The organism is Terriglobia bacterium, assembly GCA_020073085.1.
In the GTDB taxonomy this organism is placed as follows: domain Bacteria; phylum Acidobacteriota; class Terriglobia; order JAIQFV01; family JAIQFV01; genus JAIQFV01.
Genome location: JAIQFV010000010.1, coordinates 57,672 through 279,427, shown reverse-complemented (window position 1 = coordinate 279,427; position 221,756 = coordinate 57,672). Strand labels below are relative to the sequence as shown.

The following is a 221,756-nucleotide window of genomic DNA, read 5'->3' as shown; positions in this document are numbered from 1 at the left end:
CCTATCGGGTTGAGCCTCGCGCCCGCAAACGCCGCCCCAAGAACTTTCCGCTGTTAACCGCACCCCGAAAACTGTATAAAGAAATCCGTCACCGCAATCAGTACCGAAAAAACCCTTAACTTAGTGCCATTCGGGACAGACACCTATTCGCTCGACCTTTTTGAAAGTTTCTGTAATCCGGGTGTCTGTCCCTAACCGGAAGCAACAGAGGAAGAGGGACAGACACAAGTTTTGGTATCATTGCCTGCAAAGTTTCTTAAGAGAAGGTGTCTGTCCCTAACTTTCCATTGAACCGCAAGAGGCGCAGAGGTCGCACGAAACCCTCTCTGGGTATCATGGTATGATTCTTCTTGCGCTCTTCGCGTACTTTGTGGTTTGCTTGGCCCACTAAAAGGGTAGGCCAACCACACCGACTCTATGTTCGCCATCAAGATTGAAGAACTGACCAAAGACTACATCGTCGGTTTCTGGCGCAAACGCACGGTGCGTGCGCTGGACCGACTCTCGTTGACGGTGAACGAGGGCGAGATCTTCGGATTCCTCGGCCCCAATGGGGCAGGGAAGACGACGACCCTCAAGCTTTTGATGCGGCTGATTTATCCGACCTCGGGACATGCGGAGATCCTGGGAAAATCTTTTGACGATGTGGCCATGCACGCTCACATCGGTTACCTCCCGGAAAATCCGTATTTTTATGATTATCTGACGGCTGAAGAATTTTTGGCTTACTCGGCCCGCCTCTTCGGCATCAAGTCCACCGTCGTGAAGTCAAAGATCGACGAACTCCTCCGGGTGGTGGATCTCAAGGACGCCCGCCGGCTGCAGTTGCGTAAGTTTTCTAAGGGAATGTTGCAGCGGGTGGGCATTGCCCAGAGCCTCATCAATGATCCTCAAGTCATCTTTCTAGATGAGCCCATGTCGGGACTGGACCCGATCGGCCGTCGTGAGATTCGCGACCTGATTTTGAGTTTGAAGCGTGAGGGGAAGACCGTCTTCTTTTCGACGCACATCCTGCCGGATGTGGAGACCCTGTGCGACCGCGTGGCCATCATTTACAAAGGGAAGATGCGGGGGTGCGGAAGTTTGACGGAACTGTTGGTGGGCGACTCGTCCGCCATTGAACTGGTAGTGAGCCATTTCACCGACGCATTGCAAAGCGCGCTCCGATCGATTGCCACGGATCAAAACGTCGCAGGGAACATGCTTCGCGCGACCCTTCCGGACCAGGCGGCATTGTTCCACGCCCTGGAGGTGGTGCGGGCCAACGGCGGCGAGGTGATCCACGTTCACCCGCTCAAGGAGTCGTTTGAAGATTATTTCGTCAAGCTGTTCAGCCCCGAGACCCGGACCAAAGAGCCATGAACAAGATTCTCGCCATTGCTGAAAACACCTTCAAGGAGGCCATCCGGGACAAGATCCTTTACAGCCTCGTCCTGTTCGCTTTGTTGATGATCGGGAGCTCGGTGATTCTGGGCATGATTTCCATCAATATTGAGACCAAGGTGACAGTGGATGTGGGATTGAGCTCGATGTCGTTGATCGGCGCGGTGATCGCGGTCTTCATCGGTATCAATCTGGTCCACAAAGAGATCGACAAGAGGACGCTTTATTCGATCCTGGCCAAGCCGGTCCGGCGCACCGAGTTTATCCTGGGGAAGTTTTTCGGACTCGCCTTCACGCTCTTTGTCAACCTGGTGATTATGGCGGTGGGATTGGTGCTGGTGCTCGCGTACGTGAAGGGGCGAGCCTACTCCCGGGGTCAAATGACCGAAATTCACGGCAGTCTGTTTGTGGCGGTGTTTCTGATCTTTCTGCAACTGCTGCTGATCACGGGAATCGCAATTGTGTTTTCCTCGTTTTCGACCCCGACGCTTTCGGCCATGTTCACGCTGGCGCTCTATTTCATCGGCCAGTTCAATGCCGACATCAGACATTTCGGGGTGGAAGCGGGCAATACGGGGATACGGATCATTACCTCGGGCTTGTATTACCTGCTTCCCAACTTTGGCAACTTCAATGTGATCGCGGGAGTGTCGCACGGCCAGCCCATCGCGGGAGCACTGGTCCTTTATGATGTGGCTTATTCAATCGTCTATCTGGCTGTTTTGCTGTCGGCAGCAGCGGTGATATTCAATCAGAGGAACTTGAAGTAGTAGAAAGGAAATTCCAAATCCCAAGCACCAAAGTCCAAATAAATTCCAATGATCAAATTCCAAAGACGCAAATCGGCCTTCTAGTCCGCCCAAATAATCGATTTGTTTTTGTTTGAGAATTTGGGATTTGGAATTTGGGTTTTATTTGGACTTTGGTGCTTGGGATTTGGAATTTGATCTTATTCCATGCTTCGACGATCCATTACCCTTTTTCTCGTCTTCTTCCTCTTTGGATTTACGGCCATTTACTTTTTGCAGCGGCGCATCAACGGGGTCGTGGGCGAATATCATCAGACCGAAGAGATGCTGTTTCTCCCTTCGGGCTCCGTCGTCAAGAAGCTCTCCCTGGGATTCGAGAGTCTGGTGGCGGACATTTATTGGATTCGGGCCATTCAATATTTCGCCGGCGGCCGAATGCGAGACCCCTCCCGGAAGTTTGATCTGCTCTATCCGATGCTTGACATCACCACCACGCTCGATCCCGCCATAATTCCGGTTTATGAGTTTGGGGCGGTCTTCTTGAGCGAGCCGCCTCCGATCGGCGCGAACGACCCGCAGAGGGCCATCGGACTTCTTGAGAAAGGCATTGCAGCGAATCCGGATGATCCCGAGCTGTACCTCAGGCTGGGGTTCGTTTACTACTGGTACTTGAAGGATTACAAGCAGGCAGCGGGTATCTTCCTGCGTGGATCGAAACTCCCCCAGGCCAAGCCATGGCTTCGGACCATGGCGGCCTTTTCCTTGTCGAAGGGTGGGGAACGTGCTTCTTCGAAGTTTCTCTGGAGGCAGATTTACGAATCATCGGAGAATAAGCGGGCCAAGGAAAACGCGCTCGCCCATCTGGCGGAAATGCAGGCGGAGGATCAGATCGAGGCGCTTGAAAAAGTCACCGCGAAATTTCGCGAGGATAGCGGCCGATGGCCCCGCAGCTTTATTGAACTGGCCACCCATCGCTATCTTCGTGGAATCCCGCTCGATCCCTCCGGTGTTCCGTACCTGCTCGACCCCGAGAGCGGCAAGGTCATGGTCTCTGCCGACACCAAATTGCAGATTGTGCCGAAGTGATCCTCATCGTTGAAACGATTTGGAATCATTGAAGCTAATATTTCGGCCGCTGAGAACCTCGGTTGGAAGTCGAGAGCTCGATGGGATCTGCTGTACCCCGAGGCGCGCAACCCCCAACTCCGTCAGGAGTGGCATCTTTATAGCAGCGCGAATCCTCCTCCCGCCGCATTGTGGGTGAACCCCGTAGGGGTGGCATCTGGGCGGGCTATTGTTCGGGCCGCGCGCCGCACGGTATTGTACGGACGATTTGATTTCGGCAACTCAGATGTCACCCCTGACGGGGTTCATTTTGGAACGGTGTCCGGAGCGTCGTGCTATAGAGATGGCACTCCTACGGAGTTGGGGGCATGCGACCTTCAAATGTTATCGCGAACGGTGGAAGAATTTCTTATTCCGACCCCCTGCTCTTCTGCGTCTGGGTCTCTAATAAATTTCTTCTGTAACCCCGGTCAAAAACCTCCCGTCGCTGGATAAAGCATCGGAAGCGCTGGAGATCTTCTAATCCAGCCTCAGCGGGGCGGCAGATCTGTAGCCTGGATCATTCCCCCCCTTTCGGGCTTGAACCCCGTAGGGGTGACATCTAATATCGCGTGCCGATGAGTACTCAAGAAGCCAGGCGTTGCACATGCTGTTCTGTCATAGTTAGATTCCCTCAGTGAATGCTTGTATACCGGGAAGCCAACCTACCTGCACCAACCCCGACAGGAGCTATTTCCCTATGGCCAATACCTATACCCAGATTTACATCCACTTGGTGTTTGCGGTCCAAGGACGTCAGAATTTGATCCACCCCAGGCATAACGACGAGTTGTAGAAGTACATCACGGGGATCGTCACCGCTCAAAAGCAGAAACTCATTTCCATCAACAACCGGCCGGACCATTTTCATATGCTGATTGGTCAGAAACCTGACATTGCCCTCTCTGGTTTGGTGCGGGATATTAAAGCTGGATCATCGGGGTTCATCAACCGGTGTGGATGGATTCGGGGCATTTTCACACTCTCATTCCCAGTTGACCACAGTGATCCGCTACATTCAGAATCAAGAAAAGCACCATGCGAGGAGAACTTTTCTGCAGGAATATCTGGAGCTACTGGAGAAGTTTCAGATTCCGTACGACCAGAGATACATCTTCAAGCCCGTTGAGTTTTGAAGCGGGGGTTTGAAAGGCCAGATGTCACCCCGACGGGGTTCCACCTCAGGGTGCGGGGGGAGGTTCGGCGATACTATAAAGATGGCACTCCTAACGGAGTTGTGGGATCCTCGACCGTTATGTGTCAGCAAGGTCGATACATAAGGCAACGTGATCCTCTGTGGTCAGGAGTTGAGCCACAATCTGCATCCAAAAGGCCTGCCCTTGTTGAACAGAACGCGATCTTTCGTCGATCCGCTGCTCCCGTACCCGCGATGGGGCCGATTCATCGGTGTCGGGCATGAGCCGGTTTGGAATCATTGAAGCTGATATACTGGCCCTTGGGAACCTCGCTCCGGTTTAGAGACACCGAGGGGAGATGAAGCACCCTGGAAGGCACCATTCCCCAACTCCGTTAGGAGTGGCATCTTTATGGCAGCGCGAATCCTCCTCCCGCCGCATTGTGGGGTGAACCCCGTAGGGGTGGCATCTGGGCGGGCTATTGTTCGGGCCGTGCGCCGCACGGTATTGCCCCGACGATTTGATTTTGGCAGCTAAGATTTCACCCCTACGGGGTTCATTTGAAAGATGTATAAAAGGAACATCGGGGCTACAAAGAGGCCACCCCTAACGGAGTTGGCTGATCCTCAACCGTTGGGTGTCAGCAAGTTCGATACATAAGGCAACGTGATCTTCTGTGGTCAGGAGTTAGGGGAACGCGTCTAGCACAAGTTATTACAGGCGATGGAAGGTTTTCCAAATTCTTGTTCTGCTCTCTTGCGCAAGGGTTTTCTCTGAATTTTTCCTGTAACGCTTATCGTTGACTTCCCGTCGCTGGGTAAAGCCTCGGGAGGTTCTGAGAGGCCTGTTTCCGGGTTCTTGCGGAATTCCCGATCATCTCAGTTTCGCAGCGCTGCCATTCGGTTCAGGTTATCCTGAGCATCGTGATTATCACCCTGCATAAAGTATGGAGGAATTTCACCCATGAATGAGGCCGTGCGTGGTGTCAAACAGAGCCATCGACTTCTGTTTCACTGGTATGCAATCACCCTCTTTCTCACATTCTCTCTGACCATGGTCGAATCATCGACTCTCCATGCCGCGGCTAAGGTGGGGCGGTCCACTCCCCCGGCTGCGAACAACGAGGAATACGGGAAGAAGATCAAGGAATACACCACCGAATCCCGCTTCAATACCGAGTTTACGGATCATCTTCCGGCCTCCTCGACCGTCACTGCGCCGGACAAGTTCCTGGGATATGTCATCGGGACGCCCAAGAAGCTCACGCATGTCGATAGGATCAACGCCTACATGCGGGAGCTGGAGCGCACGGCGCCCAAGCGCGTCAAGGTGCTCTCCATCGGGAAGAGCGAAGAGGGACGGGAGATGATTGCGGTGGTCGTCACTAGTGAAGACAATATGGCGCGGCTCGATGAGTTGCGCGGCATCACGGCGAAGCTGGCTGACCCGAGAAAGATCTCCGATGACGACGCCAAAAAACTCATCGCCCTGGGGAAACCGATTTATTACGCTACCGGCGCCATGCATTCACCGGAAACAGGCGCACCGGAAATGTTGATGGAATTATGCTACCGACTGGCTGTCGAGGAGTCGGAGTTTGTTCAGTCAATCCGCAAGAATCTCGTCTTTGTCGCCACCCCCGTGCTTGAAGTCGACGGTCGCGACCGCATGGTGGATGTCTACAACTACAAGATCAATCATCCCGACCGGCAGCCCCCGTCGTTAATTTACTGGGGCAAGTATGTGGCGCACGATAACAATCGCGACGCCATGGTGTTGACGCTCAACCTGACGAACAACATCTTGAATTCGTTCAGCAGTTACTGGAATGGCACGGTGCTCCACGATCTGCATGAATCCGTGCCCTACCTTTACATCTCGACCGGAACGGGTCCCTATAACGCCTCGCTTGACCCCATCCAGATTGATGAGTGGCAATCCCTCGCTTATCAGGAAGTCACGGAGATGACCAAGCGCGGCCTGCCGGGCGTGTGGACACAAGGCTTTTACGATGGCTGGGTCCCTAATTACATGTTCTATGTGGCCAACGGCCGCAACGCCATCGGACGGTTCTATGAGACGTTTGGAAATGGAGGCGCCGATACGCAGGAACGGACCTTGCAGGCAAACGCGACTTCGCGGGAATGGTATCGACCCAATCCGCCCCTCTCCAAGGTGGAGTGGTCGATCCGCAATAACATTAATTACCAGCAATCGACCCTGCTTATTGCCCTGAAATATGTCGCCGATCATAAGAACACGTTTCTGGAGAATTACTGGATCAAGTCGAAGAACGCAGTCGAACGAGTGAAGCGGGGAGGATACCCTGCTTGGGTCTTTACGGCGGATCAGCCACGTCAGGGAGATCTTGGATCTTTCATTGCATTGATGATGAAACAAGGTATTGAAGTCTATAAGACGACGGTAGCTGTCGAAGTGAAGGAAGGAAAATTCCCGGCGGGGAGCTACGTGATTCGGATGGATCAGCCCTATTCCAGTCTCGCTGATATGTTGCTGGGCGTTCAGGAGTATCGCACCACTGATCCCATGCCTTACGATGACACCGGTTGGACCATGCCGTGGTTGGCCGGAATCAAGCATGCGAAGGTGGAAGATAAAAAGATCTTGGAGACGCCAATGCAGTTGATAGTGCCTTCCGGCGGAAGTGCAGTTAGCGCGGGTCGGGGTCTGTCTTCGAACTTCAAGGGATACATTCTCAACTATGACGGAGACTCACATTTCATCACTGCCCGTTACCGTTTGCATGATATTAGGATGGATGCTGCCGAGGAAGGGTTTGAAGTCAATGGAAAGAAATACAATGCCGGCTCAATCCTGGTCCCAACGGAAGGGAACCCAGCCGATCTGCTTTCGAGAGTAGAAGGTGCCAGATCCGGATTTTATATTACTCCAGTTGCTGAAATGCCCAAGGTCAAGACCCATCCCCTGGCCGCGCCCCGCATCGCGTTGCTTCACACCTGGATAAATACAGAGAAGGAAGGCTGGTGGCGAATCGAGTTTGATCGATACAAGGTGCCCTACACCTATCTTTCAGATCAGAAGCTGGCCGCGATGGACGATCTGCGAAAGCAGTTTGATGTCATTGTGTTCCCTCATGTCGGGGCGAATCCACAGGCGTTAATCAATGGCGTACCGAAGTTCGGCCAATTTCCCGTCCCATGGAAGAAAACTGAAGAGACTCCCAACCTCGGCGTGCCGGACGAAACCGACGACATGCGCGGGGGAATGGGTCTGGAAGGGCTGGCCAAACTGCAGAAGTTTTTAAATGACGGTGGGCTTCTGATTGTCGATGGCACCAACGCTGAAATGCCCATCGATTTTGGACTCGTCCGGGGCGTTAATGTGGTGGCGGCGAAGGATTTGCGGGCGCGCGGGTCCGTTCTGCGGGCGCAAATTGCCGATAAAAAGTCTCCTATCGTGTATGGTTATGACGAAGATCATCTGGCGGTCTATTTCAACCAATCGCCGATCCTGCAGGTCTCCGCTCCCGGCCAGGGCTTTGGAGGGCCATTTGGTGGCGGCCCTCCGGGAGGCCAACCTCGGACCCCTCCAACAAGTGTGAACGCGACCTTGAAACAATCCGCTCCTCCCTTGAACAATACTCCCCCTCCTCCCGAACCCTCTGCCGCCAAAGTGCAGGAAACAAAACCTTCCACCGAGTCAGAGGCCCCGGCATCAACGGGTCCGGAGCCCCCTTCGCAGGCCAATTTGACGCCGGGCCAGCGGGCGGTGCAGCGTGAAGCGGCGATGACCTCGGCGCGGCTCATCGCGCGCTTTGCTGACGAGAAAAACGTGTTGATGTCCGGACTGCTGGCGGCCCCCGGCGAGATCGCGAATCGCGCCGCCGTGGTCGATTGTCCGGTGGGCAAGGGACACGTTGTGATGTTCGCGATCCGTCCCTTCTGGCGTGCGGAAACGCAAGGCAGCTATGCGTTGGTGTGGAATGCGATCATGAACTTTGAGTACTTGAATGTCGGAAGGGTGACCCCTCGAGAGGGCGAAGGAGGGTCGAGAAGGGAGCGCCCGCGAGAAGGCCAGGAGGGGCCGACTTTGCAGCCCTAGTCAATCCGGCAGCCACGGGGGAAGCCACTTTCCCCTTGGCTGGTCAAATCAGCATCCCCGTCACCGCCACGATTCCTCCGGCCAACCCCGCGACCAGTCCCATGGCTGGAAAGTATTTCTTCTTCGAAATGAAATATAGTGATGTGAGGATGAGGGCGATCTCGAGTAATCCTTCTCCAACATCGTATCGAAGGCCGCGGCGTTCTGCTCGACTCACCTCAGATTCCGTTTTTCTTGCTTCCCGCTGGATTTCTTCACCCTCTTTTTCGTAGCGAATTTTCTCCTTTTCATACCTCGCCAGCACCTTCTCTGCCGGCTCCTCTCGGGCCCCCAAGGCTGCAATCAGGTCCTGGCCCAACTCCAGGTTGTGAAACTTGATGCGTTTCGACTGGTAGTACTGCCACTGGTCGTTGGCTTCTGTCTTGAGCACAATGGCATGGGTGTGGGTCCGATGGGAGAGGATGGTCACGAGCGCAAGGGCAACCGCAAGGATGGCTGCCAGCACGCCAATCTTCTTCCCGGTCGGATCGACTTCATGTGCAGCCTCATGATGGATTTCAAGTTCGGGCACGAGAGTTCTCCTGTTTGAAATTCTGATTCATAGGCCGCTGAGGGGCTACCGATCCGACGAAGACGGTGACGCCCTCAACTCGTTCTCTCAGAGAGTCAGGACAGGATACAGAAATCCCTTTGTCCATACAATCGTTTGCTGAATCCAACCACCTCGACGGCTGATTTTTTGAGTTCAGGACTTAGGCTGACCCCGGGGTGTCGTCTTGTGTTAGATTGATGAGGTCATGACAATTGCTCCCCTCAGCGTTATTTGCCCGCAATGTGGTTCCCGCCGGGTCAGTTACAGCTGCACCCCGAATTGTTGCTTCAACCACGTTTGCGCCGATTGCTTTTCGACTTTTGAGTTGAGCACAAAGAAGCAGGGTAGACAAGTCGATCCGGGATCAATCGAACGCATGGTCGGAGAGAGGGACACGACCTTGCCGACGGCCCCCTGTGCGGGATGCGAGAGTATTGAGGTTTTCCAGGTGCGGGATACCGACACCGCCGGCGCGGGAGATGAGAACCCTCTCGTGTGCTTGACCTGTGGATCACTTCTCACCCTGATAATCACTCCCGACTAGAGACAGGTTCTTTTGCGTTCCTGCCGACCGCTCTTTAGAGAAGTTCCTGCCCCTGTTGGAGATCCGCCGCGGCATACAGTGCGGTCATACTTCACCCCAGTCGAGAAACCGTCGAAACGGTTCCGAACTGATCTGGGTTTCATCGCTATCACCCGGATGAATCCGGGTGCTGTTGGATCGTTGTTGGTCCGCGTCGCAACGCTGTCACCCGGATGAATCCGGGTGCTGTTGGATCGTTTATTAACAGCACCCCGATTTATCGGGGTGTTCGTCTCCCCGGTCCTCTTATTGAACCGATTCATCGGTTTCCAGCGCTCCTGCCCCTGTTGGAGATCTGCGGCGGCATACGGTGCGCCCATACTTCACCCCCGTCGAGAAACCGTTGAAACGGTTCCGAACTGATCCGCGTCGCATCGCTATCACCCGGATGAATCCGGGTGCTGTTGGATCGTTTATTAACAGCACCCCGATTTATCCTGGTGTTCGTCGTTTCTGCTTCAAGGAATGGCATCCCCGTGCTATTTTTATTTGCGATGCCAAGTCCGCAAGAGTCATTTCTGTCGAACCTCAACTCCTCTCGTTCCCGGCGTGGCCTGTTCTCACTCCTCTATCTGTTCTGCATGCTAGCTTTAGCGGGCGCTCCCTCTGCGGGTTCCGCCTTCCAGGCCTCCGGCAAAGACAATGAACTTGAGAACTTGCTGGACCAGGTTCAGAAAAAGTACTCCACGCTTGCGACCTACCGTGCGAGTTTTGTCCAGAAATTCATCCAGGGAAAAGACCAGCGGGTCGAATCCGGCGTCTTAATGTTGGGGCGGGGAGGGAAGATGCGGTGGGAATATTTCCGCCCGCAGGCTAAATTGTTTCTGGTTGACGGAAAGATGCAGTACACCTGGATTCCTTCGGAGAATCGTGTCTACCGCGAGACGGTCAAATCATCTGAGGACCGCCGGACTCCCATCCTGATGTTACTGGGCAAGCTTCACTGGAGGAAAGTATTCACCCGTGTCGAGCGGATGGATCAATCCGGGGCGGACCGGTCAATTCTATTGCGCGCCTTCCCAAAGGATGAATCGCTCGGATACCAGGATGTGGTGCTGGAAGTCGAGAGAAATACCTTGCATTTACTCCAAATCACCGTCGACAATATAGACCGGTCAAATATGGAGTTCTCCTTCTCTGACATCACCGAGAACCCGCCGATCGATCCTCAGAGATTCCAGTTTCGAATTCCCCGGGGGGCGGAGATTGTTGACCAGACGGGAGTGCAGTGAGAGAAGAGTTGTCAGTTGCCAGTTCTCAGTTGTCAGTGAGAAGAGAGCGATCAGCTTTCAGCTGTCAGCGATCAGATTGACCGGAGAGTCAAAGACTAGGGAGCCCTGATGCATTTCGGCTGATCGGTGATTTGCTGATTGCTGACCGCTGAAGGTTAATTCACCATGGCCGATTTCGTTTGTAAAATTGCGCAAGCTAACGGAAAGGTCCTTGAAGAGGTGTTCACGGCGAACACCGAGGCGGAGTTGCGCGCCCGTTTCACCGATCAGGGGTGTCTGGTTTATACCATCAGGGAACACGGGCGTCTTCTGGCGCTTCCGGGGAAAACCCGCCGGCGGGGCAGGGTTAAAGAGGACGAGTTCATGGTCTTCAATCAGCAACTCGTTACCCTGATCAAGGCGGGCCTTCCGATTCTGCGGTCTCTCGACCTTCTGATCCCGCGAATTCAGAACGCTCACTTTCGCGCACTGCTGGATAATATCCGGGAGCGAGTGAAATCGGGGGCGATGCTCTCTGAAGCCTTCGAGGCCCAGGGGCAGTTCTCTCCGGTGTACACGGCTTCCCTGTATGCGGGGGAGAAGAGTGGCAACCTGGAGGAGGTGATTCAGCGCTACATCAACTACCAGAAGGTGTCGTCGGCGGTCCGGAAGAAGGTCATCTCCTCGATGGTCTACCCGTTGGTCCTGGTGTGTCTGGTGACGACGATGCTGTCCTTCATCCTGACCTATGTGATCCCGAAGTTTCAGGATCTCTACCAATCCCTCAACGCGCAACTGCCGGCCCCGACACTCTTTATCATTCACCTCTCCCAGGCTCTCCGCTCGTCTCTGGTCATCCTGGTGCCGGCGCTGATTATCGCCTTTTTGTTTCTGCGTGTCTGGTTGCGGAGTACGGCGGGCCGGCGGATCACCGACGGCTGGAAGCTCAGTATCCCTGTCTTTGGGGATGTGTGGCTGAAGTTCTCGTTGGCGCGATTGGCCCGCACGCTTTCCACGTTGCTGGCCGGAGGCATTCCCGCGGTTCAGGCCTTGGAAACCTCCACCCAGGCCACCTCCAATCAGAGGATCAACGAAGCGGTCCTCGAGGCGGCTCGGAGTGTTCGCGAGGGGAAGTCCATTGCCAAGAGCCTTGAGGCGACGAAGCTGTTTCCTGCCCTGATCATCGAAATGGTCGAAGTCGGCGAGTCGACGGGCGCTTTGGTGCACATGCTGGCGAGCGTGGCGGATTTTTTTGATGAGGAGGTGAACACGCGCGTGGCGACGCTGCTCACCTTGATCGAACCCGCCATTTTGGTGTTCATGGGGGGCTTCATCGCATTCATCATGGTGGCGCTTTACCTGCCGGTGTTTTCGCTCGCCGGCCAGATGGGAAGATAGCGCCCGGCGTCTGTGGAAGACATCATTCGACCGTTCCGGGCGAGGGGTTTATAATGGCGGGATGGGTACGGCTCCTCCATTGGGCTGAGCAGGGGATCGACCCGATGGTCGGATCCTGCCCGGCCGAGAGGATAGAGTCAAATGTCCACCAATCTGCATGACAAAAGTCTCGGGGGTTTCACGGGAGCGAAGGCTCCAGTGGAAACAGAGTTGGAGCGGGCGAAACGTCTCGCGCAACGCTATCGCTATGAATTCGTCGATTTAAAGAACTATCAGATCGAGCATGAGTTATTCCGGCAAATCCCGGCCGACCTGATGTTTCGCTACAACTTTATTCCCTTGAGAGCGGTGGGCAGTTCTCTCGCGGTGGCGGTTGCTGACCCGAGCGAACTGTTGCAGATCGACGAGCTGGCGATGCTGTTGAACAAGACCCTGATCGTGAAGGTCGCGACGGCCTCGCAAATCAGTGACATCCTCAAAAAGAGCGAACAGTCTCAGCGGGTGTTGGAAGACGCGACGGAAGGGTTCACGCTGGATCTCGTCAAGGAGACCGAGAATGGCGAGGAGTCCATCACCATCGAGAAGATTACGGCGGACAGTGATGTCAGTCCGATCATTCGACTGGTGGACACCACAATTTTTACAGCGCTCGAACGCCGCGCCAGTGATATTCACATCGAGACGCGCGACAACGAAGTGAACGTGAAATACCGCATCGACGGGGTCCTGCATCACGCCATGGCGCCCATCGCCAAGGAGCACCACACCACCATTATTTCGCGCATCAAGGTCATGAGCGAACTCGACATCAGTGAACGCCGGGTTCCCCAGGACGGCCGGTTTCGCGTCCGTTTCAAGGGGCGTTCCATCGATTTCCGCGTTTCCATCATGCCCTCGATCTTTGGAGAAGACGCGGTGCTGCGCGTTCTCGACAAGGAATCCATGAGCGAAAAGTTCAAGGCCTTGTCCCTCGACGTCGTGGGCTTCTCCGAGGCCGACATCCGGAAATTCCGGAGATACATTCACGAGCCGTACGGCATGGTGCTGGTCACCGGACCCACGGGCAGCGGGAAAACCACGACCCTGTATGCCGGCCTGATGGAGATAAAAACGGACGAGGACAAGATCATCACCATTGAAGACCCCGTCGAATACCAGCTCAAAGGCGTGACACAGATCCCGGTGAACGAAAAAAAGGGACTCACCTTTGCCCGCGGTCTCCGTTCCATCCTGCGTCACGATCCCGACAAGATCATGGTGGGAGAGATTCGCGACAATGAGACCGCCCAGATCGCCATCCAGTCGGCGCTCACCGGACACCTCGTCTTCACCACGGTCCACGCCAATAACGTCGTAGATGTGATCGGCCGGTTTATCAATATGGGGGTTGAACCCTACAACTTCGTCAGCGCCCTCAACTGCATCCTGGCGCAGCGCCTGGTGCGGGTCATCTGCGAAAACTGCAAACACACGGTTCAATATCCGGCGGAGGTGCTGGAGGAATCGGGTCTGGATGTGCGGGAATGGAGCACGCTGCCATTCTACGAAGGCGTCGGGTGCCTGGATTGCAGCGGGACCGGATTCCGCGGTCGGACCGCGATTCACGAATTACTGGACCTTTCCGACCGGATCCGGCAATTGATTCTGGATAAGCGTCCTTCTTCCGAAATCAAAGCGGCCGCCCGCGAGGAAGGGATGACTTTTCTCCGTGAATCGGCGATCGCGAAGGTCCGCGCGGGGGTGACGACCTTGAAAGAGATCAACAAGGTCACCTTTATTGAATAAGCCGGGAGCGCTGCCGCGACGGTTCTCCCGGCAAGGCGAAAGTGTGAAGCACAGACCATTTCCTTCACGGGGGTTCCCATTCTTCTGAAGAGTTTCTTTCGACCTATTTTTCCGAGGAACGCCATCGCAATTGCGGCTGACTATGTGGCGTCAGTGCGCTCGGGAGCCCGCCCCCCGCACCCGGTCGAGAACTGGGCGTACGCCTCGTTGCCCGCCGGCGTTGTTTCCCCTTCTCACTCCAAGACGAACATCCTGGACAGTGAGGCCCTGCATCGCGCATTGACCCAGGCGGTCCAGCGGACGGGGTTGGCTCGGAAAGAAGTAAACCTAGTCATCCCCGATCTCAGTGCCCGCGTCCTTCTCATTACCCTGGAAACATTGCCGGGCCGGGCCGGCGACCTCCTCGAGCTGCTCCGGTTCAAGGTGAAGAAGAGCCTTCCGTTCTCCGTCGAGGAAGCCGCGCTCTCCTACCAGATCCAGACCTTGGGCGCGTCGCACTTTGAGGTCATCCTGACCGTGATCAATAAGAGCGTCTTGAGGGAATACGAAGAGGCGGTTGAACGCCTGGGGCTCGAGCCGGGCTTTGTCACCGTGGAGCATTTCGGCATCACCCAGTTGCTCGAATTGCAGACGCAGGACTGGCGGTCACGGTCCATCCTGCTCTTCCGCCTGGCCCCGCGTTCCTTCACGACTTCGATTCATCATCACGGCTTCCTCAGGTTTTATAGGACCGTCGAGAAGGAGTATACATTGGACCAGGCGTCCAGCTTCACCCCGGAGGCCCTGTTCGATGAGATTTATCCGTCGCTGGCCTATTTTCAGGATAAGTTTCAAAACAAGATTGAGATGATCTACCTGTCTGGCCTTCCCACCGGGAGTGAACGAATTTATTCGGCCTTTAAAAAACTCTCCGATTGTCCGGTGGCCGAAGTCCGCACCGAGCGCGCCGGGGGAACAGGTTCCGCGCACGTGAATGGCGATCAGATGAACCAGATGTTCGCTCCCCTGGTGGGGCTGGAGTTGGGAGCGGCCTAGGACCTCAAGACGTGCAATCTCGCCCGGGCGGGATAGCGTCCTCGAACTCAAGAACCCTTATGCTTCGATTTCATTTGAATCTGGCGACCAACCCGTTCGTTAACTACCGAAAGTACTATCTAATCGGTTGGGTCCTTCTGCTGGTGGGGATCGTCGGCGCGGGATACTCTGTGAATCGTTACCGGGCCCTGCGGCAGGAAAACAGCGCTTTGGAGCAGGATCTCCGCCTGAAGCAGCAGGAGCTCGATCAATTGACCGCACGCGGGGTGAATCTCAAGCAACAATTGGAGCAGCCCAAGACCCTCGATGCGATCGATCAAGTCAATTTCTACAATCTCCTCATTCAGCGAGACACCTTTCCATGGACCCAGTTTTTTCAGGATCTGGAGTCGGTGATCCCCTTTAACGTTCAAGTGACTCAGATCCGGCAGAAGGCAGGCGGCCAGGCCATCGACATGGAGATGGTTTTCCTGGGACGGACGGCGGTGGATGCGGTCACCTTTCTACGCAACCTCACGAGTTCCAAGAAGTTTCGCAACATCGTCGTGGATCAGGAAGGGTCGTTCAAGGATGCCGCCACGCACCGCGTCTCCAATGAAGTCGAAGTCGCTCTGCACCTGCAGTATGAACCTTGACAAGGGCAGAGGCAGCAGGCTAGCCATGTCCCGGTTTCGTCACTGCCGGGCGATGAACTGAAAAGTATTTTTGAGGCCTCAGGGACCTATGGCGCAAACCAAGAGAAAATCATTTCATTGGTGGTTGCTCGGATTGGGAGGGGGACTCCTGGTTCTTGACGTGCTCTTCTACTTTGCGGTGCTGGCACCGACGCGACGGGTGTATGCCTCCCGCGAAACTGAGCATCAAAGCGTCATGAAGATGTTGACGGAGAAGAAGAAAGATGTTGCCCGGTTGGATGCCATTCAAGCACATCTGAAGAACGCCTCCGGTGAGGAATCGCTGCGCTTTCAACAATATCTGTGGAGTGTCGATGACGGGTTTTCTGCTCTCATCCAATTTCTCAACGACACGACAAGACAGACCGGAGTGAGAAAAGATCGAACCAGTTTCAAGTCCTCGCAGGAGACGGGATCAGGCCTGCTCGAGGTCCAGGTCGGACTCCCCGTGGAGGGGACCTACCCGGATATTGTGAAATTCATTAATGCGGTTGAGCGCGGCAACCATATACTCATAATTGACTCGATCGGGTTGCGATCGGGCCAGGATAACCCCAATCTCGTCCGTTTGGACCTCTCCATACTGACGTATATGAAGACCATTTAGGATTGCTTGCGGGAGGTCGTTTTGGAATTCGGAATTCAGGACCGGAAGAAGATGTACACGCTGATCGTTTGTGTGGTCCTGCTCGTTTTCGCTGTCATTTACGCGATCAACAACTGGCAGGGCCAGCACACCGCCTCCGCGACTCAGACCGCGGGATCGGCTCTGAAAAAACCTTCGGGGGCGCAGACGGCGGCGGATTATCGACAACGACGTCGCCAGGAGGCGATTGACATCAATACGATTGATCCGACGATTCACCTGGAGAAACTCGATCGCTCCTCGGCGTCCGACTATTCGGCGACCAAACGGAACCTGTTTCGTTACGAAGCGGCGCCCCCGCCCCCGCCGCCCAAGAAGACTCCGGACGAGATTAAGCGTGAAGAAGATGCTCGCAATCATCCCCCGCCCCCTCCTCCTCCGCCCCCGCCGCCTCCCATCGATTTGAAGTACTATGGGTTTGCCACCGATGCTGCGACGAAAGAGAAGAAGGTTTTTCTGACCAATGGCCAGGACATTTTTATCGCCGCCGAAGGGGAGGTTGTCGCGAACCGTTACAGGATTGTCCGGATTGGGGTAAACTCCGTTGAAGTGGAAGACATGCGCAACAAGAACCGCCAACAGTTGCCTTTGATCGAAGGGTAGGCCGTCGAGACAGTGGTTATGAAAACGCAAGTGACAAGGAGTCCGCATCGCTTCATGGTGAGCAGTCGAAATGCGGGGTCTCCTCCCGTCCTTTCCACGACAACACATCCCGGCCGTTCCCAATCGGGATTCGCCCTCGCCTCATTGATGATATTCGCCACATTCTTATTGATCGCGATTGCTGTCGCCCTGCCGGATTTGAAAACCCAATCCAAACGCGAGAAAGAACTCGAAATGCAGTTTCGCGCCGTGCAATACCTGCGCGCCATCCAGGCGTATAACCGGAAATTCCCCAATCAATGGCCGACCTCCGTGGATGCGCTCATGAACACAAACAACGTCCGGTTTCTGCGCAAAAAATGGAAGGATCCGCTGACCAAGGATGGCGAATGGCGTTTCATTCACTTGGGACCGAATGGCGCGGTGCTCGACTCCCAGCTTACCGTGGCTGCTCCGAGCGCCCCCTCTGCAACGGGAACCTCGGTGGCCGCAGGCACACAGTCCATTACGAACAGGCCCTCGGGGCCGGGGACGTTCTCACTCGGGGCGGGGACGACCTCCGCCGGATCCGGGGCTTCCTCCCTGAGCGCCACACAGCTCTCCAATCTTCCCATCGTCGGAGTCGCCAGCCAGTCTACAGAACAGGCCCTCATGGAATGCGGAGGATATGATCATTACAACGAGATGGAGTATATCGCCCTGCCGGGCGGACGACTGGGCGGCTCGGGCTGCTATCTGGGAGTGTCCGTGGCCTTGCTGGTGCCCCTCGGTCAGGCTCCAGGCCAGCCGGTACCGGGGACAACCTCCGTCCCGGGCCAGACCCCCCCGGGAGCAGTGACGTCCCCTCCCGGATCCAGTGCGCCACCGTCCTCCCAGCCCAGACCCACGAGCCCCGGGATGACCCCGTTCGGAACCCCTCCCACCCGGAAGAAATAATTGGAGGATTCTTTCGCCCCGCCAGCGGGGCTCTTACATCTGTTCTCATCGCTACCCCACCCTCGCTCGGTTCCGCAAAGAGCGCGGGACGGAGCTCAGGTGGGGCTTCCACTCTGGCGGCCCGGGCCTGCCTGAATTCCTTATCGCTCCGCACCCCGCCCTCGCTCCGCAAGAAACGCGGAGCACAGATCCGAGACGCGTCATTCAATCGGTTTCACGGGGCGGGAACGGTCTCTCTTCGGCGTGCGAATCGTGACACGACCTTTCGAACGTAGTCCTGGGTTTCCCGGAAGGGAGGGATGCCTTTGTAGGAGAGAACCTTGTCAGGCCCCGCGTTATAGGCGGCGAGGGCCAGGCTGAGATCGTTTTTGAATTGTGTCAGCAAGTCCCGAAGATAGCGCGCCCCGGCCAGGATATTTTCTTTGGGATCGTAAATGGAGTGCACACCGAGGTCGCTGGCGGTCTGTGGCGTCAACTGCATCAAACCCCGGGCGCCCTTGCGCGAGACCGCATAACGATCGAAGTTTGATTCCGCCTCAATGACCGTTGCAATCAACATCTCGTGAAGCCCCGTCCGTTTGGAAGCCTCCACAATCAGTTTGTGGTAGGGCGCCGCATAGGATGGCAGGGGGAGAGGCGGGAGTGGCATCGCCTTCAGATCGGGCTCCGGCGGGACATAGTCTTCCTGCTCGAACTTCTCAATGGAGCTTGCATCGACTATCGCAAATCCTTCGCTCTTGAGGATGAGTTTGACTTTGTTGTCCGCCTCAAGAAGGTGAAAATTGATTTGAAGTTGGGAGCCGTTCTTAAAGACCACGTATTCGGCCTGGAGACCACACGGCGTCAGGAGAAGGCATGCGGCCAACCAGGGGAAGACACGTCGTCTGAGGCGTCCCTGGCCGTTGAACAGGGATTTGAGACTCAATCCCCCGGGCACGGTCAGCTTGGCAGCAGAAATTGGACTAACCATGGTCAAAAGAAACCTGTTGTCAGAAGGCCAGAATTGCAGGAAAGTAAAAACCCCCGGTCCGAAAGAACAGGATTACGCAAACAGTGCGTCGACAGCCGATCTCCGAATTCTCCGGCTTCTTCACCCAATCGAGTTGGGGCTCCTCTTTTTCCGGATCAGGCACACAGCGCTCCCTTATTGCCTCTCGATTTTATCGTCCAAGCCAGGTTCGAGCAACCCCGAATCGCCCCGCCTCTTGTTTTATGCTAGTATTTCGAGCGTTCTCGTCTGTCTCGCAACATCAGTAGGGTTGTATCATTTTGTATTTGAAGGCTGACTGGAGCGGTATCGCATCGTCTCGATTCCCGTGAACTTTGGGGGCAGAGATCGTCATTTCAGCCCTCCTTTCGATACTTTGACTGCAAGCGGTCCTCCGAGGTACACAGAGCCATTAGATCGTTTTCCCGGACTTTTAGACTCACCAACTACTATTTGAGGAGATCACGCGATGATTCAACGCAAAGGCTTGATTGTCTTTCTTTTTCTGTTGTGCGCCGGCTGGCTGATCGCGCCCGGATTTTTGGCGGCCGACGAGGGCATGTGGCCGTTCAACCTTGTGCCCAAGGCTGAATTGAAGGCCAGGTATGGCTTTGAACCCACCGAAGCCTGGCTCGCCCACGTGCGTCTCTCTTCGGTTCGGTTTAACAATGGGGGATCGGGATCGTTTGTTTCAGGCGATGGAATGGTGATGACGAACCACCATGTCGGCGCCGACTGCATGCAGAAGCTATCCAACGAAAAGAACGATTACTACCGCAACGGGTTTTGGGCGAAGCAGCGTTCCGACGAAGCCAAGTGTCCCGATCTTGAACTGAACGTTCTGGAAAGCATCGAAGACGTCACGACGCGGGTGAATGCCGCCGTGAAGCCCGAAATGAATCCAGGGGACGCCAACACCGCCCGACGTGGCGCGATGGCCGACATTGAGAAGGAGTGCACCACCCGGACCGGACTGCGCTGCGATGTGATTACACTGTACCAGGGCGGCCAGTACCACCTCTACCGGTACAAAAAGTACACCGATGTCCGGCTGGTGTTCGCGCCCGAGTTCGGCATTGCGTTCTTCGGCGGGGACCCCGACAATTTTACTTATCCCCGCTACGACCTTGATCTCTGTCTTTTCCGTGTTTATGAGAACGATAAGGCCGCTGCCATTAAGGACTATTTCAAATGGAGCGCGAACGGGTCTGCGGATAATGAAGTGATCTTCGTCTCTGGCAACCCCGGCTCCACCAGCCGTCTCAACACCCTGGCGCATCTGGAATATCTGCGGGATGTCGGATTTCCTTTCGCCCTGAATTTACTGGAGTGGGACCGCAGTGCCTTGCTTAAGTTCAGCGAACAGGGACCGGAACAGACCCGCATTGCAAAAGAAGACATTTTCGGGATTGAAAACAGCCTGAAGGCGATTCGTGAGGAAGAGGTGGCTCTGCGCGATCCTGAACTGATGGGCAAGAAGGCGAACGAGGAGAAGCAACTGCGGGCCAAGGTCGATGTCGATCCGAAAATGAAGGGTGAGTTTGGAGGCGCCTGGAGTGCGATCGCGAAATCCCGCCAGGAGCTGGCGACCTTCGCCAAACCCTATTCCTTCCTGGAAGGCGGATCGGCCCTGGACTCTGATTTGTTCCAGTTCGCCCGGGTGCTGGTGCGTCTTGCCGCCGAGAAGCAAAAACCGAATCCGGAGCGGCTCCGGGAATACCGGGAATCCAATCTTGCCTCGCTCCAGTTCCAGTTGTTCTCGTCGGCGCCCCTCTACGACGATTTTGAAAAGCACAAGCTCTCCTCCTCTTTGACTTTCTTTCAGGATCAACTGGGCAAAGACAACCCTCTGGTCAAGGACGTCCTGGGCGGCAAGAGCCCCGGCCAGCTGGCCGATGAGCTGGTTTCGGGCACAAAACTGAAGGATGTTGAGGTCCGCAAGAAGCTGGCCGAAGGTGGGGAAAAGGCGATCCAGGACTCCACCGACCCCATGATCGTATTTGCGAAAAGGATCGATCCCGAGGCACGCAAACTCCGAAAGCGCTATGAGGACAGCGTCCAGGGAGTGGAACGCCAGAATTACGCCCTCATCTCCAAGGCGATCTTCGCGCTGAAGGGCACTTCGATTTACCCGGATGCGACGTTTACGCTTCGCCTCTCCTTTGGGACCGTGAAGGGTTACATGGAGAAGGGCACAAAGATCCCCTACTTCACCACCTTTGCGGATGCCTACGAACATGCCGCCATGCACGAGAACAAACCTCCGTATGATCTGCCCAAGAGTTGGCTGGAAAAGAAATCCGCGGTCCAGCTTTCCGCACCTCTCAACACCGTCAATACGGCCGATATCATCGGCGGCAACTCGGGGAGTCCGGTCATTAACCGGAAGGCTGAAATCGTCGGTTTGATCTTTGACGGGAACATTCAGTCGCTGGCCCTCGATTTTGTTTACAGCGACAAGCAGGCGCGCGCCGTCGCGGTCACCTCGCAGGGTATCATCGAAGCGCTTCGAAAGATCTATGGTGCCGGGGCGATTGCCGACGAAATCGAAGGCATAAAGAAGTAAGGAGGCCGGAAAGGCTGAAATCTTGTCCGCTCGCGCCTCCACGGCGGTTTTGCGAGGAGGAGCGAGCGGGTCATCCGGGCTGCGGAAGCGCGGACGCTCCGGGATACCGGAGTGTCCGCGAGTCCGCAGGTGACCCTGAATTGCTGAATCCGGGGTGAAGGGAGGTTTCTGGTGAAACGGTGGATCGGCACAGTTCTCTTTCTTGGTTTCATTACGGTCTCGTCGAATGGCCAACCCGGGGAAACTGCCCCTGAAAAAGCGGTGGCGATTCGATGCGGCCATTTGCTGGATGTGAAAAGCGGAGCGATGCTGGACCATCAAACCGTCCTCATCGAAGGGGAACGAATCGCCCAGGTAGGGAAAACGCAGGAAATCCGCATCCCGGCGGGAGTCCGGGTGATCGATCTGGGCGAGGCGACCTTGTTGCCCGGACTCATAGACACGCATGTCCATCTTTTCCTGCATCCGGGCCCCCAGGACCTTCAGACCTTGCGGGAGACCGTGGCGAAGCGGACCATCATGGCGGTGAGGAACGCGGAAGCCGATCTGATGGCCGGATTCACAAGTGAGCGCGATCTGGGAACAGAAGGCGCTGAGGCCGCCGATGTCGACCTGCGCAACGCGATCGAGAACGGTGAGATTCCCGGGCCCCGTTTGCAGGTGTCCACGCAGGCCATCTCGGTTGAGGGCGGGCATGAGGATTTCTTTGGATACAACCCCGCGGTGAATATGATCCCCAATGCCATGATGGTCGAGGGGATCGAGGGTCTTAAAAGAGCCATCCGGTTCCAAATCAAGGAGGGGGCCGATTTCGTCAAAATTTATGTCACCGGGGCAGACCAGATTGTCTCTCCCGAGAATTACAGGACGGTTCCCCAGTTCACCTTGGAGGAGATGCAGGCGGCGGTCAACGAGGCGGCCCGCGTCGGGAAAAAGGTGGCGGTCCATGCCACCGGCGGGGAAGGCGCGCGGGTCTCCGCGGAGGCCGGGGTCTATTCCATCGAGCATGGGTACTATCTCGATGACAGGACCTTGTTGTTGATGAAGCAGAAAGGGATTTACCTGGTTCCCACGTTCACCGTGACCGAATGGAATGTGGCCCACGCCACGACTCCGGCTGCCCAGGCGCGAGGGAAGATTTTGCTTCAATTGCGACACAAACATTTCGAGAGCGCGCTCGCCGCAGGTGTGAACATTGCGATGGGCTCCGACGTCGGGCCCTTTCCACACGGCACCCAGGCGGAGGAGTTTTCGTGGATGGTGAAGTACGGGATGACTCCCCTGGCTGCCATCCAGGCCGGGACAATGAACGCGGCCGGGCTCATGGGATGGCGCGACCAACTGGGTTCGATAGAAGCAGGAAGACTGGCGGACCTGGTGGCGGTCGCTGACAATCCCCTCCAGAACATCGACACCTTGAAGCGAACGCTGTTCGTCATGAAAGGCGGAGCGGTCGTTAAGAATCTGATTCCTGCAACAAAACAGTAGATGAGTGTGCCCGATGTATAATTGATTACCTCCCAATGCTGCTCCAACGTTGAGAGTCGAGATTCTGCTAACTCGATGATGTGTCAAAGGTTAGATCAGAAATCGCCCGTGCTCGATTTGAATTTTAAATTAGGAAAGGGACAGCCCCTAGGGACAGTCCCCTCTGCAATTCGAATTAGGAAAGGGACAGCCCCTAGGGACAGTCCCCTCTGCAATTCGAACATTACTTACGGTTGCTTCGCCGCTTTGATCCTGCGGCGAATTAGGAAAGGGACAGTCCCTAGGGACTGTCCCTTTTCCAATTCGAAATGATCGGTTTTTCCAGCTCATCGGTGTTTGTTTTGCCCTCTTTGCCGTTGGGGCCCGCCGCCTTGGACCGCGGGCTCCAACGCCTCCAATGAAACAAGGGTCCGAAGGGATCGAACGGTAAGCCGAAGAGCCTGTGTCAAAACCCAAAAATCGCGAAGATCAGGACATGAAAATTCATTAGCCTGATCGACAAGGCATCTTGTAGGTCATCTAATGCAGAATTTTTTTCCACAGATCCTATAGACTTGAGTTTTGACACAGTCTCGAAGGCTTACCGCAATAATGGGCGGCAGAGCCGTAAGCCATCAGGGAACTGCCGGCACTCATGTCTGTTTTTGATTATCCCTAACATGTGAAGGGCCCACCTTGAAGGACGCAGCGGTATTCTCTTTCCAAGGGGCTTATCAACAGCAGTTGATTCAATCGCGACAAGGAGGAATCCCTCAACCTCCTTGTCTCCCCCCGCAAAGCTTGGTAGACTTCCGGCCTGGTAGAACCCAATCTGAAAAATTGTTCCGGGGAGGACTTTCGTGCCTTTCAGACGCATTCGTGGACTTGTGTTCTTCTGCTCCTGCCTTTTTTTTGTCCCTTCGCTCCTCGCGCAGACTCCCGCTCCGGTATCGCATTACAAACCCTTTGATCAGGGGGCGGCGTACCAACCGGCGCGAACGAGGTTATTTCATGTCGAGCATTACAAACTGGAACTCTCTTTTGACCAGGCGAAACATGAAGTCCGGGGATTGGACACCATCACGCTCACCCCTTTTGGCGATGAGTTTCGCACCATCCAGCTCGACAGCACAGACCTGACGATCGAGCGCGTGACCGATACCAGCGGGACGCCACTCAAGTTCCGTGTTGAGCCGGACAAGCTCTTCATCGATCTCGATCATCCGAGGGCGAGAGGAGAGCAGGTGGAGGTGGGGATCGCCTACCATGGGACGCCAGCCAACGGAATGTATTTCATCAATCCTGACAAGGCCTATCCCAACCTGGCGCCGGAGATTTGGACACAAGGGGAATCGGAATTCAATCACTTCTGGTTCCCTTGCTACGACTATCCTAACGATCGATCCACGAGCGAAGTCGTCGTGACCGTGCCGGACAATGAGGTGGTCATCTCCAACGGAAAGCTGCTTTCGGTCACCGCCAACGAGACCGCTCACACCAAGACGTTCCACTGGAAAGAAACAGTTCCCCACAGCTCCTATCTGACCTCGCTGGTGGTAGGTCCCTTCTCAAAATATGAGGCGATGTACAAAGACATCCCCGTGGATTACTACATCACCCCGGGGATCGACAAGTCTACCGGGGACCGCTCCTTTGGCTTGACCCCCGACATGGTGGCCTTCTTTTCTGAGATTACGAAACGCGAGTACCCCTATGAGAAGTACGCTCAGTCCGCCGTGGAGCGGTATGGCGGAGGGATGGAGAACATCTCCGCGACGACCCAGACGGATCAGACGCTGCATGACGAGCGAGCCGAGCAGGATTATTCGAGCCTCGGCCTGGTGGCCCACGAATTGGCGCACCAGTGGTTTGGTGACCTGCTGACCTGCACCGATTGGGCCCACATCTGGTTGAACGAAGGCTTTGCCTCTTTCTTTGAATCGCTGTATCGGGAGCACCATCTGGGATACGAAGAATACCGCGAACATCTGCGGCAATTTGAAGAGAACTTCTTCAATGAGGACCAGCGCTACCGGCGGCCGATCGTGACTCACTACTACAAAGATAACGCTCATCTTTTCGATGCCACGACTTATCAGAAAGGCGCGCGCGTCCTCGATATGCTGCGGACCGTCCTGGGGGACAAGGCCTTCTTTGCAGGGATTCAAAACTACGTCTCCTCAAATCAGGCGAAGAACGTGATGACGTCCGATTTCGAAAAGGCGATGGAAGACTCCAGCGGACGCAACCTGGACTGGTTCTTCAATGAATGGGTGTATCACGCCGGGTATCCGGAATTGAAGGTGACGGCCCATTGGGACGACACCCGAAAGATCGAGACCGTACACGTCGAGCAGACGCAGACCGTTGACTCGACCACCCTGTTGTTCCGCATCCCGGTGAACATTGAGATCCATACCGCCGGCGGGGAGAAAACTTACGCTGTTGAGATCAACGAAAAAACACAAGACTTCTATTTTCCGCTCGATGCCGTTCCGGCCATGGTGCTGTTTGATCCCGGAAATCGTATTCTCAAAAAGATTGACTTCGAGAAATCAACGGAGGAACTGATCCGCCAGGCGAAGGAAGCCAAAGAAGGGCAGGATCGCCGCTGGGCTGCCCTGCAACTCGGCAAGGTGGGCGCCGATCCCGCTGCGGTGGAGGCCTTGAGATCCGTGTTGAAGAACGACTCTTTCTCCGGGGTGCGCGTGGCCGCGGTTGAGGCGTTGGGATCGATGCGATCACCTGCCGCGCGGGAGACGTTGGAGATCGGAATCGAAGACAAGGACTCGCGTGTCCGGGAAGCCGTGGCGCGGATGCTGGGGAGCTTTGAGAAGGATGGTCGCACTGTGGCGATCCTGAAAAACATTCTTGAAAAGGACGACAGTTATGCGGCAGAGGCCAGCGCCGCCGAGTCGCTCGCAAAAATCAAGGCTCCGGATGCCTTTGAGACACTGAAGAAGAAGTTGGACACACATCCTTATCGAACGGTGGCCACCGGCATCTATGCAGCGTTCAATCTCCTGGAGGATAAGAACGCCATCCCGCTCGCCCTGGAGGACTCGGCTTATGGGAAGGCCGACACACTGCGCTTTGCTGCCATCAACACCCTGAGTCATCTGGGCCAAGGGAACAAGGAAGTGCACAAGAGGCTCATCGAAATTACGGAAGACCCCAACGTCTTTATGCGTGCCCGGGCCATCCGGGCGCTCGGAGCGTTGAAAGATGCCGAGGTCTTGCCGAAACTGGAGGAGATTGCCGCCCGCGCAGGACATGGAGGAAGGTTTGGGGAGGCTGGCGTGGCCGATGCTGCCAATGAAGCAATGGAACAGATAAGGGCGGGAATAAATGCCAGGGTGGACCCGGCGAAATTACAGGCTGAGATCGAAGAGCTGAAGCGCTCCAACCAGAAACTCGAGCGACAGGTCGAGGAGCTCCAGAAGCGTGCGAGGTAGAACGATCGGCCGAATCCAATGGCGGATTGTGGATTTCGGAAAGCGGATTGCCAATGCTCGCTTGCTGACGGCGGAGGACTGACAGTTCGTTCGATTGCGGAATAGCGGCGACGCACGGCTGGCCGGAATGCAGGATGCTCCCTTTCCGTCCACAAGGCATCAATGACCCCTCCATTCCTTCGCCTGTTCAATCGCCCATGATAGAATTTCGCCTGAGACCGGCAGTCGATTATGCCGTGCTGGGCCTCGCTTGCATTGCCTATGGGCTCCATTCACGAAAAAATCCTACGGACGATTACCTCCCACCGGATGTTCGCCGGAGGGGAGCGGGTGGCGGTCGCCGTGTCGGGCGGGCCGGATTCCGTCGCCTTGTTGGTCCTTTTATGCCAACTCGCAACGAGATTCTCCTTGACCCTGCTTGTGGCTCACTACAATCATCAACTCCGCGGCGAAGAATCGGACGGGGATGAACAGTTCGTCCTCCAACTCTCCGAGAAGCTGGGCCTGAAGTGCATTGTGGGATCTGAAAACGTGCATCAGTTGGCCGTGACCAGCCACAGGAACGAGGAGGCAGTTGCCCGGGAGTGTCGCTACCAATTTCTGAAAGGTCTTTCCCGTTCTGAACAGGTCGAAAAGGTCGCTCTTGGGCACACGGCAAATGATCAAGCGGAGACTTTCCTGATGCGCTTGTTTCGCGGCGCAGGGATGCGAGGTCTCGGATCCATTCATCCCATGAGGGAGGGGTATTTTGTCCGGCCGCTGCTGGAGATCACCCGTGAAGAGGTTGAAGACTTTCTTGAGGAGGGTCATCTCGCGTGGCGTCAGGATTCCACCAACCGGGATCTGCGACGGACCCGAAATCGCATTCGCCATGAGCTTTTGCCCCTGCTGGCTGAAAATTACAATTCCGCGATTGTGCAAAGACTGGCACATACCGCCGCCCAATGTCGTGAAGAAGAAAGTTTCCTGGCTGGGATCGCCCAGGACTGGTTTGAACAGTTTCATTTGCGGGTAGAACGGAGCGAGGGTTTCGGGGACAGCGTCGCTTTACCCACACCTCCCCTCACACAGCTCGGTTCCCCGATCCGGAGGCGTGTCATCCGGCTGGCCGTGGAGGCCGTCAAGGGGAACTTGTTGGGGATTGATGAGGACCATGTGGCCTCCATTCAAAGACTCATTGACGTAGGGCAAAGCGGAGATTTGCTGGACCTTCCCTCCGGAATCCGGGTGGAGCGCGTCTTTGAAAGACTGCATTTCTTTTCCGAAGACCCGGCCGGGCGCCCGGAGTACGAAGTGGTGTTGCCCGTCCCGGGTTCGGTGCAAATCCCTTACCGGGGGTTGGTTTGGACGAGTCGCTTGATAGATCGCGCCATGTGGCGAGCTGAAGAACACAAGGAATTTGCCTGCGGGACCGGCAACCGCGCAGGGGAAGACGGCCAACTTCCAACGACGGCCTGTTTTGATTATTCCAAGATTTCCTTGTGTTTGAATCCGGCCGGGTCTGGTAAACTCATCGTGAGGAACCTGCAACCGGGGGATCGTTATCAACCCCGTGGAAGCGGTCACGTGGTCAAGGTTCATGATTTGCTGTCCGCATGTCAGATTGCCGCAAGAGAGCGGACGAGATGGCCCCTCCTCATCGCGGGAGACGACGTTGTTTGGGCGCGCGGATGTGCAGAGTCGGAGTGTGTGGCAGTCGCTGACTCGAGCCGCCAAATTCTCATGATTACTGAGGAGCACCAACGTGGAGAATGAAATTCAAGTCATTTATACTGCAGAGCAGATCGCCGAGCGTGTTCGCGAAATGGGCCGCATGATCACCCGCGACTATTCCGGGAAAGAGCTTGTGTGTGTCGGGACGGTGGAGGATTCGTTCGTTTTCATGGCGGACCTTGTTCGGGCCATCCAGCAGCCAGTCACGTGCCTCTTCATTAAGGCGATTACGGAAGAGGGGGTTGAGGAGATGGTGGGATACAAGAAGATCTTTTACACTTCAGTGACCAATCTGGCCAACCGCCACGTGTTGCTGGTCGTGGGGGCGCTGGACACGGGAATCACCGCCGATTTCCTCTCCAGAAATATCTTGCTGCAAGGGCCTGCTTCGCTTAAAATCGTAGCGTTGATCGATAAGCCCGAATTGCGCCGGTCCCCCGCCGTGGCAGCATATGCCGCGTTTACCGTCCATGACCAGTTTGTGGTGGGGTACGGGCTGGGCACCGATGAACGTTATCGAAACTTCCCATCCCTGGCCATGCTGCGAGGACGGTCAGCCTCGGCGCCCGACATGGTGCTGGCGTTGCGGGGCGAAGGGGATGGATAGCCCATTTCGTGGGATCAGCCGGTTGGGGAGCTTTCGCGGGCCGGGGCCAAGTCAAGGACGAAGTGGTTAACCGCTGGAGGAAATTTTGAGTTCAGGTTTAAAAACTGCAATTGTTTGGATTGCGATGATCGTCACGGCAGTCCTGTTGTGGCAGGTGTATCAGAGTTCTCAGGGCAAGCCGCGGGCAAAGGAACCCTCGTACAGTGAATTTGTGAATTCCGTCAACCAGGACCAGGTTCAAGAGGTAACGATCACTGACAACGATGAGATCACCGGCAAATACAAGAACAACAAGGATACCTTTAAAACCACGATCCCCATTCAGGATCCCGATCTGATGAAGCTTCTGCGGGAAAAAGGGGTCACCGTCAACGGGAAGAAATCAAGCCAGAACTCGTGGATCTCAGCCTTGCTGGGTTGGTGGGCGCCGATCCTGATTCTGGTCGCCTTCTGGATCTTCATGATGCGGCAGATGCAGAGTGGCGGAAACAAGGCGCTGAGCTTCGGTAAATCCCGGGCCAAGCTGTTAAGCTCACAACAGAAGAAAGTGACTTTTAAGGACGTGGCCGGGGTCGAGGAAGCGAAGGACGAGCTCCAGGAGATCATCGAGTTCCTCAAGGAACCCCAGAAATTTCAAAAGCTCGGCGGCCGGATCCCCAAAGGGGTGTTGCTGGTGGGTCCTCCCGGAACCGGGAAGACCCTTTTGGCACGCGCTATTGCGGGGGAGGCCAACGTTCCCTTCTTCTCCATCTCCGGTTCCGATTTTGTAGAGATGTTTGTGGGCGTGGGCGCGAGCCGCGTGCGCGATCTTTTCGAGCAGGGCAAAAAACATGCGCCGTGCATCATTTTCATCGATGAAATCGATGCCGTCGGGCGCCATCGGGGCGCCGGCCTGGGGGGTGGACACGACGAACGCGAGCAGACCCTGAACCAGTTGCTGGTGGAGTTGGATGGCTTTGAATCGAATGATGGCGTGATCATTATCGCCGCGACGAACCGTCCCGACGTGCTGGATCCCGCCCTCCTGCGGCCCGGTCGGTTCGACCGCCGTGTCGTGGTGGCCCGGCCGGATGTGCGGGGCCGTGAAGGGATCCTCCAGGTCCATACCCGAAAGATTCCGCTGGCGGCGGATGTCGACATTTCAGTGCTGGCGCGCGGGACACCGGGTTTCTCAGGCGCCGATCTTGCCAACCTGGTCAATGAAGCGGCGCTGGTGGCGGCGCGGTTGAATCGAAAATCGGTTATCATGGAAGATTTTGAGAGCGCCAAGGACAAGGTCCTGATGGGCGTTGAACGGAAGTCTCTGATTATCAGTGATGCTGAGAAACGCAACACCGCCTATCACGAGGCGGGCCATGCCCTGGTCGCTGCCATGACTCCGGGGGCCGACCCCCTCCACAAAGTAACCATAATTCCGCGCGGCATGGCGCTGGGCCTCACCCAGCAGCTGCCTGTCGACGACAAGCACACCTACACGAAGTCTTACTTGGAGGGTCAGATCGCCATCATGATGGGGGGACGTGTGGCCGAGGAGATGTTCCTGGGGCACCTGACCACCGGAGCCGGCAATGATATCGAACAGGCCACGGAACTGACGCGGCGCATGGTATGCGAATATGGTATGAGCGACATGGGCCCCCTCACCTTTGGCAAAAAGGAAGAGCAGATCTTCCTGGGCCGGGAGATCTCCCAGCATCGCGATTACAGCGAAGACACTGCCATCAAGATCGATCAGGAAGTCAAAAAAATCATTATGCAGGGGTACGCGCAGGCAAAGAGCGTTCTCAATGAACACCGCGACAAGCTCATCAAAATTTCGGAAGCGCTGCTCGAACGCGAGGTGCTCGACGCCAATGAGATCAAACGCCTCATTGACGGGTTGCCGTTGCAGGAACGAACGATCGCACCGACTTCCACGGCCCCTCAGAACGTGCTGTCGCCGGCGGCGACCCCGCAGAAACCCATTCCCGCTTTTAATCCCAAGACGGGAGATCGCCCGGCGCCTGCTTAGGGTGATCGGACCAGGTGTATCCCTCGAGATCAAATGCCACTTTGGATATTCAAAGTGGCATTTTTTTTGCTTGGAGCCCCCCGAAGGTGACCCCGCGCCATGCATCGCGATCCCCGGGGGCGCGTTTTTCGACGGAGGGAATTCATTTTCCTTGTTGAAGAAAGTTCATGGAACGTTTTCCCCCGTCTCGGTCCAATTCATTGGCTTGACTCAACCGTATCCCTTCTCTATTCTGCGCACATGCAACTCCGTCGAAAGAGATTTTCTCTAAAGCTTCCTGATCGAACTCTTCGCCTGGGAGAGCGGACTCTCATCATGGGTGTTTTGAATGTAACTCCGGATTCATTTTCCGACGCGGGAAGGTATCTGGACGTGGATCGCGCGGTGGAGCGGGCGAGCGAGATCGAGCGTGAAGGGGCCGACATCCTTGATATTGGTGCAGAGTCCACCCGCCCCGGCTCGAGGCGTGTGCCTTTTGAAGAGGAGCTGCATCGTCTGGTGCCCGTTCTGGAACGGTTGAAGGGGAGGATTTCGATTCCCATCTCCGTCGACACATACAAGTCGGAGGTGGCGCTGCGGGCCTTGAAATTGGGCGCAGGCATGCTCAACGATATCAGTGGAGGCCGCTGGGATCCCCGGATGTACGACGTCGCCCGCCGCCACCGTGTCCCGATGGTGCTGATGCACATGCGCGGTGACCCGCAATCATGGAAGCATCTGTCGCCGCGGCGTGCTGTGGTACAATTCGTTCTTAAGGAGTTGCGCGGGATGATCGAACGGGCCAGGGAATCGGGGATTGCCCGTCGACAGATCCTGATTGATCCGGGGTTCGGGTTCGGAAAAGATGCGGCAGAGAATGTCCGGATCTTGAGCCGGCTCGAGGATCTGGCTTGCTTGAAAGCTCCGGTGTGCATTGGGACGTCGCGCAAATCCTTTTTGGGGAAGGTACTGCAACGCCCGGTGACCGATCGGCTGCTGGGGAGCGCGGCGACGGTGGCGATTGCGGTGTTGAAAGGGGTCCATATCGTGCGCGTCCACGATGTGGCGGAATCGGTCGAAGTGGTGAGAGTGGCTGACGCCATCCTCAATCAGCGGATTTGAGGTGTTTTTGATCGACAGTCCTGTGCAGGAAGCGTAACCGGCGTGATGAATCGACCGTGAGGATGCAGGGGTGAACCCCGGACCATGAGCCAATTGCTTCAATTATTCGATTTCACCCGGATGACCTGGAATGATGTCCTCGATATCCTGATTGTTGCGATCATCATTTATCAGGTCCTGGTGCTGTTGCGCGGCACTCGCGGCGCGCAGATGGCCTTCGGCATCATCATCATCACGGTCTTCTATTACCTCTCGCGGCGTTGGCATCTTGAAACCGTCCAGTGGATCCTGACCAACCTGCTCCCGTTCTTCTTTTTGGCGATCATCATCATCTTTCAGTCGGAGATCCGCCGCGGTCTCGCCTCCATCGGCAAGAACCCTTTCTGGCGGTCTTTGACCCCGATGCGATTCTCCGATGTGTACGATGAAATCGTGCTGAGCGTGACGGCGCTCTCCTCCCAGCGCATCGGCGGATTGATCGTGTTGGAGCGTGAAATTGGCCTAAAGACTTACATTGAGAGCGGCGTGGCCTTGAACGCTCAGCTTTCTTACGATCTCCTCATGACCATCTTTAATCCCCATACGCCGCTGCATGACGGCGCCGTGATTGTCCAACGGAATAAGATTGCTTCGGCCGCGTGTTTTTTGCCGCTCACCCTGGATCCCCGGCTGAGCAAGGAGTTGGGAACACGGCACCGGGCTGCTATCGGGATCACCGAAGAAACCGATGCTGTGGCGGTCGTGGTTTCTGAAGAAACGGGGGTCATCAGCATTGCAGAGGGCGGGCAGATTGAACGCGCCTTGGATGGAGAACAGCTGAAAAAACGGTTATACCAGCTCTTCCAATTGTCTCTTCGACGGGCTCCGACGAGACCCGCTGCCTCAGAACCGGCCGCGGCCACTGAGAAATCCCGGGTACAGAGTTGATCCCTCTGAAAGGGATGCTCTCCGCGATTGCGCTGTGAGGGGTCATCTCAAGTGACGGGACATCAATGCGCTCCTCGCCCTTGAGGATGCCGCGAAGGCCTTGAGGCCTAACAACCACGCATGAAAATTTTTCGTCAAGTTTTCACTCAGAATATTGGACTCAAATTCTTTTCCCTGGTCTTGGCGTTTGCGTTCTGGCGGATTATTACCAGCGAAGATATAGCGGAAGTCGGGTTCAATGTCCCCCTAGAGCTTCGAAACATGCCGGAAGGCGTCGAGGTCGTGGGGGACGTGATCAATTCGGTGAACGTGAGGGCGCGAGCGTCCGCCAAGTTGATCAAGCGACTGACCGCTGCCGACATGTACATTTCCATCGATCTCTCCCACCCCTTCCTGGGTGAGCATACCTATCCTTTGAATAATGTCAGCGTCCAGGCCCCCGTGGGAGTTGAAGTGATCCGGGTTGTCCCCACCCACGTCAAGCTGCGTCTGGAACGCACGATCCGCAAAACCCTTCCCGTAAATGTCCGCTGGAAGGGGTCCCTGGGGGATTTCAAAGGCACACCAAGACTTGACGCGGAACCCGCTGAGGTGCAGGTGGAAGGGCCCGAATCGAGGGTGAATGATCTTACCCAGGTGTCCACCGACTTGATTGACCTGGCTCGGGTCGCTCCTAATCAAAAGCTTTCGGTGAGTCTGTCGGTTGACGATCCCACGGTTCGGCTTTCCGTTGAGAAGGTCGACGTCCGAATCGCCCTGCCCCCCACGAACGTGCCCGCAGGAAAGAATCCTACCGGAAGCAAAGATCATTGAAACTGTTCCAAAATCGTGCGTGGTTCAACGCAGGGGCGCAAAGCTATGCGCCCCTGCCGCGAAGATTCCGCGATTTCCCCATGTCACTTTCAGGCTCGACCGCTTCCAGAGGCCGCCGCAAATTCCGCTCCGAAGAGCAGGATCAGAGAGGAGATATATCCCCACATCATGATGGCGACGGCAGCACCCAGCGAGCCGTAAAGGTGGCGATAATTGAAGAATGGCATGAGGACCGCGAACAAATACTTGGCGACCTCCCAGAGGGCGGCTGCCATGAGGGCTCCCCCCAACACCGCCCGAAGCTTGATCGGCTGGTTGGGAACGATCCAATAAATCAAAATGAAGGTGATGACCGAGAAGACGATGGGAGTGAAGAGAAACATGAAATGGACGAGAGGGGAGAAGAAGGCGGGGTTACTCCAATCCCCTTGGGAGGTCCGCGCCAGGTGCGCCATCCGCCGTTGCGCTGCGGTGACCCCCAGCGAAAAAACGAGAAGGGTTCCGCAAAGCAGGGACATCCCCAGGGCGAGCAGATGGCGTCGCCAGTAACTGCGGCTCCTCGGAACGCGCCAGGCCCGGTTTAACGCGGTTTCCATGGGGAGAAAGACCCCCGATGCGCTCCACCACAGCAGCAGCAGTGAGATCAGCTGGACGCGACCGAAGTTCTTTGAAATGGACTTGAGGTTTTCCTGGATGATCTCGGCCCCGGCGGGCAGCCAGAGTGTTGCTCGGTGAATGAGGGCCTCTTCGGAGCCGGTTTGCCGGATCAGGAATCCACTCAAGCTGACCAGGCTCATCACCAGAGGAAAGAGGGAAAGAAGACTGTAAAAGGCAATCGCCGCGGAAAGACTGCCGCAATCGCTCTGCAGGAATGAACGGAAGGCTCGCTTGAAAGTATTGAGGAAGTCATGCCCCGTCGTCGAAAGAGTGCCGGCCTTTGCCGTGGAGCGGCCGTTCTTCTGGCTCATACGGGCGGTTCCTCGTCAATCGCTTCGGTGCTTTCAAAATCCTGGTTTTCATAATCCTGGATAACCGCCTTGGCAGCCCCCACGCTGTGGTCCAGGACCTTGATCTTGAATGCGCCCAGTCCATTGATATTCACGGGTAAAACATTGTGAGGTGTCTGCGTCACGAGCAGGCAATCGATCCCGGCGGCATCAAGGAGGCTCTTGATGATATTGGCCTCTACCTCATTGTGGGTTATAGCGACCTCCACCAGCCTTTCGCGGTCGAGGTGTTCATCGATGGGCATCATCGTCCCCTTTCCCGAGATACAATCTAAAAGCGAAGCAAAACGAAATCCCGGATGGGATCAGAAGGGTGCGTCACTTGATCCAAAGATGAAGAAAGTAAATCTCCCGCAAAACCAGATAAAGGTGTCCTCTCGCGGCGTCCCCCCATCTCCCTCATCGTTTTCATTGACACGCAGATTATAATAGAAACAACGGACCAATTCGACAACCGCGTTGAGAGGATGCCATGATACATCGAATCCATCGTTTGACGGCATTATTGTTGACGGTGCTGGGCGTGGGGTTGTTTGCTGGCATGGAGTGGGCACAGTCGGCCGCACCGTCCAATCCATCTTCCGTCCCAGCCACGAAGGGGGAACCGGCCAAGGCCGATACCCAGCCACCCGGAGCCTCCTCGTCCGAGATTCCATCCATTGATCCGGATGTGAAACAATGGTTTTTGGAAAGAATGAGGGTCCGTCGCCCTTACGACCCGAGGGATATTGATGTCCTGACGGGCAGAACACGCGAGGGGGACAGACTGGCCGATTTTCAAATGAATGGACTGGGCTACTGGCCACCGCTGTCCATCGGGTTTGGGAACTCTTCCTGGGGTCCAGGGAGGTCGAGGTTCCGGTCGCCCTTTGCATCCTCGAGCTTCTTGTTATTTGGAAATCGCCGCAATGCTTTCTCTTTGGGAAACTCATTTGGATTTGGGGGCGGTGGGTTCTTCTTTGGCCGTCCCTTCTTCCAGCCGTTTGCATTCCAGAGACACAATTTCAGGAGGTAGCGGGGAAAGCGCTGGAGAGCGCCGTCTCGGAACGGACTTGTCTGAAAATTTGAAAAGAGGTCCTGGTCCCCCAGGACTTTGTGCTGAGGGATCCTGAATCCCTCAAGAATCCAGTTTCCCTATCCGCTCAGTCAGTTCAGAATAACGACTTTCCTCAGGCTGCGCCCGTCGTCCCCGAACGGAGCAGGTGGTCGCAGCCCTGCTCTTGAGACTGCCAGGAGAGATCATTCGGGCTCAAACTCTTTGCCCAATCATCCCGATGGTGTTTAAAAAAATCCTGATTGCCAACCGAGGTGAGATCGCCGTCCGTGTCATCCGGGCATGCTGTGAAATGGGGATCCCCACGGTTGCAGTGTATTCGGAGCGGGATCGAGCCTCCCTCCACGTCCGCATGGCCGATGAGGCCGTCTTGATTGGTCCTCCGCCCGCCTCGGAAAGCTATCTCTCGATTGACAAGATTATTGCGGCCGCAAAAAAGACGGGTGCGGAGGCCATTCATCCGGGCTATGGCTTCTTGTCCGAGAATGCCGATTTTGCTGAAGCGTGCGAGCGGGGCGGGATTGCTTTTATCGGTCCACCGGCCTCCGCCATGCAGTTGATGGGATCCAAGATTTCAGCCCGGGCTGCGATGAAGAGCGCGGGAGTTCCTATTGTACCGGGCACGATCGAACCGGTTTCAGATGACCGCGAGGCATGTGGCATCGCGAGAGAAATCGGTTTTCCGGTCATGGTCAAAGCGGCGGCGGGAGGAGGAGGCAAAGGGTTGCGGCTCGTGAAATGCGAGGCCGAAATGGAATCTGCGGTGCGCACGGCCCGCTCGGAAGCCTTGAACGCTTTCCGCAATGACGCGATTTATATTGAGAAATTTCTCGACCAGCCCCGGCACATCGAAATTCAGATTCTGGCGGATGCACACGGGCATGTCATCCACCTGGGAGAACGCGAGTGCTCCATCCAACGTCGCCATCAGAAGGTCATGGAAGAAACCCCTTCGACCTTCATCAACGATTCGATCCGCCGGCACATGGGGGAGGCAGCGGTCGCCGTCGGACGGGCCTGTGGTTACGTCAACGCCGGCACAGTTGAGTTTCTTGTCGATTCCCGGCGGGACTTTTACTTTCTGGAGATGAATACCCGGCTGCAGGTGGAGCATCCCATCACCGAATGGGTGACCGGGATTGACCTGGTCAAAGAACAGATTTCGATCGCGGCGGGAGAGGCTCTGCACTTTTCCCAGAAAGACATCCTCCCTCGCGGCGCAGCCATCGAATGTCGCATCTACGCCGAGGACCCCTACAACCATTTCTATCCGTCTCCGGGCCGGTTGACCGTCTTGGGACGCCCCGCGGGACCGGGAGTGCGGATCGACAGCGGCGCCTATGAGGGATGGGACGTTCCTCTTGAATACGATCCCTTGCTCGCCAAGCTGTCAACCTGGGGGACGACCCGCGAAGAGGCGATTGGGCGCTTGCGCCGGGCGCTTTTGGAGTACGAGGTGATGGGGATTCAGACAGGCATCCCGTTCTATCAAAAGATCCTGCGACACCCCGATTTTCTGTCGGGAAATTATGACACGGGTTTTATCGATAAGGTCTTGGGGGAGGAATCGATGGAGACCAATGCCGCGCCGGCCTCCCAACCCGCCCCCCTGGATGAGAGCCGGATTGTGGCGCTCATGGCCGCGTCCGTTCATGCCCTGAGGAATGGATCCAGTCCCCATTTCGCTTTGACGACCGGCGAAACCACGGGGAGCCGGTGGAAATGGGCAGGACGCAAGAAAGTTCTTGAGAGGAAAGACTCCCGGTGAAGTTCGAAGCGTACCTAGACAATCAATCACTTCCGTTGGAGATTCACCGGTCCGGCCCGCGGGTCGAACTGCAGATCCAAGAGGCCCGTTACGAGGCTGATATCATTGACGTTTCTCCGGGGCGGTACTCGATCGTGTGGGGAGGAAAGGTCTTTGACGTTCATGTCGATGCCCTGCGCGACGGGGAATTCCACGTCGCACTTCGGGATCGCCGAATCACGTTGGAGCTGGTCGACCCAAGAAAATTGAAATCGCTCCGCCACCGCCATGCGGATTCCAGCGGCGAGGTGTCGATCAGCTCGCCCATGCCCGGAAAGGTCGTGCGGTTGCTGGTGGCGGAAGGTCAGGCTGTCGAGCCGGGGCAGGGAGTGGTAGTGGTTGAGGCCATGAAGATGCAAAACGAACTCAAAGCCCCAAGAAGCGGGACAATCAAGAGTTTGAATGCGCACGAGGGAAAGACCGTCAACGCGGGTGAAGAGTTGATGGTCATTGAGTAGGTCCCCGTTGCTCGATGCGCGCTTGTTTATCCCTTCATGTACCTCATGGGATCGACGGGATTGTCATGAATGCGGATTTCGTAATGGAGATGAGCGCCCGTCGAACGGCCCGTTGAGCCGACGTAACCCATCACATCTCCGCGTTTCACATATTGACCTTCTCTAACTTTGAAAGCGGAGAGGTGGCCATAGCGGGTGGTGACGCCAAAACCATGATCCAAAACGATAATGTTCCCGTACCCAGCCCGGGGTTCGGCAAAAATAACCAGGCCGTCCGCGGGCGCGATGATCTTGTTTCCATAAGGCGTCGAAATATCCACCCCGACATGAACCTCGCCTTCCTCGTTCAAGGGGTCATTCCGAAGACCGAAGCGTCCCGTGACATAGCCGTGCACCGGCCAAAGGGACGGCATCGCCACCATCTTCTTTGCCATCTCGACGTAATATTGATCGAGGCGTCGCAACTGGAATTCGAGGCTCGAGGCATTTTGCTTGAGCGCTTCCAGGGTGGGTAGCTGGCCCGCCGGTTCGCGAAAACCCCCGATGCCGCCCGCATTGGGCTTGAGGGCTTGTTTGTCCAAGCCGGAGGTGACGCTCAGCTTCTTGGCGAGCGCTTCGATGACCGAGATTTTTTCATCGATTTGGCTGGTAGACACCCGCATGTTCAGGTTTTCCAGTTGGAGGGCTTCCTTTTGTTTGCGGAGGGTGTTGTAATCGAAAGTCTTCGCCACCATGCGGATGTACGTTGAGGTCATCACTACGACGGAGATGATGCCAATCAAGCTCGTCACCAGAACGGTGTAGAGGACAAAACGCGGGATCCGGATCTTATGAAGGCGGGCTGTTGCATGGTGTGCAACGATAAAAGTATAAAACCGCTTCTCCATTGGTCCCCCTGACTATTAGACTCGACTAGGATAGACTTATTAACGGCTGAGGAGTGGCCTTTGGTTTAAGGAAAAGGTCAACACAACAGGACAGGAAAACCGCTCTGACTCAGGTTTGTTGTGTTGTAGTGGCCCGGACTTGCCAATAAGGAACATCAGGCCTGACGGAAAACGTCAAGACCATAGCAAAGGTCACAGGAATACGCAAGCTGAAACCGCGGTTGTGAACTTGTGAATCGAATCGAAACATTTTGAATTCACGGCTTCATCTTACCTGCATTGTGACAAGAGTGAGTGATGTAAATCACTGCGCCAGAGAAAGGTGGCCATTCTTGACGCTCCTGTGACGTTTTGTTACAGTCAGTGGGGAATTGGTCTCCGACGCTGAAAGTCAAGAGCATCCCATCCTCGGATGACAGATCCGCCACTGCGTTCGGTCCCTTCCATTCCTTTCGTCTTGATTCGGGGAGTTCCGCACGACTTAACCTGAGGAGGACTCATGAGTAAAGCGCAGGTCTATAAGAATTTTGTTGGTGGCGAGTGGGTTGATTCGCACACAGGAAAGACGTTTGAGAACCGCAACCCCGCCAACACGGACGAGTTGATCGGGTTGTTTCAGAAGTCCGACCGCCGTGACGTCGAGAAGGCAGTGGCGACGGCAAAGAAAGCCTACGAGACATGGCGGCTCTTTCCAGCCCCGAAACGAGCAGAGATCATTTTTCGGGCGGCGCATCGGTTGGTTGAGAAAAAGGAGGAGTTCGCCCGCGAGATGACTTGTGAGATGGGCAAAGTGCTGGACGAAACGCGGGGGGATGTGCAGGAAGCCATCGACATGAGCTTTTATATGGCCGGCGAAGGGCGCCGCATGTTTGGGCAGACGACGCCCTCGGAATTGCCCAACAAGTTCCAGATGAGTGTAAGGATGCCGTTGGGGGTGTGCGCGATGATCACACCGTGGAATTTTCCCATGGCGATTCCCTCGTGGAAGATCATGCCGGCCCTGGTGTGCGGGAATACGGTGGTCATCAAACCGGCGACCGACACCCCGCTGTCGGCCATCAACCTGGTCAAAACCCTCGATGAGTGCGGTTTGCCCAAGGGCGTGTTGAATCTTGTGACGGGATCGGGATCGGACGTAGGGGACCCGCTCATGACGCATCCCGACGTGAAGGTCGTCTCATTCACCGGGTCAACGAATGTGGGCCGCGCCGTAAGTGAGGCCTGCGCACCGCAGTTTAAACACTGCCACTTGGAGATGGGAGGCAAAAACGTCATTATTGTGATGGACGATGCCAAGCTGGACCTGGCCGTCGACGGTGCGATATGGGGCGGTTTTGGAACCACCGGCCAACGGTGCACCGCCTCGTCCCGGATCGTGGTCCACAAGCGGGCTTACAAGGAATTCATCAAGATGTTCGTGGAACGGGCAAAGAAGCTTCGGGTGGGAAACGGCCTGAACCCCGAGGTGGAGATGGGACCTTCAATCAATGAAAGCCAGCTCAACACGGTTTTGAACTACGTCAAGATCGGGCGAAAGGAAGGGGCCGACCTGCTTTGCGGAGGAAATCGGCTGACCAAGGGGGTCTATTCCAAGGGCTGGTTCCATGAGCCCACGATTTTTGGGGATGTGGATCCGAAGATGCGCATTGCGCGCGAAGAGATATTTGGGCCCGTCGTCTCGGTCATTCCTTGCAATAGTTTTGATGAAGCCGTTGCGATTGGCAACAGCGTGGACTACGGCCTCTCGTCAGCCATCTACACGCAGGATGTGAACCGGGCATTCAATGCCATGCGCGACATGTATACGGGGATCTTCTATGTCAACGCTTCCACCATTGGGGCGGAGGTACACCTCCCCTTTGGCGGAACGAAGAATACGGGGAATGGACATCGCGAGGCCGGAACCGCCGCCCTTGATGTTTTTAGCGAGTGGAAGTCCGTGTATATCGATTATTCCGGAAAACTGCAGCGAGCCCAGATCGACAATAATTGAGGGGGCTTCGGGTCGCCGCGGCATGCATTTGAGCAGGAGGTACAAGACCGGGGGTCTTTCGTCGGGCGAACGGACGAACCGCCCGAGCGATGTTGCGAGGACGGACACGTTTCGCATCGGCCTTCAACCCGGACAAAAAAAGGCCCCGGCGAACCGGGGCCCTTCAACAGGAGGCGCCGAATGAGATTTCGTCGGCAGTCCTGGATGGAAGAACCGAGGACTGTCCGGCAGGAACACCACCCAAGACGAAGGACAGTCACTTCGTTTGCTGTCTCGCCGAACTCTCACCCTAGCACCAGTACTAGACGTCCATGCGGACGCCAGGGTTACACGGCCCGGAGGATTTTTCGAACCCCTACGCCGGCCTCCCGGCCGGGCCGAACTTCATCTCGACTTCAATTTTTCGGAGTGTTATACTCAGCGCCAATTTTTGACTGCGGAGGCCTCATATCATGATTGTCGGAGTTCCCAAGGAGATCAAGGACAACGAGAACCGGGTCGGCTTGGTTCCTGCGGGGGTGCGTGCCCTGGCGGACCATCACCACACCGTCTTGGTGGAGGCGCACGCGGGAGAAGGAAGCGGGATCAGCGATGCGGAATACCGGGCCGCAGGGGCCCGAATCGTAGCGCAGGCCGCGGAGGTCTGGAAAAAAGCGGAAATGATTGTGAAGGTCAAAGAGCCTTTGGAGTCCGAGTTCAAAGGCATGCGGAAGGGACAGATCATCTTCACGTATTTCCATCTGGCACCCATGCCCAAGCTGACCCGCGCGTTGCTCGATCGGGAAGTCACTGCCGTCGCCTACGAGACCATCCGGGAAACAGACGGGAGCTTGCCATTGCTCACTCCAATGAGCGAGGTGGCGGGTCGCATGTCCATCCAGGTCGGGGCGCAGTACCTGGAAAAGATTAATGGCGGACGCGGGGTCCTGTTGGGGGGTGTTCCCGGCGTGCCGCCCGCACAGGTGGTCATTATCGGGGGTGGCGTCGTGGGGATGAACGCCGCGAAGATGGCCATGGGCTTGGGAGCTCAGGTCACCATCCTGGATAAAAGCCTCAACCAGCTCCGCTACATTGATGACGTCTTTAATGGACGCGTCGCGACGCTGGCTTCCAATACACACACCATCTCAGAGAGTTCGAAGAAGGCCGATCTCCTCGTGGGGGCGGTGCTGATTCCCGGGGCTTCGGCGCCCAAGTTGGTGACCCGCAGGATGATTCGTGAGATGAAAAAAGGGAGTGTGATCGTGGATGTGGCGGTCGATCAGGGAGGGTGTGTTGAGACCACCCGTCCGACCACCCACAGCCATCCTACTTTTTTTGTTGACGGGGTCCTGCACTACTGTGTCGCCAACATGCCGGGTGCGGTTCCACGCACGTCCACCTTCGCGTTGACCAATGCCACCCTCCCGTTTGGCCTGGCACTTGCCAACCATGGTTTTCTCAAAGCCGTGAAGGCGAGTGCGGCGCTGCGCGAGGGGGTCAACACCTACCGCGGACATCTCACCTATGAAGCCGTGGCCAGGGCGCAGAGACTGAGACACACGCCGATTGAGAACCTTTTGTAGCTTCGAGAGTCAGGGCGAGAGTGGGGGAATGAATGAACCTCCCCAATCCGGAGTGTGATTCGACCTCGATCCCGCCGACTGTTCGCCTGTGACAAAACGGAACCCTGGCAGCCACCGCTGCCCTTTTCTAAGGGCGGTGGTCGTTTTATCCGCGATTCCACAGTTTATTTCTCTTTAAAACCGGATTGAAGTCTCGCAAGGGCGCGATGTGGGACCCAGGAAAATGATTGCATCAACTCAAACAACCTTCTAAAATCTCCTCCTTTTTGTAACATTACAGAGAAACAAAGTTGGCTCCTTTGCAGGGGGCGAGAGGCGGGGTGCCTCGGGACGCAAGGCAGTGTCGCATCATTTCACTAACCTCGAAACGGAAGAAAGGAAAGCAAAATGCGTTTGAAGAAAATGGTTTGGGCGTTGCTCCTGAGCTTGTTTCTGGTCAATGCTGTTTTCAGTGCTGATAAATACGCGCTGGATCCGGTCCACAGCTCGATCGGATTTTCGATCCGGCATCTGGTGATCAACAGCGTAAAGGGGAAATTCACCGAGTTTACGGGCACGCTTTTGTACGACGAGGGGGATATCACGAAATCGTCGGTCAACGTGACCATCAAAGCGGCCAGCATCGATACAGGTACTCCCAACCGGGACAAGGATTTGCGTAGTGCAAACTTCCTGGATGCGGAAAAGTTTCCCGAGCTCACCTTCCAGAGTCAGCGCATTGAAAAGAGAGGGGACGGCTATGTCGCCGTCGGAACGCTGACGATGCATGGGGTTTCGAAAGAGATCTCGTTGCCCTTTACCATTACCGGCAAAATCAAAGATCCGTGGGGCGGAACCCGGATGGGTATCGAAGCCGGAATAACATTGGATCGGCGCGATTACGGAATGAATTATGGGAAGACGCTCGATGGGGGCGGCCTCGTGGTGGGCAACGACGTGAAGATCGAAATCGCCGCCGAGGCCGTGAAGGCGAAGTAATTGGGGGTGGTGATGGAAGCCGTGAATACTGGTTTCGCGGCCAGGCGGACACGCAAATGAGTGGTTGGTCTGTCTCGGCAGGTCCGGCCATCGCATAGATTGCCAAGACCGCAATTTCCAATCCCCTCTGGCCTCTCCGCGTAGTCTGCATTCATCTGTGCCCGATGAGGACAGATCCATGGACCACATCTTGCATCTTCTTGATCGCTACGGGTATGCGATCCTATTCGCCAGTGTTTTTCTTGAGGCCCTGGGGTTGCCGATCCCGGCGTTCCCGTTTCTTCTGGCGGCGGGCGCGGCGTCGATGCTCGGTTCCCTGAGCCTCACAATCGTCCTGTTGACGGCGGTCTTCGGGATGTTGTTGGGAGATACGGTCCTCTATTTTCTTGGCAGAAAGTCAGGCTGGTGGATTCTCGGATTTCTCTGCAAAGTCTCCGCCAGCCCCGAGACTTGCATCCTTCGGTCCGCCGAATCGTTTTACAGGCGGGGACGGATCACCCTCGTTTTTGCGAAGTACATTCCCGGCATCAACACCATGGCCCCTCCTCTGGCAGGGAGCCTGAGAATGAAGCTCCGCCAGTTCCTCGCGCTCGATCTGCTGGGAAGCCTGCTTTACATCGTCCCCTTCCTGGCGCTCGGATTCTTCTTCAGCCGGGGGATCGAGCGCATTGTGAACCGCATTCATTCTCTGGGTCAGATTTTCCTCTGGCTCTTTATTCTCGCCCTCTTAGGGTACGCCATTCACCGGTTCCGGATTTACTCCAAGAACCAACTTTACCGGGAAGTGCCTCGGGTGAGCGCTCAGGAGTTGGCCGAGAAGCTATCCGATCCGAAATGGTCAAAGGCGATCTTGATTGCCGACTCGCGCAGCCATGGCTATTACGAGGATGGCGCCCAGCGCATCAAAGGCTCCATTCGCATCGAGCCGGCGTCCATCAACGAGCAACTTGAGAAACTGCCTCGCGACAAGGAGATATATTTGTATTGCACTTGAAGGAACGATGCGACAAGCACCAGGCTGGTGCACCTCCTTCGAGAAAAGGGTTTTAATGCCTTCGTGATCCGCGGTGGCTTCAAAGCCTGGACGGAAATGAAAGGCGATGTCGAAGCGGTCCCTGCTGAGGATATCCTCGTGCTCCCCCGGTTTTCGTAATAAGAGTTCAAAGTTCCATGTTCAAAGTCCAAAGTCTTGAAACCCAGTTCCAGGTTCAAGGTTCAAAGTTCAAAGTTAAAACCCCTACTGCATCTTCTGACTTCCGGCTTCCGACCTCTGACTTCCGGCTTCTGGCTTCCCGCCTCTGGCTGCTGGTTCGTTCCTCTGGCAACTGACAACTGAGAACTGACAACTGAGAACTACTTTTCTGGCCCCCGGCTTCTGGCTTCCGCTTCTGCCCTCTGGCACCCGACACCTAACACCTGCTCTTCCGACTTCTGATTTTCCCCCAAGAAGATTACAATGTTTCCTTAATGAGCGACATGAAGGATGCCGAAAAGAAAGTGTGGCGTTTGATCAGCGACCCGCCGCGTCAGGGTGCCCTCAATATGGAGATTGATGATGCGCTCCTGCACCATCTCGAGGAGAGCGACCGGATTGCCACCGTGGTTCGATTTTACGAGTGGGAGCAGCCAACCCTCTCTTTGGGGCAGCATCAGAAGATCGAATTGGCCGCAGACACCGATTTTTGCCAGGCCAACCACATCGACATTGTCCACCGCCCCACGGGTGGTCGGGCTGTGCTGCATGATCAGGAACTGACGTATGCGGTCATCTCCAACGACCAGGAGATCTTCCCCTCGACGTCGGTTCTCGGGACCTACAAGCAGATCGCGCAGGGGCTTTGTCGCGGGTTAAAGCGACTGGGTGTCGATGCACTTCTTGCGGATGCCCCGACGCACGCCTTGGAGGCCCCTCAAAACCCGGTGACGATTAAACATCCCTGTTTCAACAGCCCCTCCCGGTATGAATTGATGGTCGGCCAGCGCAAGCTCGTGGGCAGCGCTCAGAAACGTCTGCAGCGGAGTTTTCTTCAGCACGGGTCCCTGCTTCTGGACTGTGATATCCCGAAGCTGGCGCATGCCACCCGGGCCGATCCACGGGCGCTGGCTCAAAGCATCACGACCCTTCGATCATTGCTGGGTCGTCAGGTAGATCGAATGGAGGTGGAACAGCTGCTACGGGAGGGGATGGAGGCGGAATTCTCGATCCAATTCGAGGTACGGCCCCTGGGCCCGGAAGAGCTGAGGGCGATGTCCAAGTACAAGGATAAGATTTCTCATGGGGTTAGCGCTTGACACCCCCCTGATCACATCTTAAGATTACCTCGGTTTTTGAGCACTGTGAATAGAAACCCCACTCTGCCAGATCACAGGTGCATTGGAAGGCAATGGTTAAGGCAAACTTAGATCCGCGCTCGCATGAAATCCTGGTGACCTTGGTGCGCACCTATATCGAACAAGGGGAGCCCGTGGGGTCGGCGACCATCCTGCGACGTCGGAAGCTGGGACTGAGTCCGGCCACGATTCGAAGCATCCTGGCGCGGCTTGAGGAAGAAGGGTATTTGGTGCAACCCCATCCTTCGGCGGGGCGCGTGCCGACCGACAAGGGATACCGCCTGTTTGTGGATGCGCTGGCGGGGGAGTCGAGGATTCGGGCGGACGACAAGAATTTTATCAAGACCAGCTTTTCCCGGGAATTCGAAGAGGCCCCGCAGCCCCTCGAGCGCGTGTCGCATCTTCTGGCCGAGATTTCAAATCACGTGGGGCTGGTCGTGGCCTCCCATATGGTTCAGAACGAACTTCAGCACATTGAGTTCATCCGCCTCTCCCCGCATCGGATCCTGGTCGTTCTGGTCACCAAACCCGGGATCGTCCAGAATCGGCTTCTCATGATGGATGAACCCTTTACGCAGAGCGAACTGGATCAGACCGCAAAATACCTGATGGCGAACTTTCCGGGGAAGAGCCTTGCCGGGATACGCCGGGAGCTGCAACTGCGCCTCCGCGAGGAAAAGACACGGTGCGACGAGTTGTTGGAAAAGGCGCTCTTGATCTGTCAGCAACGGGAGCTCACAGAAGAAGAGAATTCAACGGAAGTTTTCGTCGATGGCGCCTCAAGAATGGTCAACGAATCGACGGTGCTGGAAGTGGAAAAGCTCAAAGAGCTCCTGGGAGCCCTGGAGGAGAAATCGAGGTTATTGCGGTTGCTCGACGAGTGTTTGACCACACGCGACGTGGGAATTCGCGTCTTCATTGGATCAGAGAACCGGGGGACCGAGTTGACCCATTGCTCCGTGATTACCGCTCCCTATTGGTCCAATGGCCAGGTGGTGGGCTCACTGGGGATCATCGGACCCAAGCGGATGTCCTATGACCGGACGATTGGCGTGGTCGATTACATGGCCAAGATGGTCAGCCAGATGTTGAGTAAGAATTGAGAAGGTGCCTTGGAAATTCTCCCGCCCAATCGGAGATTTCAACGAAGCGGGATGTCCAACAGGGTGCAATCGTCACCGATTAGGCGATCTTCTTAAGGCAATCATGAATGGAGGAAGTTATACGGCCCATGAGTTTTGGAAAATCAGATTCACCGAAGAAAGACCTAAAGCCGCCAGCCAACAAGGGAGGAGTCTCGAGCGACGTGGAGAAGGCACAAGCCCCGCATGAGATGGAAGCCGTCCCGGAGGAGTCCCTGTCACAGGTGTCTTCATCGGAAGAGGAATCGTCCGCTGAAGATGAAGTGAGGGGAGAAGCGACCATCGAAGAAGTGGCCGCGCGATTAGTAGAGCCTGAGGCGGTCAAACCTGAAGGAGCGCAGGAAAAGATCAAGAAGCTGACGGAAGAAAATGCCCACTTGTTTGACCAGTTACTCCGCAAGCAGGCCGAGTTTGAAAACTTTCGCAAGCGCACCGAAAAAGAGAAGGCAGAGTTCATGCGCTATGCGAATTTTGAAATTGTCCGCAGTCTGCTCCCCGTTCTGGATGGGTTCGAACGCGCGCTCCACATGGAGACGAGCGAAGAGCTGGAAGGGTTCAAGAAGGGGATGGAACTGGTCTATAAGCAATTCTCCGACGGGTTGCAGAAGGCGGGATTGAAGCCCATTCTGGCCCTGGGCCACAAGTTTGATCCCAACTTTCATCAAGCGATGGTTCATGAGGAGCGGGATGATCTGGAAGAGAACATGGTGATTGAGGAATACCAGCGCGGCTATACTTTCCAGGGTAGACTGCTCCGCGCGGCCATGGTCAAAGTGGCGATGGTCAAGAAGCCCTCCTCGGGAAAAGAAGAAGGCGCCGACTCCGAGACCCCGTAGCAAATTTGTTGAAGAGTGAGCTTGTTCAATGAACCGGATCATTGGCATCGATTTGGGAACGACAAACTCCTGCATGGCTGTGCTGGAAGGAGCCGCAGTCCAAGTGATCCCCAACCAGGAGGGGGGAAGAACAACACCCTCCGTGGTCGCTTTTACGGAAAAAGGGGAGCGACTGGTCGGCCAGATTGCACGCCGGCAGGCCATCACCAATCATCGCAATACCGTCTACGCGGTCAAGCGGCTGATCGGGCGGAAGCTCTCGACACCGCAGGTTCAACAGGCGAGATCTCTCCTGCCCTATGAGCTTTCGCAGTCGCCGACCGGCGACGTGCGGATCAAGATCCAGGACCGGGATTACAGCCCCCCCGAAATCTCCGCCTACGTGTTGCAGAAGCTCCGGGTGGCCGCCGAAGACTACCTGGGGACGCTGGCCATCGACGCCATCATTACCGTTCCTGCTTATTTTGATGAGGTCCAGCGGCAGGCCACCAAAGATGCCGGGAAAATTGCCGGCCTCAATGTCGTCCGGATCATCAATGAGCCCACGGCGGCCGCCCTGGCCTATGGGTTGGGAAAGAAGCAATCAGAGAAGATTGCGGTCTTTGATCTGGGAGGCGGCACGTTCGACATCTCCATCCTGGAATTGAACGCGGGGGTATTTGAAGTCTTGTCGACCTGCGGCGACAGCTTTCTGGGCGGAGAAGATTTCGATCAGTGCATCGTCCAGTGGATCGTCGAGGAGTTTAAGAAGGAGACCACCCTCAACCTTCAGGAGGACCGGCTGGCGCTGCAACGGGTCAAAGAAGCCGCCGAGAAGGCCAAATGCGAATTGTCGGTCGCCCTCGAAGCACAACTGAACTTGCCGTTCATCACAGCGGACGAGGCGGGCCCCAAGCACTTTAACCGGACCCTGGGACGCCCTCAACTTGAGGAGATGACCACCGAACTGGTGAACCGCACGGTCGAGCCCTGCGAGCGGGCGCTTTCGGATGCGGGCCTGTCTTCCGACCAGATTGATCATGTGATTCTGGTGGGCGGGCAGACGCGGATGCCTCTGGTGAGATCGCGCGTGGAGTCGTTCTTTGGAAAAGCCCCCTCGCTCGACATCAACCCCGATGAGGTCGTGGCCATCGGGGCGGCCATTCAGGGCGGGGTCCTGTCCGGTCAGATCAAAGACATTGTCCTGCTGGACGTGATTCCCCTGTCGCTCGGCGTCGAGACACACGGCGGTTTGATGACCAAGTTTCTGGAAAGGAATACAACGATCCCGACGCGGAAGACCATGATCTTTACCACGGTGGCCGACGGCCAATCCACGGTCGAGATTCATGTGCTCCAGGGAGAGCGTGAAATCGCCCATCGAAATCGATCGCTGGGTAAATTTGAGCTGATGGGAATCGCCCCGGCCCCCAAGGGCGTTCCCCAAATCGAGGTGACCTTCGACGTGGACGCCGATGGGTTGTTGAACGTTTCCGCCAAGGACCAGCATTCGGGGCAAGCGCAAGCGATCCGAATCACGCCCTCCAGCGGTCTGACACAAACAGAGATCGTGCGAATGGTCGAAGAAGCCAACCGGTTCGCCGAGGAGGATCGCAAACGACGGGAGGAAACGATGCTCCTCAATCACCTCAACGGCCTGTTGCAGAACACCCGGAAATCATTCGAGGAATTCGGATGGATGCTGGAGGACGAAGAGCAGCAGAGGGTCAAGGATCTTTTCCTGACTTCCCGCCACGCCATTGAGTCTCGTCAGATCGACGCATTGAACCGGGCTGTCGCCGAAGTGGAAGAAGTGGCGGCCCGTTTGAAACAACTCATGCTCTCCCCGAGCTAGCCTTCTTCCGTACGGCGGCGGAGCCGGACGGTGCCGCCGAAGCCGGACGCAGGGGACCCGCGCCTGTTTTCTCTCAAAAGTTCAGAGTCTCCTTCCCGGGAAATGGAAGGAAAGACATCCTGGGGATCTCCTTCAGGCGTCTCGAGTGGACTGGGGAGAAGAAGGTTTGGGTAGGAGAGGATTTTTTCGAGTGGCCAATACGACTCGCGACTATTATCAAATCCTGGGCGTCTCCCGTGACGCGAACGATCAGGAAATCAAAAGCGCCTACCGCAGAATGGCGATGCGCTTCCATCCCGATAAGAACCCCGGCAACAAGGAAGCCGAAGAGAATTTCAAAGAAGCCGCAGAAGCCTATAGCGTATTAAGTGATGCGAACAAGCGCAGTGTCTATGACCGTTTCGGTCACCAGGGGCTGAGCGGATCAGCAGGCGGGTTCGGTGGATTTGATCCGACCGTCTTTTCCGACTTTAGCGACATCCTGGGTGATTTTTTTGGTTTCGGCGATATTTTCGGAGGTGGAGGAGGGGGACGCCGTCGCTCCTCCCGGGAGCGCGGGTCGGATCTCCGATATGACCTCCAGATCTCCTTTGAAGAGGCCGCCTTTGGAGTTAAAACCAAAATCCGAGTCCCCCGCCTCGAGCAGTGCAAGGAATGTGGGGGATCCGGCTCCGAAAAAGGCGCTGGGCCGACCACTTGCCCTCAATGTCAGGGGCGCGGGCAGGTGCGTTATCAGCAGGGCTTCTTATCCATCAGCCGGACTTGTGGTCAGTGCCGCGGGACGGGGGAGGTCATCACCAACCCTTGCAAGGAATGCCGCGGCAATGGTCGCGTGCGAGCCGAGAAAACCCTGGAAATCAAAATCCCTGCCGGCGTCGATAATGGGTCCCGTCTCCGGATTACGGGGGAGGGTGACATCGGGGCACGTGGCGGTGAGTGGGGCGATCTGTATGTGGTCATCTATGTCAAGGAACATGCCTACTTTGAACGGGAGGGGGTCGATCTCCACTGCAATGTCCCCATCAGCTTCTCTCAAGCGGCCCTGGGTGCGGAGATCAAAGTGCCGACCCTTGAGGGCGACGAGGAGCAGTTGAAAATTCCTGAGGCAACACAGTCGGGAACCACCTTTCGCCTCCGCAGCAAAGGCATTCCCAACATCAATGGTCATGGCCGCGGAGACCTTTTCATCACCGTTCGGATCTTAACCCCCCAGAAGCTCACCCGTGAACAGCGCCGCTTGCTGGAACAGCTGGCAACGGTCTCTTCGGTTGAAAACAAACCGGCCGAGAAGAAAATCTTTGAAAAAGTGAAAGACATTTTCGGGTAGAGCGTTCCTCAGATCCTGCCTTCCATGGAATCTCTCGTTATTTCGGTCACCGTGCCGAGTTGTCAAGAGGATGACCTGGTCGGATTCTTCGACGAGAGGGGATCAACCGGCGTTGAGGTACAGAACTTCAACGCTGCTCGAGTAACCTTGTGCGCCTTTTTCCCCCCTCACCTTGCGCCTTTCCTTCCTAGCCTCCTCGATTCACTGGCCCCGCAGCTTTCGGAGACATCCCGGACTTCCTTGACGTGGACCTGGGTTCCTCACGAGGATTGGTCAAAGCAGTGGCGGGATGCGCTGCACCCGTTTTCCGTGGGCGCGTCCTTTCTCGTGCTCCCTGGGGTCTCCGGGGAAGAACCGGACGCGGAGCCCCGGATGAAAATCAGGATCGAGCCGGGGATGGCCTTTGGAACGGGGACCCATGAATCGACCCAACTGTGCCTGCGCTCGCTGGAACAGCTGCCGATCCGGGGATCCACGGTGCTTGATGTTGGCACCGGTTCCGGTATCCTCGCCATCGCGGCGGTGCTTCATGGAGCCAGAAATGTTTTCGCGTGCGATACCGATCCGGTTGCGGTACAGGTCGCTACCGCCAATCTGACTCTCAATCGAGCAAGCACGAATGTCCGAGTGTGGATCGGTTCGTTGGATGCCCTGCGCGATGAATCGGTCGAAATCTGTTTTGCAAACTTGAGTGCCGGCATTCTTGACCGGCTGTGGCCCGAGTTCAATCGGGTGCTTGTGGCACCCGGCTGGTTGACCTGTTCTGGAATTCTGGAGGAGCAGACGGGACTCATTCAAGACCTTTTGCAGCAACATCAATTCTTGCTGGAAAGAAAGGAAACCACCAACGGATGGGTGTGCCTGACTGCAAGAAAGCGATCGGTTCGATGACTGACCGGCGGATCTTCGTCAGCGCCACGGACTGGTCGGATGATTACGTCGTCGTGGGCGGCGAGCAGGGCCATCACCTCAGAGACGTTTTAAGGGCGCGGGCCGGCGATCTATTCGAACTGATCGACGGACAGGGCCGATGGGCGCGAGCCGCGGTGGAGACGATTTCCACCCGTGGCGAAGTCAAGTGCCGAATCCGGGAGCAAACACTGATTCCACCTCCGGCTCCCGATCGTCTCGTGCTTCTGCAGGCCCTCGTACGGTTTGAGAAGTTTGAGTGGATTTTGGAAAAGGCAACGGAATTGGGAGTCACCCGGGTGGTTCCGCTGGTGACGGCCCACACCGAGGCGAAATGGAGCACCATGACGAACGCCCGTGTTGAGCGTTGGCAAAAGATCCTGATTGAATCGATCAAGCAATGCCGCCGGTTGCACCTCCCGGCTCTCGGAACGCCTTCCCCCTTCACTCAGGCGGTTTCTGAAACGACGGGAAACTTCAACATACTCCTGAGCGAGAGACCGGAGACTCCCTCGCTGAAATCTGTCCTCAAGAAGATTCAGGAGCCCCGCCGCAGGGAGGCGGTGGGTGGAACGTGCCCCGGAGTCACCTTGGCCATCGGGCCGGAGGGCGGATGGGCTCTTGAAGAGATCGCTCTTGCGGAACAGTCCGGATTTCACGCGGCTTCGCTGGGAGAGAGAATTCTTCGGACCGAGACCGCCGCCGTATCCAGCCTGGCCATTCTGGGTTATGAAATGGACGATTAGAAGCGAATAGATTTCCTTTTGAACTTCAGATTTCGGCTGTGCTATCATGACGTCCTTCTCTGGCCAAGGGCCGGTCTCAAGGGACCTGATCCATCTATGAGATTGCGTGGGATCACACTATTGATCATTGCAGGGGTGATGCTGCCCGTGGGCGGGTGGGCGCAACAGCGTCCCTTGTTGACCCAGGACGTCGACCTGGTCAAGCCGGGACACATCCTGTTCGAGTTCGGATTTGACTTCCTGCAGAATGAGCGTTTTCCGGTTTCCGGATTAAAAGGAGACCTCACCAGCGCCGGCGTGATTGGGATCAACATCGGCTTGGGAGAGACGGCGGAATTCCAGTTGAGCGGGACAGCCGCGAATTTTCTCACGGTGAACGAGAGAGTTCCTTCCTTTGTGACGCCCCATTTGAGCGGGGATGGCCGGTCTGCGACCGACATCGGTGACTTCGTATTGGCCACGAAAATCCGAATCCTGCCGGAGGGCCGGCGGCGTCCCTCCATGGGATTTCGCGTCGCCGTCCAATTGCCGAACAGCGATCAAAGCCACGGAATCGGTGTGAATACCACCAATGTCTTTGGTTCTTTCCTTTTCGGAAAACATTTCGGCAAGCTCAACACCTTTTCTAACATCGGCGTCGGGATTTTGACATCTCCCACGCAGCTGTTCTCCCAGAACGATGTCGTGACTTATGGTGTGGCGGGGATCTATCCGCTGACTCCGCATGTCTCGGTGGCTGGAGAGATTAACGGACGATGGTCGACACGGAGCGGTCCAGCTCCTCTGGGGACAGAGAGTCTGTCTCAGGCGCGGCTCGGCCTTCAAGTCCTGGCAGCCGGGTTTCGCTGGGACGTCGCTGCCATCAAGGGAATTACCCGGGTGGATCCGCAATCAGGGATTACCTTCGGAGTCAGCAAGGATTTCAAGGCTTTCGAGATTCCCATGTCCGCGGTTTCGAAGTGAATTCAAGGATTTCACAACCCTCAGCCCCCTTGGCGCATCTGAGGAGCTTGTGGCGGGAGGAGTAAATGCGTCAAGTCAATACCAACAAAAATCATTAAACCGAGGAGGAGTCCTGTTATGCGTTATGTGAAGTTGTTATTCGTTTTTGTGCTCACATTGATTGTTGTGGCATCGTTCAGCCTTGCGAAGCCGGAGTATTCGAAGAAGGAAGGCAAGAATTGCGCATATTGCCATGTCAAGGCGGGCTCGAAGGATCTGAATGACGTGGGAAAATGTTACAAGGCAAACAATCTGTCCCTGGCAAAATGCGGGGACAAAGCGAAGACCATGTAAGAACGCCGGCTGTCGCACACAGTTCATTTACAGGATCAAAGACAGGGATGAGGAGAACTGACCTCATCCCTTTTCTTTTGGGATCAGAAGATCGGCGGACGCCGGGGACGGTGGCTTCCGGGCAGAGCAACGGCACCGAGACCGGACAGGGAGGAGATTCTGGAAAGCAGGCAAGTGTAACCGGCCTGGCGAACAATGTTTGTTTCCTTACATCGAAAACAAATTTTGGCAGGGACAATGCCAAATGCGATCGATTGCAGTCAATTCATGGTCGTGAAAGGAAACGGATGGGAGCCTTCCATACCAAGCTTGTCAAGCGCGGGGATGTCGCCGAGGGGACGATGGCGTTTTATTTCGAAAAACCCCCGGGCTTCCAGTTTAAACCCGGTCAGTATGTGGACGTCATTCTGATCAATCCTCCTGAGAAGGATGATGAGGGGATTGCGCGTTCCTTTTCCATTGCGAGTGCCCCTTTTGAAGAGGACCTTATGTTCGCCACGCGAATGCGTGATACCGCCTTCAAGCGAGTTCTCAAGTCCATGCCGCTCGGCACTGAAGTGGAGATTGAAGGGCCCTATGGAAGCTTCGTTTTACACAATAACGCCGTCAGGCCCGCCGTGCTGCTCGCGGGTGGAATTGGAATTACCCCCTTCCGGTCCATGGTCGTGCAGGCGGCTGAAACACGGTTGCCCCATCGCATGGTTCTCATGTACTGCAATCGACGCCCCGAGGATGCCGCGTTCCTCGAGGAACTTCTAAAGCTCCAGTCACTCAATGAGAAATTCACCTGCATTGGCCTCATGACGGCGCCAGAGAGGTCTCACCGTCACTGGGAAGGCGAAAAGGGACGCCTGAGTGTTGATATGCTCATGAGGCATTCAAAACATCTTGCCGATCCGATTTATTACGTGGTGGGCCCGCCGGGGATGGTAGACGGCGTTCATACCCTGCTGAATGAGGCCGGGGTAAACGACGACAATATTCGGAGCGAAGAGTTTGGCGGATATTAGCGCGCGAAGTCTCAAACACCTGTGGTGATCTGAACTTTGACGCCTTTCATTCATTTTCCCTCTCGGCGAACCTGCCGATCTCAAAGACCTCAGGATCGATGAAAAATTCCTGGCGAGGCGAATATTGACAAAGATAGGGAAAAGTTTCACAATCTATGTCGTAAAAAATCGATTGTTTTCGAGCCGAGATTTGCGCAAACCCATTCAGGCTTTGGGTATGCGTAACCCCATCCGGCTCACGCATCACGACAGAGTAAAGCGCCAATACCTGCGTCCGGGCCGCCTGCGGCGGGGGAATGCGTTGACGATCTGACCAAAACCTCGCCGGGAGCCGGGGCGAATTCACTACCTTGACGCACTTGGCTGGGATAGATCTAGAACACGGAGCAGTGCCTTGCCACTACCTTCCCCGTCAACTTTCTCTGCGCATGGTAAGTCGATCTTCCTTTTGATTTCTTTGAGGTTCAGACAGAACTCCGGACTGAGCGCATGAACTGTGTTGTGGAACCTTCTTTCCTCAGTGCATTCCCTTGCGAAAAAGTGAAGAAATCCGAACTTATATGTCAACCGAACAGGAGGGCTTCATGAGACTTAAAAGGTTTCCTGTTTACTTGATCGCCATCGTATCGCTTGTGGTTCTCTTGACTACTCTCTCTCCTGGGCAGACAGATCCCAACGCTCAGCTTCGATTCGCTCAAGTCGCCAACGGACAAACCGGACAGGATTGGTGGGTCACGACCCTGATCATATCCAATCCGGATTCCAGTGCGCGGGAGATTCGCATTGAATCCTATGAAGGAGTAACAGATGCCGGGCAACCCGTCCCCCTCGCATTGGGTTTTAAGACCACGTGCAGCGGCGGGAGTACGGCCGACAGCTATGTTCTCCGCGGGGATGGCACGTGCAAGTTTGAGAGCAGCGCTACGGGGGGGTTGAAGGCGGGATGGCTGCGTGTGACTGAGAAGAACGGTCACAATATCGGAGGCTATCTCTTCTATACCATTTACCGTGGAGACCCTGCCACCACCGGGTTCCCCATGAGCAGCGTAGGAGTTTCCCCGATGCATGTGTGTGGGGGAATGTCCATCGCCGTCGTCCGCAGTAAGTCGAAAGAGGAAGACACGGGTCTGGCTGCCGCGAACCCATACAATTATCAGGTACGCATGAATATATCGCTCTATGACAGCTCCGGAACCTTGATGAGAACCCTGATCGGAGGAACCGAGGGCGGCCTCGAGCTCCAGCCGCTGGAGCATGGAGCGCTATTTGTAAGCCAGTTATTTCCCGAGTTGGCAAATGTGGACAACTTTGTGGGGAAACTGTCTCTTACCGGCGTTACGAGCAATGATGGTGTCATCGCTACAGCGCTGGTGGCGAAAGGAAACATCTATGGGGGGGCGCCGGTGACCCTGGAGGACATCCACACAGAGAAGTCCGGAAGCCAACCGAGATAGCGACGCACATTCGGAGGTCTTGTCTTTCAGCTTCTGCCAGGGTGAGCGGCGAGTGAATCGTTGCGGAGGCACGAGCCTGTTCAGGCTGGCTCTTGGGATTGAACTATTCTTGGAAAATGGATACAGGGCAGCCCTGCTAGAACGACTTGCGGCTGTCAAGCAAGAGGGTTACGGGGCCATCGTTGACGAGGTGGACCTGCATCATGGCTTGAAAATTTCCGGTCTGAGTGGGAATGTTTTGGCTTCGGACACTCTCCACGAACTGGCCGTACAGTGAGCGCGCTGTCGCAGGATCGGCGGCGTCATCGAACGAAGGCCGGCGTCCCTTTCTGCAGTCTCCTGCCAAAGTAAACTGGGACACGACCAGCATGGCGCCGCCTACTTCTTGAAGGCTTCGATTCATCTTCCCATTTTCATCTTCAAAGATCCGGAGTTCGATAGTTTTTTGGGCGAGGTGCCGCGCATCCTCTTCATTGTCGCCTTTCATTACCGCGAGCAGGACCAATAGTCCTCTTCCGATGCTGGCGACGGCCTGATCGTTCACCATGACCTTGGACTGCTTGACGCGTTGTATCACGGCTCTCATAGACCAGGAAATCTCCGGATGAGCATTGACCCGCTCACGGAAATGCGAAAGAGCGGGGATAAATCAGGCGGCCGCACAGGTGTCAAAGTCCGCCTGGACAAGGTCCATATTATCAAAAATATTTTGACCGCCTCCGGGTTTCTGATTACACTCACGCTTCAATGACAAAGCGTCCATCAGGCATCCGAGCACCCTCCGAGGCATCGTCCGGCAGCCGGGACACCCGTTCGACCCAGGAAATCACCCTGGCCGTCACGGGAGCGAGCGGCTCAATCTTCGCTCAACGTGTTTTGCAGATGCTGGAGGCGGATGCTCGAGTTGCGACGATTAATTTTATAATCTCCAATGGCGGCCGCTATGTGCTGGCGGATGAGTTGGGGTTAAAGCCGACCGGCTCGATGAAGCTTTCCTCGGCCTTGTTGGGCCATCCGTCGGGAAAGCTTATCGAGCATTCCAATGACGACATTGGCGCGTCGATCGCCAGCGGTTCGCATCGGGTCGATGCCATGCTCATCCTACCTTGTAGTGTGGGGACGCTGGGAGCCCTCGCCAATGGCGTCGTGGACAACCTGATCAAACGCGCGGCTGACTGCATGCTGAAGGAGGAGAGGCCTCTCGTCGTGGCCGTGCGGGAGACACCGCTGCACGCCATCCACCTGGAAAACATGGCGCGCCTGGCCCATGCAGGGGCCACCCTTTTCCCCATCATGCCGGCATTCTATTATCATCCGAAAACCATCTCTGACCTCGTCGATCAATTCTGCTTTCGGCTCCTCTCGCACATCGGGCTGGACCAGCCGGCGGCCTTTCACTGGAAATCCTCGCACTGAGCTTCGAACATGCCCATCCTTCACGAGCTCAAGACGACCCTCGAAATGATCAAGTTTGAGCACTCCGTGTTTGCGCTGCCCTTCGCTTTGATGGGAGCACTTCTCGCGGCCGGCGGAGTACCTCGAGGAGGCATCCTGTTGTGGATCGTTGTGGCGATGGTGGCGGCGCGCAGTGCGGCCATGGCGTTCAACCGGATTGCGGACCGGGCTTACGATGCCGTGAATCCACGCACCCGGATGCGCCCGTTGCAGACCGGCAAACTGAGCGTTCGCTTTGCCGCGATCTTTACGGTGATTGCAGGCGCCTTGTTTCTTTATTCCGCCGCGCAGCTCAATCGCCTGGCGCTCATCCTTTCGCCTTTCGTCCTGGCCATTCTGCTGGGATACTCCTGGACCAAACGCTTTACCCGGTGGTCTCACGTCGTGCTCGGCTTCTGCCTGGGGATGGCTCCGGTGGGAGCGTGGATTGCCGTGAAAGGGACCCTCGATTGGCAGCCTTTCATCCTATGTGCGGCCGTGACGTTGTGGACAGGCGGTTTTGACATCATTTACGCTTGTCAGGACGTCGAGTTCGATCGGCAAGCCGGCCTCTTTTCACTCCCCAAATCGTTGGGCATCCGCACTGCGCTTTTCGTTTCTTCTTTCTTCCATGTCATCATGGTGATATTGCTCGTGCTATTGGTGGTGGTCTTTCATCTCGGGGCACTGACCCTGGCGGGGATCGCGTTGGTTGCGGGATTGCTGGCCTACGAGCACAACCTCGTCAAGCCCCATGACCTTTCGCGGGTCAATGCGGCCTTTTTCAACGTGAATGGGTTCATAGGAATCCTGTTGTTGCTGGCGGTGGGCGCCGATGTCCTGTGGTGGTCGAAACGGTAAAGACAGGGGAATCAGTTATGACCGCTGAGACGCAGAGTCGACCCGAAATCATTCGCTACGCCAAACTCCGCGCCTCCGCGTTGAAGTCGTTGAAGAGGCTTGAATCAGGGGACAGAAGTTACTCTTCAAACCAGCGGGCCATCTCCAGGGCGTCCTCACCGGTGGGATAGTAATTCTTGAGCCGCTCATTCACCTTGTAGCCAAACCCCTTGTAAAACTCCTGGGCCGCCGTGTTGTTGACGGAAACCTCGAGAAGCGCGACGCGGATTTGTGCCTTGAGGAACTCTTCTTCCACCTTCTTCATCAGATTGCTGCCGATGTGGAGACGGCGATAGCGCTCCAGGACGTCGAGCGTGATAATGTGACCCGCCTTGCCCTGCACTTTCCACGCCACAATGAAACCGGCGATGGGACGCTCCCCTGACGGGAGGTTCGCCGGATCGCCAATTTCGGCCAGAAACCCGAAGGCGCCCCGGCGTGTCAGGAACCAGCGCATTTCCCAAGTGGAATACGCCACGCCCGGCGGAAAGCAGGCTTGATCGATCTCACAGAGCGTGTCGAAGTCCGCTTTCTCGATCGGTCGAATGGAAACGTGGATCTTAGACATGGGGGTCAAGTTGTCCTTGCTTGCGAGAGCGGCGGGTCCGGTGCGCGGGCGTCCGGCCGGCAGTTTCGCGAACTACCTCGATGCGCTTGCAGAACCATTCATTGCGCGAGTTGTGGGAGGTGAGTTGCCTCATTTCGCCAGGTCCAGATTCACTTATGCAAACCTTCCAAGCAATTGCCTGAATTCTTTCTTGTGACGAATCCCGCTCAATCCCGCCACAGCCAAGCCCAGCATAAAGTATTTCCACGAATGTGTAAACAAACCCAGCAGGGGAGCAAACGTCACGATCATGGCCACGGCGGCATGGTGGACATCTCTGCTGAACAGGTAGGTTCCTCCCGCGATGACCAGTTCAGCGAAAAAGGTGATCGGCGAAATCACCAACAGAAATCCGCCCACCGTGGCCAGTCCTTTGCCGCCGCTGAATCTCAGGAACAGAGAATAGTTGTGTCCCAGTAGAACCGCCAGGCAGGATGCGAGGACCGCCATCTCGTTCCGTGTAATTTCCTGGGCCAACCGGGCGGCCGCGAAGCCTTTCGCCATATCCAAAGCCAGGACGATGAACCCCGCCACCGGACCCAGGATGCGTGCGGTATTCATAGCACCCAGATTTCCGCTGCCCGCGGTCCGGAGATCACGGCGACGGATTCTTCCGAGAAGAAAGGAGAAGGAAATCGAGCCGATGAGGTAGGCCAGAAGCGGTGAAAGAACAAGCAGGAGAGATGGCGGAAGCTTCATGGTCTGCAAGAAATCACTCGAGTGTACCTGGCCGTTGACCTCGAACGTCCCCCTGACAGGGCGCCACGACCCGCAGCGAGCGCGGAATCAATTGGATCCGGGTTGGCGTCGGTTCGAGGTACTCCCCATCCCCAAAAAGCTCCAGGCGATGGTCAGATTCAATTTCAATCTCCCGGCCCCGGAGCTTGACCAGGGCGGGATGGTCGACATGGGTTCCTTTGTAGGTTTGAGGGTAGACCCGAAGCAATTCCAGCTTCGACATGGCCTTGACGATGCACACATCCAACATCCCGTCATCCAGGGCGGCCATGGGCGCGATCCGGATCCCCCGCCCATAGCTGGAAGCGTTCGCCACCACGGCAAACATGATCGGCCCCTCGAAAGTCTGCTGGTCGCAGCGTATCCGGACCGTTCGGGGGCGGAAAGAGATCAGCGTTTGAAGGATGGCCAGGGGATAACGGGCGCGCCCCCGGATCCACCATTTCGGATCGTTGGCGCGGCGATTCACCTCCGAGTCCAGTCCGACCCCGGCGATGCAGGAATAAAAAGCGGTTTGGGCCTGGCCGACATCAATGCACCGTATGATGCCATTTGAAAGGACCTTGATGGAATCTTCGGGTTCAGGGGGGATTGCCAGGTTAACGGCCAGATCGTTGCCATTTCCGATGGGGACAAGCCCCAGCGCGGTTGAGGTATGCACGAGTTCCTGAATCGCGTAATGAACGGTGCCATCCCCCCCGCAGACCGCAAAGATCTCAGCGCCTTGCTGTGCGGCAGCACGGGCGAGCTCACGGACATGCTGGGCGCTTGTCGTGACAACGACGCGCGCCCGGTTTCCGAAGCGCTGAGCGAAGGACGCCTGGATCCGCGGGAGCAAACGTCGCCCCTCCCCATGGCCTGAGCTGGGATTCAGGACAGCAACGATTCGCGGCTGATCGGACAACCACCGTCTCCGGCGTTCAAGGGTGTGTCTTCAAATCGGCTGGTCTCGGGACTAGGAGATCGAGAACCCGGCGGCGCCGGCCTTGCGAATCAGCTCGTCCCGGGCCTCCTTGTGCTTTTGCTCGATCTCATTGATCTTAGTGTCGAGCTGGGGGAGGGATGGATCGGACCCCAACCCATAATTCTGGTCCACGGCATCCAGCGAGTCTTGATCGGTCGGCAACCGTCGGTTGATCAACTGGAACCGCTGGACCCTATAGGATCGTTCCTGGGCTTCATATTCGGCATCGAGTTTCTTAAGCTGTTCCTCGTAGTACTCCAGCGTCGGGTGCTCAGGAGGTCTGTCCTCGGCGGCGAGCGTTGAGTCAGCCCATTCCCGGGGGGCCCCGCTCTTGGCCAACTCGGCATAGAGATCATCCAGGGCTGCCTTGGTCTCCTCCTGGTCCTGCTTGTTCTTCTCCATGTCTTTATTGGCCTGGTCGATCAGCGGCATATAGAGATGCTCCCGATCGTACACATCGGTCTGGTTCAAGAGCCTGTAGTTATAGTCCCGGACCTGGGCCTCGAGGTCTTTTTGCTTTTGCTCGGCATCGGCGACCTTTTTCTTGGCGGCGATGAATTTCTCGCTCCAATACTTCTCGCCGTGACCTTGAGAGTCGACGGGTTCCTGTTCCGACGCCGATTTGGAGGCTTCAGCCGAGGGGGGCTGAGTTTGGTCGGGACGTTTGGTCACCACGTCCTGGTTGGTAAAGACGCGGGCCTTTTGCTTGAGGGCCGCCTGCCGCTCGCGCTCTTTGCGCGCCACCTCGCCGAGATCCTCCTGCGCCAGGAGCAGCGTGGTTAAACAAAACAGGCAAGAGACAATAAGAAGAATGTGCTTTAGTTTCATATCGACCTCATTTAGTGCCGTTTATTATATCCCAAATTGGTGGGGATTGAAATGTGACGGCGGACACAGGTAGCATAAGAAGAGGGTCACATCTTCGCATTTTGCAATTGCTGAAGCGCGTCGGAGAAGACAGTCTGTGGGGTCAGGTCGGGACATTGGACAAATTCAGCATTGCTCAGACGATGACGCCGTCACTGGTGTAATTCTTCCATTTTGGTAGATATTTGGCATGAGCCATCGATGTCAGAATTGGCTCGTCTCGATCTATCAGTTTCTCTTGAACCTGCAGATACGTCGTTGTGAGTCCGCAGTGGAACTCCGTTTCCTCAGATGACTCGCACACATCGCACAAAGCGCGATGTGTGCGCCACCCACCCAGAAGAGCAAATTCCAATCCGCCTGCGGCGGACAAACTCCAAATAAGTTCCAAACCCCAAATTTCACTCTGCCGGCTCGCCCTATGAGCTTTGATTTGTAAAGACATCCTTGGCGGCTCGGACGGTGTTGGTGTGAATGGTGACGGTGTCTTCAACCCGGTAGGCGTAACCGCCGGCCAGGGTCACCGCTACGGGAATGCTTTTCTCTCTCGCCATTCGAAACACCAACTCATCGCGCCGGAAAAGGCCCTGAAGTGTGAGCGAGAGTCCGCCCAGTTGATCATATCGGTATGGATCCGCCCCTGCGAGATAGACGATGAAATCAGGCTTGAATTCACCCAGAGACTTGTCCAGCCCCTGGGAGAGTTTCTCCAGGTATTCTTCATCCCCTGTTCCATCTTGGAGATCGATGTCCAGGTTCGAGGGTGGTTTGATGGCGGGATAGTTGTGGAGCTGGTGGATAGAGAGCGTGAAGACCGTGGGGTCGGCGTGAAAAATCTCGGCGGTGCCATTGCCATGGTGGACGTCACAATCGACGGTCATGGCGGTACGAATGACGGACTCCTTCTGGAGGGCGCGGATGGCCACCGCCACGTCATTCAGCATGCAAAAGCCTTCTCCGTGATCGGGAAAGGCATGATGGAACCCGCCCCCCAGATTGACGCTGATCCCTTCCGTGAGCGCACATCGAGCGGCGGCGATCGTCCCGCCCGTCGATAACCAGACCGCATCCACGCCCTCCCGGGAGTAAGGTACTTCCATCCGCAGAATCTCCCCCGTGCTCAGCTTTCCCTTTCTCAGCTTCCGGATGTATTCGCGGCTATGCACCAGCGCCACCTGTTCATCGTCAGCCGGCGGAGGACTCACCATCTCGGGAGCGGAGCAGAGCCCGTCGGCAAGCACGCGCTCCTTCGTTTTTCGATATTTCACGGTCGGGAACACATGATCGCCCAGATTCAGGTCGTACCGGTCGGAGTAGATGATGGTCATGGGCTATTTCTTGCCGGATTTTTTGGGACTGGGCTCCCGGTAAGTGAGGATGGTCTCGAGAATCTTGTCCATGGTGGCTGTGGCGATTTTCGAGTCTTGAAGGTGATTGTTGGTCAATATTGAAAAGATAACATGCTCTCCGCTGGGGGGAGTTGCATATCCCGAAAGCGCATTCACGTGGGTCAGGGTTCCCGTTTTGGCGTGGACCTTTTCAGCCAGTGAGGTTCCTTTGAATCGAGAGGCAAGCGTCCCATCAACGCCGCCCACCGGGAGCAGATCGATGAAAACATCGCGATAAGGCTGTTCCCAGAGATAGCTCAATAGCTGTACGACTGCATGCGGCGCGACGAGGTTGTGGGGATCCATGCCGGAGCCATCGCCGAATAAAAACAACTTATCGTCAACGCCCGCTTCCTTCAGAAACTCCTTTTCGACTTGAAGCCCTGCCCGCACCGACCCTTCGCCCCTGACCTGGGCTCCCAGCAGCCTCAGAAGCATCTCCGCATGAAGGTTCTGTGAGGCCTTGGCGATGATTTTCAAATCTTCGCGCAAGGGATGGGACACCAGTTCAGCGAGAACGGCCCTCTTTGGATTTTCCAGCGGGCGTACCGCAATGGCCGGACTCAACTCCCAGACTTCGCGATGGTGCACGCGTAAATCCCCATACACACGGATGCCTTTGCTGCGCAGGGTATCGCGAAGGGTTTCCGCGGCAAGTCGGGCGGGTTCCGCGATGGCAATCAATTCCTGGTCCGTCTTGGCGTCCTGCGGAAGGGTTCCCCAGAGATGAAGAAGGTTGCTGCCGGGAGAGCGGTCGACGTGAACGTGGCGCTCTGTCCCCGGGGCTGTAGTAATCAGATCATTCTGAAGCTTGACGGAGGGATAAAAGGGATCCGTGGTGATGAACGCCCGGTCTCGAACCGCCTCTCCTGGTGAAATGGACAACGAAAAAACGTTGTCGTTGAGGGTCAAGGCGCTGACCGGCGCCCCATAACCCCAGATCAGATCATCCCACCCCCAGCTATCTCCGTACGGCTCGTTCACATAATAAGAATCATCGCCCACGATGTCCCCGTCAATCGTCGTGATTCCCCGGGCGACCAATTGATTCACGAGATTCTCAATAGCCGACAAAGGAGGGGCGGAACGAGGGGCCTTTGGATCATAGGGCAAAGGCCGGTTGGAAAGATTAGGATCCCCTCGCCCCACAAAAATCAAATCCCCGTTCAATCGCCCAAACTTATCAATCTTGCCGCTCGATTCCAGTGTGGTGTGAAAACGGAGGTCGGCGGGAAGTTGGGCGAGGGCCGTGGCGGTCGTAAAGAGCTTGGTGTTTGACGCAGGAACAAAGAGATGCCCCGCGTCCTTCGCGTAGATGATCTTCTTGCGTTCAACGGAGTAGACTTCGATCCCTAAAAAACCGTTGGAGATCGAAGAAGAATTCAATATCTGCTCGATTTGCTGCGCCAGGGTCGGTGGCGGCGTCTTTTTCTTTCGCGCCAGCATTTCCGGGGAGCCAACAAGAAAGAGGACCAAAAAGAAAAGGACGATCTTTCTTGAATTGTATTTGCGGGAGAATGTTTCAATGGACATGATCTTTTGCATTGATTCGTCGGGTCGAATTCTTGAAGTGAAGAGACTCATTAACTCTCTGTTGGTCGATCCTGCAACAATCGAAGAGCGGTTGGATGCGTATTATAGCGGCTTGATGGAGGAGTGCAAAGGTGAATTCAAGCGGGAGAGCACCATCGGCTCATGGAGACTCCACTGGCGCTTCTATGGTCTCTGCAGTTCTGCGTCTCGGCGGTGAGTTGTTCCCAAAACTGCTTGACAACGAGATTCGGTGGGGCGTAGATTGGATTCACGATCCTTCCCCCAACGATCGGAATTCAATATGGCTGAATTACGTTCTTGGGTGGCGCTTTCTTTACTGAGCGGACTGGGATTGCGCTCGGTCCACGCGCTTTTGACCAAGTTCGAAAGCCCGGATCGGATTCTTTCACTCACCCTTTCTGAACTGATGGGCGCCGGGGTGATGAAAGAGGTTGCCGCCCGACTCTCGAGCCAAAAGCTCCTGGAGGAGGCGGACGCCGAGATTTCCAAGGCGCATCAACTTCAGGTAACCCTGCTTCCCTTGGACAGTGCCAGCTATCCGCCCCTGCTCAAGGAGATTTTTGACCCTCCTATTCTGCTTTATCTATTGGGTCAAGCCGAGGTGCTCGCGACCGATTCTATTTCCGTGGTGGGAGCCCGGCGCGCAACGACCTACGGCTTACAAATGGCGGCTCAGTTGGCACGAGATCTGGCTTGCCGCGGGTTGACCATCACCAGCGGGCTGGCTCGCGGCATTGATTCAGCAGCGCACCGGGGAGCGCTCGAGGGGAAGGGAAAGAGTGTTGCCGTGCTGGGTTCCGGGATCGATGTGATTTATCCCAAGGAGAACAGGAAATTGTCAGGGGAAATTTTGAAAGATGGAGCGATCCTCAGTGAATTTCCGATCGGGTCCTTTCCCGCCCCTCAGAATTTCCCGATTCGGAACCGCATCATCAGCGGGCTTTCGCTGGGAACCCTGATCGTGGAAGCGGCCGAATACAGCGGCTCCTTGATTACCGCGCGGCTGGCGTGCGAACAGAATCGAGAGGTATTCGCGGTACCCGGCAACATCACGCAGAAGACCGCGTTTGGCCCCAACCTCTGGATCAAGCAAGGCGCCAAGCTGGTGCAAACATGGCAAGATGTGGTAGAAGAGTGTCCCGTTCGGGTGAAAGATCGCCTGCTCGCGGTGCAACCGGATGAGCGGCCGGGAGCATCCTTGTTTGATGCGACACTGACCGGGGAGGAGAAAAGGGTTTATGATGTGTTACGGGTGGATGAGCCCCTGCACATTGACGTCATGATGTCGCGCACCCGGCTTTCCCATTCGGAATTGCTGGGAGCACTGCTGGAACTCGAGCTCAAAGACCAGATCCGGCAGCTGCCGGGAAAGTGTTTTGTGCGGAGGGCATAATAAGAGGATCGGCCGTGAGGACCCTCACAACCAACCGCTTCCCGATCGTCGAGAATCTTTACAGGGTAGCCGGACCGAATGTAGGTTGCTATGACAAAATCCTTAGTTGTTGTTGAATCGCCCGCCAAGGCGAAAACCATCAATAAGTACCTGGGGAAAGACTTCGCCGTCAAGGCCTCCATGGGGCATATCCGCGATCTGCCACGCCGGAAGTTGGGCGTGGAAATCAAGGATAACTTTGAACCCACGTACGAAACCATTCCGGGGAAAGAAAAGGTCATCCGGGAACTGAAGGCCGCCGCCGAGAAAGCGGAGACCATCTATATCGCGACTGACCCGGATCGCGAAGGGGAAGCCATCGGTTACCATGTCGCCGAGGCGCTGGTTGGAAACCACGGGCGGACAAAAAAGACCACCTCTGCAAAGATCATTCTCCGGGTCATGTTTAATGAGATCACGAAAAAGGCCATCCAGGAATCGTTCCGGCACGCGGGCAAGATTGATCAGAACCTGGTCAACGCTCAGCAGGCGCGCCGTGTCCTGGACCGTCTGGTGGGTTACATGGTTTCACCGCTGCTGTGGGACAAGGTCCGGCGGGGCATATCCGCCGGGCGGGTGCAGACCGTGGCGGTCCGGTTGATTGTGGAACGGGAGCGCGAAATCAAGGCCTTTGTGACCCAGGAGTACTGGACCATTGATGCCAACCTTGCGGCGCACCTGCCCCCGAATTTTGACGCGCGCCTCATTAAGTTTTCCGGGGAAAAGCTGGAAATCTCGAACCAGCAACAGGCCGATTCCGTGGTCGCGGCATTGAAGCAATCCGAATTCATCGTTGATGCGGTCGCCACCAAGGAAAAAAAGCGCTATCCCGTTCCTTCGTTCATTACCTCCAAACTGCAGCAGGAGGCGTCGCGCAAGCTCCGATTTACGGTGAAAAAGACGATGTCGCTTGCGCAGCGACTTTATGAAGGGATCGACCTGGGCGACGAAGGGACCGTCGGGTTGATCACGTATATGCGAACCGATTCAACCCGGGTGGGCAGCGAGGCGCTGGAAGATTGCCGCCGGCACATTGCGTCGACTTACGGGGAGAAGTATCTTCCGGAGAAGGCCATTCACTATCGGTCCAAGAAAGGCGCCCAGGACGCTCACGAAGCCATTCGCCCCACTTCCGTATTGCGGACCCCGGAAACGGTCCAGCCGTTCCTCGAACCGGACCTGTTCAAACTGTACAAGCTGATCTGGCAGCGTTTTGTCGCGTCACAAATGATGCCGGCGCTGTTTGATCAGACGACGATCGATATCCATGCCGGAAAATACCTCCTCCGGGCCACCGGATCGGTTTTGAGATTCGACGGCTTCCTCGCCGTTTATGACGAATCCAAGGACGAGGACGAAAAGGATGAGGAGTCCGAAGAGTTGGAACATAAGCTTCCCCTGGTGAGCAAGGGGGAGCAGCTAAAGCTTAATGCGATCAAACCGGAGCAACATTTCACGGAGCCTCCCCCCCGCTTCAACGAAGCCACCCTGGTCAAGGCGTTGGAGGAGAAGGGCATCGGGCGGCCTTCCACTTATGCGACGATCATCAATACCGTGCAGGAACGCGAGTATGTTGAGAAGCACCAGGGGAGGTTCTACCCCACGGAACTGGGCGTCATTACCAATGATCTGCTGGTCGAGCACTTTGCCGACATCTTTGACATTCAGTACACCGCTCGCATGGAGGAAGAACTGGATGAAATTGAGGAAGGCAAGCTGACTTGGACCGAGGCGATGCGGGAGTTTTACGAGAAATTCGAAAAGGACTTAAGCCAGGCCAAGAAGAACATGCGCGATGTCAAGCGCGAGGAGAAGCCGACGGACGAAGTGTGCGAGAAGTGTGGCAAGCCCATGGTGATCAAATGGGGACGGCACGGCAGCTTCCTGGCCTGCAGCGGGTATCCGGAGTGCAAGAATACGCGGGAGCTGACCAAGGAAATCGCCGATACAAACGGTACGGTGACCTCCCCCGCTGAAGGAACAATGCCGGATGTCTCCGAGGAAGTCTGTGAAAACTGCGGGAAACCGATGGTCCTGAAGCGAGGCCGGTTTGGGGCGTTTTTGGCCTGCACGGGCTATCCGGATTGCCGCACGACCAAGAAGATCGTCAATCAGAAGGGCGCCCGGAAAGTGGTGACGGACGTCCTGCTCGAAGAGAAATGTCCCGAGTGCGCCAACCAGCTCGTGATCAAGCATGGCCGGTACGGTGAATTTACGGCGTGCAGCAATTACCCCAAGTGCAAGTATGTGAAGCACAAGACGGTCGGCCTTGTCTGCCCCGAGTGCGGCCAGGGAGACATCGCCGAGCGAAAGTCGAGGTTCGGGAAGGTGTTTTATGGATGCACGCGTTACCCGGAGTGCAAATTCACACTTTGGGATAAGCCAATCCTTGAACCGTGCCCCCAATGTGGTGCAAAATACGTACTGGAGCACCACACCAAGAAGGGGGGCACTACCCGGAAGTGTTCCAATGCCGCCTGTCATTGGAAGGTGCGGATCCCACCCCAGGAAGACGCAGTCGAAACATTGGCCCAACAGCCGAGTTCGATGTAATGACAAGATTTTGTCAACTTTCTTTCGGATAATTTTCGGAGCCTTTCACCGTTCTTGATTTCAGGTTCCTCTCCTCGAGTACAGGGTCGATTGTCTCAGCCGGAATCGACGCGGTGAAGGGCTTCAACTGAAGTCAACGAGCCCCTCCACAGTTGCAGGATATCTATGCGAAGACTATTCGGCACGGATGGCATCCGAGGGTTGGCCAACCGGTTTCCGATTACGCCGGAAGTGGCGTTGAAACTCGGCAAAGCGACCGCCGAAGTATTCAAAACCGACAAGGACCAACATCTCATTCTGATTGGCAAGGACACGCGACGCAGCGGTTACATGCTGGAGAACGCCCTCACAGCGGGAATCTGTTCCATGGGCGTCCACGTGTTACTGGTGGGTCCCATGCCCACTCCCGCCATTGCCCACCTGACCAAGAGCTTTGCGGCCGACGCCGGAATCATGATTTCCGCCTCCCACAATCCCGCTGCGGACAATGGCATCAAGATCTTTGCGCGCGATGGTTCCAAGCTTCCGGACGAGACGGAGGAAAAGATTGAACGGGTATTTTTCCAGGAGGAAATTCCTAACCAGCACATCATTGCGGGGGCGCTCGGCCGTGCCCAGCGTATCGATGATGCGCGCGGGCGTTACATCGAATTTGCCAAGGCGAGCATAGGGAATCTATCCCTCAAAGGCATCACCATGGTCCTCGATTGTGCCAATGGGGGCGCCTATTGTGTTTCCCCGTTCATCTTCCGGGAGTTGGGCGCCCGGGTGATTGTGATCCATGATGATCCCAACGGGTTGAACATCAACCTGGAGTGCGGTTCGGAGCATCCGGAGGCCATGAGGGCGCGGACACTCGCCGAACACGCCGATGTGGGAATCGCCGTCGATGGAGATGCGGATCGCCTGGTCATGGTGGACGAGCGGGGTGAGTTCGTTGACGGGGACATGCTGATGGCGATGCTGGCCCCCTACTTGAAGGCGCAGGGACGGTTGAAGCGCGACACCGTGGTGGCGACTGAGATGTCGAATGGCGGCTTGGAGATCGCCTTGCGCCCGTCGTCCATCTCCGTGGTGCGGACCAAGGTCGGGGACCGGTACGTGTATGACGAGATGATCAGGGGCGATTACAACTTCGGCGGTGAGCAATCCGGTCACATTATCTTCCGCGAGTACTGCGCGACGGGGGATGGAACGATTGTGGCCTTGCAGGTGATCAACCTGATGAAGCAGACCGGGAAACCCCTTTCGGAGTTGGCGGGCGTCATGACCCGTCTCCCGCAGGTCCTCATCAACGTTGAAGTCGAAGAAAAGGTCCCATTTGACCAGTTAACGGTGCTTCAGGAGACCATTGACCACGCCAATGAAGAGTTGAAGGGCACGGGTCGGGTCAATGTCAGGTATTCCGGCACGCAAAAAGTTTTGAGGATCATGCTGGAGGGAACCTCGGAGCGGTTAATCCACACACACGCCCAAGCCATCGCCGACCAGGCCCAGAAGGCCCTGGCGCCGGCCGCCATGAAAAAGAAGGGTGCCTCGACCCCGTAGCAGGCGGTCGCGAGATTAGAATGGGCGCTTCCAAGCCTCAGGGCGCCGGTCCCGGCGCGGCGGTTTGCCGGGCCTAGAACAAATTATCCTGTCACCCCGGGCCCCGACCGAAGTCCGCCCCGTCCACAGCTCGTCGCGGATTCTGGGAACGACCCGCCCAAACGCCCGATGAAGATCGCCCGGGTCTCCCCCGGTTCAGGGTGTGGGGGGCTTCGGGTTCAATTTCGATTCCATATACTTTACAAAGGAAAAGTCATCCGGCATTTTTTCCTGGCTGCCAGCCAGTTTGATCAAATCCTCTTCTCCAGCCTTGACCGGATCCTCTCCATAGGCCTTGAACAAGATCTCCAGGGCATCCTTGGCGGGTTTCTCACTGACGCCCTTGAGCGCGACCGCACGCGCCAGATTCCAGGCCGCGGCATCATATTTTTTCTCATAGGTGTAAGCGAGACCTAATCGATAGTAAAAAGTCGGCTCCGTGGGCATTTGGCTGATCGCCTTTTCGAATTCTTCTTCAGATCCCGGATAATTCTTCTTGAGGAGTTCAATGAATCCCAGGGCGGCATGCGATCTCCCGTTCAGTTCTTTGATCTGGGTGGTCCACTGCTCCTCGGTCTGGGTGGCCGGCTTCTGCAGGGTCGGCACGACCTCCAAAAGCCTCTTGGCAGCATTGGTGGCTTCGGTGAGTTTGGCCTCGCGTTGGGGATCGTTTTCCGTGATCCGCTCGGGAATCCAGGAGGATAGAACCAGCAAAGAGAGCACGTCATCCGGATACACTTGAAGGGCCTTGCGGGAGTAATCAAGGGCCTTTTCATAATCATTGGTCTGGCGGGCCCCGTTCAACCCCTGCTGGAAGGCCACCCCCTTCAGCTCCGAATCCGGGAATTCAGTGACAAACCGGTCAACCAGTTCCATTTTCTGCTTTGGGTCGGTGGCCGCCTCGATCTTCTGGTAGGCATCATATTCCACCTGAGTTTTTGCCTGGGGCTGTTTCTTCGGTGGAGGGCTTTTGGGTTGCGCCGCAGGGGCGGATGCACTGCTCTTCTCGCCGCCCGGGGGAGGAGGGGCTTGTCCGTTAAGCAGGATTGGGAACAACGAACTTGTGGTGATCAGGATGATACCGCAGGCTTGCAAGCAACAGCGTGAGAGAGATCGGCAACCTTCTCGCATATTCATCATCCTCCATCTTCGGCTATCCTGGTGATTTTACAACAAGTGGCACTCCTTGACGGTTATCTTTTTAGCGTTGCACAGATGCAATGGTGAGTTTTCAGAGATGCCGGGATGGAATCGCAGCGCTTTTCCTCCCGAGGCCTGGAGGTCGGCCGTGGGGCCGGATCCATGCCAAGGTGGATTAATTCTTTTGGTTAGCAAGTTTAATTGATATAGAATAAGCACTAGAGAGTGAGGCTTATCGCCTTGAATTTATCTAATTACATACAGCTGTTGACAAGTGGGGGTTAATAGATGGGGGTGAACCATCATGCTGGATGTTATTATTATCCGCATTTTTTTTGTGCTCTTGGTCTCGGTGATCGCGTTTTTCACAGGCCCATTCGGATTGACAAGACCGGTTTCAGGAGGGCTTGGCGTCCTTTTGGGTGTGGCGATCATCCTTTTTGAAATTCGACTGAAGAAGGTTTCTCTCAAGAGGCTGATTGGGGCGGCCATCGGTTCACTGATGGGGATCATTGGCGCCTACTTTGCCAGCGCCCTCATTAGTCGAACCCTGCTCGCGGGACACTCCAAATCATTCGTCGAACTGGTGGTCCTTCTCTTGATGGGGTATGTCGGCCTCGCCGTAGGTGCCTCCAAGGGAGAACTGTTGAACCTGTCAGCCCTGGGGGGTCTGATCGGGGGTGAACGTCCGCCTAAAAGGGATTACAAAATCCTTGATACCAGCGTCATCATTGACGGGCGCATTGCCGACATCAGTGAGACGGGATTCCTCGATGGCAATCTCGTGATTCCCCAGTTCGTCCTCCGGGAACTGCAACTGGTTGCCGATTCGGCGGATTCGCTGAAGCGCAACCGGGGCAGGCGCGGCCTCGATATTTTGCAGCGAATTCAGAAGAACACCAAAATCAACGTCCAGATTCTTGAGACTGATTTTCCGAACGTCCGCGAAGTGGACATGAAGCTGATCGAACTGGCGAAGGCGCTGGAGGGAAAGATTGTCACCAATGACTTCAACTTGAACAAAGTGGCCCAGCTTCAGGGGGTGGAGGTGTTGAACATCAACGAGCTGGCCAACGCGATGAAGCCAGTGGTCCTCCCGGGCGAAATCATGAAAGTCTTCATCCTCAAAGAGGGAAAGGAATACAACCAGGGGATTGCGTACCTGGATGACGGCACCATGGTGGTCGTCGATAACGCCCGAAAGTTGATCGGGAAGACGATCGAGACCAGCGTCACCAGCGTTTTGCAGACGACCGCGGGAAAGATGATCTTTGGCAAGTACGAAGAACGCGGGTTCTCCCGCCCGTCTCACGCTCCACCGGGGGTGGTGCCGGCACCGCAACCTGTGCCGAATACATCCCAGCGGAGAGAGGAGTCCCCGGCCACACCGGTCTCGAACCCGAACGCTGTGAACTCCTGATCTATGTCAATTGCTGCGATTATCCCCGCCGCGGGCATGGGCACTCGGATGGGAGGCGACCGCCCGAAACAGTTTTACGAGTTGGGAGGGGTGCCCATCCTGATTCGAACGCTCCGGAAATTCCAGTCTTCTCCCCTCATTGATCGGCTCGTCGTGGCCCTGCGCGAAGATGAGATAACGGAATTTTCCAAACTGCTGAGGGCTGAATCCTTCCGGAAACCCCTGGATTTGGTGGTGGGAGGCAATCACCGGCAGGAATCCGTGGCCAGCGCGCTGGAAGGGATTGACGCGGCAGTTGACGAATGGGTAGTGGTCCACGATGCGGTCCGGCCCTTGTTTGATCCCCCTTTGATTGAGCGGGTTATTACCGAGGCCCGGAAAACCGGGGCTGCCATTTGCGCGATTCCCGTGTTGGATACTCTCAAACAAATCGATCGACAGCGGGTCACCGCCACCTTGCCCCGGGAACGAATCGTTCTGGTGCAAACTCCCCAGGCCTTTCGCACCGATCTGTTGCGCCAGGCCTTTGAGAAGGCGGCCGCCGAAAACTTTTTTGGAACTGACGAGTCCATGCTGATGGAGCATTTAGGGATTGAGGTGGGTGTGGTCATGGGGTGTGAACGGAACATCAAGATCACCCGTCCTTCCGACCTGCCGCTGGCGGAGTTTTACCTGGCGTTGGAATCACCCGGAAGGGCGCCCCAACCATGAGTTTGAGAGTGGGGACCGGATTCGACATCCACCGCCTAGTGGAAAACCGGAAACTCATTGTGGGGGGCATAGAAATCGATTCCCCTCGCGGCCTCCAGGGCCATTCAGACGCTGATGTTCTTCTCCATGCCGTGTGTGATGCCCTGCTCGGCGCTGCGGGACTGGGGGACTTGGGATTACATTTTCCGTCGAAGGAGCCTCAATTCAAAGATATCTCGAGCAGGGAAATCCTGCGACGGGTCCATGCCTTGATCTTGAGCCAGGGTTATCGCATCGTCAATATCGACACCACCATTATTGCTGAAGCTCCCCAGCTGTCAGGGTACCTCGAGGCCATGAGGTTGAGAATCGCGGAAACCCTCTCCCTCTCGCCCGGGCAGGTGAATGTGAAGGCGAAGACCCATGAAGGGGTCGACGCCGTCGGCCACGGGGATGCCATTGCCGCGCATGCCGTGGCATTGATTGAAAAAGAGTGAGCGCACCGGCGGGTCTCCTGCCGCTCCAAGGACGAACGCGGAGTCGCCGGGTCCACCTATGGAAACCACGCACGAGGTGAGTTGTCCATACGATTGCCCCTTCCAGTGGTCTCCCCTCAGTACCCGCGGTTTTTATCCACTAGATTCTTCAACGTCTCTCCTGAACGAAAACGCCGGATGTTTTCCGCCAGCAGCGCCAGACTGCTCGGCCAATACTCTGGAAAGATTGCGGCGCTGTGGGGCGTGATCAGGACGTTAGGCTGCTCCCACAAGGGATGATCTTCGGGCAAGGGCTCGGTCGAGAAAACATCGAGCCCGGCGCCCGCGATCCGGCCTTCCCGGAGGGCCCGGAGCAGCGCCTCTTCGTCGATCAGTTTTCCACGTCCAATGTTGATGACGTAGGCGCCGGGCTTGATCACATTGAACTCAGCATCTCCCAGGACCTGCTTGGTGTCGGGGGTGTGGGGCAGGGCGAGAACTACAAAATCTGATTCCTTCAACAACTCGGTGCGCTGGGCCAGGGTGAGGACACGGTCTGCGTATTCCGTTCCCGTCGACGGGTCTTTCTTCAGCGCGAGTATCTTCATTCCAAGCGCCCGCGCCCGAATGGCGATTTCCCGGCCAATCGAACCGTATCCGATGATGCCCAACGTCTTGCCGCAGATTGGCCCCATCGGCGGTTGAAGTGTCCAGAGATCGTCACGGGCCCACTGGTGATGTTGCTGAAACCGGTAGCTGTCGATGAGACGCCGGGAGAAGGCCAGGATCATGCCGAGGGTGTGCTCCGCCATCACGGTCGAGAAGATTCCGCGGGCGTTGGTGATGAAGACGTCACTTGAAAGCACTTCGGGAATCATCAGTCCCCCGATCCCCGCCGCGACGGAATGAATCCATTTCAGTCCTGCAGCCCCCCTGAAAAGTTCGGACGTGATTCGCATGGCGCAGAGGGCATCCGCGTCCACGATTTGTTCGGCCAGGGCCTTGAGATCCTCCGTGTTAACAAAATGAATGTCGGGGAAAAGATTTCTCAGATCGCGGGTCCGGTCCTCGGTCATATTCCAAAGGGAAAAACCCACCTGGTGGTAGAGCACCATTTTTTTGAGATCACGGGTTGCCATGGCACTCGATTATAGTCGAGAGGTGTCTTCGCGAGGAAGATGTTCGGTGTGACTTTCACAAGCCATCCCCGGGTTTTCAGGGGGCATAATGCACAAAGGAACGAGCCATGGAATTGTCCGGACTATGCCCTCCTTGACTTCGACCGCTCACCGCATTACGATTCGATGAACACGTCTGGTATGGTCAGTGGATGTGGAGGAGGGTCTACCATGATCCGCCGTCCCGCAGTAGCAGGCCGCTTTTATCCTTCGAACAAAGAAAAACTGGTCAGCGATCTCGCCGGGTATCTCGCTGTCGAGGGCAAGCCGCGGAAGGCCATCGGGTGTGTCGTCCCGCATGCGGGATACATGTACTCGGGACATGTGGCGGGGGCGGTCTATGCGCGGATTGAACTTCCGGAGCGATTTATCATCCTTTGTCCGAATCACACCGGGATGGGAACCCCGCTTTCGATCATGAGCGAGGGGGAGTGGCAAACACCTTTAGGGAATGTGAAGATTGAGTCCGCCCTGGCCCGTGCGATCGCCCACGCCTGTCCGCTGGTGAGCGAAGACGAGACGGCGCACGTCTCGGAACATTCGCTGGAAGTGCAGCTTCCTTTTCTTCAGCAGCTTAAGGGAGAATTCTCTTTCGTCCCCATCGCGGTCGGTACGGGCAGCTATGCTCCCCTGGAACGGCTCGGACAAGCCATCGCCCAATCCATCGAGGGATCGCCGGAGCCCGTTCAAATCATTGCCTCCAGCGACATGAATCATTACGAAAGCGATTCGATAACACGCCAGAAGGACCGGCGCGCCATCGACCGGGTCTTGGCCCTGGACCCCAAAGGACTTTTTGACGTCATCAAGAAAGAACATGTCACCATGTGCGGTTACGGCCCGACTATTGCCATGCTGACAGCGGCCATACACCTGGGCGCCTCCAAAGCAGAACTGGTGAAGTATGCGACATCGGGAGACATCAGCGGGGACCGCGCAGAAGTCGTGGGGTATGCGGGAATGATAGTCTTTTGAACCCAAATTCCAATCCGCCGCGGCGGACAAAGTCCAAATAGATTCCAAATTCCAATTCTCAAACATAACCCTGGCTTGAAGATTCAATTTGCCCACAAGTATCAGTTTCAGCAATCTAAACCAGCTGAAGGATCCAATTCAATCACCCCACTCGAACGCCCCGCGTGTGAATCTGTGCGGGTCCTAGGAATGCTGAGAACCTGGCACGAGGCGGTTTGGTATTTTGGAGTTTGGTCTTTGGAATTTATTTGGATTTTGGGGTTTGGAATTTGGAGTTTTGAAATTTGAACCGGGAATATCCTTTAAATCGTGAAATCAGTCTTCGTCCACCTCTCCGGAAGCCATCGGGGTGATACCCAGGAATTTGAGAAGGAAAATCTCCTGATCGGATGCGACCCGAAGTGTGACATCCGCTTCAATCCGGGCGTGGACGACACGACCTCCGACCGTCACGCCGAGATCTACTTCGACAACTGTGAGTATTACCTGCGGGACCTCGGGTCTTCCCGGGGAACCTTTGTGAACGATCACGAAATTGATGAAATCATTCTCAAAGAGGGTGATGTGCTGGAATTCGGCGAAGGCGGACCCAAGGTGCGCTTTCATGTAGAGAGGGCGAAGGGGGAGGTGTGCAAGCCGTTTCACGTGGTGTACCGCGATTCAGTGAGAAAATCGCGGCGGTTCCGGAGGCAGGGGATAGGATTTACGACGCGGTTCTTGGGGGAATTCACTCGCGGACTACTCCGTCATTCCACCCCCCGCACCCGCACGATTTTCATCGGGGCCATCGTCCTGGTCGGGTTTTCGGTCACGCTGAGCGCATTGGTGCTGATCCAGGGCGCGCTTTCAAAGCGAAAGATCGAAAGGGAGATCATTCAGCTTCGAAAACAGCTCGCCGTTGATCATCGATCCCGCGAGGCGTTGGAGCGGGACATTTTAGAGGAGCGCAAGCGCGGGGGGGAGGTACGGGCCCGGCAGGAGACTGAGACAGAGACGCGGTTCTCCAACCTGCAGGCCGAAGAGCAGAAGCTCCGCGACCAATTGGCCCAGGCACAGAACGACGCCTCGCTCAAAGCCGGGGAGCTCCAGGCCCTCCGCGCCAGGCTCAACGAGACCACGCGTCACATCGACTCCGTCAACCGGGAACGGTCGCTGGGAGAGCGGGTCATCAAGACGTATCAATCCGGGGTCTGTTATATCGAAGGCGCCTACCGTTTTTACGACGGCTCGGGCAATCCCCTCCGCTTTCTCGCCCTCGACAGTGCCGGCGAACCGATCAAGGATTCCCAGGGGCAGACCCTCTATACAACGTCCGGGGCCGCCCCGATGGTCGAGGTCTATTACTCGGGGACCGGATTTCTGGTGAGCAGCTCGGGCTGGATCCTGACGAATCGTCATGTGGCTGAACCGGGGTGGGAAGATCGCGAGGTCAAAGAACTGTCCGCGAAAGGTTTTCAACCCCGCCTCCAGTTCTTCAGGGCCTATTTCCCGACAGTGGAAGATCCCTTCAACCTCGTCGTGGTCAAGACCTCCACGCAGGCAGACATTGCGTTACTGCGGGCGGATCTGGGCTCGCACAAGCTCCCCGTGCTGGCGGTCGAACGTCAGGGGGCGGACACGGCAGCGGGCCAACCGGTCGTGCTGCTGGGCTACCCGACGGGCCTGAATGCGTTGTTGGCCCGGCTTGATGAGAAAGTAGTTGAATCGGTGGTGTCGTCGGCTGGACCGGATCCCAAAAAAATTTCACAGGAACTCTCCCGCCGCGGAATGATCCGCCCCCTCTCCACGCAGGGACATCTGAGCGATATTCTCCCCAACAAGCTGGTCTACGATGCCCAGACAACCCAGGGAGGAAGTGGCGGGCCGCTCTTTAATGTGCGTGGAAAAGTGATCGGGGTGAACTACGCCATCCTCTCCGAGTTCGGCGGCGCCAACTTCGGAGTGCCCATTCAATTCGGGTTGGAATTGATGAAGTGAGGATTCACCGCGGAGGCGCTGAGGGCGCGGGAATTGATGGCGGTGACGATCGGCAGTGTGGATGCTCTGGCATTCTCGCCGAAGGTCCTGCGCTGCTACTTTTCGTGGGTTCAATACCAGAGTGGTCAAAACCTCTCACGTCGCATGGACGGCCGCCAGCAGGGCGCGGATTTTTTCAGTCAGCAGATCAATGCCGACCGTGTTGAACCCGCCTTCCGGGATGATGACATCGGCGTAGCGCTTGGAAGGTTCGACAAATTCGAGATGCATGGGACGGACCGTGGTGAGATACCGATTGATCACCGATTCCACGGTTCGGCCACGCTCGGTGATGTCCCGGCGCAACCGGCGAATGAAGCGCAGATCCGGGTCCGTGTCCACAAAGATCTTGATGTCCATCAGATCGCGAAGGGGCTTGTTCTCGAAGATCAAAATCCCCTCCACCATCACCACGGGTTTGGCGTCCACCCGGACCGTCTGCTTGCTGCGATTATCGATGGTGAAGTCATACACGGGTCTGTCAATAGGCCGCCCGCTTTTCAGGCAGCGAAGGTGCTCGACGAAGAGTTCCATGTCGATGGAATCGGGATGGTCAAAGTTTTGCCGGGCGCGCTCTTCCACCGGCAAGCCGGCGAGTTCCTTGTAATAATGATCCTGCTGCAGGAGAGCCACCGAATCGCTGTCGATGGTTTCAAGGATCTTGTTCGCCACCGTGGTCTTGCCTGACCCCGTGCCACCACAGATTCCGATGATCATAGAATTTGAGTCCTGGGATGAAAGTGGAATGCCTGCGTCAAACGCCCACAGTCGTGCTCATTCTAGTCAAAGCATCCTCCCCCTCCAAGTGAAAAATCAACGCCGGGCTTCCCCTCGGGAAAGAGGAGCCCTCCTGCTGCTTCTCCTCGGATTTGCGGTCCTCGCCTTCATGTTTAGAAATCCCTTCATGGGGCAGTGGGACAGTTTTGATTACATGACCAAGGCGCTTCAGCACCAGGTATCGGATTTGGCCTTCGGTCGGCCGCTCTTTCTGGGCCTGATCAGGGCCGCCTGGGAAGCGATGCATTTCATGGGTGTCAGCGTAGAGCATGCCTTCTGGATTGGTCAGGGCGTCGTGTGGCTATTCGCCATCGGCGGTCTGGTCTGTTTCTATTTCTGTGTGAAGTCGGTCGGTGGGGTACGGCTGGCTTTGCTGGGAGTGGCCTGGCTCGCGACTACGCCAATGTACCTTGCTTATTCGGGAATGGTCATGACCGAGGTGCCTTCGCTGGCCTGCTTCCTGGCGGCAGTGGCCTTTTTGCTCCGCTGGGAAAGATCACGGAAGCTCTTCCACCTCGTCTGGAGCGCGGTGCTGTTTGCGGCGGGAATCCAGATCCGTGAACAGTTGATTACGGCGGCTGCCGTATTTCCGTTGATGATCCTCCTGGATCGTGGTCTGACCTGGCGCAGGAGAGTTTCTGCTGTCTTGGTCCATACCGGGATCGTTATCCTGGGGGTCCTGGCCGTCCTTGCTTTCCTGGTGCGGAGGGACCCGGATTTCTGGCGCCGTGTTCAAGGCTGGGCCGCCGTCCTCCCGATTCGAACCCATGGGCTTGGAATCCAGCTCCTCTATCTCCTCGCGTTTGCTTTTGTGAACGGGGGCGTGTCGTTGGTGGGAGTACTGCTGACCTGGCGGAAGTGGGAGAAGGTGGCCTCCATGCGCGCCCTCGTCTCAGGGATGGCGTTATTGCCGCTGTTGGCCCTATTGCCCAACGCGGATCTCAGGATTCAACCCCGGTATGAGCTCCTTGCCGTCCCGGCATTCGTGCTGGCGGCGCTGGTCGGTTTGAACATGCTACGGACGCAACTGGAGCCTCCCGCCCGAAGAATATTACTCGGTGTGTTATTGGCCGGGCATCTGGTGTTTTTCATGGGGGGGATGGCCGTCCTCACCCGGTTTAACCGACTCTCGCAGGAGCGCAAGGTCCGGGTTGAGACATTGATTGCGCTCGCTCCCCGCAACGCAGTGTTCGTGGGCGGCGCCTATACCCCGATTCTGGACTTTTATCAGCAGTCGGGAATCCGACCTGATTGGGAGGTCATTCGCTCCGGGTGGGAATGGAACCGGGATTCCCTTTCCGCAAGAATCAACCGGGACCTGGTGGCAAAGCGCAGCGTCTTTTATCTCAGCGACGCCAGGGTGTGGGATTATTTGCGGGATGAGCAGGCTGATGTGGAGGCCCTTCGATTCAAATTCCGGTTTACCCGAGTGGATTACGGCATGGAACGCATCGAATGAGACGCGGGGTAAGGGGCTGCGGGGGGCAAGGCTTGCCGCCGCTCATGAGGTCATTTGGATCTTTGCGCCGTGGCGGCACTCGCCTTTTCAAAAAACTGTCCCATTCGGCGATACTTCTCGTATCGTTCCTCAAGGAGCCGTTCGGTCGTGAGGGCCTTGAGTCGCGCCAGATCCTTCTGAAGATGCTCATCCAATGACTTGGCCATGGCGAGGGGATCGGTGTGCGCGCCGCCTTCCGGTTCTCGAATAATCTCGTCGATCAGTTCAAAGGCCTTCAGATCCTCCGCCGTCAGTTTCAACGCGGTGGCTGCCTCCTCCGCGCGGGAGGCATCGCGCCACATGATGGAAGCACAACCTTCCGGCGATATGACCGAATAGATCGCATACTCCAGCATATTGACGATATCCCCGACGGCGATCGCGAGGGCGCCGCCACTGCCGCCTTCGCCCGTGATCGTGGTGATGATCGGCACCCGGAGCCGGGCCATTTCTCGCAAGTTATAGGCAATGGCCTCGGCCTGGCCCCGCTCTTCCGCGTCGATCCCCGGATAGGCACCGGGCGTGTCGATCAAGGTGAAGATGGGCCGTTGAAACTTCTCCGCGATTTTCATCACCCGAATGGCCTTGCGGTACCCCTCCGGCTTCGGCATGCCGAAATTTCGAAAGACCTTCTGCTTGGTGTCGCGGGCCTTTTGATGGCCGACCACCATCACTGGCTCGCCATGAAACTTGGCCATCCCGCAGACAATAGCATGGTCCTCCCCAAACTTCCTGTCGCCGTGAACCTCGATGAAATCCGTAAAACAGTGCTGAATGTAATCGAGGGTGTAGGGGCGTTGAGGGTGCCGCGCCATCTGGACCTTTTGCCAGGGGGTGAGCTTGGCGAAAACTTCCCGCCGGACACGTTCGATGCGGGCCTTGAGCCGCTCGATCTCGTGCTGGCTTTCGTCGTCTTGATTGATCTTGCTGAGCTCGTTGATCTGCTCTTCCAGATCCTGGATGCTTTCGCGCTGTTCGTAAATTTCTTTTGAGTTGGTCATTTCTCGATCAATTGCCTAAGGCATGAGTTTAACCGCGCCAATTCCGCAAATCTCTTCCACCGCCCGAATGAAGTGGGGGTGGGGCCGGACCCTCACATAATCATCAGGTTTCAAGGTTACCAGAAACTGTCGGTCATGTTCAAGCTCGAACACCACCGCACAGTCGCCCCGATTCTTTTCAAAGAGTTCCAAAAGCCTCGGCGCGGCGTCCGAGTCCAGACCGATGAGGTTGACGTGCACAACCATCCTTTTGGCCTGGGTGAGACGCAGATCCTTCAAGGGCTGAAGCTCCGAGACGATGATCTTGACTTTGCCCGTATCGCCGATGTCCGCGCGGCCCTTAATGAAGACCGGGTCCTCCGATTTCAATAGAGACTCATAGAGCTTAAAAGGTTCGGGGAACACCACGACCTCCAGGGTCCCGTGCATGTCCTCGAGCACGGCCGACGCCATGCGGTCACCCCGGCGCGTCTTGAGAAACCGGACCGAAGTGAGGATTCCGGCGACCGCTGCGTCTCGGGAAGTCTCGATCGCCGCCAGGGTTTCCGTTGTGCCCGTGGAAAACTCCTCGAGTTCCTTGGCATACTTGGCCAGCGGATGCCCGGTGATGAAGAAACCGAGCGTTTCCTTTTCATAGTTCAAGACGATGTGCTCCTGCCATTCTTCCAGGTCGGGGAGTTTTTCGTTCATCACCGTGGCCGTGGCGGCGGCAAACAACCCGCTTTGTCCCGATTCCCGGTCCCGCTGCGCCTTTGCCCCCGCCTCCATGGCCCGGTCCACCACCGCCGCCAGTTGGGATCGTCGCGCCCCGAGGGAGTCGAAGCATCCGGCTCGGATCAGACTTTCCATCATGCGCTTGTTCAGCGCCCGCAGATCGACGCGCTCACAGAAATCGAAGATCGATTTGAAAGGCCCCTTCGCCCGACGCGTCTCGAGAATGGCTTTGATGGCGTGTTCGCCCACATTTTTGATGGCGGCCATTCCAAAGCGGATCTTCGTTGTCCCCTGGGCGGAGTCGATGGCCGGTGTGAAATTCAAGTCCGACTGGTTGATGTCAGGCGGGAGGATCTCAATCCCCAGGTCGCGGCATTCATTGATGTACTTCACGATCTTGTCCGTGTTTCCCATTTCATTGGTCAGCACCGCGGACATGAAATACACCGGATCGTGGGTCTTCAAGTACGCGGTCTGGTACGCCAGCAGCGCGTAGGCAGCGGAGTGAGACTTGTTAAACCCGTACCCCGCGAATTGTTCCATGAGATTGAAGATCTTGTCAGCTTTGCGGGTGTTGATCTTTCGGGATCTGCAGCCCTCAATGAACTTTTCCTTCTGGGCCGCCATTTCTTCGGCCTTCTTCTTTCCCATGGCGCGGCGGAGGATGTCGGCTTCCCCCAGGGTGTATCCCGCCAGCACCATGGCGATCTGCATCACCTGCTCCTGGTACACCATGACACCGTAGGTCTCCTCCAGGATGGGTTTGAGTTCGGGGAAATCGAAGGTGATTTCCCGCTCGCCGTGCTTTCGTTTGATAAAATCATCGATCATGCCGCCCTGAATGGCGCCCGGGCGATAAAGCGCGTTCAGCGCGATGAGATCTTCGAACCGCTCCGGCCGGTAGCGACGCAGAATGTCGCGCATGCCACTGGATTCGAACTGAAAAATGCAGTTGGTGCGCCCTTCCTGGAAGAGCCGGTAGGTTTCCGGATCGTCGGGGACGAGCTCCTCCAGGTTCAGCTTCTGTCCGGTATGCTGTTGGATGAGCTTCACCGTGTCATCGAGGATGGTCAGGGTCGCCAGCGCCAGAAAATCCATCTTGATGAGTCCGACCTTTTCCAGGTCGGTCATCTCGAATTGAGTGATGACCTGTTGCTTTTCCGTCCGGGTCATATTTTCTGTGCGGGTGGAGGTGCACAGGGGAACAAATTCCAGGAGGGGCTTCGGGGAGATGACGATGCCTGCGGCGTGGATGGACGCGTGTCGCGCAAGCCCTTCCAGGCGGCGCGCCACGTCAAACAAATCCCTGACCCGGGCATCCTTCTTGTAAAGCTCGTCGAGAGCCGGGGTCTGCTTTAAGGCTTCGTCGAGCTTGATATGCAGTGTGTTAGGGATCAACTTCGCGATCCGGTCCACTTCGGTGTAAGGCATTTCGAGGGCCCGGCCGACATCCTTGAGAGCGGCTTTGGCGCCCAGGGTCCCAAATGTGATGATCTGACAAACATGATCCCGGCCATATTTTTGGGTCACATAGTCGATGACCTCGTCGCGACGACGCATGCAGAAATCAATATCAATGTCGGGCAGGGAGATGCGCTCGGGATTCAGGAAGCGCTCGAAGAGGAGCTCGTATTGCAGGGGATCGATGTCGGTGATGCGCATCGAATAGGCAACCAGGCTGCCCGCCGCCGAACCCCGCCCCGGGCCCACGGGAATTCCGCGCTCCCGGGCGTAGCGGATGAAATCCCAGACGATCAGGAAGTACCCGGGAAAGCGCATGTGCTTGATCATGTTGATCTCGCGCTCAAGCCGCTCCGCGTATTCCTCCAGCCGATGGCGCAATACCCCCCGGGCCGCCTGGGTCTTCAAGTGAATCGCCCGTTCGGCAAACCCTTCGCGAACCACCCGGTCAAAGTACTCCTCGAGGGATTGCCCTTCCGGGACGTCAAAGCGGGGGAAGGGCGAAGCGATCTTCTCCAGCTTGAAGTGGCAGCGCTCTGCAATTTCCACCGTGCGATGGACGGCCTCCGGTATTTCTTGAAACGAGGCCAGCATCTCCACATCGCTCTTGAGGTAAAACTGATCGGTCTCATAGCGCATTCGACTGGAATCGTTCACGGTCGACCCGGTCCCGATACACAGCAGAATATCGTGGGCGCGGGAATCGTCCCGGCGGAGGTAATGGCAATCGTTGGTGGCTACCAGCGGCACCTCCAGACGCTTGGAGAGCGCTACCAGCCGCGGGTTCACAAACCGCTGTTTCTCGAGCCCGTGATCCTGGATCTCCAGGAAGAAATTCTCCTTGCCGAAGATGTCCTGCCACTGCCCGGCCACTTCGAGCGCTGCCTGGTCCTGTTCTCCCTGGAGCTTCGATTCCACCTCGCCATTCAAGCATCCCGACAATGCGATGATTCCCCGGTGGTGTTTCGATAACAGCTCCTTGTCCACGCGTGGTCGATAGTAAAACCCGTCCAAATAAGCGGTCGAAACCAGTGTCACCAGGTTGCGATAACCCTCGTCACTGGTCGCGAGCACCGTCAGGTGATGATTGGCTTTTTCCCCTTCGCTGGAACTGCGTTCCGTCCGGGCTCCCTTGGCCACGTAAAGCTCGCAGCCGATGATCGGCTTGATGCCATGATGCATGGCAGTCTCATAAAAGCTGATCGCGCCAAAGAGGTTGCCGTGATCCGTCATGGCAATGGCGGGCATCTTCTTGGCTTCAGCCTCCTTCATCAGGGCGCCAATATCGTTGGCGCCATCGAGGAGGCTGAAGTCGGTGTGCAGGTGGAGATGGACGAACTTCGAATGTTCCATGCGAGGAATAACCTTTCAATCGGAGAATCTGCAGGGTCCAACCGGAGGGGAGATCAACAGGCCGTCAATCGTCAAAACTACCCCTTTGACATCGTACGTCTCATCGGGTGCGCACACTCTCAAAGTCGGAAATAAAATTTATACAGGGCATCCGAATGAAGTCTAATACAAATTTACGAATTGGACAAACACAGTGAAAAAAGCATTGAGAAAAGCATTGCACTTACATTGCAGAATATCCTGTGCTAGATATATTTTGCTCGTGTCCCCCGCGCATTGTCGTCACCACGAGCGACCCCTGGTCTAAACTTGACACCTCGGTCGTTCCACATTTGTCGCAATGACTTCAGAAGGGGCTTTCACGCCAGCCATTAGCGATCCCGCTGGATCCTATCACGATCGGGACGATTTGTGATCCTGTTGGGAAAAGTGCTTGAGACGAAATTATGAAAACTGCTTATTTCCGAAGCATCCTCTTGACCGCCAGAGAGAATCAAATTCTTCGGTTTATCGGAGAAGGTCTTACGAGCAAGGAAATCGCACAGCGACTTAGTATTAGCAAGTACACCATCCATGCCCATCGGCGGAACATTTGCTCTAAAATAAGGGAACCCCAAAGAGGATTGAAGTCTGCCCCAAGGGCAATTAGCCCATTAGCCGGCAATCACGCGACGGTCTTGAGACTAACCAAATTGTTGGCGGTGAGGCGAGATGCTCTGGAAGGGATTGCCACTGCTTTCGACCCGCACAGTCCCCCTGACTACTTTGTTGATGCCGGGTCCTTTTTCAATGCGGCCAAGTCCGCCTCCAGGGTGGGTATCAATTGCCGCAAAGCTCCTACGTGCATGACACGGATTCGGTCGTGGTCGATCACATAGGTGATCGGGAGACCTTCTGCCGCCAGGGCATCGCCCAATTTTCCTGCTGGGGCGATGCGAAGAGTCTCCAGTTTCTCCCGCCTGATGATTCCCTTGAGGGCTTCTTCATCGGAGTCAGTCATCAATGCGGCAACCAGGAGTTCCGGATGTTTGGCCTGAAGCGTCTGAAAGCCGCTCAATTCGGGGATACACGGCACACACCAGGTCGCCCAGAAATTCAAGACAACTGTCTTTCCGGACCAATCGGCCGATCGCAACTTCTCTCCTTTAATCGTCGTGAACTCGAAGTAAGGAGAAGGACGATCTAGAACAGTGGGCACATAGTGCTTGGTCTCGAAGCGATCCTTGCCCAAGGACTCGATACGCTGCTGCAAATCTGCTTCGGTTCCATAGCCTTCCTTGGTCCAAAGCTGTTTAAGACGCTCTAGTCGTTCCATGCGTCCCGGCGCCGGCTCTCCCACGCTAGCCATGTACGCATCCAGCGCTTGCTTGGTGTGCCCTGTTGCCTCATAAACTTCACCCACTAGGAAGTACTCGCCCGCATCCATGGCAACCCCACCAGCTTTTTCGATAAGTGGGAACGCCAGCTCGGGTCTTCCTTGTTGCATAAAGGCGCGGGAGCGCCAGTAACTCAGCTTTTGCTCATTTCGTTTTGCATCGCGGGTGAGGATGAGGTAGGACATTGTGGGAGCTTTATCCGGCAGGTGATCCCGATTGAGCTCTTCCGCCTTATTGAGAAGCTGGAGAGCTTGGTCGAGCTTAATATTGCTCTCAATGTATAGAGCCGCCAGGCCTGCATAGGCGTCAGCCTTCGGGCGCATCTCAATCCACTGGTGAATCACCTCTTCGGCTGCAGATATATCTCTCCTGTCACGCAAGATTCGGAAGCTTTGGATCAGTGCTTCATCTGCCAGATTGGTGTTCGGACATCTTTTGGCAAACCCCCTGAATTCTCCAGCCTTTTCGAAGAGGTCCTTTTTATGCGAGATTCGGTTAAATGCAATCAGGCATTCCTGATGTTCCGCCGCTGCAGGATCCAATGATCGCAAAAGGTTCATCATCTTGGAGAGCAACTCAGCCGGAAGGCGCTCCGCTTGAGACACTACAAATTCCGAGGCGCCGAAAATGGCGTCCCTATCGGTTCTCTGTTCATCAACGAACCGGTTGATTTCGCTGGCCAACTGTTTCCACGCTGCGTCCGTACTCCCGTCGCGTTGGATCTTGTAGTACCAGTAATCAAACAATAGTCTGAATCGGTCTTTCCATTCTTTCGTTTTCAATCCATTTTCGAGCAAGGCTACTGCGTTAGCGAGATCAGGCGGGCGAGCAATGCCGTTTTCAAATGTTACGCCCATGGTATAACCTCGAGCTTGAATCTTAACCCCCATAAAGTGAGGTTGGCCTTCATCCCGGCAAAGAACAAGGTCCCAGTATTTACCACCGTTTGTATCGACCTCTCCAGTGACTGGATCTTTCACTTCGAAAATCAGATGCAACCAGGAGTCCTGCTCACCCTGAGAAAGAACAGCTTCCCAGACACCGTTTTCCTTCGGCAGAAACTGGACGCTCCGGGTTGCTCCCGGACGGTCATCAATGCCAACCTCAAGTGTAAGCTTGTGAGGCTGCTTAATCTTTGCATCGGGACTCTTCACATTGTACGTGACGAGCACCTCCTTGGTGCCAATGCGACTTGGCCGGGCTCGCGTCAGGGGGCAAGGGGGATCGACCTTAAAAACGGGAGGCTGAATTTGTGCGGCTGTCGCTACTGTCCAGAAAACCGAAATCAAAAGCAGGAAGAGACTAAGCTTTTCTTTCATATTGCACAACCTCACTGAATTTCCCAATTCTGCCCAACGACTAGGAAGTCACCGACCCAGTAGGCTATAGCTTCTTGATCGCTCCAAGTGCACGTGCAGATTATGCACTTCCTCTCCTGGACCGAGATCACCTTACCCTATGACGAGCAGGATCTGCAGAGTCATCCTGCCACGTTCTTCATTTTCTATGTCTTTTATGATTTCCAAAGTTGGTTAATGCGATTTCACAATCGACCACTACTGTCCACTCCACTCTGGACTGCAGAAGCGGAGGTGTGACCCTATGAGTTCTCCTCGCATAACGTCAGGGAGAAGAGGTTGCCGGTCCTCACCGTCAAATCCCAGACTTGGAAAATGGCTTCGGGCAACGCAAATCGTCAATCGCGACTATTGAAAAACTGACGAAGAGCCTCCCAATGCTAAGCGGTCGTTGTTGAACTGACGAGCCGACACTGGGGGTCTCCTGACACAAAAAAGTGTAGATCTTCATCGGGGTGATTTCAAGGAGATTCCTGGGTGTCAAGCCAACCCGCAAGAGCACCGACTCCCTGTGAGGTTGAGACATTGGGGGCAAAGCGGGACTCGGAGGCTGGAGACCAGCAAATAGTGTGGCGGTTGGAGGTCCCTGCACATCTTGCCTGCGGTATCCCGCGAGAGTATACTGCGCGCGTCCTTCATTGCATCAAGAGGCGCTGCCCTAATTTCAAACCCGCGACCGAATGCCGGCTTGGTCCAGGTAGGTATTGCATGGGGTTCAATTGGAGTAGCATCGCCGACCTTCGACACCGTCGTTCCTTGACAGCCCTTGGTGGGGAAGTGTTCCGGGTGTCGATTGGGCTGGTGGCATGCTTCGCGGGCGGCTGCATCGCCGCCCAGAATCCCCCGCAATCTCCGTCACGTAGTGAGATCAGATTCGAGAATCCCAATACGGTCCGGGCCGCGGCGTTTAGTGCCGACCGGCGCTTGTTGGCCTGTGCCACCGATGATATGAAAGTCAGAGTCCGGGAGGTAACCTCCGGTCGGCAATTGCTTGTCCTTTCCGGACACACCGATCATATCGGTACGGTGGCCTTCAGCCCGGATGGCCGGCTGTTGGCCAGCGGCAGTGAGGACCATACAATCAGGCTCTGGGCGGTGAGCGACGGCCGCCTCACGCGAACCCTTTCGGGACACACAAATTACGTGGATTCGGTGACCTTCAGTCCGGATGGACGCTGGCTCGCTTCGGCGGGTGCAGACAGGACCATCAAAATTTGGGAGGTGGAGAGCGGGCGTCTGATTCTTTCCATCTCAAGTCAGGCCGGTTGGGTCCATGGCGTTGTCTTTACCCCGGACGGGCGATCGTTAGCCTCCCTGGGGGCGGATCATTCAATCCGCCTCTGGGACGCCGTCACTGGAAGAGAACTGCGTCGTCTCGCGGGACACCCCCGGTACATTTTTGGGTTAGCGTTCAGTCCCGATGGCCGGTGGCTGGTCTCTGCGAGCCTCGACAAGACGGCCAAAGTGTGGGATGCCGCCAGCGGACAAGAACTGCGGGCCTTGACCGGATACACGGACGCGATTCGAGCCATCGCCTTTAGCTCCGACGGGCGCTGGGTGGCTTCCGCGAGTGGCGACGATCCCGTCCGGGTCTCGGAGGTGGCGAGCGGCCGCGAGCTCTACACCCTGAAAGGCCACACCGGAACGGTGCTGACGGTTGCTTTCAGTGCGGATGGACGCCGTCTTTTCTCCGCCAGCGACGACAATAGCTTCAATGTTTGGGAAGTAAAAAGCGGGAAAGAGATTTTTTCAAGTCATCCTGAAGCGGCCACTGAACCATAACCGGCCCGAGAATGATCCCATCGGTCCCTCAGTCCTTGAACCTTATGCCCGGGTGGGGCACACATCGTGTTTCCTTGCGATGTGTGCGCTGAAGAATTTAGGCACTCTCCAGCCTCATAAACAGGAGTCTCCCTCAGAAGGCCGCACCTACCGATCGATCGGAGTATGCGCCACCCTGCTCCTGATCCATCGACCCCTATGGGATGTGCTCGAAAGAAATTCGACCAAGGAACAAGACGAACGCCCCTTCCTTCCGAGAAAACCTGTTGACTCGCTGGCATGAACCGACTAGCATTCCAAGGAGTTAGTGTAAAGAATACACTTATGAGGGTGGTTCTGCCTGAGCGGGGAAGCAGGCGATGAATGTCCGGCACTTCGGGCGAGGCCGTCGTGCTGAAAGGAATTGAAGATGGGGACCGGGACCTCTGGCCATCAGGCTTTGCTGGTGGATTTATATGAGCTGACCATGGCCGCGGGGTATTTTGAAAACGGGGTCAATTACCCGTCCACGTTCGAGCTCTTCGTGAGGGATCTGCCGGAGCATCGATCGTACCTGGTTGCTGCGGGACTCGAGCAGGCCGTGGATTACTTGGAGACTTTCCGGTTCCAAAGCGAGGAGATTGATTTCCTTCGTTCTCATCCCACCTTCGCCCATGTCAGGGAAGCTTTCTTTGATTACTTGAAACACTTCAGGTTCAGGGGTGATCTTTGGGCCATGCCCGAAGCGCAGATAGTCGAGACCTATCTCCTCTCCATGATCAACTTCCAAACGATGATTGCAACGAAGGCAACTCGAGTCGTTGCCGCCGCGGCAGGGCGAGGCGTGATTGAATTCGGAACTCGCCGTGCGCACGGGCCGGAAGCCGGGGTGCTGGCTGCGCGGGCGGCCTACCTCGGTGGTTGCCTGGGCACCTCCAACGTTTACGCGGGTTTCCAGATGGGGATCCCGATTTTCGGCACCGCAGCCCACTCCTGGACGATGACTTTCGAAGACGAAGAAGAAGCCTTTGAGAAGTATTGCCGTGCGTTCCCCGATTCCGCCCTGTTGCTCATTGATACCTACGATACGGTGGAAGGCGCGAGGAAGGCTGCCCGCATGGGCCAAAGGGTCAAAGGGGTCCGCATCGACAGTGGTGACCTGTTGAAGACGAGCCAGCAGGTGCGCAGGATTCTTGATGACGCTGGGTTGAGCGGAGTCCAAATCTTGGCCTCGGGCGACCTTAATGAATACAAGATTCGCGATCTGGTGCAGCACGGCGCCCCGATCGATGTTTTCGGCGTCGGCACGGAACTCGCCACCTCTCACGATGCCGCGGCGCTGGGCGGTGTTTATAAGCTGGTGGAACAAACCGTGGGAAACTCCCCCCGATATCGCATGAAGCTCAGTGCTCAGAAGGCCACCTATCCCGGAAAGAAGCAGGTTTTTCGGTTTATGAATGCGCGAGAGGAGTTGGACCACGATGTCATTGCTCGAGAAGACGAACCCACTCAAGGCGTCCCTCTCCTCGAACGCGTCATGGCTGAAGGACAGCGTTTGGCACCACTCCCCTCACTGCGTGCTGCCCGTGAGCGTGCCGCCCTGAATTTCTCCAGGCTCCAGGAGCGTTACGCAACTTTTGAAAATCCGGACACTTATCCAGTGACCAAGAGTCAGGCCCTCGAGGGACTCTTTCAGAAGATGAAGCATCTGAATTCAGGTGGGACTTCGGAAGACACAGCGGCTGAGAAGAAACTCTCGGCGGCTTTGTCGCAGACCATCGATTTGAAGGGAGATCCATCGCTATGAACAATGATTGGGCCTTTGTGGACATCGATACACAATACGATTTCATGATGCCCGACGGGCAACTTTATGTTCCCGCGGCCGAAATCCGGATCCCCAATCTCAAGCATCTCACCGAGGTGGCAATACAACGCGGCATCCCGCTGTTCTCGTCGGTCGATGCGCATACGCCCGACGATCCGGAATTTGAGCAGTTTCCTCCGCATTGCGTGGCGGGAACCCCCGGGCAAAGGAAGATCGCAGAGACTACGGGCAGAAAGCCGCTGATCGTCAGTGATGCGCCATCGGCGTGGAAGGCGGTACAGCAAGCCGATGCGGACCAGATCATTCTCGAGAAGCGGAAATTTGATATCTTTTCGAACCCTTGCGCTGATGGGCTGATTGCAAAAATGAAGGGCCGCAAGTTTGTCGTCTACGGCGTGGCCACCGATTATTGCGTCAAGGCCGCCGTGCTGGGGTTGCTGAAGCGTGGCCAGGCAGTGCTCCTGGTGGAGGATGCAGTGGCGGCGGTCGCCCCCCAGAGCGGGGCAGCCGCGCTTGAGGCGATGCACACGTGTGGAGCTGAGTTGGTGACGACGGACTACATTTTGAACGCACTGGGGACCCTCGGCTTGACGGCCCGGGCTTGAGGCCATGTCGACGTCCCCCTTCTCCTGTTACGCCCTACTATGGAACAGAAAAACAGAAAATACCCTCGACCGGCGGTGACTGTCGACGTGGTGCTCTTTACCGTGATCAGGGGCCATCTCAAGGTCCTTCTGATCCAGCGAAAGAACCCTCCCTTTCAAGGGCGATGGGCGATTCCGGGTGGTTTTGTCGGCCCCCGGGAATCGCTGGAAGAAGCGGCCCTCCGTGAATTGAAAGAAGAAACCAACGTCTCCGGAGTTTATCTTGAGCAGCTCTACACTTTTGGAGCGCCTGGCCGCGATCCCCGGACGCGGGTGATCACCGTTGCTTATTTCTCTCTGATCTGCGCGAGTCTCGCCGAGGTCCACGCCTCCGACGATGCCCGGGAGGCCCGCTGGTTTTCTGTGCGACGGTTGCCTCGCCTCGCATTCGACCACCGCGAGATCCTTCTCTGCGCGCTGGACCGGCTGAGAAATAAACTGGGATACTCCAATATTGGATTTCAGTTGCTGCCTGAAAAATTTACCCTGACGGAACTGCAGCGAGTCTACGAGATCATCCTGGGTCGAAAGATCGACAAGCGTAACTTCCGAAAGAAGCTGACTCAGCTGGATATCCTGAGCGGATGCTCGGAGCGGCGCATGGCCGGTGTCCATCGCCCGGCCCGGCTCTATTCTTTCGTACAACAAAAATTCTCGGCCCGCAAAGGGAAGGGGATCGTGTTTTCGTTCTAATCTCGTCGGCCGTTATTTTCTGCCAGCCACGCGCGGAGTGGGAGAGAATGCCCGGGCTTTTTCGTCGGGTTCTCCCTGATGTTGTTGGACGAATAACATGTCTGAATTGAACCGCTATTCCAGGCAAATTCTCTTCGAGCCGATTGGCCATGAGGGACAGGAACGTCTTTCGCGCTCGCGAGTCCTCATTCTCGGCCTGGGTGCCCTGGGAACGGTGTCGGCTGAATTGTGCGCCCGGGCGGGCATGGGCAACCTGGTTTTGGTGGACCGCGATTTCGTGGAGGAATCGAACCTTCAGCGTCAGATCCTCTTCGATGAACAGGACGCTGCGGGCCATTGGCCGAAGGCCGTGGCGGCTGAAAAGAAACTCAGGGGCATTAATTCGACAATTAAGATCAGAGGCCTGGTGCTGGATGCCAATGCGTCCAACATCGAGCACCTGGTCCGGAATTCGAGCCTGGTGATCGACGGGACCGACAATTTTGAAACACGGTTCTTGATCAACGATGCCTGCGTGAAGCTGAAGGTGCCGTGGATTTATGGGGCGGCCGTGGCCAGCGAGGGAGCTGTCATGGTTGTCCTTCCGGGGGTCACCCCATGCCTTCGCTGCCTCTTCGAAGAGCCCCCGCCGGTGGGAAGCGCTCCCACCTGCGAGACGGCGGGAGTGATTGCGCCGGCGGTCGCGATGGTAGCGAGTTTTCAGGTCGCTGAAGCCATGAAGGTTCTGGTGGGACAGACGGATCAGGTCTGTCGCTCCTTCCGGTCATTTGACGTCTGGCGAAACTCGTTCCGCGAAGTGGATTTGAAACGGGCGCGTGAAGGAACAGGATGCGTGGCGTGTGGTCAAGGCCGCTTCGAGTTTCTGGAAGCCCGGAGCACTTCCCGGACATTTCGGCTGTGCGGGCGCAATGCCGTCGAGGTATTGCCGGCACGGCCCATGGAACTGTCGATTCCGGAGCTGGAGAAAAAGCTCGCCGCGGCGGGGGCGGTCCAATCCAATCCCTACCTGGTTCGTTGCCTCCTCAACGAGGTGACTCTGAGCGTGTTTGCCGACGGACGCGCCATCGTCCAGGGGACACAAGACCCCGCTGTGGCAAAGTCGCTGTATGCAAAATATGTGGGTAGTTGAACCCGGGCAGGTCAATCAAGAATGCAAATGGCTCTGCAGCCGGTTACTCGGGAGCGGAGGTGGCCGCAGGGGGTTCTGGAGCAGGCGATACCTTGGCATGTTGCGCGTTCAATGCCCGGGTGCGCTGTTTGATGTGTTTGACGCGGCGATGCCGCCGGCGCCGAATTTCTTTCTGTCGTTCCCGCATACTCGTTGAGCCCTCCCTGTGGTGATGAACAGTCGGGCATTATAATCAATTCTGCTCTTCCTGTCATTCCTTCTTTCAACAACTCTTTCAACAACGACTGAGGTTTCGTTTTTGATTTGTTGTAAAGATGCCATACCCACGATGCCGGATTCTTGGACGTTGTGATTTAGAGAATTCGGATCAGGCGCCGACAATCCCAACGAGTGGTGAGGAGCTTGGTAAACACCCAATTAAGCCAGGGTGCTTCGAGAGTGGATTCCGACAGCACCCCGATTCATCGGGGTGGCAAATCGCCACCAAAATCGAATCGCAGCCGTTTCAACGGCTTCGTGAAAGGAAACCGATGAATCGGTTCAATGGCGATGGGGGATAGTTTAACACCCCGATAAATCGGGGTGCTTTTAAATCGTTCGGCACAGGGACCCACATTCCTCTCCCAGAAAGTGACGTGATACCAGCACCCCTCCCACTGAATGCGCCATGGCCTCGGCATACAGACTCCGCATCGGGGGAAGGGTTGTCAACGGGGGATCCGATCGACCTCTTGCAACTCTAGATTATACTCTCTTGGGTGAAATAAAGACCGGAATGATGTGGTCCTGACGCCACTGAAACAGCCAAAGTGATAATTTGTCCAATGTCCCAGTCTGACCCTCAATGCTTCCAAGACCATGTTCAGGGTTCCTTCTTCTTTTGGGGTGATCCCCACCCAGGGTAGGCCGCGAGGCGGCCAACCCTGGGCTATTGAAGACTTCCCCTTCGGGGAAGGGGATGAATCAAGAGCTCAATTTCTTAAGTAAGCACCATTCGGGCCTGACCCCCATTACTTCTTGCCCAACACTTCTGTCTGAATTGCAGTTGCTTCGCGTTCAGACGAGTTCAGAGGGACGCCCTCGCGCTGTTGTCGCTGCTCAACTGTCCCGGGAACAAATTCGCTTGACAAGGACAGGGCGGCCGGTTATTATTACTAGGAATGATTCCGAATAAGGAAGAGAAGGGTATTAAGCTCCAGGGGAGGAGGGGTTCCCGGGATCACCCCCGGGTGACCCTGGCCGCTCATTTGCACCCCCATGGCATGCGCGTGACGCCGCAGAAACTGGCCGTGTTCGAAGTCCTGCAGCGCGACAATTACCATCCCACGCCCGATATGGTGTTTGCGGAGGTCCGCAAGCAGCATCCCATGGTGAGCCTCGGGACGGTCTACCAAATCCTGGATCAGTTCGCCCAGATCGGGGTGGCGAGGAGGATCTTTTCCGGGGGAAGCCGGCAGCGCTTTGACGGGAAACGGTCGCCGCATGCCCATCTGGTGTGTGAGCGGTGCGGGAGGATCGACGACATTGAAGATCGTTCTTTCGAGACCTTGACCGCGCGGTTTGCGCGGAAATTCGATTTCCAAATTCGAGATCATTATTTTGAGTTCAGCGGATCCTGCGCCGGTTGCAGCACCCGCCGAAAACGCAGGAACCGCTTGGAATAAGGGGAGGAATGCGCTAGGCTTAGGGAACGCCGACATCGTTCCTTGGCATGCGGATTCAGCTCGACACCGACACTTACCGTTTCTCAACTGAATTCACCGAGGAGGACATATGCCATCACTGAAAGGCACCAAGAGTCATGAGAACTTGAAGAATGCGTTTGCAGGGGAATCGCAGGCGAATCGCCGTTACCTGTACTTCGCCCGCCGCGCCGACATCGAAGGCTATCCGGATATCGGGGGCCTGTTCCGGGACACGGCGGAGGCCGAAACCGGGCATGCGTTTGGTCACCTTGATTTCTTGAAAGAAGTGGGCGACCCCGTGACCGGAATTCCCATTGGCGCAACCGAGGCCAATCTGAAATCGGCCATTGAGGGGGAGACATACGAATACACCGAGATGTATCCCGGGATGGCGAAGACGGCCCGCACGGAAGGGTTCAACGAACTCGCCGAATGGTTTGAAACCCTGGCCAAGGCCGAGAAGTCTCACGCGGGACGGTTCACCAAGGGGTTGACCATCATTGCCGGGAAGGAACCCTCGGAAGCCATCGCCTGAGGGGGGCCGGTGACCGCATTCGATCCTCGGTGCAGCGATCCGTCCGGGGGGTGGTCCATTCACCCCGGTGGATTGCCGCTCCGGGGTTTTCTGAACTTATCCCGTCCATACTTTTTTCCGTTGGAGCCGAAACGCCGTCGCACTGTCCGGGAGATTTGTGGCTACGGTAATCGGAGACCCTATGAGTTACGACTTTCAATCCGAGCAATTCTGGAGCACCGCAGCCATCGAGAAAGAGGAGCGCAGGGTTTACGACCTCTGCAACGGTTGCCGGCGGTGCTTCAACCTGTGCCCTTCGTTTACGGAGTTGTTCAATCGCCTCGATGAAGAACGGGTCGACGGCGACGCCGAAAAGTTAAACGCGGAAGACTTGAAGGTGATCGCGGACGACTGTTTTCAGTGCAAGCTGTGTTACAACCATTGTCCCTACACCCCGCCCCACGCCTGGAAGATCGATTTTCCGCGGATGATGCTTCGCGACAAACTGGTGAAGGCCCGTCATCAGGGAGTGTCGTTTCAGGACAAATTCCTCGCGCAGGCCGACCTGATCGGTCGACTGGGAAGCTGGACGGCCCCGCTCTTCAACTGGCTGAGCCGGAACGGGCTTCACCGTCTCCTCATGGAAAAGGTGGTTGGGATTCATCGCCGTTGGCCCCTTCCCACTTATGCGTCGCAGACCCTGTCGCGATGGATGAAGCCGCGCCGGGGGGCGAATGGCAAACCCGTCGGCAAAAAGCGCAAGGTCGCCCTCTTTTCCACGTGTTCGGTGAATTACAGCGACGTGGAGACCGGCAAAGCGCTGGTTCGTATCCTCGAGAAAAACGGCATCGAAGTCGTGGACGGTTACAAACGCTGCTGCGGGATGCCGGCTTTGGACGGCGGCGATTTGAAGACCGCGCTTCAGGATGCCGCGGAGAATGTCCGGTTCCTTTCGGAAAAGGTTCGGGACGGATACGACGTGGTCATCCCCGGCCCGACATGCAGCTACACGTTCAAGCAGGAGTATCCTTTCCTGTTGAACTCGGAGGACGCCCGACTGGTCGCTGCCCACACCTTCGACAGCTGCGAGTATCTGATGAAGTTGCACCAAGAGGGGGCGCTGGACACCCAGTTTGTCTCCAAGCTCGGAACGGTGTCCTATCAGCTGTCGTGCCATTTGAAGGCGCAAAACCTGGGCTATAAATCACGCGATCTTTTGCAACTGGCCGGCGCCCGGGTCCAGGTGGTGGAGCGCTGTTCAGCGGTGGACGGGACCTGGGGAATGAAACAGCAGTACCATGACCTCTCGCTCAAGCTCGCCCAACCACTGTTGAAAGAAGTGCAGGAACCGGCGCCCGAGTTCATTGCCACGGATTGTCCGCTCTCGGCCTTGCGGATCAAGCAGGGGACGGGACGCGAGGCGCTGCATCCTGTGAGAATCTTTGCCAAGGCGTGCGGATTATGAAAAAACTCACTGTGGACGATGTCAGAAACCTCTACGAGTACGAAAAGATTCGGGACGAGTTCAGGCGTCACATCATCGCGCTGAAACAACATCGGCGGCTCCCGGTCGGCGACAAGGTGTCTCTGGTGTTTGAGAACCGGGAGACGGTCAAGTTTCAGGTCCAGGAGATGATACGAGCTGAACGAATGGTGGATGAACGCAGAATCCAGGACGAGATTGACGTCTACAATCAAATCCTGCCGGACGCGGACGAGTTAAGTGCCACCCTGTTTATTGAAATCACCACGCCGTCCGACATCAAGCCGGAGCTGGACCGCTTTCAGGGCCTGGACCAGGGCGACTGTGTTTTTTTTGAAATGGGAGGGCTGGCCCGCGTGTTTGGCCGGTTCGAAGAAGGGCACAGCAAGGAAGACAGGATCAGCGCCGTCCAGTACGTTCGTTTTCCCTTCACCAGGGAGGAGCAAAGCTGGTTCCGTGACCCCACGGTGCCGGTCGCCCTGGTGATCGATCATCCCAATTATGCGGCCCGGACTTCGCTTACTGCGGAGCAACGGGAGGCCCTGGCCCGGGATTTTGAGGGCGCCTCCGTGGGAGTCGGGTAGAGGGCCCCGAAGTCGCCGAATTTCGTTGACAGCCGGGCTGTAAACCCCTATCGTGCGGGGGATCTTTCCAAGTCCTTATTCACGCAAAGAAAAACCACAATCAGGCTTTCTCAGGTTGCCAATTCATGCAAGTTTTTTCAATGGAGGAGGATGAATTATGGCCCACATGATTTGGGGATCTCTGATCTCATTCTGGATGGTGATTCAATTTCCAGACAATGCGATGGCATGGCAGGAAATCTTTCTGCGATGGCTTCATTTCCTGGCCGGCATTACGTGGATCGGGATGCTCTATTTCTTCAATCTGGTCAATGTGAATTTGATGAAGTCGCTGGATGCGCCCACCAAGGGGAAGGTGATCCCGCAGTTGATGCCGCGGGCGCTGTTCTGGTTCCGTTGGGGCGCGGTGGGCACGGTGTTCATCGGCATCTGGTACTACATGATCATCTTGAGCCGGGAGCCTTCGGTGGGTCGGATCTTCGGGACCTGGCTGGCAGTGGTGGTCGTGGCCTGGCTTTTGATTTTCCTTATCCTGCGGCCGGTTTCCGGGGCTTTGAACAACGGATATCTCATCGCTGTGCTGGTGGCGATCATCATGTTTCTTCTGGCGTGGTGCGTCCTCCAGTTCAATGCCACTCCGGATTCGAGCAATCGAGCCCTCTCCATCGGGATTGGCGGAGGCATGGGAGTCATCATGCTCCTGAACGTGTGGGGAATCATCTGGCCGCACCAGAAACGGATCATTGCCTGGACGAAGGCGAATGCGGAAAGCGGAACCCCTATTCCGCCGGAATCCGCCAAGCTGGCCCGTCGGGCGTTCCTGGCTTCAAGGATGAATTTCTGGCTTTCCATCCCGATGCTGTTTTTCATGGGCGCGGCGAGCCATTTCCCGTTCCTGGGGAAGTGAGCCGGCCTTGAGTCTCTTCGAACGTGCCCGCACGAGGGAGGCCCTCTCAGTTGGGGCCTCCATTTTGAACCTCCACTAGAACCGCCCCCGTTGGACAGGGTTCTCCCCCCATCGATTTACAGGCACACGCTGCACTCCCCTTCCTCCTCTGCGGAAGAGCCGCTGCCCGGATCACAGAAAGAGAAGTAATTCATGTCGCGATGCGATATAATAGACGCAGTCCCCAGACAAGATGAACGGAGAACCCGACCCGCTTGCGGGAGGGTTGTTTGGGTGGCTTCCGAATTGAATAGATATCAGGAAAAAGGAGAAAATCATGACCGTAGTCGCAAGAAATTTTGATCATTTATTGGGAAAGATCGAGGGCTTAAGCGAGAAGCAGCTGAAGGCGCACTTTGGTCTCTACCAGGGGTATGTGAAGAAGTTGAATGAAATTCAGGAAAAGCTGAAGTCAAGCGATCGCAGCACAGCGAATTACAGCTTCAGTGAATATTCCGAACTCAAGCGGCGCGAGGCGGTCGCCTTCAACGGGGCCTTTTTGCACGAGATGTATTTCGAGAATCTGAGTCCCAAGGGCGGCGAGCCCTCCAACGAGCTGGCGGACGCCATTAAAAGATCGTTCGGCTCCCGCGATGCGTGGACAGCCGATCTGAAGGCGGCAGGCGCGTCGACCCCGGGCTGGGTGATCCTGACCCACAACCGCACGGATCACGAACTACACCATTACATCCTATTCGAACATCATATCGGGTACCCCGTTCATCAGGAACCCCTGCTGGCGCTCGATTGCTGGGAACATGCGTACATGATAGACTACGGGACGACCAAAGGGGATTACCTGTCCGCATTCATAAAGAGCATCGACTGGAATGTGGTGAACAGGCGCTTCGCCGCGCTCAACAAGGCCGCCAGCGCTGCGAGGTAACCCTTCGGGAGGTGAAAGGCCGGCAAAGTCTGCGACCGCCATGCGAATGGCCACCGGGGTGAATTGAGCTCTCTGGAGAAGGTAAACTCGGCGTTAGATCACTATGACCATCCCCTCGTGTCCTTTTCCGCCCAACCGGGAGAAGGGGATGAGGGGGTGGATGTCCTGATCCAATTGCGCGACCCCGCGGTTTCCGGCCATACTTACACGATCCACCTGGCGCCTCGTGATTTGGAGAACCCCCGGTTCACGTGGGCCTTTCAGAGGATCCTGTATGATTCCCTGCATGATTACATCATAGAGCTCTTCACCAACCGGCCGTGATCGGTGACGCGCTCCCGCCGGACGGGAGGGCGTCCTTGCGAAGGGGACATGTCCAATCACCCGCTCTTGTTGCCACTCTTCCCGCTGGAAGTGGTCCTGTTTCCCGGGGCTTCTCTCCCTTTGCACATTTTCGAGCCGCGCTACCGGAAATTGATCGGCGGCTGTCTGGACAACAAGACGGAGTTTGGTGTGGTGCTGATGCGGGAGAACGAAATGGCGGAAGTCGGGTGCACCGCCCGCATCAAGGACCTCGTGAAACGCTACGATGACGGCCGCCTCGACATCGTCACCGAGGGAGTCCGTCGATTTGAGATCATCACGGAGAATTCCGAGGAAGAGGTGCTCCGGGCGGAGGTTTCTTTTTTTGACGATGAGGAGGCTGAGGATCCGGATGAGGTCCGAAGACTTTCCGAGTCCGTGAAGGCGAGCTATGCCAAGATTGTCCTCGCCGTCGCCAAACCCAACACGAATCTGACGATGGTGGATGCCAAGGCGCCGCGGCTCGCCTTTTCAGTCGCGGAACACTTGGGTCTTCCTTTGGAAGTTTGTCAGAATTTGCTCGGGATGCGGAGCGAAACAAAGCGCCTGGCAGAACTGGAGCGTTACCTGGAGGAACTGTTACCCAAGATTGAACACTTTCAGAAGGCAAAAACCCGGGTCGGCGGAAACGGGCACCTGACCTGATCCGCTCCTTCGCAGTCAAACAGCGCCAGCGACGGCACACGGCATCCCGCCCCGGAAAGCCAACCACTCCCAATGTTGAAATCCCACTTCCGGAAAACCCCGTGGAGGCATCTGCCTTAAGGGATTTTCTCAACCTCGATCTTCTTCTTCGGACTTGATGTTTCTTCGTACCGGCTGTATCGGCTGATCTCAATCCGATTCTGACCCTTCACAAAGACCTTGGCGCGGAATTCCATCTCCGTGAATGCGGGAAACCACAAACCGGCGGGTCCCGGCGATTGCTCGAGGGTGATGGTGGAGCCTTTCTTGACGCTGCCGAACAGCCCGGCGCCAAAATCGACGTCGTCCTCGAGGGTCCCTTTCAGACGAATCAATTGATGCTCATTTTCAGTGATCCAGATCTTCCCTGTCAGCGTCTTCAAAAAAGTCGTCTCGCGCGAGGGAGGATGAAAGCCCGGGCGGGGGGTGAACGAAAAGATCCAGCTCGGATGACCGTTGATGGTTTGCTCTCCCTGAGGTTGATAGTCGAAGGCCTCCGGCAGGCTGCGGATAAAATCCTTCTCCTTTTCGCGCTCCTTGACCGTCTTTTCGTGAAGGGCCCGGCGCTGGCTTTCGGGCTTGGCTTCAACCTCCTTGATCTGTCGATCAATTTTGTTCTGCTGGTCGGCAAGGACTGGGGCGCCGTAGAACGCTCCGTTTATGGCGAGATATTTGACATAAGAGTCGTAGTCGGTGTGAATCCATTGCATGAGCTTGGTGTCAAAATGCCTGGGATTTCCGTCGGCGCCGAGATCCTCCGTGATGTCTTCCTCGTCGTAGCGGAAATGATATCGTCCGTCAATGTTCCGGAGCTGAAGGGCGACGACCTCACGCAACAGTGTGCCGGGAGCAGGTTGCTCAGGTGTCTGCGCTGAGCCGGGGACATTCCCGACCCAACAGGTCCCCACGTAGAAAATGAGCAAGAATTCAAGGAATTTCTTCACGATCCCTCCTCCCGCATGAGAACTCCCTCATGCTACGTGAAACCGCGCCAATCAGCTTCATGATGACAAATTTTTACAATTTCAGGGAGATTTTATTCAAACTTTTTGATACATCTTACGTCTAAAGAAATGAACAAAGAAATTTGGAACTTTGGTTGTTCTCAACCGTAATAAGAAACAGAGTATCGTGCAAGGAGCAGTGGGGGTGGTTATGACACAACAAGACTGGAAGGTTGAAACGACAAATCTCATTATCGAGACCATCAACAAACTGCCGCAGAGCGAGCGCGATGCTTTCGTGTGCAAGCATTATAAAGGATTGAATGTTCCAGAGATCGCGGATCGATTGCATTACAGCGTTCAGGAGACCGCGAAGATCCTGAAGAAGGCCGAGCGCCGGTTGAATCAGAAATTGAATCGCCTGAATCACTCCATTTATCACCCTTCGTTCGCGTTAATGTGAGGGCAGGCGATGCGACGATTTTCCCTCCTGTGAACCCCCCAGTTCACCCTCCTTTTGAGTGGAAACGGCCCCGGAAGATATCTCGGGGCCGATTTTTTTGCGGCCATTGCGTCCCAATACCCACCCAGCATCATCCAGAATAAGGCGCGAGATTCACATTCTCTCTGAGAGCCGGGTAAAGGGAACAGCCGAGGATTTGTTTTTCCTCTGACTTCCGACCTCCCACTTCTCCCGCCGCGGTGGATGACTTGGCCAGCACCGTGACCCAATGTTGAACTCCTTATTTCTCAGACTCCGTCAAACCCGTCGACGCTCAGTTCGAGCTTAAGCGCTGCGAGCGATTGATTGATATCCTGAATGAAGACGACCAGTGAGGCAATAAGACAGGCCATACAAAGGATAAACAACAGGCTGATCAGCCAGGCGGTCTCTATCTGAAGCAGGGCGGTAAAGAACAATACGATGATGAGCACTGCCGCGGCCAGGGCGCTCGTGGACACCAGGGCGATTGCCTGGCGGATGAGGCGCGACCGGCGCCAGAGGATGCGAAGCTGTGCCACGATCTTCGCCCGGTTGTCGCCGGTGGCGGTCGGCAGCTCGGCCGACAGGATGCGTGCCCGATCGATGGCTCGCCCGAGGCGGTTCGTCATTGTAAGCAGAAGGAGGCCCACTCCGGACACCAGGATGACCGGGCCAATGGCGGTTTGGAGAACGGGGATCAGTTGTGCGACGGTGGTTACGGGCATAAGGGCTCCATCATAGGATTCTATGGACAGTCAGAGTCTTGTCATTCTATCCTATGTTGCATTTACACACACCTGCAGGAGGAATCATGAAACGAGCAGCCAAGCTATTTTTGTTCTTCATTCTCTTAGCGGTCCCTCTTTTGGCGCAACAGCCGCCGCTGATCGACCGCGAACTGTTTTTTGGCGATCCGGAGATCGCCGGCGCGCAGATTTCCCCGGACGGCAAGTACATTGCCTTTCTCAAACCGCTCAACAAGACCCGCAACGTCTGGGTGAAGAAGACCGAGGAGCCGTTCAGCGCCGCCAAGCCGGTGACCAACGACACCAAGCGGCCCATCCCCGGCTTCTTCTGGAGCCGCGACAGCCAGTACATCCTCTTCGTCCAGGACCAGGGCGGAGACGAAAACTACAACGTCTATGCCGTAAACCCGGCGGACAAGCCGGCCGCGGGCGTAGAAGTGCCGACCGCGCGCAATATCACCATGGCCAAGGGGGCTCGCGCCATTATTTATGCGGTTCCCAAGAGCGATCCCGACCTTCTCTATGTGGGTCTGAATGACCGTGACAAGGCCTGGCATGACCTCTACAAGGTTAAGATCTCCACCGGAGAGCGGACGCTGGTCCGTAAGAACACCGATCGCATTGCCGGCTGGGAGTTCGACAACAAGGATCAGCTTCGTCTGGCGGCCCGTTCGGCTGAAAACGGCGACACCGAGATTTTGCGCCTCGATCCGAGCGGCGTCACCAAGATTTACTCCTGTGACGTCCTCGAGGGTTGCGACACCATCCGGTTTGCCAAGGATAACAAACGGGTCTACATGGTGACGAACAAGGGGAGCGAAATTGATCTCACCCGCCTGGTGCTCCTGGACCCCGAGACCAGTAAAGAAGAACTGGTTGAGTCCGATCCCCTCAAGCGGGTGGATTTCGGCTCGGCGATTTTCTCTGAACTGACCGACGAGATGATCGCGACAATTTACATTGACGACAAGCGCCGGGAGTACTGGAAGGACAAAGTGTTTGAGGCGGACTACAAATGGCTGCAAACCAAGTTGCCGCGGAAGCAGATCAACTTTGGGTCGCACACCCGGGACGAACAGCTCTGGATCGTCTCAGCAACCGCCGACAACGAGCCGGGTGAAACCTACCTGTTTGATCGTAAGGCCCGCAAGCTGACGCTGCAATATCGTATTCGGGAGAACCTGAACCGCGCGAACCTCACGTCAACAACGGTGGTTCGGTATCCTTCGTCGGACGGCCTGGAGATTTCGGCTTATTTGACCCTTCCGAAGGGCGTCCCGGAGAAGAACCTGCCGGTGGTGGTCTTCCCGCATGGCGGCCCCTGGGCGCGGGATCTTTGGGGGTTCAACCCTTACTGGCAGTTTTTCGCGAATCGAGGCTACGCGGTTCTGGCTCCCAACTTCCGCGGATCGACCGGATATGGAAAAAAGTTCATTAATGCGGGGAACAAGGAGTGGGGCCAGAAGATGCAAGATGATCTGACGTGGGGCGTCAAGTACCTGGTGTCGAAGGGCATCGGCGATCCCAAGCACATTGGAATCATGGGCGGGTCCTACGGAGGATATGCCACCCTGGCGGGCGTGGCGTTTACGCCCGACTTGTATGCGGGGGCGGTGTCGATCGTCGGCCCGTCAAACCTGATCACGCTCCTCGACTCGATTCCCCCTTATTGGGAGCCCATTCGCAAGACGTTCTATGTGCGTATGGGCGACCCCAACACCCCGGGGGGGAAGGCCCAGTTGCAGCGGCAATCTCCACTCAATTCCGCCGCCAAGATCAAGACGCCGCTGCTCGTCGTCCAGGGCGCGAATGACCCGCGCGTCAATAAGGCAGAATCCGACCAGATCGTGATTGCATTGCGGGAGAACGGATTTCCGGTGGAGTACCTGGTGGCGCCCGACGAGGGGCATGGGTTCGCCCGGCCGGTGAACAATATGGCCATGATCGCCAGCGCCGAAAAATTCCTCGCCAAGCATCTGGGAGGTCGCTTCCAGGAGAGCATGACGCCGGAGGTGGCGACCCGGCTCACGGAAATTACCGTCGATCCCAAGACTGTGACGCTGGCCAAGAAGGTGGATCCTAATTTGGTCGGTACCCCCAAGCTGTCCAATGCTTTGGTCTCGGGCACCTATAAATACCAGGCCAAGATCCAGGCAGGGGCCCAAGCCATTACCCTGGATATCAAGACCGATATCAAGGAGGAGGGCGGCGCCTGGACGGCAACGGATACAACGACCTCGGCGATGGGAGAATTCGTTGATACCGCCGTACTCGACAAGGACACACTCACGCTCCGCAAGCGGACCGTGAAACAGGGGCCCGCCACCATCGAATTTGAGGTGGTCGATAACAAGGCCACCGGCAAGATGAGCATGGGCGGGCAAGACCGGCCCATCAGTGTCGATCTGGGAGGGCCCTTGTTTGCGGACGCAGCGGGGCAGATGCAGGCGATCGCTTGTCTGCCCATCAAGGAGGGTTACTCCACCACCTTCCGCAACCTGGACTTACAGAAGCAGAAACCCAAACTGATGCAACTCCAGGTGACAGGTTCCGAGAGTGTAACCGTCCCCGCCGGAACCTTCAATGCGTACAAGATCGAGGTCTCCTCCGCGGATGGAGGCACTGACAAGATGACGATCTGGGTGGCTACGGATTCCCGCAAAGCGGTGAAGTACTCTGCGGTCCTCTCACAAATGGGGGGCGCGACGTTGACCGCCGAGTTGATGCAGTAAGATCCGCGGAGGATCAAGCGGGGACAGACACCTGCATTTTTGACGACCTCCAGTTGATGTCGAAAGGGTGTCAGTCCCCTTCATCCCAGGGACTCTCTTTGTCATGAAGAAAAAAGAAGGATAGGGGCCTGGCGCGGGATTGTCCACCCGGGCGCTCATCGATGGGCGAGGGCCTCTCGCGTCCGGGCCTCCGCTCCCAAATCTGCCCACAAGGGCTGGACGGCTTCCTCGATTTCTTGAACAGTGATGAGGGTGGCGTGCGGGTCCTCCGCCAGTTTCTTCCAGGGAACCTCCCTGGCACGATAATCATAATCACCGAAAACAATGACCGGGGTTCCTGGAAGAATGACGGTGGCGCCATCTTTTGCGAGCACCCACTGGTCGGCCCAATCGTAAATCCATTTTGCATCCGACTCCAAAAGACGAACACAGGAGTGGCTAGCGGGATAGCCAGGCAATTCGTATTGGTGAAAGGAGATGCCTCCAAAGTTGGCGAGGTTGAAGTACCAGGGCAGGATCCACTCTCCGTTCACGGTGCTGGCGCGCTGCTTGGCCTTCCAATTCGTGTGATAAAGTCCCGCCGGGGTCGGAGTCGCTTTCTTTCCGGTGCTCGCGGGACCCCAGTGAACCTGCCGGCCTCGTTCATACGCGGCAAACGCCTGCACCCGCCGGGATACGAAGAGGATCTTCTGAATCCCCTGGATCTTCTCCACCGGATTTGGGAGAGGGGAAAGCACAAGATCGTCGGTCAGCACCGAAGGGAGCATTAACATTTCGCCCTCCCGGACATGGGCCAGGTCCACCCGGTTGACCTTCATCACTCTTTCCCACTGTTCCGGACCCAGTGTTGCCATGAGCTGAATCAGCCACCGCTCTCCGCCAATTTTTTCAGCGCGATATTCCAGAGTTGAGGTGCCCAAAGGCGCCGCCGGGATACCCCGATCAATTTCCTTGGGCGTCGGGATGGACTCCTGGGTACTCTCCGCCGGTTTCTGAACCGGGGCCGTTTTTTCTCTCTTGCAGGCGCCGGGAGCCATGAGAAAGAAGGCGAGAACTATGAGACGAACGAAGGGAGCATGCACTGGGACGTGAGGGCACAAGTTATTCATGGACGATTCTGTTCATCTGGAGTGGGTGGGGAAGGGCACTCTTTTTTTCTGAGACCATCTGTGCCAGCGCCTGATGCTTGAGTTACCCATGAAGTCTTCGCGGCAGACCTTGCCTTCCCACGGGTTGATTGGGGGAGCATCCCCTCCGCCTCGCAAGCCGGGGCGGAGCGCTTCGACGAGAGTATAACGCGGAGGCAGGGAAGGCTCAAGGGCCGAAAGCACAAGGGTGAGAAACAAGGGGGTGGATTTCAGAAGGCTGGCCGACGGAACTGGGGGGGAAACGCCGATAAAGATGAATAGGACGAAGGCTGCTCTTCTATGTCTGTCCCCTGAGGGCTTGACGTTACCGGAATCGATACTGTATACCTGCTCATTTGAGGGAGAAGATCATTATCACTTCTGAACGGGCTTGTGAACTTGAATTCGCCCGGGAGTCAATATGCCCAAGAGACGCGATGAGATGCACGCCGCACTGGGATTCCGTTCGCACTCGGGATGGGCAGCCTTGGTTGTCCTCACGGGCTCCCCGCGTTCGCCGCTGGTGCTCGACCGTCGGCGGATCGAACTGGTCGACCCGGCGATTCAGGGATCCGCTCAGCCCTATCACGCCGCTGAAAAGTTGGATTTGAAGGATGCGGAGAAGTTCATCAACGACTGCACGCGCCGCACGGAACTCATGGCGCGACAAGTTCTGCGCGATGTCATCCCTCCCCTGCAAAAGAAGGGTCTTGATATCTCCGGGTGTGGAATTCTTCTCAGTTCAGGAAATCCCGCTAAGACGCTCGCTGCAACTCTCGCGTCACATGCCCTGATCCATGCAGCGGAGGGCGATTTCTTTCGTCATGCCCTCATCCATGCAAGCGAGCACTTTGGCCTCCCCATCACGATGGTGCAGGAACGCGAGCTGTGGGAACGGGCCGCGTCAGACCTGGAGTTAATGGTCGATAAACTGCAGGCCCGCATTGACGAAATGGGGCGAACTCTCGGTCCCCCGTGGACCGAGGACCAGAAGCTCGCCACCCTGGCCGGCTGGCTGGCGCTGGTCGCTCCGACGCGAGGCTAGGGGCGGTCATAGCGAAAGGGCCGACCTGCGCGGCGCGATCTTCGACGCCGATGCATCACGGGGAATGTCCATTCTAAATGCAGGTGACTAAAAGGAGGGATGTATGGCACTCGGCAATGCACTGCTCCCGGAATTCGACCAGGAGATGGCCAACACTCGAAAGACGCTCGAACGCACCCCGGAGGACAAATTCGACTGGAAGCCCCACGAAAAATCTCCCACGATGGGGTGGCTTGCAGGGCATCTTGCCAACATCCTCACCTGGACGACCCGGATCATTGACTCGGATTCCCTGGACGTGGCTCCTCAGGGCGTTCCGGTGAAACCGATTTCACCCCCGAAGTCGCGGAAAGAGCTCCTCGAGACGTTCGACAAAAATGTCGCGGCGGCGCGTAATACGATCTCCGGAGCGAACGACGAACACCTCATGAAGCCGTGGTCTCTGCTGGCGAACGGGAAGACCGTGTTCACAATGCCCCGCCTTGCCGTGCTTCGCAGTGTCGTCATGAACCACAGCATTCATCATCGCGCGCAGCTTGGAGTCTACCTGCGCCTAAACAACGTCCCCGTGCCTGCCATCTACGGGCCGTCGGCCGATGAGGGGGCGATGTAGGCGGGACTACATCCGAATTGAAATTTCAGATGTCCGAGCCCAACACCTACAAACCGGATGGCGCATACCCCGTATGCTGCATGAGGTATGCGCCACCGGGCAAGACTCTTTGTACTGCAATCGGTTGGGTCCTATCTCTTTGCCGCCATTTTACGATTTTCAGGGGGTTTTTCTAATTCGAAGACCAGTTTCCTCTGTTCCAGAAGGTTGGCTTCGACGTGTTTTCCATCCAGTTTTGCCTGTGCAATGACGAGGATCTCTGTGCTCGGGATGTAAGTGTTCGCGGGATCCTTGTACAGATCCGTCATCACTTCGGCCAGAACGTGCTCATCGGAATGGATGCTGATGAGGTCTTTCATCGCCGTTTCAAAAGCCCTCAGTTCCTTCTGATTCTTGGGATCTTGGTCCAGGTAAGACTTGGCCCTCACATGGTATAACGCATTGGCAACCCCGTCCTTGAATCCGATCACATAATTTTCCTTCATCTCCTTGGACAGGCTCTGCCAATACTGGCCATACTGGAAGGGCTCTGCACCACGCAGCTGAGTTGAGGCAAGAAATATCACAAGAACAAATATGACTCTTTTCATAGGCCGCTCTCCTTTCGCCATGACACGTGCCATCGATTGACAATGCCATAAGCATTGCTTCGAATGAGATTCTGGTCGAATCTCAAGGTTCAGTTTTAGGGTTGGGGAGTTTCGTCTCCGCCATGCGCGGGAGTATAACGCCGGCGCGAAGAACGCTCAAGTCTCAAAATGTCGGCGGTGTCCGATTGGGTAACCCTCCGCAATGGCAGATGGTTTGATTCAGGGGAACCTTCACCGGGTTGTCTCCAGGAGCCCTCGCCGGACCCCCACGGTTCATAGTGGACTCCGCCGAGACCGCCCGGACTGCCTTAGCTGGATTGACCGTCTGACCGCTTCATTCCAACACGATAAGTCACCCTGCTCAATAGTCCGATTTTTCTCCGGGCAGCACTCTCCGGAGTTCTGCACCCATTCTTCCCGCCAGCATGAACGCACACATTTTGTAATCGGCGAGGAACGACCATAGCGGGTATTTGAAGGTCGCGGGACGATTCTTCTCAACCCCAAAATGACCGATCCAGGCGAGCCCGTAGGAATAAACGAGGATGAGCGGAATGTACCGACGGTATCCTGTGACAATCAGAATGAACAGGGCGATGGTTCCGCCCAACGTCCCGGCAAAGTGGAGCCAACGGGTGGCTGCTCGGGAATGCTCCCCCACGTAAAAGGGCCAGAACTTCTTGAAGCTGGCAATTCGAGGTATCGGAGTGGCGCTCATGGATCAATGCCGTAGTAACGACTTCAGTCGTTACGTCGAGTTTGGATCATTGAATGGTAACGACTGAAGTCGTTACTACGAGTTTGGATCATTGGGTGTGGAACGACTGAAGTCGTTACTACGAGTTTGGATCATTGGGTGTGGAACGACTGAAGTCGTTACTACGAGTTTGGATCATTGGGTGGAACGACTGAAGTCGTTACTACCCAAGAAACTACAAGGGAATATTGCCATGCTTCTTCGGAGGATTGCTGTCGCGTTTGTTCTCGAGCATGTGGAGCGCAGTAATGATTTTCTTCCGGGTTTGTTGGGGTTCGATGACTTCGTCGATATAGCCCAGTTCGGCGGTGACATAAGGGTTGGCGAACTTGTCCTTGAACTCCTGAATCTTTTCCCGGCGCACCGGCTCGGGGTCCTTGGCGGACGCGATCTCCCTTCGATAAACGATATTCGCGGCCCCCTCAGGTCCCATGACCGCAATCTCGGCGCTGGGCCAGGCATAGTTCATATCGGTGCGAATGTGTTTGGAGGCCATGACGCAGTAGGCCCCGCCGTAGGACTTGCGCGTGATGACCGTGACCTTGGGCACGGTGGCTTCAGCAAATGCAAACAACAGCTTCGCCCCATGCTTGATGATTCCATCAAATTCCTGGCTGGTTCCCGGGAGGAACCCGGGAACATCTTCGAACACGACCAGAGGAATGTTGAAGGCGTCGCAGAACCGGACAAAGCGTGCCCCCTTGATGGAGGCATTGATATCGAGGGTTCCGGCCAGCACAGCCGGCTGGTTGGCCACGATCCCCACCGGCATGCCGTCAAACCGGCCGAAGCCGATCACGAGGTTTTGCGCAAAATGCTCCTGCACCTCGAAGAAATAGTTGTCGTCCACCACGGTGTGGATGATGTCTTTGATGTCGTAAGGAATATAGGACTCTTCGGGGATGCTGTGATTGAGTTTTTCGTCGGCACGGTCGACGGGGTCGCGGGTGGGTTTTCGGGGCGGATCATCGACGTTGTTTGAAGGGATGAAGGACAACAGTTCGCGAATGAGGGCCAGGCATTCGCGGTCGTCGTTCACGGCAAAATGGGCGACCCCGCTTTTCGCGTTGTGCGTCATGGCGCCGCCCAGTTCGTCCTTTGTGACTTCCTCATGGGTGACGGTCCGGATGACGTCGGGGCCGGTGATGAACATATAACTGGTCTTTTTCACCATCACGATGAAGTCGGTGATGGCGGGCGAGTACACCGCGCCCCCCGCGCACGGGCCCATGATGGCGGAGATCTGGGGGACCACGCCGGAGGCCAGGGTGTTGCGGAGGAAGATGTCGGCATAGCCCGCCAGTGACATCACTCCCTCCTGAATTCGCGCCCCTCCACTGTCGTTCAAACCGATCACGGGAGCCCCATTCCGCATCGCCTGGTCCATGATCTTGCAGATTTTTTGCGCGTTGGTTTCGCTGAGGCTTCCCCCGAAGACGGTGAAGTCCTGCGCAAAAACATACACCAGCCGTCCCTCGATGCGCCCGTAGCCGGTGACGAATCCGTCCCCGACCGGCTTCTGATCCTGCATCCCGAAGTCCTGGCAACGATGAGTGACAAATTTACCGACCTCTTCGAAGGTTCCTTCATCCAGCAGGAACTCGATGCGCTCCCGTGCGGTCATCTTGCCTTCAGCGCGCTGCTTGGCCAGACGCGCCTCGCCGCCCCCCAACTCAGCCTGGGCGTTGCGGGCCTTCAATTCATCGAGTTTGCTGTGGACTTTAGTAGTCGGCATGAGGGGCTCACGGGTGGTGGATTCGGAAGTCAGAAACCAGAGGTCGGATGTCGGAAGTCAGAATCAAGATGCCCACCGTCAATATTCAGACCCTTTAAAGCGAGGGCCCGCGAGTAGAAATGAGATTCCTATTTCTTTTTCCCGACTTCAAAAGAGGGCGCACCTCTGTGCGCCCCTACAGGGGAATTCCGACTTCTGACATCCGACGTCTGAGTTCGACCGCATCATGAATCATATGCAGCCGGAGGATCTATCGTTTCAAGCGAGAAAAGCGCCCGCCGGACCCTACTTGACCCCCACCGTTTCCGGTTTCGGCACCTTTTCCCAATCCTTCAGAAACTGTTCGAGGCCGCGATCGGTGAGAGGGTGTTTAACGAGCGATTCCAGCACCTTGAAGGGCATGGTGCAGATGTGGGCACCGGCAAGCGCCCCTTCCACGATGTGGAGGGGATGGCGCGCTGAGGCGAGAAGGACCTCGGTCTTGTAATTGTAGTTCTTATAAATCTGCACGATCTGGCGGATCAGGTGCATGCCATCGGTGGAGATGTCGTCGAGGCGTCCGACAAACGGACTCACGAAATCCGCACCCGCTTTGGCTGCGAGCAGGGCCTGTGAAGGCGAGAAGCAGAGGGTCACGTTGGTGTGGATCCCCTCCTGAGAGAAGGTGCGGCAGGCCTTGAGCCCATCAATCGTCAGCGGTACCTTGACGTAGATATTGGGGGCCCATTTGGCGTACGCGCGCCCCTGTTTCAACATGCCCTCCACGTCGAGCGCCGTCACTTCGGCGCTGACCGGGCCCTTGATCACCGCGCAGATCTCTTTGACCCGCTGTTCAAATCCAACCCCCTCCTTGGCGACCAGGGAGGGATTTGTGGTGACGCCGTCGATGGCGCCCCAGCTTGCCGCATCACGGATTTCCTTGATGTTTGCCGTATCCAGGAAGAATTTCATAGGAGCATCCTTTCTAAAAAGCAGGGGAACCCGCTTCCCCACTCGCCAGATTTTCAAACCACTCGATTGCGCAGGGTCCCGATCGAATCGATTTTCACTTCGACCACGTCTCCCCGCTGCATCGGACCAATGCCCGCAGGTGTCCCGGTGGATATCAAATCGCCGGGTTCCAGGGTCATGATGTTCGAGATGTATTGTACCAGAGTGTTCACATCGAACGCCATGCTGGAGGTCGAGGCGTGCTGACGCCGTTCGCCGTTCAAATAGGTTTCCACGAGGACGTTGGTCGGATCGAGTTCGGTTTCAATAAAGGGTCCCACCGGACAGAAGGTGTCGAAACTCTTTGCGCGGGTAAACTGAACGTCGGCTTTTTGCAGGTCACGCGCCGTGACGTCATTGATGAGGGTGTATCCGAAGATGGCCCCCTGGGCCTCGGAGGCGTTCTTCAGCCCATGGCTCCGTTTCCCGATCACAACACCCAGCTCCCCTTCATAATCGACCCGCTTTGATTGGGGGGGATAGACAATCTCCTGGTCGTGCCCGATCAACGCGCTGGGAGGTTTAAGAAAAATCAAGGGCTCGCGGGGCACCTCATTGCCGAGCTCGGCGGCATGATCGCGATAATTGCGGCCAATCGCAACGATTTTGGTGGGACAGCTGGGGGGAAAGAACCTCGCGCCGTCCACACTTAAGTGGAGAATGGTGGGTCGCCACTCGGCATAAGGATTCCCGTCGACGATGGTCAGATGGCCCTTGTCGAAGATGGCATGGCAGACCTTGTCCTCCCACAACACCCGGCAAAACTTCACGGCGAGCTCCTTCCCACTTCACGAAAAAGATAAACGCCAAGCCGCCGGCAATTAACAGGAGGAACACCCATGGCCTCGGCGGTAAACAATCATGCCCCCCTGAGCTAACCACCCCCCGCATTCTGAGTTACAGTCGGCGAGGGGGGGCTCTCATTCCCGGTCTGGTCCACGGCGCTGACCCGGTAAAGGTACTTCTTCCCCGCCTCAACCCTCTCATCGCGGAAGGTGGGAGACTTTAGCAGGGAATCATTGATCTTTGTAAAGGTCACCCCATCATCACTGCGAAACACGTTGTACCCGGCAAAATCCGGCTCAAGGCTCGCATCCCAGAGAAGATTCATTTTGCCATCGGCAAAGACGACAATCAAGCCCGTCGGAGTCTTGGGCGGAAATACATCCACAGGCTTGAAGGCGGACTCGGGAGAGCTGCGGCTCTCTGCCGTGAACTTCCTGTCCCGGACCACCGACCGCACGGTGTAGTAATAGGTCTTGCCGAACTGGAAATTGCGGTCTTCATAGCGGGGATTGAGGATCGGCTCTTCGTTGAGGGGCGCGGACGGGACCACGCCGCTTTGCTCCCCTCGATAGACACTGTAACCCACGATCGACCCGCCGGAAGACGCCGTCGAGGGGGGAGCCTCCCAGGTCAGAATAATTTGAGTTTCCTCGGCCTTGAAATCGATATGAGCGACCGCTGGGGGTACAGGAAGCCACTGCCTCACGGCGAGGGTGGAGAACCCGGCGTCTTGTTTTTTCTTGTTCATGACCTTGACGGCGTACCACAGTTGACTGGACGCCAGGGTTTCGGGATCGAGTCCCGGGAATTGGTCAGTGAAAACCATCTTTCCCTGTTCCATAAAGGCGTCCCGATTGACCATGTCGATGGACATGATTTTGGAGCCTCGAAACTGTTTGGAAATCTCCTCAGCCCCCGGGGTTGGACTCGAGGCGGGCACGATCTGCCGATAGACATCGATCCGTAGGAGGGTGGTGGCCTTGGTTCCGTTGAGATTGAATGCGGGCAGCGTCCATGTGAGCCTGACGTCGGGCCCGATCTGCCGGGAAGTCAGATCGACGACGGGCCGGGGGATCAGAATCTCGGGAGGGAGAGGGGGTCCCACCTTACCACAGCCGGCACTCCAGATCGCGGTAGCGATGAACAGCATGGCTTGCAGGACCGCGCCGGCGCGCCGGTGAGGGTCGCGTCGTTGACACAGAAGATCAATTTTGGGATTCACTGAGTGCTTGAGGCCTTGGGGAGGCACTGACACGGGCCCTTGGACATTGAGGATCCGAGCCGGGATCACCCGTTAGAGAATGTAGCGGCTCAAATCCTCGTTCTTGACGATATGAGCGAGTTGTTTTTGAACGTAATCCTGATCGATGGTGATATCTTTCTTTTTGAGATCCGGGCCCTCGAACGAAATCTCGTCCAGCAGGCGTTCCATAATGGTGTGCAACCGTCGGGCGCCGATGTTCTCGGTGCGCTCGTTGACGAGGGCCGCAAAAGAGGCGACTCCCCGGACGGCATCCTCGGTGAACACCATCTTGATCCCCTCCGTCTCCAGCAGCGCCGTGTACTGCTTGACCAGTGCATTTTGGGGCTCCGTCAGGATCCGGATGAAATCGTCGACGGTCAGCGACTCGAGCTCCACGCGAATCGGAAACCTTCCCTGCAGTTCCGGAATCAAGTCGGAGGGCTTGGAGACATGAAAGGCGCCGGCCGCGATGAAGAGGATGTGATCGGTCCGGACCATCCCGTAGCGCGTGTTGACCGTCGTGCCTTCAACAATCGGAAGGATGTCGCGTTGCACCCCCTCCCGGGAGACATCGGGACCGTGCCCGCTTTCCCGGCCGGCAATCTTGTCAATCTCATCGAGAAAGATGATCCCGCCCTGTTCCACCCGCTCCACCGCCAGGCGCGTCACCTGGTCCATATCGATGAGTTTCTGTTCTTCCTCCTGGACCACGTAGTCCCAGGCTTCGGCGACCTTCATCTTCCGCTTCTTCGTCTTTTGGCCGAAGATGTTGGGCAGCATGTCTTTGACATTGATGTCCATCTCTTCGATGCCCTGGTTGGTGATGATCTCGAAGGCCGGGAAGCTGCGTTCGCGCACATCGACATCCACGATCCGGTCATCCAGTTTTCCCGCCCGCAATTTCTCGCGGAGGGTTTCGCGGGTCAGTTGAAAATGTTCCTTGGCCTTGCTGATTTCTTCAGCCTGCACCGGATCGGACTTGGGAGGAGAAGGCATGGGGGGCAACAGCATATCCAGAATGCGTTCCTCGGCGTTCTGTTCGGCCTTTTCAGCGACCTCATCCAGTTTCTCCTCCCGTACCATCTCGATGGAGATCTCCACGAGGTCTCGGATCATCGAATCCACGTCGCGTCCCACGTAGCCGACCTCCGTAAATTTGGAGGCCTCCACCTTAAGGAAAGGAGAATTGGAAAGACGGGCCAGCCGCCGGGCGATCTCGGTCTTTCCCACGCCAGTGGGGCCGATCATGATGATGTTTTTGGGCATGACCTCTTCGGCCATCTCCGGAGAGAGTTTCTGACGCCGGATCCGGTTCCGAAGCGCGATGGCCACGGAGCGTTTGGCTTTGTGCTGGCCAATCACGTATTTGTCGAGTTCCGCCACGATTTCACGGGGCGTGAGCTCATCGAGGGCGGGGAGTCGTTCGGCGGACACTTCACCGGGGAGAAAAATGGTCATGGACAAATTCCAGTCCCAGGCCGCAACGCTGCGGGCCTTGAAAATCTAAATCTCTTCAATGGAGATGGATTCGTTGGTAAAAATGCAGATCTTACCCGCGATCCCCATGGCTTCCTTCACGATCTCGCGCGCGGACAGGGAGGTATGGCCGAACAGGGCGCGTGCGGCTGCCAGCGCGTACGGTCCCCCCGATCCGATCGCGGCGATCCCGTCGTCCGGTTCGATGACATCGCCTGTGCCGCTGATCAGCAGCGTGCTTTTGTCATCGGCGACAATCAACAGGGCTTCCAGGTGGCGGATGGACTTATCGGTGCGCCAATCCTTGGCCAATTCCACTGCCGCCCGGCTGAGGTTACCGTTGAATTGTTCTAGTTTGGTTTCAAACCGGGTAAAAAGGGCAAACGCATCGGCGGTCGAACCGGCAAATCCGGCGATGACCCGGTCGTTATACAGGCGCCGGATCTTCTTCGCGCCGTGTTTGATGACGGTTTCGCCCAGAGTAACCTGTCCATCCCCCGCCAAAGCCACGTGATTGTTCCGGCGTACACAAAGGACCGTGGTCGATCGGATAACCCCTCGGGTTGGGGAGCTTCTTTTTTCGGGGGCTTCGTTTGTCAAAGAGTTCACCCAATTTGCCAAGTTGGATTTATAATAATGGGTTTGTATCTTACAGAATCGCCAATTTCTATTCAATGGCTTTTTTGGATTTTGCTGAAACTTTTGGGGTCAATGAAGCGTAACTAATTGAAGAAGCGAGGCGATCCACGATCGCGGCCATCATCTGATTGAAGAATCCAACAGGGGTGAGCTTTCAGGAGGGATATTATGAAGTTGTGGAAGAAAATATCGATCGGTGCGGGGGCGGCCGTTCTGGTGACAGGAATCGTAATCGGCAGCATCAAGGCGACCGACCGGGGGGAAATTCCTGTCCAGATGGGAAAGGTGGCGCGGCAGGATCTGACGTCGGTCGTCACGGCCTCGGGCCAGATCAAGCCGAAGAATTATGTCAACGTCAGCTCCTATCTCATCGGAAGGATCGTCAAAATCTCTGTCAAGGAAGGCGATATCGTCAAAGAGGGCGATCTTCTGGCGCAGATGGAGTCGGTGCAGCAGTCCGCCAGTGTGAGAGGGACGCAGGCTGCGCTGCAATCGTCGATGGCTGATTTTCAGAGCGCCCAGGCGGGGGTGCAATCCGGCGAGGCAAATCTGAAAACGGCCCAGGCCGCGCAGGTGAAGGCCCAGGCGGATTATGATCGTGCCAAGCTGGACTATGATCGCGGACAAGGATTGCTGAAAGATGGGTTGATCGCCCAACAGCAGTTCGATCTCACGAAAGCGACCTTCGAAGGCGCCCGCGCGGCCCTCGACCAGGCTCGCTCGGGCCTGTCGGCCAGCCGCTCGCAGTTGGCCCAGGCGGTGGCGCAAAAGAGCTCTTTTGAAAACCGCATTTCACAGGTGAAGGCCAGTGTCTTGCAGAGTTCGGATATGCTGGGCAAGACTACGTTTCGCGCCACCCTCTCGGGGATTGTGACCGACCTTCCCATCCACGAAGGTGAAAACGTCGTCCCGGGGATCCAAAATACCCCGGGGAGCGTGCTCATGACCATTGCGGACATGAGTGTTATCACCGCAGAGGTCCGTGTGGACGAGACCGATATCGTTAACGTCTCCTTCAATCAGCCGGTGGAGGTTGCGGTGGATGCCCTCCCCAATCAGACCCTCAAAGGCCACGTCACTGAAATTGGCAACAGCGCCCTGACAAAATCCGGATTAAGTGCAACCGCCACGACGGGCAGCCAGGAGGCCAAGGACTTCAAGGTGGTGGTCATGCTCGACAATCCTCCGTCCGGACTGCGGCCCGGTCTCTCCTGCACCGCCCGGATCACCACGGCGAGCAAGAAGAATGTCCTCGCGGTGCCGATCCAGGCGATTACCATTCGCGACTTGAATGACATTCAGGAGCAGGAGAAACGCAGCAAGGCGAAACAAAAAGGCGGCACGGTGGCCCAGGCCGCGACCGGTGTGAATCCGGCGCCGGCCAATCCGGGCCTCAAGAAGAAGAACGAAGTTCAGGGTGTTTTTGTCGTGAATAAGGACAACCGGGCAGTGTTCCGGCAGGTCGATACGGGGATCTCCGGGCAGACCGACATTGAGATTACCAAGGGGATCGAGGAAGGGGATCGTATCGTGACGGGAAATTATAAGACCCTGCGCACGATCAAGACGGAAACCCCGGTCAAGGAAGAAAAGAAGGTCGTGAAGAAGGAAGAGACCTCCTGAGCCCTTCGCATGCCGGATCGGGAGATGCCCTCAAGGTCGAAAAATTCAGGGCGCTTGATGGCAGAAGGGATCGTGTTCGATGGGAACGAATTCCAGTGTGGCGACGTCGATAGACGAAACGAGGAAAGACATGGGAAATAATGGAGATCGACCCCTGATCGTGACCGAGGATCTGTGGAAGACCTACGAGATGGGCTCCGAGCAGATCCATGCGCTGCACGGCGTGACCTTCAAGATCGACCGAAACGAATACGTGGCGATTATGGGACCCTCGGGATCCGGCAAGTCGACGCTCATGAATGTTATTGGCTGTCTGGACACTCCCACGAAGGGAAAGTACTTCATCAACAATCGGCTCGTCAGTGAGCTGAGCGACGATGAGTTGGCCTTCATCCGCAACAAGGAGATCGGGTTCGTCTTTCAAACCTTCAACCTTCTCGCTCGCGCTACGGCCCTGCATAATGTGGAACTGCCCTTGATCTACAACGGGACCCCTGCCGCCGCCCGCCTTGAACAGGCCAAGGCAGCGCTCGCCAAGGTGGATCTGGCCGACCGGATGACCCACAAGCCCAATGAACTGTCCGGGGGACAACGCCAGCGGGTCGCGATTGCGCGCGCCCTCGTCAATAATCCTTCCATTATCCTGGCCGATGAGCCGACCGGAAATCTCGACACCGCAACCGGCGTCGACATCATGAATCTCTTTGAGCGGCTGTGGGAACAGGGCAATACTATTGTCCTGGTGACCCACGAGCATGATATCGCCGCCCATGCGAACCGCATCATCCACATTCGGGATGGCCGGATCGAAAAAGATGAGAAGGTGCGGTGAGGGAGGAGGGGGTAGGTGGTAGGGAATAGGTGATAGGGGCCGGGTGTCGGGGGTCAGGGGATGGGCGAAGGAGACCAGACGCCGGAAGCCAGAGGCCGGAAACTAGGGGTCAGAAGTCAGAGGTCAGAAGCTGGAAGACGGAGGTCTGAGGGTTGAGCTGAAAAACGTGGAGTCCTGGATTTTACACTCTGAACCGTGAACTTGGATCTTTGAACCGGTCATTTGGACTTTGAACTTTGAACTTGGAACTTTGGACTTTGAACTCTTAACTATGAACATCAATCTGAGAGAATCGGCGATCATCGCTTTGAATGCGCTCAACGCCCACAAATTGCGGTCCATTTTGACCTTGGTGGGTGTCATCATCGGAGTCACCACCGTCATTGCGGTCGTGTCGATCGTCCAGGGGCTCGACAGCTACGTCAAGAATCAGGTGTTGCAGTTCGGGTCGGATACATTCACCGTCCAAAAATTTCCGAACTTTGTGACTTCGTTTGAAGAGTTTCTGGAATACAACAAGCGACGCGACCTGACGCTGGACGACATGAAGGCGATCGAAGAGCGCTGCAACCTTTGCAAGGCGGTGGCGGGAATCTGGGATCGTTCAAGAACCGTCAAGTTTGGAATGCAATCGATCGAGGATGTCGATATCCGCGGGGTGTCGGTGAATGCCCCTTTTATGGGTCAGGTGATGGAGTTGGCCTCCGGCCGCCATTTCACGGAAACGGACGTTGACCATGTGGCTCTGCGGGTGATCATCGGAGCCGACCTGGCTGAGAAATTATTTTACGGGCGCGATCCGTTGGGCCTCGAGGTGAAGATCGACGGCATCCCGTTTGAGATCATCGGGGTGGCCAAGAAGACGGGATCCTTTTTTGGTCAATCCATGGATAACTTTGCGCGGATCCCGATCACCATGTACCAGCGGATGTACGGTTCCCATGAATCCCTGTTCATCAACGTCCAGGCCCCGAGCGAGGCGCAGCTTCCGCAAGCGATGGATGAAGTGCGGGTCATCATGAGGGCCCGCCAGCATACCCCTTACAAGAAAGAGGACGGTTTTGCCCTGGAGACCGCGGCCTCTTTCATTGATCTGTGGCAGAGTTTCTCGCAGGGCATCTTTGCCGTGACCATTTCCATTGCGTCGATCGCATTGATTGTGGGCGGCGTGGTGATCATGAACATCATGCTCGTCTCGGTGCGGGAGCGGACGCGAGAGATCGGCATCCGAAAGGCCATCGGCGCGCGGCGGCGGGACATTCTGCTGCAATTCCTGATCGAGGCGGTGACCCTGGCCGGTTCGGGGGGGCTGTTGGGGGCATTGCTGGGCATCGCCATTGCGCTCATCCTTTCCAAAGTCTCCCCGCTGCCGGCGGTGATCCGCTGGTGGTCGATCCTGATGGGAATCGGGATGGCCTCGAGTGTGGGGCTGTTTTTTGGCATTTATCCGGCCAGCCGGGCCGCCAAGCTGGACCCCATTGTCGCGCTTCGATTTGAATAGGCAAGAACACCACCGATGCTAAAACATGAAATCAAAGAAGTGATGCTGCTCTCGCTGGACACGATCCGGTCCAACAAGCTGCGCTCGTTTCTAACCATCCTGGGCGTGGTGATCGGGGTAATGACGGTGATCGGGATGGCCAGCGTGATTGAAGGACTCAATCGCAGTTTCGCGCAACAGCTGTCCGCGATGGGCTCTTCGACCATCTTCGTTTCGCGTTTCCCCACCATCCAGTTCGGCCGTCTGACCCAGCAACAGCGCATGCGCAAGGAGTTGAGTTACGATGATGCCATGGCCATCAAGGCCGATTGCCCTTCCGTGTCGGCCGTGTCTCCGATGGCGTTCCCGGGCTTCATTACTTCGCCGGCCCGCTACGGAAGTGAGAAGGCGAATGGAGTGATGGTGCGGGGCGTCGTCGCCGATTTTCTCTATGTGTTCGACAGCCCGCTCGACCAGGGGCGATTCATTACGGACACGGATGTGGAACACCGCACCAATGTGGTCGTCCTGGGATCGGAGATTGTGGAGAAGCTGTTTCCCAGCCTGGACCCCCTCGGGAAGACCATTATGTGGGATGGTCAGGAATACCTGGTCGTCGGGACGCTTCAAAAACTCGGGAGCTTTCTGGGTCAGGATCGGGACAACCGGATGCTGATCCCGTTCTCCACCATTCGCAAGTACTATCCCGAGCGGAAGGACACGTTCATTGCCGTCAAGCCGTCCTCGCAGGAGCAGATGCAAACGGCGATCGACCAGATTATTGATGCCATGCGGCGACAGCGTCGCGTCCGCCCCGACCAGGAAAACAATTTCGAGGTGGGCACCCAGGACCAGATTGCCGACCTCTACAACAAGGTGACCGGGGGGGCTTACATGGTCATGCTCGTCATCTCCTCCATCGGACTGCTGGTGGGAGGGATCGGGGTGATGAACATCATGCTGGTCAGCGTCACTGAGCGGACCCGGGAGATTGGCGTCCGCAAGGCCATTGGCGCGCGCAGGAAAGACATTCTCTGGCAATTCCTCCTGGAGGCCATGGTCCTGACCGGCGTGGGGGGCATCCTGGGGATCGTGATCGGAGCCGGGATCAGCTGGTTGGTGAACAAGTATTCGCCGCTGCCTTCAGCGGTATCTGCGGTATGGATCACCCTGGCGTTCTCCGTTTCGGTCAGTGTTGGACTCTTCTTCGGACTCTATCCCGCGAACAAGGCTGCAAAGCTGAATCCCATCGATGCGCTCCGATATGAATGAAGGGGGAGAGGATCACTGCTGAGGCGCTGGGGACGCGGAGTTTTCTCAGTCAGGAATCCAGGAACTCACCACCCTTGTCCGGGAACCCGGATGGAATGACCCGGGTGGTGGAGTAAGCCATGCGCTGAGTTGAACCCGGGGCGGTGAACTCGGCCAGCTAGAATCCCCTTTCCCCCGCATCTGCGGCAAACAACCCGTTCTTATCCCATGAACTTTCTTGAAGCCATCCGGATGTCGCTGGATTCCTTGAGGGCCAGCAAGATGCGGTCGATCCTGACGCTGGTGGGAATCGTGATCGGCGTCATGACCGTGATTGCCGTGGTGTCGATCATCAACGGGCTCAACACCTATGTCGCCACCAAGATATTCAACCTGGGAGCGGATGTTTTCATTCTGAGCAAGTCGCCCAACGTGATTCTCAATATTGACGACTGGACGGAAGCGCAGAAGCGAAAGGACATCCGGTTGGAGGATTTCGAGGCGGTCCGCGCCGCGTGCGAGCACTGCTCGCTGGTCGGGGCCGCGACGAGCCGCCGCGGGATGGTGCGGTACAGCGAGCAGTTTTTGCGCGATGTGACCATCAGCGGCTGGTCCGCCGCCATGCCGGATATTCTGGACATTGACATCGCCTCCGGGCGGGCGCTCACGGAATCGGATGACGAACACAAGGCACGCTTCTGCGTTGTAGGGACCGATATTGTAGACAATCTTTTTCCCACCACGGACCCTTTGGGGAAGGAAGTCAAGATTGACGATGAGCCCTACCTCATCGTCGGGGTTGCAAAGAAACTGGGTTCGACGCTGGGGCAGTCGCGGGACAATTTCGTCACGATTCCGGTCACTTCGCATCTCAAGCAGTATGGCCCCCGGCGGTCCCTGCGTATTTTTGCGAAGTCTTACGGGGAATCCACCCTGGATGCAGCGCAGGACGAGGTGCGCCTCATCATGAGGGCTCGGCGGCACGTCCCCTATTTGAAGAAAGATGATTTCGCGATTGAGACGAACCAGACGTTCCTGGAAATCTGGGGCAATATCAGCCGGGCCTTTTTCCTGGTGACTGTCGTCATCGCCTCGATCTCCCTGATCGTGGGGGGCGTGGTGATCATGAACATCATGCTGGTCAGCGTCACGGAGCGGACACGCGAGATCGGCATCCGCAAGGCCATTGGCGCCCGCCGACATGACATCCTGCTCCAGTTCCTGATCGAATCCTCCACCTTGTCCCTGGTAGGCGGACTGTGGGGAATTTTGGTAGGCGTTCTGATCGCCAAAATCGTGTCCTGGGCGACCCCCCTGCCGACCACCATAGAGCTGTGGTCGGTGGTGATGGGGCTCGTGATTTCCACCAGCATCGGTTTGTTCTTTGGAATTTATCCGGCGACCCGGGCCGCCCGGCTGGACCCTATTGTGGCCCTGCGGTATGAACTGTAGGTCGATCCGCCGGTGCGGACCGTCCTGGGACTTTCACCATGAAACTCATCGAAGCCAGAGAAATCGTTATGCTCGCCCTGGATTCCCTGCGGAAATCGAAGTTGCGATCCGCACTCACGATTCTGGGCATTGTGATCGGCGTGATGACGGTCATTTCAGTGACTTCGGTGATCCGCGGCCTGAACGCAACGGTCAGCGCCCAGATTGAGGAGATCGGGTCCAACGTGATCTTTATCTACCGGTTCAATTGGGCGACGCTGGGACGTCAGCCGAGCGAGGTCTTCCAGCGCAAGGAACTGACCTTTGAAGATTCGCTGGCTATCCGCGAGATCCCTGGGGTCAAGGCCGTAGATCCGGCCCTCCGGATTTTCAAACCGGATTTCGGCGCCGGCACCTTCTCGGCGCGGTATGGAAACAACATCAGCAAGAATGCCATCCTGCAGGGAGATTACGCCGGTTCGCGTGAGGTCTGGGATATTCAGATGTACCAGGGGCGCTGGTTCTCCGACTACGAGGACGAACACAAGTCCCCGGTCGTGGTGCTGGGATACGACACGGCCGAAACCCTGTTTCCACGGCTCGATCCCATTGGAAAGGAGATCGACGTGGAGGGGGCCAAACTCATGGTGATCGGCGTGGCTGAAAAACGCAAGCAGGGGCTGGGCGGGGGCGCGAATCCGGAGGACAACATTCTCATGTTGCCGCTCGGGACTTTTCGCAAACTGCATCCGGAGTACAAGGATTTCCTCATTTCCGTGCGCGTGGACAACCAGGAGGCGATGCCGGAGGTGATTGACCGGATAGAAGAATTGCTGCGCCGTCGCCGCCGCGTGCCACCGAGCAAGCCCAACGATTTTGCCATCTTTACGCAGGACGCGTTCACCGATTTGTGGAACCAGATCTCCTCCGGCGTCTTCACGGTGATGGGGCTGATCGCGGGGATCTCATTGCTGGTGGGAGGCGTCGGCGTGATGAACATCATGCTGGTGAGTGTCACGGAACGGACCCGGGAAATCGGAGTGCGGAAAGCCATCGGAGCACGCAAACGCGATATTCTCTGGCAGTTCGTCCTGGAGGCGATGACACTGACCGCGGTTGGCGGTGTCATCGGAGTTCTGGTCGGCTCCGCCATCGCGCTCCTCTTAAGGATCTTCTTTCCAGCCCTGCCCGCCGAGGTCTCTCCCTTCTGGCTGCTGGCCGGCCTGATCACCTCGGTCACGGTGGGCTTGATTTTCGGAATCTATCCGGCCTGGAAGGCCGCCCGCCTGAATCCCATCGATGCCCTGAGGTACGAGTAGGGGGGAATCCCGGTAGGGGCCTTTCTCCAGTGGATCAGGATGTAGTCCCTTTGCCCTCCCCTTGGGAGAAAACAGAGAAAGAGGGAGAGACGTCTGACTCCCCGAATTCCATTTTACTTCATATGCAGGGTGTAACTCAGCTGGGAATGTGCAACCGGATGGGCATGCGGGGAGAAATCTTTGGAATGCCGGCTTCGAAGGGTCGTGAAGAATTCGCCCGGCGAATAACCGGTGGGCAACACGGGAATGCCCAGGGATTGCTCGAGGTCGGCTCTTCGCAGGTCGTCGAGAAACAGAAAATCATCATTGATCATCGCTTCTGAGGGGACCAGCACCAATTCCCCGCAGTCATGGCCTTGAAGCGCCGCCAGAATATCAGACCCCGTCAGTAGTCCTGCCACCGTGATCCCCTTGCCGAAGAACCGGTTCTCTACTGCAACGACCTGCAACTCACTTCCGAAGCGGGCATTGAATCGGGCGATGGAATGATTCAGAATCGGGGCAAAAATCGTTCCCGTAACAATCGTACCCCGCAGGGCCCGGAGTGCGCCGGCCGGCTTCCGTCCCAGGATCCGCGAAAAACCGTCAAGAAATTTTCTGACCATTCCGACCCCATTCTCGAGCAGAGGAAAATCGCCATAGTGCCGGTGTGAGGGAATCGGAGCGCCCGCCAGGATATAGAACTCGTCTCCCAGATAGGCAAAGTAACTTCCCGTTTTCGCTCGGAATCTTTCTTGAAGAGGCCTCATGAACTCGATGGTTCTCCGTGCATATTCGGGATCCACCGGGTCCATCCGCGGCAACCTTTCGCGATGATCCGTCAATCCGAGGGGAACGACCGCCACCGACTGGACGTGGGGATAAAACGCCAACAAATCGTCGAGAGTCCGGATGAGGTGCTCTCCGTCGTTCCAGCCGGGACAGAGGACGACCTGCGTGTGCATTTGAATGCCATTTTCGGCGAGACGCTCCATCCGGGGCAAGAGTTCATCTTTGACCCCATGAAAAGGCCGGATCAGTTTCTCCCGGATTTCCGGCTCCGTGGCGTGGACCGAAATGTAAAGCGGCGACAACCGCTGTTCAATAATGCGGTCCATCTCGGCCTCATTAACGTTGGTCAACGTCATGTAGTTGCCGTAGAGAAACGCCAGACGGAAATCCTCATCCTTGATCCAGAGACTTTTCCTCGCCTTTTTCGGGAGTTGGAACACGAAGCAGAAAACGCATTGGTTCTTGCAAATCAGCGTTTGAATCTCCTCGAGTTCGATTCCCAATTCGCCTTCGCTGGCTGAGTTCAGCCGGACCTTTCTCGGCGCCCCGTCCATCGATTTGAGAGTCAGCTCACAACCGTGTTCCCGCTCCGACAGATAAAACTTCAGATCCAGGACGTCATGGACGTTGTGGCCGTTGACCGTGAGCAACACCTCCCCCGCCTTGATTCCGGCCTTCGCCGCGAGGGACTCTTCGGCCACTTCCGCGATCTTTGCCCCCGGGGTTGTGTTGTGTCTCAAGGTTGGTGACGTCATATCTTTCAGCAGTCAGATCCAGATGATCAGGCAGGAGCCCAATGTACGAGCGCAATCGATGATTCTAGCACATCCCTGCGGGCGACCTCCTTGACCGGAGGATGGCCGGGCTTGCCATCCGGATTATCTCCTGATTCGCTCAATCCTTCAGAAATCCCAGGTGAATAAAACGGCAGCACCGCCCGACGGGGGCACATAGGGCAAGACATGCCAATGCCGGGCATTGTCCGCGGGCCTCGTTTCGGCCTCATGAAATATATGGCGCCCGACGAGATAGCCCAGTACTCCTCCGACAAAAATATCGGAAGGGAAGTGTTGTCGCTCAGAGACGCGAGAAACAGATACCAATCCTGCCAGGCCATAGGCGAGGGGAGGGACCCAGGGGTGGTCGCGATATTGTTGGGCAGTGACCGTAGCCAGGGCAAACGCTCCGACGGCATGGCCGGAGGGAAAGGAACTTCCGCCCGAAAAGAACTGGCCATCGCCGTGATGGTTGGGGAGTCTGCCGTCGTCAGTCGAAGGACGAGGACGCTGGGTGGCCACCTTGAGCGCTTGAGTGATGAGGAGGCTGTCAGCCAGCGCTTCCCATCCCAATAGCCCCGTGGTCCGGGCACGGTCGTCCCCGCGCCACTGTCCCAACCAATAAAAAATTCCGGAGACGCCAGCGTCGGTCAATGGCCCACCCGCTTGTCCGACACGGCGCACAAACGCAAATCCACTCCCCGGGGGTCGCTCGAGAATCTCCTCCGCGGCATGACGATCCCCGGCAATTAATCCAGCGGTTGTTCCAGCGACCACCCCCGCCCAGGGAAGATCGGCCCGTTTGAGCTGGAAGGGACGAAGCCACAGGAACTTCTGGTCTCGAAGGATGAGGCGGGGAAGGTCTTTGATCCTAAGATCCGGGCGGTCTTTGCCTTGAGTGGAGCTATGGTCCTCACCGGTCCCTTCAGCTTGGGCCGGCCTTCCGTCAAGTGCGGAATCATCGCGGGGGCCGGTCGCTGCGAGGGATATTCCGGGAGTCCATAGCAGCACCAGACAGAGCGGAAGCGAGAACGAAAGAAGATTGACCACTCGATTTCTCGCGCCTGGATTCTGATGCATGAAGACGATTCTAGCGGGATCGATGATTGATGTCCACTTGGGGGGAGATGCGATGAGCACTGGGCCGGATTAAAGGGCAACGTTGCCAGCGCCTCCGCCGCCGGGGATTCTCAAAGAAAAAAACTTGGCTCATTCAGTAATTGTCATGAAGCGGTGTTCAGCCTTCAATCCACTTCACTGGAATGACGGTGCCGGTTCTCGTAGCGTTCATAAAGGTAGTAGGCAGCCACAGCGATCACGACGAGGAATATCATGAGTGCCATGGAAAGAAAATCGCCGTGAGACACCTGGGACCCGAGGTGGATGCTGAAGAGGAGGGCAGGCATTCGGCCCAGGCTGCTGATCACGATAAACTCGAGCGGGCCAATATTAGAAAGACCCGCGCCATAACACATCGCGTCCTTGGGGGCGCCCGGCAGCAAAAAAAGCAGGAAGATTGCCGACTTGCCCCTGGCGTTGTTTAGCAATTTATCGACCCGCTCCAGAGTCGTCTGGCGAATGATCTGTCTCAGTGCCGGTCGGCCAACAATCCTCGCAAAGTAGAAGTCGAAGGCAGAACCCAGCAGGATCCCCACCACGGAGAAGGCCAGGCCTCGCCATGTGCCGAACACGTACCCGGCGGCAAACTGTGTGATCTCGCCCGGGACGAAGAAGATCACCACCTGAATAAACTGGGCGGCAATACACAACAGTGGACCTCCCGGGCCACCCTCCCTCAGCGAAGCGATCAGGCGTTGCCGGTCAGCCAGGTGGTGCAGGATTCCCGAACTCCAGAGCCACCCTCCGCCCGCAAGCAGTATGGCAACGAACGCAGCCGGAAGCAGCCACGTCTTCCAGCCCGGGGTCGTATTCGATTGCGTGTCGGGCGCCATCGGTGCTTGCCTCGTAGGTCGGGCCGTGATTCGCCGTTCTTGCTCTTGTGTTGTTTCCCGGATCACTTCCAGAAATCGTGCCATTCGTTCGAGGGGATCGCACGATGGCCGATCTCAGGCTGTGCGACCATACCAATTTCCCGGGAGGATGGGAAGGGGTCGCTGTTCGGTGCCCAATGAAGCCCCGGTTCCTTCCGAATCGCGTGTCCTTCCGGAGTGTCTCATCCAATAATCGGTTTCGAGGGCCCTCCCTGGGTTCTTTTCCACCGCTTCAGAGCCTCAAACCAGATGACGCTGATCACCCCCGCGACCAGACAAAGGACAATATCAACAGGGTGCAGGGCCGAGAATCGGAACAGGTTGCGGAGGAATGGGATGAGCAGGGCGAGTGCAAGAAAGATCGCAGCGCCTGCGGTCACCCACCACACGGCCTTGTTCGGGGAGCGAACCATTTGCAGGATGGTCCGCGTCCAGGATCGGTTGGTCCAGATCAGAGCCAGGTTGGCCACAATCAAGGTCGTAAAGGTCAGGGCGCGGGCATGTAATTCACCCTGGCCGCGGAAGAGGGCTGTGGCAAACACCATCAGAACCACTGCCAGGACACCCATCCCTTGAAGCAAGCTGAGGAGCAGGGTCCGGCGATTGAAAAGCGGTTTCTGCGGGTTCCGGGGAGGGCGATCCATCACGTCCGTCTCCTCCCGTTCCGCTTCAAAGGCGGTTGAGCAGGCAGGGTCGATGATCAGCTCGAGGAAAACGATGTGGACAGGCATTAGCACCAGAGGCCACTTGAGGAGAACGGGAATTAGCGACAGTCCCGCAATGGGAACATGGATGGCGAAAATGTAGGCCATTGCTTTCGTCAGATTGTCAAAGATTCTTCTCCCCATCCTGACCGCCTGAACGATGGAGGAGAAGTCGTCATCCAGCAGGACCAATGCGGAAGATTCCCTGGCGACATCAGTTCCGCGCCCGCCCATGGCCACTCCGATGTGGGCGGATTTCAAGGCTGGAGCATCGTTCACGCCGTCTCCTGTCATCGCGACGATTTCGTTGTTGGCCTTCATCGCCTGGACCAGTCGCAGCTTCTGCTCCGGCACCACGCGCGCGAAGATATTCACGCTCCGGACACGCTGCTCGAGCTCCGTATCGCTCATGCCGTCCAACTCCGGACCGGTGATCACCTCATCCCGCGGGTTCAAACCGATCTGCCGGGCAATACTCTGGGCGGTCACCGGATAGTCGCCGGTGATCATCACGACCCGGATGCCCGCGGCATAACACTCGCGAATTGCAGAGGGGACCGCAGGGCGGATGGGATCCGCGAGCCCGACAAGACCGAGAAACTCAAACTCGAACCCATCCTGGTCCTCAGGCAACACGGCGCCTGTGGCCCGTCCCCGCGCCACACCGAGCACCCGGAGCCCATCTTCCGCCATGGCCTTGACCTGCCCATCAAGCTCCGCCTGTTTTTCAGGGTTCATGCGGCATAACCGGGCCATCACTTCGGGAGCACCCTTGGCCGCCACGACAAGCTCGATTTGATCGGGAACTCTCCAGACCCTGGTCACCGAGAGGAATTTTCGGGACAGAGGGTATTCACGAACCAGTTCCCAGTCCGGGTGGAGGTGCTCACTTCCCGCCAGGGACCGATTGCCCAGTTCAAGGAAAGCCGTTTCCATGGGGTCAAATGGATTCCTTTGGCTCGCGAGAATACTGAATTCAATGACGGGATGGAACGACTCCGGCATTCCGTCCTGAGCCCCGGTCGAGACATTATAAAGGGTACCCGCTGCCTGGATCGTTTGGACGGCCATGCGATTGACAGTCAGCGTCCCTGTTTTATCCACACACAAAACGGTCGCAGATCCCAGGGTTTCCACGGCCGGGACGCGCCGTGTAAGCACGCCTTTGCGCGCGATTCGCCACGCCCCGAGAGCCAGAAAAATCGTGAGCACCACCGGAAACTCCTCAGGTAGCAGCGCCATTGCCAAGGCGATCCCGGCGAGCAGTCCATTGAGCCAGTCACCCCGAGTCACCCCATACAACACGGTCGCCAGGGCGCACATGGACAGGCCCACAACGGCCAGAATCCGGACCAGGCGACGAGTCTCTTTTTGCAGCGGGGTGTCTTCCGTCTCAACCGACTGCAGGGATTTCCCGATTTTTCCCAATTCGGTATGGAGCCCGGTCGCACCGACCCGGGCGATTCCTTGCCCCTGCACCACCAGGGTGCCGGAATAGACAAAGGGGAGGTCATCACCCCCCGGCCGCCCCATGCCGGCCTCCGACTCCGCGGCTTCTTTGCGCACGGGGACAGACTCGCCGGTCAACAAGGACTCATCTACCGAGAGATTGATGCTGGAAAACAGGGACGCGTCGGCGGGGACGCGGCTTCCTTCGGAAAGAACAATGACGTCGCCACGGACGACCTCGCGTCCCGGAATCCGGCGTTGCTGACCGTCCCGGATTACGAGGGCGCGCGGACTCGAAAGATCCTTCAGCGCGGCGAGGGCCCGCTCCGTCTTCCGTTCCTGGTAGAGCGTGATGCCCATGATCACAAAGACGAATCCCAGCAAGAGGAGCGCTTCTTCGGTATCCCCCAGAAGGAGATAGATTCCACCGGCCCCAAGCAGCAACAGGAACATCGGCTCTCGCACAACCTCCCACGCTATTTGAAAGAAGCCGCGGGGCTTGGAAGAGGGAAGTTCGTTCGGGCCTTCCTGCTTCAATCTCTCCAAAGCCTCCTGCTCCGACACGCCCCGAACAAGGGCTGTCTCGGACTGGGTGAAGTCGGTGCTCTTCGGGGAACCGGCAAAAAAGTGACCCGATGGGGGTCCCTCGGCGGGTACAAGTGCGGCTTCACGGGGTAAGGGGTTTGTCATCAGGCGAACTCCCTCTGTGGTTTTTTAAATGGGGTCGGTGCGCACGGTCGACCCTCGCCCATCCTTCAAAGCCTTTCTGAAGAGGCTTTCAAGAAAATCTGCGAATCGCGCACCGTCATAACAGGACAGATTGCCTGGGCAGCAACAACGTATGCCGTCGGCGACGGAATCTGGGAAGCCGACCAGTCAAAGACGCCCGTCCCGCGCACACCCAGGACAATCAGGTCGGTTCCTTGGCGGGCTGCAAACTGCAGGATGCTGTCGGCTGCCAGGCCGAACTCCACCACGGCTTCGACCCGGCACCATCGTTGGGTTTCTTCGGGAACAAGGCTTTGAAGCTGCGCTTCATAGCTCGTTTTGATTCGATGGCGTTCGCTCGGAGACTGGATTTCCGGGTGGACGAGGCGGAGGAGGGTGAGCCGAGACCGGTGTTCCTGGGCGAGCGAGAGTGCCAGGGGAAGTGCTGCCAAAGAGGTCGGCGTGAGATCCGTGCCCAAAAGGATGTGGCGCAAGTTCATCTCTGCCCCCGCGTGGCCGCATGCCTTGGGGCCCACCGTCAAAACCGGACAGGCCGCGCGCCGGAAAATGGCCTCGGCCACCGAGCCTAACACGAACTTTTGAGATCCGTGGTGACCGTGAGTTGCAAGAACCGCTAGATCGATTCCCCAATTCCTCACTATGTCTGAGAGGATGTCTGCAATATCTCCCTCCCCGATAATAGATTCGTGTGAGATTCCCTGCAAGCCTTTCGAACGCGCGAGTTCTTCCATTTGCTCTTGGACACACTGACGGGTCTTTTCAATGGGGAATGGGGGTGTTCGGGTCGGCCCTCCTCGATCGGCCGAGGGTGCGATTACATGGGCAAGATAGATCGTAGAGCCATAATGTCGAGCGAACGCCTCGGCACAAGCCAAGGTCGCCTCGGAAGCCGGAGAAAAATCAGTCGCAAAGAGGATTTTTTTAAGGGCGATTTGAGTGGTGAGTTCCATTGTCTCCATGAACGTCTCTCCTCTTCTCTGGGAAAGAATCGATTGACGCTGCCTCCAACACCTTTCCAGCCCGGTCTCTCTGCCTCACGCAACGCCGCAGGGAGGCCGAGGGATCGCCTTCAGGAACCCGCCGCCATCTCTCATGGAATCCTGACGGACTCGCGTCCCCTTCTGGACTCCATCTCGCGCTCCAACTTCCGGCTGAAGGATCGTCCGAGGCGCTCCACCGCCCGGTCAATCGCGGTATATAGATCGGCATCCACGTCTTCCACCCGCACGCTCCCGAAGGGGACCAGTTCGGCGCTGATGCGGCAGGCCTTGTCAATCCCGCCGCGGGGACCATTGAGGTCTGAAACCCGGACGGTGATGAGCCCGACGCGGTCTCCGAACCGGCTCAAGGAAAAATGCAGGCGGCGATCAATGTAGCTTTTCAGAGCGTCCGCCAGATCGATGTTCTCCGCGCGAATTTTCACATTCATGTGGTCTCCTGTCCTTGCCGGATGTAATGTCCCGATTATAGAGATCTTCCGAGTGATTAAAAAATAGAAAATATAATGATGACAGTTAGTTTTTATCTAACTATACTGGGACCATGGAATGGCTCAACTACCATCACCTCCTCTATTTCTGGACCGTGGTACGGACGGGATCGGTCACCCTCGCCGGAGAGGAATTGCGCCTGGCGTCTCCGACCATCAGCGCGCAGATTCGCAGTCTGGAGACGAGCCTGGGAGAAAAGCTGCTGCAGCGTTCGGGTCGCAATGTCCTCCCGACCGAGATGGGCCGGCTGGTGTTCCGTTACGCCGACGAGATTTTTTCCCTGGGGCGGGAACTGCGCGACACGATGAAGGACCGTCCGACCGGGCGCCCCCTGAGGGTCGATATCGGGATTGCAGACGTCTTGCCGAAGCTGGTGGTGCACCAGCTGATTCAGCCGGCCCTTCATCTCCGCGAGCCGGTCCAGATCGTCTGTCGGGAAGCAAGCCCGCAGCAACTGGTGGCCCGGCTGGCCATCAATGAACTCGACGTCGTACTCTCGGACGGGCCGATGGATCCCAGTCTGAAAATCCGGGCTTACAACCACCTCCTGGGAGAATGCGGGATCAGCTTCATCGCCACACCTGAGCTGGCGGAGAAGTGCACGCGGCGTTTCCCGAAGTCACTCCACGGGGCCCCGTGTCTGCTGCCGGCCGACAACAGCGCCCTGCGACAGAGGTTGGATCAATGGTTTGAAGCGGAAGGGATTCGTCCCCGGGTCGTGGGGGAATTCGAAGACTATGCCCTGCTCTGGGTGTTTGGAGAGCGGGGCGCCGGGATTTTTCCGGCTCCCTCCATTCTTGCAAAGCAGTGGCAGGGCAACGCCCGGCTCCGGCGAATTGGTCGCACCCATTCCATTCGAACCCAATTCTACGCGATTTCAGTCGAACGAAAGATTCAGCATCCGGCCGTCGTTGCCATCTGTGAGGCGGCGCGGCAGGAACTTTTCCATTGAACCGTCGGGTGCGCTGCGGAGATGTTCAGGAAATCCGTTCAGGATTTCCGCCCGGGCTCCGACCGGGTTTGACTCCACCCCATCGCTATGCTAACGTAAAATTCCGGTTGCCCCGCGGAGAGCGATCCGAACCCTCTATTCGGCAGCGGGGCAATGCGTAAGCGCATGAGTGATCTGATTCGTCTCCCGACCATTTCCATCCGCGGCAAGAAGATCGTTGGCCGAATTGTCTTTGGATTCTTCCTGCTTGCCTCCATCGGCATGGGGGCGATCCTGGGGCTCTTATTTGTTTATATGAGCGACCTGCCCCAGGTCAGCGAGCTGGAGAACTATCGCCCGGATGTCATCTCCGAGGTGTATGCGGACGACGGGCAGATCATCGGCTCGTTTGCCATTGAGCGCCGTGTCATTGTCGACTACCGGCGCATCCCCCAGGTCTTGCAGGACGCCATCATCTCGGTTGAAGACCAGAACTTTGAAAAACACATTGGCGTGGATTTCCGGCGGATCATCAGCGCCGCCTGGACCGACCTGATTACCTGGAAAAAGAAGGAGGGCGCCTCGACGCTGACGCAGCAGCTCACCCGGAACCTGTTCCTGACCCCGGACAAGAGCTTCAAGAGGAAATTCCAGGAGGTCTTGCTGTCGATTCAGATCGAGCGGCGGTACACGAAGCAGCAGATCATGACCCTGTACGTCAACCAGGTATACATGGGCAATGGGCTTTACGGATTTGCTGCGGGCGCCGATTACTTTTTCAACAAGCCGATTGAGAAATTGACCCTGGATGAAGCGGCGTTGCTGGCGGGTCTTCCGCAACGCCCTTCCGCCACTTCGCCCATTGCAAACCCGAAGGCCTGTCTGGCCCGGCGCAATCATGTTCTGGACCGCATGGTGGCGGAGAACAAAACTTCGCGCGATCTGGCAGAGGTCGCCAAGCAGCAGCCGGTCGTTCTTCACCTGCACCAGCCTTATAATGCCCTGGCTCCCTACTTCATAGAGGACATCCGCCAATATCTTGAAGGCCGGTACGGGGCGGAGGCTGTGCACGAGAAGGGATTGAAGGTGTATACCACCCTGAATGTGGCGATGCAGCGGGCCGCTGAAGAGGCGCTGCGGCAGGGGCTGCGCGATTACGATAAACGACACGGCTGGCGCGGTCCTCTGGCAAACATCCTGACCGAGCATCTGGGGGACCTGGACACCTTTCAGCATGACGACTGGAAAAAACCGATCGTGGCGGGTGCGATCCTTCCGGGCCTGGTGATGGACACGGTGGCGCGCCAGGTGGTGGTCAGGATGGGACCTTACGTCGCGCATCTCACCCCTCCGGACTTTGCCTGGACGCATGTGGCTGCCCCTTCGGAGATTTTTCATCGCGGGGACATCGCGCTTTTTAAAATCTCCAGTATCGATGACAAGACCAAGACCGTGAAGCTTTCACTGGAGCAGGAGCCGAAGATCCAGGGGGCGTTGCTGGCCATCGAGCCGCAGACCGGCGAGGTCAAGGCGATGGTGGGCGGGTACGACTTCGAGACCAGCAAGTTCAACCACGCGAACCAGGCGGCGCGGCAGGTGGGCTCTTCGTTCAAGCCTTATGTTTACACCACGGCCCTGCTCGAGGGGATGAAGCCCGACGACACTGTCCTCGATGCCCCCGTCAGCTTCCCTTCGGGCGGCGGACTGTATTCGCCCCACAACTACGACGGGAAATTCGAAGGGGTGATTACGCTTCGCAAGGCACTGGCTGAATCCCGCAACATCCCCGCCGTCCGCATTGCCGCCAAGGTAGGGATCAAAAACGTTATTGAGACCGCAAAGCGATTCGGGATTACCTCCAAAATGGAGCCGTACTTACCCACGGCGCTGGGGGCGGCCGACATCACGCTATGGGAGCAGGTGTCGGCCTTCAGCACCTTTCCCAATGACGGGGTACGAGTCCAACCCCACGAGATGCGACGTGTGGTGAGTTACTCCGGGGAAGTGCTCGAAGAGGATTATCCCGCGGTCACCGAGGTGATTCCAAGCGAAGTGGCTCGAACCATGGTTACCTTGATGCGCGGGGTCGTGGAGTTTGGGACATCGACGCGGGCCAAGATTTTGAAAAGACCCCTGGCGGGCAAGACCGGGACAACAAATGATTTTACCGATGCATGGTTTATTGGCTACACGCCTTCGCTGGTTTGTGGCGTCTGGGTCGGATACGACGAGAAGAAGACCATTGGAGACAAGGAAACAGGTGCGAAAACGGCGCTGCCGGTCTTTATCCAGTTCATGCAGTCGGTCTATGATAACAAGCCGCCCGAAGAGTTTTTCCCCGAGGAAACCCCCGTCCTGAAGGCCAGCACAACCGCCCCCGCGACGGTCGAGACGAAGGGGACGGCGCCCCGGAGCGGAGTGGATTTTGAAGCCCCCGAGGCGAAATCCTCCGGACCCTCTCCCGGCAAGACGAACCCGAAGAAGATGCCTGCTTCTCCTTCGCCGCCAGGTGTCCACAAGACCCCTGTCAAGAAGGGAGCCGCCCTTTGATGCCTGCCCGCGGCGAGAGAGGTGGTTCGGAGTCCACGGGGGAGTCCTCTGGAACTCCGGACTCCTCAGGTCCAGGATTGGAGATGGAAGGTCGTAGAAATGGTGGCTACCCGGATCGCGCTTTGGATTGCAGGCGTTGCGGTTTTGGCGTCCAGCCTGCACATGTCCCATTGTGTCTCTGACCCTCCTCCGCCTATGAAGAGTTTGGCTACTCAATCGGATGTTGATGCTGCAGTCACTTCTCGTGAGCAGATGGTGAAGCACCAACTGGAGAACCGCGGCATTCGTGACCCTCGTGTCCTGAAGGCGATGAGGAAGGTACCGCGCGATAAGTTTGTTCTCCCGGAATTTCGAGACCGCGCCTACGACGATGGGGCCTTGCCGATTGGTTACGATCAGACTATTTCCCAGCCCTACATTGTGGCCTTCATGACGGAAGCCCTTCAACTCAGCGGGAAAGAGCGGGTACTCGAGATTGGAACGGGTTCGGGCTACCAGGCCGCGGTTCTGGCGGAACTCGTGCCTGAGGTCTATTCTGTTGAGTTGATTGAGCCGCTGGCCCGGCGCGCGGAAAGGACCCTGACGGAGCTGGGATACAGGAATCTCAAAATCAAGGTGGGGAATGGTTATGAAGGGTGGGCGGAACATGCTCCCTACGACGCGATCATGGTAACGGCGGCTCCCGCTGAAATACCGCCCGCGCTGATTGACCAGCTCGGAATGAATGGCCGGATGATTGTGCCGGTGGGGATCGGAACCCAGGACCTGATCCTCGTGAAGAAAACCCCGGGCGGGATCGTGAAGCGCGAACTCCTCCCCGTCCGGTTTGTTCCCATGGTGGACCAGGATCGTCATAAAGACAACTGATCTCGAACACGTCGAATTCGGGGAACGGGGATAGATTAATCATTATGAATGAAATCAGACGAATGAAGGGATTTCTGGGGGAAGCGGCAGGACGTCTCCATCTGTCCGCTGGGACCCGAATCTTCGCTCTGTTGTTTCTGATCCTGGCAGCGTATGTGTTATGGCGGATGCCCCGTCCCAGTGGATCGGACACCGTTGTACCCGGGGACCTGGCACAACAATTGAAAGTCAACGACGTCTCGGCGTCTCCCCAGGAAAGTTTCAGCGGGGAAGAACAGGTCAACATTCAGATTTACCGCACCGTCAATCCCAGTGTAGTCAACATCACGACTGAGACCGTGGAATACGATTTTTTCTTCATGCCGGTGCCCGCCCAGGGAACGGGCTCCGGTTTTGTGATCGATGGGCAGGGGCATATTCTGACCAACTTCCACGTGGTCGAAGGGGCGCGTCGACTCGAGGTCACCCTTTACGACAAGTCTAAATACTCGGCGCGGTTTATCGGGGGCGACAAGTCCAACGATCTGGCGGTCATCCGGATCACTGCGCCGGCGGCGAAACTGCATCCCGTGAAACTCGGGGACTCGGCCAGCTTGCAGGTCGGACAGAAGGCCCTGGCGATCGGCAATCCCTTCGGTTTGACCGGCACGTTGACCGCGGGGATCGTCAGTTCCCTGGGACGCTCAATTCGGGCCGAGAATGGCCGTTTGATTGAAAACGTCATTCAGACTGACGCGGCGATAAATCCCGGCAATTCAGGTGGCCCGCTGCTCAATTCCCACGGCGAGGTCGTCGGCATCAATTCCCAGATCGCATCTCCCAGCGGGGGCAGCGTCGGTGTCGGCTTTGCCATTCCGATCAACAGCGCCAAGGGGATCCTGACGGACCTGATTACCCTCGGACGGGTAAAACGGGCCTTCTTTGGCGTGCGGGGTTATGCGATCGATCCGGATTTGGCCGATGCCCTGCGTTTGCCCGTCGATCACGGGGTGCTGGTTGCGCGAGTGGCGCGGGGCGGGAGCGCCGAACGGGGAGGTCTTCGCGGAGGAGATGAGGTGTTCATCGTCGGCAACCAGCGCATGATCCTTGGCGGCGATTTGATTGTTTCCGTGGACGGACGCGAGTTCGAGTCGGACGAAGATATCAACCGTTATGTTGAGTCCAAGCAGCCGGGCGGCACCGTCAAGGTCGAACTGTACCGGGGACGGCGGAAGATGACCGTGGATGTTCCCCTGATCGAGCGACTGGACTAGGGGGAAGTCCTGTGTCCAGCCCTTCCCAGCGGGGCCTTGGCGCGACCGTGCGGGGAAATTAGGACCCGGTGGAACCATGTCACTTCAGTTCCTTAATGCATCCTCGATCCCAGCCAGCCTCCCGCGGGCGCTTGCGGCTTCGGGGCTACCAGGAAATTTCCTGATAATCTCCCTGTATGCCTCTCCGTGGTAGACAAACCGGTCTTTCTCCCTGTGGTAGATGAATCGAACCCCATTCGAGGCCCAGCGGTCCAGGCCACGGTAATTTGCGAATAGTTCTTTTTCATCCAGGCCTTCAGGCAGGGATCGTTCCTCGCGCGCCAGTTTCCGATTGGCCTCCACGGATAGCTGTCCTGCCTCTTCTTCGGCGAGCTGGCCAAGACGCAGCAGCGCGGCTGCATGCAGCGGCGTTCGATCGAAATGTGTCGTCAGGATTTTCAGTGCTATCATCGCCTTCTCACGAGACTGTGAGGCGGCGTGGCGAAAAAGCCTTTCGTCATCACCCGGAAGGCCAGGCGCCACAACCGCCGCGGCCAGGATCCATCCGGAAAACTTCCGGCTGACGACCACCCGGCGATATTTCACATTCCTGGAGGGGGGGCCGCCAAGGGGCAGGAAAACACGATGGCCGACGCGCAGCCGGCGTAGGAAGGGGGCCTCGACATCCGGCCGAGAGCGAACGACTGAAAAACGATCGTCAAACACATAAGCGAGGAGAGATTTGGCCCCATTTTTCTTCGGCGTCTTTGTAGGGACTGTCGCGGCAAAGTGCTCTGTTGTGAGAACGAGAGAGATAATAAGAAACCCCAATATCCTGTAAACTGCAAGGCGGGTTGCGGAGGATCTTCTGCACATGATTGTTGACCACCCGGTCATTGGATTTGGGGGGAGAGATAACGACCCAAATTAGTTCTTACACCGGGGGGAAGTCAAGGATAAAGAACGCGGTCCATCGCGGGGCCTTGGTTCACTTGACCCGTGGATCGCGGGGTTCTATGATTCAGGGAAGCGACCATCACCTTGGCATGGCGATCCATAATCCGGGGTTGCCTTCTTCGTTGGAAGGGAATACATTTTGGTTACGCTTGAAGTCAGCTTGTTAGTGGTTCTCTTTGCACTGGCCGTGTTTGCGGCGTGTTCCGAGACGGCGCTGTTTGCTGTCAACCGCTATTACATTAAAGGTCTGGCTGCAAAGGGCAATTACCGGGCGAAGCTGGTGCTGGCAGTTATCAGGCGTCCCGAGCGAATCCTGGCCACGATCCTGTTCATGAGCACGCTTGCCAACGTCGCGATGGCGGCGGTGACCTCCACCCTCGTGGCGGACCTGATTCTCGATCCGCATCGGGACCTCGTGCTGGCATCTGCGACCATCCTGTTGACCATCGTGCTTCTGATCTTCGCAGAAATCACGCCTAAAACAATCGCGGCCCGTCACGCCGATCGACTCGCGTTAGCGTTAATTCAGCCCCTCCGGGTCATGATGGCCCTCGCCCAGCCCGTGGTGGTGGTGGGTAGCGGGGTGGCGAATTTGATCGCCCGTCACTTGGATACCGAGGAGCGGAAGGCGCCTAACCTTTCCGACGTGGCGCTCCACTCGATCATTGACGAGTCCGGTGTTGATTCGGCCTCGACGGATCGGCAGAAGATGCTGCGCGGGGTGTTGTCCCTCTCCGATTTGGCTGTGAAATCGGTGACCATCCCGCGCCCCGAAGTCACAGCCCTCTCCGTCGATGCGACGGCGGAAGAAGTCTTCCAGACAATCCGAGCTTCCGGGTACAGCCGCATCCCCGTTTATCGCAAGAACCTCGACAACATCGTCGGCATTCTCCACGCCAAGGACGTTTTGCCCGGCCTCTTTGAACGCATCCAGGATTTGAATCGTTCCCGGGCGCCTATGGAGCTTGTCCATGTGATGCGTAAGCCTCTCTTTGTCCCGGACACAGCGAAAGTCGATGTAACCCTGAAATACATGCAGAGAAATCATATTCACCTCGCGGTCGTGATCGACGAGCATGGGGGAATGGAAGGGATCGTGACGTTGGAAGATTTGTTAGAACAAATTGTCGGAGAAATCCAGGATGAGCACGATTTCGAGCTGGATGCCATCCGTCATCTTTCCGATGAGTCGATGTTGGTGGATGGTGACATTTCGATCCGGGAAATGAATAAACGGCTCAAGCTCCGGCTTCCCGAGTCAAGCCACTACTCGACCCTCGCCGGATTCCTCTTGGCTCAATCGGGGAGGATCCTCGTCAAGGGGGAGGAAGTGGTGTTTGATCAGTGGAAATTTTTGGTGGTTGAAACTGAAGGACGGCGACTGGTCAAGGTGCGCATGGAGCGGTATCTTGCTGAACCAGAGCCGGTTACGGTTAGCCCGTCCCGCACCCGCTGAACCCTTGTCCCCGCATTGACACCCCCTTAACCATCGTAAGAATTTTGTAACTTTTTGTTGTCAGACTTCCAAGTGTCTGCGAGGCTGAAGGGAGGTCAGCCCCGGCCGGATATCCTTGGAGGTGTCTCCCCGCACACGAATTTTTGTTTTTTCACAGGAAATTGAAGTGAACATTCACAACATTGCTCTCTGTGTACAAATTGCGGGCGTCTCCATCTTGTTCCTGCTCTTCGTGTTTCTTTCGCTGTACGACAAGCGTCTCTATTTAAGATACTGGATGGTCGGCTGGTTTCTTTATGCCGCCGCACTCCTGACGCTTCTGCTTTCCTTTCTCCACCATCTGCATTGGTTTCTAGCGCTTTATCAATTTTTCGAGCTCGGTTCCCTGGCGATGCTCATCGCGGCGGCGTGGAATTACTCCCGTGAATTTCCCATTCGCAAATACCATCTGCTGCTGGCGATCCCGATGGCCGCCTGGGCTGTCGTCCTCACGTGGGCGCTCAAAGGGTTCAACTCGATTTACGTGATCCATCTGTTCGTTATGGCATGGGCCTTTGGATACAATGCCTATCTCCTCTTCAGTTCCCGCTGGTTTCGTTTTAACGTGGGCGCCCGGATCCTCGCCTATGTCTGTTCCATCTTTGCATTGATGGACCTGCATTACTTCTTTGTCTTTGGTTATGTTTTTCATCGGAACCTCAGCTCACTCGATTACCTTCAGTTTTCGAGCTTCTATGATCTGCTCCTGCAGTATGCCCTGGCGATCGGGATGGTGGTCACGGCGATGCAGGAAACCCAGCACCGCCTGGAGTCCGCCAACGCACAGTTGCACGAGGCGCAGGATCGATTGCGGTACCTGGCGCAGACCGACTCGCTGACCGGGGTTTATAACCGGCACGCGTTTCGGGAATTCTGTGAGGTGGATTTCAAGCGGGCCCGGACCTCAAAATTTCCTGACGCCCTGGGGTTGCTCGACATCGACAATCTGAAGAAGATCAACGATCTCGCAGGACACTCACGAGGCGACGACGTCCTCCGGGTGGTGGCCCGCACCATCTCCTCCATGGTTCGCGGGGAAGATTGTCTGGTCCGTTGGGGCGGCGATGAATTCCTTGTGCTGATGCGCGAAACTGACCTTTCACAGGCGGAAAAGCGGTTGCAACTGCTGAAAGAGCATTTGAGCCATCAGTCCATAAACACCCGTGCGGGAAAGATATTCTTCGGCATCTGTTATGGTGTCGCTGAGCTCAGTTCCATTGACAGGCTTGCGACCGCGATTGAAGAAGCTGACCGGCAGCTCTACCATCAAAAGCAATTCTCAAAGAAATCCCTCATGGTCGTGTGAACGAGCGAAGAATTCCCCCCCAGACATCTGGAGCGATTCTCCGAGCTATCGCCCCTTTCCTTGCATCTCGAATTAACAAGCCATCCGGTTCAGGTCTCACCTGAGGTTTGCCGTAACCTCGCATGGTAAACCGGGTCTTCCGTCTCGAAGATGAATCTTAGAGGGCTCCGGAGACCATGACCCGGACCTGCCATCCTGGTGGGGGGCGATGCCGGTTTCTCTTCGTCCGTGGGAGTGCATTCCGCTCCCGCGGGTTCATTTTCTTTTGACACACCTCCCATATTGAGGCATCTTATCTTCTTCGTTTTATGCGCGTAAAAAGACGGGTGGGGAGAATGGCATGATCATAGTTCATGAGGTTGCCACATGTTGACTGAAGGAATGATTAGCGCACTCATTCAGAAAACGGATTCAAAGATCTTGTTGCTCGTGATGGATGGGTTGGGCGGGCTGGCTGTGAACGGGAAGAGTGAAATGGAGGCGGCGGTGACCCCCAACCTGGATGCGCTGGTCAAGACATCAGTGGTTGGTTTGGCTGACCCCGTCTCGCCCGGCATTACTCCGGGAAGCGGTCCCGGTCACCTGGCGATCTTCGGATACGATCCCGTGAGGTACCAGATCGGCCGCGGGGTCCTCGAGGCGCTGGGGGTGGACCTGGAGATGACCAGCCGCGACGTCGCAGCGCGCGGGAATTTCTGCACAATCGACGCCAACGACGTTATCATCGATCGCCGGGCGGGCCGTCTGGCAACCGTCCTCAATGAAGAACTGTGCGCCAAGCTAAGGCACGAGATCCCCGCCATCGACGACGTCGAACTGATCATTCAGCCGGGAAAGGAACATCGCTTTACGGTGTTGTTTCGCGGGGACGGCCTCGATGACCGCCTGACGGACGCCGACCCTCAGAAGGAGGGGAAGAAGCGCATCCCCACCGAGACACTCGATCCCGCGGCGAAAAGAACGGCCTTCATCGTGAACAAGTTTCTGGACCGGGTCAAGGAAGTGCTCCGCGAGGATCATCCCGCCAACGCGGCGGTCCTTCGGGGATTTGCCAAGTATCCCGCCATTCCCGACATGAGCACGCGTTTCGGCCTCCGTGCTGCCGCCATTGCAACTTATCCGATGTACCGGGGACTGGCAAAGCTGGTGGGAATGGATGTGCTGGAGACCGGAGACACCTTCGCCGACGAAATCCAGACTCTCCGCCGGCATTTTTCGAGCTACGATTTCTTCTACCTCCATTACAAGAAGACCGACAGCTACGGGGAAGACGGGAATTTCGAAATGAAAGTGAAATCGATTGAAGAGGTGGACCGCCACATTCCGGAGCTGTTGTCGTTGGGCGCCGAGGTCTTTGCGATTACCGGCGACCACTCCAGCCCCTCGGCGCTCAAAGCCCACAGCTGGCATCCAAGCCCGTTTCTCCTTCACTCGAAATACTGCGGGGTGGATGTGGCGGGCCGTTTCACGGAGCGGGAGTGCGCGCGAGGGATCCTTGGGAAGATTCAGGCGGTAGAGGAAATGACCCTGATGCTTGCAAATGCCCTGAAGCTCAAGAAATACGGGGCTTGATTGTGGACGGGAGAGAGGTCATACGCGCGCGACGGGAGGAAGGACCGTGCAGAAATGAAGGCACTCAGGATTCTTCCGGGAAAGGGTTTCGAGGCGCTCGACCGCTCCCGCCGGGTCAAGAATCATTTCATCAGCCGGAGTTGCTTGCTGGTGAGAAGCCAATAGAGCTGGCCGCGACCCTTGGGCGGCAGCGAAGTCATCTCAATGAAGCAGAGGCCGCCCTTCTTGAGTTGGAGGTTCATCCCGTCTGGGCGACCGGTGAGCAGGACCGCTGCCAGCTGGCTAAGATCAGGCTCATGGCCGACCAACATCAATCGCCGCGCCCCGGAGTAGGGTTTGAGTGCCGCCCAGAGTCTTTCGACCGCAGATCCCGGCTGGAGGGCGGGCAGTTCCTTGAGGCGATCCTTGACGCCATAGACTGAGGCCACGATGTCGGCGGTCTGGCGCGCCCTAACAAGCGGGCTGGTCAGCAGGGCATCAAACGTCACGCCCAGGTTTTTCATGCCTTCCGCGGCCGCCCGCATTTTGGTCGCGCCTTCGGGGGTCAGGGGGCGTTGTTCCTCCCTCACTCCCCGCGTCCCATGTTCGACGGCCACTCCGTGTCTAAGCAGGTAGATTTCCATAATTGAGCGATCGATGTGTGCGGAACGTCTGGCACAGAAATCTTATCACACCCGCCCATCGACCCATCAAGAGTTTAATCTGACGAGGCGGGGTGGCCCCTTTCGTTCATCAGACCAGTGCCGGGCGAGTTCGCCCCCGTGGAACCTCGGGTTGGTCCCCTCCTTCAGGGAGGCTCCCGGGTGGAGAGTGCGGGGGGTGCAGCCTTGATGGGCCAAGCCCGCTCGCCCATGGTTTTCTTGAAGCGTCCCTATGAAGATTGCAGCCATTGATGTGGGAAGCAATTCCATCCACATGATCCTCGTCGAATCGCACGATGGCATCGATTTCGAGATCGTCGATCGCGAAAAGGAGATGGTGCGTCTGGGCAGCGGGGTGTTTGAAACGCGCCTGCTGAGCGAGGCGGCGATGGTGCGGGCGGAACAGTGCCTGCGCAATTATAGGCGGCTGGCAGAGCGTCTCCGCACTGACCGGATTATTGCCTATGCGACCAGCGCGGTGCGGGAGGCCCGCAATGGCGGTGACTTCATCAGCCGCATCCACGAGCGGGTCGGAATCCACCTCCAGCTCATCACTTCCGCCCAGGAGGCTCGTCTCATCACGCTGGCCGTGCAGCAGAGCATCAACTTTCGAGGGCGCCGCGCCCTGCTGATCGACATTGGCGGGGGAAGTGTGGAGCTGTCCCTGTGTGATTCCAAGCAAACCTTCCTCTCTGAAAGCCGAAAACTGGGAGTCATTCGCCTGACGGAAAAATTCATTTCCCGGGATCCCATCACCAACAAAGGACGAGAGGCGATCGAAAAGTTTGTTCTCAAACGGGTCTCCGACCTCATCCATCAAGGCCGTGAAACCGGTTTTGCCATGGCCGTGGGGACGTCCGGGACGATCCTGACCCTGGCCGATCTCGCGCATCAAATCCGATACGGGGAAGGATTGCGCCATTTCAATCAGCAGGTCCTGAAGCTGGAAGCGTTGGAGATGCTCAGCCGGCGATTGCTGGCGATGACCCTGAAGGAACGGCTTCGGTTCGAAGGGGTGAACCTCGCGCGGGCCACCACCATTGTGGCCGGTGCCATCCTGCTCGAAACGCTGATGAAGGCCTTCAGAATCAAACGGCTCACCCTGTGTACCCGGGCTTTGCGCGAAGGCATGGTTTTGGATTTTCTCCAGCGGTCCCGGGAGCCGCATGGTTCCCTGAACGGCCTGATCTCTGACGTGCGCCGTCGCAGCGTCCTGGAACTGGCACGCCGCAGTCGATATGACCAGGCCCATTCCGAGCGAATCGCCCAGACCGCCCTGCAAATCTTTGATGCCACGCGCCGGGTGCACCGCCTGAATCAGGAGACCCGCGAGCTGTTGGAGTATGGGGCCCTTCTGCATGATATCGGAATCCTGGTGAGCTACACTCGCCACCATCGCCACTCCCAGTACATCATTCTCAATAGCGGCCTGCGCGGGTTCACCCCCAGGGAGATTGATTTTATTGGTCTTCTGGCCCGCTTTCATCGCAAGGGGGAACCGAGCCGGAGGGATCCCGAATGCGCCTTGATGCCGAGGAAGGAATTTGAGAGACTACGCCGGTTAAGCGCAATCCTTCGTGTGGCGGACGGGATCGACCGCAGTCATAACCAGATCCTCACTCTGATCTCATTGCGCAAGGATCACCGCCGCTGGCGATTTGAGTTTGAGGCCCGCGATGAGGCCGAATTGGAGCTGTGGGGGGCCCAGCGGAAGGGCCAATTGTTTGAGAAGTTGTTTGGGGGAAAGATGGACTTTCGGGTGACCCTGAACCGTCATCCTCATCCGACAGCCCTGGTTCCGGTGAGAAATGCCCGCCCCGGGCGCAAGGCTCGCAGTATCCGCTGAAAAATCCGGGTTGGTTGTCCGCTACAGAAGGATCCTCATGACCATACTGAATGCTAAACATGACTTTCCGGGAAAACTGATCATCGTGGAAGGGATCGATGGATCAGGCAAGTCCACCCAGCTCCTGCTGGTCCAGCGCTGGCTGCAATCGCTGGGCCTGAAGGTGTTTTTCACAGAATGGAATTCTTCCCCCCTGGTCAAGAAGGCGAGCAAGGCGGGAAAGAAGAAAGGAATCTTGACCCCGACCACCTTCAGCCTGCTCCACGCTACGGATTTTGCCGATCGCCTGGCCTACAAAATCATTCCCCCCTTGAAGGCGGGCATGGTGGTGTTGGCGGACCGTTATGCGTTTACTGCGTTTGCCCGCGATGCGGCCCGCGGGGTTCATCGCGAGTGGGTACGACGGGTTTACAATTTTGCGGTCCGACCCGACCTGGCATTCTATTTCCGGGTCCCCATCGATGTCTCGGTCAAACGACTGCTGGTCGGCCGGACGCAGTTGAAGTACTACGAAGCCGGGATGGACTTGCATCTCTCCACCGATCCTGTCGAAAGCTTCCGGTTGTTCCAGTCGCGGGTGCTTCGTGAGTACGATCATATGGTGAAGGAATACGGCCTGATTGTGATCGATGCGCGGGAATCCATTTCAGTCATGCAAAGAAGTGTGCGGACCATTGTCCAGAAGGAATTGGGGTTGTGAAGGAGTTCTCAGTTGCCAGTTCTCAGTTGTCAGTGCGTCGGTTCAGAAGGCAAGGATGTTTCAGAAATGGGCCTCAAGAGGATGCAAAGTTAACAAACACGCCATGGTCTTAATAGAACTCTTGGCCGCAAGCTGAGAGCCGATAACTGAGAACTGACAACTGAGAACTGACAACTGCCCATAGGATTCGATCATGAATTCAATGAAACTCGCTGAAGTTCCAAAGAGGTTTTTTGGCCTGGGGTTGCCCTACATCGACCTGCGGGAACTGAAGGGGAAGATCATCGTGATTGAGGGGACCGATGGGGTCGGCCGATCCACGCAGATCGCGATGCTGCGGGATTGGCTCGAGGTGCAGGGTTTTGCCACCATGGAGACAGGTTGGACACGATCCGAGTTGATCGGCCAGACGATTACCGAGGCCAAGGAGGGTCACAGCCTGAATAAATGGACATTTAATCTGCTCTACGCCACCGATTTTGCGGACCGCCTCGAGAATCAGATCATCCCGGCCCTGCGGGCAGGCTATATCGTCCTGGCGGACCGTTATATTTACACCGCCTTTGCCCGCGCCCATGCGCGCGGGGTGGATCCGCGCTGGGTGCGTGATTTGTTCGGGTTTGCCCTGGTGCCGGACATCGTCTTTTATCTGAAGATCGATGTAAAGACTTTGATTCAGCGCGTGCTCGAATCGGGAGGGATGGATTATTGGGAGTCAGGCCAGGACCAGAATCCTCACTCCGATATGTACGACAGTTTCAGGAAATATCAGTCGCAACTGCTCCGGGTGTACGATCAGCTTGCCCTGGAGTATCAGTTTCATGTCCTGAATGCCCGGCACTCGGTGCAGCGAACTCAACGCGCCCTCCAGCAGGCGATCACGGAATATCTGTTTGAGAAGCCCAAGGCTGCTGCCGGCCGCCGAAAGAGCCGGGTCTCAAAAACGGCCCCTACCCGGATCCTCGCTTGAGATCACTGAGGCTGGAGCCGGGATCGTTTGGAACACAGGGTCAATACCCGCATATCCGCGGATCGCAGTGATACTCGGTCCGGGATCCAGCGGGGTGGCGGAAAGCAGAAAAGGGTCATCGCGGAGGCGATCGATGTCTCCCTCTTGCCTGCATCATCCGAAATTTCAAATTTGAGATCGGGGACTTGTTTAGAAACGGGGATCAAGAGTCCCTCTGGGGAGGGTGCCCCTTACGTTGGTGCCAAGGCCCTGAACTCCAGCTGGGGTTTGCATATCCAGGAAAAAATGAGGACCCGTCCTGTTGCCTTCGCCCGATCGGGCGCCATCGGAGATGTCCAGGGCGCCGATCTTAGGTCCGTGTATCAGACGAGCCCTCGACTTCAGTGCCTGGCCTTGATCCTGACGGGGGGAACCTCGGGCGTCGATTGGATCGCGGGAGAGGATTTTTCTTCCTTGAGCGCTGTAGGAATCCTTTCGAAAAACCGAAGTAAAGCAAGTCTCCTGAGATGGGAATCAATTGTTTTCTTCTGACTACTCCATGCACGAGCGAGAACACGCATCAGACGAAGCAGCTGCCGCTCCAAATGAGAGAGTTCACTTCTGCGAAGTTGGGCCCGATAGGCCCTCACCGTGGAATGGAGTACGCTGCAGTCATGCAACGCCCCCAGTTCATCCTGGAGCGACTTCAGTTGTTTCAGGATGCGGACCGCTCGATGGGAATCGAACGCCCTCGAGAGAAGTTCCAGGGAGTATCGAAATTTCTTAACCTGGATTCTCAACCGGTGGTAATTGTGCAGAGTCGGTTTTGAAGACACCGCTTCGACATCCGAACGAATCGCTCCCAAGCCTGCTTCGATAAAATGCCGGGCAAACAGAACATACGAGAGCGCAAGCTCGCTCCCGGGTTCAACCTCTCTCGGGCGGCTCAGCCGATGGGGATGTTGAAGTAACTTGGACAGGTCGGCCCGGAGCGTGTCCGGGTCCACCTCATCCAGTTTTGCGAACATCTTCTTCCTCAGCCGTCGCTGGCGCGACTGTTCCATGGCGAGGCAGTACTCGACTGGAATGGCATAACCCTCTCCCAGTCGGCCCTGCCATTTCTTGAGTTGCTCGACGTTGACGTCCACTTCGCGGACCAGGCCCAGGATTCGTGTCACACGGCGGACATCCTTCTTCCCCTGCTTCAATTTCTTCTGCGAGTACAAATCTGCATAGATGCGCAGCGCTTCCCGCAATCGGCGCGAAGCCACACGCATGTCATGCAAGGCCTCGATGTCGTTCTCCGCGCGGGTACGCTTCTCGTTCTTGAGCAGTTCACTGAGGCGGGACCGAAGGGCCTTTTCGGCCATCGCGAGGAGGCTCTGACCCATTCGGTGCCGGGCGGACGATGGGACCACGATCGGATAGTCCTGGGTGGCTTCGGAATGCTCTTGGCTCATAGACCTTTGGGTACATCCTTATGTTTTGAAGTGCTCCATCATAGCCCTGACTGGAGCCTCTCGCAATCCTGCCACCAATACGCAGGGTCCGGGCAGTGATTGAGGTCTGATCCGCCGACTCATTTCGTCTATAATACCTTGATGGCTCCGGGTTCGGTACTTTGATGATCGGGACTTGAGAAGGGGACGATTCAGCCGCGGTGGACCGGGCAGGCGGGATCTTGGGATGGGTGAAAGCACCCCCCCAGGCGAGTCTCTGTGAATTGCCGGCGGGTGTTTGGATCAGCTCCACTGGGAGGCCTGAAGATCCGATCGTCCAACACGGCAGATTTAGTCTCTGCGAAGGGTGGACACGATGAAGCTGAAGGTGATTGCGCTGAGTGCAGCCGTTGCACTGATCCTCTTGGTCGCAATTTTTATCGCCTTGATGAGGGGGCCTGACTTGTCCCAATATAGGAATCTCATCGAGCCCCGGTTCACCGAGATGCCTTCACAAAAAATGATTGAAGTGGAATCCTCCGGAGATCCCAATGTGGTGGCAGGAAAGGCCCTGGGCCTGCTTTTCAAGACCTACTTCAGCATTCGGGGAGGCCCTAAAGGGTCCCACCAACCCGCTCCCCGCGCCCGATGGTCCAAAGCCCTGGATTCACCAAAATCGCAGTGGGTTGGTCGCTACGGAATACCGGTTCCGAATGAAGTCACCACCCTTCCTCCCGTCAAGTCCGGGGAAGGTCTCACGCCGGAGCTAGTCACCTGGGAGTATGGTCCGGTGGCTGAAATCCTTCATGTGGGGCCGTACACGGCGGAAGCCCCCACCATTTCGAGGCTCAAAAAGTTCATCGTGGAAAGTGGATTTGAAGTCATTGGAGAGCATGAAGAGGAATATCTTAAAGGGCCGGGCATGTTCTTCAAGGGGAACCCCGAAAAATACTACACGATCATCCGGTACCGGATAAGGCGCAGCGCGGCCCAGGGCGCTTCTCCAGAATGACTTGGCCGCATGGAACGAAGCCAGGAAGACAAAAACTCGACAGGATGCCCGCCGTGGAGGGATAATTCACCTTTTTTCAGATCGACGGTATCCTGCTTGCCGCATCCCGGGCCTCCTTTGTGGAGGATATTTTGCCCTGGTCAGACCCGCTCCTGTGGATCAGCTATCCATTCGTCAAGGTGAACGAATTGGAAGACGGAGACGTCCCCCATTGCGATCATTCAGCTTGGACCCGCGGAGAATCGAGTGCAAAGGTGCCCTGCTAATGGCGCGAGATGGGTTTCCATTCGGATGAGCTTAAAAACTTTTATCGGGCTGCTTCTCCTGGTTTGTCTCTTGGTAGTCCTCAGCCATTTTTATCTTGATGCCCGGATCGCCAGGTTCCTCAACACCCAGCTCGAGGTCCGAGCGCAACTGCTCGTTCCGATGAGGCGCCTGATACACATCGCCCAGTACCTGTTTCTAATGGTCTGCGCGATTGCTATTGCCGGCTGGGCGGTCTACCTGTACCTGAGGTACTCCGGGATTGACAATAGTCACCGACGATTCTTCCAATCAATCAGTGTTGCACTCCCGGTGGCCTATTTGTTGAAATCCTTTTTGCAGGATGTCTTCGGCGCTCCCAGCCCGAGATTGTGGCTGCAGTACCCCGGCGAATGGGGTTTCCACTGGTTCGCCGGACCGGGATACTGGAATGCTTTTCCCTCCGGACATATGTCCGTGCTTACGCCTTTAATCATCGCCTTGTGGAGATTTTATCCTGGGTACCGGAACATCTTCCTCGCTCTCTGGCTGGCACTCGCTGTCGCTTTGATCGCGACAAACAGCCATTTCCTAAGTGATGTGATTGCCGGCGCCTATCTCGGACTGCTGGTCGACTTTTATACTCGAACGGGTTTGTCACTCTTTTCCGCCTCTGATGCCAGAGGGCGTTGAAGCCGCAGCCCCATCAGAGCAGGGTTTCTTCATCTGCGCTTTGCATCGCGAGGGCTCGGAGTGCGATTGAATGGAAACTTGGCATGCTCAAGCACAGTGCAGGTCTGTTGATGTACCGCCGCCACCGCGGCGTCCTGGAGTTTTTCCTGGTGCATCCGGGCGGACCGTTCTGGGCCAGGAAAGAGGACGGGGCCTGGTCCATTCCGAAGGGCGAACTGGGGGCTAGTGAAGATCCACTCGCGGCGGCGAAGCGGGAGTTTGAAGAGGAAACCGGGTTGCGTCCGTCGGGAGATTTCATCGCACTGTCGCCCATCAAGCAGCCCGGCGGCAAGATCATTTACGCCTGGGCCTTCGAAGGCGATTGCGATCTGGCAGCCCTCCACAGCAACACCTTCTCGCTGGAGTGGCCCCCTCACTCCGGGCGCCAGCAAGAGTTTCCGGAAGTCGATCGTGCCGGGTGGTTTAATCTCGAAGCGGCCAGAACGAAAATCCTGAGGGGTCAGAGCGGTTTCCTGGAGACGCTTTATGAATTGCTATCCAAGGGGCCGGCTTGAGAGAGATGAGGAGCCCCGCTTCGAAGCAGGCAGCTTCTGGAGGGTGCGTCACAGCTCGGATCAAGCATGGCCCCTGGCCCCCGGCACCTGACCCCCATTTTCCCATTTGCCTGTTGTTGCCAGACTGTCCTATACTCCGGCCGATCCGCTCTCCTTTGAGACTCGTCATGCGCGTACACTCATGCTTCCGTTGCACCTGAAAATCATAATCAGTGGGAGGAAAATCCGAATGAAAAGAACAGCAACTCTACTGAAGTTGCTCGCAACAAGCGCTCTCGTTCTCGCCTTACTAGGCTTGCCGGCAATTGCGGAAAAATTCAATTACCCGGCCACGAGGAAGGTTGACCAAGTCGACACCTATTTCGGCGTCAAGGTCGCTGATCCGTATCGCTGGCTCGAAGACGACAATTCCCCTGAGACGGCGAAATGGGTTCAGGAGGAGAACAAGATCACCTTCGGTTACCTGGCGACAATTCCATTTCGAATGAGAGTTAAGGAGCGCCTCGAGAAACTTTACAATTATCCTAAGTACACGGCTCCTTTCCGGAGGGGTGAATACTTCTTTTACTTCAAGAACGACGGCCTGCAGAACCAGAATGTTCTTTACGTGCAAAAAGGGCTCGAGGGGAAGCCGGAAGTGTTCCTGGACCCCAACAAGTTCTCGGAGGACGGGACAGCGAGGTTGGGTGCGTTCTCAGTGTCGAAGGATGCCGGGTATGCGGCCTATGGTATCTCGAAGAGCGGATCCGACTGGCAGGATTATTTCGTCATGGAAGTGGCGACCCGAAAGCCGCTGACCGACGTGCTGAATTGGATCAAAGTTTCCGGCATTTCCTGGCAGGGGAACGGGTTTTATTACAGCCGGTATCCTGCCCCCGCGAAGGGCCAGGAGCTCTCTTCCAAGAATGAGAACCACAAGGTCTATTATCACAAGATCGGCACCCCGCAGTCGGAAGACGAATTGATCTACGAAAACCCGAAGGAACCCCAGCGGTTCCATCTCGTCTCAACCACCGAGGATGAGCGCTTTGCGGTCTTGAATATCTCCGAACGTGGCAAAGGCAAGAAAGGGAATGCTCTCTTCTACCGCGATGCGTCGAAAGGCGAAAAGACCTTCACTCCAATTGTCGCCGACATCGGGGACGACAGCTATGGCGTCGTAGGCAACATGGGCGACAAGCTTCTGATCGAAACCAACCACAAGGCCCCGAATGGCCGGGTCATCCTGTTCGACCCCAAAAACCCCGATGAGAAGAACTGGAAAGACGTTCTCCCTGAGAAAGCGGAGCCCCTGGAGGGCGCCAATACGGCCGGGGGGAAGCTTTTTGCCACTTACATGAAAGATGTCACCACGCGGGCCTATGTTTACAGCCTGGAAGGGAAGGTGGAAAGCGAAGTCAAGCTTCCCGGCTTGGGGACAGCGGGTGGATTTCGCGGGCTGAAGGACGATAAATTTGTTTTCTACACCTTCAGCTCCTTCAACTTTCCCCCGACGATTTACCGCTACGACATCGCGACCCAGAAGAGCACGCTGTTCCGCTCGCCCGAGATCCCTGATTTCCAGCCCACCGACTACGAAACCAAGGAAGTCTTCTATAAAAGCAAGGATGGCACGCGGGTTCCAATGTTTCTTGTTCACAAGAAGGGCATCAAGCTGGATGGCAGCAACCCCACCCTGCTATATGGTTATGGCGGATTCAATATCACCACCTCGCCCGGCTTCAGCTCCCTCCGGCTGGCCCTGCTCGAACAGGGCGTGGTTTACGCCTCGGCCAACATGCGCGGGGGTGGAGAGTACGGAGAGAAATGGCATGAGGCGGGGACCAAGCTCAAGAAACAAAACGTTTTTGATGACTTCATCGCAGCCGCTGAATTCTTGATTCAGGACAAGATCACCTCCCCGGATCACCTGGCGATTCTGGGAGGATCCAACGGCGGGCTGCTGGTCGGCGCAGTGATGAATCAGCGGCCGGATTTGTTCAAGGTGGCCATTCCAGAGGTCGGCGTCATGGACATGCTTCGCTTCCATAAGTTCACGATCGGCTGGAACTGGATTTCAGATTACGGGTCGAGTGACAATGAAGATCAATTCAAGGCCCTCTATCGCTACTCGCCGCTGCACAATATCCGGGAAGGGGGCAAGTACCCGGCCACCCTCATCACCACCGCCGACCACGACGACCGGGTGGTTCCGGCGCACTCGTTCAAATATGCCGCTACCCTCCAGGAAAAGAATGCAGGCGACGAGCCGATCCTGATCCGGATCGAGACCAAATCGGGGCATGGCGCCAGTAATACAACCAAGGCAATCGAGCAGACTGCCGATATCGATTCCTTTATTTTTTATAACCTCGGGATTACTCCAAAGTATTGAGGTTAAACCATGGACCTGACTTTACCCGTCCGGTAGACAAGGAAGAGGAGGTCCTTTTGATTGGATTTGCATTTTCGTGGCCGGGGTCATCCCCGGCCTTTTCTTTCAAGAACAATCCGTTGAGCGGCGACCTCGTGGTTGTCGGCTATACTCCTTGAGTCGTCCTGGCGGGCTGTTTGAGGTGATGGATTATCCCTGGCATAAGACGGAGGGGGACTGAGCGTCGAATGGACTCGATGATCAAGACAGGCTTGGTTCTATCCCTGTTGAATTGGCGTCGGAGTTTGAAACGGCATGAACGCTGGAATCGCGAACAATTGGAATCCTACCAGGCTCAGGCGCTGAACCGGCTGCGTGAGTTCGTCTATGCCCGATCTCCGTTCTATCAGAAATTTCACCAGGGTCTGTACCGGGCGCCACTGCGTGATCTCCCCATCTTGACCAAGTCTCTGATGATGGAGCATTTTGATGAACTGGTGACGGACCGGAGAATTCATCTCGACGAGATTCGCGCACATCTGAAGCGGGTTCTCCAGGAAGAGCGATACCAGGGCCGCTATTGGGTCGCCCCCACATCGGCCTCGACGGGCATTCCCGCGATCAGCATGTTCAACAACAACGAATGGGCAGCAGTCCTGGCTTCCGGGACACGTTCCTATGATTGGGGGGGAGTAAGAGTTCGCCCCTTTCATCGCATCCGTGCCGCCGCCATTGTCTCAAGTGTCCCCATGAACATGACGGCTCGATTGACCAGGACGGTCCACTTCTGGTGGTTTCCGACCCTTCGAATGTCGGCCGCGGATCCGCTGAGCAGCCTCGTCGAACGCCTCAATGGATGGCAACCGGAAATCCTGCAGGCATACGCCGGCATTGCCTCCTTGTTGGCCGAGGAACAGTTGGCGGGTCGATTGGCAATTTCTCCCCGCGTCATTGCGACGGGCTCGGAGACCATGTCCAAAGCGTGGCGGGAATGCATTGAGTCGGCGTGGAAGGGGCGACTCTTTGATCGATATGCGTGTGTCGAGGCGGGGATGATTGCCTCCGAGTGCGACCGTCATTGCGGGTTGCACTTCTATGAGGATTTGCAGATCGTGGAGATCGTGGATGAACATGACCAGCCCGCTCCCGCTGGCCAACCGGGCGGCCGGATTCTGATTACGGCCCTCTCAAAATACACGCAGCCCATCATTCGTTATGACTTGGGTGACCTTGTCCGGACCGCAACGAAACCCTGCGGCTGCGGGCGCCCGTTCGTTCTCGCCGAGGGAATTCAAGGTCGCACACGGGAAATTCTGTACCTTCCCTCCGCGGACTGCGGGCAAGTGACCCTGCAACCCAGCGTCTTTCATCAGATCATGGATACGCTGCCCATCAATGGGTGGCAGATCATCCAGGAAGAAGATGGGTTGGATATTCTCGTCCGCCGCGTGCCCGATGATTTTTCGGACGAGAGTTTGGTCAGGTCGATTCAACGCGCGATCTCTGCGATGGGCGCCATCGTGCCGCCGATCCGGGTGAAGCGCGTTTCAAACATTGCAGGCACTCCCCATGGCAAAACACCTTTGATCAAATCGAATATCCGGGGGAGGATGAGCTCCAGCACGTCCGCGCCGGGCAATCCGGGGTTCGGATGATTCTCGATCAATCGAGTTCTTGAGCACTGTTCCCGGACTTAATCTGAAGAAGGAACCGCCCTGAACCAGGAGGGCCCCCTGAGCCTCGAAGAGACCCGGAGTTGCACTCGGAGCGACGCGGAACTTCAGGGGCAGAGCTTTTGACTGCGGATTCCCCTGTGTCAGTGATTTCCTACGCAAATTGTTCCGCGGCGTGCAAGGCAACCGCGATCGCATTGTTTACGGCGACTTGTTTCTGTTCCACAATCATGTGCTCGCTCTGGGTGCGTTGTGCAATGACCGCGCAGACACTGGCGGCGGCAAACCCATAGACGCCTCCCATTTTGAACAACATTCCAGTCTCCATTTCATAGCAGAGCACGTTCAAGCGCCGGTACTCGTCCGTGACGCCGCGCAATTGACGCAGCAGATGCGGATTGGCCGAGTCGTAGCGCTCCTGTCCTTCGTAAAAGGTATCGACGGAGGCCGTGATCCCCAGGTGATACTCCATCCCCAGCGCCCGGGCCTGTTCGGCCAGGGCCACGGTGAGAAAGGGGTCCGAGGCAGCCGGAAATTCCGGAGGTGCAATGTCGTTCGCCGCGCCTTGACGGCACAGCGCTGCACGCAGAATCACCAGACTACCCGGCATCACATGAGGTTGGATGGACCCGCAGGTTCCGATCCGGATGATATATCGAATGCCCACCTGGACCAGTTCGTTCACAACGATACTGACCGAGGGAGCGCCCATACCACTAGTGGCCGAAAGCAGCGGACGTCCGTTGGGCAGGAGGCCTACATAGCTGTTCAGGCCGCGGTACTCGGAGAGCATCCGGACTTCACGGAGTCCAGTCTCTGCTATCAACCTGGCCCGCTCCGGCTCTCCTGAAAGAAGGGCCAGGGTCGGAGGATTGGTCCCCAGTTCGTCGCGCCCAAACCCGATATGATGTAACTGAATGCCCTCGGCCATGACAGACTCCAAGGAAACGAGAATTTTCAATCCAGTGTGTCGGACACCCGCTCAAAGGCGAATCGAGCGATAAATTGGTACAGCCCTTCCTCGAGGAACCCTTCGTGTTTTTCCTGACCCCCGACACCTAACCCCTACCACCTATTTTCTATAACCTCTCTCCCCACCCTGCTTTCAATCAATCCTGGCCACCCCGCGGCCTGGCCTTGGAAATCGTTCAAACACAGCGGGATCATGACCGGGAACGATCAGCCGGGACTGGCTCGCCAGGGTTCTCATGCGATCCTGCGCTTTCAAGTTGGAAGCGGCATCAAAGGTCGCTCCTATCGGCGCGTGCTTGTCGAGATTCTCATAGAGGTAAACATTGTCTGAGGCGATGACCACTGTTCCAGCGCGGGTATGCACCCCGACGTATTGTGAAGCGTAAGTATGACGCCCGCCGGTGTAGAAGGTGAGGCCAGGGATTAGTGACTGGGCGTCCCCATCGACCAAAGTCAGCCGCCCCTCTCGGTCAAGCTTCGAAAGCACCGCCATGTCCTCCGGGTCGACCCCATTCACCTGATTGGCCGGGTCGCTGTAGTGATTAAACTCCTCTTTTTGAATCCACACATGCGCCTTGGGGAAAAGATCCACTCCATCCGCATGGTCCCAATGCATATGGGTGATCACAAGGTCCGTAATCTCCTCCGGCTTGAGACCTACCTTGCCGATCACCTCAGAAGGCTTGATGTAATCTTTGAGGTTCCAATGCTTGAAGAATTTTGCCCGATAAAAGCCGCTGTCCACGAGGACGTTTCTTCTACCCGGTCCTTTGAGCAACCATATCATCATGTCGATATTCATCCTGCGCGATGGATTCGCACCGGCGACGAGCTCTGAGACAGGGAAGTCCGGAATTATTCCATAGCGGATGGCATAAACTTCATAAGCTGAATTTGTAGCGGCCGCTGGCGGTACCCCGCTATGACCCGGAACCGCTCCAGCGAGCGCCAGCATCCCCCATCCGATCCATATCCAATGCCAATGTGCCCTGCGGAACATTATGGTCTCCCCCCGATCGATGTATTGTGGCGTCAGGTGGCACAACTCGTCGCATGGAGTGCTCTAAGTTCATTCCAGTAGCCATTGCTCTTCAGAGTGATCATGCGACGCAGTCCCTTTCCATCGGCAGGCGGAAGGGCCTGCGTATGATCTCGAGTCTGCCACTGGCGAAGGGATGTTTCCCTCGCCCCAAGCCTCCGACGTCCGCGACATGAGACGGGCCGAAGCTCTGACTCCAATAAGGTCAAACTTCAGTATATCATTCCCGGCAAAAATCCGGTTTGGATCTCAGATCATTCTCAATTCATCCAGCACAACTCCTCAAGAGTCACAGCATTGATCGGCCGACCTCTTCAGTCCCTAAAACCTATTACCTATTACCTATTACCTATTACCTATCACCTGCCTTCCTCGTTGCCTCCCCTTTTGAACTAGGGTACACTCCGCCATTCAGCGAGAACTTCAAACATGATCGAACACCCCTCCAGTTCCATTGGCGCATGCCAATTGGAATCACGGCCGCTCCGGCGACTTCCTTTCTGGTTAAGTCATTTTCTCCTGAGTTGTGTTTTCATTTTGTTTCCACCGGCGCTCTCACCCGCTCAGGACAACTATGAGATTCAGGTTTATGGCGCCGACACAGTGGCTCCGCGGCAGACCATGGTGGAGCTGCACAGCAACTTCACCATCTCGGGGAGCAAGACCATGGTCGATGGTCTGTTTCCAACCGACCACTCGTTTCATGAGACCCTGGAAATCACGCACGGGATAACCGACTGGTTTGAGCTTGGCTACTACAACTTCACCTCTGTGCGGTCGGGAGAAGGATGGGACTGGGTTGGGACACATCTCCGTCCCCGCGTCCGGGTACCGGAGGAACGCCACTGGCCGGTTGGACTGAGTCTCTCCATGGAAGTCGGCTACCAGCGCCGTCAATTCTCTCCCGATACCTGGACCATCGAGATTCGCCCCATTATCGACAAGCAGGCCGGGAAATGGTACCTCGCGTTCAATCCGACAATGGACCGCTCGCTGGCCGGTGAAAACAAGAACAAGGGGTTCGCCTTCTCACCAAACTTCAAGGTGAGTTACATGGTCATCCCAAAGGCAAGTGTGGGCCTGGAGTATTACGGAGCGTTGGGACCCATCTCAAAATTCGATCCCCTGAGCGACCAGGAACAACAGATCTTTCCTGCCGTGGATCTGAACCTTTCTCCCAATTGGGAAGTAAACTTCGGGCTGGGGGTGGGGATGACCCGCAGTACCGACCATCTCATTGCAAAGCTTATACTGGGTTACCATTTCAAAAAGTTCCCATTATCGAGACATTGAAGCTTGGAGAGCCCCGGTCCGATACAGCCATCACCCTCATTCAGCGAAAGGCGAAATCCCATGTTTCACGGTGAATTGTCGAAGGAAATCGCGCAAGGCCTGATCGAGTTGCAAACCCGCATCAAGAAGGCTCAAATCCCCCCGTCGAAACTCGATGAGACGATCAACATTGCCACCTGGAACATCCGGGAATTCGGCAAAGTGAAGCGAAGCGATGCCGCAATCCATTACATCGCCGAGATCTTGGGGCAGTTCGATCTGATCGGCGTTGTGGAGTTGCGCGACGATCTGAGCGACCTCGGGCGGGTCCTGCCGATCCTCGGCCCATACTGGCGGGCCATCTACTCCGACATGATTCCGGACAGCGGCGGGAACCGGGAACGGATTGCTTTCCTGTATGACAAGCGTTCCCTCACGTTCGGCGGATTTGCGGCGGAAGCGAATCCTCCCCGCAAGAAGGTGGGCAATGAATACCTCTCCGAGCTCTCGTTTTGGCGGAGTCCCTATATGGCTTCCTTCCGGTCCGGAAATTTCGATTTCGTCGTCCTGAGCGCCCATATCCGCTGGGGGGACAGCGAGACCAGCCGGAAGGGCGAGCTTCAATTGTTGGCCGACTGGGTCGACGAAAAACGAAAGGAGAAGACCCACGAGGACAAGGATCTGATTATCATGGGCGACTTCAATATCGCGGGCCGCGATGACGAACTGTTCAAGGCCATCACCAGCCGGGGACTGGTCATCCCGCAGGCGCTTCGGCAACTGAGTTTCGGCACCAACCTCGCCAAGGATAAGCGGTACGACCAGATTTTCCATCTTCCCATCTATCCGGAAAACTTCACTAATCAGGGCGGCGTTCTGGATTTCCATGCGGGCGATCACACCCCCCTGTTTCCCGGCATGTCCTTACGGGATTTCACCTATCAGCTATCGGACCACTTGCCGCTGTGGATGCAGGTCAACACGGATATCGAGGGACACCAGCTCGATGAAGTCATTCGAGGCTAGATTCATCCTCTTGATCCCAGCCTCCCCGTTGAGATGGGGCGGTAAATTCGATGTGAAAAATAGTACAACATCGAGAAAATCGTTGACTTCATCCCTTCTGCCATTAGAATGAGCGCCTCAATACTCATTCTCCCGCAGGGGCCTCTTCTGTTCAGAGGACCTCCGGTTTGATTGAAACGAGATGGATTGCCGACAGGGGCTGAAATCAATTTCGTTTCCGACTAGCCTCGGAGGCTTTGGTCTGCTGGGACAGGGTTCCTTTGGAACCTTCCCGGCTTACTACAATGCGGACACCACAATCTCAACATCCCCTGGGGCGGAGTGTCGCCTGGATTCGGGGGAAGGTTCTTTTCGTTTCAGGCTGAGTCTCAATTGACCGATGACCAGGGCTGTCCACAGGGGTAGCGTCCATTCTGTGCCAGGGGATGAGGCCGGGAAGGCGCTGCGCTTCACGTCGCGGACCGCCAGGGTTTAAGGCGCAATAAGGAGAGCATATGGCGGACGGACTCCAGCAGTTAAAGCACATTGTCGTTCTCATGATGGAAAACCGATCGTTCGATCACCTCCTCGGGTTCCTGAAGGCCCAGGATCCGAGGATTGACGGGGTCACCGGGAGCGAAACCAACCCCGATACGACCGGCACAGCGGTCCCGGTCCGGCCGCTGGCTGCGTACCAGGGCCAATTGGAGCCCGACCCCGGCCACCATTTTGAGGATGTCAACGTCCAGATCTTCGGCAACCATGAGGGCACGCTCTCGGGCCCGACGATGCAAGGTTTTATTCAGGCCTACTTTGAGAAACGCCATGACGTGGCCCATTCCCAGAAGATCATGTATGGCTTTGCCCCCGAAAAAGTCCCCGTGATCACGACGCTGGCAAGGAAATATGCCGTCTTCAACCGCTGGCATTCCTCCATTCCGGGCCCGACCATCCCGAACCGTGCCTTCGCCCATTTTGGGACCTCGTTTGGGAAGCTCGACAATGATCTGCTGTACATCGGATCGAAGTATCCCACCATTTATGAACGCATGATCAAGGCCGGCCGGACGGCAAAGGTTTACTATTACGACGAGCCGAGCGGAACCATCACCTTGACCTTCCTTCTGAAGAACCAGCCCCAGCTCTTCGGCACCTTTGATCAGTTTCAGGCGGACTGTACCTCCGGCAATTTGCCGGACTACAGTTTCATCGAGCCCAACTATACAGACCACGATGTCGGCAACGGTGAGATGATCGCCCAGGACCAGCACCCGGATCACAATGTCCTGGCCGGCGAACAATTTATTGCGGCCGTGTACTCCTGCATTACGAGCAACCAGGCCCTGTGGGAAAGCACGATGCTGCTCGTCCTCTATGACGAGCATGGCGGCATCTTCGACCACGTTCAGCCTCCGGCCTGCCCCCCTGATGAGTTCCACGATCAGGGGACCGGATTCAAGTTTGATCGGCTCGGGATTCGGGTGCCTGCAGTCTTGATCTCCCCCTGGATCCCTGAGGCCACGGTGGTGACGGATCGATTATTTGATCACGCCTCCATTCCGGCGACGGTGACCAAACAGTTCATCGGGAGCTATAGCGCCCGTTCGCCGCGCGAGATCAACGCAGACACATTCCTGGACTTCCTGACGCTGCCCTCACCACGCACCGACCGGATAACATTTCAAACCGGGGGTGGGAGCTTCGCCATGCGCGCCATGGCGCCGGGGGCCGGCGTCGTTTCCATCGATCAAGCGCCTGCCAGCGCGCGCCAGCCACGGCGACCCCTCTCGGACCTGCTGCGGGACCATCTGGCCGCCGTCCAGGACATCGAGAAACAGCTTCCTGAGGACGAGCAGACGCACCTCGACATTCGGAAGATTCATACTGAAGCGGCTGCGAGCGCTTACATCCAGCGGGTCATGACCACGTTGCGAAAAGGTGCAAAAGATCGGCCGAAATAGGGGAGGGTTCATCCATGCGAAAGATCGTTGCATTGCTCTGGCTCCTGTCGAGCGTGCCCGTTTGGGCGCAGGAGAGTGAAATTCACGCTGAATTCCGTACGGAGAAGGAACGCTTTGCCGCCGCCTGTTCCAAGTTCGACATCAAGGCATTGGGGGGTTGCCTTTCGGCCCTGTTCACGGACCATCCTTTCCATATCACCGGCGGGAGCATTGCGCCCCAGAATGGCATGGGGGGCGGCCCTGCCTTTGTTTTTCAAAGAGAGCCCACCGAGCGTTGGAGGCTCGACATCAATATGGACGCCGTGCTCACCAGTAGCGGGTCCTGGAGAGCAGGGGCTTACATGAAGGCCGTCCTGGGCCCCAATCCGAACCAGCCGGTCAAGGTCAGCACAAGTCCGAGTCCATCCCCCGGCGCGCCACCCCACATCATGAAGATTCCCCCGCGGCCCGAATTCAATCTTTATGCGCAGACCATCCGGCTGAACAAGCTGTCCTACTTCGGCCAGGGACCCACCACCTCGAGTTCGAACCTCGCGTTTTATGGAATGCAGGAAACGATCACAGGTGGAAACGCAATTATTCCCATCTTTGGCACTTCAGGACTTGCCCTCTTTGGAGAAATCAACGGCCGCTGGGTCGATCTCCGGGACCGCCATGGAGATACGAGTCCCTCCATCGAGCAGATCTACACGGAGGCCACCGCGCCGGGACTGGCGCGTCAACCCGCGTTCGCCCAATTCGGAGAGGGAATCCGGTTCAGTCGCAGCCTGATCGACAATCACGTCAGACTGAAATACTCGGGCACGTTCCAGCAGTTCGCCGCAGCGGGAGATTCCCATTACTCCTTCCGGCGATACACGCTCGATTTCGGTCACGAATTTCCACTCTACAGGACCACGCGGGCAGGCTCGTCGAAAGATGTGGCGGGACCGGATGAAAGCCCCGAGTCGATGACCAAGCCGCGCTTTTCCAGAAACCGGGAGGGGACGATCGGGTTGCGTGTGCTTCTGACGGAGTCGATGATTCCCGCGGGACATGTCGAGCCGTTCTACTTCCAGCCGACGCTCGGTGGAAGCGATATCAATGGGGACAACCTCCTGCCGAGCTATGCCGACTATCGGTACCGCGCGCCCAATCTGATGTTACTTCGCGCCAGCATCGAGCATTCCCTCTGGGGACCTTTCGGTGTCATGGCCCAGGCCGATTCAGGCCGGGTGGCGCTGACCCGCGGGGACCTGGGATTCAACCACCTGCGTCACAGCTACGCCGTGGGATTCACGATTCGGGCCGGAGGCTTTCCGGCCGCCTCGATCCTGTTTGCGTGGGGAGGGGTCGAAGGAAACCACACCACCGCTTATATCAACTCCAGCGTCCTCGGCGGCACTCTCAGACCATCATTGTATTAATGGTGAACGGCACGCTTTGGTAGCCCCGCCACGTTTTTGTGGCGGGGGCCTTTGGGTGAGTTGGCCTTGGCAGGCCCGGCGAGCCCGCCACGGCGGGCCGCGGGCTAACCAAGTATCAAACAAGGGAAAGTTCGGGCGATTGCCGCAGTCGACGTTCGTGATATCCTGTTTGGATGAATCTCGGTGCGAACTCCTGGAAGGGTGGAGTCATTCTCGCTTTGCTCAGCGTGTCCGCGGTGAGGTTTTCCGGTGGGGGCACAGAAATCACCCCGGACAAGGCCCCTGTGCCAACCTTCTATAAAGACGTCCTCCCCATCCTTCAGCAGCACTGTCAGGCCTGCCACCGCCCTGGCGAAATCGCGCCTTTCCCCCTGGTTACATACGACCAAACTCACCGCTGGGCGGGCCTCATCCGGGATGCCGTGCAGCAGAAGAAAATGCCTCCCTGGTTTGCCGACCCGCGCTTTGGGCATTTCTCAAACGACCCCTCGCTCACTCCGCAGGAGATCGAAACGCTTTCATCCTGGGCATCCGCCCACACTCCCGCCGGGGACGTGCACGACGCACCGGCTCCGCCTCATTGGACCGTGGGATGGAACATCCCTCAACCGGATCTCGTGATTGAAATGCCCAGGCCGGTCGCTCTCCCCGCTCACGGAGACGTTGAGTACACCTATGAAATTGTTCCCACCGGATTCAAAGAAGACCAGTGGGTACAGAAGTCAGAGGTCCGGCCTTCCGCCCGCGAGCATGTCCATCATGCGGTGGTTTACATCCGGGCTCCCGAGTCGCCGTGGCTGAGGCAAGCGCCGGTCGGCGTGCCGTTCACGGCCTCGAGCCTGGGCGACGAGAAACTCCGGCACGACGCCCACTCGACCACCAGCGATATGTTGCTGGTGTATGCGCCCGGCAGTTCGCCTGATCTCTGGCCTGACGGCATGGCCAAATTCATTCCAGCCGGTTCAGACCTCGTGTTCCAGATGCACTACACGACGAACGGTCACGCGGGACATGACCAGACTTCAGTCGGGATTGTCTTTGCCAGGGAACAGCCCAAACAACGCGTGATCACGTTGCAGTTAACCAACAGCAATTTCGTGATTCCGCCGGGTGTGGACAACTTTCGGGTGGAAGCGCACGGCACCCTCCCCAACGACGCCACGCTGCTCAGCTTTTTCCCGCACATGCATCTTCGCGGAAAACGGTTCGAATACAACCTCATTCACCCCGACGGAACTGTTATCGAGACGCTGCTGCGGGTCGACTACGATTTCTATTGGCAGTTGAGCTACCGGTTGGCGGCGCCGCGTTTCCTCAAGGCGGGCACGGAGCTTCAAGCCGTCGCCTGGTACGACAACTCGCGCCACAATCCGCACAACCCCGATCCCGAAAGCTCCGTCCGATGGGGGGATCAAACCTATGAAGAGATGATGGTGGGCTTCTTTGATATTGCCGTGCCGGCATCCCTCGACAAATGGCATTACTTCATCCGCCATCCCGGTGAGAAATAGATATCTGACTCACCGGGAATTCGGGAGTCTTCAAGGTTCAGCCCCCCGTTCGGACGGGGAGACTTCACCCGGCCTTATCCCCTCGCGCCCGTTCCCGCTGCGGTCGGCTTGATGGATGCGCCCTCCCGGCCCGTCATTCGTGCCCGGCACCTTTGCTCTTTGGTTCTTTCCCGGTCGTGAGCTCCTCAAGTCGTCGGCGGAAGTGATCGCGCGGCGAAATCTTCAACGGTTGCTGTTTCAGCGGATCGGTCTCAGGATTTTCTCTCTCCTCCGTTGTCACCCCTTCCGCCCGCACGCTGGTGGTCTCGGAGTCATACCGATAGCCCAACTGGTGATGGTCGGCGACCTCATGCGGAGTGACTGCCGGTCCCGGCCACGGGGGAGTCGAAGAAAGCGTCTGGTCGTAAAAGATCATGGGCTCATTCCAGGCTTGACCGGGATCGCTGGAAAGAGCTGCTTTGGGAAGATAAGGCGCGACTTGGGAGTGTTGAGCCTGCCACTGTGCCCACAGTCGATCGACGTTGCAGTGATGGAGAAAGAACACGGGGTCATTCGGAGAGGTGCTGGCAAGCATCGTCCCCTGGGTTCCGCCCACCCATACATGGACAAGATTGTGCATCCCGGTCGCTCGCGAACTCCCGGGAGGAACATGCCAGCCTTCAGTCTGGTTCCGGAAACTGGCGAGAGACTTGCGGTCACTCCAGGGCGACTTATCGTAGACGGTGATGTTGAGGGCCTGACTCACCTCCTTGGGCGTGGGGAGCGTGGTGGCCATCGAATCGCGTCCGAACCCTCTGACAAGATGATCGACACCATCCTCACTGATCGACAGCTCCCAGTTTGTCTTGCCCGCGAACGGCCCTGTGGTTACCGGGCCATCGGCTCCATCACCCCCCATGAAATCATCGGTCCAAGGGGCAGCGTTCTTGCCTTGATCGACTGACCAGTCCCAGTAGGGAATCGCCAGGTTGGGATTCTGAGCGGCCTTTTGCAATTCCAACTCCAGTTGATGGAGCAGCTCCCGATGCCAGGGAAAGAACGCCGGACAACGGTGTGCCCACATCGGCATGCGCATGTCACTGGTCACCTTCAGGTTTCCATTGCGCACTGGCTTGGTAGGATCGATGATCTTCATGATCAGCATGGCCTGCATGTGAACATAGACGAAATCATCATAACGACTCGCGGTGGGCGGGTTGAATTGGCTGGGTGTTTTCTTGAGCGTCTTGAGCGCGTTGATGTATTCCGCACGTTCCGACGAGGTCAATGCACTTTGATTCTTTCGAGTCACCATAGGACATCCTCCACTCTAAATAGAGATTCTGTGGCCCAAGGGCCGATTTTGCTTAAGGCGAGATCACGCATCTGTCAATCCAGCGGGAGGGGAGAAACAGACCGACTTCATGCCCCTTGGACCCGGGGTTCCGTGTCGTCACGGGGCACGTCTCATCTTGCGGCCGATAATCGCAACGGTTTTCTGGTTAAAGAAGAGTTCACCGTTCGTTCGAAACGGCCGCGTTCCGCTCAGATCCCGGGCCAGGTCCTCTTCGATCATTCTTCTGACCTCGGCTGCTTCTTTAGGCGGAGTCCGCGAATTCGCCAGCCACCGTTCGACGGAGGGGGTGAGTTGGTCCGTGTATACCTTTGTCACCTCCAAATCGTTGGCGGTAAACATTGAAAGCAGCTCGCTCATGGTCCTTGCCTTGACGTGAGATGGATCACGCAACCGTTCAAACCGGTTCTGATATTCCGCTCTTTGGGGATGTTCACTGACGGCCAGGTCTTCGACGGCTACGGTTCCATCCACACGGCAGAGACGAGTCATGTTCTGCAAGGCGGTCTCCGGCGCCTCAAAATGATGAAAAGCCAGCCGGCAAACGACGACGTCGAATTCACCGTCCGAGAACGGGAGATGGTCTGCATCAGCGAGCCTGAATGAGACGTTATTGAGGCCCCGGGCCAGGCGAGTTTCTTCTGCGATCGCCAACGGCGCGGCCGTGATATCGACACCGACGACTTCGCGGCAATGCGCTGCAAAACTCAATGCGACGTATCCAGGACCGGTCGCGATTTCAAGCACACGGGAATTCGGGCTCGGATCAACAGCACTCACAAGGCGCAGCAGCCTTGCCGGGTCATGGATGTCGGCGCTGGAGGCATACGCCCGGGCCTGCTTGGTAAATTCTTCCTGAATTCTTTGCTTGTGAGTTGAAGAGTCGGTCATGTACTCCCCAAATACGCTTCCTGGACATAGTCGTTGGCGAGCAGGGTCTCACTCGGACCTTCCAGCGTGATTCGCCCCGTCTCCATGAGGTACGCGTACTGAGAGATGCGCAGCGCATAATTGACGTTCTGGGCCACCATCAGGATGGTGACCCCTTGCCTGCTGATGTTACGAACAAACTCGAAGATCTCGTCGACGATTTTGGGTGCGAGTCCCAGTGAAGGTTCATCAAGCATCAACAATTCCGGTTCAGCCATCAGGCCTCGCCCAATGGCGCACATCTGCTGCTCTCCACCCGAGAGCGTTCCGGCCATCTGTGTGCGGCGTTCTTTAAGTCGAGGAAAGATATCATACACCCGCGAGAGATTGGCGCTGGCAGCCTTCCGGAGAGTGGAAGGGAAGGCGCCCATCAGAAGATTGTCTTCCACGGTCATTTTGGACCAGAGCTGGCGACCCTCGGGAACCAGGGTGATGTGCCGCTTGACGCGCTCGTGGGGCGGTTGACGGACGATGTCTTCCTGTTTGAATACAATTTGTCCGCGGTTGACTTTTCGCACGCCCAGAATGGCATTGAGTGTGGTGCTTTTCCCGGCGCCATTGGAACCGATGATGGAAACCACGCATCCTTTGGAGATCGACAGGGAGACTCCCCACAAGACCTGGACGGATCCATAGGAAACCTCGAGGTTCTGAACGCTGAGTAGAACTGACGACACGGGGATGCTACTCACTCTTCCTTCCTTTTGCCGGGCGGATGTCCCAGATAAGCTTCAATGACGGCGGGATCCTGCTGGATGTGGTCCGGCGCGCCTTCCGAGAGCTTTCTGCCATAGTTCAGAACCAGAATCCGGTCGCACACCGCCGTGATCGCTTTGACGTCATGTTCCACGTACATAACAGTAGTGCCTCTGTCCCGGATTCGCCTCAGCCAATCGAGCATGGCAGCCGTCTCGACATGCGTCAGTCCACCGCAAATCTCATCACACAACAACAGGTCAGGCTCAGTGGCCATGGCACGCGCGATTTCGAGCTTCTTCTGAAGCCCGACGGACAAAATGGCCGCCGGTTTTTGGGCGAACTGTTCAAGGCCGAACCAGGCGAGTGTTTCCATGGCGTGTTTTTCAGCCGCGGCATCGCTGGTCACGTTCTTTCTCCCGAAATGCGAGGCGAGTTTCACATTTTCAAGCACGGTCATCTCGCGAAAGGGCCGCACGATCTGGTGGGTGCGGGCGATGCCGGCCTTGACCAGATGGAACGGCTTCAAGGCCGTGACGTCCCGGCCGCGGCTGAGAACCTTCCCTGAGCTGGGCTTCATGGCGCCGGCAATGATGCTGAACAAAGTCGTCTTCCCCGCGCCATTCGGTCCAATAAAGCCGAAGATCTGGCCTTCTCGAACTTCGAAGCTTACGTCCTTGACCGCGGCGAGGCCCCCAAAGTATTTCGTCAGCTTCTCCACTTCCAGGATGGGAGTTTTATTCATTGCGTCGGCCATGGAATCTCCTGAGCAACTTGCGAAAGGCGCCTAAAATTCCTCCGGGCTCAACAAGAATGATCAGAATCAGTAACGCGCCATAAATAAAAAGATGGATCTCAGGGAAGGACGCGATGATTTGCTCTTCCACGATCCCAAACACAATTCCACCCAGGACGGGGCCCCAGACGGTTGCGATGCCGCCGATGACCGGCATGAGAAGGATGTGCACGCTCGTCTGAAATCCAAATACGCCCTGTGGATGGATGAAAGCGGCATAGCGTGCAAACGCCCCGCCGACCATGCCGGTCAGCGCCGCCGCCAGCGCATGCGCTCCCAGCTTGTAGGCGTACGGGTTCACCCCCAGTCCCGCCGCCGCGTCCTCATCCTGACGGATGGCGTTCAGCCCCAGGCCGAACCGGGTGCGCGAAATAAAAATTGAGAACGCCACGGCGATGGAGGTCAGCACCAAGGCGGTGTAATAGTGATCCAGTTGCCGGAAGGCGCGGTGCTCCACAATGCGGTACCCGCTCGCCCCCCCCGTGAAGCTCAGATTCGTCATCACCACCCGGACGGCTTCGCTGATCCCGATGGTGGCAATGGCAAAGTAGGGTCCTCGGAGACGGAAGGTAGGTAGCCCAACGATCAACGAAGCGGTCGCTGCGGTTATCGAGGAAGCCAGGAACGCGAGAAACGGATTCACCCCGGCGTTCATCACAAGGGCAGTCGTGTACGCTCCGATTCCGTAAAAAACCGCAAATCCAAACGAAATCTGTCCTGCAAATCCTCCCAGCAAATTCCAGGCGATGCTGGTTGTTACCCAGAGGAAAGTCAGAAACAGCAGCCGGATGAAATTCGGGCTGGAAAGGAACAGGGGCATGATCGCCAGGCCCGCCAGAAGCGTCCACGGCAGGGCGAAGGTTTGCCACCGGACGGGCCGCCGGCTGGACAGGGGTGCCGGGGATGCACTCATGCGAGCCGACGCGCTTTCGCCGTAAGCGCAGCCATGCCACCCGGCAGGAAGATAAGTACCACGACCAGGAGGCCGTAGGAGATGGCGAGCTGGTATCCCGCGGGAACAAAGAGGATGCCAAAAGTCTCCACAAAAGCCAGCACGAAGGCCCCGATGGCCACGCCCGAGATGGATTCCAGCCCGCCCAAAACGATGATGACAAAAGCGCGAATCAGGAAAGGGCGGCCGAAATCAGGATTGAATGAATAGAGACTGGCCAGGAGCGCGCCAGCCAGGCCGGCAAAGCCGATTCCAAGGCCAAAGGTAATGCTCGCGGTCTTTTGGTCGTCCACCCCCACAATCTGTCCCGCGTAGCGGTTCTGAATGAGGGCCCGCACCGACCTCCCGAACCAGGTGTGGTTCAGGATGAACTGCAGGGCGACCATACACGCCACCGCGGCACCAAACACGACCAGGCGGACGGTCGAAATGGTCACCCCTCCGATCCGAAGTATCGAAAGGGTGTGCGGGGTGTAAATAGAGCGGTCCGTATTCCCCCAGATGAAGTATCCAATATTCTGCAACACAAGCCACAAGCCGAACATCAGCAGCAGGGAGGCGAGGGTCGGCTGGTCCGAGGTCGGCAGCCTCCGAACCAGCAGCCCGTAGAGAGCCCTGCCGACCACAAACATCACCGGGAAGACCAGCATGGCGGCAAGAATGGGGTCGATGCGAAATCGCTCGAATAGCTCAAGAGCGAGATAGGCGCCCAGCATCATAAATCCGGCGTGGGCGAGGTTGACGATCTTCATGACCCCATAAATCACCGTCATGCCGACCGACATCACCGCATAGATTCCCGCCAGCAGCAGGGCGGAAACCAGCAGGTTCACGAATTCAATCAGGGTCATCGGGAGTCTGGTTGACTAATGCCTCGGAGTCGGCGCAATCGAATCGCCCGTCGCCGCGTCTTTGGGAAATACAATGTCCACTTTTCCACCCGGCTTGTTCTGCACAATAACAAAGGGGGTGTTGATCTGGCCATTCGCCTGGAACTTCAGCACCTGGCCCGGCAGCAGCGAATCGTTGAGCTGGACTTTCCTTAAGGCGTCCCGGATCGCAGTTTTGTTCAGGGTCCCGGCGTTCTCTATCGCCTTGGCCAGGGCGCGCATGGCGTCATAGGCAGTGGCCGGATACCAGGAGTCGGGTTCGTGGCCGGTGAAGGCCTTGTAATCCTCGTTAAACTTCTTGACCTGGGGATAGGGGAGGTTCCGGGACCACCAGATGCCCGCGAAGATATAATCGACTCCATCCCCCAACGCCTTGCGCGCGTCCGACTCCGGCCCGCGGGCGCCATAGCTGATCATCTGATGACGCATGCCGCTTTGCAGGTACTGTCGGTGCATCGTGATGTAATCCTGAAGATGGGCATCGGCTAGAAAGATGTCGGCGTTGGCACTCTTCACTTTCTGAAGCAGGCCGGAAAAATCGGGAGAGCCGAGATCAAAACTCTCACTGAAGACGACAACAAAGTATCCGGGGTGTTGTTGGATCCACTCCTTGATCCCGTTGCCATAATCGACCCCATGGTCGGTGTTTTCCAGCGCCAGGGCGAGCTTCAGCCCCTTGCTCAATTTTCCCTGGTCCACCAGGGTGCCCAGGTACTCGGCTGTGGTGGAGCCGAGAAGATTGGTCGGGCTGAGGGTGCCGAAGGCATACTGGTACCCATGGTTGAAGATGGTGCTCGCGGCGGCGCCGGTCGTAATCCACGGAACCTGGTACCGGTCCGGCATCACGGATTCAGCCTCTCCCAGCGCCGTGGAGTAGGCCCCCACCACGGCGACCACGTTGTCGGAACTCATGGCCCGTTCTGCAAAGGCCGCCGATTTCGCCTGATCGGAACTGTCGTCGTAGAACACCTCTTTGATCGGCAGCTTCTTATCAAGATCCTTCACCAGAATGCCGCCGTTCTGGTTGATCTGCTTGATCGCGAGTTCAATCCCTTCCCGCTGGTACTGTCCCGGCTTGCCTTCGCGGCCGGTGATCGGCAGGACGACTCCGACCACGATGGAGTCGCTGGAGCCGGTCTTGGTCCGACTGCAAGCTGTGAAGAAAGAAACGGTGAGCACTGCACAAACGACTATCGACAAACCTCGCCCCACTCGACGGGTTCTGAGCATTCAGACCTCCTGGTTGCTGTTTTGGGTCGAACCGTAGACTGAAAGAATGCGAATAAATATGACGAGCTGACTTAGGATGGCAATATATTAGGACGTTTTAACGCGTGGGGCAAGATGAAAAGAGATCAATCGGTAGAGAGGGCGTGGCGATGGGATGAGACTCTCCATGGCAGAAACAGATTGAGGTCTATGCCAAAAAATCAGGCCAGATCTCCGGGAGTCCGCGGGCTGCTCTGTCCCGTCCTGGACCCATGCAGCGCTACCTGGCATCCCGAAAGGTCTGGCCTTTGCCATCCAGGCTTGGGGAAATAATCCCGTGCCCCAAACCAAAAGGACATTCTATGCACCTATGGCTTTGGCTCTTCTGACGGCACTCTTCAGCCATTGTTCGCGTGGCGTTCGGCGGCGCTCGCGCCGGCTTCCGAGGCGCGGCCGCATTTCAAAGGTAAGGGGCATCCCCTCCGCCGTGATCTGATGCCAACCGGTCCCCTTGGTGACGTCATAGACGCCGATGTATCCTCCCGCTAGCAACTCAAACGGCGCTTTGATGTGGTTGCCGTAATCAAACTGCGTGCTCCCCTTCGCCCGGAAGGATTCAAACCAGGCCGGAAAGACGAAATCGGAGACCAACGTATTGTCAATTTTGTACCCCAATTCGTCGGCTTCACAGGCATCGCAAACTTCGTACGCAAACAGGGTCCCTGAATGGGCATTGGGCTGAGTAAAGACCGTCAGATTGACGTCCGGATCGATCAACATCTCCAGCAGTTCGTGACTGGTCGTGACCGTCCACTGGTACCCCGCTTGCAGGTCGCTTCCAGCGAAGACCTTACCCAGCGGCAGCCCTTCCGGGGTGAGATCGTGATAGCCCAGGGCGCCGGCTTGGTCGGAGTTGTCCAGGATGGTCAGCCACCAGGAGCCCGAAGGGGGCTGTGCATTTTGAGGCACGAAGGTGAGATCCGCATCAATCCCCCAGGCCGGAGCCAGATCCCGGTGCACCTGAGTTTGAAGCGCCGGGAGGGCGGAATTGATCTGGTTGTCTGTCAATACTGTGCTCGCGTTGATAACCGCAACTTTGATGTTAGCCATGTCTAACCTCCTTGGTTTTTGAGTGATGAAGAACCCTGGATCAACCTTCGCGAGGCCGGCGCAGAGCCCTTGACGGCGAGCCCTCTCCCCCTGTCTGCATCGTATCCTCCAGGCCAGACATGCAGATCACAAGGTCCCCCCCCGGGGTGGCAGTGAGGGGAGGGTTTTCTGTACTGTCCATCGGCATCGCGATGATTTGTGAAGGCGCAAGAGGAACCTCATCCCGATTGAGAGAGACCATGAGGGTAGATAGAGAGAAGCGAACCACTTCCACCATGGACGCTCTTCGTAGCTTCAATTGAAGACAAAGAACCCCTCAACAGGAGGGATCACCTAAAAGGGATGAGTCTTGACCAGGTTATTTTACTAATGAGAGAAATGAAGTCAATGGATCTCTAGTTTTGTGCATTTTTTCACGTCGCAAGATGGCTTCCAAAATAGCTACCGACGTTCGCTTCAGCGTGAGCACCTGCGAAAACTGATCGGGATGTTGGTTCGCGATGCGGCGGCCCCGGAAGACGCCCGCACCATGTCCCGCCAGAGCCTGGTCTCCCTGCGCGGGCAGTTACAGGCGGCCCTGGCGAAGAAAATGTCAGTGGAAACCCGTGCCCACTTGACGGAGTCCATCGCGCGCATTGATGAAGCGGTCAAAGCTAATATCCAGCGGACGGCGTTCTAGGACGGAAGCCCGAGTCACACCGCTGGAATCTCATCCGGCGGATCCGTTCGACCAGGCTTGACTGCGGGACCTGAGAGACGGACGCGCCTTGCGGTAGGGGCGCATAGCTATGCGCCCCTACGTTGAATGGTGCACGATCTGGAGCCATTTTCAATGACGTTGGTATTAATCAGGCGATTCCCAGAAGTTCATTGAAGAAACCGACAAAGTATTTCCATACAAGGTAATAAATGACCAGCAAACCCGGCAAGGTGATCGCCAGCATGGTCGGAAAAAAGTGTGGGATTGCGAAGTCCAGGCCCCGGGCGAAGGCCAGCCCGATCGGCACTGCCCACAAGGGAATAATCGCGCCGTGGATGCCCAGGGGAAGACGGCGATGCGAATGGAGCGAAAGATAGAGCATGTTCCAAAGACCCCAAAGATTGGGAACCAGGGCCATCGGGAAGACGATGATTCGTTCGATGGGGACGGGAATATCGTAGACGAATCGAGCCACGCAGAAAAAGCTAAAGATCACCAGCAGAAACACCGTCGGGACGACGATCCCCGCCATGTAAGCTCGAAGATAGGGATGAGTATTCATAACAACCTCCTCGGTCACAACTGATAAAGGACCACGGTAATCGCTCCCGGAAAGAGGAGAAGCCAGGCGATCACGAGGGCCGCCAGGACCCAGTCCAGCCGCGAGGCTCGGAGAGGGCGCTCGTCCAGTTTTTGGAGCATCTCTGGCCACAGATCCCGTTCCAGTTCCGCCCGCTCGAGGGGCGGAACTGCTTTTTGAAGAATTCTTCGAAGCCTTTCGTCGCTCTGTTCGCTCATGGCTCAACACCCAGACGTAAAAGTTCCTTTCTTAAGAGGCGGACGGCCCGGAATTGGCGCGACTTGACCGCCGCCACGGAAATTCCCAGCGCCCCTCCTATTTCTGAAAGGGGCAATTCCTCTACGAGTGCCAGCGTTGCCACCGCCCGAAGCTTGGCGGGGAGCCGGAAGAAGGCCCGATGAACGGCGTCACACACATCCTGTCGGGCGATGCCATCCGGTGTCGGCCTTTCCGGCAGTTGCTGCGGGAGGGGGACTTCCCGCCGGGCGGTCTTCAAATGGTCGAGCGCTGCATTCGTCGCGATCCGGCGGGCCCACGCCCCGAAGCTGCGTTTGGGATCGAAACGGCTGCGGGCCCGGTATATCCGCCAAAACGTCTCCAAGGTGACATCCTCCGCCGTGCGCGGGTCCCGGAGAATGCGGGCGATCCAACGGTAGACCTCGCCCTGGAACTGCCGAAACAACATCTCAAATGCATCCAGGTCCCCTCGGGTGAATCGCTCCAACAGTTCCATTGCCTCCCCCTGTTAATCCTTACTAGTGGGAACTTGCCTCGGTTTCATTTTTCTTGGAGGCGGGGTCGGGTGCGCGCCCGGTCATCACCTGAAAAGGGAATCGATAATTTTTTGAAGACTCCCGGAGACTTCACTTTTGAACATCGGTTGTGTATCGTTACTCTTTGAAGATTCCGAGCGATTTTTTGTGTCGAAAAGAAACGGGGCACTTGGCGGTAGTCAGGGGGAGGCATCCACGACAACAGTATCAGGATGGTATAAAGAATCCGAACAAGGAGGAATGCGATGGATTTGCGATATCCGATAGGACCTTTCACGATGGACGAGAGCATCACGGCGGAGAAACGGCAGCTCTATATCGATCAGATCTCGGAAGCCCCGGCAAAGCTTCGGGCGGCTGTGGACGGCATGTCTCCCGAGCAGTTGGAGACACCGTATCGAGAGGGGGGCTGGACGGTGCGGCAGGTGGTGCATCATTTGCCGGACAGTCATCTTAATAGCTACATCCGGTTCAAGCTGGCCATGACCGAAGAAAGGCCGACCATTAAACCTTATCACGAGGATCGGTGGGCCCAGTTGGCGGATGCACGCACCGCTCCCGTGGCCACTTCGCTCTCCCTGCTGGAGGCATTGCACAGCCGCTGGGTGCAGTTTTTGAGATCGCTCGCCCCGGGTGACTTCGCACGCACCTTTCAGCATCCGGAGCTGGGCGTGATGACCTTGGAGAAGAACCTGTGCCTCTATGCCTGGCACGGCCGCCATCACGTGGCACAAATCAACTCCCTGCGTGAACGAATGGGATGGCGTTAGAAAAGGGCAGCGCCGGAATTTTGACCGGCCATTCTCCGGGCTCTTCACGAGGACAGCGTTGCCCCGTTCGGGTCCGCGTGAAAGCTGCGATGAGGGAGTGGCTTCTCCGCCTCCCTTGTGTCTCTGCTTTCTCGCGGACCCGACGCAGGACGATCTCAGGGGTGATTCACGCCGTTGCCGCTTTGCCCTGAAAGAGGGGGACGAATTCCTCCAATACAAAAGTCTCGAACGAAGTCGGGGTTGTGTTCCGGGCCGACCGTTTTTCCAGCGCGACCATGTAACCCGAGTTCAAGGAAGCAGCCATCTCGAGCAGGAGATTTGTCACGTTGAGCGACATCCCCATCTGGGTCAAGGCGGGCCGAAGTTGTTCGTCGGGCAAATGATTATAGGAAAGATTGGGTCTCTTGATGGCCTTTCCGATAATCGCGGTGACCTCGTTCATGGTGAGATCCCGCTGTCCCAAAAGCTCGCGGGTCTGGTGAGATGTGAAGTCGAGCTTGAGGAGCGCCTCGGCCGCAAAGGCCCCGATGTCACGGGTTGCAATCATGGGGACCATCAGGTCAGGGCGCAGCGGTCCGGCGGTGATCCCCATCGATTGTATAATTCCAATCTGCGGAAGGGTATTCTCCATGAAGTAACCCGCCCGCAGGTGCAGGACATTCAGTCCGGCAATTCGATTCAGCTGATGTTCCAGGTAATGCAGGCCAACGACGGGGCCTGTTTTTTCCGCTTTGTCCGCCCCGATGCTGCTGAGCGACACCGCATGTTTCACCCCCGCCCTCTCCAGCGCAGCAGCCAGCGCACCTATGATCCGATCCTGTTGGGCACGGAAGTCCGGGCTGGCCATGTCGGGTGGAATCATCGCGTAAACCGCTCGCGCGTTCGTAAAGGCCGTGGTCAGCGCCCCCGCATCGGCAACGTCACAAACAAATGGCTCGGCACCCTGGGCGGTCAGCGCCCGCAGGCGTTCGGCATTCCGGCCAATCACCCGGACCTTTTGCCCTTTGGCAATCAGATTTTTTGCTACGGCCTTTCCGGTATTCCCGGTAGCTCCAATGATAACGTACATGGTAGTCTCCTTCCTTTTGTCTTTTGAAGAGTTCCAGGTCTTCCCTGGAATTTATTAAAAAAGGGCCTTGGCGTGCCCAGGCCATGTTCCAGGGACTTCGGAAGTGTTCCCCCGTCTGAAAGAAAATTTTTTCCAATCCTAGCCGGCTGCCCGAGCGTACTTTTGCGTCCTGGTGAAAGCCATTTGGAGGTACTCGTTTGCCAGGGTGATGGCGCTCCGGGTCGCTGGAGTGCCCACGAGGGCGTTGAGCATCACGAAATCGTGAATTGTGCCCAGTTGGCGAACCGCGGTGACGTGAACGTCGGCTTCAGTCAATTTATGCGCATACGCCTCGCCCTCATCGCGGAGCACATCGAATTCGCCGGTGACAATCAGCGCCGTGGGAAGCCATCGGAGATGGTTGACAGAAGCGCGCAACGGGGAAGCGGTTGCCTGCTTTCGAGCTCCTTCGTCAGGCAAGTAATGATCCCAAAACCATCTCATGGCCTCGCGGGTCAGAAAGTGACCTGTGGCAAACTGCTGGTAGGACGGGGTATCGAAACTGGCGTCCGTCACTGGATAGAAGAGGACCTGGAAGATGATATTGGGGCCACCCCGCTCTTTGGCGAGCAGAGTCACAGCGGCCGCCATGTTTCCGCCCACGCTATCGCCGGCCACAGCAATCCTTGACGTGTCGAGGTGGAGAGTTCTCCCGTTTTCAGCAATATACTTCGTTGCCGCGAACGCCTGCTCGATAGCGACGGGATACTTGGCTTCGGGGGAGCGAGTGTAGTCAACAAACACCACGGCCGCTCGGGCTCCAATCGCGATCTCACGGACCAGGCGGTCATGCGTGCCCACGTCCCCGAGCACCCACCCGCCCCCGTGAAAATACATCACCACGGGCAGAACCCCCGTGCTCCCCCTGGGACGGATAATTCGGATGGAAATTTGTCCCATGGGCTCAAAAGGGATGGTTCGGTCTTCGATATCCGCTGCGAGTTTTGTGACTGGAATGGCTTGCGCAGTCGCCAGAACTTTGCGGGCCTCTTCCACCGACAGTTCGTATAACTGCGGGCCACCCTTGGCATTGAGGGAGTCGAGAAAGAGGCGGGTCGTGGGTTCAATGGCATGGCTTAGGGGGTTCATGATGGATTCCTCTCTTATGATAAAGCTGCTTGTCTATGAATGTTGGAGGACAGGGTATGCAGGATGAAGAGGAACAGAACGGTCGTCCTCGGGTTGAGCCTTAAATTAGGAAATAAGTGTCGTCCCTGATCGAGCGGGACGGCGAATCCTCCCTTCTCACCAAAACGGACGGGTACATGAGGATCCTGCGAGATTGAGAACGAGGGTAAGACCGCAGCAATGACTTTGAGCCTCAAGCATAGTCCAGCGGCCCCAGCGATGTCAAAAGGAAAACAAGAATCACAAGCAGCCGCGTCCCCACCAAACGGCTGTTCTGGCTCGATCGTTTCATCCTGGGATTTACTCCAGGAAGAACAAGTTCAGAGAAGCAGGTTTCATTGATTAGGGCGGCAGACGGCCATGCGCGGCTCACCCTTCGATGTCCTCCTCAATGACCACCTCATCCGGGAGGGCATCGCTTTCGAGTGGTTCGGTAAGGCCGCTCCCTGTGGCGGCGTGACCGTGTCCCATTTTGGACAGACAGAAAATTATCAGGATGTATTCTTTGTCCAGGCGCAGAGCGCATGGAGGCAACACCACCAGGAAAAGGAGGAGGGAATGTTATGTGGTCCAAACGAATGCTCCCAGTTTTATCGATGACGGTTGCCATTCTGCTGGGGGTTCTCTGGTCCGTGAAACTCGGCCCCTTTGCCCAGGTTCGGATGGCCAAGGAGGCGGAACGTGTTGCTCAGGGTCCTATGAAGCTGGACGTTAAACCGCTTGCCAAGGCGTACCGGGTGGGGGACTCCGTGGTGCTGGAAGTTTCGCTCCGCGACGCCTATGACCGGTCCGTGGCCGCACCGTCGAAAACCCTCGTCGTCGTCGAAACCATCAGCCCGTCCGGCAAGAAGAAAACTGAAACAGTTTATTTTCAGGCGGGTGAAAGAGTTCAGCGTTACCAATTCTCCGCCACGGAAGAAGGCCTGATCCGGATCAGCGCACGCCATGCGGAGAATCAACTTCGCGAGGGGACCTATGTGGTGCTGGTGGGCCGCGCCGTCGCCCGGCCAAGGCCCGTGAGGCCCCGAGCCGTCCGGCCAAGCGCATTCCTCCACGGCGGCAACGAGGGGCTTGGGGCAGAGAGACGTCCGGCGGCGTTTCGCCTGGTCGAGGTGGGCTGGCCTCCTGCTCCGGACGCGCAGGAACCCAATATGGGTCCGCCGGCGGAGTTGGACCCCAATGCGCCAAGGCTCCTCCTCCAACTCTCCGGGGGCGGTCATGAATTTCTCGCGGATGGTCTTGACGCGGCGAGGATACTCGTCTTCTACATGAATCCGGATGGAAGCCCGGCAACCAGGAAAATCCGGGTGTGGATGACGTGGAGCAATGGGGAGCTGGAGCCGCAGCCGCTCGAAATCAAGGAAGGAGAGAATTTCGCCGAGGCCACCCTACGTTCTCATTGGCCTGTGGAGTCCCACGTCGCGCTCGTTTCTTCATCTCCGGCATATCAGGTCGAGGGACCCAGCCAATATACCGTGAAGTTCGGGCCGCCGATCTACGGCATCAAAGTGCACGGACCCGAGCAGCTTTCGCTGGTGGACAAAGGATTGGTTATGGTCGAGCTTTTTGATCCGAGCGACAACGCCATCCAGACCTCGGTCGCCCGCACCGTCACCTTCACTCCTCTCCGACCGACAGTGTGGCTGCGACCCTTGCAGGTCGATATCCCGCCCGGCGGCTTCTCTGCCCGGGCGGTAGTCATTCCGACATCACTCGGCCCGACCGAACTGAGTGTCTCGACTCCAGGGTATAAATCAGTAGTGATCAAGATGGAAGTCACTGGCCTAACGGTGATCCTGTTGTGCGTGGGCGGGGGTATCGTCGGCGGAATTTGTGCGTTCAAGGCATTCCAAGGGTCGCTGCCGTGGCGCCTCTTCCTGGGTGTCGTGGGGGGCGCCGTGCTGGCGTGGCTGTATGTTTTCGTCGGCCTTCCCCGGACCGAGTCCCGGATCGCGCATAACCTGGTGAGTGTGTTGTTTATGTCACTTCTTGGAGGTTACCTGGGGCTTCAGGCGCTCGACTTCGTCGCGAAAAAGCTCGGGTTCATTGGCGGAGAAGGGAAGGCTTAGAGAAAGCGTTGCAATAGCCCCTTGCTGGTCCCACGAGTGCGGGGATTCGGTCATCGTCTTCGACGCGGGCCTGGAGGCGGGAAATTCATAAACTTGTCATGACCTGCCCGCTCATGCGGCTTACACGCACGCAACGGCTGCAGTTCCAAAACAGAGGAGGCATTATGCCAAAACGAAGCACATCGATGAAACGTATCCTTAATTGCATTCCATCCAAGCAAACTGAACGAGATTGGCGCATCGACCATGCCAGCGCGGCGGGTGTGTTGCGGGCGGCAGTGACGCTGCCTCCGTCCAAAGACCTTCGTGCGCCCTGGTGGAAGATCAACGATCAACGTGCCACCGGTTCTTGTGTTGGCTGGGCTTCTGCCGATGGCGTGATTCGCTGGCATTTGGTGAAGGCGAACCGTCTCGCTCCCGACAAACTCCTCTCGCCGAGATTCCTCTGGATGGCCTCGAAAGAAACCGACCAGTACACTACAGAACCTACAACGTTTATCGAAGACGAAGGGACCTGGCTGAAGGCCGCGCTGGACATCGCGCGAAAGTTCGGGACGGTACTCGATTCGGTTCTCCCGTTCGCCTCCGGCAAACTGTATCCTGGGGGAGCCCAGACCTTTTATGCGCTCGCCGCTCAGCGGAAAATTGCCAGTTACTTCAACCTGGGGTCCAACGCGGCGGACTGGCGGATGTGGCTGGCCAGCCACGGGCCGATCCTGACCCGGCTGGAGGTTGATGCGACCTGGGACAACGCCACTTCCGCCAGCGGAAAGATGGATGTCTATCAGCCCAACACCACCCGTGGAGGTCATGCCGTCGCGCTCGTGGGATACACCCCCGATCGGTTCATCGTTCGCAGCAGCTGGGGCACGGCCTGGGGCGACAAAGGGTTTGGCTACGCGTCCGTGGCATACGCTACGGCGGCGTTTACCGAAGCATATGGGGTGAGCGTCTGACGCGGGTTTGGTAAGAACAAAGTCGGGCGGCTGGCCCGTCCGGGTCAGTCCGCCTATCAGCGCAACCGTCCATATCTTGTTCTTCGATGGGTGTGACACAAGTGTCTGAACCAGGAAGCACACTCTAACAATCTTGATTGGAGACCAGTCATGACGTTTAAATTTATCAAACCATTTACCGCTAAATTCAAGGCCAAGACGGGGAATTCGAGCCGAACCTTGCTGTGGGGAGAGGCGGTGGAAGTGCTGGACCAAAGTGGAGATCCGATCCAGGTCAAGGTCTGGGGTGAAGAGGGTTCTATTGCGGCCGCAGACCTTACCGACCGCAGCCTGCTTGAAGTCTATGTAATTGATGTCGGACAAGGTGATGGCATTCTGATCAAAACCCCCGAGGGCAAATGGCACTTGGTGGACGCGGGGGCGGCCCACTTGAATCAAATGACCTATAAAGGGACTGCAAATTTCCTTCGATGGAAATTCCTGACAGCCCTGGGATTGTCGAAAGTGTCCCTGGCCAATGTCATCGTGACGCATCCTGATGCTGATCACTTCGGTGGCATGATTGATGTCTTCAGCGGAAAGTTGATCGGCAAGGATCCTTTTGTGGTGGAGGTAGAGAATTTTTACCATTGCGGCATGGGGCGATTTAAGGAGAAACCGGAGTTGGGTGAGAGGGTATCCGGTGAAGTGGCTCCCTTCCCCAAAGGCAATCACGGGATTAAACCTGCCGGGAGCTTCATCACAGAACTTCTGGAGGACAAGAATTCTTTCAGCAATCCGCCGCGACAACTAGCAAAAGAATTCGCCGAATATGCCGGCTGGGTGTCGAAAGTTCCCGGAACGGTCCGCCGCCTGTCCGGCCTGGATGGTTATTTGCCAGGTTATACCCCCGCCGACAGAAACGAGGTAAACATCCGAATTCTGGGTCCTGTCCTGGAGCAAATCATCGGGGGCAAACCCGGCCTGCGCTGGTTGGGAGACGAATCAGTGACTAGGAATGGTCACTCCATTGTCCTCCGGCTTGATTTCGGCCAGGCCCGCATCCTGCTGACCGGCGATTTGAACGAAGTCTCACAGAGGCTGCTGTTGAGCTATTATCCAGAAGAAGAATTCACCGTGGATGTCGCCAAGGGGTGCCATCATGGCTCGGAGGAGGTGGACTGGGATTTTGTGAAAGCCATGAAAGCCCGCGCCACAGTGATATCGTCCGGCGATAACGAGACCTTTTCCCATCCCCGTCCGGTGATCCTGGGTGCCTCCGCACATTATGGCCGGGAGTCCAAGGGGGCGGATGGAAAACTATTGCCGCCTCTGGTTTATTCGACGGAACTGGCGCGATCGGTGAATTTGGCATTTGCCAAATCCGTGGAAGTGAACCTGGATGCATCGCCGGGTGGAACTCCCCCCTCCCCGCAGAAGGTCAAACCAGAAGATACCATCCTGAAGCTGAGTGAAAAGGAATCGAAGGAGCGCGACCTGAAAAATACCCCGGTGGCCGCCGGCTTGGTGTATGGCCTCGTCAATATCCGGACCGACGGCCAGCACATCCTGTGCGCTACATTGAAAGAATCGGGGAATGATTTTGATGTCAAGGTCTTCAAGGCCGGGGTGAGCCCATGAACGATGCGGAATGATTTCGATAATCCCTGGAAGAAGGAGATCACTTCGCGGCATCCGCTCCCGTGACGTCGGATCCACAGCGCAGCCCCTCACCCCATTGCCTGCATTGTGGGAGGGGTGGCGTGTGGTCAGCCAGGCGGCGAATTCACACCGTTGAGTACGGCACGGGGGTCTAAATTTTCAATGAACGGCACGTCCGCTCCACAATGTCAGCGATGGCCTGATCCGTGACGACGCGTTTTCTAAAACGTTGGAGGGCCTCACTCACGGCTCCATAATCCGCGCCTCCTGCCTCACGTCCGAGCTCTTTCAAACTCATGTCGATCTTTGTCGTCCCGGAAAATCGGGTCACGTTCGTTCCCTCTCGCCGTGATGTGATACCAACACCCCCCCCCACTCGATCCGTAACGGAAACATGTTGGGGGTCGGAGTACGAGCCGCCGTTCTTCCAGGATTGACGGCACCACACCGATGCGCTATGCTTGGAGTTGCTAAATAAAGTATTAATTTAGCAAGAAGGAGTCGGCTGATGAAACTGACACGCGACATTCAGAGCTTGAGCACCTTCAAGCGAGATACGGCCAAGCTCATGCGCCAGATGAAAAAGACTAAAGAGCCGATGGTGCTGACGGTCAACGGGAGAGCCGCGCTGGTGGTGCAAGACACCGAGAGCTACCAGCGGCTTCTGGAAGCCAAAGAGCGCATGGAAGCCCTGGAAGGCATCCGGCGCGGCCTGGAAAGCCTGACGACCAAGCGCGGCACTCCAGCCCGTAAGTTCTTTGCGGAGTTCTTTGCCCGGAACAACCTTATCGAGGACCGATGAGAAGATACCGCGTCATCATTGAAGAGCCGGCACAAGCCGATGTCGAGGACTCCTATGCCTGGGGGCTCCGGGTGTGGGGGAAGAGGCAAGCTCAGCCGTGGGCTCGTGCTTTACGCGACGCGACTCTGAAGCAACTCGCCACGGTTCCCACGAGCTTCCCACTGGCCCCGGAAAGCGAGGAGTTTCGCGAAGAAATCCGGCAAATGGTCGTTGGCCCGTATCGCGTGCTGTTTATCATCCAGGGGAAAACAGTTCATGTGCTTCATGTCAGGGGCGCATACATCGACAGCCTGGAGTCGGCGGAGGGTGATGGTTGACCCTCTCTTCGGTCTCCCCATCCGAAATGAGAATCTGACCCTCTAGACTAGCGCGCCCTGCTTCCGTCACACCATCCGTATACAGCGCCAAGAGATCGCCCGGGGTGGGTTCCACCTCTTGAACCGAGCCTTCCCACGCTTCAAAGAGTCCCAGTTTGTTCCAAAATGGAAATGCCATTCACTGCAGTCCGTGTGCGGCAGCGAATTTCTTCGAGCAGGCAGCTGCGGACTGGCGCACTTCCTGAAATTCCGGGGTCTTCCGCACGTTCTCGAGAAGCGGGTCCGTCTCCAACCCCGGATAACTACAGTAATTCTTTTCCACGGCGCGACGGAGTTGCCGCAGTGCCGCCCCGGGCTGTTGACAGAAGGATTGGACTCTGGCGTCCACGTACGCCTGCTCGGGATCGGCCAGATTTACGTTGATCTGCTCGGATCGCTCCGACAACCTCCTGATTTGCTCGGGGCTATCGTGGTGCAGATAGGCCAGAATCAGTCCGGCTTGCACATAATTGTTCCGCAGTCCGGTGAGAATCGGCATCGCTTCCTGGATCTTTCGCTCTGCGAGCAGAACAAAAACCGTTTGCCACGAGGAGAAGTTTGACCCCGCATCCAAACGCGCACATTCTCTTGCACGATCGTCTCTCCGTAACAGTTCGAACGTAATCGCGCAGGAACGAAACTGGGCGTTGGCAGGATCAAGTCGCATCGCGGTGTCGCACTCCCGCCCGGCTTCCTCGAGGCGGCCTGCATACCGAAGCACATAGCTGAGGCCGAAGTGCGCCTCGCCGCTCTCCGGGCGTTTCTCGACCAATTGTTCCGCCAGGTTGTAGGCGTCGTCCAGTTCGCCCGCTTCGGTGCGAAGCGCGATCATCAGCCTCGCCGCAGCCAGCAAGTTGGGGTCAAGGCTCAGCGCCCGCTCGGTGGCAACCTGGGCGCGACGTCGCGCAGGCGGGCCACCATCAGAGTATTGGGAATCGTAGAGGTACCGCTGTCCGGCTTCAGCCCATGCCGGCGCGTACGCGGTGTCCAGTCCGATCGACCGCTCCAGCATGGCGATCCCCTGTTTGTTGTCGTTGCCGTCGTGCGGAATGGCAATGCTTCTGAGGTAGAGCTCGTATGCCTCCTCGTTCCGGGGGTGGGTGGCGGGCGGGGTCGAGAGGGCGGAGCGGGCGAGCGCGAGAACGAGCCCCTGTCGAACGCGCGTGACCATCTGGTCCTCCAGATTGACGTGATCATCGCTTTGGAAGGTCAACGTGTCATGCCACAGCAAGCGATTGCTGCCGGCATCGATGGCTTCCAAGGTGACGCGAATTCGAGGGCCCTCTCTGGCGAAATGGCCGGTAACGATCTTAGCGACACGCAGTTCCCGACCAGCGCGTTGTGGTTCGATCGGTCCAGTCGCATACATCTGCGTTGCGGTAAACGGTCTGATGATGAGATCGGGCGCATAGCTGAGGAGGGTGGCGACTTCGTCAGGCAAGGCGAGCCGCAGATAATCGGACTCCTTGTCGGATCCTAGGTTTTGGAATGGCAGGACGGCTACGCTGGTTTGTACGGCGGCAGGGACTGCCTTCCGCCCCGGCAGAGACCACCACGTCAGAGCTGCCAGCAGCACCAGGAAGCCGGCAGCGGCGTAGAATTTCCAGCGGGATGAACGCCGCCGCGGACGGACAGCCGCTTCAGGGGTGACGTGCGGCGATAGCACCCGGCCGAGATCCACGCGCAACTGCCTGGCTGACTCATACCGGTCCTCGGGATCCTTTTCCAGACACTTGAAGATGATCTCCTCCAACCTCGTCGAAAGGTCGGTTCTGAACCGGCCGGGCGGGGGTGGGGGCGCGTGGAGGATCTGGTCCACCAGCGTAGCGGAGACATCTGACTGGAAAGGCCGCCTGCCTGTCGCAATCTCGTACAAAACCATCCCAGCCCCGTAAATGTCAGTGCGGGCGTCCACGTCCTCGCCCCGCAACTGTTCCGGCGCCATATAGGGCAGCGTGCCGGCTACGCCATGGGTTACGGCCGTGCTCTCGGTGGTCGTGTCCGCGATCACCCGCGTCATCCTTGCCAGCCCGAAATCGAGTATTTTCAGCCTGCCCTCAGTCGTGAGCCGAATGTTGTCGGGCTTCAGATCGCAGTGAGTCACTCCTACGGCGTGGGCAGCCGCCAGCGCCTCGGCCATTTGCACACCCAGCTCTGCGATCTCTTTTTCCGGCAGTGTTCCGGATAGCTTCTCGCTGAGTGTCTCCCCGGCGATGTACTCCATCACCAGAAAGTCGGTAGTTCCCTCGCTGTCGAAGTCATGAATTGTCGCGATATTAGGATGGTCGAGCTTGGAGAGTGAGAGGGCTTCCTTGCGAAAGCGTTTGCGGGCGACTTGGTCAGGCAGAGTGCCCGGTGGAAGAATTTTGATGGCCACCTCGCGGTCAAGGTGTTCATCGTGAGCGCGATAGACTTCCCCCCCGCCCCCCGCGCCGATTTTCTCGACTATGCGGTAGTGACCCAGCTTCAGGCCTGCCAAAGAGCACTGAGCCGGGGCTCGGTCGGGCATGCGGACAAACTCCTTTCCTTTCACGCTCTGCTGGGCATCGTACGACCGGCCGCATTGCAAGTCAATGGGGCTGATTGTTCTGATAAGGATCAAGCGGAGACAGACACCGGCATTTATGAGGGCATCGGATTGATAGCGAAAAAGGTGTCAGTCCCCTTCATCGCGAGTCGTCTAAACCCGGCGGCTTCAAGATTTTTAACACAATTATCACGTTCCTTTAATGTTGCCTTAACGTGGGTTTCCGAAGATACAGACCTCTTGAAACAGATTTAGGGCACCTGGAAGATTTTCGACCATTGAATTTCGAATTCCAAGTCGAGAAACAGGGGCCGCAGTTGACAGAACCCGCTACGGAATTGGCAGACACTTGTGTATATCGGTTCCTCCGGCGACGAATTTCCCGGGTTCCCTTCCAACGAACCTGACGACGCAACAGGTTTAAGCGAGCACGACAGTTGAGCGGTAAATTCCCAATAATACAGGAGCAAAAAATGGAGATCACTGGAAAACCAGGTAGGCGGATAGCTTTGGGGGTAATCCTCTTATTCAGTTTGGTATCCCTCGCCTTTTCACAGGCGCAGGCGACAGCGCAGGCAAACGATTCGAGGCAAAGCAACGATGTTTCTCAATTGAAGAAACAAATTGCTGACCAGCAGAAGCAAATTGAAGAACTTCGCAAACTGATGAATGAGATGGTCCAGCGACAGAATCAGACGGTCCAGGGGTCCCCATCGCCCAGTCTCGGGCAGGTGGCGAGCGTTACTCCTGTGCTCCCATCCGCTCCAAATTCCGCGGCCGGAGTTCTTCCATCCATAGGGGCCATGACTCCCGCGATTGGGACGGCAAGCCCGCAAGCCGGGGCAGAAAAGGCCGACGCGCCGACGGCCATCCACTTCAAGGGGATCACGCTGACACCGGGCGGCTTCATGGTGGCTGAAACAGTGTGGCGAAGCAAGGCCCTGAGTGCCGACATTAACACTCCCTTGAATGCCGTCCCGTTTCAGGGGAGCCCGACGAATCAGATTTCTGAGTTCAATGCTTCGGGGCGGCAGTCCCGCATCAGCATGCTGGCGGAAGGCAAACTGGCAAACGTGAAGATCGGCGGGTACTATGAAGCCGACTTCCTGTCCGCTGGCGTCACCTCGAACAACAACCAGAGCAACAGCTACACCTTCCGCCAGCGCCAATTCTGGGGGCAGGCCAATTTTAACAGCGGCTGGACGGTCACTGGCGGGCAGATGTGGAGCCTGGTGACGGAGACCAGGAAAGGCCTCGACAACCGAACGGAGGCGGCGCCGCTGACCATCGACGCCCAATATACGGTTGGCTTCAGTTGGGCGCGACAGTACGGATTCCGTGTGACAAAGAACCTTGGTGACAAAGTATGGCTAGGATTCTCGGTCGAGAGTCCGGCGACCACCCTCACCGTCCACGGCAACAATAACAACTTCCTTCTCGGCGCCCCCGGCACTGGTGGCGGTCTTTTTAATCCCATTGCCAACTACGCCTTTAGCGCGGCCCCGGATTTCATTGCGAAAGCCGCCTTCGAGCCGGGCTGGGGACACTTTGAGGTGTTCGGGGTTCTCCGCAACTTCCGGGATCGCGTGTATCCGAACTTTGCGTCCGCCACGAATCCCACGGCGGGAGCGTTTAACGACAACCGCCTGGGCGGAGGCGTTGGCATCAACGCTCGAGTGCCGCTTGCCAACAAGAAAGTGGAAGTCGGTCTTCACTTCCTGGCTGGGGACGGGATTGGCCGCTATGGTACGAGTGGACTGCCGGATGTAACCGTGCGTCCCGACGGGACTCTTGCTCCGATCCGCAACTTCCAGTCGCTGGGCGCCCTCGAGTTGCATCCCACGCCCAAATTGGACATCTACATGTACGCCGGGGGAGAATATGCCGCCCGCACCGCCTACACTGCCGCCGGTAAAGCGGTGGGATACGGTTCGCCGCTGTTTAACAACTTCGCTTGCCTTGTCGAGCCTCTGCCGGGAGCGGCGGTATCGACTCCGACTGGTGTTGGCGGCTCGACGGGCTTTGTTCCCGGTTCGCTTGGCGGCAACTGCACCGGTGATACGAAGAACCTCATCGAAGGAACCATCGGGTTCTGGTATCGCTTCTACAAGGGCCCGAAAGGTACGATCCAGTGGGGACCCCAGTACTCCTATATCTCACGCAACACCTGGTCCGGCGTAGGAACTGGCACGGTGACCGGTGTGCCGGTTATATCGAATGGGTCACCCCATGGCATCGAAAACATGGTCTTCACTTCCTTCCGTTACTACATCCCATAGCTGCTCCGCGGCAGGAGGGGAGTTCACTCTTTTTCATGCTGAGCCCGCCCGTGGCGGGTTCTTTTTCCCCCGAAATTGATAGAGATGGGGACCGTACCGATTGATGCTAAGTGGATCGGTGCGGTCCCCGCTTGTTCAATCCTTCTCTCGTTGTTCCTCGACCCTCATCAAAGCGGCATCGGACGGTCGGACTCGCCTGCCTGACATCCGGAAAAAACCAGGGAGATCTTCGCGTCGATGGTCACCATCCGCGCGCGCATTACCGGAGAAACCTGGCCGGAGGCTTCGGTGGAGAGAAGAGCCACTTCACTTTTGGCTGATGATTGTGTATCGTTACAGTTTGAGATCTCATCCAGTGGCTGTCAATTCGGAGGGGAATGCCTTCACCCTTCCCAAGGTTACAGGTAGGTCCCGGTCTGCATGAGCTTGGTTTTTGGGATCTTATCAGTGGTTCTTGCGCCTTTACCGGAAAGAATTTCTTACGAGTTGCTTTCAGCCGTTTATTTATGCCGGTCTCACGTCTGTTTGAAAACCTGGGAACCGCGGTGCAGGGTCAAGACACCAAAGGGAGCTGGTACACTTTGGAATGCGCCATCCCCCAACTCCGTTAGGAGTGGCCTCTTTGTAGCTGTCGGTCCTACCCCGTCGCTGGGTAGTTGAACCCCGTAGGGGTGGCATCTGGGTGTGCTATTGTTCGGGCCGTGGGCCGCACGGGATTGTTCCGGCGATTTGATTTTGGCAACTCAGATGTCACCCCTACGGGGTTGATTTAGGAAAAGCAAACAAGGCCTCGGGCTACAAAGATGCCACTCCTAACGGAGTTGGGGAATCCTCAGCCGTCAGGGAGCAGCCCGTCCGGAGGACAAGGCAATGGCGCGCTGTGAGGTCAAGAGTTGGGGACAATAGTCTCCCCTCCGAGGTGGAATATGCCATTGATGCGACGTCTTTCTCTGCTCCTCAGCGCCTCATTGATGTTGCTGGCCTGGTTGTCGGTGGCGTTCGCGCAACCGTTCAATCCGAATCTCTACTCCGAAATGCGCTGGCGGATGATTGGTCCGTTCCGCGGCGGCAGGACAGTCGCGGTGAGCGGAGTTCCGGATCAACCGAATGTCTTCTATATGGCGCCCAATAACGGCGGGGTCTGGAAGAGCACCGACTATGGTCACGTGTGGAAGCCGATTTTCGATGATCAGGCGACCGGGTCGATCGGTGCCCTCGCAGTGGCGCCGTCTGATTCCAAGATCATTTACGTCGGGAGTGGTGAAGGCCTCCAGCGCCCGGATCTTTCAGTGGGGGATGGCATCTACAAATCGACCGATGGGGGAAACACCTGGCAACACCTGGGACTGCGCGAGGGCCAGCAGATCGCCGCTATCCTTGTCGACCCGCGCGACTCGAAACGACTGTTTGTGGCAGTCTTGGGACATCCCTACGGGCCGAACGAGGAACGGGGCGTTTACCGTTCAACCGACGGAGGGGAGAGTTTTCAGCAGGTCCTCTACAAGGATGAGAATTCCGGCGCGGTGGATTTGGCATTCGATCCTTCGAACCCGGAGACGGTCTATGCCGTGTTGTGGGCGGGACGGCAGGGACCCTGGGAATACAACAATGCCTACCACGGTCCGAACAGCGGCCTGTTCAAATCGACCGACGGCGGCGCGACCTGGCGGGCTTTGACGAAGGATCTACCCACCTATGCCGAGGGGCTCGGCCGCATCGGCATCGGAATTGCGCCCAGCGATCCGAACCGGATCTACGCGCTTGTTGAAGCTAGTCCGAGAGTCGGCGGCCTGTACCGTTCGGAGGATGCGGGCGAGAGCTGGCAGCGCGTCCACAATGAGTCGCGTGTCTGGGGACGGGGAGACGATTTTGCCGAAGTGAAAGTCGACCCGAAGAATAAGGACATCGTCTATTGCGCCAACACCTCCACCTATCGGTCCATTGACGGCGGAAAGACCTTTCTCGCCTTCAAGGGCGCGCCCGGGGGCGACGACTATCATCGCATCTGGATTAATCCGGAAAATCCACAGGTCATTTTTCTGGGGGCGGACCAGGGCGCCACGCTCAGTGTTAATGGCGGCGAGACCTGGAGCTCCTGGTACAACCAGCCCACCGCGCAGATGTTTCATGTGACCGCCGACAATCGCTTCCCTTACTGGCTGTACGGAGGACAACAGGAAAGCGGTTCCGCCGGGGTCGCAAGCCGCAGCGATTACGGGGAAATCAGCTTTCGGGATTGGCATCCGGTGGGCGTGGAGGAGTACGGCTACGCCGCCCCAGACCCGTTGCATCCCGGTGTGATTTACGGCGGCAAGGTGACCCGCTACGACGAAAAGACCGGCCAGGTTCAGAATGTCGGCCCGGTCGCCCTCCGTAACGGGAAATATCGATTTGACCGCACCGCGCCCATCCTCTTCTCACCCGTCGATCCCCACGTTTTGTATTTTGCTGCCAACGTGCTTTTCAAGACCATAAATGGCGGGCACTCGTGGGAAATCATCAGTCCGGATTTGACGCGGAAGGCCCCGGGGATTCCTCCGAGTATTGGAATCTACGAAAAGGAGGCAGCCCGGGCCGAACACCGTGGGGTGATCTATTCCATCGGACCTTCACCCAGGGACGTGAACCTCATTTGGATAGGCACCGACGATGGATTGATTCAACTGACCCGCGACAGCGGCAAGACCTGGAAGGACGTGACACCGGCGGACCTGAAACCGTGGAGCAAGGTGACCCAAATCGATGCGGGACACTTCAATCCTCTGACTGCATATGCCTCCGTGTCCCGCTTTCGTCTGGATGACATGCATCCCTACATCTATCGTACCCATGACGGCGGGAAGACCTGGCAGAAGATCACCAATGGTCTTCCGGATGATCCGGTCGACGTGGTTCGAGAGGATCCCGAGCGGAAAGGACTTCTATTTGCAGGAACCGAGCGTCAAGTCTATGTTTCGTTTGACGACGGCGATCACTGGCAGTCGCTGCGCCTGAATATGCCGGCGACTTCCATTCGCGATCTTGTGATCCATAATGATGATGTGGCGGTGGCAACCCATGGACGTTCGTTCTGGATTCTGGACGACATCACGCCTCTACGACAAATTAACATGCAGATCGCGGACTCCCCAGCTTACCTGTTCAAACCGCGGACCGCCTACCGTGTTCGCTGGAACCAGAACACGGACACGCCTCTTCCACCGGAAGAGCCGGCGGGGCAGAATCCGCCGGACGGGGCGATCCTGAATTATTATTTGAATTCAAAGGCCGCAGAGCCGGTGACCATCGAAATTCTGGATCACGCCGGGAAGAGGGTTCGACGCTTCTCAAGTGTCGACAAACCTGAAGTGACCAAAGAGGAACTCGATAAGGAATTGCACGTGCCCACCCACTGGGTCCGCATGCCCGAAATACATTCGGCTGAGGCCGGCATGCACCGGTTTGTTTGGGATTTGCATTATCCTCCGGTCAGTTCACTGCGCCACGAGTATCCAATCTCCGCAATAGACAAGAACACCCCGCGCGAACCGCGGGGCCCGCTGGCCTTGCCCGGGACGTATACGGTCAGATTAACCGCGGGAGGAAAGACATACACCCAGCCACTCACCCTCAAGATGGACCCGCGCATTTCGACCCCGGCGGCGGGACTGGAGCAGCAGTTCAAGTTGGCGGCCCAGATCGCCGAAGCCATGGAGCAAGATTATAAAGCCCTCCAGGAAGTGAAAAAGATAAGGGCCCAGCTGAAGGAGTTGCGAGAACACCCTGGCACGGAGAAATTGGCCGATGCGATTGCAGCCCTGGACAAGAGAGCCGCGGCCCTCGAAGGAGGTTCGAGAGAGTTCGACGGCCCAGGGACGGGAGGGGAGGGAGAAGATAACCTGACTCGTCTGAATGGGGAGCTGGGAACCATGTTTGAGATTATCGACGGCGCGGATGCCACCCCGACGACGCAGGCCGTGGCCTCCGTTGCTGATCTGCAAAAGACGCTGACTACATTGCTGGCCCGGTGGAAGGAATTGCAGACAAAAGACGTGACCCTGCTGCACGAGCAGTTGAAGAAGGCGAATTTGCCAGGCCCCATGCCGGAATAGGACCATTCATTGCCCCCGTGATTCATCTGGGTGGAAGACGGAAAAGAATTCAACTCGTGCTGCAGCACTCCTCCTGCTTCTCATTTCGTATTTGTCGCAAGGTTCGCGGCTGTGCTCAAGCCCTTGGCGTTTCTCTCTTTATTTGCTGACTTTGCGCCCGAAGGCATAAAGACTCCGAAGGACCTGCCGTTCCGCCATCTCTGCTCCGGCCCCGGCCCTCCCCCCAATTCCCTAATATCTATTATCTATTCCCTATTCCCTATCACCGATCACCTATTCCCTATCACCTACTCCCCGTCACCCGAAACCTGACACCTCTTTTATTTGCTTGCAACTTCCGCTGAGAGTATACTTCTTGTCACTGTCTTCCATGGTGGGAGACATCCCCCCGAAAACCACATGGCTCTTCAAACATTCGAGGACTTTCCTGTCTCTCAGGGAGTATGGATGCGCTACGCTCGCGGCCGTTTTGCGTCCACTCTTCCCCGGATATCATGTGAGGACGGATCTCTTCGAAGTTTTGTGCGCCGTCGTGGTTGCAAAAAGGAGCGCATATGTCAAAGGACGTCCCGAACAAGCCGGAATTGGAGGATCCCGAAGTGCGTATCGAGAAGTTGAGACGGGAAGTCGAAGAACTCACCGGGGGAAAAATGATTTCCAACGTTTCAGAGGATTGTCCCACGGAAATCGAGGAGAGATTCTGGGAACAAGTGCTTGCCTATGAAAAAGCGAAATTCGAGGTGCCCTTTGATTTGCTGGTCAAGGGAGGCGTGTCGTTGCCGGCGCCGGGGGAATTGAACGCCACGCAAGTCACTTTGAAATTGTGGGAAGTCATCCGCGGACTGGCCTTGCTGGGGGCTTACCTGGAGTTCACGGATCACCTCAGCGACCGGGAACTCTACGCGAGGCTGTGGAGCGATCTGTTGCGTGAGGAAACCATGTTGCTGCCCAATGATCCCGACTTCGCCTGCCACATGGATCCGATCGGGAGTGGGAGCGAGGAGGAGAATTTCATCTATCTGAAATATTACGCCGATGAGGAATATCGCCTCCATTGGGCCCGGGAATGGCCCGGCGAGCCTATGCCAAAGCATGAGCCGCTTCCGTTTGACCGGGACCGGCACCTGCCGAAGCCGGCATTTGAGAACTGGTCGCCGACGGCCGAATGAGCAGGTTTGGCGCTGGGAGTTCAGGTTTCAAATGGATCTTGGCAACCAGATTCACGCTCCGTCTCTCTGAGGGGGCCGGCTCCCTTCCCGGGGCGGAGTGCGCTCTTTTCTGGATGATTTTGTGATTCTTATCTATACGGGTCTCATGCCTCCCGCGAACTGGTTTGGTAGCTGCCCCGATGGGTCAAGGCGGACTCTGGCGACCGTCATGGAAAAACCCACCTTGGTCGATCGGGGCGGCTACCAAAGCTCGGGCGAGTCAATCTTCATCGAACGACAACTGTCACCATACTCTAAAATCCTCTGTGGACCCTGGTCTCCCATCGTTTTTAAGGTTGGACAGGACCCTTCAAAACCGGCATCATTACCGCGAATCGAACTTTCAAAGGCCATGAGGTCGCTGACGCGCCGAAAGGGGTTCTGCAAATGGGCAATTTCGCACCAGATGAGGGCTCAAACCAGGGGCACTAAGACTATCGGAGGATTCCTTCATGGAATACACACGACTTGGTAACACCGGCCTGATCGTATCGAGACTCTGTCTAGGAGCGATGACCTTTGGAAAAGATCCGTCAATGCCCACCGTTTTTAAAGTGGAGAGGGAAGTCGCCAAGACGATGGTTGAGACCGCGTTTGACGCCGGCATCAACTTTTTTGACACCGCTGACGCCTATTCCGGCGGGCAATCTGAAACCATGCTGGGCGAATTCATTGCAGACCGCCGGCATGATGTTCTCATTGCCACCAAAGTGGGATTCAGAACGGGAACGCCAATCACACAGGCCGGTCTGTCGAGGGGACACATCCTGGCGTCTTGTGGTCGGAGCCTGAAGCGGCTGAGGACCGATTACATTGACCTCTACATTGTCCACAAGGAAGATCCGTTCACCCCGATGGAGGAGACCCTCGGGGCATTGAACGATCTGGTGCGCCAGGGCAAGGTCCGCTATATCGGATTCTCGAATTGGCCGGCTTGGAAGGCGGCGACGGCGCTGCAAATGCAGAGGGCGCACGGATGGGCGGAGTTTTCAAGCGGTCAGATGTATTACTCGCTCGTCGGGCGCGATATTGAGCATGAAATGCTCCCATTGATGCGGTTTGCAGGCCTTGGCATGACCGTTTGGAGCCCGCTGGCAGGAGGCTTTCTGAGCGGCAAGTACTCCCGGGATAATCCGAAGGACAGCTCCGACCGCCTTGCGAGCTTCGATTTTCTTCCCACCGACAAGGAGCTGGGTTTCACAGTGGTCGAAAAACTCCGGGAAATCTCCAAAAAACACCGGGCCAGTGTGGCCCAGATCGCCCTTTCGTGGCTGCTCGCAAAACCAGTGGTTTCGAGCATCATCGTAGGCACCAGCACGCTGGATCAGCTGAAGGACAACCTGGGCGCGTCGAATCTCAAACTGACCGGCGAGGATGTGGCCGCCCTCGACAAGTTAACGGCTCCCATGCCCCTCTATCCAGCCTGGTTCAGTGCGAAGACCTTGGACGCTCCGCAAAGTTCGGCTTTAGGTTCTTGTTCCGGAAATTGACCCACGACGTAGAAGATAACAGCAGGAGGCTCGCCCCCAATGCCCAGCCCCGGCCGGCAGATGACGCTCGACTTTTCGGGCAAGTCTAACCGCCGGGATATCTACACCGCCATCTATGACGAGCAGTGCGAAATCTGCCAGGCATACGTCTCCTGGCTGCGTATCCTCGACCGGCATCATCGCGTGAGGTGCGTTGCGATTGAGCCACGGCGATTGAAGAAGCTGCATCCTGGTTTGCAACTAGAGGCTTGTTTGCGAGAGTTGCATGTGTTGACCCCGGAAGGCGAGCTATATGTGGGTTGGGACGGGGTGGCGCAATTGGCCCGGTTGTTCCCCCCGACTTGGATCATTGGACAACTGGGGAGGGTGCCTCCATTTCGGTGGCTGGGGCGCCTGGGGTACCGGTTTGTCGCCCGCAATCGGTATGCGCTGAGCAAATGTCGTGGCGGCGCCTGTCGCGTCGCCCGGCCGGAGACCGTCCGCCGGAAGTCCTTTTTCAGTGCATTCTGGAGCTGCTATTGGATCGGTCTCTTGCTGCGTCTCCCTTTGGTCCTCGGTGCGGGCCTGCGCGACTTTGTCGAGCAGGCCGTCGTCTTCGTCCGGACCTTTCGCCGCCGGCTCGTCCTCCCGGGTGGAAAACTGAGCATCGCATTTCTGGGGGGCTTCCCGTGTGATGTCGTCCCACTGGTGTTCGGCGAATTGTTTACGACGGTGTTGTACGACGGGATACTCATCGATCCGGGTTCACCTCGCATGCGACGTTCCCTGGCACGGCACCTGCGCCATCTGCCTAAGGATTCACTCCTTGCCGTCGTGGCGACGCATCACCATGAAGAGCACGTGGGCAATTTGAATTGGGTCGCCTGGCGGGCCTCTGTTCCTCTTTACGTTTCGCGTGCAACGGCAGAACTCCTGCAGTCTCCCTGGCGCCTTCCCTGGGTGCGGGCAGCCATCATCGGACAGCCCGCATGCCTGCAGCAGCCCTTCGAGCTGCTGCCGGATCAACTGGCGACGCACAGCGGCCATCTGGAGATCATCGAAGCGCCGGGGCACTGCGACGATCAAGTGGTGTTGTATGACCGGCAGGAAAAGCTCTTGTTGGCCGGTGACGCTTTCATGGGCACTTACTTTGCCACGCCCAATCCCGATGTGGACAGCCGGAAGTGGATCGATACGTTAGAGCGGCTGCTGGCCCTGGATGTGGAAGTATTGGTGGAGGGCCACGGGCATATTCACACGTTGCGTCCTGACTATCCCGACCTCCCCGGCGTTGTGATCCGGCAGCACCCGAAAGAGGCACTCCAGCAAAAACTGTCCTATCTTCGTTGGCTTCGGGACCAAATCGAAGAGGGGATGACCGAAGGGCTTACTCCAGCCGCGGTAGAGGCTACCTGTTTCCCCTGGGGTCGTGGCAGGACCTGGGAGAGTTTCTCAAGGAACGAGTTGATTCGTGTGCTCAGTCTGGGGCACTTCTCCCGCTCCGAGTTGGTGCGCAGCTTCGTTCGAGACCGCACTGCTGATGAGGTTCTTCCCACGGTCTATCAAGCACGCTTGTATTCGCGGTCGAAATCTTCAGAGGAGCCTCAGTAAGAGTCAGATCAGCGGGAACTGGGCCCGCCATTCCTTCCGCGAGTCCCAGAGGAATGATGGGAGTACAGCGGGCGTCCTACATTCCAGCCACTTGCTCTAAGAAAGCCATGCGGTTAAACTCTCTTCAACATGATCCGTTGAGGTAACTACAGCCCGAAAGTCCGATCAGGAGGAAGATTGCGATGGCTCACACGTACGAAGAACTGAAGATCAAGACGGTGGTAGAACTGCGCGAGATCGCTGCGGGTATCGAGCACGAGGCACTTCAAGGATACACCCAACTGAACAAGGACCATCTGCTGGTCGCGCTATGCAAGGCCCTGAACATTGACATGCACGCGCACCATGAGGTCAAGGGTCTTAACAAGTCGGAAGTGAAGGCGCAAATCCGGGAACTCAAGAAGAAACGCGACGAGGCACTGGCCGCGCACGACCATACCCGACTCAAGGATGTCCGGCGACAGATCCATCATCTCAAGAGGCAGATTCATCGAGCCACGGTCTGAATAGAATCGGCACAAAGGACTGGCTTCATCGAATCACCTCACTTGAGAAACAGTGGCAGACTCCCCCCACACGATCCTGGAGCGATAAGAAGACTTTCATGGGAGGGGGGCCTTTTTTGAATGTTCCGGGAGTCAAATTCCATCGGAGAGTCCGATGGCTGTGGCCGTAATGGTATCCTTGGTTTGTGTCATTTGAATCCGAAACAGCAGTTGGAGTACAAACAGATGGTTTAAACGCGGAGGAGCCCGTGAAGAACCTCATCTCCTTGGCGGTTATCATCCTGCTTTCCTCAGCGGTTCTGGTTTTTTCGGCAACTGCCCAAGGCCAAAATCCAATACCGTCCATCAATGAGAAGCTGGCCTTGGAAATCCGGGGGATGAGCAACTCTCCGACATTTTACCCGGTTTCACCCCCAGGCCCAGGCGTCTCGAGCACTTTTCTATTCGGATTTCGTCGTGTTCGTGACTGGCAGCGCCCACCCTCACAACCAGAAGACGTTTCTGTCATTAGATTGATGGATCGGAATGAGGGAGCCGCAGTCCAACTCGAGTGGTCTGTTCTTTTTGGGTCGACCGTTGGGATGGATACGCCCGAATCCCTTAAAAAACTGCGTGAGCAGAAGGTAGGCACTTATGTGTTGCGATTTGGGGGGTTAGATCGACCCCTCGTGGTCCCCGGGGCTACTCTAAACCACAATGTCCATGTCAGGCCAATTGCCCTCAAGGGTGAACCGGGCCATGACAGCGATTCCTCCGCTCGCCCGACGATTGTTATTGGGGCGGTCCTGTTTGACGATGGGACACATGAGGGAAAAGAGAATGAGTATCCGAGGCATGGATCGGTTCAAGGGCGATCCCGAGAATGGATGGCGACTCGCCGAGCTCCAGGTGTATGTCGCTCGCTTGAGGGAGGGTTATCTGAAACTGATTCCGATGAAGTAATGGCGGCCGATATCCAGCCCGGTGTCCTGGCTCCCCCTTATTCTTGAACGGGATTCACTCGATCCTGCGCGGAGGGGGTTACTGGGAAGATGTCCAAGGAGATCTGCTAAAAGTCGGACCGGAGCATTAAGACGCCGATTCACCTGTCAACATTTCATCAACAAACGCACTTCAATCTCGCGCGGCGGATGATCATGAAAATCAAATTGTCTTCAATTGCCTTGGTTTCGCTCTTTCTTCTCGAAAGTCAGTCCATGGTTGGCCAGCGGCCTGCTGAAGTTGAAATGTTCTCGCCCCAGGGGATAGTCAAGCATATTCGTCAGGTCCAGGTACGTTTTTCGGAGGCCATCACTCCGCTGGGTGATCCCCGCAGCGTGGTGACGCCATTCGACATGGACTGCCCTGAGAAGGGGACGGCGCGATGGGCCGACGGCAGAAACTGGGTTTTCGACTTCGACCGGGACCTGGCGGCGGGTATCCGGTGCGAATTCAGACTTAAAGAAGGGCTCAAGACGCTTGCGGGATCGCCGATCACGGGCAAACGGGTCTTTTCATTTTCTACGGGGGGCCCATCCATTCTTCGCTCGAACCCTTATCAAGGTGCAGATTATCTCGACGAAGAGCAAATTTTTGTTCTTGAATTGGACGCCGAGGCCACGGAGGCCTCCGTGCTCTCCCATGTTTATTTCACCGTCCAGGGCCTCGAAGAGAGGGTGGGGGTCCGGATTGTGTCCGGCAATGAGCGACAGCAGATCCTGAAGAGTCAATATCGCTACCGTCGCAAGGATGTGCCGCTTCCCCCAATATTAATGATTCAGGCGAAGCAGAGATTCCCGAACCACTCCAAGATCAGCCTGGTTTGGGGCAAAGCCGTTGCCACGCGAACCGGTGTCACCAATGAGAGTGATCAGATTCTGCCCTTTGTCACACGCCCGCAGTTCATTGCGACATTCCACTGTCAGCGGGAGAATCCCCAGAAAGATTGCGTGCCGGTCTCGGCGATGCACGTGAGTTTCTCTGCCTCGGTCGCATGGTCCGACGCCATGAAAACTGTTCTGAAGGGACCGAATGGTCAGCTCTGGCACGCCCAGGGCGAGGAATATGAGAATGAGGCGGAAAAGTACGCCGAGTCCGTTGTCTTTAAAGGTCCTTTTCCCGAAAAGACGGAGTTTCAAATCGAGATCCCCCCTGAACTCAAGGATGACGCCGGGCGAAAGCTCTCGAATGCGGACCGGTTTCCGCTCAAGGTTCGAACGGATGAGTATCCCCCCCTGGCAAAATTCGCCGCGAGTTTTGGCATTATCGAGCTGAATGCCGAACCTATGCTCCCTGTCACGCTCCGTAACGTCGAACCCGCAATCGCCGGGCGCATGATGGAGGTTGCTGAGGGTGAATCCACCATCCGGCATGCGGACGTGATCCGGAAGGATGATTATCTTACCGAGGAGATGCGGGGGATGATTTACAGGGTTCCCTCGGACCGTTCGACTCAAATGCTGTACTGGATTCAGAAGAGCGAATCGAGGAGCTGGGAGGATCGCGATAAGTCCATTTTCACTTCCGAAGCGGCGGGCAAAGCAAAGCCATTCAGTGTTCCGAAACTTCACGGCGCCCAGGCCTTTGAGGTCTTGGGGATTCCGCTGCCCTCCCCGGGATTCTATGTTGTGGAGATCCAAAGTGAACTCCTCGGGGCGGCCTTACTGGGCAAGCCGAGACCCATGTTTGTCTCGACGACGGCTTTGGTTACAAATCTCTCGGTCCACTTGAAGTGGGGAATTGAGTCGTCCCTGGTATGGGTGACGACGTTGGATAAGGCAAAACCGGTGAATAACTCCAGCGTCCAAATCCGGAACTGCAAGGGCGAGGTGCTCTGGGAGGGCCAGACTGATCCCAATGGAATCGCCCGGGTCGATAAACTTCCCGATCAGAATGAAATCGTGCGCTGTTCCAATGACCCTCTCGATACCGGCCTCTTTGTGACGGCGCGACTCGGCGAAGACCTGGCCTTTGTTCACAGTAGTTGGGATGAGGGGATTGAGCCCTGGAGATTCCAGCTTCCCATGGAATACGATGACAGGCTGATTGCTGCCCACACGGTATTTGATCGCACTCTTTTACGCGCCGGTGAAACAGTCCACATGAAACACTTCCTCCGCCGCCATGTGAGCGCAGGGTTTGCCCCCTTTCCTGAAGAGAAGCGGCCCAAGACAATCATCATTCAACATGTCGGAAGCAATCAAAAGTACGAGCTTGCAGTCCAGTGGGATTCGAGCGGGATTGCTGAAAGCACCTGGGCGATTCCAAAGGAGGCGAAGCTCGGCCATTACATGGTTATTCTGCCGATTCAATCCGGCAAATATCGATGGGGAGGGCAATCGGTTTCCGGAGAATTCAGGGTCGAAGAATATCGCGTGCCTTTAATGAAAGCCGTCAATCGGTCTCCCGAAGGACCCCTCGTATCACCTTCCCAGGTCAATGTGGATATGATGGTCGGCTTCCTGGCGGGTGGGGGCGCCGGAGATCTCCCGGTGAAATTCCGCCACCATGTCCAACCACGATTCATTCCCCCTGTAGAAGGATTTGAAGATTTTGTGTTTGCCAATGGGCGTGTTAAAGAGGGCGTGGTTCGGGGCGAGGTAGAGGAGGAGACGGAGGGGGAAGAGTCAGCAGAAAAGAAACCTTTTGAGTTAAAGAGTACCGAACTGACGCTTGACAAGTCCGGCTCGATCCGGACGACCATCACCGGTCTGCCCAAGTCCGAAAAGCCGCTCGAAATACTTACCGAGTTGGAATTCAGGGACCCGAATGGCGAAATCCAGACGGTGTCTTCGAGGATTCCATTGTGGCCGGCCCAGTGGTTGGTGGGCATCAAACCCGATTCATGGGTGTCCTCAAAGGATTTGCTGCGATTCCAGGTCGCCGTGACTGGCTTGAATGGAAAGCCGGTCGCCGAGGCTCCCGTGAAGGTGGATCTCCTGGAACGGAAAACCTACTCACATCGAAAAAGGCTGGTGGGTGGCTTTTATGCGTACGAGAATTACTATGAGGTGAAAGAGATTCAGGCTATCTGTAATGGAAAGACCAACCCGAAGGGCTTGTTGTTTTGCCAGGCCAAATCGCCTATCTCCGGAAATGTAATTCTTCAGGCTTCGACAACAGACCCATCAAACCGGGAATCAACAGCGAACCGGGAGGTCTGGGTCGCCGGCAAGGACCAATGGTGGTTCGCTGCCACGAATGATGACCGCATCGATGTCCTTCCGGAAAAGAAGCGTTATGAGCCTGGAGAGACCGCAAGGTTCCAGGTCCGGATGCCGTTTAAGGAGGCCACTGCCCTGGTTTCGGTGGAACGGGAAGGCGTTGTGGAGGCTTTTGTCACCAGAGTCTCCGGCAGTGAGCCGGTCATTGAAGTCCCGGTGAAAGGCAGTTTCGCTCCTAATGTTTTTGTCTCGGTCTTGCTGGTGCGGGAACGGGTGAGCGGGGTGCAGCCCACCGCCACCATCGACCTGGGCCGCCCGTCCTACAAGCTGGGTATTGCTCAAATTAATGTGGGTTGGAAAGCGCACGAACTGAACGTCAAAGTCACGACAGACCGACCCGTGTATAAGATCCGGGAAAAAGCAAGGGTTGCAATCGCGGTGAAGACCCCTGATGGAAAGGCGCCTCCGCGTGGAAGCGAGGTGGCGGTGGCGGCCGTCGACGAAGGCCTTTTGGAATTGATGCCCAATGGGAGTTGGCAGCTGCTGAACTCCATGATGGGACGGCGAGGCTATGGGGTTCGGACCTCGACTGCACAGACTCATGTCATCGGAAAACGGCACTTTGGCCTGAAGGCATTGCCCACCGGCGGCGGAGGAGGAAAGCAAAGCACTCGTGAACTATTCGATACATTGCTTCTGTGGAAAGGGCGTGTGCCTCTGGACGAAAACGGGGAAGCGTCCGTGGAAATTCCGCTGAATGATTCATTGACGAGTTTTCGTATCGTGGCGGTGGCGACCGGGGGATTGGAACGCTTTGGAACGGGATTCACTTCGATCCGATCGACCCAGGACTTGATGATCTTCTCCGGAATTGCCCCCGTGGTCCGTGAAAACGATCGGTTCCGTTCAGAATTCACCCTGCGCAACGCGACCGAGCAGAAGATGGAAGTCCAGGTGTCGGGACAGGTCAAAGGGCTTCGTGAGGCCCTGAAACCTGCCAATGTGCAACTCCAGCCAGGTGAGTCGAGGATTATCGGCTGGAACCTTGTGGCGCCGGTGGGTGCTGATTCGCTCAGGTATGAGATCGATGCCAGAGGTTCTGAAGGAAGCAGTGACCGGCTGGCAGTCGTCCAGAAGGTCGTGCCTGCAGTCCCCGTTCGAATCTTCCAGGCGACGTTGTTGCAGATTGAAAAAGAGGTCCATGTCGAGGTGGATCGACCCAAGGACGCACTCCCGGGACGCGGCGGCCTCCGGGTATCTCTCCGCCCGACTCTCGTGGACGGGATGGACGGGATAACCGAGTACATGAAGGATTACCCTTATTCCTGCCTCGAACAGGAGGTCTCAAAGGCCATCGCCCTCAGAGAGGAGCAGCGCTGGGGCCGATTGATGGAGCGCATGCCATCCTACCTTGATGGGGACGGTCTTGCGAAATATTTTCCATCCATGTTACAGGGCAGCGATGTGCTGACGTCCTACATCCTGTCGATCGCCCATGAAGCGGGGTGGAAGATTCCATCGGGCGTTGAGCAACGCATGGCAAACGGGCTTCGTGGATTTGTCGAGGGGCGGATTGTCCGGTGGTCCTCGCTCCCGACGACCGATCTGTCAATCCGAAAGATCGCCGCGGTGGAGGCCTTGTCGCGCCTGGGGCCAATAGACCCCAATTTGCTTTCCTCCATTACGGTCGAGCCCAACCTTTGGCCCACGTCGGCAGTCATCGACTGGTTCAATATTCTGGGAAGATCGTCGAACCTCCGTGATCGGGAGCAGAAACTGGGCCAGGCGGAACAGATTCTGAGGTCTCGACTCAACTTCCAGGGAACCACCATGGGATTTTCGACCGATACGACAGACTGCTGGTGGTGGTTGATGGTTTCTAATGACTCAAATGCGGTTCGTCTGGTTCTTTCTCTGTTGGATTTTCCCCGGTGGAAGGAAGACATGCCGAGACTGGTGCGTGGCGCCTTGGGTCGGCAACATCGGGGGCATTGGGATACAACCGTCGCAAACGCTTTTGGCGTCCTCGCCATGGAAAAGTTCTCCAATGCTTTTGAGAAGACCCCGGTCTCGGGACAGAGTGCGGTCCGGCTTTTGTCGCTGACCCAGGCGGTCGACTGGTCCGCCTCTCCGAAGGGCCAGACGCTTTCGTTTGGCTGGCCGCCCCAACAGAGCCAGTTGACGCTTAGCCCGGCTTCGGCGGGGAAGCCTTGGGCGACGATTCAAAGTCTTGCGGCGATACCATTGAAGGAGCCCTTTTCCACCGGATATAAGATCACGAAGACATTGACCCCGGTTGAACAGAAAACAAAGGGGGTCTGGAGTAAAGGCGACCTGATTCGAGTTCATCTCCAATTGGAAGGCCAATCCGACATGACCTGGGTGGTGGTGAACGATCCCATCCCTGCAGGGGCCGCAATCCTGGGAACGGGACTGGGAAGAGACTCCATGCTCGCCACCCGCGGTGAAGCCCGCAAGGGATGGATCTGGCCGGCGTTCGAAGAACGCTCTTCGGAAGCATTCCGTGCGTATTACCATTATGTCCCGAAGGGCAAATGGACGGTTGAATACACGGTGCGGTTGAACAGCGAAGGAATCTTCAATCTGCCCCCGACGCGGGTCGAAGCGCTCTATTCTCCCGAGATGTTCGGAGAATACCCCAATGCGGCAATCCAGGTGGTCAGTGAACAACGCTGAAGAACAGGAAACAAACAGCTCGATACGAAGGGCCGAGGACAGGGTCCATCGAAGAAGCCGGTTCGTCCTGTGGTTTTGGGGAGTGGCAGCTCTATTCGTGGGTGCTGGCCTGCTTGCGTTTGTTCTCTTTTCCGTTGTTTCCCCTTCTTTCATTCCGCCGCCTTTTGAGGAAGTGCGCAAGGATTATCGACGCTCCGATGCTGTCCTCCTGGATCGTCACCTCGAGGTCATTCACGAATTGAGGGTCGACAATCAACGGAGACGGCTGGACTGGGTGCCATTGGATGGAATTTCCCCAGCCCTGCAATCCGCCGTCCTCCGTGCGGAAGACAGAAATTTCTTTAAACACAGAGGGGTGGACTGGAGGGCGATGGGCGGGGTGTTGCTTAAGGGGTTCTCTTCCGAGAATCTGAGGGGTGCCAGCACGATCACGATGCAGCTTGCCGGGAAGTTGAGCCGCGAGCTGCAGCGACAGAGAGGCCGCCGTTCCTTGTGGCAGAAGCTGATGCAGATCCAGGCGGCGCGCCAGTTGGAGAGGTATTGGTCGAAGCCACAGATCCTGGAGGCTTATCTCAACCTGGTCAGCTTTCGTGGAGAGTTGCAGGGCATCGCCGTCGCTTCCCGAGGCCTGTTTGATAAGCAACCTCACGGATTGAGCAATCCTGAGGCGGTCATTATGGCAGCCTTGCTTCGAGCTCCGAATGCCTCCGTGGATCAGGTTGCAACGCGCGCTTGTCAACTCTCGGACGCCCTGGGGTTGCACTTGGATCCTGCGGATGTGCAGACGAAGACCAGGGAGGTTCTAACAAAGCCTTACTCTGTCCAGCCGGAGATGGCACTGGCCCCACATGTGGCCTGGCGTTTGCTGGAGGCGGGGAAGACGAAGGCAACTTCCGAGACCACCCATTCGATCGTATGCACTGTGGACGGAACCCTCCAACGATTTGCCGTTGAAACCCTCGAGCGTCACCTCCTCTCGGTGAGGGAGCAGAACGTGCACGATGGAGCGGCTCTGGTGGTCGACAACCAGACGGGCGAGGTGTTGGCTTACGTGGGAAACGTTGGAAATCTGGCAAGCGCGCGCTATGTGGATGGAACCCGCGCCCGGCGCCAGGCAGGATCCATCTTGAAACCGTTTCTCTACAGCCTTGCGTTTGAAGAGCGGCTGATGACTCCGGCTTCTTTGATTGACGACAGCCCTCTCGATCTCCCTGCCGTGAACGGAATCTACCGCCCCGAAAATTATGATAACCGGTTTCACGGCCGTGTGACGGCGCGAATCGCGCTGGCATCTTCTTTGAACATTCCTGCCGTGAAAACCCTCAATCTAGTCGGCGTTGATGCCTTCGTCAGGAGACTGGGCGACCTGGGGATTCGGGATCTTCGGCCTGCCGATTTCTATGGCCCTTCCCTGGCTTTGGGCTCCGCGGATATTTCACTCTGGGATCTCGTCAATGCCTATCGAACCTTGGCGAACGGCGGCCTGTGGAGTCCTCTTCGTCTGACTTTCGGCGAGGCCCCGGAAGCCCCTCCCCGCCGCGCTGTGTCTCGGGGTGCCGCTTTTCTCGTAGCGGACATCCTTTCTGACCGGGCGAGCCGGACCGAGACCTTCGAATTGGAGAGCCCGCTTTCCACCCGGTTCTGGACGGCGGTAAAGACCGGGACCAGCAAGGACATGCGCGACAACTGGTGTGTGGGGTACTCGAGCCGGTACACCGTCGGCGTCTGGGCCGGTAATTTTTCGGGGGAGCCCATGTGGAACGTGAGCGGAATCACCGGTGCAGCTCCGGTGTGGGTCGAAATCATGAACTGGCTGCATCGCGATCAGCCGAGTTCTCCGCCCGCGCCCCCCGCAGGGGTAATCGCCAGGAGAATCGAAATCTCTGATTCCGGCGAAAGCCTCAACGAATGGTTTCTCAAGGGGACAGAACCCCTCGAAATCCGGCCAGCTTCGGCGCTCGCGAATTTCCGGATCGTTTATCCGGCCGGCGGCACGATCATTGCCTTGGATCCGGATATTCCGGGGGAACAGCAGAAGGTTCTCTTTGAATCCCGGCCCTCTGACCACCGCCTTCTGTGGTCCCTGGATGGAGAAGAAATCGGGTCCGCGGGGTCCGCTCTGCCTTGGACACCCAGGGCAGGCAAACACACCCTGGCGTTAGTGGATGGATCGATGCACATCCTTGACTCCATCAATTTTGAAGTCCGCGGAGCGGTCGTACCCTAGGATTCCACCCTTATCAAGGCGCCAGGGAACGGTTTTGCAGGAGAAACGGATATTCTCGCAAACTCAATTGATGAAGTCATCCAGCGGCTGGACGAGATCGTCGATTTCTCATCTCAGGAGCGCAGCCGCCTCGGTTATTTCGCCGCCCTTTATCGGAGGGTGACGATTCAAGTAAAGAATGGCATTGAAGAAGGTCTGTTTGAAGACGGGCCGAGGATGGAGCACCTGGATGTTGTATTTGCCAACCGCTACCTCGAGGCCCTCGAGCAGCGCCGGCAAGGGCCTCACACCACCCGGTCCTGGCAGATTGCCTTAGAGACCTCCTCCGGGTGGTGGCCCATCGTACTCCAGCATTTGCTCCTGGGAATGAACGCTCACATCAATCTCGACTTGGGGATTGCTGCGGCGAGAACCTGTGCCGGGGATTCAATTCAGGGACTCAAAACCGATTTCGGGAAGATCAATCAGATCCTGGCGTCCCTGGTCAGCGGGGTGGAACGCGAACTGGAAACGGTGTGGCCCACGTTACGCTTGTTAGACCAGATCGCCGGGAAGACCGACGAGGCGATTATTAATTTCAGCATGGAGAAGGCCCGGGAACATGCCTGGGAAGTGGCCGTTCGCCTGGCGCCCCTAACAAACGCGGATCAGGCCTCCCAGATCGAATTGATTGACGCTGAGACGGCCCTGATCGGCCAGGCCATCCGACATCCGGGAGCTCTGATCAGCACCGTGCTCCGTGTCATCCGGCTTGGCGAGAGACGCAGCGTAACCCAAATCATCGACATCCTCAAATAGCCCGGGAAACTGATCAATCTCAGGGCATTGAAAATGTGCGCACTGAGCACTTCCAGGATCGCACACGAGGGCGCATCCTTTTTCGTGTGGTCGCTGGATGGTTGTCGTGCTGAACAGTCGTGGCCCTTCCGAACTCCCGCGCACCAAGAAAGTCGCTTGGGGCAACCGGAGAGACCAAACATGGACGAAAAGATAATATCCACAGAGAGGATGGATCTGATTGCCGCCACCGCGGAACTCGCCCGTACGGAGATGGAGGGCATAGAGGAGTTTTCGCGCCGGCTGGGGGTCCACGTCTCCGAGGATTGGCCGCCTCCCTTAAACGATGCCCAATCGATGAACTGGACCCTGCGATACTTGCTTGAGAATCCCGACGGGGTGGGATGGGCCACCTGGTACTTTGTCCTTCGCACCCCTGACCCCAGGGAGCGAACCGCAATCGGCAACGGCGGCTTCAAGGGTAAGCCTTCGCAGGATGGCACGGTTGAGGTGGGCTACTCTTTGATGGAACCATACCAGGGTCGTGGGTATGCGACGGAAGCGGTCAGAGGGTTGCTGAAGTGGGCGTTCGATCATCCGCGGGTCAACCGCGTCATCGCCGAAACCTATCCCGAGCTCTTGCTGTCCATCCGGGTCCTGGAGAAGAACGGTTTTGTGCCTACCGGAAAAGGGTCCGAAGAACGAGTTATCCGCTTTGAGATTACCCGTGAACGTTTAGGGATGGCCGGATAACGGGAGGGAATGAAATTCATCCTCGCGCCTGTTACCCCGCTCCTGGAATACTTTCCAGGGCCCTAAGTTGGTCGGGCTTAATACAAACTTAACACCCCCCTCACATTCCTTAAACACTCTTCCCTTAGACTCCGCCCGTTAGCCTTCAAATCCATTGACCCGGCGAAGATCCCCTTCGCCGGATGAATCCTGGCTATCGAAGCCAAGGGAGGAAACCGTATGTTTCGAAGAATGAATTTCAAGTCCCTCGTTGGAAAGACATCACTGGTTCTTGCATTGTCGATCATCTCTTTAGGTGGGTCCGCAATACGGTGCGAAGACTCTGAGCCCCGGACCACGACTCCCATTAAGCATGTCATCGTCATCTTTCAGGAGAACGTTTCGTTCGATCACTACTTTGCCACCTACCCCATGGCGACGAATCCGGTCGGAGAGCCGACGTTTAAGGCCCGGCCGGGAACACCCTCGGTGGATGGGCTTCCGGCGGACTTATTGACCAATAACACGAACTCCGCAAATCCCTTTCGGCTCGACCGCAGCCAGGCAGCGACTTGCGATCAGGATCACGGCTACACGGACGAGCAGAAGGCCTATCACGCCGGGCTCCTCGACAAGTTTGTGGAATTTGCGGGCAACAGTGGCCCCGGGTGCAATCCCCACCAGGTGATGGGTTACTTCGATGGAAATACCGTCACGGCGCTCTGGAACTATGCGCAGCATTTCGCGATGAGTGACAACCATTTTGGAACGGTCTTCGGCCCTTCCTCTCCGGGTGCCCTGAACCTGGTTTCGGGACAGACTTCGGGTGCGGATGTTAGTAATCTCACGACGCCCTTCGGCCAGGACTCCATTGCGTCTGCGGTGATTGGCGATCCTCAGCCACGTTTCGACGATTGCTCCACCCGAGAAGTGTTGGGGATGACTGGGACCAACGTCGGCGATTTATTGAATACGGCCGGCGTGACCTGGGGCTGGTTCCAAGGAGGGTTTCGTCCGAGTTCGGTGGTCAATGGAACCGCGGTCTGTGGCACGGCCCATACCGGCAGCACTGGACTGAGTACCAAGGACTACATCCCCCATCACGAACCGTTCCAATACTATGTCTCTACGGCCAATCCACACCATCTGTCGCCCAGCGCGGTCGATATGATCGGCAAAACGGATCAAGCGAATCACCAATACGATTTGATCGACTTTTGGAGTGCGGCACATTCAGGCCACCTTCCCGCGGTCAGCTTCCTCAAGGCACGCGCATTTCAGGATGGTCATGCGGGATACTCCGACCCGGTCGCCGAGCAAGCCTTCCTCGTCGACACCGTCAATCGCCTGCAGACACTGCGCGAATGGGAGAGCACGGCAGTCGTTATCGCCTATGATGACTCGGACGGGTGGTATGACCATGTGATGCCGCCCATCGTCAGTCAGTCGAGCACCAGCCTGGATGCCCTTACGGGACCTGGATCCTGTGGAACGGCGGCCGCGGGGTCTCTTCAGGGCCGGTGTGGTTACGGACCCCGGCTGCCCTTGCTGGTCATATCACCTTTCTCCAAAGAGAACTTTGTCGACCATTCGGTGAGTGATCAAAGCTCCATCCTGCGTTTTATCGAAGACAACTGGGGGCTTGGCCGGATCGGCGGTCAATCGTTTGATGAAAAGGCCGGCTCGTTGTTGAATCTTTTTGATTTCAAAGGAGGTCGTTCGGATCGTCTCTTCCTCGATACCTCCACGGGGCAGCCATCAAACAAGAAATCTGACCGCGAACTCTAGTGCATAAATAAGAATGACCCGGCCTGCTCTGCGTCAGGCGGAGCAGGCCGGGTCCGTTTCACGGGACCCAAAAGGAAAACCCCGTGGACCTTCGATTACAGTCGGCGGATCATCAAGAGGGTGCGGTCATCCCGGTTTTCCCGACTGCTGGTGAGGCTCAAAATTGACTCAGCCAGTTCTCGCAGTGGCCGTTCGCCCTCCTGAATGAGCAAGTCCTTCATCTGAGGGAGGTGGTCCTGTTCTCCGCTTTCCGATTCGGAGATCCCGTCCGTATAAAGGCAGAGCAGGTCGCCACGCGCCATCTCCACCATTCCAAAACGGTATTTCGCTTCGGGTTGAAGGCCGACAAACAGGCCGCCCTCGTCCAGTTCGATCAATTCATGCCCGCGCCGCAGCAAAGGATAGGGATGCGACGCGTTGACATACAGGAACCGGCCATCCTGATGGAGCTCGCACAAAACCGCAGAGATCAGATCCCGGTCGTCCCCTTCGTCGTTAAATGCTTGATTTAACCTCCCCATCTTTGCCGTGAGTTTCAGCGGTTCACGATTAACCAGGCGCACACAGCGATGCAGCGCCGTGATTTGGACGGCGGCGATGAAACCCTTCCCCTTCGCATCCGCGATGGTGACAGCCAGGACCTCCGGCGACAACAGCTCCAAGTTGTAGTAATCCCCGCCCACAATCTCGGACGGGTCCGAGTGAGCCAGCATTTCATATCCGGCAAAAAACGGTTGACTCTGGGACAGCAATCGTTGCTGTTGATGCCTGGAAAGAGAGAGGATCTCATGCAACTGGTTTCTCTCCTCATGCTTTTGGACGAACATGGTGACCAGGCGGGTGATGAGGAGGATCGTCTCCTCAATTCTTTCGCGGTCGGTCTCGAGCACCGCCGGGCGGAAGTAAAACGTCAGGAATGACTTCTGTTTTCTCCCGAACATCACCACGGCGACCGGAAGGTGGATCTCGTTCCCGGGGTGCCAGAATGGATTTGATTTCTTATGTCGACGCGATAGGGCCTGCAGCCCGTGGGAAAACTCCGGGGAGAGCGCTTCTCCTCGCGCGCTCACCCGACGAGTTTCGCCCTTCAGCCGTTGCCAGAGTTCACACGAGGAGATTCCGAGGTCCTCTGCGAAAGTGGAATACAGCCTGTCCAGCAAATGGACCCCAAAGCTTCCGCTGTGCTCTCCCGTGGAGGCTTCTTCGATCAGGTCGTAAATCCTTCTTTCCAGCATCAGGACACCTCGGTTGATCCTTTCATCGGTTCGAGCCGGGAGATCGACGGTTAAATGCCATGACCCGCAGCGGCCAAGTGTGGCGTCCGGAGGGTGGGCGTCGCTGTTGTGGGGGGAGAAGATCAGTGGGTCTCGAACATGGAGCCGGTCTCCTGCTTTCGCGAGGGGCAAGGTCAATTGGGGCGGATCGTTTCTTCGATGTGGTGGCGGACGTCCCTGCCCGCCACGACGTAGATCACGTCTTCCGCGACATTGGTGGCATGGTCCGCGACGCGTTCGATATTCCGGGAGATCAGCAGCAGGTCAATACCGCGCTGAACCGCATCGGGATGCGAGGTCATGAACCGAACCAGTTCCTGGAAAATATCATCCCTCAGGCGGTCGACCTTGTCATCGCTTTCAAGGACATTGCGGGCGAGGTCGGCATTGCGGTTGACAAAGGCGTCCAAGCCGTCGTGCAGCATCTTTTCGGCCAGCGCTGCCATTCTTGGCAGATCGATCATCGGGGAAATGGGCGGCTGATTGATCAGCGAAAGCACTCGCTGCGCTATGTTGACACAGAGATCGCCGATGCGTTCGAGGTCGTTGTTGATCTTGACCGCCGAGGCAATGAGGCGCAGGTCCGTCGCCATGGGCTGCTGCAACGCCAGCAGACGCATGGCCCGGTCGTCGATCTCAATCTGGAGCATGTTGATGGCCTCTTCGCCTTCAAAGACTTGAAGTCCCAACTGGGCATCACGCTCCACCAGCGCCTTGATGGCCTGGTGCAAGGCCCGCTCCACCAGTGAGCCCATGGCGAGCAGCTTCTGTTTCAATTCGGAAAGATCTTCTTCAAAGTGTCGATGCATGGGGAAATCAGGTGTTAGGTATTAGGTGTTAGGTGTCAGGATCGCGTTAGCTCCCATTCCTTTTAACCGTGTCTCCTTGTTTGACCCGGATTTCGTTGGGTGTGAATTCATACTTCTTCGCCGTCATCTTGAATTCCTTGACAGCCGGTCCCTCCTCCGCCCCCAGGGTGAACGAGGCACATAAACTCACCAAACAGCAAAACAATGAAGCGCGCATCCATGGTTTCATCGGACATTCTCCGGGTCGTCGGCATGATTCGGAGGCCTCATTTTAACCGAAACGACCCGTGATGTAATCCTCTGTCTCCTTTTTGACCGGGTTCGTGAAGATTCTTCGGGTGTCGCCGAATTCCATCAATCTTCCAATGAGAAAGAAGCCGGTAAAATCACTGACGCGAGCAGCCTGCTGCATGTTGTGTGTGACGATGACGATCGTGTATTGTTTCTTCAGTTCAAAGATCAGTTCTTCGATCTTGGCAGTGGAGATCGGATCGAGCGCGGAGGCGGGTTCGTCCATCAGCAGGATCTCCGGCTCGATGGCCAGGGCGCGTGCGATGCACAGCCGCTGCTGCTGTCCCCCGGAAAGAGCCAGAGCGGATTTATGGAGTGAGTCTTTCACCTCATCCCACAACGCCGCTCCGCGGAGGGTTCGTTCCACCACTTCGTCCAGGGCCTTCTTGGAGTGTGCCAGTCTGTTGATGCGAAGTCCGTAGGCCACGTTCTCATAAATGGATTTGGGAAAGGGGTTGGATTTTTGAAAGATCATTCCCACGCGGCGGCGCAGCTCGATGGGGTCTGCCTGGCGGGCATAAATATCCCGTCCATCAATGAGCACCGTCCCGTCCACCCTTGCGCCCGGGATCAGGTCGTTCATCCGATTCATCGTCCGCAGAAAGGTCGATTTGCCGCAGCCCGAGGGACCAATGAAGGCAGTGACGCACTGCTCCCGGATCTGAATGCAGATGTCCTCCAGCGCCTGCTTCTGTCCATAGAAGAAGTTGAGGTGCTCCGCGGATACTTTCACCGCCTGCAAGGTGCGGTTGGGCGAGGTCCCCGGGGGAAGTTCCGTTCTAAGCAAGGTGATGGCCGGCGTCTGTCCGTTTTCTGTATTCGATGGGGACATCTCTTCCTCTTCGACTTCCATCCGATCAAACCTCATCTGAGGAATCCTGCTTTCCTGTTCATCGAGATTCTCCGGAGTGCTCATGAAACGATCCTTCTCCGCGGGTAGTAATGATCAGCCGTTCCCAGGTCCCACAATCCGGGGTCGGTAAAATACCGCCACCACCACATTGGCCGGCGGGACCCGGCAGCGGGCTATAAATAAGCGTGTCCCGAATCTCGCAAAAATACCCGCACCACAATATTGGTCAGCAGGACGCCCAACAACAGGATCAATCCGGCGGCCCAGGCCTGTTGGTGCCAGTCGTCATAGGGCCCGACGGCGTAAGTGAAGATCATCACGGGCAACGAGGCCGTCGGCTCATTCAAGCCGTGCGACCAAAACCGGTTCCCGAAGGAGGTAAAGAGCAGCGGGGCGGTCTCGCCCGCGATCCGGGCCACCGACAACATAATCCCCGTCAGGATCCCGCGCATAGCGACCGGGATCACGACCGTTACAATCACCTTCCATTGCGGGGCCCCCAGCGCGTAGGCCGCCTCTCTCAGTTCCCGGGGGACCAGGCGCAGGAATTCCTCCGTGCTTCGCAGCGCCGTGGGAATCATCATGATCCCCAACGCGAATCCCCCCGCCCAGGCCGAGAAATGTCTCGTCCGAAGCACGATCAGGGTGTAGGCAAAGATGCCAATGACGATCGAAGGAACACCGTTGAGCAGGTCGGTGGCATAGCGGACGCCAAAATTGAACCTCGTTCCGCCATACTCCACAAGGTAGAGGGCTCCCAGAAATCCAAGGGGAACTCCGAACAGGGCGGCAATCAGGATGATCTTGCACGACCCGACAATCGCGTTGGAAATTCCACCACCGGATTCACCCACCGGTTTGGGAAGCTGGGTCAGGAATGCCCAATTGATGGACCTCCCCCCGTGCCAAAGGAGGTAACCGAGAATAAACAGCAGGACGGAAACCGCCAGCAGCGCACAGAGCGATGTCAGGGAGAAAACCAGGTAATTGGTGATCTTTCTACGCATTCGACTCTCGTGGGGCAGACGTCCTCGTCTGCCTCCCTTGCAGGATTAAGACCCCGGTCGAACTATGATTCATGACCGCAGCCGACGGGGACGTCGGCTCCACATCGAAGCTCCGGCTCATGCCGCCGCTCCCTGTTTGCGCACCGTGCTCCAGAGCAACAGTCGCGCCAGGGCGTTGATGATCATGGTCATCACAAAGAGCAGCAGCCCGATCTCCACCAGGGCGCTCAAATAAAGATCCCCGGTCGCCTCCGTGAACTCGTTGGCAATGACCGCGGCCATGGTGTACCCGGGCGCGAAGAGCGAGGCAGAGATCTGTGGCGTGTTCCCGATTACCATCGTCACCGCCATCGTCTCGCCGAGGGAGCGAGCCAGCGCCAGAAAAATGGATCCAAAAATCCCCGATCGCGCGTAGACCAGGGCGACATGCCACGTGGTCTCCCAGTGCGTCGCCCCCAACGCCATGGACGCCTCGCGCTGCTCGCGAGGAACGGCCAGGAGCACTTCCCGGGAGATCGAAATAATGAAAGGAACGATCATCACGGCCAACACGATTCCAGCCGTGAGCACACCCACCCCGTAGTTGGGTCCCGAAAAAATCGGAAGGAACCCCAGGGCTGCTTTCAACCAAGCTCCGCCATGCTCGCGCATGAACGGAACCAGGACGAAGATTCCCAGCAGGCCGTAAATGACGCTCGGAACTGCCGCCAATAACTCGATCACGAAGGTCAGAGCCGAAGAAATGGCCCGGGGCGCCAGTTCGGCTAGAAAAATCGCCGCCCCAATCCCGACCGGCACCGCCACCAGAAGCGCAATCACGGAAGTGACGAGGGTTCCAAACATAAAGGTGATGGAGCCGAAGGATAAGAAGACTGGATCCCAGGTCTTCTGGGTAACAAAACTCCAGCCGAATGCATTGAGGCTCGGCACCGAGCCCTTGTACAGTTCCCACGCCAGAGCCCCCGTGATCACGAGAACCGAGAGGGCGGCCAGGAAAGTGATCCCGCGGGCAACCAGATCTCCCATCCGGAAGCGCTGGGTCCACGAACGTGAAAACAGGGATGGAGGGGCTGAGAGGGCCGCGATCTCCGGAGGCTCGCTTACCAACTGTTCATTCATGGAGGTCAGTGATTTCCAAAACTCGCCTGAAAAAATGGGGCTGGAACCTTGCACCCAGCCCCGCGGGCATTCACCTGCACACAGGAGTTCATTGGATAATGCCGGAACCACTCCCTGGAGATTCTCACCTGTTCTCCCGGATCAATACTTAATCCTGGTGATGGCTTTCTCTTCCTTGGCGACGACGGCCTTCGGAAGAGGGGCATACGCCAGTGCCGTTGTGAATTTCTGGCCATCTCCCACCATCCACTTCAGGAAATCGACGAGCACTTTCCCCTTATTGGCAGCGGCAATCTGTTGGGGCACCAGCAGCCACGTGAAGCTCGAAATGGGGTAGCTGCCTTTCCCGGGGGCGTTGGTGATGGAAACCCGGAAATCATCCGGCATGTTGGCAGCTGCTCCCTGGGCGGCTTCGGTCACCGAATTCAGATCGGCCTTGACAAAGACTCCCGCCGCATTCCTCACCTTTCCGTAGGGCAGCTTGTTCTGGATGGCGTAAATCAGTTCGACATAACCCATCGCCCCGGTGGTTTGTTTCACGACCCCCGTGACCCCTTCATTTCCTTTTCCGCCCAGGCCCACGGGCCAATTGACCGAAGTTCCTTTCCCCACCTTGGTCTGCCACTCCGTGCTGACCTTGGAGAGAAAGTCCGTCCAGATGTAAGTGGTTCCACTGCCATCCGACCGGTGGACCACGATGATGTCCTGATTCGGGAGTTTCACGTTGGGGTTGTCGCGTGTAATGGCGGGGTCATTCCACTTGGTGATGCGGCCCAGGAAAATACCCGCCAACGCATCAGGGGTGAAGTTCAGTTCCGCGGTGACGCCGGGGATATTGTACGTGGGCACGTCCGCGCCGAGAACGGTCGGAAAGTGCAGGATCGGAATCTTGGCCTGACCCAACTGTTCATCGGTCATCGGTCCATCGCTGGCGCCAAAGTCCACCGTGCTCTTCAGCAGTTGTTGAATTCCGCCGCCACTCCCGATGGACTGATAGTTGATCTGGATATCGGGATGCAGCTTGTGGTACTCATCGAACCACTTGGAGTAAATGGGATAGGGAAAGGTGGCCCCGGCGCCGTTCAGTTGAGCCTGGGCGCGGACAGGTGCCGCCCCTACAACCAACAATCCCATAAGCATGAGGATCAGACCAAGTGCTAACACAATGTTTTTCATGGTTTCTCCCTTTGCGCTGAATTGAGTCTACCGTTTCATTTGTTACAATCAGGTTACATCCGCGTTAAACGCCGGTTAAGCTTCATCAAGGAGGCACATAACGCGGATCGAAATAACCCAGGCTGGCATGAGCATTCTTGGGCTGCCCGGCTCCAACGAACCATGGCCTTCGAGTCAAGAAAGAGTATTCAGTGATGAGCGGTTTCCTCGGGGTTCATCCGTTGAATCCACGCCTTCATTCCTCGAGATGTTCCTAATCTTTTAAGAGGATGACATCATCGAAGATTCACATTAAGGGAACATTAAACCAACATGATGATTGTGTTAAAAACTCTGAAGGGAGCGCTTGGGAGCGAATCGCCTCGAAGATGGGGGGGAGGAGTCGCAGGGTGTCACAAGCGGGCCGGGAGAATCAAGGCGTCAAAAGAGAAAATGGGGGTGGCACGCTCTCAGCGGGGAAGGGACATGGACTCGAAAAGACGGATTCGTTGACACCAGAGCGCGCATCCACTTCGAAAAGGGAGGTTTGATTCAGGCCAAAGGAGGGCAGCGCAGAGAAACCAACTCAAGTGATCTGGGCCCGGTGGAAAGTTGGCCGCCCCAAGGTTAGGGCAATGAGCCCAGCTCATAATTCAATACCGCGTTCTGTATATCGATGGGGGCGGGGAGCCCCCGGTTGAGCACGGCATCCTGTAATCCCCCCGACTGGAGAAAGGCGCTCACGTCGGGAAGTTCAAGCGCCAAGCGATGCCTCAGCCGGTCCATGTAATCGTAGCTTCCAATGCCGTGTTCGGCAGTCAGGCTCACCTGAATGGTCGCGGGGTGACACGACGTCACGGACCAGGGATTCCACCCGCTTCACGAGTTGATCGGTCCCCTCAATGCGCGTTCCCGAGGGAGCCTTTAAGTTAATGACAAACTGGCCGGCATCGGTTCTCGGAAAGAAGGCCACACCCAGCCATGGATAGAGCCCCAAGCTCAAAATGAAGATTCCCATCACGGCTGCAACGACCGGCACAGGTTTATTCAACGCCTTCCGGAGGAGCTTTTCATACCTGTCGAGCGAGCGGTTGAAAATCTGATTGAACCGGTGGCTGAACGATTTCCGTGGCGGTGTTTTCGCGAGCAGCGGTGGAGCTTCACCGGCGCCGCCCGTCTCATCGGTTCTCCGGGGAAGGGGGCCGATCAATTTGGCGCAGAACAAGGGAACGATGGTCATAGCAACCACGTACGAAGCGATCAAAGCCAGGACCACCGCCAATGCCAGGGCCGAAAAGAGAAACCGGCTGACCCCATAGAGGAAGGTCACCGGAAAAAATACAACGGCAGTGGCAAGCGTGGCCGCCAGCACCGGCAGCGCCACCTCCTTGCCGCCCTTCTCAGCCGCCTCTTTCGACGACTCGCCCTTTTCGAGATGGCGGAAGATGTTTTCGAGCACGACGACCGCATTGTAGATCAGGCGGGAGAAGGCCAGCGCCATCCCGCCGAGAATCATCGTGTTCACGGAACTCCCGCCGAAATAGAGAGGGATGGAGGTCGCCAGGATGGAAAGGGGTACCGAGAGAAACACCGCGACCGTGGCACGCAGGCTGGCCAGGAAAACGAGAATCAGAACACAGGTCAGGAAGAGACCAATGGCCGCCGCAAACACCACCGCATGAATGGCGGCCTTGACAAACGACGACTGGTCAAAGACCACCCGGGCCATGAGTTGCCTCGGAATATCGCTGAGACGGGAAATGACGGACTTGATTCCATCCACCACCGCGATGGTGTTGGTGCCCCCGCCCTGTTTCAAGATGGGGAGATAGACCGAGCGTTGTCCGTCCACCCGGACGATGTTGGTCTGTATCTGGTGTGCGTCGGCCGCCCCTCCAAGATCGCCTACCGTCACGGAACGCTGTCCCCGGGTCTTTACCGGGATATCATTGATCTCCGCCACATTGTGAATCTGGCTATTGGTGTAAATGTTGTAATCATAAGGTCCGATTTTGGCATCGCCGGCGGGGAGAATGAGATTGGATTCGTTGACAGCCCGGACGACATCCATCAGGCTGAGGTGATAAGGCCCCAGTCTCAACGGGTCGGCATAGACCATGATCTGACGGTATTTCCCACCAAAGGGCGGGGGAACCGATGCGCCACGGACCGTCGCCAGCTGATTTCGGACTGCAAATTGTCCCAGGTCGCGCAGCGCCGTCTCACTGAGACCTTCCCCCTTCAGGGTCACCAGGCAGACGGGAAGGCTGGATCCGCCGAACTTCAAAACCACGGGAGGCAGGGTGCCTGGAGGAAGGCGCCGCAAATTCGCCATGGCCAGATTCGAAATCATGGTGACATCCGAATCCGCATTGGTTCCAGGCTGAAAGTAAATCTGGATGATACTGACGCCGGGCAGCGAGCGGGACTCGATGTGTTCGATGCCGCTGCCGAGAGTGAAGAAGCGCTCAAATCGGCCGGTGATCTCGGTCTCCACGTCCTCCGGCGGCATCCCGTTATAAAAGGTCGCGACCACCACTTGGGGGATGTTAATCCTTGGAAACAGGTCTACCGGCATGCGGCCCACACTGGTCACGCCAACCACGAGGACGATGAGACACGAGACAATAATGAAATAAGGATTGTGAATTGCCCAACGGGACATCAGGATTTCCCCTCGCCCACCGGGAGTTCAATGACTTTGGGTCTGACGTTTTCACCGGGACGGAGCTGGCTCCGACCGCTCACGACCACGAGGTCCCCTTCCTTCAGACCTCCCAGAACCTCCGCTTTGTTGGGGCTCTCCAGACCAAGGGCCACGGAGACTTCTTCGATCTGATTCTGCGGGTTTACGCGGAACACAGTGGCTTGCTCTCCATGCCGGTTTAACGCCTGGACCGGGACGGCGAGAACGCCATGCTTCTGATCGAGTACGATGGAGGCATTGGCATACATGCCCGGGACGAGTTCGAGCTTGGGATTTGAGACGTCGACTTCGGTTTCCATGGTGCGCGTGGCAAGATCCAGTTTGTCGGTAAAACGCGCAACGGTCCCCTGGAATGTCTTTCCCACCACGGCCACCTGCACTTGCACCGGGCTGCCGATGTGGATGCGGGGGACGACGGACTCCGGAACGGGAATGATGAGCCGCAGCGAATCATTCTGCGAAAGCCTGATCAGCGGCATGGCCTGCGTGTGAGAGGAGGTGCCGGCTTGAATCAAGGCTCCCGTGTCGGCGTAACGCTGAGTCACCACTCCGGTGAAAGGGGCCGTGATTCGAGCATACCCGAGGAGGGTTTGAAGCCTCTTCTGGTTTGCTTTCGACATTTCGAGCTGTTGTTGAGCCGCCGCCAGCGCGGCCCGGGCGGCGGCCACTTGCGCCTCGGCCACTCGATCGCGACCCAGCGAGTCGTCGATATCCTGCTGTGCCACCAGATGGGGTTGAGTCTTGGTTACTTCCGCCAGTCGTTGGTAGGCGAGGTGCGATACCTCGTGGGCGGATTGGGATCGGGTCAGTTCCTCCTGCGCTCGATGAATCTCTTCAGCGCTTCGCCTCACACCCGCTTCGGCCTGGATGACCTCGTCCTGGAGTTCCGGGATCTCGATCAGAGCCAGGAGTTGGCCCTCCTTGACGTGGTCGCCGACATCCACGTACATGGCTTTCACGAAGCCCGCCACTTTGGCGTGGACTTCAATTTCCTGAAACGGGTGAAACTCAGCGGCCAGCACGAGGTTGCGCGAGAGGTCCTCTCGATCCACTTTGGAGACGCCCACGGTCGGCGCGGTGGTCGAAGAATCAACGTCCGTCGCCGCTCTATTGGATCCGGTACAGCCGTTGAACATCACCCCTGTGACCAACGCCGCTCCGAGAGAAAACATCCGCCACTTGGGTGTGAATCCCCGTCGCAGCACATCCTTGAATTGTGTTTTCATCTATTCACCTGCTCAGGATTTGAATTCAAGAGGACTCCCTAAAAGACGGTCCACGGCTCCCGTGCCCGTCGTCGACTTCTGTCTGGACTCTGGCAAACACCTACCCCCGCTGAGAATTCCAGAAGTGTCCTGGTCATCAACACTTGGAGCGAATAGAGCGCGCTCTCTTTTTTGCAATGGCTTAAATGCCGTCTCAGCCCCTTGCGGACTTATTCCATCGGACCACACGGATCGCCATTTCTCAGGACGGTGACCGAGAAATGAGGCGAGCCTTAACCGAAGGAGGCGGCCTGAGATGTTGGTGTGAGATTGTTGGAATGATTTTCTGGGGAGGAGTCTCCGGCTCCAGGAAGAGCCAATAGTCTCCTGTGACATCGTGAGTGCGAGAAAGAATTTCGATCATACGCGACCTGGATTGCCTTTCGTGGAGGGCCTTGAATGGGCCCCTCCAATTGGGACTACCATGCCGGGGGCACAAAAATGCGCCCGCTGCCACCCTGCCTACGCTCACTGGCGTCTTACAACCATATTTAAACTATATCCGCATCTTATTCCTACGGTGATAATTGGAGTCAATTTGATTCTTGCCTTGAACCGAGCGGCGATGGGGGGGTTGTCAGAGACCGGCGTTCCAGCCTCAACCAACTCCGGCACGCGGGCCCTGGTACCGAGATTGAAGAAAAATGGCCCATCGGCGGAAGCGGAATTGATCGGTCCAGTTATTCGCTCAGATGGTCTTGATCCGGGCGGATGAAGAGAGAGGGGAGTTGTAGTCCCGGGACTTCGATCGTATGAAGCATCCTGTGAGATCACGTCGAATCTCAATCTTGTCGTCCCGGGCGAGCCATCCGAGAGCCAGGTGCACCACATCATTGGACTCACTCAGCTGTTTCCTCAGCTGCGGGAGTGTCTGAGCCCCCTGGTTATTAAGAATGATGGCAATTCTTCGTGCGGTATCGACGATTTGGCCTCTGATATCCATGTGAACAGCCCTTCGTTTCAAGTTCAACCTTCGCGGCAAGGTGACGGTCGATTTCATCTTGGACCCATGCACGCCAGGGAATCTCGCTGATTGAGTTTACGTTCTCCGATCCCGCCACTAATCCTCGAGAAAATTGTTCATGAGATTGAGGAAGAAGACCCATCCTGGGTTGAGCACCGTCCCCATGAGCATCCAATACAGTAGGAACGCCAGAACGATCATGCCTAGGAGAAGAAGAATGATCACCATGTGGGGACCTCATCGTGGTCATGTGGCAACGCCGGGATCTTTATCAGTTTGGATTGTCGCCGCGAGATGTTAAACTTTGATGACAAGTATTTATAGCTTCGGTTAAAACTGTCCTGGAAAGTCGGGGGTGGTGCTCTTAAACCGCAGGTTAGATCCCGGAATAAACCTGTCGGGGGTCAACAGAAGGCCAGGATCACTTACAGGGCATCATGAGAGATTTCAGCCGGAGGCAAAAGGGCGATTTAGTGCTCTATTACGTTGAAAAGATAATCCTTGTGGGCTGTCACGGTCGACCGCCAAGCCGAATGTGCGTTGACCCTGTGATTTTTGAGCTGGCACGAGCCTGATGAGAATTCTATTCCTGTGTACCAGCAATTCCGCGCGAAGTCAGATCGCTGAAGGCATCCTGCGGCATGTGGGCGGAGACGAGGTCGAAGTCCTC

General features: G+C 56.8%; 182 protein-coding genes and 3 pseudogenes (1 of these 185 only partly in view). 117 read left to right on the top strand and 68 right to left on the bottom strand.

Going from position 1 to position 221,756, the window contains the following annotated elements:
* The first annotated feature begins 417 nt into the window (after positions 1–417).
* The 5 genes and pseudogenes from LAO21_12820 to LAO21_12800 all read left to right on the top strand — a co-directional run bounded on the left by LAO21_12820 (position 418) and on the right by LAO21_12800 (position 8,455).
* The gene (locus LAO21_12820) at positions 418–1,362 is read left to right on the top strand and encodes an ABC transporter ATP-binding protein (protein MBZ5553598.1); all 945 of its coding nucleotides are present in this window, start codon (positions 418–420) and stop codon (positions 1,360–1,362) included.
* The gene (locus tag LAO21_12815) at positions 1,359–2,153 is read left to right on the top strand and encodes an ABC transporter permease (protein ID MBZ5553597.1); all 795 of its coding nucleotides are present in this window, start codon (positions 1,359–1,361) and stop codon (positions 2,151–2,153) included. The genes LAO21_12820 and LAO21_12815 overlap by 4 nt, the downstream gene beginning before the upstream one ends.
* Positions 2,154–2,339: 186 nt before the next feature.
* A complete protein-coding gene (locus tag LAO21_12810; protein ID MBZ5553596.1) occupies positions 2,340–3,218 on the top strand; it encodes a tetratricopeptide repeat protein in 879 nt (292 codons plus the stop codon).
* Between the two features lie 718 nt (positions 3,219–3,936).
* A pseudogene (locus LAO21_12805) lies at positions 3,937–4,372 on the top strand (transposase).
* Positions 4,373–5,335: 963 nt separating this feature from the next.
* On the top strand, positions 5,336–8,455 hold the full coding sequence (locus LAO21_12800; GenBank protein MBZ5553595.1) for a hypothetical protein: 3,120 nt from the start codon (positions 5,336–5,338) through the stop codon (positions 8,453–8,455).
* A 43-nt stretch (positions 8,456–8,498) separates the two neighbouring features.
* On the opposite strand, the gene LAO21_12795 is transcribed toward LAO21_12800, so the two are convergent.
* On the bottom strand, positions 8,499–9,026 hold the full coding sequence (locus tag LAO21_12795; GenBank protein ID MBZ5553594.1) for a DUF4337 domain-containing protein: 528 nt from the start codon (positions 9,024–9,026) through the stop codon (positions 8,499–8,501).
* 226 nt (positions 9,027–9,252) lie between these two features.
* Between LAO21_12795 and LAO21_12790 the strand changes: the two genes are divergently transcribed.
* The 9 genes from LAO21_12790 (at position 9,253) to LAO21_12750 (ending at position 17,918) form a co-directional block, all read left to right on the top strand.
* On the top strand, positions 9,253–9,591 hold the full coding sequence (locus LAO21_12790; GenBank protein MBZ5553593.1) for a hypothetical protein: 339 nt from the start codon (positions 9,253–9,255) through the stop codon (positions 9,589–9,591).
* Between the two features lie 620 nt (positions 9,592–10,211).
* Positions 10,212–10,862 carry an outer membrane lipoprotein carrier protein LolA gene (locus LAO21_12785; protein MBZ5553592.1) on the top strand — a complete coding sequence of 217 codons (651 nt, stop codon included), beginning with the start codon at positions 10,212–10,214 and terminating at the stop codon, positions 10,860–10,862.
* 165 nt (positions 10,863–11,027) lie between these two features.
* Positions 11,028–12,239, top strand: coding sequence for a type II secretion system F family protein (locus tag LAO21_12780; protein ID MBZ5553591.1), 1,212 nt, complete (start codon positions 11,028–11,030; stop codon positions 12,237–12,239).
* 141 nt (positions 12,240–12,380) lie between these two features.
* Positions 12,381–14,024: a GspE/PulE family protein gene (locus LAO21_12775; GenBank protein MBZ5553590.1), complete on the top strand. Its 1,644-nt coding sequence runs from the start codon at positions 12,381–12,383 to the stop codon at positions 14,022–14,024.
* A gap of 144 nt (positions 14,025–14,168) precedes the next feature.
* Positions 14,169–15,059, top strand: a complete 891-nt coding sequence (locus LAO21_12770) for a hypothetical protein (protein ID MBZ5553589.1) — start codon at positions 14,169–14,171, stop codon at positions 15,057–15,059.
* Positions 15,060–15,118: 59 nt separating this feature from the next.
* Positions 15,119–15,694, top strand: a complete 576-nt coding sequence (locus LAO21_12765; protein ID MBZ5553588.1) for a hypothetical protein — start codon at positions 15,119–15,121, stop codon at positions 15,692–15,694.
* An 88-nt stretch (positions 15,695–15,782) separates the two neighbouring features.
* The gene (pilO, locus tag LAO21_12760) at positions 15,783–16,340 is read left to right on the top strand and encodes a type 4a pilus biogenesis protein PilO (GenBank protein ID MBZ5553587.1); all 558 of its coding nucleotides are present in this window, start codon (positions 15,783–15,785) and stop codon (positions 16,338–16,340) included.
* Positions 16,341–16,361: 21 nt separating this feature from the next.
* Positions 16,362–16,982 (top strand): hypothetical protein, encoded by a 621-nt coding sequence (locus tag LAO21_12755; GenBank protein MBZ5553586.1) that lies wholly within the window; start codon positions 16,362–16,364, stop codon positions 16,980–16,982.
* Between the two features lie 54 nt (positions 16,983–17,036).
* The gene (locus LAO21_12750) at positions 17,037–17,918 is read left to right on the top strand and encodes a type II secretion system GspH family protein (GenBank protein MBZ5553585.1); all 882 of its coding nucleotides are present in this window, start codon (positions 17,037–17,039) and stop codon (positions 17,916–17,918) included.
* Positions 17,919–18,132: 214 nt separating this feature from the next.
* Here the strand turns inward: LAO21_12750 and LAO21_12745 are convergent, their stop codons facing one another.
* Positions 18,133–18,567, bottom strand: a complete 435-nt coding sequence (locus tag LAO21_12745) for a lytic transglycosylase domain-containing protein (GenBank protein MBZ5553584.1) — start codon at positions 18,565–18,567, stop codon at positions 18,133–18,135.
* Between the two features lie 808 nt (positions 18,568–19,375).
* On the opposite strand from LAO21_12745, the gene LAO21_12740 reads away from it, so the two are divergent.
* From LAO21_12740 to LAO21_12700, 9 genes are all read left to right on the top strand, one after another.
* Positions 19,376–21,472, top strand: coding sequence for a S46 family peptidase (locus LAO21_12740; GenBank protein ID MBZ5553583.1), 2,097 nt, complete (start codon positions 19,376–19,378; stop codon positions 21,470–21,472).
* A 171-nt stretch (positions 21,473–21,643) separates the two neighbouring features.
* On the top strand, positions 21,644–22,960 hold the full coding sequence (locus LAO21_12735) for an amidohydrolase family protein (protein MBZ5553582.1): 1,317 nt from the start codon (positions 21,644–21,646) through the stop codon (positions 22,958–22,960).
* Positions 22,961–23,799: 839 nt separating this feature from the next.
* Complete coding sequence (locus LAO21_12730; protein ID MBZ5553581.1) at positions 23,800–26,394, top strand: HEAT repeat domain-containing protein; 2,595 nt, start codon at positions 23,800–23,802, stop codon at positions 26,392–26,394.
* Positions 26,395–26,655: 261 nt separating this feature from the next.
* Positions 26,656–28,149: a tRNA lysidine(34) synthetase TilS gene (gene tilS, locus LAO21_12725; protein MBZ5553580.1), complete on the top strand. Its 1,494-nt coding sequence runs from the start codon at positions 26,656–26,658 to the stop codon at positions 28,147–28,149.
* Entirely contained in the window at positions 28,139–28,714 is a 576-nt protein-coding gene (locus tag LAO21_12720) for a hypoxanthine phosphoribosyltransferase (protein ID MBZ5553579.1), read from the top strand. Before tilS ends, LAO21_12720 begins: the two co-directional genes overlap by 11 nt.
* Before the next feature lie 124 nt (positions 28,715–28,838).
* Positions 28,839–30,725, top strand: coding sequence for an ATP-dependent zinc metalloprotease FtsH (gene ftsH / locus LAO21_12715; protein MBZ5553578.1), 1,887 nt, complete (start codon positions 28,839–28,841; stop codon positions 30,723–30,725).
* 240 nt (positions 30,726–30,965) lie between these two features.
* Positions 30,966–31,826, top strand: coding sequence for a dihydropteroate synthase (folP, locus tag LAO21_12710; protein MBZ5553577.1), 861 nt, complete (start codon positions 30,966–30,968; stop codon positions 31,824–31,826).
* Between the two features lie 84 nt (positions 31,827–31,910).
* Positions 31,911–32,753 carry a diadenylate cyclase CdaA gene (gene cdaA, locus LAO21_12705; GenBank protein MBZ5553576.1) on the top strand — a complete coding sequence of 281 codons (843 nt, stop codon included), beginning with the start codon at positions 31,911–31,913 and terminating at the stop codon, positions 32,751–32,753.
* A 120-nt stretch (positions 32,754–32,873) separates the two neighbouring features.
* Complete coding sequence (locus LAO21_12700) at positions 32,874–33,566, top strand: hypothetical protein (GenBank protein ID MBZ5553575.1); 693 nt, start codon at positions 32,874–32,876, stop codon at positions 33,564–33,566.
* 89 nt (positions 33,567–33,655) lie between these two features.
* On the opposite strand, the gene LAO21_12695 is transcribed toward LAO21_12700, so the two are convergent.
* Positions 33,656–34,534, bottom strand: a complete 879-nt coding sequence (locus LAO21_12695) for a YihY/virulence factor BrkB family protein (protein MBZ5553574.1) — start codon at positions 34,532–34,534, stop codon at positions 33,656–33,658.
* A complete protein-coding gene (locus LAO21_12690; GenBank protein ID MBZ5553573.1) occupies positions 34,531–34,818 on the bottom strand; it encodes a DUF2007 domain-containing protein in 288 nt (95 codons plus the stop codon). The genes LAO21_12695 and LAO21_12690 overlap by 4 nt, the downstream gene beginning before the upstream one ends.
* Before the next feature lie 227 nt (positions 34,819–35,045).
* Between LAO21_12690 and LAO21_12685 the strand changes: the two genes are divergently transcribed.
* From LAO21_12685 to LAO21_12675, 3 genes are all read left to right on the top strand, one after another.
* A complete protein-coding gene (locus tag LAO21_12685) occupies positions 35,046–35,588 on the top strand; it encodes a hypothetical protein (protein ID MBZ5553572.1) in 543 nt (180 codons plus the stop codon).
* 259 nt (positions 35,589–35,847) lie between these two features.
* Positions 35,848–37,395, top strand: coding sequence for an acetyl-CoA carboxylase biotin carboxylase subunit (gene accC, locus LAO21_12680; protein MBZ5553571.1), 1,548 nt, complete (start codon positions 35,848–35,850; stop codon positions 37,393–37,395).
* On the top strand, positions 37,392–37,892 hold the full coding sequence (locus tag LAO21_12675; GenBank protein ID MBZ5553570.1) for a biotin/lipoyl-binding protein: 501 nt from the start codon (positions 37,392–37,394) through the stop codon (positions 37,890–37,892). The genes accC and LAO21_12675 overlap by 4 nt, the downstream gene beginning before the upstream one ends.
* A gap of 26 nt (positions 37,893–37,918) precedes the next feature.
* Here LAO21_12675 and LAO21_12670 read toward each other — a convergent pair whose 3' ends face one another.
* The gene (locus LAO21_12670; protein ID MBZ5553569.1) at positions 37,919–38,779 is read right to left on the bottom strand and encodes a M23 family metallopeptidase; all 861 of its coding nucleotides are present in this window, start codon (positions 38,777–38,779) and stop codon (positions 37,919–37,921) included.
* Between the two features lie 499 nt (positions 38,780–39,278).
* Between LAO21_12670 and LAO21_12665 the strand changes: the two genes are divergently transcribed.
* The 15 genes from LAO21_12665 to LAO21_12595 all read left to right on the top strand — a co-directional run bounded on the left by LAO21_12665 (position 39,279) and on the right by LAO21_12595 (position 56,200).
* The gene (locus tag LAO21_12665) at positions 39,279–40,772 is read left to right on the top strand and encodes an aldehyde dehydrogenase family protein (protein MBZ5553568.1); all 1,494 of its coding nucleotides are present in this window, start codon (positions 39,279–39,281) and stop codon (positions 40,770–40,772) included.
* 452 nt (positions 40,773–41,224) lie between these two features.
* On the top strand, positions 41,225–42,337 hold the full coding sequence (ald, locus tag LAO21_12660; GenBank protein ID MBZ5553567.1) for an alanine dehydrogenase: 1,113 nt from the start codon (positions 41,225–41,227) through the stop codon (positions 42,335–42,337).
* 402 nt (positions 42,338–42,739) lie between these two features.
* Positions 42,740–43,315 (top strand): YceI family protein, encoded by a 576-nt coding sequence (locus LAO21_12655; GenBank protein MBZ5553566.1) that lies wholly within the window; start codon positions 42,740–42,742, stop codon positions 43,313–43,315.
* 178 nt (positions 43,316–43,493) lie between these two features.
* A complete protein-coding gene (locus LAO21_12650) occupies positions 43,494–44,309 on the top strand; it encodes a VTT domain-containing protein (protein ID MBZ5553565.1) in 816 nt (271 codons plus the stop codon).
* Positions 44,310–44,782: 473 nt separating this feature from the next.
* Positions 44,783–45,607, top strand: coding sequence for a lipoate--protein ligase family protein (locus LAO21_12645; GenBank protein MBZ5553564.1), 825 nt, complete (start codon positions 44,783–44,785; stop codon positions 45,605–45,607).
* Positions 45,608–45,699: 92 nt separating this feature from the next.
* Positions 45,700–46,749, top strand: coding sequence for a heat-inducible transcriptional repressor HrcA (gene hrcA, locus LAO21_12640; protein MBZ5553563.1), 1,050 nt, complete (start codon positions 45,700–45,702; stop codon positions 46,747–46,749).
* A 128-nt stretch (positions 46,750–46,877) separates the two neighbouring features.
* Positions 46,878–47,624, top strand: coding sequence for a nucleotide exchange factor GrpE (gene grpE, locus LAO21_12635; protein MBZ5553562.1), 747 nt, complete (start codon positions 46,878–46,880; stop codon positions 47,622–47,624).
* Positions 47,625–47,652: 28 nt separating this feature from the next.
* Positions 47,653–49,458, top strand: coding sequence for a molecular chaperone DnaK (gene dnaK / locus LAO21_12630; protein ID MBZ5553561.1), 1,806 nt, complete (start codon positions 47,653–47,655; stop codon positions 49,456–49,458).
* A 190-nt stretch (positions 49,459–49,648) separates the two neighbouring features.
* The gene (gene dnaJ, locus LAO21_12625; protein ID MBZ5553560.1) at positions 49,649–50,785 is read left to right on the top strand and encodes a molecular chaperone DnaJ; all 1,137 of its coding nucleotides are present in this window, start codon (positions 49,649–49,651) and stop codon (positions 50,783–50,785) included.
* 51 nt (positions 50,786–50,836) lie between these two features.
* Complete coding sequence (gene prmA, locus LAO21_12620) at positions 50,837–51,676, top strand: 50S ribosomal protein L11 methyltransferase (protein MBZ5553559.1); 840 nt, start codon at positions 50,837–50,839, stop codon at positions 51,674–51,676.
* Positions 51,637–52,440, top strand: coding sequence for a 16S rRNA (uracil(1498)-N(3))-methyltransferase (locus LAO21_12615; protein ID MBZ5553558.1), 804 nt, complete (start codon positions 51,637–51,639; stop codon positions 52,438–52,440). Before prmA ends, LAO21_12615 begins: the two co-directional genes overlap by 40 nt.
* A gap of 96 nt (positions 52,441–52,536) precedes the next feature.
* On the top strand, positions 52,537–53,403 hold the full coding sequence (locus LAO21_12610) for a hypothetical protein (GenBank protein MBZ5553557.1): 867 nt from the start codon (positions 52,537–52,539) through the stop codon (positions 53,401–53,403).
* Positions 53,404–53,520: 117 nt separating this feature from the next.
* The gene (locus LAO21_12605; protein MBZ5553556.1) at positions 53,521–53,736 is read left to right on the top strand and encodes a hypothetical protein; all 216 of its coding nucleotides are present in this window, start codon (positions 53,521–53,523) and stop codon (positions 53,734–53,736) included.
* A 287-nt stretch (positions 53,737–54,023) separates the two neighbouring features.
* Entirely contained in the window at positions 54,024–54,746 is a 723-nt protein-coding gene (locus LAO21_12600; protein MBZ5553555.1) for an FAD-dependent oxidoreductase, read from the top strand.
* Positions 54,747–55,330: 584 nt separating this feature from the next.
* Positions 55,331–56,200 (top strand): hypothetical protein, encoded by an 870-nt coding sequence (locus LAO21_12595; GenBank protein ID MBZ5553554.1) that lies wholly within the window; start codon positions 55,331–55,333, stop codon positions 56,198–56,200.
* 136 nt (positions 56,201–56,336) lie between these two features.
* Here the strand turns inward: LAO21_12595 and dtd are convergent, their stop codons facing one another.
* Complete coding sequence (gene dtd, locus LAO21_12590) at positions 56,337–56,786, bottom strand: D-tyrosyl-tRNA(Tyr) deacylase (GenBank protein ID MBZ5553553.1); 450 nt, start codon at positions 56,784–56,786, stop codon at positions 56,337–56,339.
* Positions 56,787–56,804: 18 nt separating this feature from the next.
* On the opposite strand from dtd, the gene LAO21_12585 reads away from it, so the two are divergent.
* From LAO21_12585 to ubiA, 3 genes are read left to right on the top strand one after another with little or no spacing between them, the layout of a single operon-like run.
* Positions 56,805–56,951, top strand: coding sequence for a hypothetical protein (locus LAO21_12585; protein MBZ5553552.1), 147 nt, complete (start codon positions 56,805–56,807; stop codon positions 56,949–56,951).
* On the top strand, positions 56,948–57,616 hold the full coding sequence (locus LAO21_12580; GenBank protein ID MBZ5553551.1) for a UbiX family flavin prenyltransferase: 669 nt from the start codon (positions 56,948–56,950) through the stop codon (positions 57,614–57,616). The genes LAO21_12585 and LAO21_12580 overlap by 4 nt, the downstream gene beginning before the upstream one ends.
* A 9-nt stretch (positions 57,617–57,625) precedes the next feature.
* Positions 57,626–58,495, top strand: coding sequence for a putative 4-hydroxybenzoate polyprenyltransferase (gene ubiA / locus LAO21_12575; protein MBZ5553550.1), 870 nt, complete (start codon positions 57,626–57,628; stop codon positions 58,493–58,495).
* A 118-nt stretch (positions 58,496–58,613) separates the two neighbouring features.
* On the opposite strand, the gene LAO21_12570 is transcribed toward ubiA, so the two are convergent.
* The 6 genes from LAO21_12570 to dacB all read right to left on the bottom strand — a co-directional run bounded on the left by LAO21_12570 (position 58,614) and on the right by dacB (position 64,631).
* On the bottom strand, positions 58,614–59,102 hold the full coding sequence (locus LAO21_12570) for a GNAT family N-acetyltransferase (GenBank protein MBZ5553549.1): 489 nt from the start codon (positions 59,100–59,102) through the stop codon (positions 58,614–58,616).
* Between the two features lie 153 nt (positions 59,103–59,255).
* Positions 59,256–59,840: a glycerol-3-phosphate acyltransferase gene (locus LAO21_12565; GenBank protein ID MBZ5553548.1), complete on the bottom strand. Its 585-nt coding sequence runs from the start codon at positions 59,838–59,840 to the stop codon at positions 59,256–59,258.
* 13 nt (positions 59,841–59,853) lie between these two features.
* Positions 59,854–60,783, bottom strand: coding sequence for a diacylglycerol kinase family lipid kinase (locus LAO21_12560; protein MBZ5553547.1), 930 nt, complete (start codon positions 60,781–60,783; stop codon positions 59,854–59,856).
* A gap of 51 nt (positions 60,784–60,834) precedes the next feature.
* Entirely contained in the window at positions 60,835–61,671 is an 837-nt protein-coding gene (locus LAO21_12555; GenBank protein MBZ5553546.1) for a hypothetical protein, read from the bottom strand.
* A gap of 458 nt (positions 61,672–62,129) precedes the next feature.
* On the bottom strand, positions 62,130–63,038 hold the full coding sequence (locus tag LAO21_12550) for a histone deacetylase (protein ID MBZ5553545.1): 909 nt from the start codon (positions 63,036–63,038) through the stop codon (positions 62,130–62,132).
* 3 nt (positions 63,039–63,041) lie between these two features.
* Positions 63,042–64,631: a D-alanyl-D-alanine carboxypeptidase/D-alanyl-D-alanine-endopeptidase gene (gene dacB / locus LAO21_12545; protein ID MBZ5553544.1), complete on the bottom strand. Its 1,590-nt coding sequence runs from the start codon at positions 64,629–64,631 to the stop codon at positions 63,042–63,044.
* Here dacB and LAO21_12540 point away from each other — a divergent pair.
* The 4 genes from LAO21_12540 to glmM all read left to right on the top strand — a co-directional run bounded on the left by LAO21_12540 (position 64,624) and on the right by glmM (position 70,185).
* Positions 64,624–64,848, top strand: a complete 225-nt coding sequence (locus LAO21_12540; protein ID MBZ5553543.1) for a hypothetical protein — start codon at positions 64,624–64,626, stop codon at positions 64,846–64,848. The two genes, dacB and LAO21_12540, sit on opposite strands and share 8 nt — an antisense overlap.
* 84 nt (positions 64,849–64,932) lie before the next feature.
* Positions 64,933–66,045: a DNA-processing protein DprA gene (dprA, locus tag LAO21_12535; GenBank protein MBZ5553542.1), complete on the top strand. Its 1,113-nt coding sequence runs from the start codon at positions 64,933–64,935 to the stop codon at positions 66,043–66,045.
* A gap of 90 nt (positions 66,046–66,135) precedes the next feature.
* Positions 66,136–68,637: a type I DNA topoisomerase gene (gene topA, locus LAO21_12530; protein MBZ5553541.1), complete on the top strand. Its 2,502-nt coding sequence runs from the start codon at positions 66,136–66,138 to the stop codon at positions 68,635–68,637.
* A 159-nt stretch (positions 68,638–68,796) separates the two neighbouring features.
* Positions 68,797–70,185, top strand: a complete 1,389-nt coding sequence (gene glmM / locus LAO21_12525; protein ID MBZ5553540.1) for a phosphoglucosamine mutase — start codon at positions 68,797–68,799, stop codon at positions 70,183–70,185.
* A gap of 195 nt (positions 70,186–70,380) precedes the next feature.
* On the opposite strand, the gene LAO21_12520 is transcribed toward glmM, so the two are convergent.
* Complete coding sequence (locus LAO21_12520) at positions 70,381–71,280, bottom strand: hypothetical protein (protein ID MBZ5553539.1); 900 nt, start codon at positions 71,278–71,280, stop codon at positions 70,381–70,383.
* A gap of 388 nt (positions 71,281–71,668) precedes the next feature.
* Between LAO21_12520 and LAO21_12515 the strand changes: the two are divergent.
* The 3 genes and pseudogenes from LAO21_12515 (at position 71,669) to ispF (ending at position 73,971) form a co-directional block, all read left to right on the top strand.
* A pseudogene (locus LAO21_12515) lies at positions 71,669–72,655 on the top strand (PIN domain nuclease).
* 132 nt (positions 72,656–72,787) lie between these two features.
* Positions 72,788–73,495, top strand: a complete 708-nt coding sequence (gene ispD / locus LAO21_12510; protein MBZ5553538.1) for a 2-C-methyl-D-erythritol 4-phosphate cytidylyltransferase — start codon at positions 72,788–72,790, stop codon at positions 73,493–73,495.
* Entirely contained in the window at positions 73,492–73,971 is a 480-nt protein-coding gene (gene ispF / locus LAO21_12505; protein ID MBZ5553537.1) for a 2-C-methyl-D-erythritol 2,4-cyclodiphosphate synthase, read from the top strand. The genes ispD and ispF overlap by 4 nt, the downstream gene beginning before the upstream one ends.
* 116 nt (positions 73,972–74,087) lie before the next feature.
* Here the strand turns inward: ispF and LAO21_12500 are convergent, their stop codons facing one another.
* The gene (locus LAO21_12500; GenBank protein MBZ5553536.1) at positions 74,088–75,089 is read right to left on the bottom strand and encodes a D-2-hydroxyacid dehydrogenase; all 1,002 of its coding nucleotides are present in this window, start codon (positions 75,087–75,089) and stop codon (positions 74,088–74,090) included.
* 210 nt (positions 75,090–75,299) lie between these two features.
* On the opposite strand from LAO21_12500, the gene amrB reads away from it, so the two are divergent.
* On the top strand, positions 75,300–76,103 hold the full coding sequence (gene amrB, locus LAO21_12495) for an AmmeMemoRadiSam system protein B (protein ID MBZ5553535.1): 804 nt from the start codon (positions 75,300–75,302) through the stop codon (positions 76,101–76,103).
* Between the two features lie 309 nt (positions 76,104–76,412).
* On the top strand, positions 76,413–78,080 hold the full coding sequence (locus tag LAO21_12490; GenBank protein MBZ5553534.1) for a trypsin-like peptidase domain-containing protein: 1,668 nt from the start codon (positions 76,413–76,415) through the stop codon (positions 78,078–78,080).
* Positions 78,081–78,215: 135 nt separating this feature from the next.
* Here LAO21_12490 and udk read toward each other — a convergent pair whose 3' ends face one another.
* Positions 78,216–78,836 (bottom strand): uridine kinase, encoded by a 621-nt coding sequence (gene udk / locus LAO21_12485; GenBank protein ID MBZ5553533.1) that lies wholly within the window; start codon positions 78,834–78,836, stop codon positions 78,216–78,218.
* Between the two features lie 88 nt (positions 78,837–78,924).
* On the opposite strand from udk, the gene LAO21_12480 reads away from it, so the two are divergent.
* A complete protein-coding gene (locus LAO21_12480; protein ID MBZ5553532.1) occupies positions 78,925–80,355 on the top strand; it encodes a glycosyltransferase family 39 protein in 1,431 nt (476 codons plus the stop codon).
* Positions 80,356–80,405: 50 nt separating this feature from the next.
* On the opposite strand, the gene LAO21_12475 is transcribed toward LAO21_12480, so the two are convergent.
* Both LAO21_12475 and dnaE read right to left on the bottom strand, forming a co-directional pair.
* On the bottom strand, positions 80,406–81,395 hold the full coding sequence (locus tag LAO21_12475; protein ID MBZ5553531.1) for an acetyl-CoA carboxylase carboxyltransferase subunit alpha: 990 nt from the start codon (positions 81,393–81,395) through the stop codon (positions 80,406–80,408).
* Between the two features lie 15 nt (positions 81,396–81,410).
* Complete coding sequence (gene dnaE / locus LAO21_12470) at positions 81,411–84,923, bottom strand: DNA polymerase III subunit alpha (GenBank protein MBZ5553530.1); 3,513 nt, start codon at positions 84,921–84,923, stop codon at positions 81,411–81,413.
* A gap of 446 nt (positions 84,924–85,369) precedes the next feature.
* Between dnaE and LAO21_12465 the strand changes: the two genes are divergently transcribed.
* Positions 85,370–85,801: a LuxR C-terminal-related transcriptional regulator gene (locus tag LAO21_12465; GenBank protein MBZ5553529.1), complete on the top strand. Its 432-nt coding sequence runs from the start codon at positions 85,370–85,372 to the stop codon at positions 85,799–85,801.
* Here LAO21_12465 and LAO21_12460 read toward each other — a convergent pair.
* Complete coding sequence (locus LAO21_12460; GenBank protein MBZ5553528.1) at positions 85,684–87,618, bottom strand: redoxin domain-containing protein; 1,935 nt, start codon at positions 87,616–87,618, stop codon at positions 85,684–85,686. The two genes, LAO21_12465 and LAO21_12460, sit on opposite strands and share 118 nt — an antisense overlap.
* Before the next feature lie 747 nt (positions 87,619–88,365).
* Here LAO21_12460 and LAO21_12455 point away from each other — a divergent pair.
* From LAO21_12455 to LAO21_12435, 5 genes are all read left to right on the top strand, one after another.
* Positions 88,366–89,439 (top strand): WD40 repeat domain-containing protein, encoded by a 1,074-nt coding sequence (locus LAO21_12455; protein MBZ5553527.1) that lies wholly within the window; start codon positions 88,366–88,368, stop codon positions 89,437–89,439.
* 409 nt (positions 89,440–89,848) lie between these two features.
* Positions 89,849–91,225 carry a nicotinate phosphoribosyltransferase gene (locus LAO21_12450; GenBank protein ID MBZ5553526.1) on the top strand — a complete coding sequence of 459 codons (1,377 nt, stop codon included), beginning with the start codon at positions 89,849–89,851 and terminating at the stop codon, positions 91,223–91,225.
* Positions 91,222–91,851, top strand: coding sequence for a cysteine hydrolase (locus tag LAO21_12445; protein ID MBZ5553525.1), 630 nt, complete (start codon positions 91,222–91,224; stop codon positions 91,849–91,851). Before LAO21_12450 ends, LAO21_12445 begins: the two co-directional genes overlap by 4 nt.
* Positions 91,852–91,890: 39 nt before the next feature.
* Positions 91,891–92,583, top strand: a complete 693-nt coding sequence (locus tag LAO21_12440) for an NUDIX hydrolase (protein ID MBZ5553524.1) — start codon at positions 91,891–91,893, stop codon at positions 92,581–92,583.
* 97 nt (positions 92,584–92,680) lie between these two features.
* Positions 92,681–93,712, top strand: a complete 1,032-nt coding sequence (locus LAO21_12435; protein ID MBZ5553523.1) for a ThiF family adenylyltransferase — start codon at positions 92,681–92,683, stop codon at positions 93,710–93,712.
* Positions 93,713–93,755: 43 nt separating this feature from the next.
* Here the strand turns inward: LAO21_12435 and LAO21_12430 are convergent, their stop codons facing one another.
* Complete coding sequence (locus tag LAO21_12430; GenBank protein MBZ5553522.1) at positions 93,756–93,899, bottom strand: hypothetical protein; 144 nt, start codon at positions 93,897–93,899, stop codon at positions 93,756–93,758.
* 973 nt (positions 93,900–94,872) lie between these two features.
* On the opposite strand from LAO21_12430, the gene LAO21_12425 reads away from it, so the two are divergent.
* From LAO21_12425 to LAO21_12390, 8 genes are all read left to right on the top strand, one after another.
* Positions 94,873–95,376 carry a transcriptional repressor gene (locus LAO21_12425; GenBank protein MBZ5553521.1) on the top strand — a complete coding sequence of 168 codons (504 nt, stop codon included), beginning with the start codon at positions 94,873–94,875 and terminating at the stop codon, positions 95,374–95,376.
* A gap of 109 nt (positions 95,377–95,485) precedes the next feature.
* A complete protein-coding gene (locus tag LAO21_12420) occupies positions 95,486–95,932 on the top strand; it encodes a rubrerythrin family protein (GenBank protein MBZ5553520.1) in 447 nt (148 codons plus the stop codon).
* Between the two features lie 181 nt (positions 95,933–96,113).
* Complete coding sequence (locus LAO21_12415) at positions 96,114–97,376, top strand: 4Fe-4S dicluster domain-containing protein (protein MBZ5553519.1); 1,263 nt, start codon at positions 96,114–96,116, stop codon at positions 97,374–97,376.
* Complete coding sequence (locus tag LAO21_12410) at positions 97,373–97,978, top strand: DUF3501 family protein (protein ID MBZ5553518.1); 606 nt, start codon at positions 97,373–97,375, stop codon at positions 97,976–97,978. Before LAO21_12415 ends, LAO21_12410 begins: the two co-directional genes overlap by 4 nt.
* 157 nt (positions 97,979–98,135) lie before the next feature.
* Entirely contained in the window at positions 98,136–98,885 is a 750-nt protein-coding gene (locus LAO21_12405; GenBank protein ID MBZ5553517.1) for a urate hydroxylase PuuD, read from the top strand.
* Positions 98,886–99,201: 316 nt separating this feature from the next.
* A complete protein-coding gene (locus tag LAO21_12400; protein ID MBZ5553516.1) occupies positions 99,202–99,810 on the top strand; it encodes a Fe-Mn family superoxide dismutase in 609 nt (202 codons plus the stop codon).
* A gap of 63 nt (positions 99,811–99,873) precedes the next feature.
* The gene (locus tag LAO21_12395; GenBank protein ID MBZ5553515.1) at positions 99,874–100,134 is read left to right on the top strand and encodes a hypothetical protein; all 261 of its coding nucleotides are present in this window, start codon (positions 99,874–99,876) and stop codon (positions 100,132–100,134) included.
* A 48-nt stretch (positions 100,135–100,182) separates the two neighbouring features.
* Positions 100,183–100,818 (top strand): LON peptidase substrate-binding domain-containing protein, encoded by a 636-nt coding sequence (locus tag LAO21_12390; protein ID MBZ5553514.1) that lies wholly within the window; start codon positions 100,183–100,185, stop codon positions 100,816–100,818.
* Positions 100,819–100,934: 116 nt separating this feature from the next.
* Here the strand turns inward: LAO21_12390 and LAO21_12385 are convergent, their stop codons facing one another.
* Entirely contained in the window at positions 100,935–101,801 is an 867-nt protein-coding gene (locus tag LAO21_12385; GenBank protein ID MBZ5553513.1) for a hypothetical protein, read from the bottom strand.
* 211 nt (positions 101,802–102,012) lie between these two features.
* On the opposite strand from LAO21_12385, the gene LAO21_12380 reads away from it, so the two are divergent.
* The gene (locus LAO21_12380) at positions 102,013–102,264 is read left to right on the top strand and encodes a hypothetical protein (protein MBZ5553512.1); all 252 of its coding nucleotides are present in this window, start codon (positions 102,013–102,015) and stop codon (positions 102,262–102,264) included.
* 287 nt (positions 102,265–102,551) lie between these two features.
* Here the strand turns inward: LAO21_12380 and LAO21_12375 are convergent, their stop codons facing one another.
* The gene (locus tag LAO21_12375; GenBank protein ID MBZ5553511.1) at positions 102,552–103,010 is read right to left on the bottom strand and encodes a DUF2721 domain-containing protein; all 459 of its coding nucleotides are present in this window, start codon (positions 103,008–103,010) and stop codon (positions 102,552–102,554) included.
* 86 nt (positions 103,011–103,096) lie between these two features.
* On the opposite strand from LAO21_12375, the gene LAO21_12370 reads away from it, so the two are divergent.
* Positions 103,097–105,763: a S9 family peptidase gene (locus LAO21_12370; protein ID MBZ5553510.1), complete on the top strand. Its 2,667-nt coding sequence runs from the start codon at positions 103,097–103,099 to the stop codon at positions 105,761–105,763.
* Between the two features lie 155 nt (positions 105,764–105,918).
* Here LAO21_12370 and LAO21_12365 read toward each other — a convergent pair whose 3' ends face one another.
* Positions 105,919–106,872 (bottom strand): L,D-transpeptidase, encoded by a 954-nt coding sequence (locus tag LAO21_12365; GenBank protein ID MBZ5553509.1) that lies wholly within the window; start codon positions 106,870–106,872, stop codon positions 105,919–105,921.
* Positions 106,873–107,311: 439 nt separating this feature from the next.
* On the opposite strand from LAO21_12365, the gene LAO21_12360 reads away from it, so the two are divergent.
* A complete protein-coding gene (locus LAO21_12360; GenBank protein ID MBZ5553508.1) occupies positions 107,312–107,935 on the top strand; it encodes a hypothetical protein in 624 nt (207 codons plus the stop codon).
* 103 nt (positions 107,936–108,038) lie between these two features.
* The gene (locus LAO21_12355) at positions 108,039–108,548 is read left to right on the top strand and encodes a DinB family protein (protein ID MBZ5553507.1); all 510 of its coding nucleotides are present in this window, start codon (positions 108,039–108,041) and stop codon (positions 108,546–108,548) included.
* 131 nt (positions 108,549–108,679) lie between these two features.
* Here LAO21_12355 and LAO21_12350 read toward each other — a convergent pair whose 3' ends face one another.
* From LAO21_12350 to hslV, 8 genes are all read right to left on the bottom strand, one after another.
* Positions 108,680–109,138 (bottom strand): hypothetical protein, encoded by a 459-nt coding sequence (locus LAO21_12350; protein MBZ5553506.1) that lies wholly within the window; start codon positions 109,136–109,138, stop codon positions 108,680–108,682.
* Between the two features lie 361 nt (positions 109,139–109,499).
* The gene (locus tag LAO21_12345) at positions 109,500–109,856 is read right to left on the bottom strand and encodes a DUF962 domain-containing protein (GenBank protein MBZ5553505.1); all 357 of its coding nucleotides are present in this window, start codon (positions 109,854–109,856) and stop codon (positions 109,500–109,502) included.
* Positions 109,857–110,070: 214 nt separating this feature from the next.
* The gene (locus tag LAO21_12340) at positions 110,071–111,630 is read right to left on the bottom strand and encodes an acyl-CoA carboxylase subunit beta (protein ID MBZ5553504.1); all 1,560 of its coding nucleotides are present in this window, start codon (positions 111,628–111,630) and stop codon (positions 110,071–110,073) included.
* 285 nt (positions 111,631–111,915) lie between these two features.
* Complete coding sequence (gene fsa / locus LAO21_12335) at positions 111,916–112,581, bottom strand: fructose-6-phosphate aldolase (GenBank protein MBZ5553503.1); 666 nt, start codon at positions 112,579–112,581, stop codon at positions 111,916–111,918.
* 53 nt (positions 112,582–112,634) lie between these two features.
* Positions 112,635–113,390 (bottom strand): fumarylacetoacetate hydrolase family protein, encoded by a 756-nt coding sequence (locus tag LAO21_12330; protein MBZ5553502.1) that lies wholly within the window; start codon positions 113,388–113,390, stop codon positions 112,635–112,637.
* Between the two features lie 104 nt (positions 113,391–113,494).
* Positions 113,495–114,628 carry a fibronectin type III domain-containing protein gene (locus tag LAO21_12325; protein ID MBZ5553501.1) on the bottom strand — a complete coding sequence of 378 codons (1,134 nt, stop codon included), beginning with the start codon at positions 114,626–114,628 and terminating at the stop codon, positions 113,495–113,497.
* Between the two features lie 72 nt (positions 114,629–114,700).
* Entirely contained in the window at positions 114,701–116,107 is a 1,407-nt protein-coding gene (hslU, locus tag LAO21_12320) for an ATP-dependent protease ATPase subunit HslU (GenBank protein MBZ5553500.1), read from the bottom strand.
* A gap of 45 nt (positions 116,108–116,152) precedes the next feature.
* Positions 116,153–116,677: an ATP-dependent protease subunit HslV gene (gene hslV / locus LAO21_12315; GenBank protein ID MBZ5553499.1), complete on the bottom strand. Its 525-nt coding sequence runs from the start codon at positions 116,675–116,677 to the stop codon at positions 116,153–116,155.
* Between the two features lie 261 nt (positions 116,678–116,938).
* On the opposite strand from hslV, the gene LAO21_12310 reads away from it, so the two are divergent.
* From LAO21_12310 to LAO21_12285, 6 genes are all read left to right on the top strand, one after another.
* On the top strand, positions 116,939–118,387 hold the full coding sequence (locus LAO21_12310; protein ID MBZ5553498.1) for an efflux RND transporter periplasmic adaptor subunit: 1,449 nt from the start codon (positions 116,939–116,941) through the stop codon (positions 118,385–118,387).
* Positions 118,388–118,541: 154 nt separating this feature from the next.
* The gene (locus tag LAO21_12305; GenBank protein ID MBZ5553497.1) at positions 118,542–119,219 is read left to right on the top strand and encodes an ABC transporter ATP-binding protein; all 678 of its coding nucleotides are present in this window, start codon (positions 118,542–118,544) and stop codon (positions 119,217–119,219) included.
* A 271-nt stretch (positions 119,220–119,490) separates the two neighbouring features.
* On the top strand, positions 119,491–120,720 hold the full coding sequence (locus tag LAO21_12300; protein ID MBZ5553496.1) for an ABC transporter permease: 1,230 nt from the start codon (positions 119,491–119,493) through the stop codon (positions 120,718–120,720).
* A gap of 15 nt (positions 120,721–120,735) precedes the next feature.
* A complete protein-coding gene (locus LAO21_12295; GenBank protein ID MBZ5553495.1) occupies positions 120,736–121,971 on the top strand; it encodes an ABC transporter permease in 1,236 nt (411 codons plus the stop codon).
* 207 nt (positions 121,972–122,178) lie between these two features.
* On the top strand, positions 122,179–123,402 hold the full coding sequence (locus tag LAO21_12290) for an ABC transporter permease (protein MBZ5553494.1): 1,224 nt from the start codon (positions 122,179–122,181) through the stop codon (positions 123,400–123,402).
* Positions 123,403–123,440: 38 nt separating this feature from the next.
* Entirely contained in the window at positions 123,441–124,700 is a 1,260-nt protein-coding gene (locus tag LAO21_12285) for an ABC transporter permease (GenBank protein ID MBZ5553493.1), read from the top strand.
* Between the two features lie 113 nt (positions 124,701–124,813).
* On the opposite strand, the gene LAO21_12280 is transcribed toward LAO21_12285, so the two are convergent.
* The 6 genes from LAO21_12280 to raiA form a co-directional block, all read right to left on the bottom strand.
* The gene (locus LAO21_12280; GenBank protein MBZ5553492.1) at positions 124,814–126,226 is read right to left on the bottom strand and encodes a DUF512 domain-containing protein; all 1,413 of its coding nucleotides are present in this window, start codon (positions 126,224–126,226) and stop codon (positions 124,814–124,816) included.
* A gap of 147 nt (positions 126,227–126,373) precedes the next feature.
* Entirely contained in the window at positions 126,374–127,327 is a 954-nt protein-coding gene (locus LAO21_12275) for a phosphatase PAP2 family protein (GenBank protein ID MBZ5553491.1), read from the bottom strand.
* 164 nt (positions 127,328–127,491) lie between these two features.
* Positions 127,492–128,283 carry a TVP38/TMEM64 family protein gene (locus tag LAO21_12270; protein ID MBZ5553490.1) on the bottom strand — a complete coding sequence of 264 codons (792 nt, stop codon included), beginning with the start codon at positions 128,281–128,283 and terminating at the stop codon, positions 127,492–127,494.
* 137 nt (positions 128,284–128,420) lie between these two features.
* A complete protein-coding gene (locus LAO21_12265; GenBank protein MBZ5553489.1) occupies positions 128,421–131,081 on the bottom strand; it encodes a cation-translocating P-type ATPase in 2,661 nt (886 codons plus the stop codon).
* Between the two features lie 65 nt (positions 131,082–131,146).
* Positions 131,147–132,079, bottom strand: a complete 933-nt coding sequence (locus LAO21_12260) for a universal stress protein (GenBank protein ID MBZ5553488.1) — start codon at positions 132,077–132,079, stop codon at positions 131,147–131,149.
* 131 nt (positions 132,080–132,210) lie between these two features.
* Positions 132,211–132,549 carry a ribosome-associated translation inhibitor RaiA gene (raiA, locus tag LAO21_12255; protein ID MBZ5553487.1) on the bottom strand — a complete coding sequence of 113 codons (339 nt, stop codon included), beginning with the start codon at positions 132,547–132,549 and terminating at the stop codon, positions 132,211–132,213.
* A gap of 113 nt (positions 132,550–132,662) precedes the next feature.
* On the opposite strand from raiA, the gene nhaR reads away from it, so the two are divergent.
* From nhaR to LAO21_12235, 4 genes are all read left to right on the top strand, one after another.
* Positions 132,663–133,562: a transcriptional activator NhaR gene (gene nhaR, locus LAO21_12250; protein MBZ5553486.1), complete on the top strand. Its 900-nt coding sequence runs from the start codon at positions 132,663–132,665 to the stop codon at positions 133,560–133,562.
* A gap of 153 nt (positions 133,563–133,715) precedes the next feature.
* Positions 133,716–136,091 carry a PBP1A family penicillin-binding protein gene (locus tag LAO21_12245; GenBank protein ID MBZ5553485.1) on the top strand — a complete coding sequence of 792 codons (2,376 nt, stop codon included), beginning with the start codon at positions 133,716–133,718 and terminating at the stop codon, positions 136,089–136,091.
* Positions 136,092–136,286: 195 nt separating this feature from the next.
* Positions 136,287–136,958: a protein-L-isoaspartate(D-aspartate) O-methyltransferase gene (locus tag LAO21_12240; GenBank protein MBZ5553484.1), complete on the top strand. Its 672-nt coding sequence runs from the start codon at positions 136,287–136,289 to the stop codon at positions 136,956–136,958.
* 44 nt (positions 136,959–137,002) lie between these two features.
* On the top strand, positions 137,003–138,211 hold the full coding sequence (locus LAO21_12235; protein ID MBZ5553483.1) for a trypsin-like peptidase domain-containing protein: 1,209 nt from the start codon (positions 137,003–137,005) through the stop codon (positions 138,209–138,211).
* Between the two features lie 84 nt (positions 138,212–138,295).
* On the opposite strand, the gene LAO21_12230 is transcribed toward LAO21_12235, so the two are convergent.
* Positions 138,296–139,066 carry a hypothetical protein gene (locus tag LAO21_12230; protein MBZ5553482.1) on the bottom strand — a complete coding sequence of 257 codons (771 nt, stop codon included), beginning with the start codon at positions 139,064–139,066 and terminating at the stop codon, positions 138,296–138,298.
* A gap of 220 nt (positions 139,067–139,286) precedes the next feature.
* Here LAO21_12230 and LAO21_12225 point away from each other — a divergent pair, with 220 nt between their 5' ends.
* The 3 genes from LAO21_12225 (at position 139,287) to LAO21_12215 (ending at position 143,520) form a co-directional block, all read left to right on the top strand.
* Positions 139,287–140,603, top strand: coding sequence for a hemolysin family protein (locus LAO21_12225; protein ID MBZ5553481.1), 1,317 nt, complete (start codon positions 139,287–139,289; stop codon positions 140,601–140,603).
* 166 nt (positions 140,604–140,769) lie between these two features.
* Positions 140,770–141,948: a GGDEF domain-containing protein gene (locus tag LAO21_12220; protein ID MBZ5553480.1), complete on the top strand. Its 1,179-nt coding sequence runs from the start codon at positions 140,770–140,772 to the stop codon at positions 141,946–141,948.
* 366 nt (positions 141,949–142,314) lie between these two features.
* Entirely contained in the window at positions 142,315–143,520 is a 1,206-nt protein-coding gene (locus tag LAO21_12215) for a 2,3-bisphosphoglycerate-independent phosphoglycerate mutase (protein ID MBZ5553479.1), read from the top strand.
* A 122-nt stretch (positions 143,521–143,642) separates the two neighbouring features.
* Here LAO21_12215 and sixA read toward each other — a convergent pair whose 3' ends face one another.
* Positions 143,643–144,143: a phosphohistidine phosphatase SixA gene (gene sixA / locus LAO21_12210; GenBank protein ID MBZ5553478.1), complete on the bottom strand. Its 501-nt coding sequence runs from the start codon at positions 144,141–144,143 to the stop codon at positions 143,643–143,645.
* Between the two features lie 250 nt (positions 144,144–144,393).
* On the opposite strand from sixA, the gene LAO21_12205 reads away from it, so the two are divergent.
* The 3 genes from LAO21_12205 to tmk all read left to right on the top strand — a co-directional run bounded on the left by LAO21_12205 (position 144,394) and on the right by tmk (position 147,677).
* Positions 144,394–146,007, top strand: a complete 1,614-nt coding sequence (locus tag LAO21_12205; protein ID MBZ5553477.1) for a Ppx/GppA family phosphatase — start codon at positions 144,394–144,396, stop codon at positions 146,005–146,007.
* Positions 146,008–146,044: 37 nt separating this feature from the next.
* Positions 146,045–146,707, top strand: coding sequence for a thymidylate kinase (locus LAO21_12200; GenBank protein ID MBZ5553476.1), 663 nt, complete (start codon positions 146,045–146,047; stop codon positions 146,705–146,707).
* Positions 146,708–146,909: 202 nt separating this feature from the next.
* Complete coding sequence (gene tmk, locus LAO21_12195) at positions 146,910–147,677, top strand: dTMP kinase (protein ID MBZ5553475.1); 768 nt, start codon at positions 146,910–146,912, stop codon at positions 147,675–147,677.
* A 380-nt stretch (positions 147,678–148,057) separates the two neighbouring features.
* Here tmk and LAO21_12190 read toward each other — a convergent pair whose 3' ends face one another.
* Positions 148,058–149,116 (bottom strand): CHAD domain-containing protein, encoded by a 1,059-nt coding sequence (locus LAO21_12190; protein ID MBZ5553474.1) that lies wholly within the window; start codon positions 149,114–149,116, stop codon positions 148,058–148,060.
* Positions 149,117–149,471: 355 nt separating this feature from the next.
* Between LAO21_12190 and LAO21_12185 the strand changes: the two genes are divergently transcribed.
* The 5 genes from LAO21_12185 to LAO21_12165 all read left to right on the top strand — a co-directional run bounded on the left by LAO21_12185 (position 149,472) and on the right by LAO21_12165 (position 155,605).
* Positions 149,472–150,107: a hypothetical protein gene (locus LAO21_12185; protein ID MBZ5553473.1), complete on the top strand. Its 636-nt coding sequence runs from the start codon at positions 149,472–149,474 to the stop codon at positions 150,105–150,107.
* Between the two features lie 291 nt (positions 150,108–150,398).
* Positions 150,399–151,043, top strand: coding sequence for a phosphatase PAP2 family protein (locus LAO21_12180; GenBank protein ID MBZ5553472.1), 645 nt, complete (start codon positions 150,399–150,401; stop codon positions 151,041–151,043).
* Between the two features lie 83 nt (positions 151,044–151,126).
* Positions 151,127–151,597: an NUDIX domain-containing protein gene (locus tag LAO21_12175; protein ID MBZ5553471.1), complete on the top strand. Its 471-nt coding sequence runs from the start codon at positions 151,127–151,129 to the stop codon at positions 151,595–151,597.
* A 229-nt stretch (positions 151,598–151,826) separates the two neighbouring features.
* Positions 151,827–153,971, top strand: coding sequence for a prolyl oligopeptidase family serine peptidase (locus LAO21_12170; GenBank protein ID MBZ5553470.1), 2,145 nt, complete (start codon positions 151,827–151,829; stop codon positions 153,969–153,971).
* Positions 153,972–154,198: 227 nt separating this feature from the next.
* The gene (locus LAO21_12165; protein ID MBZ5553469.1) at positions 154,199–155,605 is read left to right on the top strand and encodes a hypothetical protein; all 1,407 of its coding nucleotides are present in this window, start codon (positions 154,199–154,201) and stop codon (positions 155,603–155,605) included.
* A gap of 172 nt (positions 155,606–155,777) precedes the next feature.
* Here the strand turns inward: LAO21_12165 and LAO21_12160 are convergent, their stop codons facing one another.
* Positions 155,778–156,554, bottom strand: coding sequence for a nucleoside phosphorylase (locus tag LAO21_12160; protein ID MBZ5553468.1), 777 nt, complete (start codon positions 156,552–156,554; stop codon positions 155,778–155,780).
* A gap of 174 nt (positions 156,555–156,728) precedes the next feature.
* Entirely contained in the window at positions 156,729–157,595 is an 867-nt protein-coding gene (locus LAO21_12155; GenBank protein ID MBZ5553467.1) for an N-acyl homoserine lactonase family protein, read from the bottom strand.
* A 558-nt stretch (positions 157,596–158,153) separates the two neighbouring features.
* On the opposite strand from LAO21_12155, the gene LAO21_12150 reads away from it, so the two are divergent.
* The 5 genes from LAO21_12150 to LAO21_12130 all read left to right on the top strand — a co-directional run bounded on the left by LAO21_12150 (position 158,154) and on the right by LAO21_12130 (position 164,789).
* Positions 158,154–158,927 (top strand): hypothetical protein, encoded by a 774-nt coding sequence (locus tag LAO21_12150; protein ID MBZ5553466.1) that lies wholly within the window; start codon positions 158,154–158,156, stop codon positions 158,925–158,927.
* A gap of 60 nt (positions 158,928–158,987) precedes the next feature.
* Positions 158,988–159,932 carry an endonuclease/exonuclease/phosphatase family protein gene (locus LAO21_12145; protein ID MBZ5553465.1) on the top strand — a complete coding sequence of 315 codons (945 nt, stop codon included), beginning with the start codon at positions 158,988–158,990 and terminating at the stop codon, positions 159,930–159,932.
* A 494-nt stretch (positions 159,933–160,426) separates the two neighbouring features.
* Positions 160,427–161,872 carry an alkaline phosphatase family protein gene (locus tag LAO21_12140; GenBank protein MBZ5553464.1) on the top strand — a complete coding sequence of 482 codons (1,446 nt, stop codon included), beginning with the start codon at positions 160,427–160,429 and terminating at the stop codon, positions 161,870–161,872.
* A gap of 14 nt (positions 161,873–161,886) precedes the next feature.
* Positions 161,887–163,278 (top strand): hypothetical protein, encoded by a 1,392-nt coding sequence (locus LAO21_12135; GenBank protein ID MBZ5553463.1) that lies wholly within the window; start codon positions 161,887–161,889, stop codon positions 163,276–163,278.
* A gap of 356 nt (positions 163,279–163,634) precedes the next feature.
* Positions 163,635–164,789, top strand: a complete 1,155-nt coding sequence (locus LAO21_12130; GenBank protein MBZ5553462.1) for a thiol-disulfide isomerase — start codon at positions 163,635–163,637, stop codon at positions 164,787–164,789.
* Positions 164,790–164,922: 133 nt separating this feature from the next.
* Here LAO21_12130 and LAO21_12125 read toward each other — a convergent pair whose 3' ends face one another.
* From LAO21_12125 to LAO21_12090, 8 genes are all read right to left on the bottom strand, one after another.
* Positions 164,923–166,083 carry a tyrosinase family protein gene (locus LAO21_12125; protein MBZ5553461.1) on the bottom strand — a complete coding sequence of 387 codons (1,161 nt, stop codon included), beginning with the start codon at positions 166,081–166,083 and terminating at the stop codon, positions 164,923–164,925.
* Positions 166,084–166,221: 138 nt separating this feature from the next.
* A complete protein-coding gene (locus LAO21_12120; GenBank protein MBZ5553460.1) occupies positions 166,222–167,013 on the bottom strand; it encodes a methyltransferase domain-containing protein in 792 nt (263 codons plus the stop codon).
* Entirely contained in the window at positions 167,010–167,744 is a 735-nt protein-coding gene (locus tag LAO21_12115; GenBank protein ID MBZ5553459.1) for an ABC transporter ATP-binding protein, read from the bottom strand. Before LAO21_12115 ends, LAO21_12120 begins: the two co-directional genes overlap by 4 nt.
* A complete protein-coding gene (locus LAO21_12110; GenBank protein MBZ5553458.1) occupies positions 167,741–168,493 on the bottom strand; it encodes an ABC transporter ATP-binding protein in 753 nt (250 codons plus the stop codon). Before LAO21_12110 ends, LAO21_12115 begins: the two co-directional genes overlap by 4 nt.
* On the bottom strand, positions 168,486–169,457 hold the full coding sequence (locus LAO21_12105; protein ID MBZ5553457.1) for a branched-chain amino acid ABC transporter permease: 972 nt from the start codon (positions 169,455–169,457) through the stop codon (positions 168,486–168,488). Before LAO21_12105 ends, LAO21_12110 begins: the two co-directional genes overlap by 8 nt.
* A complete protein-coding gene (locus LAO21_12100; GenBank protein ID MBZ5553456.1) occupies positions 169,454–170,347 on the bottom strand; it encodes a branched-chain amino acid ABC transporter permease in 894 nt (297 codons plus the stop codon). Before LAO21_12100 ends, LAO21_12105 begins: the two co-directional genes overlap by 4 nt.
* Positions 170,348–170,362: 15 nt before the next feature.
* Complete coding sequence (locus LAO21_12095; GenBank protein MBZ5553455.1) at positions 170,363–171,616, bottom strand: amino acid ABC transporter substrate-binding protein; 1,254 nt, start codon at positions 171,614–171,616, stop codon at positions 170,363–170,365.
* A gap of 339 nt (positions 171,617–171,955) precedes the next feature.
* A complete protein-coding gene (locus tag LAO21_12090; protein MBZ5553454.1) occupies positions 171,956–172,705 on the bottom strand; it encodes a hypothetical protein in 750 nt (249 codons plus the stop codon).
* A gap of 487 nt (positions 172,706–173,192) precedes the next feature.
* Between LAO21_12090 and LAO21_12085 the strand changes: the two genes are divergently transcribed.
* Entirely contained in the window at positions 173,193–173,384 is a 192-nt protein-coding gene (locus LAO21_12085; GenBank protein ID MBZ5553453.1) for a hypothetical protein, read from the top strand.
* Between the two features lie 169 nt (positions 173,385–173,553).
* Here the strand turns inward: LAO21_12085 and LAO21_12080 are convergent, their stop codons facing one another.
* From LAO21_12080 to LAO21_12070, 3 genes are read right to left on the bottom strand one after another with little or no spacing between them, the layout of a single operon-like run.
* On the bottom strand, positions 173,554–173,967 hold the full coding sequence (locus LAO21_12080; GenBank protein ID MBZ5553452.1) for a hypothetical protein: 414 nt from the start codon (positions 173,965–173,967) through the stop codon (positions 173,554–173,556).
* A gap of 14 nt (positions 173,968–173,981) precedes the next feature.
* Positions 173,982–174,203, bottom strand: coding sequence for a hypothetical protein (locus LAO21_12075; protein MBZ5553451.1), 222 nt, complete (start codon positions 174,201–174,203; stop codon positions 173,982–173,984).
* Positions 174,200–174,718: an RNA polymerase sigma factor gene (locus LAO21_12070; GenBank protein ID MBZ5553450.1), complete on the bottom strand. Its 519-nt coding sequence runs from the start codon at positions 174,716–174,718 to the stop codon at positions 174,200–174,202. Before LAO21_12070 ends, LAO21_12075 begins: the two co-directional genes overlap by 4 nt.
* 285 nt (positions 174,719–175,003) lie before the next feature.
* Between LAO21_12070 and bstA the strand changes: the two genes are divergently transcribed.
* Positions 175,004–175,528: a bacillithiol transferase BstA gene (bstA, locus tag LAO21_12065; GenBank protein ID MBZ5553449.1), complete on the top strand. Its 525-nt coding sequence runs from the start codon at positions 175,004–175,006 to the stop codon at positions 175,526–175,528.
* Between the two features lie 166 nt (positions 175,529–175,694).
* Here bstA and LAO21_12060 read toward each other — a convergent pair whose 3' ends face one another.
* Both LAO21_12060 and LAO21_12055 read right to left on the bottom strand, forming a co-directional pair.
* The gene (locus LAO21_12060) at positions 175,695–176,597 is read right to left on the bottom strand and encodes an NmrA family NAD(P)-binding protein (protein MBZ5553448.1); all 903 of its coding nucleotides are present in this window, start codon (positions 176,595–176,597) and stop codon (positions 175,695–175,697) included.
* A gap of 138 nt (positions 176,598–176,735) precedes the next feature.
* Entirely contained in the window at positions 176,736–177,725 is a 990-nt protein-coding gene (locus LAO21_12055; GenBank protein MBZ5553447.1) for an alpha/beta hydrolase, read from the bottom strand.
* Between the two features lie 602 nt (positions 177,726–178,327).
* On the opposite strand from LAO21_12055, the gene LAO21_12050 reads away from it, so the two are divergent.
* From LAO21_12050 to LAO21_12040, 3 genes are all read left to right on the top strand, one after another.
* Positions 178,328–179,833 carry a hypothetical protein gene (locus tag LAO21_12050; protein ID MBZ5553446.1) on the top strand — a complete coding sequence of 502 codons (1,506 nt, stop codon included), beginning with the start codon at positions 178,328–178,330 and terminating at the stop codon, positions 179,831–179,833.
* Between the two features lie 185 nt (positions 179,834–180,018).
* Complete coding sequence (locus LAO21_12045; GenBank protein MBZ5553445.1) at positions 180,019–180,789, top strand: C1 family peptidase; 771 nt, start codon at positions 180,019–180,021, stop codon at positions 180,787–180,789.
* 150 nt (positions 180,790–180,939) lie between these two features.
* Positions 180,940–182,409 carry a hypothetical protein gene (locus tag LAO21_12040; protein MBZ5553444.1) on the top strand — a complete coding sequence of 490 codons (1,470 nt, stop codon included), beginning with the start codon at positions 180,940–180,942 and terminating at the stop codon, positions 182,407–182,409.
* A 172-nt stretch (positions 182,410–182,581) separates the two neighbouring features.
* On the opposite strand, the gene LAO21_12035 is transcribed toward LAO21_12040, so the two are convergent.
* Positions 182,582–182,761, bottom strand: coding sequence for a hypothetical protein (locus tag LAO21_12035; GenBank protein ID MBZ5553443.1), 180 nt, complete (start codon positions 182,759–182,761; stop codon positions 182,582–182,584).
* Between the two features lie 174 nt (positions 182,762–182,935).
* Here LAO21_12035 and LAO21_12030 point away from each other — a divergent pair, with 174 nt between their 5' ends.
* Together LAO21_12030 and LAO21_12025 are read left to right on the top strand one after the other, a co-directional pair.
* Positions 182,936–183,232 (top strand): type II toxin-antitoxin system Phd/YefM family antitoxin, encoded by a 297-nt coding sequence (locus tag LAO21_12030; GenBank protein MBZ5553442.1) that lies wholly within the window; start codon positions 182,936–182,938, stop codon positions 183,230–183,232.
* Positions 183,229–183,549 (top strand): type II toxin-antitoxin system RelE/ParE family toxin, encoded by a 321-nt coding sequence (locus tag LAO21_12025; GenBank protein MBZ5553441.1) that lies wholly within the window; start codon positions 183,229–183,231, stop codon positions 183,547–183,549. The genes LAO21_12030 and LAO21_12025 overlap by 4 nt, the downstream gene beginning before the upstream one ends.
* On the opposite strand, the gene LAO21_12020 is transcribed toward LAO21_12025, so the two are convergent.
* Together LAO21_12020 and LAO21_12015 are read right to left on the bottom strand one after the other, a co-directional pair.
* Positions 183,500–183,727, bottom strand: a complete 228-nt coding sequence (locus tag LAO21_12020) for a serine/threonine-protein phosphatase (GenBank protein MBZ5553440.1) — start codon at positions 183,725–183,727, stop codon at positions 183,500–183,502. The two genes, LAO21_12025 and LAO21_12020, sit on opposite strands and share 50 nt — an antisense overlap.
* Positions 183,728–186,097 carry a protein kinase gene (locus LAO21_12015; protein ID MBZ5553439.1) on the bottom strand — a complete coding sequence of 790 codons (2,370 nt, stop codon included), beginning with the start codon at positions 186,095–186,097 and terminating at the stop codon, positions 183,728–183,730.
* Positions 186,098–186,588: 491 nt separating this feature from the next.
* Here LAO21_12015 and LAO21_12010 point away from each other — a divergent pair, with 491 nt between their 5' ends.
* From LAO21_12010 to LAO21_11985, 6 genes are all read left to right on the top strand, one after another.
* On the top strand, positions 186,589–188,394 hold the full coding sequence (locus LAO21_12010) for a hypothetical protein (GenBank protein ID MBZ5553438.1): 1,806 nt from the start codon (positions 186,589–186,591) through the stop codon (positions 188,392–188,394).
* A 935-nt stretch (positions 188,395–189,329) separates the two neighbouring features.
* A complete protein-coding gene (locus LAO21_12005) occupies positions 189,330–192,485 on the top strand; it encodes a glycoside hydrolase (GenBank protein ID MBZ5553437.1) in 3,156 nt (1,051 codons plus the stop codon).
* 554 nt (positions 192,486–193,039) lie between these two features.
* Entirely contained in the window at positions 193,040–193,654 is a 615-nt protein-coding gene (locus LAO21_12000) for a hypothetical protein (GenBank protein MBZ5553436.1), read from the top strand.
* A 491-nt stretch (positions 193,655–194,145) separates the two neighbouring features.
* A complete protein-coding gene (locus LAO21_11995) occupies positions 194,146–195,183 on the top strand; it encodes an aldo/keto reductase (GenBank protein MBZ5553435.1) in 1,038 nt (345 codons plus the stop codon).
* Positions 195,184–195,222: 39 nt separating this feature from the next.
* Complete coding sequence (locus LAO21_11990) at positions 195,223–196,773, top strand: DCC1-like thiol-disulfide oxidoreductase family protein (GenBank protein MBZ5553434.1); 1,551 nt, start codon at positions 195,223–195,225, stop codon at positions 196,771–196,773.
* A 182-nt stretch (positions 196,774–196,955) separates the two neighbouring features.
* Positions 196,956–197,279, top strand: coding sequence for a hypothetical protein (locus LAO21_11985; protein ID MBZ5553433.1), 324 nt, complete (start codon positions 196,956–196,958; stop codon positions 197,277–197,279).
* A 686-nt stretch (positions 197,280–197,965) separates the two neighbouring features.
* On the opposite strand, the gene LAO21_11980 is transcribed toward LAO21_11985, so the two are convergent.
* The gene (locus tag LAO21_11980) at positions 197,966–198,115 is read right to left on the bottom strand and encodes a hypothetical protein (GenBank protein MBZ5553432.1); all 150 of its coding nucleotides are present in this window, start codon (positions 198,113–198,115) and stop codon (positions 197,966–197,968) included.
* Between the two features lie 360 nt (positions 198,116–198,475).
* On the opposite strand from LAO21_11980, the gene LAO21_11975 reads away from it, so the two are divergent.
* The 5 genes from LAO21_11975 to LAO21_11955 all read left to right on the top strand — a co-directional run bounded on the left by LAO21_11975 (position 198,476) and on the right by LAO21_11955 (position 209,642).
* On the top strand, positions 198,476–204,118 hold the full coding sequence (locus LAO21_11975) for an alpha-2-macroglobulin (GenBank protein ID MBZ5553431.1): 5,643 nt from the start codon (positions 198,476–198,478) through the stop codon (positions 204,116–204,118).
* A gap of 97 nt (positions 204,119–204,215) precedes the next feature.
* Positions 204,216–206,345 (top strand): penicillin-binding protein 1C, encoded by a 2,130-nt coding sequence (gene pbpC, locus LAO21_11970; GenBank protein ID MBZ5553430.1) that lies wholly within the window; start codon positions 204,216–204,218, stop codon positions 206,343–206,345.
* Positions 206,346–206,396: 51 nt separating this feature from the next.
* Positions 206,397–207,143: a DUF5995 family protein gene (locus LAO21_11965; protein MBZ5553429.1), complete on the top strand. Its 747-nt coding sequence runs from the start codon at positions 206,397–206,399 to the stop codon at positions 207,141–207,143.
* Positions 207,144–207,323: 180 nt separating this feature from the next.
* Positions 207,324–207,875 carry a GNAT family N-acetyltransferase gene (locus LAO21_11960; protein ID MBZ5553428.1) on the top strand — a complete coding sequence of 184 codons (552 nt, stop codon included), beginning with the start codon at positions 207,324–207,326 and terminating at the stop codon, positions 207,873–207,875.
* Positions 207,876–208,094: 219 nt separating this feature from the next.
* Positions 208,095–209,642, top strand: a complete 1,548-nt coding sequence (locus LAO21_11955; GenBank protein ID MBZ5553427.1) for an alkaline phosphatase family protein — start codon at positions 208,095–208,097, stop codon at positions 209,640–209,642.
* A gap of 95 nt (positions 209,643–209,737) precedes the next feature.
* Here LAO21_11955 and LAO21_11950 read toward each other — a convergent pair whose 3' ends face one another.
* The 10 genes and pseudogenes from LAO21_11950 to LAO21_11905 all read right to left on the bottom strand — a co-directional run bounded on the left by LAO21_11950 (position 209,738) and on the right by LAO21_11905 (position 221,065).
* A complete protein-coding gene (locus tag LAO21_11950; protein MBZ5553426.1) occupies positions 209,738–211,048 on the bottom strand; it encodes a serine/threonine-protein phosphatase in 1,311 nt (436 codons plus the stop codon).
* A gap of 2 nt (positions 211,049–211,050) precedes the next feature.
* Positions 211,051–211,725: a phosphate signaling complex protein PhoU gene (gene phoU / locus LAO21_11945; protein ID MBZ5553425.1), complete on the bottom strand. Its 675-nt coding sequence runs from the start codon at positions 211,723–211,725 to the stop codon at positions 211,051–211,053.
* Between the two features lie 46 nt (positions 211,726–211,771).
* Positions 211,772–211,954: a hypothetical protein gene (locus tag LAO21_11940; protein ID MBZ5553424.1), complete on the bottom strand. Its 183-nt coding sequence runs from the start codon at positions 211,952–211,954 to the stop codon at positions 211,772–211,774.
* A gap of 42 nt (positions 211,955–211,996) precedes the next feature.
* Positions 211,997–212,848 carry a phosphate ABC transporter ATP-binding protein PstB gene (gene pstB, locus LAO21_11935; protein MBZ5553423.1) on the bottom strand — a complete coding sequence of 284 codons (852 nt, stop codon included), beginning with the start codon at positions 212,846–212,848 and terminating at the stop codon, positions 211,997–211,999.
* A 194-nt stretch (positions 212,849–213,042) separates the two neighbouring features.
* A complete protein-coding gene (gene pstA, locus LAO21_11930) occupies positions 213,043–213,876 on the bottom strand; it encodes a phosphate ABC transporter permease PstA (GenBank protein ID MBZ5553422.1) in 834 nt (277 codons plus the stop codon).
* A 117-nt stretch (positions 213,877–213,993) separates the two neighbouring features.
* Entirely contained in the window at positions 213,994–214,902 is a 909-nt protein-coding gene (gene pstC / locus LAO21_11925) for a phosphate ABC transporter permease subunit PstC (GenBank protein MBZ5553421.1), read from the bottom strand.
* Positions 214,903–215,136: 234 nt separating this feature from the next.
* Positions 215,137–216,135, bottom strand: a complete 999-nt coding sequence (gene pstS / locus LAO21_11920) for a phosphate ABC transporter substrate-binding protein PstS (GenBank protein ID MBZ5553420.1) — start codon at positions 216,133–216,135, stop codon at positions 215,137–215,139.
* 642 nt (positions 216,136–216,777) lie between these two features.
* Positions 216,778–218,815 (bottom strand): annotated as a pseudogene (locus LAO21_11915) (efflux RND transporter permease subunit).
* Positions 218,815–220,083 (bottom strand): efflux RND transporter periplasmic adaptor subunit, encoded by a 1,269-nt coding sequence (locus tag LAO21_11910; GenBank protein MBZ5553419.1) that lies wholly within the window; start codon positions 220,081–220,083, stop codon positions 218,815–218,817. Before LAO21_11910 ends, LAO21_11915 begins: the two are co-directional and overlap by 1 nt.
* A gap of 727 nt (positions 220,084–220,810) precedes the next feature.
* Complete coding sequence (locus tag LAO21_11905) at positions 220,811–221,065, bottom strand: winged helix-turn-helix domain-containing protein (protein MBZ5553418.1); 255 nt, start codon at positions 221,063–221,065, stop codon at positions 220,811–220,813.
* A 595-nt stretch (positions 221,066–221,660) separates the two neighbouring features.
* Between LAO21_11905 and LAO21_11900 the strand changes: the two genes are divergently transcribed.
* Positions 221,661–221,756, top strand: partial view of an arsenate reductase ArsC gene (locus LAO21_11900; GenBank protein MBZ5553417.1) — the start only. The gene runs 333 nt beyond the window's last position; the window shows 96 of its 429 coding nt (coding positions 1–96); the start codon lies at positions 221,661–221,663; its stop codon lies beyond the right edge, outside the window.

Excerpts from the sequence above, each read along its gene's own strand:
- LAO21_12190 (MBZ5553474.1), bottom strand. The coding sequence starts at position 149,116 with ATGAGCCAAGAGCATTCCGAAGCCACCCAGGACTATCCGATCGTGGTC.
- LAO21_12750 (MBZ5553585.1), top strand. The coding sequence starts at position 17,037 with ATGGTGAGCAGTCGAAATGCGGGGTCTCCTCCCGTCCTTTCCACGACA.
- LAO21_12600 (MBZ5553555.1), top strand. The coding sequence starts at position 54,024 with ATGGGAGCCTTCCATACCAAGCTTGTCAAGCGCGGGGATGTCGCCGAG.
- tilS (MBZ5553580.1), top strand. The coding sequence starts at position 26,656 with ATGGGCTCCATTCACGAAAAAATCCTACGGACGATTACCTCCCACCGG.
- LAO21_12380 (MBZ5553512.1), top strand. The coding sequence starts at position 102,013 with ATGACACAACAAGACTGGAAGGTTGAAACGACAAATCTCATTATCGAG.
- ftsH (MBZ5553578.1), top strand. The coding sequence starts at position 28,839 with ATGATCGTCACGGCAGTCCTGTTGTGGCAGGTGTATCAGAGTTCTCAG.
- LAO21_11990 (MBZ5553434.1), top strand. The coding sequence starts at position 195,223 with ATGCCCAGCCCCGGCCGGCAGATGACGCTCGACTTTTCGGGCAAGTCT.
- LAO21_12180 (MBZ5553472.1), top strand. The coding sequence starts at position 150,399 with ATGAGCTTAAAAACTTTTATCGGGCTGCTTCTCCTGGTTTGTCTCTTG.
- LAO21_12820 (MBZ5553598.1), top strand. The coding sequence starts at position 418 with ATGTTCGCCATCAAGATTGAAGAACTGACCAAAGACTACATCGTCGGT.
- grpE (MBZ5553562.1), top strand. The coding sequence starts at position 46,878 with ATGAGTTTTGGAAAATCAGATTCACCGAAGAAAGACCTAAAGCCGCCA.
- LAO21_12460 (MBZ5553528.1), bottom strand. The coding sequence starts at position 87,618 with ATGAAAGAAAAGCTTAGTCTCTTCCTGCTTTTGATTTCGGTTTTCTGG.
- LAO21_12140 (MBZ5553464.1), top strand. The coding sequence starts at position 160,427 with ATGGCGGACGGACTCCAGCAGTTAAAGCACATTGTCGTTCTCATGATG.
- LAO21_12275 (MBZ5553491.1), bottom strand. The coding sequence starts at position 127,327 with ATGCATCAGAATCCAGGCGCGAGAAATCGAGTGGTCAATCTTCTTTCG.
- LAO21_12080 (MBZ5553452.1), bottom strand. The coding sequence starts at position 173,967 with ATGAATACTCATCCCTATCTTCGAGCTTACATGGCGGGGATCGTCGTC.
- cdaA (MBZ5553576.1), top strand. The coding sequence starts at position 31,911 with ATGAGCCAATTGCTTCAATTATTCGATTTCACCCGGATGACCTGGAAT.
- LAO21_12045 (MBZ5553445.1), top strand. The coding sequence starts at position 180,019 with ATGAAACGTATCCTTAATTGCATTCCATCCAAGCAAACTGAACGAGAT.
- LAO21_12790 (MBZ5553593.1), top strand. The coding sequence starts at position 9,253 with ATGACAATTGCTCCCCTCAGCGTTATTTGCCCGCAATGTGGTTCCCGC.
- LAO21_12290 (MBZ5553494.1), top strand. The coding sequence starts at position 122,179 with ATGAACTTTCTTGAAGCCATCCGGATGTCGCTGGATTCCTTGAGGGCC.
- hslU (MBZ5553500.1), bottom strand. The coding sequence starts at position 116,107 with ATGACCATTTTTCTCCCCGGTGAAGTGTCCGCCGAACGACTCCCCGCC.
- LAO21_12370 (MBZ5553510.1), top strand. The coding sequence starts at position 103,097 with ATGAAACGAGCAGCCAAGCTATTTTTGTTCTTCATTCTCTTAGCGGTC.
- dnaE (MBZ5553530.1), bottom strand. The coding sequence starts at position 84,923 with ATGGAACATTCGAAGTTCGTCCATCTCCACCTGCACACCGACTTCAGC.
- pstA (MBZ5553422.1), bottom strand. The coding sequence starts at position 213,876 with ATGCGTAGAAAGATCACCAATTACCTGGTTTTCTCCCTGACATCGCTC.
- LAO21_12810 (MBZ5553596.1), top strand. The coding sequence starts at position 2,340 with ATGCTTCGACGATCCATTACCCTTTTTCTCGTCTTCTTCCTCTTTGGA.
- LAO21_12365 (MBZ5553509.1), bottom strand. The coding sequence starts at position 106,872 with ATGAATAACTTGTGCCCTCACGTCCCAGTGCATGCTCCCTTCGTTCGT.
- hrcA (MBZ5553563.1), top strand. The coding sequence starts at position 45,700 with ATGGTTAAGGCAAACTTAGATCCGCGCTCGCATGAAATCCTGGTGACC.
- LAO21_12610 (MBZ5553557.1), top strand. The coding sequence starts at position 52,537 with ATGAGATTGCGTGGGATCACACTATTGATCATTGCAGGGGTGATGCTG.
- tmk (MBZ5553475.1), top strand. The coding sequence starts at position 146,910 with ATGAAACTCGCTGAAGTTCCAAAGAGGTTTTTTGGCCTGGGGTTGCCC.
- LAO21_11985 (MBZ5553433.1), top strand. The coding sequence starts at position 196,956 with ATGGCTCACACGTACGAAGAACTGAAGATCAAGACGGTGGTAGAACTG.
- LAO21_12125 (MBZ5553461.1), bottom strand. The coding sequence starts at position 166,083 with ATGGTGACTCGAAAGAATCAAAGTGCATTGACCTCGTCGGAACGTGCG.
- dacB (MBZ5553544.1), bottom strand. The coding sequence starts at position 64,631 with ATGTCCATTGAAACATTCTCCCGCAAATACAATTCAAGAAAGATCGTC.
- LAO21_12430 (MBZ5553522.1), bottom strand. The coding sequence starts at position 93,899 with ATGCGGGAACGACAGAAAGAAATTCGGCGCCGGCGGCATCGCCGCGTC.
- LAO21_12605 (MBZ5553556.1), top strand. The coding sequence starts at position 53,521 with ATGCGTTATGTGAAGTTGTTATTCGTTTTTGTGCTCACATTGATTGTT.
- LAO21_12780 (MBZ5553591.1), top strand. The coding sequence starts at position 11,028 with ATGGCCGATTTCGTTTGTAAAATTGCGCAAGCTAACGGAAAGGTCCTT.
- LAO21_12155 (MBZ5553467.1), bottom strand. The coding sequence starts at position 157,595 with ATGTTCCGCAGGGCACATTGGCATTGGATATGGATCGGATGGGGGATG.
- LAO21_12025 (MBZ5553441.1), top strand. The coding sequence starts at position 183,229 with ATGAGAAGATACCGCGTCATCATTGAAGAGCCGGCACAAGCCGATGTC.
- LAO21_12555 (MBZ5553546.1), bottom strand. The coding sequence starts at position 61,671 with ATGAAACTAAAGCACATTCTTCTTATTGTCTCTTGCCTGTTTTGTTTA.
- LAO21_12455 (MBZ5553527.1), top strand. The coding sequence starts at position 88,366 with ATGGGGTTCAATTGGAGTAGCATCGCCGACCTTCGACACCGTCGTTCC.
- LAO21_12055 (MBZ5553447.1), bottom strand. The coding sequence starts at position 177,725 with ATGAACCCCCTAAGCCATGCCATTGAACCCACGACCCGCCTCTTTCTC.
- LAO21_12145 (MBZ5553465.1), top strand. The coding sequence starts at position 158,988 with ATGTTTCACGGTGAATTGTCGAAGGAAATCGCGCAAGGCCTGATCGAG.
- bstA (MBZ5553449.1), top strand. The coding sequence starts at position 175,004 with ATGGATTTGCGATATCCGATAGGACCTTTCACGATGGACGAGAGCATC.
- LAO21_12100 (MBZ5553456.1), bottom strand. The coding sequence starts at position 170,347 with ATGACCCTGATTGAATTCGTGAACCTGCTGGTTTCCGCCCTGCTGCTG.
- LAO21_12465 (MBZ5553529.1), top strand. The coding sequence starts at position 85,370 with ATGAAAACTGCTTATTTCCGAAGCATCCTCTTGACCGCCAGAGAGAAT.
- LAO21_12295 (MBZ5553495.1), top strand. The coding sequence starts at position 120,736 with ATGCTAAAACATGAAATCAAAGAAGTGATGCTGCTCTCGCTGGACACG.
- fsa (MBZ5553503.1), bottom strand. The coding sequence starts at position 112,581 with ATGAAATTCTTCCTGGATACGGCAAACATCAAGGAAATCCGTGATGCG.
- dprA (MBZ5553542.1), top strand. The coding sequence starts at position 64,933 with ATGGCTGAATTACGTTCTTGGGTGGCGCTTTCTTTACTGAGCGGACTG.
- LAO21_12095 (MBZ5553455.1), bottom strand. The coding sequence starts at position 171,616 with ATGCTCAGAACCCGTCGAGTGGGGCGAGGTTTGTCGATAGTCGTTTGT.
- LAO21_12375 (MBZ5553511.1), bottom strand. The coding sequence starts at position 103,010 with ATGCCCGTAACCACCGTCGCACAACTGATCCCCGTTCTCCAAACCGCC.
- raiA (MBZ5553487.1), bottom strand. The coding sequence starts at position 132,549 with ATGAATGTGAAAATTCGCGCGGAGAACATCGATCTGGCGGACGCTCTG.
- amrB (MBZ5553535.1), top strand. The coding sequence starts at position 75,300 with ATGATCCGCCGTCCCGCAGTAGCAGGCCGCTTTTATCCTTCGAACAAA.
- ispF (MBZ5553537.1), top strand. The coding sequence starts at position 73,492 with ATGAGTTTGAGAGTGGGGACCGGATTCGACATCCACCGCCTAGTGGAA.
- LAO21_12215 (MBZ5553479.1), top strand. The coding sequence starts at position 142,315 with ATGTTGACTGAAGGAATGATTAGCGCACTCATTCAGAAAACGGATTCA.
- LAO21_12765 (MBZ5553588.1), top strand. The coding sequence starts at position 15,119 with ATGCTTCGATTTCATTTGAATCTGGCGACCAACCCGTTCGTTAACTAC.
- LAO21_12405 (MBZ5553517.1), top strand. The coding sequence starts at position 98,136 with ATGGCCCACATGATTTGGGGATCTCTGATCTCATTCTGGATGGTGATT.
- ald (MBZ5553567.1), top strand. The coding sequence starts at position 41,225 with ATGATTGTCGGAGTTCCCAAGGAGATCAAGGACAACGAGAACCGGGTC.
- udk (MBZ5553533.1), bottom strand. The coding sequence starts at position 78,836 with ATGATCATCGGAATCTGTGGTGGCACGGGGTCAGGCAAGACCACGGTG.
- LAO21_12775 (MBZ5553590.1), top strand. The coding sequence starts at position 12,381 with ATGTCCACCAATCTGCATGACAAAAGTCTCGGGGGTTTCACGGGAGCG.
- topA (MBZ5553541.1), top strand. The coding sequence starts at position 66,136 with ATGACAAAATCCTTAGTTGTTGTTGAATCGCCCGCCAAGGCGAAAACC.
- LAO21_12580 (MBZ5553551.1), top strand. The coding sequence starts at position 56,948 with ATGACAAAGCGTCCATCAGGCATCCGAGCACCCTCCGAGGCATCGTCC.
- LAO21_12005 (MBZ5553437.1), top strand. The coding sequence starts at position 189,330 with ATGCGACGTCTTTCTCTGCTCCTCAGCGCCTCATTGATGTTGCTGGCC.
- LAO21_12270 (MBZ5553490.1), bottom strand. The coding sequence starts at position 128,283 with ATGGCACGATTTCTGGAAGTGATCCGGGAAACAACACAAGAGCAAGAA.
- LAO21_12700 (MBZ5553575.1), top strand. The coding sequence starts at position 32,874 with ATGAAAATTTTTCGTCAAGTTTTCACTCAGAATATTGGACTCAAATTC.
- LAO21_12105 (MBZ5553457.1), bottom strand. The coding sequence starts at position 169,457 with ATGAGTGCATCCCCGGCACCCCTGTCCAGCCGGCGGCCCGTCCGGTGG.
- LAO21_12440 (MBZ5553524.1), top strand. The coding sequence starts at position 91,891 with ATGGAACAGAAAAACAGAAAATACCCTCGACCGGCGGTGACTGTCGAC.
- LAO21_12425 (MBZ5553521.1), top strand. The coding sequence starts at position 94,873 with ATGATTCCGAATAAGGAAGAGAAGGGTATTAAGCTCCAGGGGAGGAGG.
- sixA (MBZ5553478.1), bottom strand. The coding sequence starts at position 144,143 with ATGGAAATCTACCTGCTTAGACACGGAGTGGCCGTCGAACATGGGACG.
- LAO21_12090 (MBZ5553454.1), bottom strand. The coding sequence starts at position 172,705 with ATGGCTAACATCAAAGTTGCGGTTATCAACGCGAGCACAGTATTGACA.
- LAO21_12500 (MBZ5553536.1), bottom strand. The coding sequence starts at position 75,089 with ATGGCAACCCGTGATCTCAAAAAAATGGTGCTCTACCACCAGGTGGGT.
- LAO21_11905 (MBZ5553418.1), bottom strand. The coding sequence starts at position 221,065 with ATGGATATCAGAGGCCAAATCGTCGATACCGCACGAAGAATTGCCATC.
- LAO21_12175 (MBZ5553471.1), top strand. The coding sequence starts at position 151,127 with ATGCTCAAGCACAGTGCAGGTCTGTTGATGTACCGCCGCCACCGCGGC.
- LAO21_12135 (MBZ5553463.1), top strand. The coding sequence starts at position 161,887 with ATGCGAAAGATCGTTGCATTGCTCTGGCTCCTGTCGAGCGTGCCCGTT.
- LAO21_12185 (MBZ5553473.1), top strand. The coding sequence starts at position 149,472 with ATGAAGCTGAAGGTGATTGCGCTGAGTGCAGCCGTTGCACTGATCCTC.
- LAO21_12345 (MBZ5553505.1), bottom strand. The coding sequence starts at position 109,856 with ATGAGCGCCACTCCGATACCTCGAATTGCCAGCTTCAAGAAGTTCTGG.
- LAO21_12435 (MBZ5553523.1), top strand. The coding sequence starts at position 92,681 with ATGTCTGAATTGAACCGCTATTCCAGGCAAATTCTCTTCGAGCCGATT.
- LAO21_12355 (MBZ5553507.1), top strand. The coding sequence starts at position 108,039 with ATGGCACTCGGCAATGCACTGCTCCCGGAATTCGACCAGGAGATGGCC.
- LAO21_12040 (MBZ5553444.1), top strand. The coding sequence starts at position 180,940 with ATGACGTTTAAATTTATCAAACCATTTACCGCTAAATTCAAGGCCAAG.
- LAO21_12285 (MBZ5553493.1), top strand. The coding sequence starts at position 123,441 with ATGAAACTCATCGAAGCCAGAGAAATCGTTATGCTCGCCCTGGATTCC.
- LAO21_12245 (MBZ5553485.1), top strand. The coding sequence starts at position 133,716 with ATGCGTAAGCGCATGAGTGATCTGATTCGTCTCCCGACCATTTCCATC.
- LAO21_11940 (MBZ5553424.1), bottom strand. The coding sequence starts at position 211,954 with ATGAAACCATGGATGCGCGCTTCATTGTTTTGCTGTTTGGTGAGTTTA.
- LAO21_12420 (MBZ5553520.1), top strand. The coding sequence starts at position 95,486 with ATGCCATCACTGAAAGGCACCAAGAGTCATGAGAACTTGAAGAATGCG.
- LAO21_12300 (MBZ5553496.1), top strand. The coding sequence starts at position 119,491 with ATGAACATCAATCTGAGAGAATCGGCGATCATCGCTTTGAATGCGCTC.
- ubiA (MBZ5553550.1), top strand. The coding sequence starts at position 57,626 with ATGCCCATCCTTCACGAGCTCAAGACGACCCTCGAAATGATCAAGTTT.
- pstC (MBZ5553421.1), bottom strand. The coding sequence starts at position 214,902 with ATGGGAGATCTGGTTGCCCGCGGGATCACTTTCCTGGCCGCCCTCTCG.
- LAO21_12360 (MBZ5553508.1), top strand. The coding sequence starts at position 107,312 with ATGCCCAAGAGACGCGATGAGATGCACGCCGCACTGGGATTCCGTTCG.
- dnaK (MBZ5553561.1), top strand. The coding sequence starts at position 47,653 with ATGAACCGGATCATTGGCATCGATTTGGGAACGACAAACTCCTGCATG.
- LAO21_12240 (MBZ5553484.1), top strand. The coding sequence starts at position 136,287 with ATGAAGAGTTTGGCTACTCAATCGGATGTTGATGCTGCAGTCACTTCT.
- LAO21_12060 (MBZ5553448.1), bottom strand. The coding sequence starts at position 176,597 with ATGTACGTTATCATTGGAGCTACCGGGAATACCGGAAAGGCCGTAGCA.
- LAO21_12695 (MBZ5553574.1), bottom strand. The coding sequence starts at position 34,534 with ATGAGCCAGAAGAACGGCCGCTCCACGGCAAAGGCCGGCACTCTTTCG.
- LAO21_12615 (MBZ5553558.1), top strand. The coding sequence starts at position 51,637 with ATGGGTGTGCCTGACTGCAAGAAAGCGATCGGTTCGATGACTGACCGG.
- LAO21_12110 (MBZ5553458.1), bottom strand. The coding sequence starts at position 168,493 with ATGAATAAAACTCCCATCCTGGAAGTGGAGAAGCTGACGAAATACTTT.
- LAO21_12050 (MBZ5553446.1), top strand. The coding sequence starts at position 178,328 with ATGTGGTCCAAACGAATGCTCCCAGTTTTATCGATGACGGTTGCCATT.
- LAO21_11995 (MBZ5553435.1), top strand. The coding sequence starts at position 194,146 with ATGGAATACACACGACTTGGTAACACCGGCCTGATCGTATCGAGACTC.
- LAO21_12445 (MBZ5553525.1), top strand. The coding sequence starts at position 91,222 with ATGAACAATGATTGGGCCTTTGTGGACATCGATACACAATACGATTTC.
- LAO21_12565 (MBZ5553548.1), bottom strand. The coding sequence starts at position 59,840 with ATGAAGCTTCCGCCATCTCTCCTGCTTGTTCTTTCACCGCTTCTGGCC.
- nhaR (MBZ5553486.1), top strand. The coding sequence starts at position 132,663 with ATGGAATGGCTCAACTACCATCACCTCCTCTATTTCTGGACCGTGGTA.
- LAO21_12685 (MBZ5553572.1), top strand. The coding sequence starts at position 35,046 with ATGATACATCGAATCCATCGTTTGACGGCATTATTGTTGACGGTGCTG.
- LAO21_12070 (MBZ5553450.1), bottom strand. The coding sequence starts at position 174,718 with ATGGAACTGTTGGAGCGATTCACCCGAGGGGACCTGGATGCATTTGAG.
- LAO21_12350 (MBZ5553506.1), bottom strand. The coding sequence starts at position 109,138 with ATGAAAAGAGTCATATTTGTTCTTGTGATATTTCTTGCCTCAACTCAG.
- LAO21_12785 (MBZ5553592.1), top strand. The coding sequence starts at position 10,212 with ATGCTAGCTTTAGCGGGCGCTCCCTCTGCGGGTTCCGCCTTCCAGGCC.
- LAO21_11910 (MBZ5553419.1), bottom strand. The coding sequence starts at position 220,083 with ATGAAAACACAATTCAAGGATGTGCTGCGACGGGGATTCACACCCAAG.
- LAO21_12595 (MBZ5553554.1), top strand. The coding sequence starts at position 55,331 with ATGAGACTTAAAAGGTTTCCTGTTTACTTGATCGCCATCGTATCGCTT.
- LAO21_12690 (MBZ5553573.1), bottom strand. The coding sequence starts at position 34,818 with ATGCCCATCGATGAACACCTCGACCGCGAAAGGCTGGTGGAGGTCGCT.
- LAO21_12650 (MBZ5553565.1), top strand. The coding sequence starts at position 43,494 with ATGGACCACATCTTGCATCTTCTTGATCGCTACGGGTATGCGATCCTA.
- LAO21_12800 (MBZ5553595.1), top strand. The coding sequence starts at position 5,336 with ATGAATGAGGCCGTGCGTGGTGTCAAACAGAGCCATCGACTTCTGTTT.
- LAO21_12655 (MBZ5553566.1), top strand. The coding sequence starts at position 42,740 with ATGGTTTGGGCGTTGCTCCTGAGCTTGTTTCTGGTCAATGCTGTTTTC.
- LAO21_12010 (MBZ5553438.1), top strand. The coding sequence starts at position 186,589 with ATGGAGATCACTGGAAAACCAGGTAGGCGGATAGCTTTGGGGGTAATC.
- LAO21_12340 (MBZ5553504.1), bottom strand. The coding sequence starts at position 111,630 with ATGCCGACTACTAAAGTCCACAGCAAACTCGATGAATTGAAGGCCCGC.
- LAO21_12165 (MBZ5553469.1), top strand. The coding sequence starts at position 154,199 with ATGGACTCGATGATCAAGACAGGCTTGGTTCTATCCCTGTTGAATTGG.
- LAO21_12540 (MBZ5553543.1), top strand. The coding sequence starts at position 64,624 with ATGGACATGATCTTTTGCATTGATTCGTCGGGTCGAATTCTTGAAGTG.
- LAO21_12400 (MBZ5553516.1), top strand. The coding sequence starts at position 99,202 with ATGACCGTAGTCGCAAGAAATTTTGATCATTTATTGGGAAAGATCGAG.
- LAO21_12170 (MBZ5553470.1), top strand. The coding sequence starts at position 151,827 with ATGAAAAGAACAGCAACTCTACTGAAGTTGCTCGCAACAAGCGCTCTC.
- pilO (MBZ5553587.1), top strand. The coding sequence starts at position 15,783 with ATGGCGCAAACCAAGAGAAAATCATTTCATTGGTGGTTGCTCGGATTG.
- pstS (MBZ5553420.1), bottom strand. The coding sequence starts at position 216,135 with ATGCTTATGGGATTGTTGGTTGTAGGGGCGGCACCTGTCCGCGCCCAG.
- phoU (MBZ5553425.1), bottom strand. The coding sequence starts at position 211,725 with ATGCATCGACACTTTGAAGAAGATCTTTCCGAATTGAAACAGAAGCTG.
- LAO21_12015 (MBZ5553439.1), bottom strand. The coding sequence starts at position 186,097 with ATGCCCGACCGAGCCCCGGCTCAGTGCTCTTTGGCAGGCCTGAAGCTG.
- LAO21_11980 (MBZ5553432.1), bottom strand. The coding sequence starts at position 198,115 with ATGCCTCGGATACTCATTCTCTTTTCCCTCATGTGTCCCATCGTCAAA.
- accC (MBZ5553571.1), top strand. The coding sequence starts at position 35,848 with ATGGTGTTTAAAAAAATCCTGATTGCCAACCGAGGTGAGATCGCCGTC.
- LAO21_12120 (MBZ5553460.1), bottom strand. The coding sequence starts at position 167,013 with ATGACCGACTCTTCAACTCACAAGCAAAGAATTCAGGAAGAATTTACC.
- LAO21_12410 (MBZ5553518.1), top strand. The coding sequence starts at position 97,373 with ATGAAAAAACTCACTGTGGACGATGTCAGAAACCTCTACGAGTACGAA.
- LAO21_12230 (MBZ5553482.1), bottom strand. The coding sequence starts at position 139,066 with ATGTGCAGAAGATCCTCCGCAACCCGCCTTGCAGTTTACAGGATATTG.
- pstB (MBZ5553423.1), bottom strand. The coding sequence starts at position 212,848 with ATGTCCCCATCGAATACAGAAAACGGACAGACGCCGGCCATCACCTTG.
- LAO21_12265 (MBZ5553489.1), bottom strand. The coding sequence starts at position 131,081 with ATGACAAACCCCTTACCCCGTGAAGCCGCACTTGTACCCGCCGAGGGA.
- LAO21_12085 (MBZ5553453.1), top strand. The coding sequence starts at position 173,193 with ATGTTGGTTCGCGATGCGGCGGCCCCGGAAGACGCCCGCACCATGTCC.
- LAO21_12390 (MBZ5553514.1), top strand. The coding sequence starts at position 100,183 with ATGTCCAATCACCCGCTCTTGTTGCCACTCTTCCCGCTGGAAGTGGTC.
- LAO21_12075 (MBZ5553451.1), bottom strand. The coding sequence starts at position 174,203 with ATGAGCGAACAGAGCGACGAAAGGCTTCGAAGAATTCTTCAAAAAGCA.
- LAO21_12020 (MBZ5553440.1), bottom strand. The coding sequence starts at position 183,727 with ATGGCATTTCCATTTTGGAACAAACTGGGACTCTTTGAAGCGTGGGAA.
- LAO21_12450 (MBZ5553526.1), top strand. The coding sequence starts at position 89,849 with ATGGGGACCGGGACCTCTGGCCATCAGGCTTTGCTGGTGGATTTATAT.
- LAO21_12570 (MBZ5553549.1), bottom strand. The coding sequence starts at position 59,102 with ATGTCTAAGATCCACGTTTCCATTCGACCGATCGAGAAAGCGGACTTC.
- LAO21_12200 (MBZ5553476.1), top strand. The coding sequence starts at position 146,045 with ATGACCATACTGAATGCTAAACATGACTTTCCGGGAAAACTGATCATC.
- folP (MBZ5553577.1), top strand. The coding sequence starts at position 30,966 with ATGCAACTCCGTCGAAAGAGATTTTCTCTAAAGCTTCCTGATCGAACT.
- LAO21_12260 (MBZ5553488.1), bottom strand. The coding sequence starts at position 132,079 with ATGGAGACAATGGAACTCACCACTCAAATCGCCCTTAAAAAAATCCTC.
- LAO21_12000 (MBZ5553436.1), top strand. The coding sequence starts at position 193,040 with ATGTCAAAGGACGTCCCGAACAAGCCGGAATTGGAGGATCCCGAAGTG.
- ispD (MBZ5553538.1), top strand. The coding sequence starts at position 72,788 with ATGTCAATTGCTGCGATTATCCCCGCCGCGGGCATGGGCACTCGGATG.
- LAO21_12550 (MBZ5553545.1), bottom strand. The coding sequence starts at position 63,038 with ATGACCATCATCTACTCCGACCGGTACGACCTGAATCTGGGCGATCAT.
- LAO21_12235 (MBZ5553483.1), top strand. The coding sequence starts at position 137,003 with ATGAATGAAATCAGACGAATGAAGGGATTTCTGGGGGAAGCGGCAGGA.
- LAO21_11960 (MBZ5553428.1), top strand. The coding sequence starts at position 207,324 with ATGGACGAAAAGATAATATCCACAGAGAGGATGGATCTGATTGCCGCC.
- LAO21_12415 (MBZ5553519.1), top strand. The coding sequence starts at position 96,114 with ATGAGTTACGACTTTCAATCCGAGCAATTCTGGAGCACCGCAGCCATC.
- LAO21_12475 (MBZ5553531.1), bottom strand. The coding sequence starts at position 81,395 with ATGACCAACTCAAAAGAAATTTACGAACAGCGCGAAAGCATCCAGGAT.
- LAO21_12205 (MBZ5553477.1), top strand. The coding sequence starts at position 144,394 with ATGAAGATTGCAGCCATTGATGTGGGAAGCAATTCCATCCACATGATC.
- LAO21_12645 (MBZ5553564.1), top strand. The coding sequence starts at position 44,783 with ATGAGCGACATGAAGGATGCCGAAAAGAAAGTGTGGCGTTTGATCAGC.
- LAO21_11955 (MBZ5553427.1), top strand. The coding sequence starts at position 208,095 with ATGTTTCGAAGAATGAATTTCAAGTCCCTCGTTGGAAAGACATCACTG.
- LAO21_12585 (MBZ5553552.1), top strand. The coding sequence starts at position 56,805 with ATGAGCATTGACCCGCTCACGGAAATGCGAAAGAGCGGGGATAAATCA.
- dtd (MBZ5553553.1), bottom strand. The coding sequence starts at position 56,786 with ATGAGAGCCGTGATACAACGCGTCAAGCAGTCCAAGGTCATGGTGAAC.
- LAO21_12160 (MBZ5553468.1), bottom strand. The coding sequence starts at position 156,554 with ATGGCCGAGGGCATTCAGTTACATCATATCGGGTTTGGGCGCGACGAA.
- LAO21_12815 (MBZ5553597.1), top strand. The coding sequence starts at position 1,359 with ATGAACAAGATTCTCGCCATTGCTGAAAACACCTTCAAGGAGGCCATC.
- LAO21_12280 (MBZ5553492.1), bottom strand. The coding sequence starts at position 126,226 with ATGACGTCACCAACCTTGAGACACAACACAACCCCGGGGGCAAAGATC.
- LAO21_12670 (MBZ5553569.1), bottom strand. The coding sequence starts at position 38,779 with ATGGAGAAGCGGTTTTATACTTTTATCGTTGCACACCATGCAACAGCC.
- LAO21_11975 (MBZ5553431.1), top strand. The coding sequence starts at position 198,476 with ATGGTTGGCCAGCGGCCTGCTGAAGTTGAAATGTTCTCGCCCCAGGGG.
- LAO21_12740 (MBZ5553583.1), top strand. The coding sequence starts at position 19,376 with ATGATTCAACGCAAAGGCTTGATTGTCTTTCTTTTTCTGTTGTGCGCC.
- LAO21_12665 (MBZ5553568.1), top strand. The coding sequence starts at position 39,279 with ATGAGTAAAGCGCAGGTCTATAAGAATTTTGTTGGTGGCGAGTGGGTT.
- LAO21_12745 (MBZ5553584.1), bottom strand. The coding sequence starts at position 18,567 with ATGCCACTCCCGCCTCTCCCCCTGCCATCCTATGCGGCGCCCTACCAC.